At 55.6% G+C, this 230686-nt stretch carries 209 protein-coding genes, 9 tRNA genes, 2 pseudogenes and 1 riboswitch (2 of these 221 running past the window's edge); of the genes and pseudogenes, 134 read left to right on the top strand and 86 right to left on the bottom strand.

What is annotated here, in order from left to right; translation table 11 throughout:
* The 5 genes from ACUN8H_RS02660 to ACUN8H_RS02640 all read right to left on the bottom strand — a co-directional run.
* Positions 1–322 carry the 5' portion of a phosphopentomutase gene (locus tag ACUN8H_RS02660; RefSeq protein WP_445530619.1) on the bottom strand. 923 nt of this gene lie to the left of the window's left edge, so the window shows 322 of its 1245 coding nt (coding positions 1–322); it begins with the start codon at positions 320–322; its stop codon lies off the left edge, out of view.
* On the bottom strand, positions 319–1674 hold the full coding sequence (gene deoA / locus ACUN8H_RS02655; protein WP_445530618.1) for a thymidine phosphorylase: 1356 nt from the start codon (positions 1672–1674) through the stop codon (positions 319–321). Before deoA ends, ACUN8H_RS02660 begins: the two co-directional genes overlap by 4 nt.
* Entirely contained in the window at positions 1674–2471 is a 798-nt protein-coding gene (gene deoC, locus ACUN8H_RS02650) for a deoxyribose-phosphate aldolase (protein WP_445530617.1), read from the bottom strand. The genes deoA and deoC overlap by 1 nt, the downstream gene beginning before the upstream one ends.
* A gap of 110 nt (positions 2472–2581) precedes the next feature.
* Entirely contained in the window at positions 2582–3865 is a 1284-nt protein-coding gene (locus tag ACUN8H_RS02645) for a NupC/NupG family nucleoside CNT transporter (protein WP_445530616.1), read from the bottom strand.
* Positions 3866–3901: 36 nt separating this feature from the next.
* Positions 3902–4747 carry an outer membrane protein OmpK gene (locus ACUN8H_RS02640; protein WP_445530615.1) on the bottom strand — a complete coding sequence of 282 codons (846 nt, stop codon included), beginning with the start codon at positions 4745–4747 and terminating at the stop codon, positions 3902–3904.
* A 309-nt stretch (positions 4748–5056) separates the two neighbouring features.
* Between ACUN8H_RS02640 and ACUN8H_RS02635 the strand changes: the two genes are divergently transcribed.
* The 10 genes from ACUN8H_RS02635 to ACUN8H_RS02590 all read left to right on the top strand — a co-directional run bounded on the left by ACUN8H_RS02635 (position 5057) and on the right by ACUN8H_RS02590 (position 14878).
* The gene (locus ACUN8H_RS02635) at positions 5057–5824 is read left to right on the top strand and encodes a DeoR family transcriptional regulator (RefSeq protein WP_445530614.1); all 768 of its coding nucleotides are present in this window, start codon (positions 5057–5059) and stop codon (positions 5822–5824) included.
* A 358-nt stretch (positions 5825–6182) separates the two neighbouring features.
* Positions 6183–7226: a ubiquinol oxidase subunit II gene (gene cyoA, locus ACUN8H_RS02630; RefSeq protein ID WP_445530613.1), complete on the top strand. Its 1044-nt coding sequence runs from the start codon at positions 6183–6185 to the stop codon at positions 7224–7226.
* 3 nt (positions 7227–7229) lie between these two features.
* Positions 7230–9272 (top strand): cytochrome o ubiquinol oxidase subunit I, encoded by a 2043-nt coding sequence (gene cyoB / locus ACUN8H_RS02625; RefSeq protein ID WP_445530612.1) that lies wholly within the window; start codon positions 7230–7232, stop codon positions 9270–9272.
* Positions 9272–9883 (top strand): cytochrome o ubiquinol oxidase subunit III, encoded by a 612-nt coding sequence (cyoC, locus tag ACUN8H_RS02620; RefSeq protein ID WP_445530611.1) that lies wholly within the window; start codon positions 9272–9274, stop codon positions 9881–9883. The genes cyoB and cyoC overlap by 1 nt, the downstream gene beginning before the upstream one ends.
* Before the next feature lies 1 nt (position 9884).
* Complete coding sequence (gene cyoD, locus ACUN8H_RS02615) at positions 9885–10214, top strand: cytochrome o ubiquinol oxidase subunit IV (protein ID WP_290696349.1); 330 nt, start codon at positions 9885–9887, stop codon at positions 10212–10214.
* The gene (gene cyoE / locus ACUN8H_RS02610) at positions 10172–11095 is read left to right on the top strand and encodes a heme o synthase (protein ID WP_445530610.1); all 924 of its coding nucleotides are present in this window, start codon (positions 10172–10174) and stop codon (positions 11093–11095) included. Before cyoD ends, cyoE begins: the two co-directional genes overlap by 43 nt.
* 269 nt (positions 11096–11364) lie before the next feature.
* Positions 11365–12285 carry an EamA family transporter gene (locus tag ACUN8H_RS02605; protein WP_445530609.1) on the top strand — a complete coding sequence of 307 codons (921 nt, stop codon included), beginning with the start codon at positions 11365–11367 and terminating at the stop codon, positions 12283–12285.
* A 198-nt stretch (positions 12286–12483) separates the two neighbouring features.
* Positions 12484–13545, top strand: a complete 1062-nt coding sequence (locus tag ACUN8H_RS02600; RefSeq protein ID WP_445530608.1) for an HlyD family secretion protein — start codon at positions 12484–12486, stop codon at positions 13543–13545.
* A complete protein-coding gene (locus ACUN8H_RS02595; RefSeq protein ID WP_445530607.1) occupies positions 13535–14572 on the top strand; it encodes a DUF2955 domain-containing protein in 1038 nt (345 codons plus the stop codon). The genes ACUN8H_RS02600 and ACUN8H_RS02595 overlap by 11 nt, the downstream gene beginning before the upstream one ends.
* A 120-nt stretch (positions 14573–14692) precedes the next feature.
* On the top strand, positions 14693–14878 hold the full coding sequence (locus ACUN8H_RS02590; protein WP_445530606.1) for a CsbD family protein: 186 nt from the start codon (positions 14693–14695) through the stop codon (positions 14876–14878).
* 115 nt (positions 14879–14993) lie between these two features.
* Here the strand turns inward: ACUN8H_RS02590 and ACUN8H_RS02585 are convergent, their stop codons facing one another.
* The 3 genes from ACUN8H_RS02585 to tenA all read right to left on the bottom strand — a co-directional run bounded on the left by ACUN8H_RS02585 (position 14994) and on the right by tenA (position 19553).
* Positions 14994–16703 carry a hypothetical protein gene (locus ACUN8H_RS02585; protein ID WP_445530605.1) on the bottom strand — a complete coding sequence of 570 codons (1710 nt, stop codon included), beginning with the start codon at positions 16701–16703 and terminating at the stop codon, positions 14994–14996.
* Positions 16704–16927: 224 nt separating this feature from the next.
* Positions 16928–18841, bottom strand: coding sequence for a phosphomethylpyrimidine synthase ThiC (gene thiC / locus ACUN8H_RS02580; protein WP_445530604.1), 1914 nt, complete (start codon positions 18839–18841; stop codon positions 16928–16930).
* A gap of 28 nt (positions 18842–18869) precedes the next feature.
* A complete protein-coding gene (gene tenA / locus ACUN8H_RS02575) occupies positions 18870–19553 on the bottom strand; it encodes a thiaminase II (RefSeq protein ID WP_445530603.1) in 684 nt (227 codons plus the stop codon).
* 88 nt (positions 19554–19641) lie between these two features.
* Positions 19642–19796: riboswitch (TPP riboswitch) on the bottom strand.
* A 234-nt stretch (positions 19797–20030) separates the two neighbouring features.
* Between tenA and ACUN8H_RS02570 the strand changes: the two genes are divergently transcribed.
* Together ACUN8H_RS02570 and ACUN8H_RS02565 are read left to right on the top strand one after the other, a co-directional pair.
* Positions 20031–20567: a DUF6624 domain-containing protein gene (locus ACUN8H_RS02570; protein WP_445530602.1), complete on the top strand. Its 537-nt coding sequence runs from the start codon at positions 20031–20033 to the stop codon at positions 20565–20567.
* A gap of 96 nt (positions 20568–20663) precedes the next feature.
* The gene (locus ACUN8H_RS02565; protein WP_445530601.1) at positions 20664–21239 is read left to right on the top strand and encodes an O-methyltransferase; all 576 of its coding nucleotides are present in this window, start codon (positions 20664–20666) and stop codon (positions 21237–21239) included.
* Between the two features lie 131 nt (positions 21240–21370).
* On the opposite strand, the pseudogene ACUN8H_RS02560 reads toward ACUN8H_RS02565, so the two are convergent.
* Positions 21371–21565 (bottom strand): annotated as a pseudogene (locus tag ACUN8H_RS02560) (Txe/YoeB family addiction module toxin).
* A 314-nt stretch (positions 21566–21879) separates the two neighbouring features.
* Here ACUN8H_RS02560 and ACUN8H_RS02555 point away from each other — a divergent pair.
* Positions 21880–22485: a porin family protein gene (locus ACUN8H_RS02555; protein WP_445530600.1), complete on the top strand. Its 606-nt coding sequence runs from the start codon at positions 21880–21882 to the stop codon at positions 22483–22485.
* Positions 22486–22679: 194 nt separating this feature from the next.
* Here the strand turns inward: ACUN8H_RS02555 and ACUN8H_RS02550 are convergent, their stop codons facing one another.
* The 6 genes from ACUN8H_RS02550 to ACUN8H_RS02525 all read right to left on the bottom strand — a co-directional run bounded on the left by ACUN8H_RS02550 (position 22680) and on the right by ACUN8H_RS02525 (position 27619).
* Entirely contained in the window at positions 22680–23363 is a 684-nt protein-coding gene (locus ACUN8H_RS02550) for an MFS transporter permease (protein ID WP_445530599.1), read from the bottom strand.
* Positions 23360–24307, bottom strand: a complete 948-nt coding sequence (locus ACUN8H_RS02545) for an aldo/keto reductase (RefSeq protein ID WP_445530598.1) — start codon at positions 24305–24307, stop codon at positions 23360–23362. Before ACUN8H_RS02545 ends, ACUN8H_RS02550 begins: the two co-directional genes overlap by 4 nt.
* Positions 24304–24717: a hypothetical protein gene (locus ACUN8H_RS02540; RefSeq protein WP_445530597.1), complete on the bottom strand. Its 414-nt coding sequence runs from the start codon at positions 24715–24717 to the stop codon at positions 24304–24306. The genes ACUN8H_RS02545 and ACUN8H_RS02540 overlap by 4 nt, the downstream gene beginning before the upstream one ends.
* Before the next feature lie 51 nt (positions 24718–24768).
* Positions 24769–25590: an aldo/keto reductase gene (locus ACUN8H_RS02535; RefSeq protein ID WP_445530596.1), complete on the bottom strand. Its 822-nt coding sequence runs from the start codon at positions 25588–25590 to the stop codon at positions 24769–24771.
* A gap of 159 nt (positions 25591–25749) precedes the next feature.
* Positions 25750–26982, bottom strand: coding sequence for a permease (locus ACUN8H_RS02530; protein WP_445530595.1), 1233 nt, complete (start codon positions 26980–26982; stop codon positions 25750–25752).
* A gap of 148 nt (positions 26983–27130) precedes the next feature.
* Positions 27131–27619, bottom strand: coding sequence for a TspO/MBR family protein (locus ACUN8H_RS02525; RefSeq protein WP_445530594.1), 489 nt, complete (start codon positions 27617–27619; stop codon positions 27131–27133).
* A 254-nt stretch (positions 27620–27873) separates the two neighbouring features.
* Between ACUN8H_RS02525 and ACUN8H_RS02520 the strand changes: the two genes are divergently transcribed.
* The 7 genes from ACUN8H_RS02520 (at position 27874) to ACUN8H_RS02490 (ending at position 31594) form a co-directional block, all read left to right on the top strand.
* A complete protein-coding gene (locus ACUN8H_RS02520; RefSeq protein ID WP_445530593.1) occupies positions 27874–28128 on the top strand; it encodes a GNAT family N-acetyltransferase in 255 nt (84 codons plus the stop codon).
* A gap of 137 nt (positions 28129–28265) precedes the next feature.
* Positions 28266–29300: an alpha/beta fold hydrolase gene (locus ACUN8H_RS02515; RefSeq protein WP_445530592.1), complete on the top strand. Its 1035-nt coding sequence runs from the start codon at positions 28266–28268 to the stop codon at positions 29298–29300.
* Positions 29301–29375: 75 nt separating this feature from the next.
* Complete coding sequence (locus ACUN8H_RS02510) at positions 29376–29645, top strand: GNAT family N-acetyltransferase (RefSeq protein ID WP_445530591.1); 270 nt, start codon at positions 29376–29378, stop codon at positions 29643–29645.
* 329 nt (positions 29646–29974) lie between these two features.
* The gene (locus ACUN8H_RS02505; RefSeq protein WP_445531073.1) at positions 29975–30022 is read left to right on the top strand and encodes a hypothetical protein; all 48 of its coding nucleotides are present in this window, start codon (positions 29975–29977) and stop codon (positions 30020–30022) included.
* A 257-nt stretch (positions 30023–30279) separates the two neighbouring features.
* Entirely contained in the window at positions 30280–30633 is a 354-nt protein-coding gene (locus ACUN8H_RS02500) for a VOC family protein (protein ID WP_445530590.1), read from the top strand.
* Positions 30634–30770: 137 nt separating this feature from the next.
* Entirely contained in the window at positions 30771–31184 is a 414-nt protein-coding gene (locus ACUN8H_RS02495; protein ID WP_445530589.1) for a DUF899 family protein, read from the top strand.
* Positions 31172–31594, top strand: coding sequence for an MAPEG family protein (locus ACUN8H_RS02490; protein WP_445530588.1), 423 nt, complete (start codon positions 31172–31174; stop codon positions 31592–31594). The genes ACUN8H_RS02495 and ACUN8H_RS02490 overlap by 13 nt, the downstream gene beginning before the upstream one ends.
* A 27-nt stretch (positions 31595–31621) precedes the next feature.
* Here the strand turns inward: ACUN8H_RS02490 and ACUN8H_RS02485 are convergent, their stop codons facing one another.
* Together ACUN8H_RS02485 and ACUN8H_RS02480 are read right to left on the bottom strand one after the other, a co-directional pair.
* Entirely contained in the window at positions 31622–31741 is a 120-nt protein-coding gene (locus ACUN8H_RS02485) for a hypothetical protein (protein WP_445530587.1), read from the bottom strand.
* Positions 31742–31848: 107 nt separating this feature from the next.
* Positions 31849–32109, bottom strand: coding sequence for a TspO/MBR family protein (locus ACUN8H_RS02480; RefSeq protein ID WP_445530586.1), 261 nt, complete (start codon positions 32107–32109; stop codon positions 31849–31851).
* Between the two features lie 221 nt (positions 32110–32330).
* Between ACUN8H_RS02480 and ACUN8H_RS02475 the strand changes: the two genes are divergently transcribed.
* Complete coding sequence (locus ACUN8H_RS02475) at positions 32331–33089, top strand: alpha/beta fold hydrolase (RefSeq protein ID WP_445530585.1); 759 nt, start codon at positions 32331–32333, stop codon at positions 33087–33089.
* 530 nt (positions 33090–33619) lie between these two features.
* Here ACUN8H_RS02475 and ACUN8H_RS02470 read toward each other — a convergent pair.
* A complete protein-coding gene (locus ACUN8H_RS02470; protein ID WP_445530584.1) occupies positions 33620–34180 on the bottom strand; it encodes a manganese efflux pump MntP in 561 nt (186 codons plus the stop codon).
* 623 nt (positions 34181–34803) lie between these two features.
* On the opposite strand from ACUN8H_RS02470, the gene katG reads away from it, so the two are divergent.
* Positions 34804–37005 carry a catalase/peroxidase HPI gene (katG, locus tag ACUN8H_RS02465; RefSeq protein WP_445530583.1) on the top strand — a complete coding sequence of 734 codons (2202 nt, stop codon included), beginning with the start codon at positions 34804–34806 and terminating at the stop codon, positions 37003–37005.
* Positions 37006–37065: 60 nt separating this feature from the next.
* Here katG and ACUN8H_RS02460 read toward each other — a convergent pair whose 3' ends face one another.
* Positions 37066–38025: an AraC family transcriptional regulator gene (locus tag ACUN8H_RS02460; RefSeq protein ID WP_445530582.1), complete on the bottom strand. Its 960-nt coding sequence runs from the start codon at positions 38023–38025 to the stop codon at positions 37066–37068.
* 399 nt (positions 38026–38424) lie between these two features.
* Between ACUN8H_RS02460 and ACUN8H_RS02455 the strand changes: the two genes are divergently transcribed.
* From ACUN8H_RS02455 to ACUN8H_RS02440, 4 genes are all read left to right on the top strand, one after another.
* A complete protein-coding gene (locus ACUN8H_RS02455) occupies positions 38425–39624 on the top strand; it encodes an efflux RND transporter periplasmic adaptor subunit (RefSeq protein ID WP_445530581.1) in 1200 nt (399 codons plus the stop codon).
* 5 nt (positions 39625–39629) lie between these two features.
* The gene (locus tag ACUN8H_RS02450) at positions 39630–42839 is read left to right on the top strand and encodes an efflux RND transporter permease subunit (protein ID WP_445530580.1); all 3210 of its coding nucleotides are present in this window, start codon (positions 39630–39632) and stop codon (positions 42837–42839) included.
* A gap of 118 nt (positions 42840–42957) precedes the next feature.
* Positions 42958–43428, top strand: a complete 471-nt coding sequence (locus ACUN8H_RS02445; protein WP_445530579.1) for a GFA family protein — start codon at positions 42958–42960, stop codon at positions 43426–43428.
* A gap of 188 nt (positions 43429–43616) precedes the next feature.
* Positions 43617–43946, top strand: coding sequence for a four-helix bundle copper-binding protein (locus ACUN8H_RS02440; protein WP_445530578.1), 330 nt, complete (start codon positions 43617–43619; stop codon positions 43944–43946).
* A 135-nt stretch (positions 43947–44081) separates the two neighbouring features.
* Here ACUN8H_RS02440 and ACUN8H_RS02435 read toward each other — a convergent pair whose 3' ends face one another.
* Positions 44082–44816 carry a CDP-alcohol phosphatidyltransferase family protein gene (locus ACUN8H_RS02435; protein ID WP_445530577.1) on the bottom strand — a complete coding sequence of 245 codons (735 nt, stop codon included), beginning with the start codon at positions 44814–44816 and terminating at the stop codon, positions 44082–44084.
* A gap of 501 nt (positions 44817–45317) precedes the next feature.
* Here ACUN8H_RS02435 and ACUN8H_RS02430 point away from each other — a divergent pair.
* The 4 genes and pseudogenes from ACUN8H_RS02430 to ACUN8H_RS02415 all read left to right on the top strand — a co-directional run.
* Positions 45318–46337: a zinc-dependent alcohol dehydrogenase gene (locus tag ACUN8H_RS02430; RefSeq protein WP_445530576.1), complete on the top strand. Its 1020-nt coding sequence runs from the start codon at positions 45318–45320 to the stop codon at positions 46335–46337.
* A gap of 34 nt (positions 46338–46371) precedes the next feature.
* Positions 46372–46770: a 6-pyruvoyl trahydropterin synthase family protein gene (locus tag ACUN8H_RS02425; protein WP_445530575.1), complete on the top strand. Its 399-nt coding sequence runs from the start codon at positions 46372–46374 to the stop codon at positions 46768–46770.
* Positions 46767–48725: a glycosyltransferase gene (locus tag ACUN8H_RS02420; protein WP_445530574.1), complete on the top strand. Its 1959-nt coding sequence runs from the start codon at positions 46767–46769 to the stop codon at positions 48723–48725. Before ACUN8H_RS02425 ends, ACUN8H_RS02420 begins: the two co-directional genes overlap by 4 nt.
* Before the next feature lie 4 nt (positions 48726–48729).
* Positions 48730–49608: pseudogene (locus ACUN8H_RS02415) on the top strand (lysylphosphatidylglycerol synthase transmembrane domain-containing protein); the annotation flags it as partial.
* A gap of 105 nt (positions 49609–49713) precedes the next feature.
* Here ACUN8H_RS02415 and ACUN8H_RS02410 read toward each other — a convergent pair.
* Positions 49714–50580: a RibD family protein gene (locus ACUN8H_RS02410; RefSeq protein WP_445531072.1), complete on the bottom strand. Its 867-nt coding sequence runs from the start codon at positions 50578–50580 to the stop codon at positions 49714–49716.
* A gap of 142 nt (positions 50581–50722) precedes the next feature.
* On the opposite strand from ACUN8H_RS02410, the gene ribA reads away from it, so the two are divergent.
* A complete protein-coding gene (gene ribA, locus ACUN8H_RS02405; protein ID WP_445530573.1) occupies positions 50723–51826 on the top strand; it encodes a GTP cyclohydrolase II RibA in 1104 nt (367 codons plus the stop codon).
* Between the two features lie 47 nt (positions 51827–51873).
* Here the strand turns inward: ribA and ACUN8H_RS02400 are convergent, their stop codons facing one another.
* Genes ACUN8H_RS02400 through ACUN8H_RS02390 form a run of 3 tightly spaced genes read right to left on the bottom strand, consistent with a single transcriptional unit; the run spans position 51874 to position 55015 of the window.
* The gene (locus ACUN8H_RS02400) at positions 51874–52647 is read right to left on the bottom strand and encodes a creatininase family protein (protein WP_445530572.1); all 774 of its coding nucleotides are present in this window, start codon (positions 52645–52647) and stop codon (positions 51874–51876) included.
* A gap of 18 nt (positions 52648–52665) precedes the next feature.
* Positions 52666–53478 (bottom strand): FkbM family methyltransferase, encoded by an 813-nt coding sequence (locus ACUN8H_RS02395; RefSeq protein ID WP_445531071.1) that lies wholly within the window; start codon positions 53476–53478, stop codon positions 52666–52668.
* Positions 53468–55015, bottom strand: a complete 1548-nt coding sequence (locus ACUN8H_RS02390) for a glucan biosynthesis protein (RefSeq protein ID WP_445530571.1) — start codon at positions 55013–55015, stop codon at positions 53468–53470. The genes ACUN8H_RS02395 and ACUN8H_RS02390 overlap by 11 nt, the downstream gene beginning before the upstream one ends.
* A gap of 238 nt (positions 55016–55253) precedes the next feature.
* Between ACUN8H_RS02390 and ACUN8H_RS02385 the strand changes: the two genes are divergently transcribed.
* Both ACUN8H_RS02385 and ACUN8H_RS02380 read left to right on the top strand, forming a co-directional pair.
* Positions 55254–56918, top strand: coding sequence for an alkaline phosphatase (locus ACUN8H_RS02385; RefSeq protein WP_445530570.1), 1665 nt, complete (start codon positions 55254–55256; stop codon positions 56916–56918).
* Complete coding sequence (locus ACUN8H_RS02380; RefSeq protein WP_445530569.1) at positions 56915–58324, top strand: mannose-1-phosphate guanylyltransferase/mannose-6-phosphate isomerase; 1410 nt, start codon at positions 56915–56917, stop codon at positions 58322–58324. Before ACUN8H_RS02385 ends, ACUN8H_RS02380 begins: the two co-directional genes overlap by 4 nt.
* 19 nt (positions 58325–58343) lie before the next feature.
* Here ACUN8H_RS02380 and ACUN8H_RS02375 read toward each other — a convergent pair whose 3' ends face one another.
* The 4 genes from ACUN8H_RS02375 to ACUN8H_RS02360 form a co-directional block, all read right to left on the bottom strand.
* Entirely contained in the window at positions 58344–58694 is a 351-nt protein-coding gene (locus tag ACUN8H_RS02375; RefSeq protein ID WP_445530568.1) for a DUF4870 family protein, read from the bottom strand.
* A 13-nt stretch (positions 58695–58707) separates the two neighbouring features.
* A complete protein-coding gene (locus tag ACUN8H_RS02370; RefSeq protein WP_445530567.1) occupies positions 58708–59643 on the bottom strand; it encodes a lysophospholipid acyltransferase family protein in 936 nt (311 codons plus the stop codon).
* 2 nt (positions 59644–59645) lie between these two features.
* On the bottom strand, positions 59646–60035 hold the full coding sequence (locus ACUN8H_RS02365) for a DUF4870 family protein (protein ID WP_445530566.1): 390 nt from the start codon (positions 60033–60035) through the stop codon (positions 59646–59648).
* Between the two features lie 62 nt (positions 60036–60097).
* A complete protein-coding gene (locus tag ACUN8H_RS02360; RefSeq protein ID WP_035577443.1) occupies positions 60098–60481 on the bottom strand; it encodes a VOC family protein in 384 nt (127 codons plus the stop codon).
* Positions 60482–60521: 40 nt separating this feature from the next.
* Between ACUN8H_RS02360 and ACUN8H_RS02355 the strand changes: the two genes are divergently transcribed.
* From ACUN8H_RS02355 to ACUN8H_RS02290, 14 genes are all read left to right on the top strand, one after another.
* Complete coding sequence (locus ACUN8H_RS02355; RefSeq protein WP_445530565.1) at positions 60522–61166, top strand: class I SAM-dependent methyltransferase; 645 nt, start codon at positions 60522–60524, stop codon at positions 61164–61166.
* A 153-nt stretch (positions 61167–61319) separates the two neighbouring features.
* The gene (locus ACUN8H_RS02350) at positions 61320–62693 is read left to right on the top strand and encodes an MFS transporter (protein ID WP_445530564.1); all 1374 of its coding nucleotides are present in this window, start codon (positions 61320–61322) and stop codon (positions 62691–62693) included.
* A 124-nt stretch (positions 62694–62817) separates the two neighbouring features.
* Positions 62818–64605, top strand: a complete 1788-nt coding sequence (locus tag ACUN8H_RS02345) for an acyl-CoA dehydrogenase (RefSeq protein WP_445530563.1) — start codon at positions 62818–62820, stop codon at positions 64603–64605.
* Between the two features lie 118 nt (positions 64606–64723).
* Positions 64724–66352 carry an acyl-CoA synthetase gene (locus ACUN8H_RS02340; protein WP_445530562.1) on the top strand — a complete coding sequence of 543 codons (1629 nt, stop codon included), beginning with the start codon at positions 64724–64726 and terminating at the stop codon, positions 66350–66352.
* A gap of 38 nt (positions 66353–66390) precedes the next feature.
* Positions 66391–67239 (top strand): 3-hydroxybutyryl-CoA dehydrogenase, encoded by an 849-nt coding sequence (locus tag ACUN8H_RS02335; RefSeq protein WP_445530561.1) that lies wholly within the window; start codon positions 66391–66393, stop codon positions 67237–67239.
* 117 nt (positions 67240–67356) lie between these two features.
* Positions 67357–68130: an enoyl-CoA hydratase/isomerase family protein gene (locus tag ACUN8H_RS02330; protein WP_445530560.1), complete on the top strand. Its 774-nt coding sequence runs from the start codon at positions 67357–67359 to the stop codon at positions 68128–68130.
* 103 nt (positions 68131–68233) lie between these two features.
* Positions 68234–68848 (top strand): LysE family translocator, encoded by a 615-nt coding sequence (locus ACUN8H_RS02325; protein WP_445530559.1) that lies wholly within the window; start codon positions 68234–68236, stop codon positions 68846–68848.
* A 64-nt stretch (positions 68849–68912) separates the two neighbouring features.
* Positions 68913–69614 (top strand): glutathione S-transferase N-terminal domain-containing protein, encoded by a 702-nt coding sequence (locus ACUN8H_RS02320; protein WP_445530558.1) that lies wholly within the window; start codon positions 68913–68915, stop codon positions 69612–69614.
* 69 nt (positions 69615–69683) lie between these two features.
* Complete coding sequence (locus ACUN8H_RS02315) at positions 69684–70223, top strand: YaeQ family protein (RefSeq protein WP_445530557.1); 540 nt, start codon at positions 69684–69686, stop codon at positions 70221–70223.
* Positions 70224–70388: 165 nt separating this feature from the next.
* Positions 70389–71378, top strand: a complete 990-nt coding sequence (locus ACUN8H_RS02310) for a lipid A deacylase LpxR family protein (protein ID WP_445530556.1) — start codon at positions 70389–70391, stop codon at positions 71376–71378.
* 25 nt (positions 71379–71403) lie between these two features.
* Complete coding sequence (locus tag ACUN8H_RS02305) at positions 71404–71964, top strand: sugar O-acetyltransferase (RefSeq protein WP_445530555.1); 561 nt, start codon at positions 71404–71406, stop codon at positions 71962–71964.
* 10 nt (positions 71965–71974) lie between these two features.
* Complete coding sequence (locus ACUN8H_RS02300; RefSeq protein WP_445530554.1) at positions 71975–72295, top strand: hypothetical protein; 321 nt, start codon at positions 71975–71977, stop codon at positions 72293–72295.
* Positions 72296–72396: 101 nt separating this feature from the next.
* Positions 72397–72918, top strand: coding sequence for a DUF421 domain-containing protein (locus ACUN8H_RS02295; RefSeq protein WP_445530553.1), 522 nt, complete (start codon positions 72397–72399; stop codon positions 72916–72918).
* Between the two features lie 118 nt (positions 72919–73036).
* The gene (locus ACUN8H_RS02290) at positions 73037–75148 is read left to right on the top strand and encodes a TonB-dependent siderophore receptor (RefSeq protein ID WP_445530552.1); all 2112 of its coding nucleotides are present in this window, start codon (positions 73037–73039) and stop codon (positions 75146–75148) included.
* Positions 75149–75249: 101 nt separating this feature from the next.
* Here the strand turns inward: ACUN8H_RS02290 and yghU are convergent, their stop codons facing one another.
* Positions 75250–76122 (bottom strand): glutathione-dependent disulfide-bond oxidoreductase, encoded by an 873-nt coding sequence (gene yghU, locus ACUN8H_RS02285; protein ID WP_445530551.1) that lies wholly within the window; start codon positions 76120–76122, stop codon positions 75250–75252.
* A 161-nt stretch (positions 76123–76283) separates the two neighbouring features.
* Between yghU and ACUN8H_RS02280 the strand changes: the two genes are divergently transcribed.
* Complete coding sequence (locus ACUN8H_RS02280) at positions 76284–76979, top strand: aspartate/glutamate racemase family protein (RefSeq protein ID WP_445530550.1); 696 nt, start codon at positions 76284–76286, stop codon at positions 76977–76979.
* Here the strand turns inward: ACUN8H_RS02280 and ACUN8H_RS02275 are convergent.
* Positions 76976–77410, bottom strand: a complete 435-nt coding sequence (locus ACUN8H_RS02275) for an organic hydroperoxide resistance protein (protein ID WP_445530549.1) — start codon at positions 77408–77410, stop codon at positions 76976–76978. The two genes, ACUN8H_RS02280 and ACUN8H_RS02275, sit on opposite strands and share 4 nt — an antisense overlap.
* Positions 77411–77527: 117 nt before the next feature.
* Positions 77528–77971: a MarR family winged helix-turn-helix transcriptional regulator gene (locus ACUN8H_RS02270; protein WP_445530548.1), complete on the bottom strand. Its 444-nt coding sequence runs from the start codon at positions 77969–77971 to the stop codon at positions 77528–77530.
* A 219-nt stretch (positions 77972–78190) separates the two neighbouring features.
* Between ACUN8H_RS02270 and ACUN8H_RS02265 the strand changes: the two genes are divergently transcribed.
* The 6 genes from ACUN8H_RS02265 to ACUN8H_RS02240 all read left to right on the top strand — a co-directional run bounded on the left by ACUN8H_RS02265 (position 78191) and on the right by ACUN8H_RS02240 (position 83794).
* On the top strand, positions 78191–79264 hold the full coding sequence (locus ACUN8H_RS02265) for a TRAP transporter substrate-binding protein (RefSeq protein ID WP_445530547.1): 1074 nt from the start codon (positions 78191–78193) through the stop codon (positions 79262–79264).
* A 67-nt stretch (positions 79265–79331) separates the two neighbouring features.
* Positions 79332–79925, top strand: coding sequence for a TRAP transporter small permease (locus ACUN8H_RS02260; protein ID WP_445530546.1), 594 nt, complete (start codon positions 79332–79334; stop codon positions 79923–79925).
* A gap of 2 nt (positions 79926–79927) precedes the next feature.
* A complete protein-coding gene (locus tag ACUN8H_RS02255; RefSeq protein WP_445530545.1) occupies positions 79928–81208 on the top strand; it encodes a TRAP transporter large permease in 1281 nt (426 codons plus the stop codon).
* Between the two features lie 43 nt (positions 81209–81251).
* Positions 81252–81779, top strand: coding sequence for a gluconokinase (locus tag ACUN8H_RS02250; protein ID WP_445530544.1), 528 nt, complete (start codon positions 81252–81254; stop codon positions 81777–81779).
* A 99-nt stretch (positions 81780–81878) separates the two neighbouring features.
* Positions 81879–82874 carry a gluconate operon transcriptional repressor GntR gene (gntR, locus tag ACUN8H_RS02245; protein WP_445530543.1) on the top strand — a complete coding sequence of 332 codons (996 nt, stop codon included), beginning with the start codon at positions 81879–81881 and terminating at the stop codon, positions 82872–82874.
* 71 nt (positions 82875–82945) lie between these two features.
* On the top strand, positions 82946–83794 hold the full coding sequence (locus tag ACUN8H_RS02240) for an MOSC domain-containing protein (protein WP_445530542.1): 849 nt from the start codon (positions 82946–82948) through the stop codon (positions 83792–83794).
* On the opposite strand, the gene ACUN8H_RS02235 is transcribed toward ACUN8H_RS02240, so the two are convergent.
* The gene (locus ACUN8H_RS02235) at positions 83748–84653 is read right to left on the bottom strand and encodes a DMT family transporter (protein ID WP_445530541.1); all 906 of its coding nucleotides are present in this window, start codon (positions 84651–84653) and stop codon (positions 83748–83750) included. The two genes, ACUN8H_RS02240 and ACUN8H_RS02235, sit on opposite strands and share 47 nt — an antisense overlap.
* Before the next feature lie 194 nt (positions 84654–84847).
* On the opposite strand from ACUN8H_RS02235, the gene ACUN8H_RS02230 reads away from it, so the two are divergent.
* Positions 84848–85270, top strand: a complete 423-nt coding sequence (locus tag ACUN8H_RS02230; RefSeq protein ID WP_101146010.1) for an OsmC family protein — start codon at positions 84848–84850, stop codon at positions 85268–85270.
* A gap of 185 nt (positions 85271–85455) precedes the next feature.
* On the opposite strand, the gene ACUN8H_RS02225 is transcribed toward ACUN8H_RS02230, so the two are convergent.
* Positions 85456–85884: a PRC-barrel domain-containing protein gene (locus tag ACUN8H_RS02225; RefSeq protein WP_445530540.1), complete on the bottom strand. Its 429-nt coding sequence runs from the start codon at positions 85882–85884 to the stop codon at positions 85456–85458.
* 354 nt (positions 85885–86238) lie between these two features.
* Here ACUN8H_RS02225 and ACUN8H_RS02220 point away from each other — a divergent pair, with 354 nt between their 5' ends.
* Positions 86239–87198 carry a L,D-transpeptidase family protein gene (locus ACUN8H_RS02220; protein ID WP_445530539.1) on the top strand — a complete coding sequence of 320 codons (960 nt, stop codon included), beginning with the start codon at positions 86239–86241 and terminating at the stop codon, positions 87196–87198.
* 15 nt (positions 87199–87213) lie between these two features.
* Here ACUN8H_RS02220 and ACUN8H_RS02215 read toward each other — a convergent pair whose 3' ends face one another.
* Complete coding sequence (locus ACUN8H_RS02215) at positions 87214–87882, bottom strand: 2OG-Fe(II) oxygenase (protein ID WP_445530538.1); 669 nt, start codon at positions 87880–87882, stop codon at positions 87214–87216.
* Positions 87879–88550 carry a CoA pyrophosphatase gene (locus ACUN8H_RS02210; protein WP_445530537.1) on the bottom strand — a complete coding sequence of 224 codons (672 nt, stop codon included), beginning with the start codon at positions 88548–88550 and terminating at the stop codon, positions 87879–87881. The genes ACUN8H_RS02215 and ACUN8H_RS02210 overlap by 4 nt, the downstream gene beginning before the upstream one ends.
* Before the next feature lie 94 nt (positions 88551–88644).
* Between ACUN8H_RS02210 and ACUN8H_RS02205 the strand changes: the two genes are divergently transcribed.
* Entirely contained in the window at positions 88645–89202 is a 558-nt protein-coding gene (locus ACUN8H_RS02205; protein ID WP_101146018.1) for an NUDIX hydrolase, read from the top strand.
* A gap of 25 nt (positions 89203–89227) precedes the next feature.
* Here the strand turns inward: ACUN8H_RS02205 and ACUN8H_RS02200 are convergent, their stop codons facing one another.
* Positions 89228–89539, bottom strand: coding sequence for an NGG1p interacting factor NIF3 (locus tag ACUN8H_RS02200; RefSeq protein WP_445530536.1), 312 nt, complete (start codon positions 89537–89539; stop codon positions 89228–89230).
* Positions 89540–89667: 128 nt separating this feature from the next.
* Between ACUN8H_RS02200 and ACUN8H_RS02195 the strand changes: the two genes are divergently transcribed.
* The 12 genes from ACUN8H_RS02195 (at position 89668) to ACUN8H_RS02140 (ending at position 102223) form a co-directional block, all read left to right on the top strand.
* Positions 89668–90618: a sugar-binding transcriptional regulator gene (locus tag ACUN8H_RS02195; protein ID WP_445530535.1), complete on the top strand. Its 951-nt coding sequence runs from the start codon at positions 89668–89670 to the stop codon at positions 90616–90618.
* A gap of 165 nt (positions 90619–90783) precedes the next feature.
* On the top strand, positions 90784–92106 hold the full coding sequence (locus tag ACUN8H_RS02190; RefSeq protein ID WP_336268716.1) for an ABC transporter substrate-binding protein: 1323 nt from the start codon (positions 90784–90786) through the stop codon (positions 92104–92106).
* Between the two features lie 97 nt (positions 92107–92203).
* Positions 92204–93094 carry a carbohydrate ABC transporter permease gene (locus tag ACUN8H_RS02185; RefSeq protein WP_445530534.1) on the top strand — a complete coding sequence of 297 codons (891 nt, stop codon included), beginning with the start codon at positions 92204–92206 and terminating at the stop codon, positions 93092–93094.
* Between the two features lie 37 nt (positions 93095–93131).
* Positions 93132–93998, top strand: coding sequence for a carbohydrate ABC transporter permease (locus ACUN8H_RS02180; protein ID WP_101146028.1), 867 nt, complete (start codon positions 93132–93134; stop codon positions 93996–93998).
* Positions 93999–94010: 12 nt separating this feature from the next.
* The gene (locus ACUN8H_RS02175; protein ID WP_445530533.1) at positions 94011–95162 is read left to right on the top strand and encodes an ABC transporter ATP-binding protein; all 1152 of its coding nucleotides are present in this window, start codon (positions 94011–94013) and stop codon (positions 95160–95162) included.
* Positions 95159–95842, top strand: a complete 684-nt coding sequence (locus ACUN8H_RS02170) for an HAD family hydrolase (RefSeq protein ID WP_445530532.1) — start codon at positions 95159–95161, stop codon at positions 95840–95842. The genes ACUN8H_RS02175 and ACUN8H_RS02170 overlap by 4 nt, the downstream gene beginning before the upstream one ends.
* A gap of 13 nt (positions 95843–95855) precedes the next feature.
* Positions 95856–96653: an L-iditol 2-dehydrogenase gene (locus tag ACUN8H_RS02165; protein ID WP_445530531.1), complete on the top strand. Its 798-nt coding sequence runs from the start codon at positions 95856–95858 to the stop codon at positions 96651–96653.
* A 7-nt stretch (positions 96654–96660) separates the two neighbouring features.
* A complete protein-coding gene (locus ACUN8H_RS02160; RefSeq protein ID WP_445530530.1) occupies positions 96661–97281 on the top strand; it encodes a nucleoside/nucleotide kinase family protein in 621 nt (206 codons plus the stop codon).
* Between the two features lie 60 nt (positions 97282–97341).
* Positions 97342–98829 (top strand): mannitol dehydrogenase family protein, encoded by a 1488-nt coding sequence (locus ACUN8H_RS02155; RefSeq protein ID WP_445530529.1) that lies wholly within the window; start codon positions 97342–97344, stop codon positions 98827–98829.
* Positions 98829–100316: a xylulokinase gene (xylB, locus tag ACUN8H_RS02150; RefSeq protein WP_445530528.1), complete on the top strand. Its 1488-nt coding sequence runs from the start codon at positions 98829–98831 to the stop codon at positions 100314–100316. Before ACUN8H_RS02155 ends, xylB begins: the two co-directional genes overlap by 1 nt.
* A 20-nt stretch (positions 100317–100336) precedes the next feature.
* Entirely contained in the window at positions 100337–101290 is a 954-nt protein-coding gene (tal, locus tag ACUN8H_RS02145; protein WP_445530527.1) for a transaldolase, read from the top strand.
* Between the two features lie 90 nt (positions 101291–101380).
* Complete coding sequence (locus tag ACUN8H_RS02140; RefSeq protein ID WP_445530526.1) at positions 101381–102223, top strand: fructosamine kinase family protein; 843 nt, start codon at positions 101381–101383, stop codon at positions 102221–102223.
* 15 nt (positions 102224–102238) lie between these two features.
* Here ACUN8H_RS02140 and cynS read toward each other — a convergent pair whose 3' ends face one another.
* Together cynS and ACUN8H_RS02130 are read right to left on the bottom strand one after the other, a co-directional pair.
* On the bottom strand, positions 102239–102679 hold the full coding sequence (gene cynS / locus ACUN8H_RS02135; RefSeq protein ID WP_101146045.1) for a cyanase: 441 nt from the start codon (positions 102677–102679) through the stop codon (positions 102239–102241).
* A 58-nt stretch (positions 102680–102737) separates the two neighbouring features.
* A complete protein-coding gene (locus ACUN8H_RS02130; RefSeq protein WP_101146046.1) occupies positions 102738–103550 on the bottom strand; it encodes a formate/nitrite transporter family protein in 813 nt (270 codons plus the stop codon).
* Positions 103551–103878: 328 nt separating this feature from the next.
* On the opposite strand from ACUN8H_RS02130, the gene ACUN8H_RS02125 reads away from it, so the two are divergent.
* The 5 genes from ACUN8H_RS02125 (at position 103879) to ACUN8H_RS02105 (ending at position 113018) form a co-directional block, all read left to right on the top strand.
* Entirely contained in the window at positions 103879–105915 is a 2037-nt protein-coding gene (locus tag ACUN8H_RS02125) for a sigma-54 interaction domain-containing protein (protein WP_445530525.1), read from the top strand.
* 242 nt (positions 105916–106157) lie between these two features.
* Positions 106158–107630, top strand: a complete 1473-nt coding sequence (locus ACUN8H_RS02120) for a TolC family outer membrane protein (RefSeq protein WP_445530524.1) — start codon at positions 106158–106160, stop codon at positions 107628–107630.
* A gap of 76 nt (positions 107631–107706) precedes the next feature.
* Positions 107707–108975: an efflux RND transporter periplasmic adaptor subunit gene (locus ACUN8H_RS02115; protein WP_298968068.1), complete on the top strand. Its 1269-nt coding sequence runs from the start codon at positions 107707–107709 to the stop codon at positions 108973–108975.
* Positions 108975–112163, top strand: coding sequence for an efflux RND transporter permease subunit (locus tag ACUN8H_RS02110; RefSeq protein ID WP_445530523.1), 3189 nt, complete (start codon positions 108975–108977; stop codon positions 112161–112163). The genes ACUN8H_RS02115 and ACUN8H_RS02110 overlap by 1 nt, the downstream gene beginning before the upstream one ends.
* Before the next feature lie 168 nt (positions 112164–112331).
* Complete coding sequence (locus tag ACUN8H_RS02105; RefSeq protein ID WP_298969272.1) at positions 112332–113018, top strand: hypothetical protein; 687 nt, start codon at positions 112332–112334, stop codon at positions 113016–113018.
* Positions 113019–113021: 3 nt separating this feature from the next.
* Here the strand turns inward: ACUN8H_RS02105 and ACUN8H_RS02100 are convergent, their stop codons facing one another.
* The gene (locus tag ACUN8H_RS02100; RefSeq protein ID WP_445530522.1) at positions 113022–113969 is read right to left on the bottom strand and encodes an alpha/beta fold hydrolase; all 948 of its coding nucleotides are present in this window, start codon (positions 113967–113969) and stop codon (positions 113022–113024) included.
* Positions 113970–114044: 75 nt separating this feature from the next.
* Positions 114045–114656 (bottom strand): TetR family transcriptional regulator, encoded by a 612-nt coding sequence (locus ACUN8H_RS02095; protein ID WP_445530521.1) that lies wholly within the window; start codon positions 114654–114656, stop codon positions 114045–114047.
* Positions 114657–114871: 215 nt separating this feature from the next.
* On the opposite strand from ACUN8H_RS02095, the gene ACUN8H_RS02090 reads away from it, so the two are divergent.
* Positions 114872–115903 (top strand): succinylglutamate desuccinylase/aspartoacylase family protein, encoded by a 1032-nt coding sequence (locus ACUN8H_RS02090; protein ID WP_445530520.1) that lies wholly within the window; start codon positions 114872–114874, stop codon positions 115901–115903.
* Positions 115904–116107: 204 nt separating this feature from the next.
* The gene (locus ACUN8H_RS02085) at positions 116108–117577 is read left to right on the top strand and encodes a catalase (protein WP_445530519.1); all 1470 of its coding nucleotides are present in this window, start codon (positions 116108–116110) and stop codon (positions 117575–117577) included.
* Between the two features lie 66 nt (positions 117578–117643).
* Here ACUN8H_RS02085 and dusA read toward each other — a convergent pair whose 3' ends face one another.
* From dusA to ACUN8H_RS02070, 3 genes are all read right to left on the bottom strand, one after another.
* Positions 117644–118657 carry a tRNA dihydrouridine(20/20a) synthase DusA gene (gene dusA, locus ACUN8H_RS02080; RefSeq protein ID WP_445530518.1) on the bottom strand — a complete coding sequence of 338 codons (1014 nt, stop codon included), beginning with the start codon at positions 118655–118657 and terminating at the stop codon, positions 117644–117646.
* 335 nt (positions 118658–118992) lie between these two features.
* Positions 118993–120357: a hypothetical protein gene (locus ACUN8H_RS02075; protein ID WP_445530517.1), complete on the bottom strand. Its 1365-nt coding sequence runs from the start codon at positions 120355–120357 to the stop codon at positions 118993–118995.
* 112 nt (positions 120358–120469) lie between these two features.
* The gene (locus tag ACUN8H_RS02070) at positions 120470–121276 is read right to left on the bottom strand and encodes a sulfite exporter TauE/SafE family protein (protein WP_445530516.1); all 807 of its coding nucleotides are present in this window, start codon (positions 121274–121276) and stop codon (positions 120470–120472) included.
* A gap of 144 nt (positions 121277–121420) precedes the next feature.
* Between ACUN8H_RS02070 and ACUN8H_RS02065 the strand changes: the two genes are divergently transcribed.
* Positions 121421–122017, top strand: coding sequence for a hypothetical protein (locus ACUN8H_RS02065; protein WP_445530515.1), 597 nt, complete (start codon positions 121421–121423; stop codon positions 122015–122017).
* A gap of 5 nt (positions 122018–122022) precedes the next feature.
* Here ACUN8H_RS02065 and ACUN8H_RS02060 read toward each other — a convergent pair whose 3' ends face one another.
* The gene (locus ACUN8H_RS02060) at positions 122023–122547 is read right to left on the bottom strand and encodes a helix-turn-helix domain-containing protein (RefSeq protein WP_445530514.1); all 525 of its coding nucleotides are present in this window, start codon (positions 122545–122547) and stop codon (positions 122023–122025) included.
* 302 nt (positions 122548–122849) lie between these two features.
* On the opposite strand from ACUN8H_RS02060, the gene gltX reads away from it, so the two are divergent.
* The 3 genes from gltX (at position 122850) to ACUN8H_RS02045 (ending at position 124693) form a co-directional block, all read left to right on the top strand.
* On the top strand, positions 122850–124331 hold the full coding sequence (gltX, locus tag ACUN8H_RS02055; RefSeq protein WP_445530513.1) for a glutamate--tRNA ligase: 1482 nt from the start codon (positions 122850–122852) through the stop codon (positions 124329–124331).
* Positions 124332–124465: 134 nt separating this feature from the next.
* Positions 124466–124541: transfer RNA gene (locus tag ACUN8H_RS02050), tRNA-Ala, on the top strand.
* A 76-nt stretch (positions 124542–124617) separates the two neighbouring features.
* Positions 124618–124693 (top strand) — tRNA-Glu (locus ACUN8H_RS02045).
* A gap of 678 nt (positions 124694–125371) precedes the next feature.
* Here ACUN8H_RS02045 and gltA read toward each other — a convergent pair.
* Positions 125372–126658 carry a citrate synthase gene (gltA, locus tag ACUN8H_RS02040; protein WP_445530512.1) on the bottom strand — a complete coding sequence of 429 codons (1287 nt, stop codon included), beginning with the start codon at positions 126656–126658 and terminating at the stop codon, positions 125372–125374.
* Between the two features lie 500 nt (positions 126659–127158).
* Here gltA and sdhC point away from each other — a divergent pair, with 500 nt between their 5' ends.
* The 9 genes from sdhC to sucD all read left to right on the top strand — a co-directional run bounded on the left by sdhC (position 127159) and on the right by sucD (position 138987).
* Positions 127159–127536 (top strand): succinate dehydrogenase, cytochrome b556 subunit, encoded by a 378-nt coding sequence (gene sdhC / locus ACUN8H_RS02035; RefSeq protein ID WP_240716118.1) that lies wholly within the window; start codon positions 127159–127161, stop codon positions 127534–127536.
* Positions 127530–127877: a succinate dehydrogenase, hydrophobic membrane anchor protein gene (gene sdhD, locus ACUN8H_RS02030; RefSeq protein WP_445530511.1), complete on the top strand. Its 348-nt coding sequence runs from the start codon at positions 127530–127532 to the stop codon at positions 127875–127877. The genes sdhC and sdhD overlap by 7 nt, the downstream gene beginning before the upstream one ends.
* Positions 127878–127881: 4 nt before the next feature.
* A complete protein-coding gene (sdhA, locus tag ACUN8H_RS02025) occupies positions 127882–129654 on the top strand; it encodes a succinate dehydrogenase flavoprotein subunit (RefSeq protein WP_445530510.1) in 1773 nt (590 codons plus the stop codon).
* A 27-nt stretch (positions 129655–129681) separates the two neighbouring features.
* On the top strand, positions 129682–130392 hold the full coding sequence (locus tag ACUN8H_RS02020) for a succinate dehydrogenase iron-sulfur subunit (RefSeq protein ID WP_290696527.1): 711 nt from the start codon (positions 129682–129684) through the stop codon (positions 130390–130392).
* Between the two features lie 364 nt (positions 130393–130756).
* On the top strand, positions 130757–133591 hold the full coding sequence (locus tag ACUN8H_RS02015) for a 2-oxoglutarate dehydrogenase E1 component (protein ID WP_445531070.1): 2835 nt from the start codon (positions 130757–130759) through the stop codon (positions 133589–133591).
* A gap of 38 nt (positions 133592–133629) precedes the next feature.
* Entirely contained in the window at positions 133630–135225 is a 1596-nt protein-coding gene (odhB, locus tag ACUN8H_RS02010) for a 2-oxoglutarate dehydrogenase complex dihydrolipoyllysine-residue succinyltransferase (RefSeq protein WP_445530509.1), read from the top strand.
* Between the two features lie 133 nt (positions 135226–135358).
* Entirely contained in the window at positions 135359–136798 is a 1440-nt protein-coding gene (gene lpdA / locus ACUN8H_RS02005) for a dihydrolipoyl dehydrogenase (protein ID WP_445530508.1), read from the top strand.
* A gap of 150 nt (positions 136799–136948) precedes the next feature.
* Positions 136949–138115, top strand: a complete 1167-nt coding sequence (gene sucC / locus ACUN8H_RS02000) for an ADP-forming succinate--CoA ligase subunit beta (protein ID WP_180092170.1) — start codon at positions 136949–136951, stop codon at positions 138113–138115.
* Positions 138115–138987: a succinate--CoA ligase subunit alpha gene (gene sucD, locus ACUN8H_RS01995; protein ID WP_445530507.1), complete on the top strand. Its 873-nt coding sequence runs from the start codon at positions 138115–138117 to the stop codon at positions 138985–138987. Before sucC ends, sucD begins: the two co-directional genes overlap by 1 nt.
* An 87-nt stretch (positions 138988–139074) precedes the next feature.
* Here sucD and ACUN8H_RS01990 read toward each other — a convergent pair whose 3' ends face one another.
* Entirely contained in the window at positions 139075–140100 is a 1026-nt protein-coding gene (locus ACUN8H_RS01990; protein WP_445530506.1) for a lysylphosphatidylglycerol synthase transmembrane domain-containing protein, read from the bottom strand.
* Positions 140078–141196 carry a glycosyltransferase gene (locus ACUN8H_RS01985; RefSeq protein WP_445530505.1) on the bottom strand — a complete coding sequence of 373 codons (1119 nt, stop codon included), beginning with the start codon at positions 141194–141196 and terminating at the stop codon, positions 140078–140080. The genes ACUN8H_RS01990 and ACUN8H_RS01985 overlap by 23 nt, the downstream gene beginning before the upstream one ends.
* A 195-nt stretch (positions 141197–141391) precedes the next feature.
* Here ACUN8H_RS01985 and ACUN8H_RS01980 point away from each other — a divergent pair, with 195 nt between their 5' ends.
* From ACUN8H_RS01980 to ACUN8H_RS01965, 4 genes are all read left to right on the top strand, one after another.
* Positions 141392–141808 (top strand): CopG family transcriptional regulator, encoded by a 417-nt coding sequence (locus ACUN8H_RS01980; protein WP_445530504.1) that lies wholly within the window; start codon positions 141392–141394, stop codon positions 141806–141808.
* Positions 141809–141869: 61 nt separating this feature from the next.
* A complete protein-coding gene (locus ACUN8H_RS01975) occupies positions 141870–143084 on the top strand; it encodes an extracellular catalytic domain type 1 short-chain-length polyhydroxyalkanoate depolymerase (RefSeq protein WP_445530503.1) in 1215 nt (404 codons plus the stop codon).
* 46 nt (positions 143085–143130) lie between these two features.
* Positions 143131–144402 carry an amidase gene (locus ACUN8H_RS01970; protein WP_445530502.1) on the top strand — a complete coding sequence of 424 codons (1272 nt, stop codon included), beginning with the start codon at positions 143131–143133 and terminating at the stop codon, positions 144400–144402.
* A gap of 292 nt (positions 144403–144694) precedes the next feature.
* Positions 144695–146320, top strand: a complete 1626-nt coding sequence (locus ACUN8H_RS01965; RefSeq protein WP_445530501.1) for a methyl-accepting chemotaxis protein — start codon at positions 144695–144697, stop codon at positions 146318–146320.
* 131 nt (positions 146321–146451) lie between these two features.
* On the opposite strand, the gene ACUN8H_RS01960 is transcribed toward ACUN8H_RS01965, so the two are convergent.
* Positions 146452–148392 carry an exoribonuclease II gene (locus ACUN8H_RS01960; RefSeq protein ID WP_445530500.1) on the bottom strand — a complete coding sequence of 647 codons (1941 nt, stop codon included), beginning with the start codon at positions 148390–148392 and terminating at the stop codon, positions 146452–146454.
* A 161-nt stretch (positions 148393–148553) separates the two neighbouring features.
* On the opposite strand from ACUN8H_RS01960, the gene ACUN8H_RS01955 reads away from it, so the two are divergent.
* The 7 genes from ACUN8H_RS01955 (at position 148554) to ACUN8H_RS01925 (ending at position 156184) form a co-directional block, all read left to right on the top strand.
* A complete protein-coding gene (locus tag ACUN8H_RS01955; protein ID WP_445530499.1) occupies positions 148554–149351 on the top strand; it encodes an HAD family hydrolase in 798 nt (265 codons plus the stop codon).
* Positions 149352–149467: 116 nt separating this feature from the next.
* On the top strand, positions 149468–150193 hold the full coding sequence (locus ACUN8H_RS01950; RefSeq protein WP_445530498.1) for a response regulator: 726 nt from the start codon (positions 149468–149470) through the stop codon (positions 150191–150193).
* Positions 150190–151701 (top strand): ATP-binding protein, encoded by a 1512-nt coding sequence (locus ACUN8H_RS01945; RefSeq protein ID WP_445530497.1) that lies wholly within the window; start codon positions 150190–150192, stop codon positions 151699–151701. The genes ACUN8H_RS01950 and ACUN8H_RS01945 overlap by 4 nt, the downstream gene beginning before the upstream one ends.
* 111 nt (positions 151702–151812) lie before the next feature.
* Complete coding sequence (locus ACUN8H_RS01940; RefSeq protein ID WP_445530496.1) at positions 151813–153072, top strand: ABC transporter substrate-binding protein; 1260 nt, start codon at positions 151813–151815, stop codon at positions 153070–153072.
* Between the two features lie 156 nt (positions 153073–153228).
* Entirely contained in the window at positions 153229–154155 is a 927-nt protein-coding gene (locus ACUN8H_RS01935; protein ID WP_445531069.1) for a carbohydrate ABC transporter permease, read from the top strand.
* Positions 154148–155026, top strand: a complete 879-nt coding sequence (locus ACUN8H_RS01930) for a carbohydrate ABC transporter permease (RefSeq protein WP_445530495.1) — start codon at positions 154148–154150, stop codon at positions 155024–155026. Before ACUN8H_RS01935 ends, ACUN8H_RS01930 begins: the two co-directional genes overlap by 8 nt.
* A 36-nt stretch (positions 155027–155062) precedes the next feature.
* Complete coding sequence (locus ACUN8H_RS01925; protein WP_445530494.1) at positions 155063–156184, top strand: ABC transporter ATP-binding protein; 1122 nt, start codon at positions 155063–155065, stop codon at positions 156182–156184.
* 96 nt (positions 156185–156280) lie between these two features.
* Here the strand turns inward: ACUN8H_RS01925 and ACUN8H_RS01920 are convergent, their stop codons facing one another.
* From ACUN8H_RS01920 to ACUN8H_RS01900, 5 genes are all read right to left on the bottom strand, one after another.
* Entirely contained in the window at positions 156281–157921 is a 1641-nt protein-coding gene (locus ACUN8H_RS01920) for a BCCT family transporter (protein WP_445530493.1), read from the bottom strand.
* A 108-nt stretch (positions 157922–158029) separates the two neighbouring features.
* Complete coding sequence (locus ACUN8H_RS01915) at positions 158030–159067, bottom strand: YcjF family protein (RefSeq protein WP_445530492.1); 1038 nt, start codon at positions 159065–159067, stop codon at positions 158030–158032.
* Positions 159064–160467: a YcjX family protein gene (locus tag ACUN8H_RS01910; RefSeq protein WP_445530491.1), complete on the bottom strand. Its 1404-nt coding sequence runs from the start codon at positions 160465–160467 to the stop codon at positions 159064–159066. Before ACUN8H_RS01910 ends, ACUN8H_RS01915 begins: the two co-directional genes overlap by 4 nt.
* 102 nt (positions 160468–160569) lie before the next feature.
* Positions 160570–160761 (bottom strand): hypothetical protein, encoded by a 192-nt coding sequence (locus ACUN8H_RS01905; protein ID WP_295708567.1) that lies wholly within the window; start codon positions 160759–160761, stop codon positions 160570–160572.
* A gap of 61 nt (positions 160762–160822) precedes the next feature.
* Positions 160823–161692, bottom strand: coding sequence for a D-hexose-6-phosphate mutarotase (locus tag ACUN8H_RS01900; protein WP_445530490.1), 870 nt, complete (start codon positions 161690–161692; stop codon positions 160823–160825).
* Positions 161693–161841: 149 nt separating this feature from the next.
* Here ACUN8H_RS01900 and ACUN8H_RS01895 point away from each other — a divergent pair, with 149 nt between their 5' ends.
* The 4 genes from ACUN8H_RS01895 to ACUN8H_RS01880 all read left to right on the top strand — a co-directional run bounded on the left by ACUN8H_RS01895 (position 161842) and on the right by ACUN8H_RS01880 (position 166670).
* The gene (locus ACUN8H_RS01895) at positions 161842–162084 is read left to right on the top strand and encodes a GlsB/YeaQ/YmgE family stress response membrane protein (protein ID WP_008958536.1); all 243 of its coding nucleotides are present in this window, start codon (positions 161842–161844) and stop codon (positions 162082–162084) included.
* 176 nt (positions 162085–162260) lie between these two features.
* On the top strand, positions 162261–164726 hold the full coding sequence (locus ACUN8H_RS01890; RefSeq protein ID WP_445530489.1) for a DUF1266 domain-containing protein: 2466 nt from the start codon (positions 162261–162263) through the stop codon (positions 164724–164726).
* A gap of 198 nt (positions 164727–164924) precedes the next feature.
* Complete coding sequence (locus tag ACUN8H_RS01885) at positions 164925–165449, top strand: C40 family peptidase (RefSeq protein ID WP_445530488.1); 525 nt, start codon at positions 164925–164927, stop codon at positions 165447–165449.
* 30 nt (positions 165450–165479) lie between these two features.
* On the top strand, positions 165480–166670 hold the full coding sequence (locus ACUN8H_RS01880) for an MFS transporter (RefSeq protein ID WP_445530487.1): 1191 nt from the start codon (positions 165480–165482) through the stop codon (positions 166668–166670).
* A gap of 16 nt (positions 166671–166686) precedes the next feature.
* Here ACUN8H_RS01880 and ACUN8H_RS01875 read toward each other — a convergent pair whose 3' ends face one another.
* Genes ACUN8H_RS01875 through ACUN8H_RS01855 form a run of 5 tightly spaced genes read right to left on the bottom strand, consistent with a single transcriptional unit; the run spans position 166687 to position 171510 of the window.
* Positions 166687–167301, bottom strand: a complete 615-nt coding sequence (locus ACUN8H_RS01875) for an ABC transporter ATP-binding protein (protein WP_445530486.1) — start codon at positions 167299–167301, stop codon at positions 166687–166689.
* A complete protein-coding gene (locus tag ACUN8H_RS01870; protein ID WP_445530485.1) occupies positions 167294–168118 on the bottom strand; it encodes an ATP-binding cassette domain-containing protein in 825 nt (274 codons plus the stop codon). Before ACUN8H_RS01870 ends, ACUN8H_RS01875 begins: the two co-directional genes overlap by 8 nt.
* Positions 168119–168152: 34 nt before the next feature.
* The gene (locus ACUN8H_RS01865; RefSeq protein WP_445530484.1) at positions 168153–168953 is read right to left on the bottom strand and encodes an ABC transporter permease; all 801 of its coding nucleotides are present in this window, start codon (positions 168951–168953) and stop codon (positions 168153–168155) included.
* Entirely contained in the window at positions 168950–169930 is a 981-nt protein-coding gene (locus tag ACUN8H_RS01860; protein ID WP_445530483.1) for an ABC transporter permease, read from the bottom strand. The genes ACUN8H_RS01865 and ACUN8H_RS01860 overlap by 4 nt, the downstream gene beginning before the upstream one ends.
* Positions 169921–171510, bottom strand: coding sequence for an ABC transporter substrate-binding protein (locus tag ACUN8H_RS01855; protein ID WP_445530482.1), 1590 nt, complete (start codon positions 171508–171510; stop codon positions 169921–169923). The genes ACUN8H_RS01860 and ACUN8H_RS01855 overlap by 10 nt, the downstream gene beginning before the upstream one ends.
* Before the next feature lie 110 nt (positions 171511–171620).
* Between ACUN8H_RS01855 and nikR the strand changes: the two genes are divergently transcribed.
* Positions 171621–172022, top strand: coding sequence for a nickel-responsive transcriptional regulator NikR (gene nikR, locus ACUN8H_RS01850; protein WP_445530481.1), 402 nt, complete (start codon positions 171621–171623; stop codon positions 172020–172022).
* Positions 172023–172094: 72 nt separating this feature from the next.
* On the opposite strand, the gene ACUN8H_RS01845 is transcribed toward nikR, so the two are convergent.
* A complete protein-coding gene (locus ACUN8H_RS01845) occupies positions 172095–172577 on the bottom strand; it encodes an FKBP-type peptidyl-prolyl cis-trans isomerase (protein WP_113270395.1) in 483 nt (160 codons plus the stop codon).
* A gap of 176 nt (positions 172578–172753) precedes the next feature.
* On the opposite strand from ACUN8H_RS01845, the gene ACUN8H_RS01840 reads away from it, so the two are divergent.
* Positions 172754–173035 carry a hypothetical protein gene (locus ACUN8H_RS01840; RefSeq protein WP_445530480.1) on the top strand — a complete coding sequence of 94 codons (282 nt, stop codon included), beginning with the start codon at positions 172754–172756 and terminating at the stop codon, positions 173033–173035.
* 97 nt (positions 173036–173132) lie between these two features.
* Here ACUN8H_RS01840 and ACUN8H_RS01835 read toward each other — a convergent pair whose 3' ends face one another.
* The 9 genes from ACUN8H_RS01835 to ACUN8H_RS01795 all read right to left on the bottom strand — a co-directional run bounded on the left by ACUN8H_RS01835 (position 173133) and on the right by ACUN8H_RS01795 (position 181944).
* Positions 173133–173603 (bottom strand): glycine zipper 2TM domain-containing protein, encoded by a 471-nt coding sequence (locus ACUN8H_RS01835; protein WP_290696449.1) that lies wholly within the window; start codon positions 173601–173603, stop codon positions 173133–173135.
* Positions 173604–173923: 320 nt separating this feature from the next.
* Positions 173924–175522, bottom strand: a complete 1599-nt coding sequence (locus ACUN8H_RS01830) for an isocitrate lyase (RefSeq protein ID WP_445530479.1) — start codon at positions 175520–175522, stop codon at positions 173924–173926.
* A 399-nt stretch (positions 175523–175921) separates the two neighbouring features.
* Positions 175922–176347, bottom strand: a complete 426-nt coding sequence (locus ACUN8H_RS01825; protein WP_445530478.1) for a GNAT family N-acetyltransferase — start codon at positions 176345–176347, stop codon at positions 175922–175924.
* Positions 176347–177537, bottom strand: a complete 1191-nt coding sequence (locus ACUN8H_RS01820; RefSeq protein ID WP_445530477.1) for a JmjC domain-containing protein — start codon at positions 177535–177537, stop codon at positions 176347–176349. Before ACUN8H_RS01820 ends, ACUN8H_RS01825 begins: the two co-directional genes overlap by 1 nt.
* Before the next feature lie 35 nt (positions 177538–177572).
* A complete protein-coding gene (gene purB, locus ACUN8H_RS01815) occupies positions 177573–178958 on the bottom strand; it encodes an adenylosuccinate lyase (protein WP_445530476.1) in 1386 nt (461 codons plus the stop codon).
* 95 nt (positions 178959–179053) lie between these two features.
* Positions 179054–179695: a high frequency lysogenization protein HflD gene (hflD, locus tag ACUN8H_RS01810; protein ID WP_445530475.1), complete on the bottom strand. Its 642-nt coding sequence runs from the start codon at positions 179693–179695 to the stop codon at positions 179054–179056.
* Positions 179692–180822 (bottom strand): tRNA 2-thiouridine(34) synthase MnmA, encoded by a 1131-nt coding sequence (mnmA, locus tag ACUN8H_RS01805; protein ID WP_445530474.1) that lies wholly within the window; start codon positions 180820–180822, stop codon positions 179692–179694. Before mnmA ends, hflD begins: the two co-directional genes overlap by 4 nt.
* A gap of 73 nt (positions 180823–180895) precedes the next feature.
* Positions 180896–181336, bottom strand: a complete 441-nt coding sequence (locus ACUN8H_RS01800) for an NUDIX domain-containing protein (RefSeq protein WP_445530473.1) — start codon at positions 181334–181336, stop codon at positions 180896–180898.
* A complete protein-coding gene (locus ACUN8H_RS01795; RefSeq protein WP_445530472.1) occupies positions 181333–181944 on the bottom strand; it encodes a pseudouridine synthase in 612 nt (203 codons plus the stop codon). The genes ACUN8H_RS01800 and ACUN8H_RS01795 overlap by 4 nt, the downstream gene beginning before the upstream one ends.
* Before the next feature lie 213 nt (positions 181945–182157).
* On the opposite strand from ACUN8H_RS01795, the gene ACUN8H_RS01790 reads away from it, so the two are divergent.
* From ACUN8H_RS01790 to clpA, 3 genes are all read left to right on the top strand, one after another.
* A complete protein-coding gene (locus ACUN8H_RS01790) occupies positions 182158–184392 on the top strand; it encodes an NADP-dependent isocitrate dehydrogenase (protein ID WP_445530471.1) in 2235 nt (744 codons plus the stop codon).
* A 286-nt stretch (positions 184393–184678) separates the two neighbouring features.
* A complete protein-coding gene (gene clpS / locus ACUN8H_RS01785; RefSeq protein WP_008958433.1) occupies positions 184679–184987 on the top strand; it encodes an ATP-dependent Clp protease adapter ClpS in 309 nt (102 codons plus the stop codon).
* Between the two features lie 139 nt (positions 184988–185126).
* Positions 185127–187403, top strand: a complete 2277-nt coding sequence (gene clpA, locus ACUN8H_RS01780) for an ATP-dependent Clp protease ATP-binding subunit ClpA (RefSeq protein ID WP_101146103.1) — start codon at positions 185127–185129, stop codon at positions 187401–187403.
* Positions 187404–187565: 162 nt separating this feature from the next.
* Here clpA and infA read toward each other — a convergent pair whose 3' ends face one another.
* The 3 genes from infA to aat all read right to left on the bottom strand — a co-directional run bounded on the left by infA (position 187566) and on the right by aat (position 189434).
* Entirely contained in the window at positions 187566–187784 is a 219-nt protein-coding gene (infA, locus tag ACUN8H_RS01775; protein ID WP_007111068.1) for a translation initiation factor IF-1, read from the bottom strand.
* Between the two features lie 131 nt (positions 187785–187915).
* Positions 187916–188650 (bottom strand): arginyltransferase, encoded by a 735-nt coding sequence (locus tag ACUN8H_RS01770; protein ID WP_445530470.1) that lies wholly within the window; start codon positions 188648–188650, stop codon positions 187916–187918.
* 37 nt (positions 188651–188687) lie between these two features.
* A complete protein-coding gene (gene aat, locus ACUN8H_RS01765; protein ID WP_445530469.1) occupies positions 188688–189434 on the bottom strand; it encodes a leucyl/phenylalanyl-tRNA--protein transferase in 747 nt (248 codons plus the stop codon).
* Between the two features lie 211 nt (positions 189435–189645).
* On the opposite strand from aat, the gene ACUN8H_RS01760 reads away from it, so the two are divergent.
* Positions 189646–192867 carry a DNA translocase FtsK 4TM domain-containing protein gene (locus ACUN8H_RS01760; RefSeq protein WP_445530468.1) on the top strand — a complete coding sequence of 1074 codons (3222 nt, stop codon included), beginning with the start codon at positions 189646–189648 and terminating at the stop codon, positions 192865–192867.
* A gap of 170 nt (positions 192868–193037) precedes the next feature.
* Positions 193038–193703, top strand: a complete 666-nt coding sequence (lolA, locus tag ACUN8H_RS01755) for an outer membrane lipoprotein chaperone LolA (protein ID WP_445530467.1) — start codon at positions 193038–193040, stop codon at positions 193701–193703.
* Positions 193704–193775: 72 nt separating this feature from the next.
* On the opposite strand, the gene ACUN8H_RS01750 is transcribed toward lolA, so the two are convergent.
* Positions 193776–195110, bottom strand: coding sequence for a replication-associated recombination protein A (locus ACUN8H_RS01750; protein ID WP_445530466.1), 1335 nt, complete (start codon positions 195108–195110; stop codon positions 193776–193778).
* A gap of 238 nt (positions 195111–195348) precedes the next feature.
* Here ACUN8H_RS01750 and ACUN8H_RS01745 point away from each other — a divergent pair, with 238 nt between their 5' ends.
* The 5 genes from ACUN8H_RS01745 to ACUN8H_RS01725 all read left to right on the top strand — a co-directional run bounded on the left by ACUN8H_RS01745 (position 195349) and on the right by ACUN8H_RS01725 (position 204188).
* Positions 195349–195894, top strand: coding sequence for a hemerythrin domain-containing protein (locus ACUN8H_RS01745; protein WP_101146109.1), 546 nt, complete (start codon positions 195349–195351; stop codon positions 195892–195894).
* A 150-nt stretch (positions 195895–196044) separates the two neighbouring features.
* Positions 196045–196842 carry a glutamate racemase gene (gene murI, locus ACUN8H_RS01740; RefSeq protein WP_445530465.1) on the top strand — a complete coding sequence of 266 codons (798 nt, stop codon included), beginning with the start codon at positions 196045–196047 and terminating at the stop codon, positions 196840–196842.
* 78 nt (positions 196843–196920) lie between these two features.
* Positions 196921–198042, top strand: a complete 1122-nt coding sequence (gene trmA / locus ACUN8H_RS01735) for a tRNA (uridine(54)-C5)-methyltransferase TrmA (protein WP_445530464.1) — start codon at positions 196921–196923, stop codon at positions 198040–198042.
* A gap of 171 nt (positions 198043–198213) precedes the next feature.
* Positions 198214–203037, top strand: coding sequence for an NAD-glutamate dehydrogenase (locus tag ACUN8H_RS01730; protein WP_445530463.1), 4824 nt, complete (start codon positions 198214–198216; stop codon positions 203035–203037).
* Positions 203038–203162: 125 nt separating this feature from the next.
* Positions 203163–204188, top strand: a complete 1026-nt coding sequence (locus ACUN8H_RS01725) for a quinone-dependent dihydroorotate dehydrogenase (protein WP_445530462.1) — start codon at positions 203163–203165, stop codon at positions 204186–204188.
* A 124-nt stretch (positions 204189–204312) separates the two neighbouring features.
* Here ACUN8H_RS01725 and rmf read toward each other — a convergent pair whose 3' ends face one another.
* Complete coding sequence (rmf, locus tag ACUN8H_RS01720; RefSeq protein WP_035577708.1) at positions 204313–204522, bottom strand: ribosome modulation factor; 210 nt, start codon at positions 204520–204522, stop codon at positions 204313–204315.
* A gap of 351 nt (positions 204523–204873) precedes the next feature.
* Here rmf and rlmKL point away from each other — a divergent pair, with 351 nt between their 5' ends.
* Complete coding sequence (gene rlmKL / locus ACUN8H_RS01715; RefSeq protein ID WP_445530461.1) at positions 204874–207111, top strand: bifunctional 23S rRNA (guanine(2069)-N(7))-methyltransferase RlmK/23S rRNA (guanine(2445)-N(2))-methyltransferase RlmL; 2238 nt, start codon at positions 204874–204876, stop codon at positions 207109–207111.
* Between the two features lie 28 nt (positions 207112–207139).
* On the top strand, positions 207140–207475 hold the full coding sequence (locus ACUN8H_RS01710; RefSeq protein ID WP_445530460.1) for a glutaredoxin family protein: 336 nt from the start codon (positions 207140–207142) through the stop codon (positions 207473–207475).
* A 12-nt stretch (positions 207476–207487) separates the two neighbouring features.
* On the opposite strand, the gene ACUN8H_RS01705 is transcribed toward ACUN8H_RS01710, so the two are convergent.
* Positions 207488–207769, bottom strand: coding sequence for a WGR domain-containing protein (locus ACUN8H_RS01705; RefSeq protein ID WP_176302711.1), 282 nt, complete (start codon positions 207767–207769; stop codon positions 207488–207490).
* 97 nt (positions 207770–207866) lie between these two features.
* Between ACUN8H_RS01705 and pdxB the strand changes: the two genes are divergently transcribed.
* The gene (pdxB, locus tag ACUN8H_RS01700) at positions 207867–209018 is read left to right on the top strand and encodes a 4-phosphoerythronate dehydrogenase PdxB (RefSeq protein ID WP_445530459.1); all 1152 of its coding nucleotides are present in this window, start codon (positions 207867–207869) and stop codon (positions 209016–209018) included.
* An 81-nt stretch (positions 209019–209099) separates the two neighbouring features.
* On the opposite strand, the gene htpX is transcribed toward pdxB, so the two are convergent.
* The 8 genes from htpX to ACUN8H_RS01660 all read right to left on the bottom strand — a co-directional run bounded on the left by htpX (position 209100) and on the right by ACUN8H_RS01660 (position 217643).
* Positions 209100–210005: a protease HtpX gene (htpX, locus tag ACUN8H_RS01695; protein WP_295713869.1), complete on the bottom strand. Its 906-nt coding sequence runs from the start codon at positions 210003–210005 to the stop codon at positions 209100–209102.
* A gap of 157 nt (positions 210006–210162) precedes the next feature.
* Positions 210163–211410, bottom strand: a complete 1248-nt coding sequence (locus ACUN8H_RS01690) for a pyridoxal phosphate-dependent aminotransferase (protein ID WP_445530458.1) — start codon at positions 211408–211410, stop codon at positions 210163–210165.
* A 93-nt stretch (positions 211411–211503) separates the two neighbouring features.
* The gene (gene ylqF / locus ACUN8H_RS01685; RefSeq protein ID WP_445530457.1) at positions 211504–212460 is read right to left on the bottom strand and encodes a ribosome biogenesis GTPase YlqF; all 957 of its coding nucleotides are present in this window, start codon (positions 212458–212460) and stop codon (positions 211504–211506) included.
* 101 nt (positions 212461–212561) lie between these two features.
* A complete protein-coding gene (gene msrB, locus ACUN8H_RS01680; protein WP_445530456.1) occupies positions 212562–212960 on the bottom strand; it encodes a peptide-methionine (R)-S-oxide reductase MsrB in 399 nt (132 codons plus the stop codon).
* A 125-nt stretch (positions 212961–213085) separates the two neighbouring features.
* Complete coding sequence (locus ACUN8H_RS01675) at positions 213086–214672, bottom strand: gamma-glutamyltransferase family protein (RefSeq protein WP_445530455.1); 1587 nt, start codon at positions 214670–214672, stop codon at positions 213086–213088.
* Between the two features lie 27 nt (positions 214673–214699).
* Entirely contained in the window at positions 214700–216025 is a 1326-nt protein-coding gene (locus ACUN8H_RS01670) for a TRAP transporter large permease (RefSeq protein ID WP_445530454.1), read from the bottom strand.
* Positions 216026–216028: 3 nt separating this feature from the next.
* Positions 216029–216538, bottom strand: coding sequence for a TRAP transporter small permease subunit (locus ACUN8H_RS01665; protein ID WP_445530453.1), 510 nt, complete (start codon positions 216536–216538; stop codon positions 216029–216031).
* A gap of 1 nt (position 216539) precedes the next feature.
* Positions 216540–217643 carry a TRAP transporter substrate-binding protein gene (locus ACUN8H_RS01660; protein WP_445530452.1) on the bottom strand — a complete coding sequence of 368 codons (1104 nt, stop codon included), beginning with the start codon at positions 217641–217643 and terminating at the stop codon, positions 216540–216542.
* A 379-nt stretch (positions 217644–218022) separates the two neighbouring features.
* Here ACUN8H_RS01660 and ACUN8H_RS01655 point away from each other — a divergent pair.
* The 14 genes from ACUN8H_RS01655 (at position 218023) to ACUN8H_RS01590 (ending at position 224640) form a co-directional block, all read left to right on the top strand.
* Positions 218023–218098, top strand: a tRNA-Glu gene (locus ACUN8H_RS01655).
* An 86-nt stretch (positions 218099–218184) separates the two neighbouring features.
* A tRNA-Gly gene (locus ACUN8H_RS01650) sits at positions 218185–218259 on the top strand.
* 21 nt (positions 218260–218280) lie between these two features.
* A tRNA-Glu gene (locus ACUN8H_RS01645) sits at positions 218281–218356 on the top strand.
* A gap of 30 nt (positions 218357–218386) precedes the next feature.
* A tRNA-Gly gene (locus tag ACUN8H_RS01640) sits at positions 218387–218461 on the top strand.
* Between the two features lie 103 nt (positions 218462–218564).
* Positions 218565–218640 (top strand) — tRNA-Glu (locus ACUN8H_RS01635).
* 29 nt (positions 218641–218669) lie between these two features.
* Positions 218670–218744 (top strand) — tRNA-Gly (locus tag ACUN8H_RS01630).
* Between the two features lie 236 nt (positions 218745–218980).
* Complete coding sequence (locus ACUN8H_RS01625) at positions 218981–219949, top strand: ABC transporter ATP-binding protein (RefSeq protein WP_445530451.1); 969 nt, start codon at positions 218981–218983, stop codon at positions 219947–219949.
* Entirely contained in the window at positions 219946–220719 is a 774-nt protein-coding gene (locus tag ACUN8H_RS01620; protein ID WP_176302717.1) for an ABC transporter permease, read from the top strand. The genes ACUN8H_RS01625 and ACUN8H_RS01620 overlap by 4 nt, the downstream gene beginning before the upstream one ends.
* A gap of 35 nt (positions 220720–220754) precedes the next feature.
* Entirely contained in the window at positions 220755–221588 is an 834-nt protein-coding gene (queF, locus tag ACUN8H_RS01615) for an NADPH-dependent 7-cyano-7-deazaguanine reductase QueF (protein ID WP_445530450.1), read from the top strand.
* A 76-nt stretch (positions 221589–221664) separates the two neighbouring features.
* Positions 221665–222225, top strand: coding sequence for a nitroreductase family protein (locus ACUN8H_RS01610; RefSeq protein ID WP_445530449.1), 561 nt, complete (start codon positions 221665–221667; stop codon positions 222223–222225).
* A 2-nt stretch (positions 222226–222227) separates the two neighbouring features.
* The gene (locus tag ACUN8H_RS01605) at positions 222228–222734 is read left to right on the top strand and encodes a YiiD C-terminal domain-containing protein (protein WP_445530448.1); all 507 of its coding nucleotides are present in this window, start codon (positions 222228–222230) and stop codon (positions 222732–222734) included.
* A gap of 99 nt (positions 222735–222833) precedes the next feature.
* Positions 222834–222921: transfer RNA gene (locus ACUN8H_RS01600), tRNA-Ser, on the top strand.
* A gap of 337 nt (positions 222922–223258) precedes the next feature.
* A complete protein-coding gene (locus tag ACUN8H_RS01595; RefSeq protein ID WP_445530447.1) occupies positions 223259–223867 on the top strand; it encodes a hypothetical protein in 609 nt (202 codons plus the stop codon).
* 98 nt (positions 223868–223965) lie between these two features.
* Positions 223966–224640, top strand: a complete 675-nt coding sequence (locus tag ACUN8H_RS01590; RefSeq protein WP_445530446.1) for a hypothetical protein — start codon at positions 223966–223968, stop codon at positions 224638–224640.
* Between the two features lie 117 nt (positions 224641–224757).
* Here ACUN8H_RS01590 and ACUN8H_RS01585 read toward each other — a convergent pair whose 3' ends face one another.
* Complete coding sequence (locus tag ACUN8H_RS01585) at positions 224758–225492, bottom strand: Crp/Fnr family transcriptional regulator (RefSeq protein ID WP_445530445.1); 735 nt, start codon at positions 225490–225492, stop codon at positions 224758–224760.
* A 594-nt stretch (positions 225493–226086) separates the two neighbouring features.
* Positions 226087–226866 carry a CLCA_X family protein gene (locus ACUN8H_RS01580; RefSeq protein ID WP_445530444.1) on the bottom strand — a complete coding sequence of 260 codons (780 nt, stop codon included), beginning with the start codon at positions 226864–226866 and terminating at the stop codon, positions 226087–226089.
* A gap of 93 nt (positions 226867–226959) precedes the next feature.
* Between ACUN8H_RS01580 and ACUN8H_RS01575 the strand changes: the two genes are divergently transcribed.
* Positions 226960–227652, top strand: a complete 693-nt coding sequence (locus tag ACUN8H_RS01575; protein ID WP_445530443.1) for a type 1 glutamine amidotransferase domain-containing protein — start codon at positions 226960–226962, stop codon at positions 227650–227652.
* A gap of 104 nt (positions 227653–227756) precedes the next feature.
* Here the strand turns inward: ACUN8H_RS01575 and ACUN8H_RS01570 are convergent, their stop codons facing one another.
* Complete coding sequence (locus ACUN8H_RS01570) at positions 227757–228509, bottom strand: MipA/OmpV family protein (RefSeq protein ID WP_445530442.1); 753 nt, start codon at positions 228507–228509, stop codon at positions 227757–227759.
* Positions 228510–230318: 1809 nt separating this feature from the next.
* On the bottom strand, positions 230319–230686 hold the 3' portion of the coding sequence (locus tag ACUN8H_RS01565) for a M20/M25/M40 family metallo-hydrolase (protein ID WP_445530441.1). The gene runs 973 nt beyond the window's last position; only the last 368 of its 1341 coding nucleotides appear in the window; its start codon lies off the right edge, out of view — the gene reads right to left on this strand; it ends in the stop codon at positions 230319–230321.

The raw sequence follows: 230686 nt of genomic DNA, 5'->3' as shown, positions 1-230686 counted from the left end.
CAGCGATTTCCCAGTGGCCGGAGGGGGTGTCTTTGCCGCTGGAAATCTCTTTGGCGTGGGCGTAAGCGCCTTCCAAACTTTCCGGTAGCGTGACACCTTCGGCCACATTGCCCGTGGCATCGCGGTGGGCGTGAAACAGCCCCAGCTTGGCCATGTTGGGCAGCTTGAGCGGGCCGGAACGGTTGGCGTTATCCGCTTCGCCGCGGGCGCAGGCGGCGGCGATATGGCCCAGAGTATCCGCACCCTCGTCACCGAAGGTGGCGGCGTCCGGGGCGGCGCCAATCCCAAACGAATCGAGTACCAATAAAATCGCGCGGCTCATGAGGCTTCTCCACGGAAAGTGTCTTGTAGCAACGTATCGGCGCTGACCGCACCTTCGCCAATCGTAAACGCCGCGCGTAGCTGCTGGGCGGCGCGCTCGGCAGCGGCTTCGCTGCGGGCGTGCACCATGGCGATGGGCCGCTGGCTGTCCACGCTCTCGCCGATCTCGACGATGTCGGTAAAGCCGACGCTGTGATCGACGCTGGCGTCGTTACGCAGGCGACCACCGCCCAGTTCCACCACGCTCATGCCTACGGCGCGGGTATCGATGCGCTTTACGATCCCCGATTGCTCGGCATAAACCGGTTTGATTACCTCGGCCTTTGCCAGGTAGTGCTCTGAGCGCTCCATAAAGTCGCTGGGGCCACCCAGTTCGCGCACCATACGAGCGAACACCTCAGCAGCAGCGCCGGAGGTTAGCGTCTTTTCCAATTTAGTCAGCGCTTCTTCACGCGAGCCTGCGAGCTTACCTGCGATCAGCATCTCGACAGCCAGTTCGCGGGTGACTTGCATCACGCGACTGGTGGGCCGGTCGCCGCGCAGCAGGGCCAGCGTCTCGACGATTTCAACGGCGTTACCAGCGCAGGGCGCTAGTGGCTGGCTCATGTCGGTGAGCAGCGCCGTGGTGGGTGTGCCCGCTTGGGTGGCCACATTGGCGATGCTTTTAGCCAGCTCGCGGGATTTTTCAGGGGTAGGCATAAAGGCACCGCTGCCGACTTTAACGTCCATCACCAGCGCATCCAGGCCGGAGGCCAGCTTCTTGCCCAGGATGGAGGCGGTAATCAGCGGAATCGATTCTACGGTAGCGGTCACATCGCGAACGCCGTAGATACGCTTGTCAGCAGGTGCCAAATCACCGGTCTGGCCAATAATGGCCACGCCGGTGGATTTCACCACCTCGCGGAAACGCTCTGGGGCGGGGTAAGGGTCGTAGCCGGGAATCGATTCGAGCTTGTCCAGCGTGCCGCCAGTGTGGCCCAAGCCGCGCCCGGAGATCATGGGTACAAAAGCGCCGCAGGCGGCCACCCAGGGGCCGAGCACGAGCGAGACCAAATCACCGACGCCGCCGGTGGAGTGCTTATCCACAATTGGGCCGGGCAGATTAAGGTCGCTCCACTGCATCACGTGGCCGGAGTCTCGTGTAGCGGTGGTCAGCGCAACCACTTCTTCACGGCTCATGCCATTGAGGAACACCGCCATGGTGAAGGCGCCAATCTGAGCGTCGCTGATGCGGTCATCGGCAATGCCTTGCACAAAGCCTTTGATCTCATCGAAAGGCAGCGGCTGGTTATCACGCTTAAGGCGAATCAGCTCCTGGGGGAGCAAGGCGTGATGGGTTGTGTTGGCAGACATTAATAACCTCCTTGGCCTTGGGGTGCCGCGTTGGTGTTGCCGCTCAGCGTCGCCAGTAGGTTGCCCAATAGGCTGGAAGCGCCAAAGCGGAAGTGCGCAGGCGTCACCCAGCCTGGGCCCATAATCTCGTTGGCCAGGGCTAGGTATTCTGCCGCGTCCTCGGCGGTTTTGACGCCCCCCGCCGCTTTAAAGCCAACGTCTTTGCCGCTGGCTTTGATGGCTGTGAGCATAATCTCAGCGGTTTCAAGCGTAGCGTTAACGGCTACTTTGCCGGTCGACGTTTTAATGAAATCAGCGCCGCCCTCAATGGCGAGTTCGCTGGCGCGTTTGATCAGCGCAGGCTCTTTGAGTTCGCCGGATTCAATAATCACTTTGAGCAGTGCTTGGCCAGCGCAGGCGGCTTTGCACATCTCAACGAGCTCAATACCAGTCTCTTCATCGCCCGCCATCAGGGCGCGGTAGGGGAACACAACATCGACTTCATGGGCACCGGAGGCAACGGCATCACGCGTTTCGCGGGCGGCGCCCATAATGTCGCCGCCGCCATTGGGGAAATTGGTAACGGTGGCGATCTTCACTTGGTCATTGAGGGTATGAGCGGTTAATGCGCGCTGGGCAGTGACAATGAACTGGGGGAAGACACACACCGCAGCAGGCGTGCCAAAGGGCGTTTTCACTTGCTGGCAGAGTGCTTCAATGGTGCTGTCGGTGTCGCTATCGTTCAGACTCGTCAGGTCCATGAGGGTAAGTGCTTGGCGGGCGGCTTGGACAATATGGGGAGAGGCTGTCGCAGTCATGGAATTCTCACAAATCAGTAAAAGATAAAAACGGGCACTGCGGATAAAACCGCAGCGCCCGATACGTTAAGTAGCTGTCATTGCGCTAATCATGCAAGCAGTGGCAAGCGCTATACAGACGCGCCACTCAGCGCAATAAAGAAGCCAGCGATAGAGGCCGACATCAAGTTGGATAGTGTACCGGCCAAGACGGCTTTAACACCAAAGCGGGCAATCTCTTTACGACGCGTCGGTGCAATGCTGCCCAAACCACCTAGCAAAATCGCAATGGAGGAGAGGTTAGCAAAGCCACACAGTGCGAAAGAGAGAATCGCCATGGTGTGCGGTGTCATCATCTGACCCGTCGCCGCTACTACCTGTTCCCCATCGATGTAAGGCGCTAGATTGATATAGGCGACAAATTCGTTGACGACCAGTTTTTGGCCGATGAACGAGCCTGCCAGCGTGGCTTCTTCCCACGGCACACCCAACAGGAACGCTAGTGGGGCGAACAGCCAGCCGAGGATTAGCTCCAGGCTCAGTGATTCAAAGCCTACCCAGCCACCAACACCACCGAGAATGCCATTGATCAACGCGATCAAGCCAATGAACGCGAGCAGCATCGCGCCCACGTTAGCGGCCAGCATCAAGCCTGAGGTAGCGCCGGAGGCGGCAGCGTCCAGCACGTTGGCGGGCTTGTCTTCCTGGGCGTCAATCTCTTCTTCTACCTTGGAAACGCTGTCGCTATCGGCCACATCTTGGGTTTCCGGCATGATCAGCTTGGCAAACAGTAGCCCGCCCGGCGCCGCCATGAAGGAAGCTGCCACCAGATACTCCATAGGAATACCCAGCGCTGCATAACCCGCCAATACTGAACCCGCCACCGATGCCAAGCCACCGCACATCACGGCAAACAGCTGCGAAGGCGTCATACGGGCGATAAACGGACGCACCACCAGCGGCGCCTCGGTTTGGCCGACGAAGATATTCGCCGTGGCGGAAAGCGATTCAGTCCGTGAGGTGCCCAGGGCTTTTTGCAGTGCGCCACCCAAAATACGGATGACCCACTGCATAATGCCGATGTAGTAGAGCACGGCGATCAGTGAGGAGAAGAAAATAATCACCGGCAGCACTTTGATGGCAAACACAAAGCCGACGTTTTCAACGTCTGCTAACCCACCAAACAGAAAGCCGATGCCGTCGTTGGCGTAGACCAAAATCTGGCTAACGCCCGAGGAGATGGCTTGCAGCACCGCCTGACCGAAAGGCACATAGAGTACAAACGCACCGATACCCGCTTGAATAGCAAAGGCGCCCAGCACGGTACGTAGCCGAATAGACTTACGGTCATAAGAGAATATCAAGGCAATGGCCACCAGCGTGACCATACCTACCAAGCTCATAAGGAGTGTCATAGGGGGATCCTTCGAGTCTGCGGGGATTAACCGCTTTTATAGTAAGTTGAGCTTGACGGAGTAAATCATCGCATTCTGATAATTGTTGGGGGTGCCCAGCTTATTGTCAGAGTAGCGATACTGAACGCCGGTGGTGATCAAGTCGCTTGGATGCCACCACAGGCTAAGTGCACCGTTGGTGCCCACACTGCCTGCTTTTTCGCCCACATAGTTCTGTTCCAGGTACTCATCGTCACGGCCAAAGGTCTGCTCGTGCCAGTTGGTAACGCTGAAGTTTTGGTTGAGCGCAGCGAAATCATAACCCGCGACCCAGCCGGCCATATAGCCGTTCATACCGCTATAGCTGTTACTTTGCACCCGCGCGGCACCAATAAACGGTTTGAACCATAGGCCGTTATCGAAGGTAGTGCGGTAGCCTAAGCCTAGAATCTGGTCCTGCTCGCGGCTTTCAAAACCGTAATCACGGAAGTCGTAAAGGTGCGCATAGATCGACAGCGGGCTATCGCCCAGATAGATGTGCGAGGTTATTTTACCCGCGGTACGGAAGTTGTCTTGACCGCCGCTCGATTCATCGAATTGATCGTTGGTGGGGTTCTCGAAATCAAAGAAACCGTAAAATTCGCCCCAGCTAAAGCCAGCGCCGCCTTCAATTTCGAGAAACATAAAGTCGCTTTTCGCCGCGTTAGAGGCGGTGCGTGCTTCGGTGCCGTTCGACCAATCGAGATAGTTGACCGAGACATTGGCAAACGACCACAGCCGGTCAAGTGGATGAGGCTGAGCGTCATCTGCCAATGCGGGAGTGACGAGGGCGGTACTTGTCAGTAAAGCGCCAGCACTAAGGGTGACAAGCGATGAAGAGCGAATGTGTTTTCGAGCAGTCATGAGAGCCTCAACAGGGTCGTTGCGGAGCCATTTGAGAGTGGCTAACCGGGTTTTTTGTCGTGCGGGCTGGCGTTAATGTTAAAATTATAACATTCAGTGTTATTTTTCTAACGTTGATTTGCAAGAGTTGTCACATCAACGCTATTTAAATGTCATATGGCTATCGTATGCATCATGAATCACGTTAATGGTCGTTGTCGCAGTGGAAATTCCGCCGCTGCTCGCTCAGCATAGAAACAAAAAGGCGGCAACCTACAGGCTGACGTTACGTTTATCAAGATAAGAGGGGTTGATAAGGAGATGCCCACCATGAATGGCCGCAGCGCTCAGCGTCTCGCCAAACTTCAGGAAGCCCTAGCCAGTGGCGGCACGCTTCATCTGCGCGATGCAGCAGAACTGTGTGATGTGTCGGAAATGACCATCCGCCGCGACCTGACCACCCAGCCCACCGCAATGAGTTTGTTGGGTGGGCGCCTAGTGATGGCGAATTATCCTGGGGTAACGCCGATTTACGATTTGACTGAGCAGCAGGCGAGCCACTACCAAGCGAAATACCGCCTCTGTCAGCGAGTGCTTGCCTTTATTGAAGAGGGCGATACGCTCTTTATCGACTGTGGTTCGACCCTGATTCCCTTGTTGAGCCAGTTAAGTCATTTTCGTGAGCTGACGGTCGTCACTTATGCGCTCAACGTTGCCAACGCGGTGGCTGCCCTGCCCAACGTGCGGTTAGTATTGCTGGGCGGTCTTTTTTACGCAGCGTCTCAATCATTTGGAAGCGATAACATGGCAGCCGGTATCGAGCGGTTAGGCATCAATAAAGCGCTGATCTCGGCAGCAGGCGTAGATTTAGAGCGCGGCGTTAGCTGTTTCCATTTCCATGAAGTGGCCCCCAAACAAGCCGCGATCGCCACGGCCATGCAACGGTTACTGGTGGTCGATGCCAGCAAGTTTGGCGTGGTGCGGCCAGCGTACTTTGCCGCACTGGATGATTTTGATGTGGTCGTTACCGACGAGGAGGGCGCGCCCCAACTGCTAAACGGTCACAGCCCTGATTTACCCACGGTGTCCGTGGCCTAACCGTTCTGTTTTTGCCTTTAGGCGCTTGCCTGCACTCCCACTCCCAGGTTGCCAATGCCTTGGGTGCGGCAATGCGCCACTTCTTTCGTGATCTAGATCAATAGAAAATACTTTCGTCTTACTTGCTTGCGCTTTTAAGGCTTAGGCACGCAAGATTTGCCGCTATTCCCAATCGGCGGCGCATATTTTTCCCGGAACAGTGGCGCTCAGCGCACCATGCATATGTTTGTGAGGGTGCTCCAACGAGCATGTTTTGGGAAGAGTATGGGGTGGTAGTTAGCCTGCTATTTATCATGATCGCAGGGCTGGCTAGCGTGTTTCAAACCCTAACTTTTAACACCTTGGACGAGATCACACCATGCAACGACGCTCACTATGGCGCAGGCGAGGCACGTTAGTGCTCCTTGCGCTGTGCCTGTTTCTAGCAGGCTGTAGTTCAGCGCTATTAGACCCCAAAGGGCAGGTTGGCGCAGAGCAGAGGACGCTGATTCTGACCTCTTTTGGTCTGATGTTGATTGTAGTTATTCCTGTTATTGCGATGACGCTGCTGTTTGGCTGGCGTTATCGGCGAAGTAATAGCGGGGCTAAGTACCTTCCCGATTGGGCGCACTCCAACGCGATTGAAGCGGTGATCTGGATCGTGCCTTGCGCGATTATCGCGGTGCTTGCGCTGTTGACCTGGAAAACATCGCATAGCCTGGACCCGCACAAGCCGTTGGAAAGCGACGTGGCGCCGATGGAGATTCAGGCCGTCGCGCTGGATTGGAAATGGCTGTTTATCTATCCCGAGCAGGGCGTGGCCAGCGTTAATGAAGTGGCCTTCCCGGTCAATACCCCGGTGCGCTTTCGGGTCAGCTCTGGCTCGGTGATGAACGCCTTTTTCATTCCCCATTTGGGTAGCCAGATCTACGCGATGGCGGGGATGGATAACGATGTCCATCTTATCGCTGAGGAAATAGGTAACTACCCAGGTCGCTCCACCAACTACAGTGGCGCGGGGTTCTCGGGCATGACGTTTGAAGCCAAGGTGACCACCCCCGGCGAGTTTGATGACTGGGTTGAAAACGTGCGCGATGCCTCTGAAACGCTGACCTACCCGGAAGGCTACGAAGCCCTGGCGGAGCCTAGCGAATCACATCCGGTGGAGTATTTCTCGGCCATCTCGCCAGCGCTGTACGAAAGCATTTTGACAAGCTTTCACACCGGCGGGGAGCACGATATGGGCGGCGATCACTCGATGGGCAGCGATCATCAGTTGAGCAGCGACCATGCTGATTCTTCTGATGGCGATAACGCACCTAACACCCATCAAGCGGCCGACTCTGGCCACGACACCAACAACCATGCTAGTCAGGATCATGCCATGCGCAGCCATCCCACTAGCGTTGAAGCAGGGGGTTAAGCCGTGTTTGGAAAACTCAGTTTAGAATCCATTCCCTACCATGAACCGATCATCATGGTCGTCGCGGCCTTTATGGCCATTGGGGGAATTGCGCTGTTAGGCGCGTTAACGTACTACCGCAAGTGGGGCTGGCTGTGGAACGAGTGGTTTACCTCCGTTGACCACAAAAAGCTCGGTATCATGTACTTTATCGTTGCGCTGGTGATGCTGCTACGCGGCTTCTCGGATGCAATTATGATGCGTACCCAACAGGCCATGGCCGCCGGGGGCGCTGCGGGTTATTTACCGCCCGAACACTACGATCAGATCTTCACCGCCCACGGCGTGATCATGATCTTCTTTGTCGCCATGCCCATGGTCATCGGCTTGATGAACTTGGTGGTGCCGCTGCAAATTGGTGCCCGCGACGTCGCTTTTCCCTTCCTGAATAACTTGAGTTTCTGGCTATTTGCCGTCGCCGCGATCTTGGTCAATATCTCACTGGTGGTGGGGGAGTTCGCCAAAACCGGCTGGCTGGCTTATGCGCCTTTATCGGGGATCGAGTTCAGTCCCGGGGTGGGGGTCGATTATTGGATATGGGCGTTACAAATATCCGGGATAGGGACGACGCTCACCGGTATCAACTTCTTCGTGACGATTCTGAAGATGCGCACCAAAGGCATGACCATGTTCCGCATGCCGATCTTCACCTGGACATCGCTGTGCGCCAACGTGTTGATCATCGCCTCGTTCCCGATTCTGACGGCGACGATTGCGCTGCTAACGCTGGATCGTTACTTCGGCATGCACTTCTTTACCAATGATTTTGGCGGCAACATGATGATGTACGTCAACCTCATCTGGGCGTGGGGCCATCCGGAAGTTTATATCCTGATTCTGCCCGCCTTCGGCGTGTTCTCGGAAGTTATTTCGACGTTTGCCCGTAAGCGGCTGTTTGGTTACATGACCATGGTATGGGCGACGATTGCGATCACCCTACTGTCGTTTATCGTCTGGCTGCACCACTTCTTCACCATGGGGGCGGGTGCCAACGTTAATGCCTTCTTTGGCATTATGACGATGATTATCGCCATTCCCACCGGGGTGAAAGTCTTCAACTGGCTGTTCACGATGTTCCGCGGCAGTTTGGAACTGACGTCGCCGGTACTCTGGACCCTGGGTTTTATTATCACCTTTACGCTGGGCGGTATGACCGGTGTGATGCTGGCCGTGCCAGCCGCTAACTTTGTGCTGCATAACAGCCTGTTTGTTATCGCTCACTTCCACAACGTCATTATCGGCGGTGTCGTGTTCGGCATGATGGCGGGCCTTACCTTCTGGTTCCCCAAAGCGTTTGGCTTCACGCTGAGCGAAAAATGGGGCAAGCGTTCGTTCTGGTGCTGGTTCATTGGCTTCTATGTCGCCTTTATGCCGCTGTACGTGTTGGCCTTCTTTGGTGCCGTGCGCCGTATGCAGTCCTACGCGAACCCTGAATGGCAGCCGTGGATGATTCTGGCCTGGGTAGGCGCGGTGATCATCATGATGGGTATCGCCTGCACCGTCATCCAGTTCTGGGTGAGCATCCGCGACCGCAAGCTGAACGCTGATGTGACCGGTGACCCGTGGGATGGCCGTACCTTGGAGTGGTCAACTTCTTCGCCCGCGCCGTTCTACAACTTCGCGCGCTTGCCGGAAGTGGGTGACATCGACAGCTTCTGGTCGCAAAAAGAGCGCAGTAACGAGGAGCTGGAAGAAGCGCCTTACACCGATATTCATATGCCGCGCAACACCGTTGCTGGCCCTGTCATCAGTCTGTTTGCGCTGGTCATCGGTTTTGCCTTGGTATGGCATATCTGGTGGCTGGCAGGGGTAGGCGCCATCGGTGTCTTTGTCAGCTTTATGGCGCGGGTCTTTAACGACGATATCGACTACTACGTCTCCGCTGAAGAAGTAGAGCGCATCGAGCGCGCGCACCAGAAGCGCGTTAAAAACTCCGATCCCTACAAGCCGTCTGCCGAAGTTGAAGGACGCAAAGGTAAGCAACGCTACGTGGAGGTGAATGCGTAATGGCAACGGATACGTTACATCACGAAGGATCGGTCGTGCATCATGAGCATCACGATGCAACGGGCACCAAGCTGTTTGGTTTTTGGGTCTACTTAATGAGCGATTTGGTGATCTTCGGGTCACTCTTCGCCACCTACGCCGTGTTGATGAAAGGCACGGCAGCTGGACCCACCGCGGCTGAGATCTTTGAACTGCCGTTTGTACTGGTCGAGACGTTCCTGCTGCTGTTCAGTAGCTTTACTTTTGGCATGGGCGTGCTGGCGATGAATGCCGAACGCCTGAGTCAGGTGAAAGCATGGCTGGGTATTACGTTCTTGCTGGGCGCGGCGTTCGTGGGCATGGAAATCTACGAATTCCAGCACCTGATTCATGAAGGGTATGGCCCCGATAAAAGCGCCTTTTTGTCATCGTTCTTTACCCTGGTGGGCACCCACGGCCTGCACGTTACCTTTGGTTTGATCTGGATTTTGGTCATGCTGATTCAGCTCTCAACCAAAGGCTTGAACGACATGACCCGGCCAAGGATTTTGTGCCTCAGTCTGTTCTGGCACTTCCTTGATATCGTCTGGATCTGTGTCTTCTCCTTCGTTTACCTGATGGGAGTGCTGTGAGATGAGTCATTCTCCGACTAACCCCACTAATAACCATGGCAGCGTAAAGTCGTATGTGACAGGACTGGTATTGTCGCTGATACTGACCATTATCCCCTTTGGGGTGGTGATGAGTGGCACGCTTAGCGTACTCACGACTGTCATCGTGGTGGCCGTGACCGCCGTGTTGCAGATATTGGTGCAACTGGTCATGTTCATGCATATGAATACCAAAGCCGACGAAGGCTGGAACGTGATGTCCTTCGTCTTCACACTGACGATTCTCGTCTTAGTGGTAGGAGGCTCGCTGTGGATCATGCAGCATCTGCATCTCAACATGATGATCGGCTGATCACGGCACCTAGCCGTTGGCGGGATCTGCTCGAACTGACCAAACCCGGCATTATCGGGGGTAACCTGATTGCCACCTTGGGCGGCTATTTTCTCGCCGCGCAGGGCCAGTTTGAGTGGCTCAGCTTTGTCTCGGTCATGGTGGGTATTGCATTAATCATCGCGTCGGGCTGTGCGTGTAACAATGTCATCGACCGCGATATTGATGCACTGATGGCGCGTACGCGCCATCGCCCACTGGTAAGAGGTAGCATCTCCATCACCCAGGCATTGGGCGTTTCGGCGCTGCTGGGTGTGTCGGGGGTGGTGTGCCTGGCGCTGGGCACTAACGGATTGACCGTAGCCTTGGCGGTGATTGGCTGGGGCGTTTATGTGGGGATTTATAGCCTCTACATGAAGCGCCGCTCCGAATACGGCACCTTGGTCGGCAGCCTTTCTGGCGCAATGCCGCCAGTGGTGGGGTACTGCGCCGTCACGGGGCAGTTCGACAGTGGCGCTATCATGCTGCTGGTGATCTTCTGCCTGTGGCAAATGCCGCACTCTTATGCCATCGCAATTTTCCGCTATGCCGATTATCGCCGCGCATCGATCCCGGTACTGCCGGTGGTGCGTGGGGTCAAAATGGCCAAGCACCATATCCTGGGCTATATCGTGGCCTTTATTCCTGCCTCACTGGCGCTGGGATTGGCTAGCCAAGCGGGGGCCGGGTATCTCTGCGTGGCGCTGACCATGGGTGGCTACTGGCTCTACTTGGCACTGCGCGGCTATCGGTTAGACGATGATGTCCGCTGGGCCAAGAAAGTGTTCGGGGTCTCTATTTTGACCATCACCGCGATGAGCTTAGTCATGGTGCTGGAAGCGATGGTGCCCATGCTGGTGTAATCTAACAGCATTAGTTGCCCGACGTACTACCACAACGCCCCGAGCGGTCATCTGCTCGGGGCGTTTTGTTGCTTTTAAACCACCAGATCAGGATAAGGGAAGAAAAGCCTTATACTTTCGTATAAAATGCTGCGATGCGAAAAGTAGTGCACCATTTTCGTTAGCCTGCTTTTCAACGCCGGATATGCTTCACTGTCCCTGGTTTGCCCCCTTGGTTCTCTTTTCCCATAACGAGAGTCCTTTACTCCTGAACGAGCCGTTACGCCCCTATGTCAGCGTCCCCATTGCCCAAGCTTCTGCCACGCCATTTAGCCATCCTACTCATGATGACCGTGGCCACCATGTTTGCCGCCAATCACGTTTCCGCCCGGCTGGCGTTTGATAATGGCACGGGCCTGCTGCTAGCCGTTTTAACCCGCTCAGGGGTCGCTTGTTTGATCCTCATCGCGCTGGTCATTGTGCAGCGCAAGCGGTTATGGCTGCCCGCTGGTACTTGGCCATGGCAACTGGCCGTGGGGCTGTTGATTGCGGTGCAAAGCGTCAGCCTCTATTCAGCGGTGGCCAGGCTACCGGTGGTGATTGCGCTACTGCTGGTGAATACATTTCCCATTCAGTTAGCGTTATTGAGCTGGGCGCTGGGCGGGCCGCGACCAACCCTGCGTAGCTGCCTGATCATGGGGACTATTTTAATTGGCCTGCTGGTGGTGCTAGATATTCCTTCGTGGCTGGCCAGTGCCGACGGCATGGGCCCCGGATGGATCGCGGGCATTGGCTTTGGCCTGATGGCCGCCTTTGTGTTTGCTTGCGCACTTTGGGTGACCGAACACCGCTTGGCCGGCGTAGGCAGTACGCTACGCAGCCTGCTAACCATGCAAACGGTGTTTATTGTCATGATTATTGGCGGAATCGCTGGTGTCGTGCCAGGCGGCATGAGCCTGCCAGACAACACTGCCGGTTGGTTAGGTTTGACGCTGCTGGGGTTGCTCTATGGCTCGGCGTTTTCGACGCTGTTCATCTTTGTACCCAGACTTGATATGGCGCGCAACGCGCCGGTCATGAATATCGAGCCAGTGGCCTCTCTAGTGCTGGGTTATTTCGTGCTCGATCAAATGCTCAGCGCTGGCCAGTTAGTCGGCGGCGCAGTGGTGGTGGGCGGTATTGTCGTCCTCAGCCTATCCAAGGGGCGGTAATTTAGCAGCTGACTGTGTTGGCTTTATAGCGATGCGTCTGACCCTGTCGCCATTAGGTGACGGGGTTTTTATTGGCTATATTGTTAGCTCGCTAATTAATTGTTAGACTAAAGTCTCTCTTACCTTCCCCTATACGATACGCGCCCGATTAGAAGCGCTGGCCAGGCGGTTGCCTGGTGGCTAACAAGTGAGCTCTGCATGACTCCCGATCAAACATTTGCCCGCTGGGTAAAGGTGGCGATTGCTGCCTTCGTACTGCTATTCATCTACTTTCTGCTGGCCGATAGCTTTATGCCCATGACACCCGAGGCGAGGGTGATACGGCCCGTAACACGGATTGCGCCGCAGCTCAGCGGTCCGGTTAGCGCTGTGTTGGTGGAAGACCACCAAAAAGTGAATGAAGGCGATGTGCTGTTTCAAATAGACCCGGCACCGTTTCGGTTAGCGGTTGAACAGGCACAGCTAAATCGTGAGCAGGCTGAGCAGGAGAACGCTCGTTTAGAAGCGGAGCTTACCTCCGCGCAAGCGGAACTGGCCTCTGCTGAAGCGACAGCCGCCGAGCGGCAAGGCGAGCTTCGCCGCGCCGAAACATTAATGGCACGGCAGAGCGTATCGCGCCAACAGTACGAACAGCAGGTAGCCGCCGAGCGCACCGCACAGGCCAGCGTAGCAGCGGCCAGGGCGAAAATCGTGAGCATGGAAGTACAGTTGGGCGATTCGGGCGAGAGCAACCTGCGCTTACGCCAAGCCGACAATGCGCTCTCCCAGGCACAGTTGGATCTTGCCCATACCCATGTACGCGCTGCGCAGGCAGGCAGCGTCACCAATCTGCAATTGGAGCTCGGTGACTACGTACAGGCGGGCCAGCCCGCCTTGGCCGTGGTGGCGGAAGAGCTGGATATCATTGCTGATTTCCGTGAAAAGAGTCTGCGCCATGTGGCACCAGGCGATTCAGCACGGGTAGTGTTTGATGCCTGGCCGGGCAAGGTCGTCGATGCCCAAGTGCTCGCCATGGATGCCGGGGTGCGCGAAGGGCAGTTGGCGGCGGATGGTCAACTGGCCGATATTCCCACCACGGACCGCTGGGTGCGGGATGCTCAGCGTATGCGCGTGCACATCGCACTGACAGAGCCCGTCGCCAAGCCGCTTGCCAGCGGCGCTCGCGCCACGGTGCAGCTTCAACCCAGTGATGCAGCGCTGGCCGCCCCTTTTGTATGGCTGCAGCCACATCTAATCAGCTGGCTTCACTATGTTTATTGAGTCCAGGTTAACGCACAACGGTTTGCGACAGTGTCTAAGGGTAGCCGGGGCGGGCGCCTTAGGCTTTGTAATCAGCCAGTTAATGGGCTGGAACTACGGCGTGTTTTTTACCGTTTTTCCAATGTTCCTGCTGGGCCTGGTGCCTATTCTCAACGGCCATATCATGCGCCAGTTTTTAGCTAACGTATCACTCAATGTGCTTGAGGTGAGCCTAGTAGTTGGTTTGCTCAAGCACATGCCGGTGGTGATGACGCTCGTCGTGCTGGCAATGTTTCTGTTTCGCTTTAACCTGATGGCGAAAGGGCCGATGTTTTTGTTCGGCGCTAACGGCGTGCTGACGTTAAGCATTCTGCTCCATTTCGCCAGTTACCCAAACGTCGATTTAAGCGACCTATTAGCCTGCAATTTGATGGCCAGCGGCTTGGCTGTGTTTATTGCCATGCTGATGTATACGCTTTTTCCCGACGTTGAACCACGCCAGCCGCCACCACGGGCCAATAAGCCCGCGGCGCAGATTCGTCACGAAACATTGATTGGTGCACTGACCGCCACGCTCTCGTTTGTGGTGTTTCAGGTGTTCGATTTGCAGGGGTCGCTTTCTGCGCAAATGGCGACCATCTTGGTGCTGTTCGCGTTGGGGTATTCCGGTGCCAGAGTGTCAGCGGGCAAACGGGCCGTGGGAACGCTGCTAGGCTGCAATTTGGCGCTACTGATGCAGCTACTGCTCTATACCCAGAGCCACCACTTTTTGCTGGTCATACTGCTCTACTGGCTAGGTTTAATACTTTTCGCCCGCGAGCATGTTCTAGAAGGCGCCGGGTCGGGAATAGGGTTTGGAGGGCTAACCACCTTGGGGATTCTGTTTGGCCAGTCGCTAGGCCCGCAGCAAGACCTGGTTTACAGCGCGCTCTACCGGTTCTCCTCAATGAGCGTTGCCCTAACGCTTACGCTGCTCTTCATGGCCTGCTTACACGGTTTATTGAACCACTGGGCGCCCACCCGCTTAACAAAAAGCGCCCCGCCATAAATAAAACAACGCAACTTTTTTAATAAAAGCTAATCTATGAAATGTTGACGTGTGATTGCAGTGCCTGAGCGCACCTTCATACACAACGCTTTCCCTACTAACGGATTAGAGGTGTTTGTCATGGCAACTGGTACAGAAGATAAAGCTAAAGGTGCAGCTAATAAAGCCGCCGGTAAAGTGAAAGAAGCCGCTGGTAAAGCGACTAATAACGGCAAAACAGAAGCCAAAGGTAAAGCCCAGCAGGGTAAAGGTGAAGTACAAAAAGGCAAAGGCGACGCCAAGGACAGCCAAAAGAAAAAGCATTGATATTAAAAAAATATAGACACCAGCAGGGGGCTTCGGCCCCCTGCTGGCGTTTTAAGGGCTATCGGGTACTAGGTGCCGTCATAGCCTAGGACGAACCAGTTCACTCCCCGTCTGGTCACTTCAATTCCAGCGAAAAGCCCATTTCAACGCCAGCGTCATCCACTTCGAGCCAGTACGCCATATTCTCGTAGATGTCGCCATACTGCTTAAACATTTCAATATCAGCTTCGGTCAGTTCCTCAGTAGGTACTTGCTCCATGACATCAGCCAGCGAATGATAAAATTCACCCGTCATGTGGCCATGTAGCAACAGGTCGCGATCTGACGTGGGGGCGTTCAGCGCTTCTTTCAGTGTCGCTGAATCGCTGATGCCCGCGCCTAATACGATGGCGGTGTCAGACATCGCGGCATAGAGCGCCGGCATATCAGGTGGCAGCAACATGCTCTTGATTTTTTTGGTCTCTCCGCCGGGTTCAAGGCCAAGCGCGCCCAGCTCAGGCAAGAAGGCGCTGGCTGTAGACAGCAGGCTCATAGGGTTTTGCGAGGCGAGGGCCAGGATGCCCGTTGCGATGGGATCGCCGTTTTTCATAGTCAGGCTCTCAATACGTGCATTGAAGCCCGAAAGCGACGAGCCAATCATCTGAGTGATCGGGTTGTTGACCGCCATATTGATTTCGTTCCAAGAGCGGTTCAAATCCTGTAACTCATCACAGCTAAAGGGATTTTCGCGCACTTGCCGCGCATACTTCTGAATGGTCTGCGTCAATACAGGTAGGTCCAGTCCCAACCCAAAGCTGGCCATTCCCTCTGTGTTACCCAGGCCCGGAACCTGAGTCGATAGCGCGCGCAGGTCGCTGACGATCCCTTCATCGGTTTCCAGGATGAGGTTCATCTCCATGCGTTCAAGGCTGTACTCCCGCGCGCCCATTGCCAAGCCAGAAAAGCGGCTAGTGATACGGTCGATATCTGCCTGACAGGAGGAGAGATCCAGCGGCGCTAAATCCACCGCGTCCATCAGTGCCTGGGTCCCTGTGTGAGTGGGCGTGCTTAGCTCACTCAGCAGGCGTGAAGAATCAATCTGACCGGCGCCGTAAGGGGTAAAACCATGGCGCTGTTCAATTTCCGCCAGTGCGCCGGTATCACCAATGCTGCTATCGGGCAGTTTGTTGCCCAGCACCTGCGCTAGCAATTCGTCGCTGGCATCCTGTGGCACTACCGATACCAACAATTGCTGATCGATAATGGCGAGGATCGCTTTGATGGGGCCCTCTTGCGTCAGTTCCCAGTAGTCGTTGCCATTGGTGGTGGCCGTGCTTGGGTTGATCTCTGCTTTGGTTAGGATGCGCTCCAGCGTGTCACGAAAGGCCTCTTCATCGTGTAACTCAACGCGCAAAACAGGCAGGATGCCCAGCCCATAAAAAGCAGCCTGAGGGCCCATCTTGAGGCCCAGTGCGTGAACATCATCCAGCGTTTCAACACCGACTAACTCTTCACCCATGGCGATTAACAGCGTCATCATCGAACGCTGCACGTCGTCTTCTATATCGGGCAGTGTGCGGCGCAGATCCTCCAGATCAGCTTCGAGGCTACTGTTGGGCTGTGAACGCTGAAAAAGTTCAAAGATATCCTGTTCCGGCATGACGTCACGCGTGGCCATGAAGTAGGGGGAGTCAGCCGGAATGTATTTTAGCATGGGGGCTGTGACAGTTTTCGGCGCTTCCTGCTCTGTGGCGGCTGCCGTTGGTTCGTTATCCTCGCTGCAAGCACTCAGCAAGCCAGTGCTTAACAGGGCAAGGGATACCGCCAGGGAAAGTTTGGTTTTCATCTGAAGTCAGTTCTTTGCAAGGGTGTGGTTTTAAATCGAGCGTGGCGAACAGAATACTCTGCAAATGAGAATCATACACGAGCAATGTATAATTAATTTCAGCTAAGGCGAAAAATAGTGTTTTACGCGATGAGAATGCTGGGCTCAATACGCCAGTGGCGCTTGAGATTTATTAACACTCAAGCGCCACTTTTAGTAGAAGAGCTGTTTAGTCCGTCGTCTTATTAAACTTCCTGATACAGCTCGCTGCCTTTGTTGCGAAACTTCTCTGCCTGTTCTTCCATGCCACGTTTTACCGCTTCTGCGTCGTTTAGGCTGTGCTCGTTGGTCCGGTCTTTGTAAGTGTCACGCACTTCCTGGCTGATCTTCATGGAGCAGAACTTCGGCCCACACATGGAGCAGAAGTGCGCCACCTTGGCGGAGTCCTTCGGCAGGGTTTCATCGTGATACTCACGAGCGGTGTCCGGGTCTAGCCCCAGGTTGAACTGGTCTTCCCAGCGGAACTCGAAGCGCGCCTTTGAGAGCGCATTATCACGCCGCTGCGCTGCCGGGTGGCCCTTGGCCAAGTCCGCCGCGTGGGCAGCAATCTTGTAGGTGATGATGCCGGTTTTCACGTCATCCTTATTGGGCAGGCCCAGGTGCTCTTTCGGCGTCACGTAGCAGAGCATGGCGCAGCCAAACCAGCCGATCATCGCCGCCCCGATGCCCGAGGTAATGTGGTCGTAGCCAGGGGCGATATCGGTTACCAGCGGCCCTAATGTATAGAAGGGCGCTTCGTCGCAGTATTCCAACTGCTTGTCCATGTTCTCTTTGACAAGGTGCATGGGCACGTGGCCGGGGCCTTCGATCATCACCTGCACATCGTGTTTCCAGGCAATGTGGGTCAACTCGCCGAGGGTTTTCAGCTCCGCCATTTGCGCTTCGTCATTGGCATCGGCAATCGAGCCGGGGCGCAGGCCGTCGCCCAGCGAGAACGCCACATCGTACTGCTTGCAGATCTCGCAAATCTCTTCGAAGTGGGTGTACAGGAAGCTCTCCTGATGGTGATACAAACACCACTTCGCCATGATGGAGCCGCCACGGCTGACGATGCCGGTGACCCGGTTGGCGGTGAGCGGCACGTAGCGCAGCAGCACGCCCGCATGAATGGTGAAGTAATCCACCCCCTGTTCGGCCTGCTCGATCAATGTATCCCGGAAGACTTCCCAGGTGAGGTCTTCGGCCACGCCGTTAACCTTCTCCAGTGCCTGATAGATAGGCACCGTGCCAATGGGCACCGGTGAGTTGCGCAGGATCCACTCGCGGGTTTCGTGAATGTTCTGTCCGGTGGAGAGGTCCATGATGGTATCCGCGCCCCAGCGGATGCCCCAGGTCATCTTATCCACCTCTTCTTCAATAGAAGACGTGACCGCCGAGTTGCCCAGGTTGCCGTTGATCTTGACCAGGAAGTTACGGCCAATAATCATCGGCTCGCTTTCTGGGTGGTTGATGTTATTGGGAATAATCGCCCGCCCACGGGCCACTTCGTCTCGCACAAATTCAGGCGTAATCTCATCCGGCAGGCTGGCGCCAAAGCTCTGACCTTTGTGCTGGTGGCCCAGAATGCGCTCCACCTCTGCGGTGCCTAACGTTTGCCTACGCTGGTTTTCACGTAGGGCAATAAACTCCATTTCCGGCGTGATAATCCCCTGGCGGGCATAGTGCAACTGCGTCACGTTCTTGCTTGCTTTTGCGCGGCGCGGGGTGCGGGTTAAATCAAAGCGCAGCTGGGCAAGCATCGGGTCGTTGGCGCGGCGGTTGCCGTATTCAGACGTTGGGCCTGATAGAAACTCGGTATCTTCCCGCGCGTCGATCCAGGCGCGGCGCAGTTCCGGCAGCCCGCGGCGTAGATCGATCTGGGCATCGGGGTCGGTGTAGGGGCCGGAGGTGTCGTACACCAGCAGCGGCGGATTCTCTTCGTCTATGCTGCTGGTTTTGGTGGGCGACAGCGTAATTTCCCGAAACGGCACGAGAATATCAGGCCTTGAGCCTTCAACGTATACCTTGCGCGAAGCGGGCAATGGCGCAATGGCGGCAGCGTCTACCTGGGCGGTTTCGGCGAGAAAGTGGGCGGTTTTACTCTTAACGGTCTTGGCCATGGTGGCTCATCCTTGGTTGTTGTTGGGGTTAGCGAGAAAGCTCAGCATCGGTAAGGTCTAGGCCCATTTGCCAAAAGTCGATTTCCAGGCGAGTGGCATCGCGGAAGATGTTGGCAAGCTCCGCAAAGCGGGCAGGGGTGACATCGGCAAGGCGGGCATCAAGCCACGTAAGCTCCGCCTGCATGGCGGCCTGAAACTCATCACCTTCGTACATGGCAATCCAAGCATCAAACGGGTTTTGCTCGCCGCGCAGGGTAGAAGGCTGGTCGTTCAGCCAGTTGGCGATTTCGCCATAGCCGACTAGGCAGGGGGCCAGCGCCACGTGCAAATCGAGCAGGTCGCCGCGGTTACCGGTATCCAATACATAGCGGGTGTAAGCCAAGGTGGCCCTGGCCTCGGGAAGCTCAGCCAGTTCCTGCTCGCTGATTCCCCACTCCTGGCAGAAGCCCACGTGCAGGCCCAGTTCCACATCCACGATGGCTTTTAAGCCTTCATGGGCCTGGCGTAAATCGGCGAGGGTGGGGCTTTTGTAGGCCGCCAGCGCATAGGCGCGGGCGAAGTGGATCAAGAACAGGTAATCCTGCTTTAAGTAGTGGCGAAACGATGCTTCAGGCAGCGTGGCGTTGCCCAGTTGGCGCACAAAATCGTGCTCAATATAGGCGCGCCAATCTTGCTGGCAGGCGGTGGTGAGATCGGTAAAGCGGTAGCCCATGATGCCTCCGGTAATAATGATCCGGAGGTAAGGCGAAAAAGATCGAGGAAATGGCGCGGAAGGTGGCGTGCGATCGTAAGAGAGCTAGCCAAGGCCATCGCTTGATCCCTACGCCGGTACCCGCGCCGCAATTCATATAGCAGCGCATTAGCCGGATCAGGTTCAGCGGGACCAGCGCTCGGCAGCCAAAAGCTTACCCTGCGCCATCTCAGCCGGATATCACCGGCACCCCGTCAAGCTGTTCGTTGGTGGAGTGTAGGAGGCGGGTGGGAGAGATGCAAGGGGGTGATTGGAGGTGGGGAGTCGCGCAAGCTTCGAAATTTGAAATTTGGTTGTTTGTTCGAAATTGGCTTTGCTCATATAGGAATCACTGGGGTAGAGTCGAACTTGGTCGCTGCATAACCTCAATCAATGCGCCCTGACGTTCATTGAGGTCATACAGCGGGGCGTAAATCACTGTTAACTGGGAAGGAGCCCATGAATCAAAATCTTGCGGATGAGTTGGTCACGATGGTGACGAAAGACCAGCGGTTATTGCAGCAACTCTTCGATTCGGGAGAATTACCATCTGAGTCTTATCATCCTCGGATGCAATCCCTGCATGAGCACAATGCTTCCCGCCTGAAAGAAATTATCGGCGGTCACGGTTGGCCCGGCATTTCGTTAGTGGGGGAAGAGGCTGCCAAAGCTGCATGGTTGGTTGCCCAGCACTCTGTTTCAGATCATGAGTTCATGGCGGAATGTGTCGGTCTGCTGGAAGATGCCGTTGCGAGAGAAGATGTGGCTGGCTGGCAGTTGGCATTCCTTCAGGATAGGGTACGCACCTTATCTGGCAAGCCTCAACACTACGGCACCCAATTTGATGTTGATGAAAACGGTTGGCCAACACCGTTTCCTATTGAGGATTCAACCACGGTTAATGAACGCCGTGCGCTACTCGGACTGAACTCCCTTGAGGAGCGCCTAGAACAAATGACTGAGCAGGAGCGGAAACGCCGTGCCAATATCGAGTAACCCAGTTAACAAAACGCGTCACTCGGACGCACTTGTCTCCGCTTCGCTGCATCAAGGTCGCCGGTGCGCTCTGCGTTATGCATTGGGAGGGCCGACGTGGTACTCAAGGGAGTTTTAGAAGAACTAGAGAAGCTAGGTAAAGAGAACGATGCTTCGGAAGAGCAGAAGGATCGCAAGTATCTCAATATCACAAGGGATACCGGTGAATTTTTGGCGGTACTCATAAAAGCTAACGCGGCGACACAGGTTCTTGAGATTGGAACATCAAATGGCTACTCCACTTTGTGGATAGCGGCTGCGCTACCAACGGATGGGCATATTACGACTGTAGAAATCTCTTCGTCCAAGGTTATTCAAGCCAAAGATAACTTCAAACGGGCAAGTCTCAGCCACAAGATTACAGTAGTGCAAGCAGGTGCCGCCGACTACCTTGAGCAGGCCAATTATCAGTTTGACTTGGTATTCCTCGACTCTGATCGCTCAAGCTACATTCAACTAGCAGACCAAATCGTGTCTCTCGTTCGGCCTGGGGGGCTTTTGGTTTGTGATAACGCGGTTTCGCATGCCGGAGAATTGGAAGAATTCATTGACTTCGTCAACAGCACGGGTGAATTTACTATCGCTACTGTGCCCGTTGGTAAAGGGGAATTCGTGGCGTGCAAAAATGCATAACAAAGCCATTAAGTTCGCGCACTACGTGCGCCGGACCTCGTTTCACTCGGCCGCTTATGGCGGGCGTTAAATCAGTAGTGATACTGGAGCTGGGCAATTAGCGAAGCGTCATCCGTGACTTTATATTTCAGTCAGTGTTCCTGGTTGATTCGCCGAGATTAATAATTGGCAAGGCTGTGTTTGAGAGGCTCTTGCTTGCTGGCCCCTTCAAACGGCTCTCGCGTGGTCTATTTGATGAGCTTGTTGATGCGGTTAAGAATCTTCTTGTCGGTTTTCTGCCAGTACAAAGTGTCTTCCCCGGCGTTCTCGGAAAAGAGGAACTTTATTCATGAAGTTCCTATTCTGACCACCACTTTGCTCCAGTTCGGTAACATTGCAATGCTCCCCATATTAATGAACCGTTATCAGCGCTGAATCAATGACCGAAGCGCCTCTACCATCCCGGTAGAGGCGCTTTTTTTACAATATATAAACTTAACTGTCGTAACCGAATCCTCCTTGTTGTCGAACAGTGTTTTGCCTATGGTTATACGTGTGAATCAAACGACTATCACATTGCGTGAAACACGGCAGGATCGCCTTTCAATACCATGACGATTCATAGAATCGTTCACAGCAAGTCGTCACAAGGAGAACACACGTGAAACTCAGAACACTACTTACCGCCTCGTTTACCTCTACCGCTCTGCTCGCCACGGCACCGTCGGCATTCGCCGCGCCCAATGCTGATGGCCTCTATCTAGGCATCGGTACCGGTTTCAGTTCGCTTGAGAACGATGACGACGAAGTCGGCGATTTCATCTCCGATGGCGCCGAAGACTTTGATCTGGATGATGAAGAAGACAACGGCTTCAAAGGTTTCGTCGGCTACGAATTCAATCCTTACTTCGCTACCGAAATCTTCTATGCCGATCTTGGTCGTACGCGCCTGAGGGGTAACAGTGACGCCAATACCGATTTAGAATCCAGCGCCTACGGGGCGAGTCTGGTCGGTCAATTACCCATTACCTCCTGGTTTACCGCCTTCGCCAAGGCCGGTGTGGCCAAGTGGGAAACCGACGTTGATGGTAACCTTGGCGGTGCTAGCGTTGATCTAGAAGACCAAGATGGTACCGATCCGGTCTACGGTGTCGGCGCGCAGTTCAACTTTGATCCCTTCCTGATTCGTGCCGAATATGAGCGCTACGACTTCGACAGCGACTATCAGATCGACTCCTTTACCGCGTCAGCCGGTTTCCGCTTCTAACTGCCAATTTGTTTTGCCATGTGCGATATCAGCGCTGGGGGAGCCCCGGCGCTATCGTTTTGTCTCGCGCAATCCTCGCAAACTTTTAGGCGTTAGATGATTAAGCAAGCGCCGCTTACATATCGAAAAAACCGTTAGCTAAGCAAGGCAGATTGTCTATTTGCCTCCGCATCAACGTCACCGTTGCTGAGACGTTATCGCTTGGGTTCGATGCTTTTCCAAACAAGCCCAACCAACGCAATCACCAGTACGACAAACAGCACGGCGGCGCCCCCCGAATCCAGCACCTGCAGGGTCAGGCCTGAAATGACCAGCCAGAGCGCTGGAATGATGGCGGCGAGCCAAAGGGCGAAACCCCGCAGCATGATCAGCACCAGGCCCAGCGTGGTTACCGCCGTGGGGTCAGCATGAATGCCGAACACTTCTGCCTGATACCAGGAGCCGCCGCTTAGCGGCGCTAACATCTGCATTATCAGCGGCATGAGTATCAGACCGAAGAGGGTGATGGCGATGCCTATGGCAACCGGTGGGTGTGTTGCGCGTGGCGCGTTATCCATTCCCCATCCCGTTAGCGTAATCACTACCAGCAGCACGGCTTGGGCGATGAACGCGTAACCAACATAGCCCCCGGCCCAGTTGAGTTCTGCATAGCGCTGAATGAAAAACGCGACGGCGACGAAGGCCCAGAGAGGGGCGGGTAGCAGGCAGGCGAGTCGCGTGCGGTGTTTCAACGCCAGCACAAGGGTGGCGACGCCGAGTGGGAGGGTCAGTAAATGCAGCGGCCAGAAGGTTTCGCCCATGCGTTCCAGCAGGCGAAAGTAAACATCCGCGGTGAAGGGAATAAAGTCCTGTAGCTGGTAGCTTGTCCACTCGTTCATAGCGACTCGATATACGCGGCCATCCGCTGCCGGGCATCGGCCGAGGGCATGGGGGAGTAGCCAGCGCGCATATTCTCGCGCATGTGCTCGACCTGAGTGGTGGCGGGTATTGCGCAGGTGATTGCCGGGTGGCTGACGATAAACTTCAGCAGGAAGTCCGCCCAGGTTGTGCAGCCGCATTCCTCGTTCGCCCACTCGGGCAATGGCGCGTCACGCCGCTTGAGGTGCTTGATCAGGCTGCCACCATCGTATGGCCGATTGGCGATCACGCCGATGCCACGTTCTTCTGCCAGGGGCAGTAGCCGGTTTTCAGCCTCGCGGTGGGTGATGTTGTAGGTGAGCTGAACGAAGTCGATCTCCTTTGACGTCATGATCTGCTCGATCTCGCCGTGGCGGCGCCCGTGTGAGGTCGTGATGCCGACATGGCGGATGATGCCTTCGGCTTTCATTTCCTGCAGCGCTGCCAGGTGCTCGCGCCAGTCGGTCAGGTTGTGCACCTGCACCAGGTCGAACTGCTCCACCTGCCAGCGGTCTTTAAGCTCGGCCACCTGCTCGCGAGCCGAGCCACCGGCAGGGCTCCAGACTTTCTCTGCGGCAAATAGGCTTTCTGGAGTGTTCAACTGCTGCAGGGCATAGCCCATCACATCTGACGCCGAGCCATACATGGGCGAAGAGTCGATCAGGCCACCGCCATGCTCGAAAAATGCTTTAACCACCTCGGTGCGGGCATCCAACAACTGTGGGTCGCTGCCAACATTGAAGGTGCGCCAAGTGCCCATGCCGATAACGGGCAGCGTTTTGTCGGTGCCTGCAAAAGCCTTCTGACGCATCCCGTTTGTGTTGGCAAAAAGCGATGCGGTGGGGAGCGTCATGGCGGCAATCGTGGCGCCGATGAGCGTAAGGCTTTGTCGGCGCGTGATGCGATGCTTGATGAGACGGTTCATAGCGGTCGCTCCTTCCGATTTTTTTGAATCGGCACCGTGGTCGCCAACACCAGCACAAAGCATGTCAGCACAAACACCTTGTTCACAAACCAGTTGGTGCGCCAGATCGACCAATCAGGGTCGGCGAGAAAACGCACGAACAAAGTGCCGATGATGAGGATTTCAATGACGGACATGCCCACCGCCAATGCACGCGTGTAGCGGGGCTGTTTGAGCAGCGCCCAGCCTAGCCAGACGTGCGCCAGTGGCCATAGATCCCAGTAAATATACTGCGCCCAGGGCTCGCCGTAGGCTAATGCGTAACCCACGGGAAACAGGTATTTTATGAACAGCGTCCACGCCGCCAGGATGAACAGCAGGTGGGCGAGGAAACTGATCCAGGCATTAGGCTTTGGGGCGGGCAGTGACATGACAGCGCTCCTGTCCTAGTCCGTTAATCCTGGGCCGTTAATGGCTCGGCCTCACACCATCTGCAAAGAGTGCTTGCGCTTTGGCGGAGGAAAGGCGGCGTCGATTTGTGCTAGATCTTCGTCGTCGAGCCGGACGTTATCAGCATCAACGTTCTGTTTGAGATGTTCCAGATTCACGGCTTTAGGAATAGCGATCACGCTGGGGTGGCGCAGTGCCCAGGCGAGGGCGACTTGCGCGGGGGCGGCACTGTGTTTGTCGGCGATGCGTTGCAGGGTGGCGTCTTGCAATAGCGCGCCGCCTTGCCCGATGGGGCAGTAGGCCATAAGCGGCATGTTGTGTTGTGCTTGCCAGGGCAGCAGGTCGTACTCAATGCCGCGCGCTTCAGGGTTGTAGAGCACCTGGTTAGTGGCGCAAGCGGGCGCGTCGAGCTCCGCTAGGTCATCAATGTCGAAGTTCGAGACGCCCCAGCGCAGGATCTTGCCCTGCTCGCGCAGCCGCTCAAACGCTTCCACTGTTTCGCTCAGTAGGTACTGGCCGCGCCAATGCAGCAGGTATAGATCGATAGTGTCGGTGCCCAGTCGGCGCAGGCTTCGCTCGCAGGCCGCTTGTACACCCTGGGTGCTGGCGTTGTGCGGGTAGACCTTGCTGACCAGATACACCTCATCGCGCCGACCGCGGATCGCTTGGCCAACGACTTCTTCAGAACCGCCCTCGGCATACATCTCGGCGGTATCGATCAGCGTCATGCCCAGATCCAGGCCTTCACGCAGCGCCCTGACCTCAGCCTGCCGCTGCCCGGCATTCTCGCCCATGTGCCAAGTGCCCTGGCCGATACGGGGTACGCTGTCGCCACCTAGCTCAATCGTCTGCATATTATCTTCCCGGTTGTGGTGCTGTTAACTCATGTTCGTTAAGCGCAGGCAACACCAACGTTGCCTTCTGCAACCGCCATACCGAATCAATCGCCATCGAGGCAACGCAAAGCAGCCTGCCGACCAATACCAGCACGTAGATCAGTCAAAGCGAGTAGGTCATGCCATTAGCGGCGCCACAAGAAGGCCGCCGGCTAACCATACCGCGGCAATAACGACAAAACCGCGCAGTACCCAAGTACCAGCCCCTGCGCCGCCGCCATGATCATGCTCATGACCCGAATTGGCATGCTTGGCCCGATACCAGAAAAATACCAGAACCGCGGATATCGCGAGGAATACTAGGTTGAGTATAAAGCCGTAGTCCACCTTGAAATGGTCGCGTTCCGTGGCCGTTTGCACAGTGCTTGCATCCGGCAGCATGCCGAATGCTGCGAAGCCGTAATGCATCATCAGGGAAGCAAATACCAGCCCACTAAGTAGTAACGCTAGAATATACAGCGACATCTTCCAGCCGTAATATTGCGCATTAATCCTCAGAACCGGCAGTACCACCAAATCCGAAAAAATAAACGCCATGACACCCGCAAAGCTGACGCCGTTACCAAAAAGCACAGCAGCTAAGGGAATATTGCCCATGGAACCAATAAAGGTAAAAAAGGCTGCAAAAGGGCCGATTAAGGTCTGAGCCAGCAGAGAGAGAAAGCCCAGTTCACCTTCTGTCTGGCCTGCGCCAGGAAAAAGCCCATGGAAGAAACTTTCAGGCACGAAGGCGGCAATCACGCCAGCAACCGTAAAGCCAATTAATACATCCTTCCAAACCATCTGCCATTCCATGACATAGGTCATGCCGATCTGCTGCCAACCCTCACGACTGGTCAGTTTTGACTGCCAGCTCTTCTGTTCACCGCCATGCTGATGTTCTTCTTCATTTTTATGAAGCCGATCCCTGGCCTGTTGAATAAGCTTTTTGGGTTTGGTGACACGAATGAAAAGCCAGGCAAAAAGGATCAGTATGATACCGCCGATATATTCAGCCACCACGAATTGCCAAGCCAGGAAAATCGAGATGACGATACCCAGCTCAATTACCAGATTGGTGGAGGCGAGAAGAAACGCAATGGAGGGCGCTAATCCAGCCCCTTTTTGAAACAGGCTACGCGTGGTAGCCAAGGCGGCAAAACTGCAAGAACTGGAGATAAAACCAAAGAACGTGCCCAGCGCCATACTTCGCGGGCCCGTTTTACCCATGGCTTTTTGCATACGTTCCTTCGTTACTAGCACTTGTATCAGGCTGCTGATGATATAACCCAGCACGAATGCCCAAAGGGCCATCCAGAAAAAACCAGCACTGGTAAGCGCTGCCTGGTGCCAGAGGCTGAAAAAATCCATATTAGCTCCGGTTCGTTAAACGCAGATGAGATGCTAGTAAAAGCTAGCAGGGATTCGCTGAGCCAACAAAGAGCCAACCTCAGGTAACGTTTCTTTCTTGGCGGGTTCACTACCGCTCTCTCCCCGCCAGTGGAACACGCTTGGTTAATTAGCCCAATATTTGTGGGTTAAGCTGCCAAACGCTCCAGGTCAACGCGCAGGCCAGGCTCACCCAGGCGAGGTAAGGCAAAAGCAGCACGCCGGCCAGCGGTTTGAGGCGCCAGAACATCACCAGAGTGATCAGAATCAACATCCACAGCACTACCGTGCCGATAAAGGCAATGGCCCCTAGCTGCCACACGAAGAAGAGCCAGCTCCATAGGGCATTGAGCGAAAGTTGCACCACAAACATCACCAGTGCAGGTCGGGCACCCCGTTCGCGCCAAGCAAGCCAGGCGGCGATCCCCATCAGGCCGTAAAGCGTCGTCCACATCGGCCCGAACAGCCAGGCCGGCGGCGCCCAACTGGGCTGCTGAAGGCTTTGGTAGAACGAGGCCGCCTCGATGGAGGCGATAGCACCGATGGCGGCGGCAATATAAGCCAGCATCAGCCAGCCGATCAGGCCCATGGTCTGTGTCTTGCGGGAGAGTGCACGCACGTTAGTTCCTGCTAAAGTTGTGAAACCTGTTTCAATGGTAATGCAGCGTGGCAAACTCGGCCATGGGCGAAATCTCGCTCCCACGGCGCCAACGGCAGGAGAGAACAAGAATGAACACGATCTATCCAGGCGCCTGCTTGTGCAGGGTGTGGCAGTTCTCTGTCAGCGGTTTCAGCGAAAAAGCCGCGAACTGCTATTGCTCGATGTGCTGTTAATTTCATGGCGCCGGCTTTTGGGAGTCAAGGCTGGACGATATGCGTGATCTCTATCTACCCGCTTCCGAAACTCAGGTGATGGAAATGTCAGGGCAGGTCGTGGGGTTCTATAGCTTGCATGAATATACGCTGGCGGCGATTTTCGTACGGCCTGTCTTACAAGGCCAAGGGGTTGGCACAGCGCTGCAGGAGGATGCGAAAGCGCGAAGAAAGCATTTGCAGCTCACGGTGTACGCTAGAAATGTGGCCCGGCATTCGTTTCTACCGCCAGCACGGTTTTATTGCCGCGCGTGAGCAGTTGGATGCGCATGCGGGTGAGCCGGAGCTTCTGATGCAGTTTGATACTGCATTGGTCGCTTAAAGCGAAATGTCTGACAAATCCTGCCATACTCTTCCATGTCACTTAGGCCATGGAAGAGAGGAGCGAGACAATGGTACGTCCACTATTTAAACGCACATTTCTAGCAAGCTGCATGGGCGCAGCCGCCGCGGTGGGGTCTATCGGCAGCGCCGCTGCCAATGATGCACCTAAATATGACGGTGAACTGTCCGGTTTCGAATACGCCTATTCGGTTGAGCGGTTCGAGTTCAGAGCCCAGGGCCAGGATATGCAGATGGCCTATCTGGATGTTCAGCCTGAAGAGGGCAGCGCCAACGGAAGAACTGTGGTGCTGATGCATGGCAAGAATTTCTGCGCGGGTACGTGGGAGGCCACCATCGAGGCGCTGGTGGACACAGGCTATCGCATCATCGCGCCGGACCAGATCGGCTTCTGTAAATCCACCAAGCCCGAGCACTACCAGTTCAGCTTTCATCAGCTGGCGGCCAACTCCCAGGCGCTGCTCGACGAGCTGGGGGTCGAGGAGGCGACCGTCATGGGACACTCCATGGGCGGCATGTTGGCCACACGCTTTGCGCTGATGTACCCAGAGCAGACCGAGCAACTGGTACTGGTCAACCCGATTGGTTTGGAAGACTGGAAAGCGCTCGGCGTGCCTTATCAAAGCATTGATGAAGGGTACCAGTCAGAGCTTAATAAAACGGCTGAGGGTATCCGAGACTATCAGCAAAGCACCTACTACGTGGGTAACTGGGAGCCTGAATACGACCGTTGGGTGGATATGTTGGCAGGCATGTTCGCCGGTGAAGACGGCGAGTTAGTGGCCTGGAACCAGGCGCTGACCTCGGATATGGTCTTCACTCAGCCGGTGGTTTACGAGTTTGGTGAGCTACAAGTACCCACACTGTTACTCATTGGCGAGCAGGACAATACCGCGATCGGCAAGGGCCGCGCCTCCGAAGAGGTACAGGAAACCCTCGGTCATTACGACGTGCTTGGCGAACAGGCCCGCGATGCCATTCCACAGGCAACGCTCGTCGAATTCCCCGAGCTTGGCCACTCACCGCACATCCAGGAACCTGAACGTTTTCATGAGGAGTTGCTCAACGGCTTGACCCACCAATAACTGATAGGCCAAGCGCGAGCGTTTGAACCCGTTCGCGCTTTTTGGGTAATGGGACAAGGATGGTGATCACGCCATTTGACCAAGTTCGGCTTGGTCAACGCTATCGTTGACCTTCGCTTAGCGGGAGGTAAAATCGGCGAGATTGCGAGCTTATTGGTATCGGCAGACCACCGTGGGCAGGGCGTGAGCCGCGTATTGCTCCAGCATGCTCAAGCGTGGCTGGGTGAGTGGGTCAGCACCATCCGTATACGTACTAATGTGGTAAGAAGCGACACTCACCTTTTCTATACCTCGGCAGGCTACATCGTCGCCAAAGAGCAAAATGTATTTCTTAAAGACGTATAAATACCTGCTAGGGGCTGCTTAGGCATGCGTATTCACCTGTAGGTCCTCAGCCACGCCTATATCCGCGCTCGGCGAAAAGCCTAGTGCACTGGCTCTGCGCTGTCCGGGTCGTTTGCAGGATCTTCCAGTGGCTCGCAGGCTCGCCTCCTCTTCGGTCTCTTCATCGCTTGCCTGCTAAATATGGCCTGGGTAAAAAGGGGACAGAATGGCTACCAGGACGCCGGATGCCCAGTACCGCAATCATCGAAAACGTATCAGCGTAGCTAAATGTAAGGTGGCTCAGAGCTAATGCCTTTGTATAACTACGGTTTTAGCCAGAATTTGGGTGGTTGAATGATAGGTATGGCGTATCTTGGCAGCTCAACCTTGCGAACTAAGGTAGCGACAGCATCAACTCATAATCAAGCGCAGCACTAAGCAACCTGAGGCTACTGGGCACTTACGAAATCGTGCCGGTGAGCGCGGCGTTAAACGTTACTTTTACGTGGTGACCAACACGCTAATATTCCCTCATGTTCAAATCATTCCACCACAAAAGACTGAAGTGATGTTATTCGATTGGCAGGGTGGTTGCTTGAGAATGGAGTGATGCCGCTTCTGTTGTTGGCGTTGAGCAGACATTAGAGGACATGCTATGCAGTTTATCGTCAACATCGATGTGCAAGATATTAACAAGGCAATTTCCTTCTACGAGAAGGGGCTTGGTTTGCAGCTGATTCGGCGACTATTTGGCGACACGGTTGCAGAGATGGGCGGAGGGCCTGCACCCATTTATTTAATTGAGCAGCCTGATACGAATACTGCTGTCCCTGGCACCTATATCCAACGCCACTACCCGCGACATTGGACGCCAGTCCACTTGGATGTTCTGGTTGAAAATATCGATCTGGCAGTCAGTCAGGCGGTTTCAGCGGGTGCTGCTCTAGAAGGAGAAATCAAACCATTCGCCTGGGGGAAAGCTTGTGACAATGAGCGATCCGTTCGGTAATGGGTTCTGTCTTCTAGAATTTGCTGAAGGAGGTTACGATCATACTGAATAGTGCCCTGCAAATGGCTACAACTGCCCCGCGTTTCATGGGGCGTCACGAGGTCGCTTGCCCCCTGTATTTAGGACGTTAAGTTCAAATGCCAACCAACATACTTATTCCAGACGAAGCAAGACAAGCGCAGCCCATCGTTGAAGACGTGCTTGGTGAGTCGATTGTGGGTATTTATCTTTTCGGTTCTGCTGTTGTCGGCAGCTTAAAGCGTAATAGCGATGTCGATATTCTGATGGCCGTTAACAATTCGCCAACACAGAAGCAGAGGGAAGCCCTGGTTGCTCAGCTAATGATGGTATCACGCGCTCCGCTAGAGAAAATCAATCAATACAAGACGCGCATGGGCTGGACGATTCCCTGGTACTCCTCTTACGAAAGCGACTTCAACGAGGATGTCAGCGCAACGACAGATGAGGGCGAAAGGCATGGCGCGAGTGTCTTCCTCCGCGATGGAAACGACATTTTTCGCACCTTTAAGGAGTTACCATGGAAGATATAACCTATTGGTACGCGCTGGCGGCTGTGCTGCTGTTTTTCAAAATGCTCGCCATTGCGGTGTATCAGGGCTTTCATCGCATTGGCAAGATGACCTTCAAGACCCCGGAAGACGCCGCCTTTGTGGGTCGGGAAGCCGCGAAAGAGGAGTTGCCACAGGTGCAACGAGGGGCTCGGGCCTGGTCAAATGATGTTGAAAATATTCCTATCTTTCTGGCGCTGGGCGTGGCTTACGTCTGGGTAGAGGCAGCGCCTGGCCTGGCAGGATGGCTCTTTATGACCTTCACGGGCGCCCGTTATATGCATACTGCCTGCTACTTGGCAGCGCTTCAGCCTTGGCGAACAGTGGCGTATGCCATTGGCGTAGCGTGCATGCTGGCGATGTGCGTGCTGATCCTGGCGGTAATTCTGTAGCATGCTTGCGCTTGTCCACTGACGACTTCAGCCCAACACCTGCTGATTGAGCTGCCAGATGGTCCAGGTGAGCGCACAGACCAGCCTAAACCAGGCTAGGTAAGGTAAAAGCAGTACGTCGGCCAGCGGTCTAAGGCGCCAGAACATAACTATAGTGATAGCGATCAGTGCCCACGGTACTCACACGCCAATAAAGGAGGCCGCCCCAACTGCCGCACGAAGTAGAGCCAGCTCCATAGGGCGTTGAGTGCTAGTTACTCCACAAACATTACCAGTGCCAGTCGGGCACCTGGCTCGCGCCAGGCAAGCCAGGCGGCGATGCCCATCAGGCCGTAAAGCGTCATCCGCATCGGCCCGAACAACCAAGCTGGCGGCGTCCAGGCGGGCTGCTGAAGAACTTCATAGAAGGAGGCCGCATTGACAGAGTCGATAGCGCCGATAGCGGCGGCGAAGTAGGCCAGCACCAGCCAACCGATGAGGCCTTTGATCTGTTGACTGCTGGAGAGTGAGCGCATGCGAGTCCTTTTCTAGGTTTATGAAAATCGCTTCATAGGTAGTGCAGGGTGGTGAACTCGGCCATAGCTGGTGACGTTCGACCGCAGGATGTAGCCTCAGTGGTTGCGCATGCTCTGCAGCGGCTCGACACTACTGGCTAGTTGCATGAGAAGTTTGACGACCGTAGGCAGAACTTTAACGGACGGTTAAACGATGAAGCTTACTGAGCGAGGAAGGTAAAATGACGCATAGAAAACAACCGGTCGTTCTTATCCACGGTTTGTTTGGATCTTTGAACGATCCGAAAATATTGGCAGAGTTCGATCAAGTAGAGGTTCATGCACCTGACTTGATTGGCTACGGCGCACATTCCCAGCAAGAAACAGCGGGCATCGATTTACTCGCTCAAGCGGAACATGTTGCTAAGTATATTTTAGATTCCAGAATTGAACAGGCTCATATCGTAGGACACTCGGTAGGAGGCGCAATTGCAGTTTTGCTGGCCGATCGTTTTCCAGAGCTAGTGTCATCTTTAATCAGCGTGGAAGGAAACCTCACTATTAAAGACGCTTTCTGGTCTGCCGAATTGACCGCTATGCCGATAGAGAAAGTTGAAGAAATAGTGGCTGGTTATAGGCACTCACCATCTGATTGGTTCGCGAGCGCGGGCGTGCCTATTACCGAATGGACATCGCGTTTAGCTACCTCCTGGCTTTCCAATCAGCCCGCGACGACCATAAAAGCGCAAGCTAAAGCGGTAGTCGAAGCGACGAAGCCAAGTTCGTATCTCCAAACCCTTTCTCGCCTTATCGATTCCGGTCTTACCGTTAGTTTAATTGCTGGCTCTCGATCGCCTGATGGATGGGACGTACCCGATTGGTTGACTCGCACATGCACGATGCGCATCAACATTGCGGATACAGGGCATCTAATGATGGCGGAGAGTCCGGCTCGGTTTTCGAGCGCTGTTCAAACGTGTGTCGCTTACAACAGACTATAATATAGTGCCTTAAACTGCCTAACCGCCAAAGCTTGGTGCAATTCTTGGCCTCTATGGCCTCGGTGTCCTTCCTCGGCTTTGCCGCACCCATTTCTCTTGCCACTGTTACTACTCAATTATAAATAGCTATCTCACATCAGCTCGCGTTTATCCCGTCATGCAACCCGAATGCCTTTGACGGTGGCGATTTCGATGATTGCGAAGATAACGAGTGAGACCAACGGCCAGATCAGCACATATAGTGCCAATATAAAGTTTTGCATGTGCTTTCCTGTTGTCTGGCTGGTGTGGAGTGGCACACCAGTGGGTAAAGAGATGACGCTAGAGTGATACGCGTCTTAGTCTTGTGATGTGCAAGATCCAGCGTTGGAGACGCCGTGGTAGGGAAACCTGATTGACGCACATAGCGACTGCAACAAAGCGCTGGGAGGATTGATCCGGTTGGCTACCCTACTCTCTAATGTGTGAACATTACAGGTAGTTGCGTTAACGAGTTGGGGGAGTAGAGCGTTTGGTGGGGAGGGTGTTATTCACAAAAACGCGGTATGTTCTGCCAAAACGGCTAAGCCAATCCCGATCAATACAATACCGCCAATCAGCTCCGCCCAGTGGCCGACACACTTGCCGAGTTTGTGGCCCAGAAAGGTGCCTAAGGACGCCATGAGGGTAGTCGCAAGACCAATCGCCAAGCTGGTGGCAATAATATTGGCATTGATAAAGGCAAGGCTGGCGCCCACGGCCATGGCATCAATGCTGGTCGCGGTGGCGGTCAGCATTAATAACCATATGGTTTGTTTGCGCTGTTCAATTGTTTCGTCTTTTTTGAGCCCGGCATACATCATGTGCAGGCCAATAATCGAGAGCAGCGTAAAGGCCACCCAGTGATCCCAGGCCTGCACATACTGCTGCGATGCTTTCCCCGCTACCCAGCCGAGTACCGGGGTAATGGCTTCGATCACCCCAAACACCAAGCCGATCCCGATAGCATGACGAAAGCGCGGTTTTTTCAGCTCGGCCCCTTTGCTGATGGAGGCCGCAAAGGCATCCGCCGACATGGAAAAGGCCAGGAATAGCAGGGAGATAGGCGTCATAAAAGATGCACTCGCTCGCTGAAAAGGTACTGCGCAGAACCCGTCAGAATGGAAGCAAATACCATACTTGCTTTTAATCGTTGGATATTGAATAGCGCTGAATCCTATTCAGTTTTTTGTAAATAAACAAGGCAGAGCTATAAAAATAAAGTTTGTGGTAGTGAACTAATATAGTCTCGGCTAACAATGTGTCTAGTGGCTGATTTAGTTGCTTTTTTAGGAGGCGATCTGTTTTGATTAGTTAATGCGTTAGCTTCTTTAATTATGCCCATTAAAGCTGTGTTAATAGTTTTATTGTTAATGGCTCTATTGTTAATAGTTCTATTGTTGATGGCTTTGTAAGTGATAGCAATTTTGTGAATTAATTTAGGACGTTTCAAAGAGTTAATCAGTGGCATTAAGAATGGCCGCACCGAGAATAATGCTGATCATGGTCAGCTCGCCAGGGCGGCGTCTGAGGCGTATTGGCTCGCATCCCCAACTTGACGGTTTCGGTGTTGAATCCTTCAATATATCTGATGGTTCATGGAATCTTTCAATGGTGTCGCAGGCCTGAGCGGGTTTCGACAACAGTGCTTCGGCACTTGGTGCGACTGTCATGACCAATTTGAGAGGAGAATAACGTGTCTGATCAAAAGCCTACACGCCAGGAGTGGGGCGCACGTACCACGCCACGTTTGCAAGGCAACGAGCACTGGTGGCCCGACCAACTCAACCTTAACGTGCTGCATCAGAAGCACCCGGACGCCAATCCCTTTGGTGAAGGTTTCCGCTACGGCGAGGCGTTTTCAAAGCTTGATGTCAACGAGCTGAGCGCCGATGTCGATGCCCTGATGACCGATTCACAAGCATGGTGGCCTGCCGATTGGGGGCACTATGGGCCGTTCTTTATCCGCATGTCGTGGCACGCGGCGGGCACTTACCGTGCGCTGGATGGTCGCGGCGGCGGTGGCACCGGGGCACAGCGTTTCGCCCCACTCAATAGCTGGCCGGATAACGGCAACCTGGATAAGGCGCGCCGCCTTCTGTGGCCCATCAAACAGAAATATGGTGAAACGCTCTCCTGGGCGGATCTGCTGGTATTTGCTGGCAACCGCGCGCTTGAAACCATGGGCTTTAGAACCTTTGGCTTCGGCTTTGGCCGCGCTGATATTTGGGCGCCCGAGGATGACATCTATTGGGGCCCGGAAACCGAATGGCTCGCCGCTGAAGATGAGCGTTATACCGGTAGTTTCGAAGACGGTAACCGCGTACTCGATAACCCGCTTGCCGCGGTACAAATGGGCCTGATCTACGTCAATCCGGAAGGCCCCAACGGCGTGCCAGACGCGGCCAAATCGGCCATGGACGTTCGCGAAACCTTTGCACGAATGGGCATGAACGACCGCGAGACCGTCGCGCTGACGGTGGGTGGCCATACCTTCGGCAAGATGCACGGCAACGGGCCTGCAGATGCCGTCGGCGGTGCGCCGGAAGAGGCCAAGCTCCACGAAATGGGCGTTGGCTGGGCCAATAAGCACGAAACCGGCCTGGGTGAATACACCATTACCTCAGGGCTCGAAGGTGCCTGGACTCCCACACCGACCAAGTGGGACAACACCTACTTGGAGACGATTTTCTCCCACGAGTGGCAGGTCAAGAAATCCCCGGCTGGCGCTAATCAGTGGGAGCCGGTAGAGGTGAAAGACGGGTTCTGGGTGCCCGATGCCCACGTTGAAGGCAAAAAAAATCCCCCGGTGATGAATGCCGCTGATATGGCGATGATCGTCGACCCGGACTACCTCAAAATATCCAAGGAGTACCGCGAAAACCCAGATGTGCTGGCCGATGAGTTTGCTCGCGCCTGGTACAAGCTGCTTCATCGCGATATGGGGCCACGCGCCCGTTACCTGGGCCCGCAAGTGCCCAACGAGGTACTCGTTTGGCAAGACCCGGTACCGGAGCACGAAGGGCCGCTGGTCAACGACGAACAGATCGCCGCGTTAAAGCAAGCGATTACCGATACCGGGCTAACCGCCAAACAGCTGGTGGGCACTGCTTGGGCATCGGCCTGCACCTATCGCCAGACCGACCATCGCGGGGGCGCCAACGGTGCGCGTATTCGCCTTGAGCCGCAGCTTGGCTGGGACATCAACGTGCGTGCCGGTGTGGCGGACGTGATCGAGCAGTTGAACCGTATCAAAGAGAACGCTGACGCGAATATCTCACTGGCGGACATGATTGTGCTGGCAGGCAGCGTGGGGGTCGAGATGGCCGCAAAAGCTGCGGGGCACGATCTCACCGTACCGTTCACCCCAGGCCGCACCGACGCCTCCCAGGAGATGACCGAGGTCGATACTCACGCCTACCTTGAATCCAGGCACGATGCGTTTCGTAACTATATGCAGGCGCAGTCGACGTCCATTCCCGCCGAGCACCTGATGGTCGATCGTGCGTTTATGCTAAACCTCAGCGCGCCCCAGATGACGGCGCTACTGGGCGGCATGCGGGCCATCGGTGCCAACGCCGATGACAACAACCGCGACGGCATTCTTACCGCACGCCCAGGCCAACTGACGAATGACTTTTTCGTCAACCTCATCGATATGAGCACGGTTTGGGAGCCGATGGATGAGAGCGAGGAGCGCTTCGTGGGGCGCGATCGTGCGTCTGGGGAGACCAAGTGGACCGCCTCGCGGGTGGATCTCGTTTACGGCTCGAATTCGCAGCTGCGTGCGATTGCCGAGGAGTTCGCAGCGAACGGCGGCGAACGCCATATGATCGACAAGTTCGTCTCTGGATGGGTCAAAGTCATGGAGAACGACAGGTTCGACCTGCACCGCTGACCACTACCGCTGAACTGAACTGCTGCCCCCACCGCGAAGGCGTAACGAGCAGCCGATTGACTAGGCGGTTTCAATGGCCAACGTGACGCCCCGCAGCTGGCTGACATCTGCCCGCGGCGGGGCGCCGAACATGCGGCTATATTCACGGCTGAAGTGAGAAGGGCTTTCATAACCTACCCGGTAACTGGCGGTAGCAGCCTCCAGCCCTTCGGCCAGCATTAGCCGCCGGGCTTCGTGCAGCCGAAGCTTTTTCTGATACTGCAGGGGCGACATGCGGGTGACTTGGCGAAAGTTGTGATAAAGCGTCGATTCGCTCATGTTGACCGCTGCGGCCAGCTCACGAATCTTAAGGGGTTGAGCGTATTGCTCTTTTAGAGCGTAGATAACCTGCGCAATTCGATTGGCCTGGGAGTCCGAGGCGGCAAAGCGGCGCATATGCGGCCCCATGGCGCCCATTAATGCCCGATAAATCAACTCCCGTCGGGCCAGCGGCGAAAGCACCTTAATATCTTCTGGGGAGTCGAGCAGGCTCAATAACCGATAGAGCGCGCCCTGCATCCGTTCATCCATGGGGGCCGATTTCAAGCCGCAGTCCATCTCCGGGCAGATAGCATCACTCCCCGCCGCGGGTGCTCTATCATCCAGCTCCAATATCAGTCCGGCTACTTCCTGAGGATTCACCGAAACCTTTACCGCCAGGTAGGGTTTTTCCGGCGTTGCGTGGTCAACCCTGCCGACCACCGGTAAGTGAACGGCGCTCGCCATGTAGCTGGGGCCGGTGTAGACGATCTCCTTGTCACCCAGTAGCACGGTCTTACTGCCTTGAATGACAAAGCACAGGCAGGGTTCATAGACGGCGCAGTGGAAACTGGTGGGGGCGTCAGCGCGCACCAGTTGAACCTCAGCAATCGCCGTATCCTGAAGTGCTTCCAGGGGCGACCAGCGGCGGACGACTTGGGTCAATTGCTGCGGCAGGCTGTCGCTGAAATGGGCGATCTGCTCAGGTGCGATAACGGTCACGGGCTCTCCTCCTTAACAGTTCGCAGTATAGGCCTTCGCTTGAGGAATCGAAGGCTTTTCGGTTGGTTTTGCAGAATCAGGCAAGCACACCGTAGAAACCGACAATACGCCCAGGAGTGTTATCACACTGTCATCGTTTGTATGCACCGAAATAGGTCGCCATCTCGACTTTTTTGCCGTGGTAATGCCTTCATACGCCGCGACAGGATTAGGCAATCTTACCGTAGGAACCTGATACCTCACACGTTCTCTCTTCACTTATGTTAGCTGATATCCGGTCGGTGCTTGGTCTCTGGTCGAATTTTGTGCTGCTAAATCGACTACATAACTACCAACGCGATATCCATCACCATAACGAACGCTGCTATCGAATGTCGGTAGCCAGGGGAGCAAGTCATCATGGGAAGTTTGTCTCAAAGAACTCGCTTTGCCAGCAGCCGAGCGGTGATCCCGTTACTGCTGGTAACGGCCTTATTGGCAGGCTGCGAGGCCAAGAGCGAGGAAGCGGCAGCGCCTGCGGCACCGCCGCCGGAAGTCGACGTCGCCGAAGTCGTTGCTCAACCGGTGGTGCTGAGTGAGTCGTTCACCGGCCGGGTGGAAGCCGCTTCAACGGTAGAACTAAGAGCCCGGGTGAGCGGCTATATTCAGGAAGTCGCCTTTGAAGAGGGCGAGTTGGTAGCGGAGGGTGATCTGCTGTTCCAAATTGACCAGCGGCCTTATCTGGCGCGCGTAAGCGCCGCCCAGGCGGATCTTGCTCAGGCCAGAAGCCAGTTGGCTCAGGCGGGTAGCGAAGCCGAGCGTGCCCGTGCGTTGCTGGGGCGTCAGGCGATTTCTCAGGAGGTGCATGACCAGCGTCAAGCGGCCCTGAACAATACGCGCGCCATGGTGGATGCCGCACAAGCCGCGTTAGATACCGCCGAACTAGATCTGGAATACACGCGCATTACGGCACCGTTCAGTGGCCGCGCTGGCCGGGCCATGGTGACCCGCGGCAACCTGGCCAACGCCGATCAGAGCCTGTTGACCACGCTGGTGAGCATCGACCCTGTACATGTCTATTTCGAGGCAGACGAACAGGCCGCGTTTGCCAGCCAAACACTGCTGGTGGGAGATGCGCCAAACAATCTCAATATTGAGCTGGGCGGCGATCCGCAGCGCCAGTATGTAGGCGCGCTGGACTTTATCGACAATCGCTTAAACCCCAATACGGGCACCCTACAATTCAGGGCAGTGCTGGCGAACCCGGAAGGCCGCATTCGGCCAGGAGAGTTTGCCCGGGTCGAAATGCCGGTCGCGCGACTAGCGCAAGCATTGCTGGTGGATCGTAAGGCAGTGTTGACCAATCAGGATCGCCGCTACGTCTATGTCGTTGATGAGAACAACTTAGCCGAGCGGCGCCAGGTAACGACAGGACGCCAAGTGGCAGAACAGACGGTTATCACAGAAGGGCTCAGCGCTGGCGATCGCGTGATCGTCAACGGTGTGCAGAAAGTGTTCTTCCCCGGCATGGAAGTGAGCCCGCAAAGCGTAGCGGCTGCTCCGGCGGCTGATGACCCTATTTCCGACGACCAACCCACCATTGCTGCCAGAGAAGACTAACCGCCATGAATTTCTCTCGTTTCTTCGTGGACCGACCGATTTTTGCGGCGGTACTGTCGATCATTATTCTGGCGGTGGGGCTGATCTCCATTCCCAATCTGCCGATTAGCGAATACCCAGACGTAGTGCCGCCCTCCGTGGTGGTTCGCACGGTCTACCCCGGCGCCAACCCCAAGGAGATCGCCGAGACAGTCGCCACGCCACTTGAAGAAGCCATCAACGGCGTTGAGGACATGATGTACCTCAAGTCCGTCGCGGGCTCCGATGGCGTGCTGCAAATGACCGTCACCTTCCGCCCAGGCACCGATGCCGAGCAGGCCGCAGTACGGGTGCAGAACCGCGTCAGCCAAGCTGAGGCGCGGCTGCCGGAAGCCGTGCGCCGCCAAGGCGTCACCACCCAGAAACAGTCGCCGACGTTTCTGATGGTCGTTCACCTGACCTCTCCCAGTGGGGAGTACGACACCCTCTACCTACGTAATTATGTGCGGCTGAATGTTCGTGACCGCTTGGCCCGACTCGAAGGGATCGGTGATGCGCAGATATTTGGCGGCGGGGATTACGCCATGCGTGCGTGGCTGGATCCCGACCGTATAGCCGCCCGTGGTTTGACGGCCAGCGATGTGGTGGGCGCCATGCGCGAACAGAACGTACAGGTCTCCGCCGGGCAGTTGGGGGCCGAACCCATCGAGGAGAGTGACTTCCTAACGTTGATCAATGCCCGTGGGCGGCTGGAAACGGTGGAGGAGTTTGGCGACATCGTTCTCAAGCGCGGTGACAGCGGTGAAATCCTCAGGCTTTCCGATGTGGCACGACTGGAAATGGGGGCAGGGGACTATACGCTGCGCTCGCAGCTAGATAGCAATAACGCGGTGGGTGTGGGAATCTTCCAGGCACCAGGGGCCAATGCGCTGGAGATTCGTGAGCAGGTCATCGCTACCATGGACGAGTTGTCCGAGCAGTTCCCGGAGGGCGTGGAATACGAAGCTGTCTACGACACCACCATCTTCGTCAATGACTCCATCAAGTCAGTGATAGCCACCCTGCTGGAAGCCGTGCTGCTGGTGGTGCTGGTCGTCACGCTGTTCCTGCAGACCTGGCGTGCTTCTATTATTCCATTGCTTGCGGTACCGGTTTCGGTGATCGGCACTTTTGGCGCGCTCTACTTGCTGGGTTACTCCATTAACACGCTAACCCTGTTTGGTCTGGTGCTGGCCATCGGTATCGTGGTGGATGACGCCATCGTGGTGGTGGAAAACGTGGAGCGTAATATTGAGGAGGGCTTAAAGCCCCAGGCGGCCGCTCACCAAGCCATGCGGGAAGTCTCTGGCCCTATTATCGCTGTAGGCCTAGTGCTGTGTGCGGTGTTTATTCCCATGGCCTTCCTGTCGGGGGTGACCGGCCAATTCTATAGCCAGTTCGCGGTAACGATTGCCATCTCCACGGTGATCTCCACCATCAACTCGCTGACCCTGTCGCCCGCGCTGGCGGCGATGCTGCTTAAGCCTCATAACGCACCCAAAGATCGCCTCACCCGTGTGATTGATGCGCTGTTCGGCTGGATTTTCCGTCCCTTCAACCGCTTCTTCAACGCCAGCTCGAACAAATACCAGGGCGGCGTGGCCCGCTCCCTCAAGCATCGGGGTGCGGTATTTGTGGTCTACGCGCTGCTGTTGGTGGGTACTGGTGTGATGTTCAAGGCGGTACCGCCTGGCTTTATTCCAGTGCAGGACAAGCTCTACCTGATTGCGGGCGTCATTCTGCCGGAAGGCGCTTCTCTGGAGCGAACCGACCAGATGCTCCAGGACGTAGTGGATATCGCCATGGAGACTGAAGGGGTGGAGCACGCCATTGCGTTTCCCGGCTTGAACGCGCTGCAGTTCACTAATACCTCCAATACCGGGGTGGCGTTTCTAACGCTCAGTGCCTTCGGCGAGCGTACCCTTAGCGCCGCGGACATTAATGCTCACATCAATCAGGGCATTGGCGGCCTGAAAGAAGGCTTCGCGTTCTCTTTCATGCCGCCGCCGATTCTGGGGTTGGGTAATGGCTCAGGGTTTCAGCTGTTTATCGAAGATCGCGGTAATCTTGGTTATGGGGCGCTGCAGGAGGCAGTTAACCAACTCCAGGGTGCGATTGCGCAAACGCCGGGCATGGGTTTTCCGATTAGCAGCTATCAATCCAACGTGCCCCAACTGGATGCAGAAGTCGATCGGCTGAGAGCCAAAGCCCAAGGCGTGCCATTAACTGAGCTGTTTGACACCTTGCAAACTTACCTTGGCTCGACTTACGTGAATGACTTCAACCGGTTTGGCCGCACCTGGCAGGTAATCGCCCAGGCGGATGCCCCTTATCGGACCAGCGTGGAAGACATCGCCCGGCTGCGCACCCGTAACGACCAGGGGGAAATGGTGTCCATCGGTACGATGGTGGATATCCGGCAAACCTTTGGGCCGGACCCGGTGTTGCGCTACAACGGCTACACGGCGGCGGACCTAGCGGGCGAATTTGACCCTCGCGTGCTCTCTTCCGCCGAGGCGATGGATACCATCAACGCTCTCGCGGAACAGATACTTCCTCCGGGCATGGCGCTGGAGTGGACCGACCTGAGCTATCAGCAATCCACCCAGGGTAACGCGGCGCTGGTGGTCTTTCCTTTGTCGATCCTGCTGGTGTTTTTGGTGCTGGCGGCGCTTTACGAGAGTTGGACGTTACCGCTGGCGGTGATTTTGATCGTGCCCATGTCGATGCTCGCGGCGCTGATCGGCGTCTGGTTTGGCGGTGGTGACAACAATATCTTCGTGCAGGTAGGGCTGGTGGTGCTGATTGGCCTGGCGTGCAAGAACGCGATCCTGATCGTGGAATTCGCCCGCGAGTTGGAACTGCAGGGCATGAGCGTAGTGGACGCGGCTCTTGAAGCCTGCCGGTTGCGATTGCGCCCGATCATCATGACCTCAATTGCCTTCACCGCGGCGGTGCTGCCTTCGGTGATTGCCACCGGCGCCGGTGCCGAGGTGCGGGCGGCGCTGGGTACCGCGGTGTTCGCGGGTATGATCGGCGTTACTCTATTTGGTTTGTTCCTCACGCCAGTGTTCTACGTGGCGCTGCGCAAGCTGGCGGGGCCTTTGACTGCGCAACACTCCTCGACCCTTAGCAGCGACGACGATACTCATCATAGGGAACTACCCGCCCAGGGAGAGTCTGGCTTGTCTCGATAGGCAGTCGCTAACGTGAGTAATTGGTTGAATGGGGGTGGCCTGCCGCGCAGAAAAATGCGGGCATTACGCTGGTTTGACTTATAGTGAAAGAGTATTCAAGTAAGCCATGGAGGCAACTATGCTGCTCGAAGGCTCATGCCACTGCCAGGCAGTGACGTTCAGTGTGTCGTCACACCACCCTTATCCTTTCAACCGCTGTTACTGCTCCATTTGCCGTAAAACGGCCGGCGGTGGCGGTTACGCTATCAACCTGAGTGGCGACAATAAGACACTAAAGGTAAAAGGCGAAGAGCATATCACCGTCTATCGTGCGCTTATCAAAGGGGAGCGAAGCACAGGCGAACGGCATTTTTGTAAGCACTGCGCCTCATCACTATGGGTGTATGACCCTGATTGGCCCGAGCTAGTGCACCCTTTCGCTTCCGCTATCGATACCGACTTACCTACACCACCCAAGCGGACGCATATGATGCTGGGAAGCCGGGCGGATTGGGTGGAAATCAATGCGCAGTTCCAAGATAAATGCTTCGATGAATACCCAGACGAGAGCCTTGCCGAGTGGCACCAGCGCCTAGGTTTGGAGCGCTAAATCACCGTAAGGCCGCTTGCTTCGCTTGTGCTGGAGGCGGTCTGTTCTAAGCTTTTAAACGAGAAACCCAGCAATGTTGCTTACTGGGTATCAGCTGACGGTTTGTAAAAGATAGCTGGTCATAGATGCCTGGAATAAATGGCCAATGGCAAGCCGCGTTCTCGTTTGATGACAAGGAGAGTAGAAAGATGGAATTTGAAAAATATAAATCGTGTATAGAAGCCTGTAACGTCTGCGCCGTTTATTGCGATGCTTGCGCGACGGCTTGTTTGCAAGAAGACGATGTGAAAATGATGGCCGAGTGTATTCGGTTGGATCGTCAATGCGCGGAAATTTGCCGTTTGGCGGCCTCTTTTATGGCGCAGGGCAGTGAATACGCCAAGGATATCTGCCGTCTATGCGCTGATATTTGCAAAGCCTGCGGTGATGAGTGTGCCAAGCACAAGGCCGAGCACTGCCAAGAATGCGCCAAAGCGTGTCACCACTGCGCCAATGAGTGTGCTGCCATGGCTGCCTAAGACCGTGTAACGCTAATGAATCAAATAAAGCCAGCTCTCCTCTGCCGTTCTTACGGGGAGAAAGCTGGCTTTTTCGTTAGTAGAGTTAAACAACAAAGAGGTAATCGGCGCATGGTGGGTACTAGCATTGGGTCATTATCCCCGCGGGTAATTGCGCTGTTGGTATAACCATTTCACATCGGCGCCAAACGAATACATCAGTGAGATCAACGCGCTAATGGCAAGCAAGCTAGCGGCCAGATGAGAGGTTAGCGGCGTTAATGCGAGCAGCAGTGCTACTACCTGCCAGACACACACCGCCTTGCGACGAAAGCTCTCATAGAGTGGTTCAGAAAGCCATGCGAACTGCCAGCTTGCAGCTACGAACAGGTAGCGCATCCCACCGATCATTAGCACCCAAAGACCCAGCGACTCCAACCGCAACAAACCCGCGCATAGCAGTAGTATCAGCAGGGCATCCAGCTCCATATCAAAGCGTGCCCCGAACTGCGAGTGGCTTTGGGTTCGTCGGGCTACCCAGCCGTCGACGCCATCCAACAATAAGGCGATCACCGCAATGGCCAACCACTGCCAAATAGCCGTTACAAAGGCATTGTTAGCGAGCGCACCTGCCACTAGCGCCACTAACACTGCCCGGGCCAAGGTTACTCGGTTTGCCCAGCCCAGCGAGCCGTGGGGCCAAAAGAGCATGGCTAAAATCGATATCAGCGTGTACAAGCCCAAGGCTAACCAGCCATTGGCTGGTGTGGTCATTAATTGAGGTAATCCTATTCCCAGCGCTAATAATAGCAATCCACCAACGACTAGCTCTGCAGCCGTATTGAGTCGTTTTGGAAGCATGTAGGAAGAGGTGTTTGTAAAAAGCGGCATGGTAGCTCACGAAGCGGCGTCGCTGTCCGCAGTTAAAATAAATGATGCAATAATTTTTATGTGTACCATTCTTGTAGAAGTAGGTAGGGTGATAGATCAATATAGAACATAAACGCCGAGGACGAGATCCTAGGCTTTGTACGAAAACTGCCTGCGCTCGGTCATGCTGCGTTAAAAAACGGCTCAAAATGCTCATTTACACCCCGTAAACTCCGCTTTTTCGCCGTTTTTTGCCTTGCCTGACCTTCGCTCGACGACTTTTCGTACAATGCCTAAGTATCAAGTGTTTAAAATTGTTAATCGAATAATTTCTTCTCAACCGCTACGCTAAAGATGGTGAGCCACTCATGACTGTTCTGCATATGCCCATAACGTATGTGACAGTACCAAGTCACATTAAGTGCAATGCATTGTTAATTTGCAGCGCTTTGGCCCCACGCTACTTTCAACGGACTGAGAAAGAGCTCGATGGTGTTGAGCTCGTAATGAAAAGGAACGCTCATGTCGGTGCCTGACGATATTGGCAATAATCGCTATGCTGGCCAAAAAGGCCACGCCACCGCTTTTTGGGTAGTAGGCCCAGCCGAGGGTGAGCTGCGGCGTGAACCGCTGGCTAGGCCCGTCCCAGGGGAAGTGCGCGTACATACCTTGTACAGCAGTATCAGCCGCGGTACTGAATCCCTGGTGTTTAACGCTCGTGTGCCTGAAAGCGAGTTTTTGCGCATGCGCGCGCCCTTTCAGTCGGGTGAGTTCCCCAGCCCCGTTAAATATGGCTACTGCAGCGTGGGTCGTGTTGAGCAAGGGCCGGAAATTCTCCTGGATAAAACGGTTTTTTGCCTGTTTCCCCACCAAGACCACTACAACGTGCCTTCATCGGCCGTGCTTGAAGTGCCTGCTAACGTGCCCGCTAAACGCGCCGTGCTGGCCGCCAACATGGAAACTGCCTTGAACGGCGTGTGGGATGCCGAACCCATGCTGGGCGAGCGGATCTGCGTGCTGGGGGCCGGTGTCGTCGGAGCGCTTGTCGCGTACCTGTGTAATCAGGTGCCCGGCACTGAAGTGACATTGGTCGATATCAATCCCGAACGCCACCAATTAGCCAAGCAGCTAGGGGTTGTCTTCGCCACGCCTGAGCAAGTGCCGCAAGATCAGGATTGCGTGATTCATGCCAGTGGCCATTCGGCTGGCTTACGCCAAGCTCTTGAGTTAGTTGGCAGTGAAGGGCGCATTATTGAAATGAGTTGGTTTGGCGAGGGAGATGTCTCGATTCCTTTGGGCGGCGCTTTTCACTCTCAACGGTTGACGCTAAAAGCCAGCCAGGTAGGTCAACTGCCACCAAAGCTGCGCCCCCGTTGGGACTATCAGCGCCGCCTCGGGCTTGCGTTGAGCCTGCTGGCCGATGATCGGCTGGATGCGCTTATCAGCGGTGAAAGTGACTTTGAACAATTGCCGATGCTGGCTAACGCGCTGTTTGGGCGCGGCAGTGCCGAGCTCTGTCATCGGTTGCGCTATTCCCAGTAACCGACCGTTTTATAAAAGTTAATCAGGAGTTTTTATGTTTCGTTTATGTGTTCGTGACCATTTCATGATTGCCCATAGCTTTAACGGCGAGATTTTTGGCCCCGCCCAGCGCACCCACGGGGCCACTTATGTGGTGGACGTGGTTTTTCAGCGCCCTGCGCTGGATGAAGATGGCTTGGTGATCGATATTGGCCTTGCCAGCGAAACGGTGAAAGAAGTGTTGGCTGGCTACAATTTTCAAAACCTGGATGAGGTCAGCGAGTTCAAGGGCAAAAACACCACCACCGAATTTATGGCCAAGGTGATTTTCGACCAGCTAGCCAAAGCGATCGGTGAGGGCAAAATGGGCACCACTGCGCAGGGCCTTACGCATATGGAGGTCAAGCTGCATGAGTCCCATGTGGCCTGGGCCAGCTACGAAGGCGCGCTATGAACCGGCGTTTTACCCTGATGGTGGCCGGTGACCCTGCTCAGCGCACCGGCGGCTATATTTATGATGCCCGTATTGTGGCAACCCTGCGTGATCAGGGGTGGGACATTGATGTGGTCGGCCTGGCAGGTACGTTTCCCGATGCGGACGATGAAGCAGCCACTGCCCTTAATCAGGCTTTAACGTCGATGCCCGATCATTCTTCAGTGGTTATCGATGGCTTGGCCATGGGTGCACTGCCTAAGGTGGTCGCCGAGCATGCCAAGCGTCTGGATATCACCGCGTTGCTGCACCACCCGTTGGGCGATGAGCTGGGTCTTGATGATGCCGATCAGCAGCGTTTTCATCGCCTCGAATTATCCGCGCTGGCGTCGGTGGCGCGCATCATCGTCACCAGCCATTTCACCGCCCGGCGTTTGCCTGAGCTTGCCGCCCACTACGCCATGCCACTCGATGCGAGTGTCACCGTGGTAGAGCCAGGCGTGGCCCAGGCACCGATTAGCCCAGCAGCGGAGCCCAGTGAAACGCTGCGCCTGCTGTGTGTCGCAACGCTAACGCCGCGCAAAGGACAGGACATTCTGGTGCAAGCGTTGACAGGTGTACCCGGTGATCACTGGCAATGCGACTGCTATGGCGGTGCCAGAGATTCAGCGTTCACCCAGCGCGTACAACAGCTTATCGACCAAAACGGCTTGCAGGGCAGCGTGCTGCTTCACGGCGAATGCGATAGCGAAACGCTAGAAGCGGCTTACCAAACTGCCCACGCGCTGGTGCTGCCTTCCTGGTACGAAGGCTATGGCATGGTGATTACCGAAGCGTTGGCGCATGGGCTGCCGGTGATTACCACGACGGGTGGCGCACTGCGCGATACCTTGCCGGAAGGGGCGGGGTTAAGCGTTGCCCCCGGCGACGTTGACGCGCTTCAAGACGCCCTGAGCCGCTTTTGCAATGACGCCGAGCTGCGCCAACAGCTCCGCCATGGCGCCGCCCAGGCCTGCGAACAGTTAAGCGACTGGCAGACAGCGGGCGAGGCTTTTGCGGCGGCGCTATTAGCGCCGAACAGCGCCGGTGATGATTTGCCAAGCCTGCACGCGGGCAGCCAGTTCGAAGCCGATTGGCTGACGCTGCGCGAGTCGGCTGATTTTGCCGCCCGCAGCCAGCGCCTTGCCCGGTTTGCTGCCGAGTGGCTGGGCGCGCTCAGCCCAACGCCGCAGATAGTGGACCTTGGCTGTGGCCGCGGGAGCAATATGCGCTTTTTGGCCCCCCTCATGAGCGGCCATCAGCGCTGGGCGCTTGTAGATCACGACGCCATTTTGTTAGCTCAAGCGCGCCAGCGTGCCGCCGGATTAGGGGGTATTGATGGGCACCCCGTGGCCGTTGAAACGCACTGTGTTTCACTGGAAACACTCGATCAGGTGCCGCTTGGCGATGCGCAACTGGTCACTGCATCGGCACTGCTTGATTTAGTCTCTCAGCAGTGGATTGACGCCTTTGTGGATCGCTGTGCGACGCAGCACCAGGCGCTACTGATAGCGTTAAGCGTGACCGGAGAGTGGCACTTTATAGACCCGCAGGGCGAGCCGGTCCTGGATGACGAAGATCACTGGCTGTTGGCCATGTTCATTGCTCACCAGCAGCGCAATAAAGGTTTGGGCGATGCGTTGGGGGGGCAAGCTCAGGAGGCGTTAGCCACTGCCCTTGAGAAGGCCGATTACCGTATCGAGCAGGAAGATACTCCCTGGCAACTCGCGGCTGGTGACCACGAACAGCAGCCTCTGATGACGGCGCTGCTGGAAGGTTGGGCCGAGGCTGCCACCGAGCAAGCCCCAGAGGCCGCCGCACGTATTGCCAACTGGCTGGCGCGGCGTCAGCAGTCGGTAACCAATGGCGAACTGGGTGTGTGGGTAGGCCATCGTGACCTGTTTGCCATGCCGCCCACGCCCCAGGGTGGGGCCTAAGCCGATGGGGTTTGATAGAGGGCTATTTAGCCGGCTGCACGCTGGTTTACAGAAGCTGAACTTGAATAGCTCTTGGCTACGGCGTGGGATCGTGAGTGCGATTTTGCTGGGTGCGGTGGCGCTATGGATAGAGCCTCAGGCCATTATGGCGGAGGTGCAGCGCTTTTCTGCGGGGTGGTTGGTGCTGGCGTTAGTCATCAGCACACTACAGATCATGCTGTGTGCCTGGCGTTGGCAATTTACCGCTGGGCTTATCGATGTACCGCTACGCTTTGCTTATGCCCTGCGGGAGTATTATTTAGCGCTGCTGGTCAATCAACTACTGCCCGGTGGGGTCTTAGGTGATGCCGGGCGAGCGCACCGCCACGCGACCCAGGCGCAGTCACGCGGGCGTGCCTGGCGCGCGGTAATCATCGAACGTGCCTCGGGGCAGTTGGCGGTAGCCGTGCTCACCCTGATAGCTCTGTTTTTTTCGCCGCTTTGGCATGCCGCCTTGGGGGAAACTGTGCTCACCGCGCTGGGCGCAAGCGTGGTGGCTTTGTTAGCGGTGGTCATGGTGGGCGGCCTGTGGTTGCGCCACCGTGTGGGCCAGTGGGTAGCAAAGCTGCCCCACTGGTGTCATGCCTTGGCGGGTGATGTGAAGCGCGGTTTATTGCGACGTAACGTATGGCTGCGGCAACTGCTGTCGTCGCTGCTGATTGTGCTGAGCTACGGCTTGGTGATGTTGTGCGCAGCGCGGGCAATCGGCGTTGCGCTACCGGCGCTGCAGGTGCTGGCGCTGGCACCGGTGCTGTTACTGGCGATGCTGATTCCTTTTTCGGTGGCCGGATGGGGCTTGCGGGAAGGCGCTGCGGCGGGTGTCTGGGCGCTGGTTGGCCTACCGCCTGCCCAAGGCGTGGCGGTTTCGTTGGCCTACGGTTTACTGGTGCTGCTGGCAAGCCTGCCGGGGATCTGGGTGGCGTTGAGCCGTCGCGAGAAAGCGCAACCCTCAGGCGGAGGTATCCCGCAGGCACAGGTCGAACAGTGTGTCGTCGCCACAGCGGAAAGTACGCGCGGGCGGGCGCAGCGCACTTTCAAGTGTCTCGATGGGCGTCATTTGAAGCCCCGGCCTGCCAGAGCCGATCAGCAGTGGCGCGACCAGCAGGTGCAGCCGATCAACGGCACCTGCTTCGATAAATTGAGACACCGTGATACCGCCACCTTCAATCAATACGCGGGGCAGGCCCTTACCGGCCAGCAGCGCAATGACATCAAGCGGGTTGAACTGCCCGTTGGTATCCAGCGGCAGCACGCAGTGCTGAACGTGGTCAGGCAGCGTCGTGTTAGCGACCCCCGGCCCTACCACCAGCAGCGTCGGCGCAGCGTCGTTGTCGAGCAGCGCCAAGTCCCTTGGAATGCGGCCGCGTGGATCAAGCACCACCCGCGTTGGGTGGTCACCGCTCACGTGGCGCACGGTCAACTGCGGATTGTCGGCGCTGGCGGTACCCGCGCCCACGACGACCGCATCGACCAACGCCCGCAGGCGGTGCAGGTGAACCAAACTTTCATGACCATTGATGTAATGCGAGTGGCCGCTTTCCGTGGCGATACGGCCATCCAGGCTCTGCCCCAGTTGAGCAATCACCCAGGCGGGGCGATGAGCCAGCGGGGTGAGGCAGTTGAGCAGCTCACGGGCCTCAGTAGAGACCGGCCAGGCCGTTTGCCACTCGCCGCTGTCCGTCAACGTGATGGCGACATTGCAAGCGCGCCGATCACGCAGCGCCAAGAGCCATTGCCAAGCGTCGGCCAGGGTAACATCGCCGCTAGAATTTCCAACACCGCTATTAACACCAGTATTGACATGGGAATCGGGCATGACGCCTCCGTGCTAAAAAATCCGCTTCATCATGCGGGCTCGACTTAGCTGTTATCAAGCAGTTCTAAACAGGCAGTTACGAATAAGTGATTTTTAGCACTAGCGCGTTCATCCCCCACGCCAGGAAGCCAGGAGGCCCTACATGTACCAGATAGAGCGAGCTATTTTCGATATCCGTCGTGGATTGCCAGTGGTGGTGAATGCCGGTGATCAGCGTTTGCTCGTGCAAGCACTGGAAGGCAGTGAATCCGTCGAAGCGATGGCCCGGTTGGCGGGTCAACGTCCTTCGCTGGTGCTAACCCGGCACCGCTTGGCCGCCATGGGCGTGACGTTAACCGCTGAAGCAGCCAGTTTGCCGCTGGCGGCAAGCATCACTACCAATGAGCTGCATGGATTGGCCACCTCAGAGTCGCCTTCTTCTGCTGCCGATGGGCTGTTAAGCGGACTAAAACCCGCCGCGTCAGCCGAAGTAGGCGCTGTTACGCTGATGCGTCGTGCACTGCTGATTCCAGCAGCGTTGTGTGCTTTTGTTAGCGAAGCGGCCACGGCGAATATTGAGCAGCAGCTAGCAGAAGGGCGGCTGCTGCAAGTGAACGCCGACGATGCCGAGGCATGCTTAGCCGGTGCGCCCGGCATGTTAAAGCGCGTTAGCGAAGCACACATTCCCCTTGAGGATGCTGCGGATAGCCGTTTTGTACTTTTCCGTGAACCGGACGGCCTACGTGAACACGTGGCGGTGGTCATCGGCAAACCGGAGAGCTGGGAGGGCGCTGTGCCATTACGACTGCATTCGGCGTGTTTAACCGGTGATCTTTTTGGCAGCCTGCGCTGCGACTGCGGCGAGCAGTTACGCAACGCCGTCGCCGATATTCAAGGCATGGGCGGCGGGGTGTTGCTTTATTTGGCGCAAGAAGGGCGAGGCATTGGTTTGGCCAATAAACTGCGCGCCTACACCTTGCAAGATGGCGGCCTGGATACCGTGGATGCCGACCAAGTGCTCGGTTTTGGTGACGATGAGCGCCAGTATGCCGTGGCAGTGGATATGCTCAACGCGCTCGATATCGAGCAAGTACAGCTGCTGACCAATAATCCATTGAAGATGGAAGCGTTGCGTCAGGGCGGCATTGAGGTGGTGTCGCGCCAAGCGTTATACGGCAGCGTGACCGATCACAACCAGCGCTATCTCAATGCCAAAGCCACCCGGGGCGGACATCTGTTAGAAGACGTACTCAGCGGCCAGCGCTAAGCACGTAACGGCGATGGAGAGCGTGGCTTCGCACCAATGTAGCAACGCTAGCGGGTTAGCGGTGGCAGGTGGGCGGTTTCAGTCACCACCACTGCTAACTGGTGGGCATAGTGCTTCACCAAACGTTCGCCTAGTTCGGCGCTGGCGTAGCTGGCATCCCCTGCCACGCCTTGAGTACTCAAATCCTCTGCTAACCAGGCAAACGCGGCGACGCCCTCTGCGCTCACCAAGGCATCACCTTCAGGCGCCGCAGTTGGTGTGGCTTGGTAGTGGTCGAGCTGAACAAGCGCGGGCGCTAAATATTGCATCATCGCGGTTTCGAGCAGCCCGCCGTGTAACCCGTAGCGGAGCTCTTCGAAGGCCATGGCATCTTCTAAGGGTGGCAGTCGCGTGTAGGTGGCTTTAACCACGCGCATGCCGTGGCGTCGACGCAGGGTGAGCCCGGCCAAATCCATCACCGCTTTGTTACCGCCGTGGCTATTGAGGAGGACCAGCCGCAGAATACCGGCGCGGGCTAAGCTGTCGCCATATGCTTCAAGCGTGGCAATGGCCAGCGGTGCAGGCAGGCTAAGCGTGCCGGGGAAACTGGCGTGCTCATCGCTTGCTCCAACGGCAATGGCGGGCAGGCAGATCACATCAAGGCTCGGATCAAGCTCTTTCAGCATGGCGTTCTGCAGGCCTTCTCCAATGGTTAGGTCGGTCGCCAAAGGGAGGTGGGTGCCATGCTGTTCAACGGCGCCGAGTACCAGCACCGCGACCGGGTCACGCTGGGCGAAATCGGCTAACTGGGGGGCGGTGAGTGATTGCCAGTGGTGAATCATTAAGTGATAAAGCCTCTGTTATCGAGTCATCAGGAGGGGGTGGTCGGCGCGGCAGGCGTAGAGATCACCTGAGGCCAACCCCTCGGCACCCGCGCTTAGCCACTCACTCATTGCCTGCGGGGTTTGCCACTCGGCCCAACGGAAATGACGCTGCTCGCCAGCAACGGCGTTGTAGCGGTACTCGCCAAGGCCACTCAAATGGCCAATACAGGCGTGATTGACCGCTAACGCGCCGGCCACAAACTCGACCGAAAGCGCCGCCACCGGGCGACTCAATCCAGCGAGCACTTCCGCCTCGAACCCTTCAACATCAATTTTGATAAAACTGGGCTCGCCATACGTTTCTATTAACGCGTCCAGCGTAGTGACCGGCACACGCAAATGCTGCTCCCAACGCACCTGGCGAAAGCCTGCATTGCGCTCACCAATCTGCTCGCGCCACTCGGTGGCCAGGGTGGAGAGTGTCGGGTTACTGGCGCTGATAGCGATGTCGGCAAAGCCGGCTGTCGGACCGGCGGCGATTGGTAGCAAGGTGATACCCGTGGGCCTAACCAAACGCTTGAACCACTTGGCGAGATCGGGCTGGGGCTCGAGTGACACGACTTTGGCGCCTAGGGCGTGAAAGGCTGCACTGCGGTCGCCCAAGTGGGCGCCAATATCAAAGGCGACAGCGCCGGGCTTAATAAACGGCTGGTAAAGGCGCTGAAGCCCGCGCTGACGGCCCGGGCGCCAGTAAATAAACAGTGAGCGGGCAAGGCCGCCGGCGCTACGCAGCCGTTGTAGCGCCGTATGGCGCATGGGTTGGCGTCCCTGGCTATCTTCATCCAGCATCGGGGTACCACACATAGTTCCACGTTTCGCTCACTGGCTTGTCGTTCAGCATCAGCCTCAAGCGCACATCGCTGGGTTGGTCTCCCGCGGGCAGGCGGAAACTTGCGCGCCAACCCTGGTTGGGTAAGGGTGTTACCTGGGGCAGCATGACCTCGCCCTGTTGGGCGCTGATAGCCAGCTCGACTGGTTGGTCGGCGGTGATATCCTCAAGCGCTCCGCCCTGGAAGTCGACAATGAACTGGCGTTCGCCAGGGGTGGCCGAATCCGCCTGCCCCGGTACGCCTGCGCTGCCGTGGCGAGTGCGAATGACGCGACCCAGCGTATGCGCTTCTGGCTGGGTGTTGAGGGTGTGCGTTAGGTAGTGAAGGCGGCGAGACTCGCCCGCGTTCAATGTATCGTCCGCTACCCAGTAGGCGACGATATTGTCGTGGGTTTCATCGGGGGTAGGAATTTCCACCAGCTCCACATGGCCCGGCCCCCACTCATCTAACGGTACCACCCACTGACTGGGGCGGCGGTGGTATTGGGCTTCCGTATCCAGGTAGCGGTTAAAGTCACGCTCCCGCTGCATCAGGCCAAACCCTTGAGGTGAGTTATCGGCAAAAGTGGAGGTGTGAAGGTGGGCGGGGTTCGTGAGCGGTCGCCAGATCCACTCGCCGCCACCGGTATGCATGAGCAGGCCGTCGGAGTCGTGCACTTGCGGGCGGAAGTCGTCGGGACGCTTTTGACTTGCCTCGCCGTAAGTGAACATGCTGGTAAGCGGGGCAACCCCCAACTTGGCAATGTCTTCACGAGCGAACAGCTCGGCTTCCACTTCTACCCGGGTATTGTCACCGGGTTGGATAACAAAGCGATAGGCGCCGCTGACGGAAGGGCTATCCATTAACGCGAGTAGCTCAATCTGCTTGGCATCGGCGCCGGGCTGGTAGAGCCAGAACTCGCGAAACGCCGGGAACTCCTCACCCTCAGGGGAGGCGGTATCGATAGCAAGGCCCCGACTAGATAACCCGTAGGCTTGGTCGCGGCCGACAATGCGGAAATAGCTGGCACCGAGAAAAACGGCAAATTCGTCCGCATAGGCGTCATTGTTCAGTGGGTAGTGCAAGCGAAAGCCTGCGTGGTCACTACCCGATAAGTCGTACTCCTTGAGCTTTTCGGCATTGCCGTCGTAGGAGTAGTCTTCCGCCGAAAAAGGCAGCGGGGTGGCGGTGTCGTTTTCAATGACGTTTAGCGCCACCGGGGTTTGAAAGAGGAAACCACTGTGAAACAGCTGCATACTAAAGGGGCTTTCATTGCGCCAATAGGCGTGATCAGGGTCAAAGCGAATTTGCCGGTAGGTATCGTAATCGAGTTCACGCAATACCGCAGGCAGCGTCTCTTCAGGGGCTTCATAAGCCTCTTCGGCAAGCTGCTGAGCGCGCTCGATGACCGCACAAAAATGATTATCGTCTGCGGCAAAAGTGGGAGCGGCTGCCGTGCAGCCAAGTAACATCATCCACTTACCTGCCTGCCACTTACCAAAATGGCTAGAACGCATGGGCGAGATCCTTTCGAGTGAAGGCCTGCAAAACGCATGGCAATAAATCACGCAACGCGTGAAATGTTTAAACAATAACTATACGATTGATTGCAACAGTACATGATTGTTGCGCTTTTCAGCAGCCTTAATCCTTGCTCACGTGCCTTGATGACTTATATAGCCTCGTGAAGAGGCGGAGCACTGACAGGCCATACTGCGGATACTGTAAGCTAAAGTAGGCACAAATGAGAATGCGATGAGTCGATTAATATTTACCTTGCTACTGCTGAATTTATTGCTCATTGCACCGCTGTGGTGGCGTTTGGGAGAAATCGGTACCCCTCTGATCGCTTGGGAGGCGCTGGTTATCGCGCCTTTGATGTTATTGCTTCCCGTCGGTCGCCTGCGACGTTTGGTCGGCGTGGGGCTTGTCAGTTGTATCATGGTGGCCACTGCTGCCAATTTGGGCACGGCCGCGACCCATATGGCGTTTGCCCGGCCGCTCAACCTTTACCTCGATGTTCCTTTGCTGCGCTCCATTTACCATCTTTTAGCGGGTAATTTAGGCCAATTTTTGGCAGTGTGTGCCATGTTGGCAGGCGGCGCCATGCTGCTGGGTATCGCTTTCGGCGTCGTGCGGCTACTACTTCCGCCTGTCGCTTACTCCCCTAAGCGGCCACCCGGCGTTGCGGCATTAGCGCTGTTAACCATGGCCTCCGCCTGTGCCGCCCTTGAGCTGGGCGGTGTTCGGTGGGTAGATAGCGCCCGCTTGCCAATGGTGAACACCACGCACTTTCAATGGCAGCAAATAACCGAGACCCACACGGCCCGCCTTGCCTTTACCGCGCAACTGGATGCGGCGCCGATGGAAAGCCAGCCACTTCCGGGGCTTGCCGGTCACAATGTGCTGCTGACCTTTATCGAGTCATACGGTGTTTCGGCACTGGATGACCCGCGCTATGCGAATGTTCTGCTACCTACCCTGGGCGATCTGCAGCAGCGGCTAGAGGCGCAGGGGCTGCACGTTGTCTCCGGCTTGTTGGCGTCGCCGATTCGTGGCGGTCAATCCTGGCTTGCCCATGCGACGACGCTTAGCGGTCGCTGGATTGATAATCAGCTGTGGTACCAGTTGATGTTAAACAGCAACCATACCACCCTGATCGACGATTTCAGCGCCACCGGTCAGCGTACGCTGGCGGTGATGCCTGCTATCTCCATGGCATGGCCGGAAGGGGAGGCCTATGGCTTCGATCAGATTGCCGCTGCGAAGGACATCGACTACGCCGGCCCTGCGCTCAACTGGGTCACCATGCCCGACCAATTCACCCTGGATTACACTCAAAAACACTTGCTGGGGGATTCACCGGTGTTTGCCCAGTTGGCGTTGATCTCTAGCCATGCCCCCTGGACGCCTATCCTGCCGGTCATCGAGGAGTGGTCTCTGGTGGGGGATGGCAGCATTTTTGCACCTTGGGAGCATGCTGGCGACCCGCCCGAAGTGCTGTGGCAGGACATCGAGCGTATTCGTGACCACTACGCCTGGTCGGTGGACTACGCTGTAAAGGTCACCGGGCGCTGGGCCGAACGGGTGGTGGACGAGGATACAGTGATGATCGTTCTGGGCGATCACCAACCCGCGCCGCTAATCACCGGTGACGATGCCAGTGCGGCGGTGCCGGTGCATATTATCAGTGGTGATCCAGCGCTATTGGCGCCATTTTTGGCCCGTGGTTTTGTTCAGGGTACGCTGCCCCTGCTCGACCAAGCGACGCAAGCTCCCCGAATGAGCCAACTGCGCCATTGGCTGCAGGAAGACTTTGGGGCAGTAGCGTTTGCACTAGGCGCTGATTCAACAATAGGGACTCGGTTGGCACCAGAGAGCATCTCTCAGGTACAGGCAACGACAAGGACGCAGCAATGATCCAGCCAGTGATTTTAAGCGGCGGCAGTGGCACTCGGCTTTGGCCACTCTCCCGCGAGCAAATGCCTAAACAGTTTTTACGTTTGACCTCCCACCAGAGCCTGTTGCAGCAAACGCTGAGCCGTCTCGTCGGGTTGACCGAAGCGGCGCCGATGTTAATGGGGCACCATAGCCACCGCTTTTTAATGGCTGAACAGCTGCGCGAAATGGATCAACCCGCTACCGTGGTGCTCGAACCGGAAGGCCGCAATACCGCCCCCGCGATTGCCTGTGCGGCGCTGCTTGCCAGCCAGTCGGGTGATGATCCGCTCTTGCTAGTACTGCCTGCGGATCATGTGATCGGCGGTGTTGAGGCGTTCCAGCACAGCGTGTCCCTTGCCCAACCGTTGGCGGAAGCCGGCTTCCTGGTCACCTTTGGCGTCGTGCCGACGCAGCCTGAAACCGGCTACGGTTATATTGCCTGCGGTGAGCCGCTGGCGGGTGGCCATCGCCTGGCGTCCTTTATTGAAAAACCCACGGCGGAGCGCGCCGCTGAGCTGGTCGAAAGCGGTGACTATTTATGGAACAGCGGTATGTTCCTGCTGCGCGCTTCAACCTATTTAGCCCAGTTAAAGCAGTTACAGCCCGCCATGCTGGAAGCCTGCGAGGAGGCGGTGAGCGCTGCGCACCGTGACTTGGATTTTCTGCGTTTGGGCGAAACAGCTTTCAAGCGCTGCCCGGCAGACTCCATCGACTACGCGGTGATGGAGCACTGTGAGCACGCCGCTGTGGTGCCCTTGGCGGCTGCGTGGAGCGATATCGGCAGTTTCGATGCGCTTTGGGCCACCGTTGAACCTGATGCGGCGGGCAATGCCAGCAAAGGCGATGCCTGGTTGACCGATACGCAGGATTCGCTGGTGTTTGCCGAACATCGCCTTGTGGCGACGCTGGGTGTGCAGAATCTGATTGTGGTGGAAACATCGGACAGCGTGCTGGTGGCCCGTCGTGATCAGGCGCAGCAGGTCAAACAGCTGGTGGCTTCACTTTCAAAGGCAGGACGCAGCGAGCCCTGTTCGGCACCCCAAGTACAGCGGCCCTGGGGCAGCTTTCAGGCGATGGACAGTGGCGAGCGTTATCAGGTCAAGCACATTACCGTGAAGCCCGGTGGCCGGCTTTCACTGCAGCGCCACCACCACCGCGCTGAACACTGGATTGTGGTGAGAGGCACGGCGCGGGTAACGCTTGAAGAACGCAGTTTCTTGGTCAGTGAAAACCAGTCCACTTATATTCCCATTGGGGCGCTACACCGGTTGGAAAACACTGGCAAAATTCCCCTGGAACTGATCGAAGTGCAGTCGGGAAGCTACCTGGGCGAAGACGATATCGAGCGTTTGGATGACGTCTACGCCCGAGACAACAACGAATAACGGCTGCACTTACAAGAGCTTACCAGAGCCAGCTGGCGGGGCGCGCCGGTGGGTGGCCCTTGCGTACATCGACCCAGCCGAGCACACAGCGCACGCCGAGCCAAACGGCTAGCAGTGGCCAGAGCAGGGTGCCAACGATAAAAATGCTAAGCACAAAGGCGATACAGGCGTACAGCGTGCCGATCCAGAAGGTGCGAATCAGGTAACGGTAGTGTGGCTGTAGCCACGGCGTGGCCTCTTTACGGTAAACATACGCAATGATCACGCCGATCAGCAGGGTAATATTGGCGGTCACGATGCCCGCTAAATAGAGCGCATAAATTATCTGCGGCGGGCGTGTCTCATCCCGATTTAAGCTATCTTTCGACATAAATAAACTCTTGTTAATAAAGCCGGTAGTCGCGGTAGTTCGCTAGCTTTTGCTGCTCTTGAACTACTTTACGGTAGCGCTTGTACTCCCACTGATACTGGGCCGGCGCCAAGCCAATGGCGGCTTCCACGCTGGCATTGACGCCGGTGGCTGACTGCACATCATCATCGCTATAAACCCGTTCATCGGCATCCAAAAAATGAATTTCAAAGCCCTTCCCGGGGATACGTAGTGCAACGCCTGTGACCACGCGTGCCTGGGTGCGGGCCACGAGCTTGGGCAGCAGTGTGGCGGTGTAGGCATCGCGACCAAAAAACGGCGCGAAAACACCGCTGCCCCAATCGGGTTCCTGGTCTGGCAGAATGCCAATGGCTTCGCTGCGTTTAAGCGCTTTAAGCAGGGCCGCTACGCCGCGGGGGTTGGTGGGTACCAGGCTTGCGCCCATGCGTTCACGGCCATGGCGAATGACCGGATCAAGTGCGCTGATTTTAGGCGGCTCGTACATGGCGGTGAACGGGAAGTGACTGGATAGCCAGAAATTAAGCACTTCCCAGTTGCCAAAGTGAGGCGCCAGTACAATCACGCCGCGGCCATCGGTGCGGGCGTTATCGAGTTTATCGCGACCATGTACCGCTAAAATGCTGGTCTCTACTTTATCCGGCGCTGCCATCCAGGCGTGGCCTAACTCCAGCATGGTCGCCGTCGAGTGGCGCAAGCTATTCTGGGCGAGCGTGCTGCGCTCAGCGTTAGAGAGGTCGGGATAAACGGCTGTCAGGTTGCGCTCGGTTACCCAACGCTCACGCTTGTTGAAGCGGTAAACCACCGGCCCCAGTACCGAGGCCATGCGCCACAGCCACTTGAGCGACCAGCGGGACAATTGGCGCCAAAGCCAGCTAATCGCGCTGGCTTTGGAAAAACGCTGCTGGGAATCAACCGTTTGTTGCGTCATCGCTAAAACAGCCAGCTATCGACGTTGGACGGGGCGCGTTTTTCTTGCAGTCCTTTAAAGCCTTTAACGCAGCGGATAATCAACCAAACGGCGAGCGCCAGCAGTAGCGGGAAGCCAATCAGGATCAGTGTCAAGACAGAAAAGACAATGCCGTAGACTAATCCTATCCAGAACGTACGGATCTGATAGCGGTAGTGCTCGTCTAACCAGACAGGGCCTTTGCCCTTATAGACGTAGGCAATGATCACGCCAATAATCGACGTAAAACCAAGAAAGAAGCTCGCCAAGTAGAGTGCATAGATCACCATCGCCATGGTGGTGTCGGGCTGATGGGATCGCTCTTCACTGACAACGTCGCCTTCTAGTGGCGCCTGATTGGCGTTATCTTGCATGACATTTCCTTACGGTAAATCGCTCGATCGTGCTGATTGCGTACTGCTGAATGTGTCTTGCTTTAACGTGACGCGGGGCGGCAAATCTCCAACAGGTTGCCATCGGGGTCGCGCAGGTAGATAGACTCGATCGGGCCATTGGCCCCTTGGCGCGCTACGGGGCCGAGCTCGACCTCGATAGCCAGAGCGTCCAAATGCTGCTTGAATTCATCCAGCGGTAGTTGGCAACGCAGGCATAAATCCAGGCTGCCAGGCGTGGGTGTTGCTGAGATTGGCGCAATATCGGTGTCGGTTTGGTGTAGGCGTAATGCCGTATCGCCGAGCATTAAATCGACCCGTTGAGCATCTCGATAACGAACGTCCAAGCCTAAAACGCGTGAGTAGAAATCGACGGCGCGACCCATATCGGTCACTGTAACAACAAGATGATCCAGACCTGATAGCATGCCACTTTCCTTAATACATAACGATAAGCCAGAGAATACGATGATGCATCGCTGCCCCCTCTGCGCGGAAACCACCACAGCGCTTTACCACCGGGATCAGCGTCGTAACTACTACCAGTGTGCCACGTGCAAGCTGGTATTTGTGCCCCCCGAGCAGCATTTGAGCGCCGCCGCTGAAAAAGCCGAATACGACAAACATCAAAACTCGCCGCATGATACGGGATACCGGCGCTTTTTAGGGCGTTTATTTACCCCGTTGTTGGCCAAACTGCCGCCAGGCGCTCGCGGGCTCGATTTTGGCGCCGGGCCAGGGCCAACGCTGTCAGTGATGTTTGCCGAATACGGGCACCCAATGGCCATCTACGACCCTTTCTATGCCCCAGATGCTGGCGTGCTAACCCAAACGTTTGATTTTATCACCGCCACCGAAGTCGTTGAGCACTTGTCACAACCTGGCCAAGTACTGACGCAGCTGGCCGGGCAACTGGTTCCAGGCGGTTATCTTGGCTTGATGACGAAGCGTGTTTCTACCCCTGACGCCTTTGCTCGCTGGCACTATATTAGCGATCCCACGCACATCAGCTTTTTTAGTGAAGAAACCTTTCGTTGGTGGGCGCAAAATAATAATTTAGTAGTGGAATTTCCTGGCCCAGACACGGTTATTCTCTACAAAACGCTAAGGTGAAGATTTGTAACCTTAGAAAAGCATTGACTTTGCCTTCTTGGGGGCAATAATTGCGCGCCGCTATTGCTGCCTGACTCGGTGTGCCAGGTGAAATGTCGGCTCTAATCCTTTCGTTTGGTAACGCTTTCTCTTTCTAGGCAAGGTGAGGTTTTCATGTCGCGGCAACTGTTGGCCATGGCGCTAGCGCCCCTTTTAGGGCTCTTCATTCTCGGGATCGGCAACGGTTTTCTGGCGACCCTGATTACCGTGCGCCTGGACGCCGCCGGTGAGTCGGCCACGGTGATCGGTATTGTCTCCTCGGCTTACTTCATCGGTCTGGCGTTAGGGGCAATGGTGAATGACCGTCTACTGCTGCGTATTGGACATATTCGTGCCTACGGCAGTTTTGCCTCCTTAGTGGCCGTGACGGTGCTGCTACAAGGCCTGTTCTTCGACCCCTGGGCATGGTTTGCGCTGCGCTTGATTGGCGGCTGGGCCACCGTTGGGGTGTATCTGGTCATTGAAAGCTGGTTGCTTACCGCTGGTGATCAAAGAGTCCGTGGCCGCTTGCTGGCGCTATATATGATTTCACTGTATGCCGCAGGCGTATTGGGGCAGTTGCTGCTGGGCGTGACCAACGCCATGGGCGTGACGGCTCCCTTTATGGTCATTGGGCTGTTGGCGTCGCTCTCTGTGCTGCCGATGGCGATGATTCCCCGCGTGTCGCCGATAATGGAACAGGCTGAACCGCTGCCACCCCATCGGCTGATCACCCTAACGCCGACCGGCGTCATGGGCAGTTTGGGCTCAGGGATGGTGGTTGCCGCGGCGTACACGCTACTACCTCTTTATTTGCAGCGTAATGGTATGAGCGTCAGCCAAGTGGGGCAGATGATGGCGGTCGTCATCATGGGCGCCATGCTGCTGCAGTACCCGATAGGTCGTTGGTCAGATCGCCATGACCGCCAGATGGTACTGATTGGGATCAGCGGTTTTTGCGTACTGATCTCGGCGGCGATGCTGTGGCTGCCGCTCTCCACGCCGCTGTTGGCAGTGCTGCTGTTCCTGTTGGGTGGTGGTGTGTTTGCCCTCTATCCGGTGGCGGTCAGCCACGCCGCCGACCGGGCGCCGGCGGGGGCGCTTGTGCGCATGAGTCAGGGCTTGCTATTGATCAATTCGATTGGCGCTACCATCAGCCCGCTGTTGATCTCGCCGGTCATGACAGTGATGGGCGATGCGGGTCTGTTCTGGGCCTTCGGTTCAATGAGCCTGTTCTTTGTAATGTTCTTCTCCTGGCGTCGTCATGTGCGCCCTGCGCCGCTGCCGGTGGCACCGTTTACACCTACGACACCCATGACCGCTGCCGGTGCCGAGCTAGTGGTTACTGAAGAGTTAATGCAAGGGGCGCTAGAGCACGAGCATCTGGAAGATCTTTCCGGCGCCGTGTGGGACGTTGACGCCGTCGAGCCCGTGGTCGGACCGCCAGCGGAAGATGAGAGCCATATCACTTATTATGATGATGTGGAGCAAGCGGGCGTGCGAAAGTAGCCTCAGGTAAGGGCGTTGAACGCTAGTGGCTGATACCTTGGGCTAATGGTGTAGGCGGGTGAGTATTACTACTATCCACCTTAGCCTTTCAAACATTTGTTTCATTTTCAGCCCGAGGTCCGCCATGAATGTTTACGCCGCGCCGATACGTGACTTGCGCTTTGTGCTCGAAGAGCTGTTAGCGCATCGCTCGCTCAGCTTGCCGGGCTTTGAAGAGGCCACGCCTGATCTGGTGGACGCGGTACTCGAAGAAGCGGCGAAACTGGCTGGTGACGTCTGGGGCCCGCTGAACAAGATTGGCGATCAGCAGGGGGCTAAACGCAATGCCGACGGCAGCGTCACCACGCCGGAAGGCTTCGCGGCGGCCTATCAGGCGTATGTCGAAGGCGGCTGGAACGGCATTGGTGTTTCCGAAGCGTTGGGTGGACAAAACCTGCCCGAAGTGGTCGCCAGTGCGGTGCAGGAGATGCTCCACGGCGCCAACATGGCGCTGGGACTTTGCCCGATGCTCACCGCCGGTGCCATTGAGGCGTTGGCCCATCATGGCAGCGATGCATTAAAAACCACCTACCTGCCGAAACTGGTAGAAGGCACCTGGACCGGTACCATGAACCTGACCGAGCCTCAAGCTGGGTCAGACCTCTCTCAAGTGCGCACTCGCGCTGTGCCTGAAAACGACCACTACCGACTCAGCGGTCAGAAGATCTATATCACTTGGGGCGAACACGACGCGGCCGAGAACATCATTCACCTGGTACTGGCCCGTAAACCCGATGCGCCGGAAGGTAATAAAGGCATCTCACTCTTTTTAGTGCCCAAGTTCCGGGTCAATGAAGATGGCTCTCTAGGCGAGCGCAACGATGTGACCTGCGCGTCCATCGAACACAAGCTGGGCATTCATGGCTCACCCACCTGCACGCTGAGTTTTGGCGAAAACGGCGGCGCTGTTGGCTATTTGGTGGGGGAAGAGGGGCGTGGTCTTAACCACATGTTCACCATGATGAACGAGGCACGCCATAAAGTCGGTATTCAAGGCATCGGCGTAGCTGAGCGCGCCTGCCAGCATGCCTTTGCCTATGCGTTGGAGCGTCGCCAGGGGCGCGCTCCGAAGGCGCGTGGCGGTGCCGACTGCACTATCAGCGACCATTTGGATGTGCGCCGTATGTTGCTCTCCATGCGTGCGCGCACCGATGCGCTGCGTGCGCTAGCGCTTTATTGCGCCGCCGAGCTGGATACCGCCCGCCACGCTGAAAGTAATGAAGCCCGCCGCGCCGCCCAGGCCCGCGCTGATATCCTGATTCCAGTCATCAAAAGCTTCTCAACCGATCAAGCCGTGGATATTGCCTCCATGGGCATTCAGGTGCACGGTGGGATGGGTTACGTAGAGGAGACTGGTGCCGCCCAACTGCTGCGCGATGCCCGTATTGCACCGATTTATGAAGGCACCAACGGTATTCAGGCGCTCGACTTGGCGGGGCGTAAGCTCCAACGCGACAACGGTGAAGCGCTGACGGTGCTGTTGAAAGACGTGGCCGCCACCGTGGAGCAGCTCAACGCCGACCCTGCATTGAAAGCGTTGGGCGCTGGCTTGGCTGCAGGCCTTGAAGATTTAAAAGCCGCCCAAGCGATGGTGTTAGCGCAGGGCAGTGACCCTGAGAACGGCGCCGATGCGGTGCAGGCCTATGCCACGCCGTTTCTTAACTTGTCGGGCCACGTGCTGTGCGCATGGCAAATGGGCCAGTCGGCCCTGCTTGCCCAGGCTGCTCTGAATAACGGCAGCGGCGATCCCTTCTATACTGCCAAGTTACGCAGCGCGGAATTTGCGATCACTCAATGGCTGCCGGTAGGGCGTGCCCAACGCGCGGTGATCGAGGCGGGAACACAGTGTTTAAGCGAATTTGAGGTTTATTGACGTTAATGCGCGAGTCAGCACCGCCGCCCTAGAGGCGGCGGTGCCGTTTCTAGGCAATCAAAACAACTATTTAAAACGATCCCTTAAAACGGATGCTAAACAACAACAGGAGCCGACCATGGCCGCTATTTTCGAGCAAGGCTTGCCTAAAACAGTCGCTAATCACGTACCGCTATCACCGCTGACCTTTATCGAACGCTCGGCGTCGATTTATCCCGATTACCCTGCCGTCGTACATGGCAGTACCCGGCGCACGTGGGGTCAAACCTGGGAGCGCTGTCGCCAGCTTGCTTCTGCACTCGAAAAGCGGGGCATTCAGCCGGGCCAAACCGTGGCCGCCATGCTGCCCAATATCCCCGCCATGTTTGAAGCGCACTTTGGTGTGCCGCTGGCGGGCTGCGTGCTTAACACGCTTAATATTCGTCTGGATGCCGAGGCAATCAGCTATATGCTTGAGCATGGCGAAGCCAAAGCCATTCTGGTCGATCCCGAGTTTGCTGACGTTATTCAGCAAGCCGTCGCCAAGCTAACCGATAAACCGCTAATCATTGATGTGGCCGATGTAGAGTTCCTTGGCGATAACCAGGGCATTGGTGAGATCGAGTACGAGGCGCTGCTTAGCGAAGGTAATGCCGATTTTGCCTATCAACTGCCTGCGGATGAGTGGGACGCGATCTCGCTGAACTACACCTCTGGCACGACCGGCAAACCCAAGGGTGTGGTGTATCACCACCGCGGCGCTTATCTCAACGCGGTGAGCAATATCATGGAGTGGGCCATGCCCCACCACCCGATCTACCTATGGACACTGCCGATGTTTCACTGCAACGGCTGGTGTTTTCCATGGACCATTGCCGCCAATGCGGGCGTGAACGTTTGCCTGCGCCGGGTCGACCCGAAAAAGATCATGCAACTGATTGGCGATGAAAAGGTGACTCACTTCAGCGGGGCGCCGATTATTCTCAATGGGTTGGTGAATCTACCCGCGGAAGATAAACGCCAGTTCGACCACCCGGTAAAAGTGACCACCGCCGGTGCCGCGCCGCCCGCCTCGGTGATTTCCGGTGTCGAGAAGCTGGGCATTGAAGTCACCCATGTGTATGGCCTTACGGAAGTGTACGGGCCGGTGACCGTGTGCGCCTGGCGTGAGGAGTGGGATGAATTACCCATCGAAGCGCGAGCCAAAATCAAAGCGCGTCAGGGTGTGCGCTATCATATGCTGGAAGCCCTGTGCGTGGCCGACCCGCTGACCCTGGAACCGGTGCCTAAAGATGGCCAAACCATGGGCGAGATACTGATGCGCGGCAACAACGTCATGAAAGGTTATCTGAAGAATCCGGAGGCCACCCAGCAGGCGTTGGAAGGCGGGTGGTATCACACCGGCGATCTGGCGGTTTGGCATCCGGATGGCTATATCGAGATCAAGGATCGCTCGAAAGACATCATTATTTCCGGGGGAGAGAACATCTCGACCATCGAGGTGGAAGACGCTATTTACGGCCATCCCGCTGTAGAAGAGGCAGCGGTGGTCGCCAAGCCTGACGAGAAGTGGGGCGAGACGCCCTGTGCCTTTGTAAAGCTTAAAGTGGGGTACGGTGAAGTCACCGAGGCGGATATTATCGCTCACTGTCGTGAACATTTGGCGGGTTACAAAGTCCCCAAAACGGTCATTTTCAGTGAACTGCCCAAAACCTCCACGGGCAAGATTCAAAAGTTCGTACTGCGTGAAGAAGCCAAGCAGCATTAATGAAGGCAACGCATTGTTTACCAAGAGGGAGAGTGTGCATGAGTGACAAGTTGATCGGTGTGGTCGGCGCGGGAACCATGGGGCAGGGAATCGCTCAAGTGGTTGCCGCCAGCGGTTTCAATGTTCGGCTCTATGATGTGGCCGAGCAGCAGCTTTCCCGTGCTGAAGCGAATATCGACAAAGGCTTGGGCAAACTAGTGGCGAAAGAGAAACTCAGCGAGGCAGATAAAACCGCGGCTTTAGCGCGCCTCTCTACCACGACCACCCTTGATGACCTGAGCACCTGCGCGATCATTATCGAGGCCGCCCCTGAGCAGCCTGAACTCAAAGAGAGGCTGTTCCGCGATCTAAGCCGTTTGAGCAGTGAGGCTATTTTAGCCTCCAACACCTCGTCGCTGTCCCTCACCCGGCTGGCGGCGGTGTGCGAGCACCCTGAGCGCGTGGTGGGCATGCACTTCTTTAATCCGGTGCCGGTGCTCAAATTGGTGGAAGTGATTCGCGCCGAGCAAACCTCGGACGCTACCGTGGCCGAGATTGAAACTCTCGCAAAGGCGCTGGGCAAAACCGCCGTACCGGTAGGCGATGCGCCAGGCTTTGCTGTGAATCGCCTGCTGGTGCCCATGATCAATGAAGCTGCTTTTATCGTGCAAGAAGGTACCGCCACGCCAGAAGCGATTGATGAAGCGATGAAGCTAGGGGCCGCTCATCCCCTCGGGCCGTTAGCGCTGGCGGACCTGATCGGCCTGGACGTTTGTTTGGCGATTATGGAAGTGCTGCAAGAGGGTTTTGGCGACCCCAAATACCGCCCCTGCCCACTGCTCAAGCGCATGGTGGCGGCGGGCTATCTTGGCCGTAAGAGCGGGCGCGGATTTTATCACTACGACTAGCTTGCGCTGACGCGAGGCGCGGGGCATAAAGAAGTCATTGCCACTCAACCAAGCGTTCGCTAGGGTTGAGTGGTGTTCACTTTCATATTCAATAACAAATCGAATAAGGAGTCCGCCATGAGCGAAGCAGTCATTGAGAAGGTTGATAACGATGGGATGGTGCGACTGACCATCAATCGTCCTAAAGCATTGAACGCCCTTAACAGCGAAGTGCTGGCCGCCCTGGAAGCGCATTTAGTCGAACTCGAAGCCCACCCGAATCTACGCGCCGTGCTGATTACCGGTGCGGGCGAGAAATCCTTCGTGGCCGGTGCAGATATCACCGAAATGCGCGAAAAAACACCCGAACAGGCGCGGGCTTTCGCCAGCCAAGCGCTGCGTACGATTAAACGCCTAGAGACACTGCCCGTGCCGGTGGTCGCGTTGGTGAACGGGTTTTGCCTTGGCGGCGGCTGCGAACTGGCGCTGGCCTGCGACTGGGCAGTAGCCAGCGACAATGCCGTATTCGGCCAGCCGGAAGTACTGCTGGGCGTGATCCCAGGCTTTGGCGGCACCCAGCGTCTGCCCCGCCGCGTTGGCCCCGCCATGGCGATTGATCTGGTCACCACTGGCCGTAAAATCGACGCCCAGGAAGCGCTGCGTATCGGTCTAGTGAACCGCGTGATGCCGCAAGCGGAACTGGAAAGCTACGTTGAAGAGCTCACCAAACAACTGAAAGGCAACGGCCCGCAGTCAGTGCGCGGCGCCAAGCAGGCCGTTCACGACGGCATGGATCAAGACCTGGATAGCGCACTAGCGCTGGAAACCAGCCTGTTCGCGCTTTGCTTTGCTGGCGCCGAGCAGAAAGAGGGCATGGCAGCGTTTGTCGAAAAGCGTAAAGCCAACTTCTAAACCCGATTTCCTTGCGGTTTTACTTATTTAGGGGGTGGCGCTTGCGTCACCCCCGTTTTATTCTCGAAGACTCACTACTTTTCACCTTTCGGGGGTTGCCACGATGCAATGGGCCGCGTTCATCCTCGCTGCACTGGGTTTTGCCTATCTACCTGGGCCTGCCATGCTTTACACCGCCGCGCAGACGTTGGGGCGTGGCCGCCGGGCCGGGTGGCTAGCGGTTATCGGTGTACATATGGGCTGCTACATCCACGTTATTGCTGCGGCGCTTGGTTTGGCGCTGCTGTTTGCGGCCATCCCTCCAGCCTATGTCGCCATGAAGGTTATCGGCGGGCTTTACTTGCTCTGGATGGGGCTACGGCTATGGCAGCAGGGCATCCATGCCCATGAAGAGGTGCCATTGGCAACGACGAAGCGCGTACTGCGCGACAGTTTTTTGGTGGAAGTACTCAACCCTAAAACAGCCCTCTTTTTTGTCGCTTTTCTGCCCCAGTTCGTCCAGCCAGAGAGCGCTATGCCAGTGGCATGGCAACTGCTCTGGTTGGGGGTAGCCACCAATGCTCTATTCTCGTCTGCCGACGTCGTGGTAGTGCTTCTAGCCAGCCCGTTGCGCGAATGGTTACGCAAATCACATGGCTCCTCCAGGCTGATTCAGCGTATTGGCGGTGGAGTATTGATGGGGTTAGGGGGCAATACTTTGGCGCAGGCGACACGTTAATAAAGACTTTTCTGTTCTGCTAGCTTGTTCGGCTAATGTTTCATAATCACGCAAGGAGCACGAGATGTTTGATCTCTATATCGCTAATAAAAACTACTCTTCTTGGTCGTTGCGCCCTTGGGTGTTGATGAAAGTGCTGGAGATTCCGTTTAACGAACATCTCATGCCGTTCGAAGGTGGTTTTGGCGCGAGCCATGACACTTTTATTCATTTTTCACCTTCAGGCTTAGTACCCTGCTTGGTAGATAAAGCCGTCGACGATGGATTGGCGGTGTGGGATTCATTGGCCATCATCGAGTATCTGGCCGAGCAGTATGCTAGCGTTTGGCCGAGTGATAAGGCGGCACGCGCCTGGGCGCGCGCTGCCACTGCCGAAATGCACAGCGGCTTTGGAGCGTTGCGTGATGAATGTTCAATGAACTGTGGCGTGCGGGTAGAGCTGAACAGCTTGTCAGCCAAGCTCAAGGCGGATGTAACCCGCCTGGATGCGTTATGGCAGCAGGGGCTTGAACGCTTTGGCGGGCCTTTCCTGGCGGGCGAGCACTTCACCGCCGTCGATGCGTTTTATGCGCCCGTCGCTTTTCGCATACAGACGTTTGGCCTGCCAATGAGTGAACAAGCCCAGGCGTATGTCGAGCGCTTACTGGCGCTACCAGCGATGCAGGGGTGGTATCAAGCCGCGCTTGAAGAGACGTGGCGCGAGCCCATGCACGAAGCTGAAACGTTGAAAAATGGCACGCTGAGTGCTGATTATCGCCACGCTTAACTTTCGCACAATTCACCCGCGGCACCTAGCATCGGGTACACTAGCGCAAATTTTCGTTTGGACACGTTCATGGCTCTTAGCGCAACGCCCTACAAAGTGGATATTAACCTCACCGATCTGGATCGCGGCGTTTATGAAACGCTGCGTTTTACCGTGGCGCGTCACCCGTCCGAAACCGAAGAGCGCATGAGCGCTCGCCTGCTGGCCTATGTGTTGTGGTACAGCGAGTCACTCGCCTTTGGCCGTGGGCTGTCTGATGTCGATGAGCCAGCACTGTGGGAGAAAAGCTTAGACGGGCGCTTGCTGCACTGGATTGAAGTGGGTTTACCAGACGCTGAGCGCATCACGTGGTGTTCGCGCCGGGCAGAGCGAGTGTCACTGCTGGCCTATGGACGGGTCGATCTTTGGGAAAGCAAAGTACTGCCGAATGTGGCATCTTTGAAAAACGTACATGTGGCGGGCTTGCCCCAAGAGGCATTAGAAACCATCGCGAAAGATCTGCCGCGGGCGATTAATTGGGCCGTTATGATCAGCGAAGGATCTTTGTTTATTACCGACGAAAACGGTCAACACGAGATTACGCCACAGTGGTTGTTGCACGATCGCTAGAATTTATCAGACGTTCGTCTATCCTTTTCAGTAAGCAACGTTAACGATAGGCAAATAAAGGATGGCCGATGGGTCATCCTTTATTTTTTTAAATGTATGCTTGCTATCTTTTTGCACAATTACATACAATCAACAATGTTTGTTGCCGATCTCAAGGAACGAGTAATGAAAGTAAATCCCCCACTACGATGGCAGCTGCTCCCGATGGTAGCTGCTATTGGTTTGATGCCTATTTTCGCACAGGCAGACGATAGCGTGCTGTCGATTAAGCATGAAAATGATGGCATGGCCAGCAGTGACGATGGCCACTTTACCAGCGGATTCGAGCTCAACTGGGCGTTTGAACCTGACGCACAGAGTTGGACACAGCGCTTAGCAACGGCCTTGCCGGATAGCATTATCGATAACGCGGACATGGCCGCTTTTCGACTGGTGCATCAAATTTATACGCCCAACGATATCGAGCAGCGCAGGCTGATCGAGGATGATCGCCCGTATGCTGGGATCGTTTTTGGTGGCCTTTCGCTGTATGACGATGTGCCGATGGGTAACTGGCGCCAAGCGACGGATCTACATCTTGATATTGGTTTGGTTGGGCCGTCGTCACTGGCCGATAGTATTCAGCGCGAAGTACACCGCATTACTGATAGCGAACGCCCCAACGGTTGGAATAACCAGTTGGGGGATGAAGCCATTGTTAATGTCGCTATGCGCCGCCAGTGGTGGCATAGCAGCCCCTTTATCGGTAAGCAGTTAGCCCATGGCCCTAGCGTCAGCGCCGCTTTAGGTAACCTCTACACCTATGCAAGCGCCGGGTACAGCGTGCGCTGGGGCGACGAAGCCTCCGGGATTCCTACCCTCACACCCAGCCCCGGTAGCCGTCATCACATGACCGGCAAAACAGGATGGCAGTGGTACCTGTTTGCCAGTGTCGATGGTTACTACATGGCGCAAAATCTGACCTTGGATGGTAATACCTTCAGAGACAGCCACTCGGTCGAGCGCAAAGAGTGGGTGGGCGATATTTCCGCTGGCCTGGCATTGGCGTGGGAAGACTGGCAGGTCACTTACGCCGCGGTACAGCGTTCACGTGAGTTCGATGGGCAAGAAGAGCAGGATAAGTTTGGTGCCCTAACGCTTTCAAAGCGCTTCTAGGCGCGTCCACTCAGCAGGCGTATCGATGACCGAGCGCGAAAAAATGCTGGCGGGTGAGTGGTACTCCGCTCAGGACAAAGAGTTGAAGAAGCTGCGCCGTAAGGCGCGGCTAGCCATGCAGGCACTCAACGCGTCTCGCGACAACGCGCCCGAGCGTCTCTCGCTTCTGCAGGCGTTATTACCGAAGGCAGGTGAAGGGCTTTGGATTGAGCCGCCATTCTACTGCGATTATGGTGAACATATCCTGTTAGGCGATAACGTCTTTTTCAACTTTAACTGTGTCGTGTTAGACGTTGCTTTGGTCACGATTGGCAATAACGTGATGCTGGGTCCCAATGTCCAGCTCTACACCGCCACCCATTCACTCGATGCCCAACACCGCCGCAGCGGCTTGGAAGCAGGGCGCCCTATCATCATTGGCGACGATTGCTGGATAGGGGGTAGCGCGATTATTAATCCTGGTATCACCATCGGTGCGCGTAGTGTGATTGGCGCTGGCAGTGTGGTGACCAAAGATATACCCGCCGACGTCTTTGCCGCGGGTAATCCCTGCCAGGTGATCCGCCACTTATCAATGCCTACCTAGGTGCTCATTAATGGCGAATAAATACCCCCATACCCCCGATGGGCGCTATTTCGTTGCTAAAAATCGCCTTTGGCGTTGCACTGACCCGCGTTTAGGTGAAGACGAAAAACGTAGCCATATAAAAGCATTGATGAAAGCCCGCCGAGCGGTACGAACGGCCCAGCAGCAAGAAGATGAAGACGCCCTTCGCCAGGCCCGTGAGGCGGTCCAAGCGGCTAAAGAGGCGCTAGGGGAGCGTGGCCCCGTATGGTGGGATGATAATGCCCCTGATGAAGGAGGCTTGGCCCCACATAACAGCTCCTATGCCGAGTGGTGGAATAACCATCACTAAATGAACTCCGTGGCATATACAACAGGTTCAAGAGTGCTAGCCTGGGCAGTGGGATATGCCGTTGTGTGTATATCGCCAAATAGCCAAGGAGGAGCGTACCAATGGAACTGGTTTTTTTTAACGGGTGGGGCAGTTTGTTTAGGATTTTAGTGATCGGCCTGCTGGCGTACACAACGCTGGTGATTTTTCTGCGCCTATCAGGCAATCGCACACTCTCCAAAATGAATGCTTTTGATTTGATTGTCACGGTAGCGCTCGGTTCTACGCTGGCAACGGTGTTGTTGTCTAAAGATGTGGCGTTGGCAGATGGCGCTGTCGCGATGGGGCTGTTGATTTCGCTGCAATTTATCATCACCTGGACCAGTGTGCGGTTTAGCTGGGTCAGGCGGTTAGTGACCGGCGAGCCATTGATGCTGCTCTACCAAGGTGAGTATTTACCTCATTCCTTACGCAAAGCACGGGTAACGAAAGCCGAAGTGCTTTCAGCCATTCGGGGAAGTGGTGTTAGCGATGTGGCAGCGGTGCAAGCGGTGGTATTAGAAACCGATGGTTCGTTAAGTGTGGTGAAACGTGAAGCCGATAGCCGCCATTCTAGTTTAGAGAGGGTGAGAAGGGCGCCGTAAGCCTGGGTGATGGGCAGTCAGTTGACACACGGTGATGAGATCCCTATATTTGCGCAAATAAAAATCGCTATCATTAATATTTGCGTTAATGATTGCGCACATTTGCTCTAGGATCTCTATGCATACGCCACACTGTCGCTTGTGTCAGCTAACCAGCGCTATTGCGCTTGTCTCTCTGTTTGGTGCCTCAACACCCGTGGTCGCTCAAGAAGAAACCAATACATCGCCTGTTGAACTAGATACGGTCGAAGTCACCGCAGAATCGGCTGGCCAGTTTGGTTATATCGAAATGGAAGAGGCGCCGAGTGTTGGCAAGCTGGACGTGCCAATCAATGAACAGCCCTTTTCCCTGTCGGTAGTTGATGAAGAGTTCATTCAAGACAGCGGAGCCCAAAATATTCAAGAGGCGCTGCTCTATACCCCCGGCGTCAATGCAGGTAACTATGGTTTCGATACCCGTATCGATAGCGCCACAGTGCGCGGGCTCAACGCAGGCCGCTACTTGGATGGCCTACGCCAAATTTATGGTTCGTATAACAGCGTCCGCAGCAATGTGTATGCGTTGGTGAGCGTCGAGGTGCTACGCGGCCCGTCTTCAATGCTATACGGGCAAGCCGATTTAGGGGGCGTCATCAACGGCGTTTCCAAACTGCCTGAAGAGGAGCGTAGAGGCGAGGTGTGGGCGCAGGTTGGCTCTCATAACCGTAAACAGCTGGCGGTAGATGTCACGGGCTCCGCGGATGAAGAAGGTAAATTCTTGTACCGCTTGGTGGCACTGCAGCGCGATAGCGACACTCAGGTAGATCATGTCGAAGATGATGGCTACCTGCTGGCACCGTCGTTTACCTGGCGGCCAAGCGACGATACCAACATGACGCTGTTAATTAATCGCCAGGAAAATACCGGCCAAGTGTCGGCCCAGTTTTTACCCCAGGTAGGTACGCTGGAACCCGGTTCTCAGGGATTTATTGGCTCTGAACGGTTTGTGGGGGAGCCGGGCTGGGATCGTTATGATCGCGAAAAAACCGAAACCACGCTGTTTTTCGATCATCAGTTAAATAACAACTGGGCCTTTGCGGCCACTGCCCGTTATACCGACTCCAGCACCGAAACCCGCGAACACTGGGTAGATATTCCCAGCGTGCCAGATGCCAACGGTGAGGTATCACGGACTATTTTTACCGCTGATGCAGCGACCCAGATTCTGAATCTGGATGCGCGAATGGAAGGCGAGTTCGCGCTAGGGGCAACAAAGCATAAACTCGTTGTCGGGGTAGATCGCCAGGATGCGCGCTGGGAGCAGGACAACTACTTCTCTGGAGCAGGGCTAGGCGGCACTATCGATATCTACAATCCTCAGTACGGTAACCTACAGCTAGGGGCGCTGGACCCTCAGGATCGCCCAGATAATGAAATCGAGCAGATAGGCCTGTATGTCGCGGATCATATTGAACTAGGTCCGGTGGTGTTGTCGGCCGGTTTGCGTCACGACTGGGCAGAAAACCGTACGCTAGCAATTTCCGGCCCGGATATCGTGAGCGATCAAGAAGCCACGACGGGGCGTTTAGGCTTGATGTACCGCTTTGATAATGGCGTATCACCTTATGTCAGCTACTCCGAAGCCTTTACGATGAATCTGGGAACCGATGGCACGGCAGAAGCCAACGCCCTGGATCCCACGACCGGTGACCAGCAGGAAGCGGGAATAAAATACCTCTCGCCCGACCAGTCATTGGCGATCAGTGCCGCTTATTTTGATATCACCCAGCAGAACCGCGTCAGCGATGGCGTCACGCCCGGCGGTGTCGAGCAAACCGGCGCGGTAGTGGATGGTTGGGAATTACAGGTCAACAAGCGCTGGCAGAACTTTGAAACGCAGTTGGCTTATACCCACATGAATGCCACTGACGACACTACCGGTGAGCGCCTGTCTGCAGTAGCCGAAGAGCAGGCTTCCTGGTGGAACCGGCTCTATGTAGGGGATCATTGGCGGTTGGGTGCTGGGGTGCGCTACGTGGGCGATAACGTTGGCTTTGGCGGTTCGCCGGTGGTGCCCTCAAGCACTCTCTATGACGCCATGGTGGGCTATACGATCGACGAATGGGATTTCTCGTTGGACGTTAAAAACCTCACCGACGACGAAACTATTTCCTGGTGTCGATATGAAGGGGGTGACTGCGGTTACGGTGCACGCCGAAATGTGACGGCTAACGTGCGTTATCAGTTTTAATCCTGGCGGAAAGGCAGGTTTAGCCGATACTTGGTCATAAAAAAAGGCCTACGCTAATTCATCGGCGTAGGCCTTTTTTATAGGCTGTGATTAGCGACGCATCACACGTCGTCAGCCAATTTATCTTGCGTGCGAAGTTCGAAGTCGCTGGCATCGTGGCGTTCGTGCAACTGCTCACTGGGTTCGCCCCAGGTGCGGTTCACCATGCGGCCACGTTTAACAGCGGGTCGTTCGTCGATCTCTTCGGTCCAGCGCAGCACGTTCTGGTAAGTATCCGCTTCCAGGAATTCAGCCGCTTCGTAAACGCGGTTTTTGACTAGCGCGCCGTACCAGGGGTGAATGGCCATATCGGCAATGGTGTACTCGTCGCCTGCCATAAAGCGGTTTTCCGCCAAGTGGCGATCGAGTACATCGAGCTGGCGCTTCACTTCCATGGTGTAGCGATCGATTGGATACTGATATTTCTCTGGCGCATAGGCGTAAAAATGGCCAAAGCCGCCACCCAGCATAGGCGCACTGCCCATTTGCCAAAATAGCCAGGAGAGGCACTCAGTTCGCTTTGCCGGGTCGCTGGGTAGGAAAGCGTCAAACTTTTCAGCCAGGTAAAGCAGAATAGCGCCAGATTCAAACACGCGCTGGGGCGGCGTCGTGGAGTGATCCATCAGCGCCGGAATTTTAGAGTTGGGGTTCACCTCGACAAACCCGCTACTGAACTGGTCGCCTTCACCAATTTGAATCAGGTGAGCGTCATACTCAGCGGCTGTCACGCCTTTCTCCAGCAGCTCTTCAAGCATGACGGTGACTTTAACGCCGTTGGGGGTGGCCAGGGAGTAGAGTTGCAGCGGGTGTTGTCCGACCGGCAGTGCTTTATCGTGGGTGGGGCCTGCAATAGGGCGATTGATATTGGCAAATTTACCGCCATTGCCAGGTTCCCATTTCCAAACACGCGGTGGGGTATAGGTGTTATCGCTCATTGGTTCCTCGCTATTAACCGATTATGGGTAATTGCTGGTGTAGGGATGAAGCGTTTCTTTAGGTGACCATAGTAGGGTTATGGGGGTGGTAAAAGGTGCCTGCAAGGGGCAACGGGTAATTAGGCTGTTAATAAAAAAATCGACTTCTTAAGGAGTGTCAGATGCGTGTCATTGGCGTACTGGGCGGTATGAGCTGGGAATCTACCCAAGGGTACTACCGGGCATTGAACGAGGGCGTAAAAGCGGCCCTCGGTGGTTTACATTCCGCCAAGATCGTATTGATCAGTGTCGATTTTGCAGAGATAGAGGCTATGCAGCAGCAGGGTCACTGGGAAGCGGCAGGCGAGCTGCTAGCCAGGACTGCTCAACGCGTCGAAGGCGCAGGCGCTGACTGTCTGCTCATTGCCACCAATACTATGCACAAAGTGGCGCCTGCGGTTGAACGGGCCATTACGATTCCACTGCTGCATATTGCGGATGCTACCGCTGAGCAGTTGCAGGCCGATGGAGTTCGTCGGGTAGGTTTGCTAGGCACTCGCTTTACCATGGAGCAGGACTTTTATATGGGTCGGCTAGAAAATCAGTTTGGTATTGAAGTCGTCGTGCCTAATCAAACCGAGCGCGACATCGTGCACCGAGTGATTTTCGAAGAGCTCTGTCAAGGTCGAATAGACGACGCTTCTCGCCAGCGTTACCTAAAGATTATCGATTCACTTTATGCTCAGGGGGCTCAGGCGGTGATTCTGGGCTGTACCGAAATCGCCATGCTCGTCAGCCAGCAAGACACGCCGGTGCCGCTATACGACACCACCGCTTTGCATGCACAGAAAGCGGTGGCGTGGGCGTTAAGTGATTAAACCAGCGTCAGGGTAACCTTGATATTGCCACGCGTGGCGTTGGAGTAGGGGCAAACGATATGGGCTTTATCGACCAGTTGCTGGGCAACGGCCTGCTCTAAACCGGGTAAGCTGATGTTTAGCTCAACTTCGATACCAAAGCCGGTAGGAATAGCGCCGATACCGACATGCCCTTCGATGTGGGTGTCTTGGGGCAGTTTTACTTTTTCCTGGCTCGCTACGTGCTTCAGGGCGCCTAAGAAGCAAGCCGAATAGCCGGCCGCAAAGAGTTGCTCAGGGTTAGTGCCTTCACCGCCCGCACCGCCTAGCTCTTTCGGTGTGCTGAGTTTTACGTCCAATGCACCGTCTGATGATTTGGCATGGCCTTCGCGGCCTCCGGTAGCGGTAGCATGAGCGCGATAAACAACTTTCTCGATAGTGGTGGTCGTCATTGTAAATCTCCTGTCAGCGTTATTAATTATCAATCTACGCTTTAATTTATCGCAGCTTTATTTTGCGCGCAATATAAATTGACGACTTTTTTTATTGCCTTCGCTTTCCAGCAAAGGTTACTGGCTTTTCTGCAAGTTATCGCGCAACCGCACTAGGTCTTCTTTAAGGGCGGTCAACGCTTCGATCGATTGCTCACTCGCATGCACCACACAGCTAGGAATATGGCCTGCCTTTTCGCGGAGGGCTTTGCCTTTCTCGGTAAGATAAAGCTCGACTACCCGTTCGTCCTGATGGCTGCGTTTGCGATTCAACAACTGGTCTGCTTCGAGGCGCTTTAACAGCGGGGTAAGCGAGCCTGGATCCGTCAGAAGGCGCTTGCTCATGGTGCCTACCGTGATTCCGTCGTTTTGCCATAAGACCAGCATAGCTAGGTATTGCGGGTAAGTAAGACCAAGTTCTTTAAGTAATGGCTTATATACCTTGGTCATCATCAATGACGTTGAGTAGAGCGCAAAGCAGAGCTGATGATCGAGTTCTAGTTCGCTACAAGATGGTTGCACAAGTATCGTTCCGATCCGAAATATGTAGGGTAATGTAGCGCGCGAAGCCGTGAGTGGCTATCCCTAGACGTTGGTCGTAAGTTGGCAGTTTTGTTTTGACACGCTTGGGGCAGCTAGCTAGCCTGCGCTTAGTTAATGTTACCGGTAACAAGCTGCCGACCATTAAATGTGCTTTTTACAAATCACCTTTAACAACAATGAAACTTTGGAGATCACGCGATGACCGCTATTTGGCGCAACACTCTAACCTTGGTCGGTGCGACCACATTGACGTTCGGCATGGCGCATGCCCAGAGCCCGGAGCTCTCTGATCCGCCTGAAATTGAGGGTGAGGTCGTCGGCGACCATGGTTCGCATACGTTGCGTATGGGGATCGGCCTGGCGGAAAGCTCGCCACAGTTCCTTTCTAGCCAATACTTTGGTGAAATTTTGGAGCAACGCACCGACGGCCGTATTACCGTTAACGTTTTTCCTAACAGCCAGTTAGGTGATGACGTTCAAATGCTGGAAATGCTGCAAACCGGCACGCTGGACATGACCTACCCCTCTAGTTCCGCGACGACAGGCTATGTTGAACAGCTCGCTGCTTTCGACTTGCCGTTCCTGCTGCCTAGCCGTGAAGCTGCGGTAGCCGTGATGCAAAGCGATGTTGCCCAGCACATGCTGGACGCCTTTGATGGCACCGGCCTGAAAGCGCTCGCCTTCTCCGAGAACGGCTATCGTCAGCTCTCTAACAGTGCACGCCCGGTGGCGAGCCCTGACGATGTTGCCGGTCTTGACGTGCGCGGTTTGAGCGTTCGCACCATGGAAAACCCAGTGCATTTGGCGATTTGGGAAGCGTTAGGCGCAAACCCAACGCCCATGGCGTTTGGTGAGCTTTTCTCTGCGATGGAACAGGGCGTAGTGGATGGTCAGGAAAATCCCTGGAGCACCATCCTGACCTCTAACTTCAATGAAGTGCAGGATTATGGCACCGAAACGCGTCACGTCTATACTCCCTTTATCATGATGCTTTCTGAGCGTACTTGGGATCGCATGGCGCCTGAGTATCAGGAGCTGGTGCTGGAAGCAGCGCGTCAGTCTGCCGAGTATGAGATTCAACTGTCGGCAGAGTACGATGACTGGTCGCGTGACCAGCTAGCAGAGCGGGGTATGGAAATTACCCGCCTGGATGACGAGCAGTTAGCCGCTTTCCAGGATGCCGTTCAGCCGGTTTATGAAGAGTGGGCGCCGCGCATTGGTGAAGACCTGATCGCTGACATTCAAAAGATCGTTGAAGAGAGCAGCAACTAAACCTTACGTTTAGCGCGCCACCGGGCAGGCAACTCGCCTGCCCGGCGGCAGTGCTACTGGAGTTCCTATGTCACTCTCCTCTACACCCTCTCAACACGCTACGCCGATTGAAGACCCTTCGGTGTATCTGGACGACCCCAACCGCAAACTCTTGGAAATCGATACTGATACCCGCCAAGGGCCAGCGTTATTTCGTTGGCTTACCCTAGGCATGGAGTATTTGATCGGCACTATTTTAGTGGCGTTGATTGTGTCCGTTTCCTGCAACGTGGTAGGTCGCGCGCTGTTTAATTACTCACTGCCCTGGGCGGATGAGCTGGCGCGTATGTTGTTTATCTGGTTGGTGTTTATCGGTGCCGCCGCGGCGTTTTCCCGTTATGAACACATTGCCGTTGACGCACTGGTACGACGCTTGCCGCTGCGCTTGGCGCACATGCTCTATCTGCTCCAGCATATGATCATTACCGGTCTCATGGTGGTCATGATCTGGGGTGGCTACCAGGTGTTGTCCCGCTCCAGCGGGCGTTCGGCGATCATGGATGTGCCACTCAGTTTCATCAGCTTATCGCTGGTGCTGTGCGTCATTTTTATTGCAGTGGTGTCGACGTGGCGGATGTGGGTCAGTCTGAACGTTATTCGCCATCCTGAGCAGGAGCGTTAATCATGCTATGGATTTTTCTGGCTATTTTATTTGCCTCTATCATTATCGGTTTGCCCATTGCCTTTGGTTTGGGGGTTGCCGCGTTAGTCATGGCGGTGCTCTCCGATATTCCGCTGTCGATTATGATCGAACAGTCTATTCGTGGGGTGAATAGCTTTCCGCTGTTGGCGATTCCGTTCTTTATTCTCGTCGGTGAGGTAATGAGCAATGGCGGTATCGCCCGCCGCTTGATGGAACTGGCCGGCGCAATGGTCGGCTTTATGCGCGGTGGGTTAGGGCAGGTGGCCATCACCGGCTCGATGTTTTTTGGCGGTATCAGTGGGTCAGCCGTGGCCGATACGGCTGCTACTGGCGCAATGATGATTCCCTCCATGAAAGAGCAGGGCTATACAGCGGCTAATGCTACTGCGATTAATACCGTCTCGTCGGTGATCGGGATCATTATTCCACCGTCGATTCCATTGATTCTCTACGGCATCGTCACCGAAACCTCAATTAGCCGACTGTTTATTGCGGGTATTGTCCCTGGCTTGTTAATTGGTTTCGCCCTGATGGTGACCACTTATATTCTTGCCAAAAAGGATGGCGGCGGCGTACAGCAGTTCCGTTGGGATCGTCTCTGGAAAGCCTTCAAAGATGCCTGGCTTGCCCTGGTGCTACCGGTCATCGTGATTGGCGGTATTATTGGCGGTGTGTTTACGGCCACCGAAGCGGCCGTGGCAGCACTGCTTTATGCGTTGGCCATTTCGTTAGTGATTTACCGGGAATTCAAGCTCAAAGAGCTCGGCGGCATGCTTATTCGTACGGCCCGTTTGACCGGTATGGTAATGATGCTGCTGGCATTCGCCACGGTCATTGCTTGGTTCTTGACCATCAATATGGTGCCGCAAACCCTGGTCAGCCAAGTGCAGGCGATTACCCAAGACCCCTTCATGCTGCTGCTGATTGTGGCAACGTTGCTGCTGCTGGTGGGCTTCGTAATGGACTTGACCCCGGCCATGGTCATTATGGCGCCTATGCTGGCGCCCATTGTGACCTCGGTAGGTGTGGATGCCGCTTACTTTGGCGTATTAATGGCGTTTGTGTTAGGGATTGGGCTGCTCACCCCGCCGGTAGGTACCTGCCTGTATGTAGGTTGCGGCGTGGGTAAAGTCTCGATGGAGTCGTTGGTCAGAGCGATGCTTCCGTATTACGCCGCTCTCCTGGTCGTGCTGGTGATCCTGATCGCCTTTCCTGGCCTCGTGACCTGGCTGCCTGATCTTACCGCCGTGCGCGGCAATTAAGGTACTTCAATTAAGGTACTTGGTAATGAATAGGAGAGCTTCTGTGAAGACCCTCTCGCATCGTATTTTAGTGATGGGTGTGTCTGGTTCGGGAAAGTCGCACATTGGTCGTCAGTTGGCGCAAACCGTTGGGGCGACCTTCATTGACGGGGACGATTACCATTCGCCTGCCAATGTTGCCAAAATGGCCAGTGGCACCCCGCTCAATGACGACGATCGCAGCGAGTGGCTGGGAACACTGGCGGCGTTGATCGCCGACTATCGGGCGCGGGATGCGTCGCTGGTGATTGCCTGTTCAGGGTTGAAAAAGCGCTACCGTGACCGGCTGCGCCAAGGCGACTCAGAGCTGCAGATCCTCTATTTAGAGGGGACACAAACACTGTTGCTGCAACGCTTGGAAACCCGTGCAGGGCACTTCTTCAAGGGCGATACCATGTTAGCCAGTCAGTTGGCTGACCTAGAACCGCCGGATGAAAAGGAGGCGTTTAACGTTTCAATAGCGTTGTCACCGATGCAAATCGTCGATCAATTTGCTGCCACGCTGCTGCTTCCCACCCGCACACCAAGCTAAAGAGAGATAGAAAGATAAGAGATAAAGAGTTAGGTAGTGAGGCCGCCGAATAATCAAAGGCGGCCTCATTGCTCCTTCACCGTAAAAGGCAGCCTTCCCTTGAAGAAGAAACGCCCCACCCTGCAGGACATTGCTGACCACGTGGGGGCTACCAAAATGACGGTCAGCCGCTGTCTGCGTGACCCTGAAACGGTGTCTGAAGGCCTACGGGAACGTATTTTCTCGATTGCCGAGCAGATTGGCTATATCCCCAACCGCGCCCCCGATCTGCTTTCCAGGGCCACCAGTCATTCGATTGGCGTGCTGGTACCGTCGCTTACCAACCAAGTATTCGCTGATATCATTGTCGGTATAGAGGCGTTAACCGAACCAGCGGGCTATCACCTCATGCTCTCGCACTATGGCTATAGCCCAGAGCTTGAAGAGCGCAGCCTGGCTTCATTACTCTCTTATAACGTTGATGGCGTTATCCTCTCTGACCGTGATCACACGCCGCGTAGCCTGCGTATGCTGGAAACCGCCGGCATTCCGATTGTTGAAATCATGGACACCCATCGTCCTCCACTTCAACAGGCCGTGGGCTATGACAACGTACAAGCCGCGTACGACATGGTTAGCGAGATGATTCTGCGTGGCCGACGTCAGGTAATTTACCTGGCAGTGCGTCTGGATGAACGTACCCGTCAGCGTGAGCTCGGCTATCGTCGCGCCATGGAAGAGCATGACTTAACCCCGGTGACACTGCAGAGCACCCAGCGCTCCTCTTACAGCGTGGGGGCCGCGCTGCTCAAGCAGGTGTTAGTCGACTACCCAGAGGCGGATGGCCTGTTTTGCACCAATGACGACGTTGCCGTAGGCGCCTACTTCGAATGCCAGCGGCGCGGTATCGAGGTGCCCGCGCGCATGGCGCTAGCGGGCTTTCATGGTCACGACGTGGGGCATGTGATGACGCCACGCCTTGCCAGCGTAGTGACACCGCGCCAGGCGATTGGCGAGGCCGCTGCAGGTGAGCTACTGGCGCGCATTCGTGGTGAGTCACTGACCCAGAAAATTGTCGATTTAGGCTACCGTATAGAAACGGGCATGACGCTGTAGCGCTTGTCATCGAGTAGCCGCTAACGGCGTAAATGACTAAAGTAGCCTTTTACTTTGGTTGCGAGGCCACCGTGCAGATCACACAACTCACTATCTACCCCGTCAAGTCGCTAAAAGGCATCAACGTTGATCACAGCGAGCTGCAGGAACATGGGCTGGCCTGGGATCGTCGTTGGATGCTGGTCGATGCGCATCAGCGATTTATTACCCAGCGTCAGTTGCCAGCGCTCGCGACCATCGAGGTCGCCCTCACCGATGAACATTTGGTGCTTTCACACCCTCGCGTCGAATCACTGCATATTCCGTTGGCGGAGCCTGAAGGGAATTTGCGCCTGGTCAGCGTGTGGAACGATCACTGTAAAGCCCTGCCGGAAAGCGAGTCCGTCACTCATTGGCTGGTGGCTGCCTTGGGCGAACAGGCGCAAGGGCTTAGCCTGGTGCGTTTTGCAACGGAATTTACCCGAGCAGTCGAAGAGGATTTCCTTGAGGGGGGCGCAGCGCACACCTATTTTGCCGACGGCTACCCGTTTTTAATCACCACAACGGGATCATTGGATGCACTGAATCAAGCGTTAGTGGCAGGGGGAAACGCCCCCATACCCATGAACCGTTTTCGGCCTAACATAGTAATAGCAAGCGACGAGGCGTGGGCTGAAGATTGCTGGGCCTCTGTTTCTGAGCAAAACGGGACCTTTCAGCTAGCCCTGCGTAAACCTTGCAAACGCTGCAAAATCACCGCTATCGACCAGCATACGGCGGCGGTGCCTGCCCCCGCTGAGCCGCTCAAAACCTTGATTGAGCTAAATACTCAGCCCAGCTTGAAAGGCGCTCACTTTGGCCAAAATGCCACGCTACTGAGTGACGCTGGCAGCATTATTCGTGTGGGGGATACGCTGGTGCCCGAATCCCGCGACGCCTGACGCGCAGGAGCTTTGTCGCGATGGCCGTGCCGATCAGGGTAATGTTCATTCCGGCAATAATCTGCAGGTTGAGCGTTTCACCGAGCAGTAGATAGCCCCATATCAGCGCGCTCACCGGGACTAAAAAGGTGACGGTCGATGTGGCAGTGGCACCCGCGCTGGCGAGTAAGCCAAAGTAGAGCAGGAAAGCCAGCGTCGTACTCAAAGCGGCCAGTGCCAGCGCATTTCCCCACGCCAACGGGCTGACGGGCTCGCTTGGCCAGAGCAGAAGGCCGGGAACCAGCAATACCAAGGCCGACATGGCGCTGCTGCCGGCAGCCAGTACCCGTGTAGGTAGGTGACCAAGGCGCGTTTTGGAATAGTTGCCTGCAATGCCGTAGCAAAACGTAGCGCCCAGCACGGCCAAAATAAACCAGCCGTCGCCGCCCAGGGCGAAATCGAGCCGATCCGCTGAAAGCACATAAACCCCGAGCAGCGCCAGGGCGAGGCCTAAATACTGCTGGCGCTGTATCGCGGTGGCGAAAAACAGCGCGCCAATCAGCGCGGTAAAAATTGGTGTCGTGGCGTTGATTAACGAGGTAAAGCCCGCCTCAAGGCGAGTGGTTGCAAGTGCCAGTAGTGAAAAGGGCAGCACGTGATTGACCACGCCCAGAAACAGCAATGGCCCTTTATGCTGCCAGATAAGGCGCAAATAATGCAGGCTGAGCAATAGTGGCATCAACAGTAGGGCGCCAACCCCCATCCGTACGAGCACTAACGGTACTGCGCCGAACTCGGGAGCGGCGACGCGCATAAAAATAAAGGAAAGGCCCCACAGCGAAGAGAGCAGTATCAGACGCAGCGCATCAGCCGACGACATGGCGAATCCTTAACAGTAAAGCGGTTAGGTAGCTAACTAGCTTACGGCTGAACGATGGCCGATGGAAGATGGAACTATCGATACAGCAGAGAAACAAAAAATCAGCTACGCTGGTTAGGTGGTTAAACGGCAGCTGTCGCTTAACCCTGATCGACAACACGTTAATGCATGATTGGCACACACAAGGAGTTGTTATGGATCGTAAAGCTAGCGCACGTTGGGAAGGTGGTCTTAAGGATGGTAAAGGCTCCGTTTCAACCGAAAGTGGCGTTTTGGATGCCAATTACTCCTTCAGCAAGCGCTTTGAAGATGAAAAAGGCACCAATCCAGAAGAGCTCATTGGCGCAGCACACGCCAGCTGCTTTTCAATGGCGCTCTCAATGATTCTGGGTGAGCAAGGCTATACCGCTGACTCCATTGAAACCAGCGCTAAAGTGACCCTTTCGCAAAGCGATGCAGGGTTTGATATTTCAAAAATTCACCTGGATGTCGTGGCAGCCATTAGCGGCGCCGATGAAGCTGCTTTCCAGGAAGCGGCGGAAAAGGCGAAAGCTAATTGCCCCGTCTCAAAAGTGCTTAAAGCCGATATCAGTATGACGGCTAAATTAAAAGGCTAAAGGTTCGCGGTTTAACGTTTACGCGCATTAAAGGTGTGAACGTTAATAATGTTGATCGTTACTGCTATTAAGTAATTAGACGGCTTTTAGTAGATTCGATCAGTGCGAATGTGTTAAGCGCAATAAAAAAGCCTTGGCAATTGCCAAGGCTTTTTGTGTGGCTGACTTATATGACTGACGCGAGCTTATTCTTCATCTACGTCATCGTTACGATGGTACTCTTCGGCAGATTCTAATGCTTCTTGTGACGCACTAACAGTAATAACATAATCTTCACCATTCTCGTCTTTGGTCAGTTCAAGTGAATCCCATTCGATGGCGACTTTTTTCTCACCCATTCCGAGGAAACCACCAACACCGACGACAACGGCATTGATTTGGCCATCTTCATCGATCACAAGATCAGTAATGGTGCCGATATCTTCATCATCTTCGACGGAGCTTTTCACTTGATTGCCGGTTAGGGTATCCGAGTGGAAAGTACCTTCTGGCGTTTCAGTTAGGTAGGTTGCTTCCATGGTGGCCGTATTTTCTTCGGCGTTGACTGTGCCTGCAGCAAACATAACAGTCGGCACCATGAGCGTACCTATAAAGGCGGATTTAATCATTTTCATTTTACTTGCTCCTTGCGATTTCATTTGAGCTTAACTACTTCGCGTTATACCCCAAATAAATCAATAGCAGATGACGGTGGCTGCGTATAAAAACACCACAGCTCCAGTGCTATCACTCCTATGTATGTTAATTACGTTTAGGTAATTAACGCCCTTCTGCGTCACTGCGCTAAGACAATTAACAGGTTAGTCGTTGTGATCAGAAATACAACCAATTAACTCAAACTTTTAGCCGACTAAGAGTATGCAGTGACTCATTAAACCTTAGGTCAGCGTCGCTGTGTCACACTCTGTCGAGTTGACCTGCTCTGCCCCAGTCGTCATATTCCTATTTAAAAAGGAGATACCCTGACGATGATTCCCCAGTATCGCCCCTTGCTGCGTATCAAGCAGCTCTGCGTGAGTAGTATCGCGCTGGGCGCCTGGCTATTGGCATCGACTGCCGCCGCTGATAGCAGTGAACTGCCTAAAGGCCATTTCCCTCTTCCGCAACAAGGCAATATGGTGGGCGAGTTGTATACCGTTACCGCCAGCGAAGAAGATACGCTTATGAATATTGCCCGGGCACACAATGTCGGCTACGAAGAAATCCGTATGGCCAATCCGGATACCAGTCTTTGGGTGCCGGGGGAAGGCACCGAGGTGATCATTCCAGGGCAGTTTATTTTGCCCGACGAAGCACGCACGGGCATTGTCATTAACGTGGCAGAGCTGCGCCTGTATTACTATCCCGAAGTAGAAAAGGGCGAGACGCCGCGGGTAGAGACGTACCCCATTGGGATTGGGCGGGATGCTTACAACACTCCGCTGGGTATTACCGAAACCACGATGCGGCTTGAAAACCCCGCCTGGTACCCCCCTGAGTCTATTCGCCGTGAAGCCGCCGAACGTGGTGACCCCGCGCCCGCGGTGGTGCCTCCTGGTGGCGATAACCCGTTGGGTCAGTACGCCATTTTGCTGGATATCCCCGGTTATCTGATACATGGCACCAATCAGCCGGATGGCATTGGTATGCGTGCTAGCCGTGGCTGTATTCGCATGCATCCGGAAGATATCGAGTCGGTATTTTGGCGCGTACCGGTAGGTACTCAGGTCAATATCATCGATTCGCCGATCAAAGTAGGCTGGAATGGCGACGGGCAAGGCCATATTCAGGCGTTTATCGCGACGGATGAAACCGCTTATGGCATGGACACGCTGCTGAATGTTGTCGGCATTATTGAACACCACGAGGGTGGCCCCAATAGCGCAGACTACGAGCAGGTACGTGAAGTGTTGGAACGGGCCAATGGGCAAATCGTGCCGTTAACCTGATCACGCCGCCAAGTGTTAACGCGCAGGGTCGAGCACACCGCCCAGTGAAGCGTTACGCCGAAACCAGCCCGCAATACTCGTGCGCGGGCAGCGTGTGGGCAGCACCTCGTGGGGAATGGTTTCTGACAGGAAACAGGCGAAGGTGCCTGCTTCCGGTATGACGCGGGTGACCTCTGTGTTTGGGTCATCAGGGTGGTAGATGACCATTTCGCCGCCACCATCGGCTGGCCACTCGGGCGTTAAATAACCCACCGTAGAGATAACCCGATTGGCGCGGCCGCGAAAGCTATCCACATGGCGCTGGTAAAAGGCTCCCGGCGGGTAGTGGGCGAAGTGTGCCTCATACTCGAACAGGCCTAAAAACAGCGCATGATTAAGGGCCTGCTGTAATTCGCTCATGGCGTCTAAATAACGCCGCTGGGCAGCACTCTCGCGATCGAGCCAGTGGATCGCGTCACCGCGAATATCCTTACGCAGCAGATGCTGCTGGCCTCGGCCAATGCCCGCTTCGTCCAAGCCTTGGTAAGCCGCTCGATGCAGCAGTTCATGGTTCAGTGCGGTACACAGTTCAAGGTCAATCACCTCACGGCCAACGTACCAGCCCTGCTCGACAAGCGCATCGACAAGGGCAACCTGCGTCGCTGGCTGGAGTGCAGGTGATGACGTAAAAACGTTGGGAGTCATTGTTTAGATCTCAATGGCGCCGAGCCGGAAACGGTCATAGAGGATGAGGAGAGACGGTTTTTGCGCTCAGGGTGGTGGCGCAGTGGCCCTTTGGGTCGCTGATATAAATCAATCGGCATACCGAAACCCTCGACCAGTAACTCGACCAGCATCATGGCAGATAATCCCCAGATCACATGGCCGTCCACATGATAACTGGGCACATAGTGAGCAACGCCGTCGACAGTAATGACATCGGTATGCGTACGGTGGTCATCTAAAAAATGGCTGAGCGGGACTTCAAAAATAGCGTCTAGCTCACCGGGGTCGGCCACCAGCGGTAAATCAGGCGGAATGATACCTACCCACGGGGTAACGCGAATACCGTGTAGCGAAATAACGTCTGAAAGCCGCCCTAAAGGTTCCACCAGCGCGGGGTCGAGGGCAATTTCTTCCTCTGCTTCACGCAGCGCCGTGGCATACAGGTCGGCATCGAAGGGCTCGCGCTTGCCACCGGGAAACGCCACTTGACCGCTATGGGTACTCAAGTGGCTAGCACGACGGGTAAACAGTAGGGTGGGGGCCGGTCGCTCAACAATCGGCATCAGTACCGCCGCCTCGGGCATGACCACATGATCCAAGCGTTGAGGCGTCAGCTGTTGCAGCTGGTTGCGCAGTTTCTCTAACATAGGGCATCCAATCACTTTGTTCTCTTTTACCCAGCAGCGGTCATTGACGTCAAGCGCGTCGAGGCTTCTATTCACTAGCCGTTGAGAATACGCGATGAACTTTTGTAGCCACTGTGGTGATAAGGTACGTTTTGCTCTCCCTGAAGGCGATGATCGCCCGCGCTACCTGTGCGATGCCTGCGGTACGATTCACTATCAGAACCCGCGCATTGTGGCCGGTACGTTGCCGGTTAGCGGCAGCAAGGTATTGCTCTGTAAGCGGGCAATCTCACCTCGCAAAGGGTACTGGACACTGCCAGCAGGCTATATGGAAAACGCCGAATCCACCCAGCAGGCCGCCGTCAGAGAGACGCGTGAAGAGGCCTGCGCCGAAGTCGAACTGGCCAATCTTTACACCTTGATTGACTTACCGCATATCAATCAGGTGTATATGATTTTTCTTGCCGAGCTGGTCGGTGGCTTCAGCGCCGGGCCGGAAAGCTTGGAAGTGGCGCTATTTGAGGAGCACGAAATCCCCTGGGACGAACTCGCCTTCACTACGATTGAGCGCACGCTACGCCACTTCTACGCTGACCGCCCCCACAATGCGTTTCCGCTGCATATCAGCATGGTGACGCCTGAGGATCGGGAGCGCTATTTTGGAAGTGCCTAAGCCGTATCGCCGTTCGATCAACGCGCTATAGATCGGCTAATTGACACACATCATAAGCGACTTCTTCATAGGGGTGGGCAAGTTTTAAAGCAGCAATGGCACCGTGAACATGCGCTTCGTCGCATACCATTTCAACTTTATACTCTTCCACCTGTTCCAGGCTGCCAACCGAACCGATATGAGGGTTGGCACCTTCCATTGGGCGAAATTGCCCCGTGCCGCGTGTTTGAAAACAGACATTCTCATACACCCCTATACGCCCAGCGCCCGCCTCGAACACGGCTTGCTTAACGCTGTCGGCATCCTCAACGGGAACAAAAAAGGCCAGTTTGTACATGCTATGTCTCCCTGCCATCGGTTCATCATCAAACGCCGGACTACTACTATGTTAGCGGATAGACGACTATTGGTCGCGGGCTTGGCTTTGTAGGATGATGTTTTGGTCCCCGTTTAGTGAGCCATCTTATGGATAAATTTGAAGTAAAGCTGGATCAGGCGGCCAGAGCTGCTTGGATGTCTTACGTGGGTGGAATGACCCAGGATGAGATTGCCAGCCAGTTGGGCGTGTCGCGGCCAGGCGTTCAGCGCTTATTAGCCTTGGCTCGCCAAGAGGGGTTGGTGAAAGTGCATATTGACCATCCGATCTCTCACTGCATGGCGCTGGGCAGTGCGTTACGTGATCACTTTGGGTTGACCTACTGCGACGTGGTTCCTGCCGATAACCACGCCGCCGATAGCGCCGCGTCCTATTTGGCCGTGGCCGCCGCCGAGCGGGTGGCACAGTTGGTCGAACGCAGCGAACCATTGACGCTTTCGTTGGGCACCGGCCGTTCGGTGCGCGCGGCGGTAGAGGCGCTCAGCCGTGTCGAAAGGCCCCAGCACCGCTTTGTATCGTTGGTAGGTAATGTGGCCCGCGACGGCTCCGCTAACCGTTACGATGCGGTGATGGTGATGGCTGATAAAACCGGCGGTGAGCGCTTTTTGCTGCCCGCGCCGGTAGTGGCGGAGACGCTGGCCGAAAAAGAGGCGATGCTAACGCAGCGCTTATTTAAAAAAATTGCCGATGTGGCGCGTGAGTCCGAGGCCGCCTTCATTGGCGTTGGGCGTATCGACCGACAGGCAACCCTGTTCCAGGATCATTTTATCAGCGAAGGTGAGTTGGATGAGTTGCTGGGCTTGGCCGCGGTAGGGGAGTTGCTTGGCTGGCCGCTGAACAGCGACGGTGAAGTGATCGACTGCTCCATTACCCGTCGGGTCACCAGTCTGCCCCTGGAGCGCTTTGGCAAGCACCACATGGTGGCGATCGCGGGCGGCAGAGAAAAAGCCCCGGCAATACATGCTGCGCTGCGCGGCGGCTGGCTAAAAGGGCTGGTGACCGATGAGGTGGCTGCTCGGCAAATTGTCGAGGCGTTATAGGGGCTTGCAGTGTGCGCTGCAACATGCGCAAAGGGCGATACGTTAGCGTAAAGTCTAAGCTGATCGGCTTTGCTTTTTTTTGGCTAACGTACGATCATTTGTTCGATTGATGATCAATGAGATCAAGGCAACAACAATGCCAATACATGCCCATAGGAGTGCTTTATGCGACTCGCACGTCACTTGCCCGTCACCGCGCTAGCGGCTGCCATTGCCCTATCTAGCCATGCCCAGGCGCAAACCGAAATCACCGTGGCGACGGTTAACAATAACGACATGGTGATCATGCAGAGCCTTACCGAGGCTTTTGAAGAAGCGCACCCCGACATTACCCTGGATTGGGTAGTGCTCGAGGAGAACGTGCTGCGTCAACGCATGACGACCGATATTGCCACCGGCGGTGGCCAATTTGACGTGATGACTATCGGGACTTACGAAGTGCCCATTTGGGCAGAGCGTGGCTGGCTTTCTCCGCTGGACGACCTGCCCGAGGATTACAACGAAGATGACCTGCTGGCATCCGTGCGCGATGGCTTGAGCCTGGATGGCACCCTTCATGCACTGCCGTTTTACGCCGAAAGCTCGATGATGTACTACCGCCAGGATCTGTTTGATAAAGCGGGTATCGAGATGACCGAACAGCCCACCTGGGAAGAGGTGCGCGAGTGGGCAGGCGAACTGCATGGTAGCGAAGAAGGGCTGGCGGGCATCTGCCTGCGCGGCAAGCCGGGCTGGGGCGAGAACATGGCCTTCATCACCACGCTCGTGAACACCTACGGGGGGCGCTGGTTCGATGAGGAGTGGAATCCAGAGCTTAACTCTGAGCCATGGACGAACGCTGTCCAGTTCTATGTCGACCTGCTCAATGATTATGGCCCACCAGGAGCTAGCTCCAACGGCTTTAACGAAAATCTGGCCCTGTTCGCACGTGGCAACTGCGCCATGTGGGTAGACGCCACTTCAGCGGCGGGCAAGCTTTATGACCCCAACGAATCCGATGTGGCGGACCGCTTAGGCTTTGCGCCAGCGCCTATCGCAGAAACCCCGAAAGGCTCACACTGGTTATGGTCCTGGGCGCTCGCGATTCCAGCCTCTTCCGAAAAACAGGAAGCCGCACGTGAGTTTATTACCTGGGCGACCTCACAAGAGTACATCGAGCTGGTGGGTGAAACCGAAGGCTGGACCAGCGTTCCCCCCGGCACGCGTGAGTCTACTTACGCGAACGAGCAGTACACCGAAGCGGCACCTTTTGCTGATTTCGTGCTGAAGGCCATTCAAGAGACTGACCCCAACGACTCGACGCTCGAACCAAACCCCTACGTTGGCGTACAGACGGTCAACATCCCCGAGTTTCAGTCAATTGGTACGCAAGTGGGCCAATCCATTGCTGCCGCCTTAACGGGTGACACGACGGTCGAGCAGGCCCTAGACAACGCGCAGCGTGCCACTGAACGTACGATGCAACGGGCTGGCTACATCGAAAGGTAAAAAGTAACGAACGCCTGCCGGTTCACTCGGCTAGTGGTAGTGACGGTAGGCGTTTTATCGATGTTTTATAGCAAGTCAGTTTTCCGCAGGTATTCCCATGACTAAACCCCGTGCTTCCGGCCGTACCGTCGGCGGGCTGAGAACGCTTTCGCTTCAAGCGCCCGCAGTGATATTGCTGCTGCTTTGGATGATTGTGCCGTTAGGCATGACGCTATGGTTTTCTTTTCAATACTACAACCTGCTAATGCCCGGCATGACCGGCTTCGCTGGGGTGGAGAACTACCAATACTTACTCACCGACCCAGCCTTGTGGGCAGCCATGGGCAATACGCTGCTGCTGGTAGGCTGGGTGCTCGTGATTACCGTAGTGGGCGGTACCTTGCTGGCAGTGCTGTTCCAGCAGGAGTTTGCAGGGCGTGGTATCGCCCGCGTACTGGCCATTTCACCGTTCTTTGTCATGCCCACCGTGAGTGCACTGGTGTGGAAGAATATGATGATGCACCCCTCCAACGGGGTGTTGGCGTGGTTGGCTGAGTCCATTGGCCTGCCCGCACTTGATTGGTTTTCGGCGCTTCCGCTCACCTCGATTGTGATCATCGTCGCGTGGCAATGGCTACCCTTTGCGCTGCTGATTCTACTCACCGCGATGCAGTCGCTGGATGAAGATCAAGTAGAAGCGGCGCGTATGGATGGTGCCGGGCCAATGGCGATTTTCTTCTTTATTACGCTGCCGCACTTAAAGCGCGCGATCAGCGTGGTGATCATGATTGAAATGATCTTCTTGCTGACCATTTTCGCCGAGATTTTTGTGACCACCTCTGGTGGGCCTGGTTTGGCGACCACCAATTTAGCCTATCTGATTTACATTCGTGCACTGCTGGATTTTGACGTAGGTGTGGCGTCCGCCGGTGGGGTGATTGCCATCATCCTGGCGAATATCGTGGCGATCTTCCTGGTCCGCATGGTGGCCAAAAACCTGGAAGACTAGACCGGCACTTGCTAGACCGGCAATTGGGAGTAATTCGATGACAACATTAAGTTCCAAAACGGCGGCGCCACGTTCGGTATCGGGGTGGCGTTCGGCACGAAGCAAGCGCATCTTGCTAACGGTATTGGGCTGGTCGGTGGCAGTGGTCATTTTCTTTCCGATTTTCTGGATGATTCTGACCGGTTTCAAAACTGAAACGGCAGCCATTGCCGATCCTTCACTGATTTTTTCACCCACTCTGGAAAGCTATCAGGCGGTGCATGATCGCTCGGGTTATGCACGCTTTGCACTCAACAGTGTCGCGGTGGCGTTTGGCTCAACCTTGCTAGCGCTACTGATTGCGATCCCCGCGGCGTATGCCATGGCCTTTTTACCTACTAAGCGCACCAAAGGCACGCTGCTGTGGATGCTTTCCACCAAAATGCTGCCTTCGGTCGGTGTGCTGGTGCCGATTTACCTGATTTTTCGTGATGTGGGGCTACTGGATACCCGCACGGGGTTGATCATCGTCTACACGCTGATGAACCTGCCGATAGTGGTATGGATGCTTTACACCTTCTTCAAGGATATGCCCAAGGACATCCTCGAAGCAGGCCGCATGGACGGTGCCTCGACCCTGCAGGAAGTGCTCTTTCTGCTGCTGCCGCTAACGCTGCCAGGCATCGCCTCGACAGGCTTGCTTTCGGTCATCTTGAGCTGGAACGAGGCGTTCTGGAGTCTCAATCTGACCACCTCAAATGCCGCGCCGTTAACGGCTTACATCGCCTCATTCTCGAGCCCTGAGGGGCTGTTCTGGGCCAAGCTGTCCGCCGCATCCACCATGGCCATTGCGCCCATTTTGATACTCGGTTGGATGACGCAAAAACAAATGGTACGTGGCCTGACCTTTGGCGCCGTCAAGTAAAGGATCTTCCTCATGGCAACACTACAACTGCACAATATTACCAAGCGTTTTGGCGACACCGAGGTGATCAAGGGCATCGACCTTGAAGTGAATGACCGTGAATTCGTGGTCTTCGTTGGCCCCTCCGGTTGCGGTAAATCGACCCTAATGCGCATGATCGCCGGGCTGGAAAGCGCGACGGATGGCGATATCTTGATCGATGGCCAGCGGATTAACGACGTAGGGCCCGCCGATCGCGGCCTGGCGATGGTGTTTCAAAGCTACGCGCTTTACCCGCACATGACGGTCGAGGGCAACATGGGCTTCAGTATGCGCCTAGCCGGGGTGTCGAAAGAGGAGCGCCGCGCCAAGGTATTGGAAGCCGCCAAAATTCTGCAGCTAGAGCCACTGTTAGACCGCAAACCCAAGGCGCTTTCCGGCGGTCAACGCCAACGGGTGGCGATTGGCCGTGCGATTGTGCGTAACCCCAGCATCTTCCTATTCGATGAGCCGCTCTCCAATCTGGATGCCGCGCTGCGTGTGCAGATGCGCATCGAATTGGCGCGTCTTCATGATGAGCTGGACGCCACCATGATCTACGTGACCCACGACCAGATCGAAGCGATGACCATGGCGGATAAAATTGTCGTCCTTCATGACGGTGTGGTCGAGCAGGTGGGGTCGCCCATGGCGCTCTACCACCACCCACGCAATCGCTTCGTGGCAGGGTTTATTGGTTCCCCTAAAATGAACTTTCTACCCGTGACACTGGCCAGCGTATCGCCTGAAGGCGTGACGATTCGCCTGCCGGGTGGCGGTGAGCGTAGCGTACCGGTTGAAGGGCATCGCCTGGATGCCAACGCGGCGCTTGAGTTGGGCGTTCGCCCTGAGCACTTGGTACTTGAGGATCAAGGACCGTTGAGTGGTCAAATCAAAGTGCTGGAACGTCTTGGTGGACAAACTTCGCTCTACGTTCAAATGGACAGTGAGCTGATCACTATCATGGCCGATGGCGACGTGGCTTACCGTGTAAACGACACCGTGCACTTCGGCTTTGCCCCCGAGCGCGCGCATTTATTCGATGCGGACGGCCTAGCCCTGCCAAGCCTGCAGCAGCATCCGCTGGCGGGGCTTACTCGCCAGGATAACCGCGCGCCCGGTTCGCCTGCTGAGGAGCCTGCATGAGGACCCTCATCTTTGACTGTGATGGTGTGCTGGTCGATAGCGAAGCGATCGCGGAAGGTACGCTGGTGGAGTACCTCTCCCATTGGCTGCCCGATCTGAATATCGACCAAGCGCTTGGCCAAGCCTTAGGGATGACTACTGAGGATATCCTGCGCCATCTTGAAGCATTAAGCGCCCACTCATTGCCAGATGATGCGACCGAGCAGGTGGATACCGCCATCGAGGCTCGCTTGGCGCGGGAGCTTAAAGCCATCGACGGAGCCGACATGGCGGTTCGCGGGATTAGCCTGGGAAAGGCGGTGGTCTCGAACAGTCGGCGCAGTCGCGTGCTGGCGTCGCTGGCGAGTACGCGCTTGGCAGAAGCCTTTGGTGAAGTGCCTATTTTCACGGCAGACCAAGTGACCCATCCCAAGCCTGACCCCGCACTCTACCGGTTGGCAGCCTCTCAATTAGGCCAAGTGCCGCGAGACTGCCTGGTCGTGGAAGACAGTGTTGCTGGGGTGACGGCCGCCCACGCCGCGGGGATGTGCGTCATAGGGTTTGTCGGTGCAAGCCACGTGGATGCTGAACAGCCGGCGCGCCTTACCCAGGCGGGCGCCTGGCGGATTCTAGAACACATGCATGGCTTGGAAGCCTTGGTGAATGAGTGGCAGTCCAGTGCCAATAACGCGTTGCCCTAATGAGAGCTCGACCATGAAACTAACCAACAAAACCTCAGTGATTACCGGTGGCGCTAGGGGTATCGGCTTGGCCATTGCCCAGCGTTACTTGTCAGAAGGCGCCAGCGTCGTGGTAGCCGATATCGACCAGCGCGCCATCGATGAGGCCGTGGCGACATTGCAGGCGACATTGCAGAAGCAAGGGCTCGCCGAGCAGGTGATGGGCGTGGCGCTGGATGTCTGCGACCAAGGCTCGATCGACGCCATGATCGACGCGGTGACGCAGCGCTTCGGCGGCATCGATATCCTGGTCAACAACGCTGCGGTGTTCGATATGGCGCCGGTGCTCAAGGTGACAACGGCGAGCTTCGATAAACAGTTCGCGGTCAATACCAAGGGCATGTTCTTTACGCTGCAGAGCGTTGCCCGCTCGATGGTCGCCCGTGGCCAGGGCGGCAAGATTATCAATATGGCCTCACAGGCGGGGCGCCGCGGCGAAGCGTTAGTCAGTGTTTACTGCGCTAGTAAAGCCGCAGTGATCAGCCTGACCCAATCCTGCGGGTTGGATCTCATTAAACACGGTATCAACGTCAACGGCATCGCCCCGGGTGTGGTCGATACGCCAATGTGGGAAGAGGTCGATGCACTTTTTGCCCGTTTTGAGAATCGTCCGCTCGGTGAAAAAAAACGCCTGGTAGGTGAGGCGGTGCCGTTCGGACGCATGGGGTTGCCGGAAGATCACACTGGCGCGGCAGTATTCTTGGCCAGCCAGGACAGCGACTACGTGGTCGCTCAGACCCTGAATGTCGATGGCGGGAACTGGATGAGCTGAGGTCGCCATGTCGCCTGATCTTGATACGTTAGCCGAGCAACTTATTTGCGCCGCCGAAGGCGCTTCCCGTTATTTAGTGGCGTTGGCAGGCCCGCCGGGCGCGGGTAAATCCTACCGGAGCGTCCTGCTCTGTGACGCGATCAATCAGCGCCTGCCGGGGCAGGCCGGGCTGGTGCCCATGGATGGTTACCATTTCGATAACGCTGTCCTGGGTGAACAGAAATTGCCGCTCAAAGGCGCGCCCCACACCTTCGATGTAGAAGGTCTGCGCTGTGATCTTGAGCGGATTCGCCAAGCCAATCAGCCAGTGGCTGTACCGGTCTTCGACCGCCCGCTGGATTTGGCCCGCGCTGGCGGGCGGGTGATTGGCCTAGAACAGCGCATTGTCATCGTCGAAGGTAACTACCTGCTACTTGATCGCTCGCCCTGGCGTGAACTGCGCCCGCTATTCGATTGGACCCTGTTTCTAGAGGTCGACAACGTCGTTCTGGTGGATCGGCTGATCAGGCGATGGCTTGAAATGGGCCAGGATCGTGCCGGGGCGCTCGAGCGTACCCACCATAAAGACATGCTAAACGCTCAATTGGTTAAACGCTGCTGCTTGCCGCCCGACCAGCGCTGGCGCTGACACCCTTACGCCACTTTATTATTCCCATCGTGCCAAGTAGGCCTTGGCTGGAGAGCACCCATGACCCGACTTAACCATCACAACTTGGGCAATCTGACCGCCGATGTTGCCGTGCCTCACTATGACCGTAACGCGCTTACGCCAGGCATTGTGCACATTGGGGTGGGCGGCTTTCACCGTGCCCACCAGGCCATGTATCTGGATATGTTGATGAACCAGGGCGAGGCGCTGGATTGGGGGATTATTGGCGTGGGCGTGATGCCCGGCGACAAACGCATGCAGCAGGCCTTGGCGGCGCAGGATCATCTTTACACGTTGGTGGTGAAACACCCTGACGGCCAGTACGAGCCGCGGGTCATTGGCAGTATGATGAATTACCTGTTTGCACCGGAAGACACCGAGGCCGTCATCGAACAGATGGCCGATCCGGCGATTCGCATTGTTTCGCTGACCGTCACCGAAGGTGGCTACAATTTTCATCCGGTGAGCGGCGAATTCGACCTGGATAATCCTCAGGTACGTGCCGACTTGGCCAACCCCACCCAGCCGACGACCAGCTTCGGGCTGGTGGTGGAAGCGCTGGCCCGCCGCTGGGCACGTGGCATCGCCCCGTTTACCGTGATGTCTTGCGATAATATTCAAGGCAACGGCGACGTGGCCAAGCGTATGTTCGGCGCCTATGCTCACGCACGGGACGCTGCGTTAGGCGTCTGGCTCACCAGCGAGGTGGCGTTCCCTAATGCCATGGTGGATCGTATTACGCCAGTGACTTCCCCAACGGATATCGATGAGCTGGACCAGCGCTTTGGGGTCGAAGACGCCTGGCCGGTGGTGTGCGAACCGTTTACCCAGTGGGTGCTCGAAGACCACTTTCCCCTTGGTCGTCCGGCGTTCGATAAGGTCGGTGTTCAAGTCGTTGAGGATGTCGAACCCTACGAACTGATGAAGCTGCGCCTACTCAACGCCAGCCACCAGGCGCTAACCTATTTTGGTTATTTAGCTGGATACCGCTACGCCCATGAAGTGTGCCAAGATCCGCTGTTCGTTGATTTTCTCTTGGGATATATGCGCGAAGAGGGCACGCCCACCCTGGCGCCGGTGCCTGGGGTCGATCTCGAAATTTACCGCTTAACGCTGATCGAGCGGTTTGCCAACCCGCAAATCAAGGATACCCTGGCACGACTTTGTGCCGAGAGTTCGGATCGCATTCCGAAGTGGCTCGTACCGGTAATTCGCCAACAGTTGGCCCAGGGTGGCGAGATCGAGCGCAGTGCCGCCGTGGTGGCCAGCTGGGCGCGCTATGCTGAAGGCGTGGACGAGCAAGGGGAGCCGATCGAGATTGTCGATCGTTTGAAAGCCCCGTTAATGGCCATTGCGGCTGAGAATCGCAAGCGACCTACGGCCTTTATCGAAAATCGCGAGCTGTTTGGTGACTTGGTCGACAACACCCGCTTTGTTGAGGCCTACTTGAGCGCGCTCGAATCACTGCACGAACATGGCGCACGCGCTACGCTAGAGGGTCTGGCGGCATCCAAAGGAACATTGTGATGTATATCGGGGTAGATTGCGGTACTCAAAGCACCAAGGTAGTAGTAGTCGACATTGAGCGAGGGATGATTCTCGCGGAAGCAAGCCGTGCCCATTGCCTGGATGAAGCTGAAAATGGCCGCCGTGAGCAGGCGCCCGCTGAGTGGCTGGCGGCCCTGAAAGGGGCGTTCTCTGCTGCACTCGATAAAGCCGGCGTTTTGGCCAGCCAAGTCCGCGGCATCGGTGTTTCCGGTCAGCAGCACGGAATGGTGGCGCTCGATGCCGATGGTGCGCCGGTCTACCCCGCTAAGCTGTGGTGCGATACCGAAACCAGCGCCCAGAATGCCGATTTGGTCGCCCGCCTGGGCGGTGAGGCGGGCTGCCTGGAAAAACTGGGGCTGGTGCTGCAAGCCGGTTATACCGCCTCCAAGGTGGCTTGGCTGCGGCAGCATCACCCCAATGCCTACCACCGCATCGAAAGCCTGTTACTGCCCCATGATTACCTTAACTTCTGGCTCACCGGGGAGCGGGCTACCGAAGCCGGCGATGCCTCGGGCACGGGGTACTTCGACACTCGCAAGCGTTGCTGGCAGTTGCAGGTATTTGCGGAAATAGCGCCCGAACTCGACCCTGAGCGCGTACTGCCCCGATTATTGGAAGCCCATGAACCGGTTGGCGTGGTGCGCCCGGTCGTCGCCCGCGAGCTGGGCTTGAGTGATCAGGTTGTGGTCTCTTCGGGCGGCGGCGATAACATGTTAGGTGCTATCGGCACCGGCAATATTACCCCAGGGCTTATTACCCTGAGTTTGGGCACATCGGGTACCGTTTGCGCCTACTCGGCCACCCCCGTGGAGTGCGACAATGCCATGGTCGCCAACTTCTGCTCGAGTACCGGTGGCTGGCTGCCGCTGATCTGCACCATGAACGTTACCTCAGCGACCACTCGGGTTCGCGAGCTGTTCGGTCTGGACCTCGCGGCGTTCAGCGAGCGGATCGCTAGCGCTCCGGTAGGGGCAGAGGGCGTTACGGTGCTGCCTTTTTTCAACGGCGAGCGGGTACCCATGCTACCCGACGCCTCGGCGGATTTTCTTGGCCTGACCAGCTTGAACACCACGCAGGCTAATTTGTGCCGTGCCGTGGTGGAAGGAGCCACTTTCGGGCTACGCTATGGACTGGAATTGCTGGGTGATTTAACCGCTGGCGCCAGCCAGATTCGACTGATCGGTGGCGGCGCCAACAGCGCCGTGTGGCGGCAGATGGTGGCTGATATTACCGGTACCCAGGTGATTTGCCCTGAGATTACCGACGCAGCTGCCCTGGGTGCGGCGATACAGGCCGCGTGGTGCGACCAGCGTCAAGAAGGCGTTACGCTGGAAGCGCTGTGTGAAAAATTAGTCCATCTGGACGCGCAGTCACTGGCTGAGCCCGATCCAGAGCGTGTGGCCGCGTACCAACCCATCTATGCACGTTATTGCGCAGCACTTGAACAACGCCATGGCGGCGCTTAAAAGCATATCAAGGAGATCTTATGACCAGTCAGCTGCAACAGTTGAAGCAACACTCGCTCGTCGTCGCCGATACCGGTGATCTTGAAGCTATTCGCCGCTATCAGCCTCAGGATGCCACCACCAACCCCTCGCTGCTGCTCAAGGCGTTTAGTTTGTCGGGTTATCAAGCGCTGATCGATGAAGAGCTAAGCAGTGTAAAAGCGTCGGGCGGCAGCCGTGAAGAGCAAGTCAAGCACGCGGTTGATCGCCTCGCGGTTGCCATGGGGAGTGAAATTTCAGCTGTCGTACCGGGCCGTGTTTCCACCGAAGTGGCGGCTCGGCTCTCGTTTGATACCCAGGCCAGCATTACCAAGGCCCATGAACTCATCGAGCTGTACGATGCCCGTGGCGTCTCACGCGATCGCGTGCTGATCAAGCTGGCCTCCACTTGGGAAGGCATTCGTGCCGCCGAAGTGCTCGAGCGCGAGGGCATCCAGTGCAACTTGACGCTACTGTTTAGCGATGCCCAGGCTCAGGCGTGTTTTGACGCGGGCGTGTTTCTGATTTCCCCGTTCGTGGGCCGGGTGACCGATTGGTATAAAAAAGAGACCGGCAGTGAGTACACCCCAGAAAACGACCCAGGCGTGCAGTTCGTTCAGGGTGTTTGCGAGCGAGCTAATCAGAGCGGCTACGAGACGGTGGTAATGGGCGCGAGTTTTCGTACCACCGGCCAAGTGCTGGCGTTGGCTGGCTGCCCACGGCTGACCATTTCGCCCGCGTTACTTGAAGAACTGGAAGCGACAGAGGGCAGCGTCACTGCACAAATTCAAGCTGGGAAGGGGGCAGGTAAACCCGCCGCGCCGCTTAATGAAGCCGCTTTCCGCTGGGGGCACAACCAGGATGCCATGGCCAACGACAAGCTAGCTGAAGGTATCCGTCGCTTCCACGACGACCAGCTTGAGTTAGAAAGCTTAATCGATAAGCGGTTAGGCTGAGAGTTACGTTAGCGCACGGTTTGAGTGCGTCGGTTTTCGGGTTGCTCTGATGCCGACGCCGTCATGCTACAGGCACAGGGAGAGAGCCTTATGGATGCCACCCTCAGCCAGTTGTTGAGATCCATCGAGTTAACCCCGACGGGCGATTTGCAGCCGCTCAGTGGAGGCGATATTGCCGCTGTGTATCGCCTTGAGACACGCCAGGGGCAGGTGGTGATCAAGCACGACGATGCGGCTCGACTACGTGGGGAAGCGGAAGGCTTGCGCACGCTTCGCAATGCCAGCGAGGCGCTTGCAGTGCCGGAGGTGCTAGGGTTGGCAGAGGGTTGGCTGGTCATTGAGTCATTGGATACCGTGCCCGCCGGGCCGCAAAGCGCGATAGCGCTTGGCGAAGGACTGCGCGGTTTGCACGAAGTGATTGGCGACGCCCACGGCTGGCATCAGGATAATGCCTGTGGGCTCACTCCCCAGCCTAATGCGCCGCTTAACGATGGGCGGGCTTTTCAGCGGGAGCGGCGCCTGTTGCCGCTTAGCGAGGCGTGCTATCAGCAAGGGCTCCTGGAGAGTGGGCTGCGCGGGCGTATCGAACGCTTAGCCGATGGTTTAGAGGGCTGGCTGCCCGATACGACACCGAGTTTAGTGCATGGCGACTGTTGGTCGGGGAATGTGCTCTTTACCACGAAGGGGCCAGCCCTGATTGACCCTGCCGTGTATCGCCACTACCCGGAAGTGGATGTCGCGATGCTGACTTTGTTTGGCTCGCCGGGTGAGGCGTTTTTCGATGCCTACTGGAACGGCAACGCCCCGGCCGATTGGCCGAGGCGTGAAGCGCTGTTTCAGCTTTATCCGCTATTGAATCACCTGCTGCTATTCGGGGCCGGTTATCGCTCAGCGGTTGAACGCAGCGTGGCAAAGGTCGAATCCTTCAGTTAATGCTTACCAGGACGTTTACCAAGATTTATAAGGCAAGAACTTGCCATTCAAGGTGAGTAATACCCGGTCGCCTTTAGGATCTTCGATCTTATCCACTTCCATGGTGAAGTCGATGGCGCTCATAATGCCGTCGCCGAATTTCTCTTGCACGACATCCTTAAGGGTTTCTCCATAAACGCCGACCACTTCGTAGAGGCGGTAGATGAAGGGGTCCTGAGGGATGGCTTCGTCCCAGGCTTTGGTGGGGAACGCCACTAACGCGTCGGCGACATCGCTTTCCACGCCTAGCGTATCGCATAGTTGATGCGCAATCTCGCTGCTCGCGCTATTCATGCCGTAGCAGGCAGAAGCGACCCATACGGGTGACATGCCAACCGCTTTCCCAATATCGTCCCAGCTCAATTTTTTACGCGCTTTGGCGGCGAGCAGAGTGTGACGCATTTCGAGCTTATCCATGAGGTCTCTCCTTAAGCGTGAAGGGCGGCTAGCGCCCTTTGTGGTGTTAATGCTTTTATTAAGATAAAACTTTTTTAGCTTGGGTACGTACGTGGGTGGTGTAGAGAACCAAGCCAACCAAGGTCAGACCGCCCACGAGGTTGCCTAGAACGGTAGGGATCTCGTTCCACATAATGTACTGGTACAGGGTGAAGTCGGCGCCCATCATTAGGCCGATCGGGAACAAGAACATGTTGACGACGGAGTGCTCAAAACCGAGATAAAAGAACACGATAATGGGCATCCACATGGCCATTATCTTGCCGGAAACCGTAGTGGAAATAGCGGCGCCCACCACGCCCATGGAAACCATCCAGTTGCAGAACATGCCGCGCAGGAATAGCACAATCCAACCAGCAAGCCCCGCCTCTTGGTAGCCCACTGTCCGGCTTTCGCCAACGGCCATCATCGTTTGGCCAACAGCGTTGATTTCCTCGGTGCCGCCCATGGTGAAATTCAGGTAGCCAAAGGTGGCAATAAACAGCGCGCCCCCTAGATTGCCCAGCCCTACCAGGGCCCAGCATTTCAGCATCCGCGGCAAGGTGACGCCGGGCCTTTTATCGAGCCAGGCAATCGGCACCAGCATAAACACCCCGGTGAGCAGGTCGTAGCCCATTAAATAGAGCATGACAAAGCCAACGGGGAACAGCAGCGCCCCAATCAAAAACTGGCCAGTTTGGGTCGCAATAGTGATGGCAAAAATAACCGCCAATGCAAGGGTAGCGCCCGCCATAAAGGCGCGGATAAGCGTATCCCGGGTGCCCATATAGACTTTTGCTTCACCCTGATCCACCAACTTAGTGACGAATTCACTAGGCATTAGATAAGACATAAGCAGGTTTCCTGTGTTGTTTCGATTGGTTAACACCTCGCCCATGTATTTTTAGTTTTCCCTTGCGGAGCAATAAAACAGAGGGTTGCGCTGTCTTGGTGCAAAAAAGGGGAAGGCGTATGGCGCTAATGATTTTATTGCGATTTATATACCAACTTGGCTATTTTGATATTAAGATACTGTTTTAAAAGAGTTATTCTGTTTTCTGATTAGCGCTTTTGATGCCGGCCAAAAACAACGAAAAATCGTAAATAACGATATTTCGTTGTTTTATTGACGAAACTTCGTAAGTGGCGTGGGAATTGAATGGTAAAGACAACGTTCACTTATGCACCTTGAGATACCCACGATGGTCGCGCGAGTACTCCTCAACAGCCAAACTTCCGCATGGATGGGCGGTTATTCACCGCTCGCAATGATGGTTGTCGACCCGTTTAGCGATCAGTTGCTGGCTGCCAATCGGGCTGCCTGTGAACTGCTCCGTATTCCCCAAAGCAGTATCGGTCCAGAAAGTGACGAGCATGAAAGTGATGAGCCAGGCAATAATGAGCAAAACGGGTTGGATCATGAGTTGCCCCTGGCATCACCCTTTAGCCACCGCTTAAGTGCTTCATTACCGCTATGGATTAGCTTTACCGGTGAGGCGCTGGAGCAAAAAACCGCCTGGTCGGATGATTTGGTTGTGCTGGACATGCTGCGCCAGCCGTATCGAGTCGAGGTGTATGCCCAGCGCATCGAAGATTCTCCTCAGCTGTTATTGACCTTGATTGACCGCAATAAGGCCGAGCAGCGGCGTGCAAAGGCAGAGCTTGGTCGTCAGCACCGCCAGGGAGAAGTGGGCTGGCAGCGGGTCGAGCAGGTATTCGAGCGCATCGAGAAGCAGAATCAGCTGATTCTTAGCGCAGCGGGTGAGGGTATCTACGGCTTGGATGCGGAGGGCAAAACGACCTTTGTGAACCCCGCTGCAGAGCGCATTTTGGGCTGGAGTACCGACGATATGGTCGGCCACGACGCGCACCTGATGTTTCACCACACCCATGCCGACGGAAGCCACTTTCCGGTACAGCAGTGTCCTATTCACGCCTCGTTCAGCGACGGCCAGGTGCACCATGTCGATAACGAGGTGTTTTGGCACAAAAATGGTGAAGCCATTCCGGTCGAGTACACCAGCACACCGATTTTTGAGATGGGCCGTTTAGTGGGCGCCGTGGTGTTGTTTCGCGATATTCGTGAGCGCAAGCGTGCCGAGCAGCAACTTCGTGATGCACTCGCCGAAGTGGAGACGCTCAAGCAGCGCTTAGAGCTAGAAAATGAGTACCTGCAAGAAGAGATAAAAGCGGAACTCAACCATCGCGACATTGTGGGCAATAGCCCTGCCGTGGCAAAGCTGATTAAACAGATCGAGATGGTGGCGCCTACCAGTGCCAATGTGCTGATAAGTGGTGAGTCGGGCACCGGTAAAGAGCTGATCGCCCGCGCTATCCACGCGGGCAGTTCGCGCAGTGACCGGCCATTGATCCGGGTAAACTGTGCGGCTATTCCGCGTGACCTGTTTGAAAGCGAGTTTTTCGGCCATGTAAAAGGCGCTTTTACCGGCGCGGTACAGGACCGCCCAGGGCGTTTTGAGCTCGCCCATGGCGGGACGCTGTTTTTGGATGAAGTGGGTGAAATTCCTCTCGAGTTACAGAGTAAGCTGCTGCGTGTATTGCAGGATCAACAGTTCGAACGGGTGGGCGACAACCGCACACGGGAAGTCGACGTGCGGGTCATTGCCGCGACCAACCGTGAACTGCGCGACATGATTGAGGTGGGGCATTTTCGTGAAGATCTTTATTTTCGCCTTAACGTTTTCCCCATCGATTCAGTGCCCTTGCGCAAACGGATTGAGGATGTGCCACTGCTGGCGCGGCATTTTTTGCACCGAGCCTGCCTCAAATTCAATAAGCCCGGAGTGCGTATCCCTCCCGCGCAATTAGAAATCCTCCAGCGTTACCCCTGGCCCGGCAATATCCGTGAGCTTGAAAACGTCATTGAACGTCAGGTAATCGTCACCCAGGATCGGCGTCTGGTATTCGATGATCTCCTGTTGGGGGAGCCGCCCCGCTCGTTAAGCCGCACAAGCAACGAGCCCACGGCGGGTCGTGACCTCGGGCAACATCATGAAACCACGCTGCTGACCGAGCATGCGCTTAGCCAGCGCCAACGAGAAAGTACGCTAGCCGCGCTCTCCCAGGCGGGCGGCAAAGTGTCGGGGGCGGGCGGCGCCGCGGAGCTACTGGGCATCAAACCAACGACGTTAGCGTCACGGCTAACAAAGTGGGGGATTGATCCAAGGGAATTTCGGAAAAGTAAGCCGTGTGGATAGTCGACCCTTCCTACATTGGACTAAGGTAAGCTGGAAGCGGCTTGACAATAGGTTGTACACACATTTTTAGATTGTTCAAGGCTAGCATACATACATGAATGTAACTATAATGCTCATCTTTCTGAGTGGCTCAATGCACCAAGTGTCTTTGTAAGCTGAGAGACTTTGTAAGTTGATCGACTTAGCAGACAGAGAAGCTTAGTTCGTTCGCCATCCTGACGCTGATACCTAGAGGCAATCCCATGCGACTGGCACACTGGGCAGTCAATGCCCCTTTACGACCCTTACTGGTAGCGGTATTCACAGCTTCATTTGTGTTGCCTGCTCAAGCGGCTGACCTCCTCACGATTACCCGTGACGCATTAGACAATAACGCGGCGTTAGCGTCGGCACGCGCTGAGTATTTAAGCGTTGAGGCTAGCCGAGATGTGGCACGCAGTGGGTTGCTTCCCCAAATCAACGCCACCGGTAATGTTGCCCACAACCAGCAGTACGAAAGTCAGACATCCTCGCGAGTGAGCACTGGTGCAGGAGGGGTTAACGGAGATTTTAGTAGCGCAAGCGATGACCGCTACAACACCGTATCGCTCTCTTTAGAAGCCACTCAAGCGCTCTACGATGAAGTAACGCGTCGGGAGGTCACTCAAACCGAACGCCAAATTGACCAGCAGGTGTATCTGCTTGCGGCCACCGAACAGCAACTGCTGATCGACACTGCCAGCGCTTATTTCGATATTCTGCGCGCTCACGAAATCCTAGAGGCCCGTCTTGCTCAAGAGCGGGCGATTGGGCGCCAGCTCGAACAAGCGGGCGAGCAGTTTGAGGTCGGCTTGATTGCGATTACCGAAGTCGAGGAAGCGCGCGCGACCTTCGACCAATCACGAGCTGATCGCATTGCCGCAGAAAGTAACCTTCAAGTGGCTTTCGAGGCATTGGAGCAGCTGACCGGCCAACGCTATGCCAGCATTGAAGCACTTGGCGACAGCATGCCCGTTGGCCTTCCCAATCCAAGTAGCCGCGACTACTGGGTGGAACAGGCCCTCGAGCTTAACCCGCAGGTATTGGCTCAGCAAGCTGGTATCGAAGTAGCGCGCACCGGTGTGGAAATCGCCCGTGCAGGCGGTCTGCCGACCCTGCAAGCCTTTGGTAATTATCAATACGGTGACAGTGATATCGATAACACCACCGGTGAGGACTCCTCTAGCCAGGTGGGTTTGAGCGCTAACCTGCCCATTTACACCGGTGGCCGCACCAGTGCCAGCATTCGCCAAGGGACCTATCAACTGGAAAGTAGCCAGTACGATTTCGAGTCCCAGCGTCGTTCCTCCATCCAGCAGGTTCGCTCGCTGTACACCCAGGTGAGCAACGATGTGGAAACCGTCGAGGCGCGCCAGCAGGCCATCGTCTCCAATCGCAGCGCTTTAGAAGCCACCCGTGCAGGGTATGAGGTGGGCACCCGTAACATCGTGGACGTGTTGAACGCGGAGCAAAACCTCTACAACGCGATCGCCAACTACGCCGAAGCGCGCTACGACTATGTGGTGAATTTGCTTTCGCTGCGCCAGCAGGCTGGGCGTTTGGACGTCGAAGCCATTGAAGAAGTCAACGCGTGGTTAACCGGTGATGAGGTGAACTTTATCTTACCCGAGAATGGCGGCGGCGACCGTTATGAGAGCGCTCTCGACATCGGTGCTCCGCCCCAGCCTGGCAGTTAATGGTTGTCGATAGTGTATGACCCAAGTGTGCACGTGCTACCAGCCGACTTTTAAAAGATACATGGGAACTTAACGTATGAAGAAGATGATTCACTCACGCCGAGCGAGTCTAATGACGCTGGTAGCCGCGCTGGCACTTGCGGCCTGTGGGCAAGAGCAAGCGGAGGCGCCCCAACAGGGCGCCCAACAAGAGTCCCCGCCCCATAAAGTCGAAGTGGCTGAAGTGGCGCGTCAGGATATACCGCTGGATAAATCGTACCCCTCCTTGCTGCGCAGCGATGATGAAGTCACCTTGGTGGCGCGTGTGAATGGCTTTCTGGAAGAGCGTCACTTCGAGCCCGGCCAAATGGTCGAAGAGGGCGATCGTCTCTATACCATCGAGCCGGATCTTTACCAGGCAACCGTTAACCAGCGCGAAGCTGATTTGCAAAGCGCACGGGCTGAGCTTTCCCGCGCCCAGCGTGATGCGCAACGTTTCGAGCAACTGCTAAGCCAGAACTCGGTCAGCCGTCAGCAGTATGACCAAGCGCTCGCCGACCAGCGGGTGGCGCAGGCAAACGTCGCACAAGCCGAAGCAGCATTGACCAGTGCCAACCTGGACCTGGGCTACTCACAGGTGACGGCGCCTGTTTCAGGCATGATCGGCTTAAGCCAAATTAATGTCGGCAACTTGGTGACTTCCGGCACCGAGCTCGCCACGATCACCCCGCTCGATCCTTTAGAAGTACGCTTTCAACTGCCCCAACGCGATGCCTTCGAGCTACGCCGCCAGTTGAGCGATGGCATTCAGGCTGCGGATATTAGCGCCCGCTTGAGCATTCCTGGCATCAGTGGTGGGGAAGATTCTGAGCTTGAAGGGCACTTAGACTTTTTAGGCTCAAGCGTTGATCGGGACACCAGTACTGTTCAGGCGACCGCCACGTTTGAAAACCCAGAGGCTAGCGTTCTGCCGGGACAATTTGTGCGGGTTCGTATTGAAGGCTTAAAACGCTTTGACGTTATTGCCGTGCCTGAAATTGCGGTGACCCAAGGCTTGATGGGTCCTCAAGTCTATGTGCTGGATGAAGAGAATAAAGCACGCGAGCGCACAGTCACGTTAGGTGAGTTAGCGGGCCCTTGGCTGATCATACAAGACGGCCTCGCGCCAGGAGACCGGGTAATAGTGGGCGACCCTGCTGGTTTAGAGGCGGGTAGAGCGATTGACCCACAGCCATTTAGTGGCAATGCGGAGGCGCTAGTAGAGGAGCGCGAGCAAGAGCAGTCCCAAGAGCAGGCTGAAGAGGCGCAAGCGCTGGAAGGGGCGGCAGAAGGTCAGACCGCTGAAGGGGAAGAGGGTACGCAATAATGAACTTCTCCAACTTCTTCATCAGTCGCCCGATCTTTGCCACGGTGTTGGCGATTATCGTGACGCTGGTGGGCGTCATGTCGATGCGGATTCTGCCCATTGAGCAGTATCCCAGTGTGGTGCCCCCTACGGTATCCGTTCAGGCACAGTTCCCCGGTGCGGATGCTGAAACCGTAGCGCAGACGGTGGCGGCACCTATCGCTGAGGCCATTAACGGCGTTGAGGATATGCTTTACATGACCTCCAACAGCGCCGATAACGGCACCATGAGCCTGAGTGTAGCGTTCAATATTGGCACCGATGGCGATATCAATACCATCAACGTCAATAACCGGGTGCAAGGGGCGCTCTCACAACTGCCGGAAGCCGTGCAGTCACAGGGCGTCACCGTTGAACTGCGCTCTGACTCTATCTTGATGTTTATAGCGTTGACCTCGCCAAACGGCGACTACAACAACATCTACATGCAAAACTACGCCACGTTGAACATCCTGGACGAGCTTCGCCAAGTGCCGGGGGTGGGCAACGCAGAAGTACTGGGTGGTGGTGAGTTTGCGATGCGTATCTGGATGGATCCGGATAAGTTAGCTCAATATGATCTAACACCCAGCGAAGTGGCGAGTGCGATTAGAACCCAAAACACCGAAATACCGGCGGGTAGTTTGGCGGCAACACCACAAAGCGATCCGCGTGCTTACACCTATACCATTACCGCAGGTGGTCGTCTGAATACTGTCGACGATTTCCGCAATATTTACCTGCGCACTAACAGTGATGGTTCATCGCTGCGTTTGGACGACGTTGCCAGGATTGAACTCGGGGCATCTTTTTACGGGGTCGATGCCCGTTTGAACGGCTCGACCATGACGCCGATTATTATCAATCAGCAACCTGGCGCCAATGCACTGGAAACAGCAGAAGGCGTTCGTGCCACCATGGATGAACTGCAGGGCCGCTTCCCGCCGGGGCTAGAGTATGTCGCGCCTTACGACACGACGCTGTTTATCGATGCCTCTGTTGAGACGGTCATTAAAACCTTCATCGAAGCCTTTCTTATCGTCATCGTCATTCTGTTCATCTTCCTACAGAACTGGCGCTTTACGGTCATTGCCATGTCGGTGGTGCCCGTGGCGGTGGTGGGTACCTTTGCGGGCTTCTACCTATTTGGTTTCTCGATCAACCTTCTGACGCTGTTCGCGCTGGTGTTATCGATAGGGATAGTGGTCGATGATGCCATCCTGGTGGTGGAGAACGTTGAGCGTGTGCTGAGTGAAGAGGATGATATCAGCGTGCGTGATGCCACGGTTCGGGCCATGAAAGAGGTCGGTGGGCCGGTTATCGCCACCTCGTTGATCATGGCCGCTGTGTTTATTCCCGTCGCTTTTCTGGGTGGCTTTACCGGGCAAATTTATCAGCAGTTCGCGATTACCGTTGCTATTTCGGTTGCGCTTTCGGCGGTCATGGCGTTGACCTTTACACCCGCGCTGTCAGCGATTTTTATCAAGCATAAAATGGCCGGTGCCGGGCAGTCTAAATTCAAGCGCGCCCTGCATACGCCGTTGCGCTTGTTTGATCGCATGTTTGCGGGGATCACTGCGGCTTATATGTGGCTAGTGAAAGGCTTGGTGCGGTTTTGGTTGCTGGCGCTGGCCCTTACGGTCGCCACCGGCGTTGGCTCGTACTGGCTGTATGCCAATACGCCTTCGACACTGGTGCCAGAAACCGACCAGGGTATCGTGCTGGTGAGTGTGTCGTTGCCGGATGCCGCATCGCTTGAACGTACCCAGACTTATATGGGCAAACTCAGCGCGGCTATTGAAGACATCCCAGGGGTTGAATACTCCTCGGCGGTGGCGGGATATGACATTCTGTCGAGTGCGGTCAATACCGCTCGGGGCATTATATTCGTCAATATGGCCCCCTGGGCTGAGCGTGAGCTAACCGCTGACCAGCTAGTCGGGCGTATTATGGGGTTAGGCGCCAGCATAGATGGAGGCTCGGCAATGGCCTTTAACGTGCCGCCGATCATGGGGCTTTCGACCACTGGTGGTTTTACCGGCTACCTGCAGTCCTTTGACGGTGCCTCGACGCGCGAGCTTTATGAGGCTTCTCTGCAAATTATGCAGAAGGCTAATCAGCACCCGGCGCTGAATCGCGTATTCACCACGTTTAACGTTAATGTGCCGTCCTACCGGGCGAACATTGATCAGCAGAAAGCGCTGAGTTATGGCGTCGAACTGGGGAATATTAACTCCGCGCTGTCGAATACCTTTGGTAACGGCTTTGTGAACTACTTCAGCTATCAAAACCGTAACTTCCAGGTGTACCTGCAAAACGAGGACGAATTCCGTAAAACGCCGGAGGACCTAAGCAGTGTGTATGTGCGGGCTGGCAACGGCGAACGGATTCCGCTTTCGGAGTTCGTGGAGCTTGAGCGCCAAACGGGCGCATCAGTGGTCTCACGCTTTGGCGTTTACGCCGGTGCGCAATTCCAGGGTAATCCGGCACCAGGGTATAGTTCGGCACAAGCGATCGAGGCGATGGAGCAGTTGGTGCAGGAAACGCTGGGAAGCGATTGGGGCATGGGCTGGACCGGCACGGCTTACCAGGAGTCGAATATGGGTAGCGCCGCCACCCTGGCGATTGTCTTCGGCCTGTTAATGGTGTTCCTGATCCTGGCCGCTCAGTATGAGAGTTGGTCGTTACCGCTGGCGGTACTCACCGCAACGCCCTTTGCGTTCCTGGGCGGTATCGGGGGTATCGTGCTACGAGGATTGGATACCAGCGTCTATGTGCAGATTGGTATGCTGGTGGTGGTCGGCTTGGCTGCGAAGAACGCTATCCTGATTGTCGAATTCGCCGAGCTTCAGCGTAAAGAGCAGGGTAAGTCGATACGTGAAGCGGCCATTACCGCTGCTGAACTGCGTTTTCGCCCCATCGTCATGACTTCGCTGGCCTTTATCTTTGGTACGTTACCGTTGGCCCTGGCGACCGGCGCCAGCGATGTGAGCAGCCATCACATCGGTACGACAGTCGCCATGGGGATGTTCTCGGTAGCGACCTTGGGGAGCCTGTTTATACCCAGCTTCTACGCCATGATTGCAACGGCCTCTGACTGGCTGGGGCGTAAGATGAAAGGGGATAAGCGACACTCCTCGCAACCGGCGCTAGAGCAGGATCAGCACTAACCTTTAGCGATAATAAAGAGTGACAACAGACGGGTATCTCCTTTGGGAGGTACCCGTTTTTTTATCGCCATGACCTGTATCAATACCGCACTGGCGCCCTAAAGCTAACCTGGACTAAGCTGACAAATATAATACATCGCCGGCTAAGTACCGGGGGAGGAGGACGCCATGAATGAACTACTGCACGCCGCCACGCTATTTCCGAGCATAGTGTTTACGTTTTTACTTGGCCTTTTAGCACTCTACTGGCTATTGGTCATCATTCGTTTGGCGCCTTTGGAGCTGTTCGAGCGCGACAGTTTGAAAGAGGATCATTTGGCAAGCACGCTGGTCTCTCTTGGCTTCGCAGGGGTGCCGGCGACGCTGGCCTTAACGGTGATCTTGGCCATTGCCGCGGTACTGACACTGGCCATTGAAATGCTCGTGCTGCGTTGGTTGCCACTTGGCTTGATACGCATCCCGGTGGGGGTCCTGGTGCTATGGGGCAGCTTGGTCATTGCTTCGCCCGTGGCGGCAGCGCTTTGCCATGCACTACATCGTGGGCTGCACCGTTATCGTCCTTTTACACGGCGGTGTTTGCTGGGGCAAACGGTGGTAGTGAGAGAGCGCCAAGGGCAGGGCGAACAGGCCTTCGCGATGATCGATAATGAGCCGAACAGCAGCGTAAAACTGCTCAGTAAGCGTGATGCATTGCCGGTGCAGGGCGAGCGTCGGGTCTTGGTGAAGTACTTGCCTGAAGAAGGGGCTTATCGCAGTGTCAGCGAACAAGAGTACCTTGAGACGCGAGTTCGTTTGAATAAACTGCGCTTAAGCCAGAAAAAACGTCATTCCAACCACTATTCAACCTCTCACTAAGGGCTACTTCCACCATCGCCGCCACAGCTGGGCTAGCCATTGCAACATGCTTTTCCCCATGTGCTGCCCGCCAGTGGCGGTTTGCGCTGTGCCACCAGCCATGGGCGGGCGTGGTGCAGAATGCTTTAAAAAATGGCGAATAGGGTCCACCTGGGCAGGTTTATCGAGCATTGGTGCGTGGCCGCAATGAGGCACGGTTAGGGTGACCAGCGTTGGCTGTGCTTCGGCCATGCGCGGCAATGTTTCGGCATCTAACAGTGTTGACGTTTCGCCGCGGATGACCATTATAGGGCAGCGTATGCTCGCCCAGTCGGCCCAGGTGTCCCGCGGCGTGTCATGTACGAATTGCTCGCCGATGCGTGGGTCGAAGTGATACGTCCAACGCCCGTCGGGCAGCCGACGGGCACTGTTGAGCGCTAATTCACGCCAAGCTGACGCCTTCGTGATCCCAAAGCTCGCATAGTGCTGGGTCAGTTCTTGCTGGAGTTCACTAAACGTCGAGAAACGGTGGGTAACGCCAAAGTAGCTGGAAAGGGCAATCAGCCCCTGCTTGTTTAGCTCTGGCCCAACATCGTTCAGGATTAAACGCGAAATTCGCCCGCTATGCTGTGGATCGGCCGCGATCAACATTCCCAGCAGGCCGCCCATCGAAGTGCCCAGCCAATCCACCCGTTCGAGTTGAAAGTGGTCCAGAAGCGCGATGGCAACCGTGACATAGTGGCTATAGAGGTAGTCGTGTGCCGGAAATAGCGACCAGCTCGATAACCCGCGGCCTGGCGTATCCGGGGCAAGAATGCGCCATTCACTGCCGAGTTCCCGGGCCAACGCATCAAAGTCCCCGCCGTGACGAGCAAGCCCGTGCCAGGCGACAAGCGTGCGAGTGGCGGAAGGGTTCCAGATGCGAACGGCGACTTCTAATTCGCGTACGCGGACAAACTCCAGGACATCCATAGTGTGCTCTATTTGGCTAGCTATAGCCCAGTAGTAGCATACTTGCTGCGTTGCAGCGAGAGTGGAGAGGGAGGTTTAACGTTGCATCATACGAATAGAGGTATCGATTAACTCACCACCACGCGCTCGAATGGAAAACGCTTCAGGATTACGCAGCCAATCGTGGAAAAGCCCTCCTAGCATGGATTGCATTAACCGAGTGGCGACTTCTGGGCTTAAGTCATCGCGTAGCAGTTGCTGCTCTTTCGCCAATACAAATACTGCCAGCATTTCCTGGAAACACTCATTGCCAATTTCTTCCTGCATATCCAGCGGGTTAATGTCGCTAAAAAACTCACAGCGGTGCAGCAAGATCGACAATATGCGCTGGTACGACGGTTGTTCAAGGCGCACCAAGCCTGCATGGCAGGCAAGCCGGATTGACTCTAGCGGGGATAACTCGGCGTCAACTTTATCCACTTCATCCATCAAGGATTGAAAGGGCATGCGCACCTGTTCGACCAGGGCCATGAATAGATCGCCTTTGTTCTTGAAATGCCAGTAGACGGCACCGCGGGTGAGGCCCGCATGGCGAGCAATTTGCTCAAGCGATGTGCGTGCCACGCCCTTGGCAAAAAATACCTCTTCTGCAGCTTCAAGCAGCGCTTCGCGAGTAGCAGCAGCTTCAGCTTTGGTCTTTCTTGCCATGGAAACGCAACCTCATAATCGACTCTGTATGGTCACATTTTAACCTAAGCGAAAGATTATTTACATTCAAAACTGTATGGATAAGAGATGAAGCCCATAACGTGCATTAACAAATTCGTCATTTGATGAGTGACAGCGTATAAACAGGCAATGGCACTAAGCATACATCGCACTAACGTCGCGGAAATAACCGATTAAAAGACAGGACATAACCCATGGCGCGAGCTCCTTTTCAACTGGGCGAACATACCATTATGCCCGGCCAACGCTTACAAGTGGATGTGCCTGTGGCGCGCTTATATACCCACACACCGCTGCACATTCCTGTCGAAGTGGTGCATGGTCGTAAGGATGGCCCTGTGATGCTGGTGTGTGGTGGCATTCACGGCGATGAGATCAACGGGGTAGAAATCGTTCGCCGCGTGCTGCGTGCGAAAGCGATCAACAGCATTCGCGGCACCCTGATCGCTGTGCCGGTAGTCAATGTGTTTGGCTTCTTACAACAAACGCGCTACTTGCCTGATAGGCGCGATCTCAACCGCTGTTTTCCAGGCAGTGAATCAGGCTCGCTAGGTGGGCGGATTGCCGCGCTGTTCCGTGAACAAATTGTCGATTATGCCACCCACATTATTGATTTACATACCGGGGCTATCCATCGCACTAACCTGCCACAAATCCGCGCCCAGCTGCGCCCAGGCAGTGAAACCGAGCGCATGGCCGATGCGTTTGGGGCCCCTGTGGTACTGAATGCGGAGTTGCGTGAAGGCAGTCTTCGCCACTATGCCCAAAAGCGCGGCATCCCGGTGCTTACCTATGAAGCAGGCGAAGCGCTGCGCTTCGATGAGTGGGCAATTGCCCCCGGGGTGCGAGGGGTACTGCGCGTCATGCGACGTTTAGGCATGCTGACAGGCGAGCAGCGCCGCCGCACGCCAGCCCCAGCCGAACTGGCCAATGGGTCAAGCTGGGCGCGTGCGCCGATCGACGGTATTTTGCGCCCCAAGGTGCGCTTGGGCGCGCGAGTTGCCAAAGGCGAGGTGCTGGGCAAAGTGGCAGACCCCTTTGGCAATGACGAGGGTGAAGTGCGTGCCGTTGCTGATGGTATTGTGATTGGAATGAGCCGTTTGCCGCTGGCCAACGAAGGCGAGGCGCTGTTCCACATTGCCCGCTTTGACGAAATTGAAGAGGCTGAAACTGCTGTGGAAAGCTTTAACTCGAGCTTAGTGCCACCGCCAGATTCGTTCTACTAACCCGTGCCCATAAGTAAAAACTATCGGTTCAATAGGTGGTCGATAGCCTTCACGAATGGCAAGTTAGCGTCTAGTTGACTATACCTATGATGGGCTTTGTTAGCGGCTACTAAAATGATAACAAAAGGTAAACAGCCAAGCTTTCATCGTACTAGAACGAGTGGCGGCAGCACGCCACGTCTACCGTGACATGGAGGAAAAGCGATGACGAGCGATAATACGAAACACACCACAACGGATGCGGGCATACCGGTCAGCAGTGATGAGCACTCCCTTTCAGTAGGCCCCGATGGGCCGATCGTTCTACATGACCACTACTTGATGGAGCAGATGGCGGCCTTTAACCGGGAAATGATTCCGGATCGTCAGCCTCATGCAAAAGGGAGCGGTGCCTTTGGCCACTTCCAAGTAACTCACGACGTCAGCCAATACACTAAGGCAGATTTTCTCCAGCCGGGTAAAAAAACCGAGATGTTGGCGCGTTTTTCGACGGTGGCTGGTGAGTCTGGTAGCCCGGATACTTGGCGCGACCCCCGTGGCTTCTCGCTGAAGTTCTACACCGAAGAAGGCAACTTCGACATGGTGGGTAATAATACCCCTGTGTTCTTCGTTCGTGATCCGCTCAAATTCCAGCACTTTATCCACTCACAAAAGCGTCGAGCGGATAACGGCTTGCGTGATCACGATATGCAGTGGGATTTCTGGACGCTTTCGCCGCAATCTGCCCACCAGGTCACCTGGCTAATGGGCGATCGGGGTATCCCCGCTAGCTGGCGTCACATGAACGGTTACTCCAGCCATACCTATATGTGGGTGAACGCTGAAGGCGAGCGCTTTTGGGTGAAGTACCACTTCAAGACGGACCAGGGCATTAAGTGCATGACCCAGGAACAGGCCGATAAGATGGCGGGTGCGGATGCCGACTACCATCGTCGCGACCTGTTCGATGCCATTAAACGCGGCGATCATCCTACCTGGACGCTGCAAGTCCAGATTATGCCGTTCGAAGATGCCAAGACCTATCACATCAACCCCTTCGATTTGACCAAGGTATGGCCGCACGCCGACTACCCGCTGCAAGAAGTGGGTAAGATGACGTTGGATCGCAACCCCGTCGATTTCCACAGCCAAATCGAACAGGCCGCGTTTCAGCCCAGCAACTCGGTACCGGGCACCGGTTTCTCGCCGGATAAAATGCTGTTGGCGCGGGTCATCTCCTACGCTGATGCGCACCGCGCGCGTCTAGGGGTGAACTACCAACACATCCCCGTTAACGCGCCCAAGACCCCGGTGAACAGCTACAGCCAAGGTGGCAAGATGCGTATTAACCACTCCACCGACCCGGTGTACGCACCTAATAGCAAAGGGGGCGCGCACGCCAATCCGGAAAGGTACCCGGAAGAAGCGGTATGGGAGACGGACGGCGAGTTGGTTCGCGCTGCCTATACGCTGCGCTCGGGCGATGGCGATTTCAACCAAGCCAATGACCTGGTCAATAAGGTAATGGATGATGCTGCCCGCGACCGATTGGTCAACAACATTGTGGGCCACGTTTCCGACGGTGTTGAAGAGCCAGTGCTGTCACGAGTATTCGAGTACTGGAAAAAAGTCGACCAAACGATTGGCGAGCGTGTCGAGCAGGGCGTAATGGCGAACCGCCGCGAAAACGGCTAGTAAGCCTACGCTACTAGGAAGACAAACCCGCTACGCTTGCGTAGCGGGTTTTTTTATACGACGCACTTATACAACGCACTCGGGTTCGTTCACCAAGCTAAGCGCGTCATCAAATAGGCGCAATCCAGCGCCTTCTTTATGCGCGTGTTCCGACAAATGACGCCGAAAACGCCTGCCGCCGGGGCAACCCTGGAACAGGCCCAGCAGGTGACGGGTAATGTGGTTCAGCTTCGCGCCTTCATCCAAGCGCTGCTGAATATAAGGCCTAAAAGCCTTCGCAGCATCCAAGCGGCTTGCCGCGGGGCCTTGCTCACCAAATAGCTGTTCATCCACGCCTGCCAGCAGCCAAGGGTTTTGATACGCCTCACGCCCCATCATCACGCTATCCACATGGGTGAGCTGCTCACGGCACTCGGCTAGCGTTTTAATGCCGCCGTTAATACCGATATGTAGCTCGGGCCGACTCTGCTTCAAACGATGAACACGGGGATAATTCAGCGGCGGCACATCGCGGTTCTGTTTGGGCGACAAGCCCTGCAGCCACGCCTTACGGGCGTGAACGGTAAACACCTCGCAGCCTGCGTCAGCGACGATCGCGATAAACCGCTCGAGGTCGGCGTCCTCGTCCTGGTCATCGATGCCAATACGGCACTTCACCGTGACCGGAATAGATACCACAGCCTGCATCGCCCGCACGGCATCGGCCACCTTTTCCGGGTAACCCATCAAGCACGCGCCAATCATATTGTTTTGCACGCGGTCGCTCGGGCAACCCACGTTCAGGTTCACCTCATCATAGCCCCACGCCTCAGCAATCGCCGCGCACTCCGCCAGCTCGCCGGCATCGCTGCCGCCCAACTGTAGCGCAAGCGGATGCTCCACCTCGTTATAGCCCAAAAAGCGCTCACGGGGTGTCCCGTGCAAAATCGCACCGGTCGTCACCATCTCGGTATACAGCAGCGTCCGCTTTGTTAAGGTGCGTGCGAACGCTCTGTAGTCTCTCGTAGTCCAATCCATCATGGGCGCAACCGAAAAAAGCCGCCCACGATCTGCACTGTTTTCTTTAAATAAATTAGTCATTTAATAACACTGTTGGCTGCATTGAAGGCAGCCATATTGCCTCTTAAAACTGTAATTAACGCATTCGATGTCGCCAGCAGTCATAGTGACCGATGCCAGATAATATCGGGTACATATGGAAGGTTTTCTCAGAAATGGCGTTTTGTATGCGCACCATTGTACGTAAGAAAGGGCGCACAGCACATAGCAGGATATACGCTTCAACGTTGAGAGCGTTGGTCAGGTTGGAGGGAATCGGTCGGGTTTGGAAAAAAATGTATGGGTTACTTAAGGTGTTTTTTAGATAAAGCCCGGTCATGAAATGACCGGGATCTACATTGCTGGATTAAAATAGTTTACTCATCATCAGGCGAACTGACCTGCGCTTCTGTTTCTTCTTCAGGGTCTGTTTCAACATGTTTAACACGCGGCGCTGGCGCAACCCAAGCTTTCAAATACTGACCTGCATGGCGGTAGAAGTCGGGAACAATTTTTTCAAGATGCTCAATGAAAACGCGATTACCTGAAAATTTTCCCCCTAAGTCGAGTGATGTAAATATTTCAAAGGAAACAGGCTGCGTGTCGGTGTTCTCTGCGTCTAAAATAATTGGATTTTGTCTTACTTCTTCCAATGGCTTGTCTGTATCCATGGCTTGACCTTTGCGGATAGCTTTTATGCTAATCGCTGGTCCTTTTTCGCTAGTAGGTAATTGACGAGTGAGCCAATTAACTTTTGCTGAGCTGCTTTTCTTATCTCTAGGTGCTTCAAGCCGCATACTGCATGTGATCGATTTACGCGCAATGTCGATGGTGACCAATAGATCAGCCGCGGCATTCGGGATGGCAATAGTGCTGGTGAGGAGGTGCTCTGAAGCTAATTTATCGCAATCATCAGTAAGGCGCTGCCTAGGATCATTACGATGAGCTCTAGGAAGCTTAACTTCGACTTTTTCACCGACCAATGGCCACATTTGAAGACAAAGCTCACGTTGTTCCTGGTGCCAGCTACTAACGGTTTTTAATACCTCATCAGAGCTCTTGTTAAGTTTTGAATTATTAAAGGCGCTCTGGACTACGGTCTTCCACTCGGCGTTCATACTGGTAAAGCCAGTCTTTCCGCTACTTGGATCTTCTAGATATTTCACTACTTCATGCAGAATGAACCTTTGATCTTGGCTTTCTATTTTGTCCTGAGTTAAGAGCAACTGAGCCATCGTAACGATGTATGTCCATGACCAATGAAAAATCTCAACTGAGCGTAAGTTTTTCTTGGGTATGGGGACTGGATGGTGAGTTGGTAACGCGACAAACTGATTAGTGATGGTGATAACAGCATCAATGCCATGCTCTTTGGCTTGCTTTATGTATTTTAGCAGTTGCTCTTCTCCAACAGTCTCACTGCCTACTTTTGCTTCGATCAGGGCGTGCCATTTTTTACGACCAGTATCTAGAACGATGAGTCCGTCTGGTCGGTCGTCGGGCCCCTTTTTTTTGACAGGGGTTTCGTCTTTGAAAACTACTTCGGTCCAGGCCTCAAGCTTGGTACGGGCTCCAACACGCAAGTTGATCGATTGCAGCATCGCTTTTCGAAATTCATATACCGACATGAGTGCTGCCAAAAGTATCGAGGTTGCGCGTTCCTCTTTTTTACTGTCAGCCAGAGTGGGTATTAAGCGAGCATATTTACCCTGCGATGTGTAATCGGGACGAGTTTCGCTCATGTGGACTCCTGGATTGTTTTAGTTAATTAATCCACAAGAGCGAATTTTACTTTAATTGTCAATCGAAGGCTTTAAACGTGAAGATGATCCAGAGACGCATGCACGAAATAGCTCACGCGGTAAACACCGCATACACCATCTGCAGCGCCAGCCCCATCAACATAAACGCAAACACACGCTTGAGTAGCGCGACGGGCAGTTTGTGGGCGAGCTTGGCACCGATGGGGGCGGTCAGGATACTAAACGGCGCCATCAGTAGGAACGCGGGAAGATAAACATAGCCTAACGCGGCACTCGGCATCCCGGCGGTATTCCAACCATTGATGATGTACCCCAGCGCTCCGGCAACCGCGATGGGTAGCCCTACGGCTGCCGAGGTGCCGATCGCGCGGGGTAGCTTGACGTTGCACCAGGTGAGAAAGGGCACGGTGAGCGAGCCACCGCCGATGGCCACCAGGGCGGAAATGCCGCCGATGCCCAGGCCCACACCGCTTACCCCGAGCGGGCCGGGTAGGCCGCGGCTGGGTTTGGGCTTGATATTTGCGAGCATCTGGAGTGACATGAGCACCATAAAACAGGCAAAAAAGATCGCTAGGCCACGGGTAGGGATGAGGGCGGCGATAAAGGTGGCCAAGAATGTGCCGACTAAAATACCGGGGGTAATAAAACGGACAATGTCCCAGCGCACAGCCCCATGCCGGTGGTGGGAAAGCAGGCTGGCCGTTGACGCGGGAATGATGGCGGCCATCGCCGTGCCCAAGGCCAGGTGGGCGAGATGCTCATGGGGCACGCCTTGAAGGACAAACAGGGAGGTGAGAATCGGCACCATGATGCCGCCGCCGCCAATGCCCAATAATCCCGCCATTAAACCAACAAAGCCGCCCAAGGCTATGTACGCCAACCACCAAATGATGTCCAAATCCGCTGCTCCTAAAGTGTCTTGTTAGCACGATAAGCACATTGTACCGGAAGCGACGCGTGCTGCGGGTCAAAGTCGAGTATTCCACTGTGGTGGCGGCTAGGCAGTGGTAAGCTGCAGGACAAGTAATATTTCGGAGATCGTATGCGCAATGTAAGAGGCGGTTTTAGCATGTTGGTAATGGTCATTGCGCTAATGGCTGGCTGCGGGGAAATGGAGGAGCCAAGCTCCGAATCGGCTTCATCTTCCCAACCGGCACCTACCCCTGAAGACCCGGTCAGTGAGCCAGAAATCGATGAAGTGGAAGTGGAGCCACTGGTGGTCGATATATCGACGCAGGTAGCGCTACGTAGCGATCGACGCTTAATGGTGGAAGGCCAAAGCAATTTGCCGGACGAGACCCAAATACGCATTATCGTAGAGCGTGAAATTAGTCGTGTGCGCTGGCAGGCGCGAACGCGCATTGAAAATGGCCAGTTTGCCGCCGGCCCGTTTGGACCAGGTAGTGGTTTGCCAGATGGCGGTTACGATGTTCGCGTGGAAGTCTCGGAAGGAAGCGTGCAGCCCATCGCTGTGCAGACGCGGATAGGCCATGAGGGCCAGCACCTGGCGGGCGAGCTTGTTAGCCAATCCCGCCACGGGCTGGGCCAGGTAGCCACCTACTCACAGCGTTTCTTGGTGGGGAGTGAGCCAAGGCGAACGCGTGACCAGGTGGAGGTGCTAGAGAGTCCGGGGAGGTAGACGCTTTAGGCAGGATGCCAATGGGCTAACAATACTGCGTGAATTGACGTGTCGCTGGGGGCTTTAGTGAAGTGCTCGATGACGAAGCGATCATCACGTTGCACCACGTAGTGGCCTGCTTTGTGAAACACATGGGTAGGCCCGAGCAGCAGTAAGTCACCGGCGCTAACGGGCGAGAAATCTGTTCCTTTGCCGGGTGTTGCCATGACGCAGGGTGCTTTCCAGTCAATCTTCAACGGCAGATGGCTGGGTACTTTGATAGTGGTTGCCTGTACCTGTTCCCAGGGGAGGGGCCCGGTATGGGTCAACGTCAATAGCTCGGGTGCGCTATCACCTTCCAGTAGAGTGGCCAGCGAGCAATCCAGGGCGTCAGCGAGCGCGACGAGGCGTTCGTGGCCGATCTGTTTGATCGCCCCTGATTCCCAGTAAGATATGGTGACATCTGACACGCCAACTTTACGGGCCAAGGCAGCTTTGTTGAGCTTGGCCCTAAGCCTCAGTTGCTTGATACGTGAGCCTAGCGATTCCATTTCGTCATCCTGATAATGAGCTCAAAAGCTCGTGAATGTCTTCCACTATCATCAACTCTTCCAAACCCAATAGTGGCGCTACCTAAATACGTTATTAGCCTAGCTAAACCTTGGAGCTTATACCCAAGGGATTGCTACAGAGCCATACTAAGCGATTGTGCTTTAGCGCGCATTAGTGGACAAATAACGTTGAGTTAATTTCTCTGACGCTTTCTCACGTCAGTTGTTCCCTGTGAGGCGCTGTTGGTTGCGCCTAAGGTGCGTATAATATCGCCATGCATTTTTGCCAATAGGACGTTTTCATGACCGTACGTACTCGCATTGCGCCTTCTCCGACAGGGGACCCCCACGTTGGTACGGCTTACATCGCACTTTTTAATTTATGTTTTGCGCGTCAGCATGGCGGCCAGTTTATTCTGCGTATTGAAGACACCGATCGGCTGCGTTCTACGCCTGAATCGGAGCAGATGATTCTCGATTCATTGAGCTGGCTGGGGCTTGAATGGGACGAGGGCCCGGATGTGGGTGGCCCTCACGGCCCTTATCGGCAGAGCGAGCGTGGCGATATTTATGCCCAACATGCCCAACAGCTGCTGGATGCTGGGCATGCGTTCAAGTGCTACCGCACCAGTGAAGAACTGGATGAGTTGCGTGAATCGCGTAAAGCCGCGGGATTGCAGTTGGCATTGAAACCTGCCGATTTGGCGCTGGATGCACAAGAACAAGCGCGCCGTGAGCAAGAGGGCTGGCCATACGTTGTGCGTATGAAGGTGCCCGCTGAAGGCGTGTGTGTAGTTAAGGACATGTTGCGTGGCACGATTGAGGTGGAGTGGGCACAGGTAGACGCGCAAATTCTGCTTAAATCGGATGGCATGCCTACTTATCATTTAGCCAATGTGGTCGACGATCATCTCATGGCGATCACTCATGTATTGCGTGGGGAAGAGTGGATTAACTCCGCCCCAAAGCATCAGTTGCTGTACGAGTATTTTGGTTGGGAAATGCCGCAACTTTGTCACATGCCGTTGCTGCGCAACCCGGATAAATCCAAACTTTCCAAGCGTAAAAACCCGACCTCGATTAATTATTATCGCCGGATGGGTTTTTTACCTCAGGCCGTCACCAACTATTTAGGACGGATGGGCTGGTCAATGCCCGATGAGCGTGAAAAATTCAGCTTGCAAGAAATGATGGCGGAATTTGATGTGCAGCGCGTCTCGTTAGGTGGACCCGTGTTCGATCTGGAGAAACTAACGTGGTTGAACGGTGTGTATATCCGTGAGGACCTGGATGACGATGCGCTGCTAAGCGCGCTCCGGGAGTGGGCTTTCAATGACGCCTATGTTAAGCAGATATTGCCACAGGTGCGGCCCCGGGTAGAGACGCTCTCTCAGGTAATGCCGTTGGCGGGACACTTCTTTGCTGGCATGCCGACGCTGACAAAAGAATCCTTTGAGAGCATAAAGCTCGAGGATGAAGAGCTGGTTAAGCTGCTCCAGTTTCTTGTGTGGAGGTTTGAGGGCGTCTCGGCTTGGAACAAAGAGGTGCTGCTGAATGAAGTGAAGCTGCTGGCCGAGCATTTTGATGTAAAAATGAAGGCATTCCTGGCCCCCGTGTTTATTGCCATCACGGGCAGCACTTCCAGCACCTCAGTCATGGATGCCATGGCGATCCTGGGTTCAGACGTTACGCGCGCGCGGTTGCGTCATGCGATCGAAGTACTGGGTGGTGTTTCCAAAAAGCAGGCTAAGCGGTTTGAGAAAGAGTTTCGTGATATTGCGTAAATGCGATTTACCGAAGCGCTAGCCGATGATGAAAGCGTCTATGCTTACTATGCAGTTTGTAGTGTAAATAGACGCTTTTACTGTTGACGAAGATCAGCCTAATCAGTATTATACGTTCCGTCTTCACGACATGTGGGGCCTTAGCTCAGCTGGGAGAGCGCAACACTGGCAGTGTTGAGGTCAGCGGTTCGATCCCGCTAGGCTCCACCAATTCATAAAGCAATGACATTTTGTGAATTGTCGCTTGTGAAACAACGCTTGATAGCATCATCGTTTTAGTGTCTACGTCCCATTCGTCTAGTGGTCTAGGACACCGCCCTTTCACGGCGGTAACAGGGGTTCGAACCCCCTATGGGACGCCACTACTTACCTACCCCCTTTCTGATTATATTTCTCTGGCAATGAGTCTCCTCATCTGCCGGTTTTTTGTATTTCTGTCGTTCACAAAAAAGCTACAAATCGCCATATTTTGGACGATTTTATGCTTGACTTGTCCACTTTTGCGAATTTGGTTTTAAGGTTGTGCACAACCCCTTGTTGTTGACGCAAAAAAACTTGAACAGAACTTAATCTCTTTAAAAACAGTCACTTATGTTAGGTCAAAAAATGACCAATTTAAGGCTGGCCCACTGCCCATGGCGATTCTGGGACGTTTTAAAGTGGTTGTGAACAGGGTTATCCACAGATAGTGTGGAAAACCCTTATCCAGGCCGGTAAGCAAAAAAGTCAAGCGATATTAGGTTGAAGTCAGACCTTTTAATGAGGGCGGGTATAGCGCAAAGAGTGACCGAAAAAGGGCAAGCAGAAGCGCTGCAAACGAAGTGCCTTGGGTGTGCGCAGCGAGGCATGCAGGACTTTCTCAAGATGCCTCGATAGCGACTCAGAAAAACCTCGCTAAGGGCTAGGTGCCTTCCGCTGAGTGGTGTGCACATAAATGAAGGGCAGGGCGTTGATGCCTTTATAGGCGGAGTACTTTCGACCGCATCGCAAAAGGCCACCCGAAGGTGGCCTTTTGCGCTTACTAAGGTGACGAGGTAGCTTTATTTCGTTGGGTAGTCGCGCTGGTCGTGGCCCACATAGAGCTGGCGTGGACGACCGATTTTGTAGCTTTCGCTGAGCATTTCGTTCCAATGGGAAATCCAGCCAATAGTACGTGATACCGCAAAAATCACGGTGAACATATTAGTGGGGATACCCATTGCTTTCAGGATGATGCCTGAATAGAAATCAACGTTGGGGTATAGCTTGCGCTCGATGAAGTACTCATCTTCGAGAGCGATCTGCTCAAGACGCTTGGCGATTTTTAGCTGCGGGTCGTCGGCCATGCCGAGTTCTGCGAGTACTTCGTCGCAGGTCTCTTTCATGACTTTGGCGCGCGGATCGAAATTGCGATACACGCGGTGACCAAAGCCCATCAGCTTGAACGGGTCGTCTTTATCCTTGGCTTTATCGACAAAGCGTTGGATGTTCTCTTCAGAGTCGTCACCGATTTCATCGAGCATGGCGAGCACGGCTTCGTTAGCACCGCCGTGAGCGGGGCCCCACAGTGCTGCTATGCCGGCGCTGATACAGGCGAACGGGTTAGCACCTGTGGAACCTGCCAAGCGTACCGTCGAGGTAGACGCGTTCTGCTCATGGTCCGCATGCAGCATAAAGATGCGGTCCATGGCTTTGGCGTATACCGGGTTGATTTTGTACTCTTCGCACGGGTTGCTGAACATCATGTAGAGGAAGTTCTCTGCATAGCTCAGGTCGTTGCGCGGGTAGTTAAAGGGCTGGCCCACGTTGTACTTGTGCGACATCGCCGCCAAGGTTGGCATTTTGGCAATCAGGCGGATCGCGCTGATGATGCGATCCTCTTCCTGGGTGATGTCCATGTGATCATGGTAGAAGGCTGCTAAGCCGCCCACAACGCCACACAAGATAGACATCGGATGCGCGTCGCGTCGAAACCCTTTAAAGAAGTTATTAATTTGGTCGTGGACCATGGTGTGGTTTCGAATACGCGACTCAAAATCTGCGTATTGTTCGTCGTTAGGTAACTCACCAAACAGTAGGGTGTAGCACACTTCTACGAAGTTGGACTCTTTGGCCAGTTGGTCAATGGGGTAGCCACGGTGTAGCAGCACGCCCTTGCCGCCATCAATATAAGTGATGGCAGACTGGCAGGAAGAGGTGGCCATAAAGCCGGGGTCGTAGGTGAACAGGCCTTCAGCGCCTAAGCCGCGTACGTCGATGACGTCGGGGCCAAGTGTGCCGGAATACATGGGTAGTTCGATCGGTTTATCAAGACCGTCTACCGTCAATGTCGCTTTCCTGTCAGCCATGCTGGCCTCCTTTCGAATTCGGGTTGGGACGTAAAGTCGTTGCTGCGCATACCGCGCCGGCGAAAAGGCTTGCCCACTATAGAAGTGTGCGACATTTTGTCAATTAGCCTAAGCGCTAGCCGTTAGCTATACAAATATTGTTCTTATGAAGGGTTTTGTATAAGATTTAAAAGTCTACAATATGATAAGGCATCAGAAGATTGACGCTACTTTAACATAAGATGTTAACAGGCTTATCAAATTGCGACTCTACTGTCACTATAGCTATGCTGCAGCGCAAAATCGACTCACAATGATGGCAATTTTCTTGCACCATAGTCGAGTTAAGCTTGAGTTCGGTTTGTAAGCGAGGGCGAAGGTTCTTATAATCCACGGCGCGCGACCGGCAGGTAGGTGGTCGTGCCCGACTTGGCAACGGCCGAGCCCCTTCCAGCAACCACCGCCCGCTCGGGCCATGCCCGACCTGTCGCAGAGCGGGCCAAGAGAGTGTGTACAAAGCCGTGAATAGCAAACGACCCGTAAACCTAGACCTTACTACGATCCACTTCCCACTGCCGGCCCTGACGTCGATCACCCACCGTATTACGGGTGTCATTCTGTTCGTTGGCCTGATTTTCGCTTTTTGGGCGCTGGGTAAATCCTTGTCATCTCCGGCGGGTTTCGACGCCGTTAGCGATGCGCTGGCCAATAATTTCTTGGCCAAGCTAATCGCTTGGGGGCTGCTGTCTGCCTTGGCATTTCACTTTGTCGCAGGCATCAAGCACCTGCTGATGGATGCCGATATTGGGGTAACCCTCGAGGGTGGCGTACAAAAAGCGCAGATCACCGTGGTGGTCAGTGCGGTTCTGATTATTCTGGCAGGAGTTTGGGTATGGTAACTAACATCACAAGTTTTGGCCGTAGTGGGCTTTCTGACTGGCTGATGCAGCGCGTTTCCGCGGTGATCCTGGCCCTCTATACGGTCTTTATCGTTGCCTTCCTGTTGCTTAATCCCGACCTCGATTACTACGTGTGGAGCGGCCTGTTCAATCAGACGTGGATGCGGATTTTCTCGCTACTGGCCTTTGTTGCCTTAGCGGCACACGCCTGGATCGGCCTGTGGACCGTCACTACCGACTATCTCAAGTCCACTCGCCTGCGCGTGGGTGCCCAAGCTGTCATCATCCTGGGCATTTTCGTGTACTTGGTGTGGGGCATTCAAATTTTGTGGGGAGCTTGATTACATGTCTAATCTGCGTAGCCTGACGTTTGACGCCATCATTATTGGTGGCGGTGGCTCTGGCCTGCGAGCCGCTCTAGAACTGGCAAAATCCGGTAAAAAGACGGCCGTGTTATCGAAAGTTTTCCCGACCCGTTCTCATACTGTGTCTGCCCAGGGTGGCATCACTTGTGCGATCGCGTCCGATGACCCGAACGATGATTGGCGCTGGCACATGTACGACACCGTTAAAGGCGGCGACTATATCGCTGACCAAGACGCGGCTGAATATATGTGTTCTGAAGGCCCGAAAGCGGTATTCGAACTCGAGCACATGGGCCTGCCGTTCTCGCGTTTAGACAACGGCCGCATCTATCAGCGCCCGTTCGGTGGTCAGTCGAAGAACTTTGGTGAAGGCGGCCAGGCGGCGCGTACCTGTGCGGCCGCTGACCGTACCGGCCACGCACTGTTGCACACCCTTTACCAGAACAACTTGAAGAACAATACCGTGTTCCTCAATGAATGGTACGCGGTGGATTTGGTCAAAAACGCCAGCGGTGACGTGGTCGGCTGTATCGCCATGTGCATCGAGACAGGCGAAGTGGTTCACGTTAAATCCAAGGCCACGGTACTGGCGACCGGTGGTGCAGGCCGTATCTACGCCTCTACGACTAACGCCTTGATCAATACCGGTGACGGTATCGGCATGGCGCTACGCGCCGGCTTCCCGATGCAAGACATGGAAATGTGGCAGTTCCACCCGACCGGTATTTACGGCGCGGGCACGCTAGTCACAGAAGGTTGCCGTGGTGAGGGTGGCTACCTGATCAATAAAGATGGCGAACGCTTCATGGAACGCTACGCGCCGAACGCCAAAGACTTGGCGGGCCGCGATGTGGTTGCACGCTCCATGGTCATGGAAATCCTCGAAGGCCGTGGATGCGGCGAGAAGGGCGACCACGTCTTCTTGAAGCTTGATCACCTGGGTGAAGAAGTCCTTGGTAAGCGCCTGCCCGGTATCGTTGAGCTTTCTAAGACCTTTGCTCACGTCGATCCGGCCAAAGACCCGATCCCCGTCGTCCCGACCTGCCACTACATGATGGGCGGTATCCCGACCAATATTCATGGTCAGGCGATTACCATGGACGAAAGCGGTAACGATCATATCGTTAACGGCTTGTTTGCCTGTGGCGAAGCCGCGTGTGTATCGGTCCACGGTGCTAACCGTTTGGGCGGGAACTCACTGCTGGATCTCGTGGTCTTTGGGCGTGCCGCTGGCATGTTTATCGAAGGCGCACTGAACGAAGGTATCGAGTACCTGGACGCTTCCGAGTCGGATATCGAATTCGCCATGAAGCGGATCACGCGCTGGAACGAGTCTGAGGGTGGGGAAAGCATTCCTGAGCTGAAAGCTGAGCTTCAGGAAATCATGCAGACCTCCTTCGGCGTATTCCGCGAAGAGAAAAACATGCTGGAAGGCGTCGACAAACTAGCGCTACTGCGTGAGCGTATCGCCAATGCCCACCTGCCTGACAAGTCCAATGCCTTTAACACCGCACGTGTCGAAGCATTAGAGCTTGATAACTTGATGGAAGTGGCAGAAGCGACGGCGATCGCTGCCCTTGAGCGTAAAGAGAGCCGTGGCGCCCACTCGCGCTATGACTATCCAGACCGTGATGATGTCAACTGGCTGAAGCACTCGCTATTCTTCCCAGCCACCAAAGAGCTGAAAAAGCGCGACGTCAACTTCAAACCGAAAACGGTTGATACCTTCGAGCCTAAGGTTCGTACCTACTAAACGCCGCATTGACGAGAGGGAGTCAAAATGTCCAATCTTCAGGTATCCGTATACCGTTACAATCCGGAAACCGACTCCGCGCCTTACATGCAGGAGTTTCAGGTCGATACCAAAGGCCGCGATGTAATGGTGCTGGACGTTCTTCATATGATGAAAGAACAAGACAGCGGTTTGGCATTTCGTCGCAGCTGCCGCGAAGGTGTGTGCGGTTCCGACGGCATGAACATGAACGGCAAAAACGGCTTGGCGTGTATTACGCCGCTGTCAGACGTTGTGAAAAACAACAAGCTGGTGCTGCGTCCGCTGCCAGGTTTGCCGGTTATTCGCGATATGGTTGTCGACATGGGGCTGTTCTATAAGCAGTACGAGCGTATCCAGCCGTACCTGCAAAATGACACGCCTGCACCTGCTATTGAGCGTCTGCAATCGCCAGAAGACCGCGATAAGCTCGATGGGCTTTATGAGTGTATTCTATGCGCCTGCTGCTCAACGTCTTGCCCGTCGTTCTGGTGGAATCCCGAGAAGTTCGTGGGACCGGCAGGCCTGCTGCAATCTTACCGCTTCCTGGCGGATTCCCGCGATACTGCTACGCGTGAACGCTTAAGCGATTTGGAAGATCCGTTTTCGGTCTTCCGCTGCCGTGGCATCATGAACTGTGTGGCGGTGTGCCCAAAAGGGCTTAATCCCACCCGGGCGATCGGTAAAATTCGCGAAATGCTACTGGCAGATGCTACCTAAGCCTATGACATTTGAGTAAAAAAGCGTTTGCCACTTAAGTTGGGTCATAATGCCACTTAAATCATGGCGCTTCGCTTGTTATCATAGGGTTTGTCACGTGGTGCGGCGTCGCGTCGCACCGCTGATCAGACAAGTTTGAAAGCCGGTGCCTTGGGTACCGGCTTTCGAGCATGAACTGAAGACGAAACACCGTATGATGCGTTAGATATGAATAGCTTGATGATGTATAGCTAGATGAACAGGGTTGCCGGCCGTTGGCCGGCGCCGCCGGCAAATGTCCCGCCCCGCCGGCAGGGCAATAGCGATGTCGCCGCACGTTTGCGACGATACCGATACCACCCCATCAGTGCAGGGTGACCGAGAGATGCAACAAGGCATAATGGAGTTGATGTGGCGTTCCTCTCACGTTAGTGGCGGCAATGTTCACTACGTGGAAGCGCTTTACGAGCAGTACCTCGCCGATCCTGAGTCTGTCCCTGACGAATGGCGCAGCTATTTTGATGAGTTGCCGCGCCCCGAGGGCAGTGCCTCCCACGATGTTCCACTAAGCCCAGTCCGTGATCAGTTCTACCAGTTGGGGCGCGAAAGTCGTCCGGGCCGGGTAGTCGCCGCTGCCGATAGCGGTGAAAACAAAAAGCAGGTGAAAGTCCTGCAACTGATTAACGCTTACCGCTTCCGTGGCCATCAAAAGGCCAATATCGACCCGCTAGGACTGCGTAATCCCACCCCCGTTCCCGATCTCGATCTGTCCTTTCATCAGCTCTCAAAAGCTGATCTGGACACCGAGTTCCAGACCGGTTCTTTCTTTTTAGGTATCGACAAAGCACCGCTGCGTGACATCGTTGATGCGCTGGAGCGCACTTATTGCCGCTCCATCGGCTGCGAAATCATGCATATCGTCGATACCGAAGAGAAACGTTGGTTACAGCGACGTTTCGAGTCGGTACGCAGTGCGCCGGATTTCAGCGCCGACGTGCGCAAGCATGTGCTGGAGCGATTGTCGGCGGCTGAAGGTTTGGAAAATTACTTGGCATCCAAGTATCCAGGCACCAAGCGCTTTGGTCTTGAAGGCGGTGAAACGTTTGTACCGATGATGGATGAACTGATCCAGCGTGCCGGTGGTTACGGCACCAAGGAAGTGGTCATCGGTATGGCGCACCGCGGTCGACTCAACCTGTTGGTCAATATATTGGGTAAAAACCCAGCTGACTTGATCGATGAGTTTGATGGCAAAAAGGTGATCGAGCGCGGCTCAGGTGATGTGAAGTACCACCAGGGCTTTAGTTCGAACGTCATGTCGCCAGGCGGCGAAGTCCATTTGGCGATGTCGTTTAACCCATCGCACTTGGAAATCGTGGCACCCGTCGTAGAAGGCTCGGTGCGTGCTCGACAGGATCGCCGTAACGATGAAGAGGGCAGCAAAGTGCTGCCGATCAACGTTCACGGCGATGCGGCGTTTGCCGGTCAAGGCGTGGTGATGGAGACATTCCAGATGTCCCAGACCCGTGCTTTCAAAACCGGTGGTACGGTCCACATTGTGATCAACAACCAAGTGGGCTTCACCACCTCGCATCCGCTGGATGCACGCTCGACCGAATACTGCACTGATATTGCCAAGATGGTTCAAGCGCCTATTTTTCACGTCAATGGCGATGACCCGGATGCAGTGCTGCACGCTACACAAGTCGCCCTTGATTACCGTCAGCAGTTCAAAAAAGACGTGGTGATCGATCTTGTTTGCTATCGTCGTCGTGGTCATAACGAAGCTGATGAGCCGTCAGGCACACAGCCGATGATGTATGCCAAGATCAAGGATCACCCCTCGGCGCGCTCGCTGTATGCCCAGCGCCTGGTTGAACAGGGCGTGATTTCTGAAGAGTCGGCTAAAGCGATGGTCGAAACCTATCGCGATGATCTAGTCGCAGGCAACCACGTTGCCAACGCCTTGGTGCAAGAGCCCAATGCCTCTCTATTCGTTGACTGGGCACCTTACCTGGGCCACGAATGGACCGGCGATGCAGATACGACGATAGATATGAAGCGTCTGCAGCAATTGGCCGCTCGCATGTGCGAAGTGCCAGACGGCGTCGATGTGCAGCGTCAAGTGGCCAAGATTTACGAAGATCGCCGCAAAATGCAGGCCGGTGGTTTGGGGCTTAACTGGGGCTTTGCTGAAACGCTAGCCTACGCCACGTTGCTGGACCAAGGGCATCCGATTCGGATTACCGGGCAAGACGTGGGGCGCGGCACCTTCTCCCACCGTCATGCGGTCGTGCATAACCAGAAAGATGGCTCCACCTATGTTCCTCTTCAGAACATGGCCGATGGTCAGCCGCGCTTCACCATTCATGACTCCTTCCTATCGGAAGAAGCCGTGCTGGCGTTCGAGTATGGTTACTCGACCACCGCGCCGAATGATTTAGTGATCTGGGAAGCACAGTTTGGGGACTTCTTTAACGGTGCCCAAGTCGTTGTGGATCAGTTCATCTCCTCCGGTGAGACCAAGTGGGGCCGGGTGTGTGGTTTGACCATGCTGTTGCCACACGGTTATGAAGGTCAGGGGCCTGAGCACTCTTCGGCACGCTTAGAGCGTTTCCTGCAAATGTGTGCTGAGCACAATATGCAGGTCTGTGTACCGACCACGCCTGCGCAGATTTATCATCTACTGCGTCGTCAGGTGATTCGTCCGCTGCGTAAGCCGCTGGTGGTGATGACACCTAAATCGCTGTTGCGTCATAAAGAAGCGACATCGAGTCTTGAAGATCTGGCCCACGGCAAGTTCCATATGGTGCTCGCTGATCAAGCTGATCTGGCACCTGAGAAGGTCACCCGCGTTGTGCTTTGTGCTGGCAAGGTCTACTACGACTTAGCCGCTTGGCGCGCTGAGAATGAGCGTCATGACACGGCAATCTTACGTCTTGAGCAGCTTTATCCCTTCCCGAAAGAAGAGCTTCTGGAAGCGCTGCAAGGCTATAGCAACGTAGAAGACATTGTGTGGTGTCAGGAAGAGCCCTTGAACCAGGGTGCTTGGTACGCAAGTCAGCACAACATGCGTGCAGTGGCCGATATGCTTAAAGATGGCCTCGGACGCGAGTTGAAATTTGCAGGACGTCCTGCCTCTGCTGCACCAGCAGCTGGCTATATGTCCGTCCATACTGAACAGCAGCGCCAGCTGGTGGAAGACGCTTTTAATTTATAAGCGGCCACCGGATTTAGAGAACACATAAGGGAAACGACATGGCTACTGAGATCAAAGCGCCAACCTTTCCGGAATCCGTTGCCGAAGGCACAGTGGCGGCGTGGCATAAAAAGCCGGGTGACAGCGTTGAGCGTGACGAGCTGATTGTTGAAATTGAAACCGACAAGGTGGTGCTGGAAGTCGTCGCACCGGAAGCGGGTACCCTGACCGACGTCATGGCTGAAGAGGGCGATACCGTCGAGTCAGAGCAGGTGCTGGGCAAAATCGGTGAAGGCAGTGCGTCAGGCAGCAAAGAAGAGAAATCTTCTAGCGATGACAGCGCTGAAAAAACCGAAGAGAAAGCTGACGCAAAACCGTCTGAAGAGAAGCAAGAAAAGCCTGCCAGTGGCGGTAGCGGTGGCGGTAAGCAACATGACGTCAAAGCCCCCAGCTTTCCTGAGTCGATTCAGGAAGGCACCGTGGCCACTTGGCACAAAAAGGTCGGTGAAGCGGTCAAGCGTGATGAAGTGCTGGCCGATATCGAAACCGACAAAGTCGTGCTGGAAGTGGTTGCACCGGCCGATGGCGCCCTGGCTGAAATCAAAGCCGAAGAGGGTAGCCAGGTAGAGTCCGAAGCGATTCTTGCGACCTTTACTGAAGGCGCTGGCGGTGACAGCAGTGGCGGTGATAGCGGTGGCGATTCAGCCTCCGCGAAAGCAGACAGCAGCGATGACGATGGCGCCGATGAGAAAGTCGGTGACAAAATCCTCGCTCCGGCCGCGCGTAAAATGGTTGTCGAGCATGACCTGGACGTTGCCAAGATCGAAGGCACCGGCAAAGGTGGTCGCATTCTGAAAGAAGACGTTCAGAAAGCGGTCAAAGACGGTTCTGCCAAGAAAGCAGCGAAATCGTCGGCACCGGCCAAATCAGCCGCTGCACCGGCGGCCGAAGGCGAGCGCATCGAGAAGCGCGTGCCGATGAGCCGTTTGCGTCAAACCATCGCCAAGCGTCTGGTTCAGGCGCAGCAAACGGCGGCGATGCTGACCACGTATAACGAAGTGGACATGACCGAAATCATGGCCCTACGGTCGCAGTACAAAGAAACGTTCCTAAAAGCGCACGATATCAAGCTGGGCTTTATGGGCTTCTTTGTAAAAGCCGCTTCTGAAGGGCTCAAGCGCTTCCCAGACGTCAACGCCTCTATCGACGGCACCGACATCGTTTATCACGGTTATCAGGATATCGGCGTTGCGGTTTCCACCGACCGTGGTTTGGTCGTGCCGGTACTGCGTGACACGGACAGCATGAAAATTGCCGATGTCGAGCGCAAGATTGTCGATTTCGGCAAGCGTGGCCGTGACGGCAAGCTGGGCATGGACGACATGATCGGCGGTACCTTCACGATCACCAATGGCGGCACCTTTGGCTCGTTGATGTCGACCCCGATCATCAATCCGCCGCAAACCGCTATTTTGGGCATGCACAAGATCCAGGAACGTCCGATGGCAGTCAACGGCAAGGTCGAGATTCGCCCCATGATGTATCTGGCGCTCTCTTACGACCACCGTATGATCGACGGCAAAGATGCCGTTCAATTCTTGGTTACCTTGAAAGAATTGCTGGAAGACCCGGCACGGCTGCTGCTGGATGTCTAAAGTATAAGCGTCATCGTTATTGAAATAATGATTGAGTACGCTACTGCTTAACCAGGATTTAACTGCACTCGCACACAGCCTCCCACCCAGTTCGCGTAGAATGGGGGGAGGCCAGCAAGCTAAAGGAGCCAACATGGCTGATAAGTTTGATGTGATCGTTATTGGTGCTGGCCCTGGCGGTTACGTTGCCGCCATTCGTGCCGCACAGATGGGTCTAAAAGCGGCCTGTGTTGAAAAATGGATTGGTAAAGAAGGCAACGTCGTTCACGGCGGCACCTGCTTGAACGTAGGCTGCATACCGTCTAAAGCATTGCTTGAAGCCTCCCACAAGTTCGTTGAAGCCAAGCATGACTTCGACGATATGGGCATTCAGGCAGGCGACGTCTCGATGGACGTTACCAAGATGATGGCGCGTAAGGACAAGATCGTTAAGAACTTGACCGGCGGCATCTCTGGCTTGTTCAAGGCCAACGGCGTTACCGCTATCGAAGGTACCGGTAAAGTGGTTTCCGGCAAGCAGGTTGAAGTCACCGATACCGATGGCAACACCACCACTTACGACGCCGACAACATTGTGATTGCAGCGGGCTCCGTGCCGGTGGAAATTCCGCCGACCCCGCTGACCGAAGGCTTGATCGTTGATTCAACTGGCGCGCTAGAATTCACCGAAACGCCTAAGCGTTTGGGCGTAATCGGTGCCGGCATCATCGGCCTTGAGTTAGGCAGCGTATGGAACCGTCTGGGCTCTGAAGTCACCGTGCTGGAAGCCATGGATTCCTTCCTGCCGATGGTCGACGCCACCGTTGCCAAAGAGACGCAGAAACTGCTCAAGAAGCAGGGGCTGGATATTAAACTGGGCGCTCGCGTGACCGGTTCTGACGTCAAAGGCGAAGAAGTCGTCGTGAAGTACAGCGATGCCAACGGCGAGCAAGAGATGACCTTTGATAAACTCATCGTCTGTGTTGGCCGCCGCCCTTACACCAAAGGCGTGATTGCCGATGGCGTTAGCGTTGAGCTGGACGAGCGTGGCTTCATCTTTGTCGACGACCAGTGCCGTACTAACGTCCCCGGCGTTTACGCCATTGGTGACTGTGTACGCGGCCCGATGCTGGCACACAAAGCGTCTGAAGAAGGCATTATGGTGGCGGATATCATTGCTGGCCATAAGGCTGAGATGAACTACGATGCTATTCCGAGCGTCATCTACACCTACCCGGAAGTGGCGTGGGTGGGCATGACCGAGCAAGACGCCAAAGCGAAAGGTATCGAAGTTAAAACCGGCACCTTCCCGTTCGCGGCGAGCGGCCGCGCGATGGCTAACAACGCCACCGAAGGCAGTGCCAAAATCATCGCCGATGCGGAAACTGACCGTATTCTCGGTATGCACATCGTGGGTCAACACGCTGGCGAGATGATCGCCCAGGGCGTGATCGCCATGGAATTCGGCTCTAGCGCTGAAGACTTGGCTCTGACCTGCTACGCGCACCCGACTATGTCGGAGGCTGTTCACGAAGCAGCGCTTGCGGTAGAAGGCCACGCGATTCATATGGCCAACCGCAAGAAACGTAAATAATTCAGTCAGCAACAACGAAGCGCCACCTTTTAAGGGTGGCGCAAACTTTCGGCTTTGTCTTAATCCACAAAGATCGAAAGAACGGGGATGACCAGTTCTTTTTAGAAGCTGATCATCGTTCGAGTCACATGCAACCAATGGCATGAATCGATGAATCTTCACGAGTATCAAGGTAAACAGCTGTTTGCCGATTATGGTTTACCAGTGTCTAAAGGCTTTGCAGTCGACACTCCGGAAGAAGCGGAAGAGGCTTGCAAAAAAATCGGTGGTGACATGTGGGTGGTTAAAGCCCAGGTGCACGCCGGTGGCCGTGGTAAAGCGGGTGGCGTTAAGCTGATTAAAGACCCGGCTGAAGCCAAAGCATTTGCTGAACAGTGGCTAGGCAAAAACTTGGTTACTTTCCAGACTGACGAAAAAGGTCAGCCGGTTGCCAAGATTTTGGTTGAAACGTGCACTGACATCGCCGATGAGCTGTACCTCGGTGCTGTGGTCGACCGTACTACCCGTCGTGTGGTCTTCATGGCCTCTACTGAAGGTGGTGTAGAGATCGAGACGGTTGCAGAAGAGACGCCGGAAAAGATTCTCAAAGCTGAAATCGATCCGCTGGTTGGCGCACAGCCGTACCAAGCGCGTGAGCTAGCCTTTGCGCTGGGCCTGAAAGGCGACCAGATCAAGCAGTTCACCAAGATTTTCCTAGGTCTGTCTCAGTTGTTCCACGACAAAGACTTGGCCCTGCTGGAAATCAACCCGCTAGTCGTCACTGAAGAAGGCAATCTGCACTGCCTCGACGCCAAGCTGGGTCTGGATAGCAATGCGCTATACCGTCACCCTGACCTGCAGGCCATGCGTGATCCTTCGCAAGAAGATCAACGTGAAGCCGATGCGGCGAAGTGGGAACTTAACTATGTCGCGCTCGATGGCAACATCGGCTGCATGGTGAACGGCGCCGGTTTGGCCATGGGCACCATGGACATCGTCAACCTGAGCGGCGGCAAGCCGGCTAACTTCTTGGACGTTGGCGGCGGCGCCACCAAGGAGCGCGTGGCAGAAGCGTTCAAAATTATCCTGTCTGACGATAATGTTAAAGCCGTACTGGTTAACATCTTCGGCGGTATCGTTCGTTGCGACATGATTGCTGAAGGCATTATCGGTGCCGTTGAGCAAGTGGGCGTCAACGTACCGGTCGTCGTACGTCTGGAAGGTAACAACGCCGAACTGGGTGCAGAAAAACTAGCATCTAGCGGTTTGAACATTATCGCGGCTACTAGTCTGACCGACGCGGCTCAGCAGGTCGTTAAAGCGGCGGAGGGCAAGTAATGAGCATCCTGATCGATAAGAACACCAAGGTCATCTGCCAGGGCTTTACCGGTGGCCAGGGTACGTTCCACTCCGAGCAGGCGATTGCCTACGGTACGCAAATGGTCGGCGGTGTTACGCCGGGCAAAGGCGGCCAGGAGCACCTCGGTCTGCCCGTTTTCAATACCGTGAAAGAAGCGGTAGAGAAAACCGGCGCGGAAGCCAGCGTGATCTACGTACCGGCGCCGTTCTGTAAAGACTCAATCCTTGAAGCGGCCAATGCCGGTATCAAGCTGATTGTGTGCATCACTGAAGGCATCGCCACGCTAGACATGCTCGAAGCAAAAGTGAAGTGCGACGAGCTGGGCGTACGCCTGATCGGCCCGAACTGCCCCGGTGTTATCACACCAGGCGAATGCAAAATCGGCATCATGCCGGGCCACATTCACCAGCCGGGCCGCGTCGGTATCGTATCTCGCTCTGGTACCTTGACCTATGAAGCCGTTAAGCAGACGACTGATCACGGTTTCGGTCAGTCTACCTGTGTCGGTATCGGCGGCGACCCGATCCCGGGTTCCAACTTCATCGACATCCTTGAGATGTTCGAGAACGATCCTAAAACCGAAGCCATCGTGATGATCGGTGAAATCGGCGGTACGGCGGAAGAAGAAGCCGCGGCTTACATCAAAGCCAACGTTTCCAAACCCGTGGTTTCCTACATTGCCGGTGTGACTGCACCTCCTGGCAAGCGTATGGGCCACGCGGGCGCGATCATCTCTGGCGGTAAAGGTACTGCGGATGAGAAGTTTGCGGCCCTTGAAGACGCCGGTGTTAGAACCGTACGTTCTTTGGCTGAAATCGGTGATGCGCTGAAAGAAGTCACTGGCTGGTAAGCCATTGATGTTCAGCTGCACACGATAAAGGCGCCCCTCGGGGCGCCTTTATTATGTCTACCTGCTCACTTGAGGTAGTGAATGTTGCTATTGCGCCGGTGAACGATGCAACATGCGATAGCTATACAGAACAAACAACGGTGCGCCTGCCGCCAGATAAAGGTGGTAGCTGATCAATCGCCATACCAAGACGGCCGCCGCGGCCTGTTCTCGACCCATTAAGGGCAGTAATAAGCTCCCCACGCCTACCTCCGCAGCACCTGCCCCGCCCGGTAAGAAACTGAACTGACTGGCCGCCATGGCCAACATTTGTGTCAAAAATGTCCACATCCAATCCGCATGGCCGCCTATTCCCAGCACCGCTAGATAAAGCAAGCTATAGCGCATCAGCCAGTGAGCAGTGGTCAATAGCAGCATCGCCATGAGGGTAGAGCGGGGTAGCATGAGCGTTATCTTTAAAGCCTGCCGACAGCGTAACAGGCGCCTAGCGAGCCAACGCCGCCGGTAGCGGCCAGGCCACGGGGTTTTGATGCCTGGAGCCCGTAATAGGCGGGGTAAATAGCGCATGACCACACTCACCAGCGTTGCCATGAAGGCCAGGCCGACTAATGCCCACTGCACCAGCGCTTGGTGAGGCCACTGCGTATCGCTCAGCAGCGAAAAAAGCACTAAGCCGCTCAACATGGCAAGAAAGAACAGTAAGTCGCAGCCTTGATCTATTAAAAATACCGCTGCGCCCTTGGCTGGTGGAAATCCGCGCTGGGCAAGCAGCAGCAATAAAGTAGCAGGTCCGCCACTGCCGCCTGGCGTGGCGCAAAGGGCAAACTTGGACGCCAGTTCAATACCCAGTGCGCCGCGCTGTCCGAGCCTGCCTGCCCGGCCACTTAGCATCATACGTAGCCTTGCTGCATTCAGGTTCCAACACAGAAAGGCCATGATCAACATCAATAACAGCAGGCCGAGCGGAAAACTTTTGACTCGTTGCAGCGCTTCGGCACCGCCCAAGATTGCAGTGAGTACCAGCGGCGACACCAGCGCCAACGCTATCATCACGACATGGATAGGCCGCCACTTCAGCAACTGACGGCGGCTAGTGGTGTTGGTGGAGTGCATACGGTTGGCTGCCGTGGCAAAGCTGCTGATAATGTTCCAGTAACGCGTGCATCACCCCATCCCAATTGAAATGGCGTTCTACATGACGACGCGCGTAGCGCCCACTCGCCGCAATATCGTTACTAAATAGCGCTCTGCACGCTTCAGCCATGGCCACTGGGTCCAGTGGTTTGCATAAAATACCTGCGCCCAGCGGCACGTTTTCTGCCAGCGCCCCAGCGCGAGCGGCGATCACCGGGATGCCACTGGCCATGGCTTCTTGGGCTATTAAACCGAAGGTTTCGCGAGTGCCCGCATGCAACAGCGCATCGCTGCTTGCCAAGGCTTTAGCGACTTCATGCGCACCGCAGCAGCGATCCACAATGGTGACATTGCTGGGCACGTGATGAGGCATACCTGGACCCATCAGCAGCAAATGGTAATCGCTGCCTAGCTGACGCATCGTTGCCAGCAGCACATCGATCTTTTTCTCGCGGGAGTTGCGCCCCACAAAGATCAGCAGCTTTTTATCGCTGGGTATGCCCATGGTCTGGCGGAACGTCGGGTCACGCTGCTGGGGATTGAATTGCGCTAAATCAACACCCAATGGCTGAACGCGAACGTTATCGACCCCCCAGTCACGCAGCCGATCTGCCATCGCGTTACAGGGCGCCAGTACACTATCAAACCGGCTATAAAGATCCGCGACATAGCGGGTTAAGCGTTTCTCCACGTAGCGACCAAAGCGGTCGCCCATCAAGCGTGGGAGATCGGAGTGGTAGAAGCCCACCACCGGCACGCCGAGCCGTTGGCCCGCGGCGAGCGCCGCCCAAGCCGTTACGTACGGGTCGCCAGCCTCAATCAAATCAGGCTTTAGATCAATCAGCGTGTCTCGCCATGCTGAACCGCGCAACGGAAATCGATAGCCCTGGCCCAGCGGTAAATGTAATGCCGGTAGTGTGTGGTGATCGCCCAAGCTGTCACGCTCCGCGCCGGGCACCAGCAGGCTGGTACGCAGTTGGGGGATACGCGAAAAAACGCGGTGTTTGGCCTGTAAATAGGTACGCACACCGCCGCTGGCGGGTGCATGGAACATCGTCACATCGGCAATGTGCAAGCTAACCTCCAACCCTAAAGAGTGTCATCGTTTCACCATAAAGCAGAAATAAGTCAGTTCAGCGACAGTGGCTTTTTAGGGAGCGGGGTGGATGCTTATTTAGGCCATTAGCTGGACTATTGCTGAATAGCGTCTATCATTACCATCCATATGGATGGTATATGGATTATTTAGCTGCAAAAGAGGCAATGACACATGAGCGTGCATGAACTTCGTCGTAAAAGCGGCGACTCCAGCGAGAAGATCACTATTAATCTGGGTTTGGTCGATCTAGGGCAGATCGACCTGCTGGTGCAGGAAGGGTTTTACTCCAACCGAACGGACCTAATCCGCACGGCCATCCGTAATCAACTGGCGACTCATGCGGAGGTGGTCAAGGAGACCGTGTCCCGCAAGTCGTTCGTACTCGGGCTCGAGCACTATAGCCGTGCAGATTTGGAAGCCCTGCAAGCGGCAGGCGAGACGTTACAAATCCAGGTGCTGGGCATGGCCAGCATTGCCGACGACGTAACGCCTGAGCTGGCTCTCGCCACTATTGAATCCGTGGTAGTCCTGGGCGCTCTACACGCAAGCAAAGCGGTTAAAGCTGCACTGGCAGAGCGCATCCACTGACTTGCCCACTCAATCACGACGTATTCACTCACCCCGCCATCATTGAATAAGGAAATTGAAAATGATCGATGCCACGATGACCAAGCGAATGGAAGAAGCGACGCGGCTAACCCGCGCGGGAAAACTACAAGAGGCGATGGCAGTCCTCCAGGGCGCCATACCCGAATCGAGCGGCGTTGAAACGCCGGATACCGCTTACTCAGAGGGCAATACTTTCGACGGAACCTGCGAGGTCATCGACGAAGAAAGCACCGAATCGAACCCAGAACCTGCTAAGTCGCCAGCTGGAGCATTTACTTCCGGCGATATTAAGGTGCCTGCTGCATGGCGCGACAAGTGGATGAAGTTTCGCGGTGGCATTGTGCAACCCGAGCAAGCACCGAGTGCCAGTGAGGAACCACAGCCCGGGACGTTCACTGCCGGTCGGTTTACCAACCATGTGGGTACGCGCGATTACAAACTGTATATCCCTAGCGGTTATACCGGGCAGGCGCTGCCGCTGGTAGTGATGCTGCATGGCTGCACGCAGAACCCTGATGACTTCGCTGCCGGTACCCAGATGAACCGGCTGGCCGAAGAGCAGCTGTGTTGCGTGCTCTATCCGGCCCAACCGGCAACCGCCAACACCTCAAAATGCTGGAACTGGTTCAAAACCGAAGATCAGCAGCGCGAGGGCGGTGAACCCGAGATTATTGCGGGCATGCCCCGCCAGATCATTGCTACCCATGGGCTCGATAAAAGTCGCGTCTATGTGGCAGGGCTCTCAGCGGGTGCCGCCATGGCGACTACGCTGGCGATGACCTACCCGGATCTGTTTGCGGCAGTGGGCGTTCACTCCGGGCTACCCCACGGCGTGGCTCAGAGTCTTCCCGATGCCTTGGGCGTCATGCAGGGTGGTACAGGGCCGCTTGGCGGTGGTAAATCAAAAGGGGCCAGTTGGGCATCGGAAGTGCCCGCGATTATCTTTCATGGTGATCGTGACACTACAGTACACCCCAGAAATGCGGATCGCGTGGCCGCCCAGTACAGCAAATTGCGTCAAGCAGGGGCGTCGGTGGAGCAGGGCAAGGTAGTCAATGGTCACGGCTACACTCGAACCACGCACCATAATGCGAAAGGCAATCCGCAACTAGAGCAGTGGCGCATCCATGGAGCGGGCCACGCCTGGTCAGGAGGCAGCACTAAAGGTAGCTATACCGACCCGATAGGCCCCGATGCCAGCAAGGAGATGCTGCGTTTCTTCTTCATCCATCGGCTAGCGAGTAGTCAGCTATAGTCAAACTCAGCTAGCGCGGATGTTGGCCCTTAAAAAGGAGAGCGTTGTGACCATTGATCCCCATTTGACGATCGAGAACTATCAAGCTGCTTTAAAAGAGGGCAGCGCCGAGCCCTACGACTGGTGGCATTACTGCGCGGCCTATATAGAAAAACGCGAGCCCGAGGTACAAGCCTGGGAGGCGCTGGCACCGCGCTTGCCAGCGTTGCCTTCAGATTTAGATGTTGGCAGCGTGCCACTGTATGGAGTGCCGGTAGGCATTAAAGACATAATTGATACCACTAATATGCCTATTACCTGGGGCACTCGCGGTTATCTTAGCTCTTCTGGTTCACAGCTAAATGCCGCTTTAGTCACGCTGCTACAGGAGCAAGGCGCCTTGGTCATGGGCAAAACGGTGTCCACGGAGTTCGCCTATTTTACGCCGGGCAAGACCCATAATCCCCATGACACGACGCGCACGCCCGGAGGTTCTTCAAGCGGTTCAGCGGCGGCCGTGGCGGCTGGGATGGTGCCGCTGGCGTTTGGTACGCAAACGGCGGGCAGCATGATTCGGCCAGCGAGCTATTGTGGCGTGTTTGGTTTTAAACCCACCTTTGGCACCCTTAGCTGTGACGGTGTTAAACCCTTTGCTGCCTCATTAGACACGTTAGGCTGGTTTACGCGCCATATCGACGATATCTGTACGACATTCTCTGCGTTGACGAAGGCGCCCCCAATTCTTGCGCTGGATAACCTCCAAGGTGTTCGCGTCGGTATACATAGCTTGCCGTTTGATGAACCACTAGCGCCGGATGTTCAGCAGGCTCTGACATATGCCCAAGAACGCTTTGAGCAGGCGGGGGCTGAAATAGTGCCATTAAGCCTGGATGCGCGCTATGAAGCACTGGTGGAACATCAAAAAGTGATACTGGCCTACGAAGCGGCTCAGTCGCTGGCGAGTGAATATCGTGACTATGCCGCTAAGATGGGGGAGCAGCTGGTTGAGCTAATAGAGCAGGGCAGGGTGACAAGCTTTGAGCGCTATATTGAAGCCAAGCGTGCCACCACTCAGATGCAGCAGGCGCTCTCGCAGGTATTTAGCGAGCAAGTAGATATCATCCTAGCCGCCAGTGCTCAAGGCGAAGCGCCGGAAGGCCTCAATGCGACTGGCGACCCGATTTACTGTCGGGCATGGACGCTGCTGGGTGTACCGTGCCTCAATTTACCGTTGAGCCAAGGTAGTGCAGGCATGCCGGTCGGTGTACAAGTAATCGCCGACCGCTGGCAGGATGAGAAGCTTTTACAGGTTGCCCGAACATTGATGAAGGCAGGTTAAAAAGCCCAAGCGACAAAAAAACGAAAAAAGTGCCTTCGGGGCGCTTTATCTTTGAATGTAAGCCACCAAGAAGAAGCTGCGTTCTTTGAATACATCTAGATTGCTTTGTAGCGGTAGTATCTAAGAGCGTACGAAGTGCTTGTAAAAAAGATTTACTGCGCTTTCTTGTCATTTTTATTGCTAATTTAGCTTAATTAAATATTTGAATTAGTAATAACTGTTTAACTATAGAACTAAAGTTGAAAGCCTTTATGCCGACAATTATACCTCTCTTACTAATTAGGAAGTTTCCATGCTTTCACGGTTCAAGATCGGTACACGGCTCGCACTGGCTTTTGGCCTGGTATCGCTATTTCTTTTGGGCACTTTAATAGCGGGAATTATGGGTATCACCTTTACCAAGGATACTGCCCAAAAAACCTTGGACACGGATGTAGCGCTAGCAAGCAATGCAGCGGAAATTCAGCGTCTTTCTCTGCAAGCGCGACGCTTTGAAAAGGATATCTTTATCAATATCAATAGTCCCGAGCGGGTAGTGGACTATCAGCAGCGTTGGGTGGCGTCCACCGAGGAAATTCAGGCTGCCTTCCAAGCAGGAAGCCAAATTGCCGATAATGATAGCCTCAATGCGCTGTATCAACAGGCAGAAAGCGCCCTCCAGGGGTATGAAGAAGGATTTATGACGGTCTATCGTCAAATTGAACAGGGCGGTATTACCGAAACCTCTCAAGCCAATCAAGCTTTCGGTGAGCATAAAGATAGTATCTACCAGCTTGAGGAATTGGCTGATGAAATTAGCCTAGTGGCTGATGCGGGAGTAAAGCTTGCTAATGAGGCAATAGATGCCGAATATCGTTTGGCCATTTGGCAACTTTGTATCTTCGCGGGGGCGGCGTTGTTGATGGCGCTGGCGCTGGCCACTGCTATTACGCGCAGCATAGTAATGCCTTTGCGACGGGCCGTTGAGGTTGCCCAGCGCGTAGCAGAAGGAGATCTGCGACACGATATCGTAGCAACAGGGCGTGATGAAACAGCACAGCTATTGAGCTCGATGGCTCACATGAGCAAAGAGCTTACGTCGCTGGTCGCCTCACTACGTGATTCCAGCGAAAATGTCTTGCACGGTGCCAATGAGATTGCCCAAGGCGGGCAGGAGCTTGCCTCTCGTACTGAGCAGCAAGCAGCTGCCTTGCAGGAAACGGCTTCCAGCATGGAAGAGATGACGGCAACGGTTCGCCAAAACAGCGATTCGACCAAAGAGGCTGATACGCTGGCCCATGCTTCGTCACAGCAGATGAACAATGGCGGCGAAGAAGTTGCACGCAGCGTGGAGCTGATGCGCGAAGTGACGGCGGCTTCACTCAGTATGAATAAGATTGTCGAAGCCATCGATGCGATTGCCTTTCAAACCAATATTCTGGCCCTGAACGCCTCCGTGGAAGCGGCGCGTGCGGGTGAGAAAGGTCGTGGATTTGCGGTAGTGGCAACGGAAGTTCGTTCGCTGGCAAGCCGCAGTGCCGCGTCAGCCAGCGAAATTCGCGGCATGCTGGATGATACGCGCAACAAAATAAAGCTGTGTTCTGATCAAGCGGAGCGAGGAGCAACGACCATAGGAGAAACGGAAACGATGATCCAACGTCTCGCCCTGCTAATGGCTGAGGTGTCCTCGGCTACCCGCGAGCAAAGTAGTGGTATCGAGCAGATTAATACGGCGATCACTGAAATGGACTCAACGACACAGCAAAATAGTGCGCTGGTTCAACAGTCGACGACCGCAGCATTTTCGCTAGAGGAACAGGCTGGGCGACTTCGCGAACTAGTAGCGGCTTTTCAAATTGATGACGCGAAGCTGAATCAGCTATCAGCAAACACGCCTGCCATGACCTTACCTTCGAGAGCCCCACAGGCGGTGTTTTAATCATCTAATGCGTGCGTTTATCCCGCTGGAAGGTGAATCCGACAGGCTGGTCAACATACCGCCAGAACGATACATACAACAACGGCGCCCTAAGGCGCCGTTGTCGGTTACTGTAAGTCAACAAATACAGTTTACGCAGCGGGTTTAGCTACCAGCGAGCGGGTCTCTTCGCGGGCTTCGGTCAAGATAACGCGAAGCGGGTCGCCAAGCTTGTAGCGCTCTTCGCCTTCGATCTGGATCCGTCCCTCTTTATCATCAATCACCACTTTGCTGCGGTCACTGTGCATCAAGGGAGCAGGCACAAACGCCGTCGCGCCATTTTCCAGCAGGCGAACGCGCATACCGCCGCGATTGATAGCCATAATTTCGGCTTCAAACGTATCCTGGTTCTGTGCGGCAGGCGTGAGGTAGCGCACGTAGAGCCAGTCTTTGACGTCGCGCTCGGCCATGCGGTTCAGGCGGCGGCGCTCCGTCAGCTGCTCGGTGAGCTGCTGGGTGGCTTCGGCGGGGGCCTGTTCGCCTTTCAGTACGCGTTTGATCAAGCGGTGGTTAACCATATCGCCATACTTACGAATCGGCGAGGTCCAGGTCGCGTAGGCGGCCAGGCCCAGGCCAAAGTGCGGGCCAGGCTGTGCGGACATCATGGTGAAGCCCTGGAAGCGACGCAGGCGCGCATCCAACCAAGCATCATCGCGGCTTTCCAGCGCACGCTTCAGTTCGGTGTAGCGGGCAAGCTCGGTCAGCGCTTCGCGTTCGACCACGATCTCCTGGCCTGCCAGGAATTCCTGGGCGGCTTCGGCTTTCTCGGGCTCGAACGCACGATGCACGTTAAAGATACCGTGACCGATGTGTTGGGCCAGGAAGTCCGCGCAGCAGGCGTTAGCCACAATCATCGACTCTTCGATCATACGATTGGCAATGCGGCGCTCTTCGGTGCGCACCGCCAATACGTTGCCAGCAGGGTCAAGATCAAACACGTAGTCGGGGCGGTCTTTAAACACCAGTGCGTGTTCGTTGCGCCAAGCGGTACGCGCCTCGGTCAAATCACGTAGCGCAGTCAACTGCTCGGCAATATCATCGGCGGGTGCCCAATCGCCTTGGCCTTCGATCCAGTCGGAGACATTGTCGTAAACGAGCTTGGCGTGGGATTTAACGTTCGCCGCAAAAAAGCGATACTCGCCCAGGCTGCCGTCGGCATTGATATCCAGCGTACACGCCAGTGCGGGGCGCTCTTTATCTTCCCACAGCGAGCAGAGATCATCCGCTAGCTGCTCGGGCAGCATGGTGACGTTCTGGCCGGGCAGGTAAACGGTGAAAGCGCGAGTGCGGGCTTCTAAATCTGCCGCATGGCCTTCTTCCACATAAGCCGTTGGGTCGGCAATCGCGACACTCAACTGCCAGCCGCCTTCAGCACGCGTGGCAATGTGTAGCGCGTCATCCATATCACGGGTCTTCTCCCCGTCGATAGTGAAGAAGGGCGTGGCGGTTAAGTCTTCACGAGTGAGGCCTTCATCCAACAGCGGCCAGTCGGTGCCTGCATCGGGGCACTCTTGCTCCAGCGCATGGCGGGCAAGGGTGACGCGCCAGGGCACTGCCGGGTCATCGCTTTTAGCGACCAGCTCATCAATCTGGGCAAAGAATGCGCGGTCATCGGCTTTCAGCGGATGACGCACCAAGCGTGCGACGACCCAGTCGCCGTCAGCAATGCTCTCTTCATCAAGGTTGTTCTTAATACGCGCCTTGATAACGTTTTTAATCGACGGATGGTCGGGCACCACGGCCAGACGACCTTCGCGCTTCTGAACGCGGGACACAAACCGATCCAGCCCGGCTTCAATCAGCTTTTCAGGCTCAACCGATTTTTTGTCACCGTTTTCGTGGATAACTGCTTCTACACGGTCACCGTGAAGCACTTGCTTCATGGCGGGCGGTGGCACGAAATAGGATTCACCGTCGTCGGTTTCGAGAAAACCGAAACCTTTGTCGGTGGCTTTGATCACCCCTTCAGCACGAGGGGTGGTTTGGCGAATCTGTTGCTTGAGCTGGGCAAGCATGGCGTTGTTCTGAAGCATGAGCTCAATCAGTTGGCGAGAGTTAGGGTGCCACTATACGGATTCCCGCAGGCCGCGCCAATTGTCACCATAGGAAGTTGAGGATGGTGACTGCGAGTCAAAGGCTTACATGCGCTCAAAAGAATCAGTTAAGCTAAATACCTATACCGATGGAGCGCACTATGACACCTCGACTGATTGTTTCTGACTTGGATGGCACGTTGCTGGGCAGCGATCATCGATTACACGCAGACACTATTGAGGTACTGAGAACACTGGTGAAACACGGGCATCAGTTAGTGCTCGCCTCGGGCCGCCATTATATTGACATGCGAGTGTTCAGGGATCAGCTCGCCGTGCCCGCTCATCTGATCAGCAGTAATGGTGCCTATACTCACGACCCTGACGATCAGTTGTTGGATGCCAACCATGTAGATCCCCAGCAGGCAGCGTTCCTGATCCAGCTGCCACGTCCAGATAGTGTGCGTTTGAGTCTGTATCTGGATGACGCTTGGTACATCGATGCCGAGTCGCCGAGCCACCTGGAAATGCACGCCGCCACAGGCTTTGTCTATCAGGTCGTGCCTCCCGAGAAGATGCCAACCGAGGGAATCGGCAAGATTCTCTACGGCGGGCATCCTGATGTGCTTTTCAAGATCGAGACTGCGATTCGGGAGTTCAGTGACGGCTCGCTGCACGTAACCTACTCAACCAGCGATTCGCTGGAAATTATGGCAGGAGGTGTTAACAAAGGTGTGGCGCTGTCGGCCTTGCTCAAACGTATTCCGATTGCGCCTGAACATTGTTTGGCTTTTGGCGATAATCTCAACGATGTTGAGATGTTGAGCCTAGTGGGCGAGCCGCACTTCATGCTGAACTCGCATCCGGAGATGGCCGGGCATCTGAGTGCCGCGCGCCAGATAGGCCATCACGGCGAAGCGGCCGTGGCTGTGCTGTTGCGCGAGCGGTTTGGGCTTTAAGCGCTATAGTTCACGGTGCTAATGCAACCTTGGTCGTAGCGGTATTGCTACTATTTAGCGTCTCCACCATCATCAAAGCCCAATAACGACAATAGTGTAGGGCTAAACCCGCTGCGATGACGACAACCCCCGCTACCTTGATTGTGGTCGACGATGACCCGGAAATTTGTGAACTGCTCGCGGACTACCTGGGGCGGCACGGTTACCGGGTATTTACAGCGTACAGTGCCCAAACGCTGCATTCGCTGCGCGCGGAATATACTTCTGACTTGCTGATTGTCGATTTAATGCTGCCCGGGGACGACGGCTTTACCATCTGCCGAGACGTTCGTAAGCAAAGCGATGTGCCGATCATTATGCTGACCGCCAGTGCCGATGAGACCGATCGTATTCTTGGGCTTGAACTGGGTGCCGATGACTACTTAAGCAAACCGTTTAACCCTCGTGAATTGCTGGCGCGCATCAAAGCGGTACTGCGACGCACCCGCAGCGCGCCGCCAGAGTTGCCTGCGGGGCAGGCGCGCTGGGTCAGTTTTGGCGATTGGCAACTCGACCGCATGACCCGCGAGCTGATTGATATGCAGGGGGAACGCGCCGCGCTTTCAGGGGCTGATTTTCAGCTACTGCAGGTATTTTTAGAGCACCCGACCAAAGTGCTGACAAGGGATGATCTCTATGCGCTTACCCGAGGTCGCGATGCGCCGCCGCTTGATCGCTCCATAGATGTCCACGTTTGCCGCCTGCGCCAACGGCTGGGTGAAGATGCTCAGCACTCGCAACTGATTCGTACGGTGCGCGGGGCAGGTTACGTATTAACCGCCCAGGTCGATGCATTAACGTGAGCCGAAGGGGTTGGGCACATACCCGGCAACGCTTATCCAGACGAGTGGCCCGCTGGCTGCCGGCGTCACTGCGCGGGCGCTTTGTGATCATCATGATCGCCGGTGTGTTGGTCGCCCAAGGGGCCAGCTATGCGATCTGGACGTCCCAGGTGCGCTCCAGTCACTTGGCACAGTTGGATGAGCTGTCCACCAATATGGCGTTTAGCATCGCCTCCACCATGAAGTTTTTCCGCTCACTGCCTGTGGACTATCGCCATATCGTGCTCGATCAACTACGTAATATGGGCGGCACACGTTTTTTCGTCAGCGTTAACGAGCGCAGGCTCACCATTGACGATATCGGCGTGGGGCCGGAGAAAGAGGTGGTGGTGAACAACGTACGTTCGGTACTCACCCAGCAGCTCAACATCGATGATGTGATTGTCGAGTTCTCCCGCCCGGAAAACCTGCGGGTGCTGAATAACGAAGTGCTGCTCTATGATCTGCCGCCGCGCTGGGGGCAGCATAGCCTGCTGATGGAACCGCTCTCGCCACCGATTCTGGTCGTGCAACTGGAGCTTGCCCCGGGCACTTGGCTATATGTGGCCACGCTCTTGGGCGTACCGGATATTTTCAGCGGCTATCGCTGGCTCTCTGAGGAGCGTTTGCTGGTCGGGCTACTGGTGCTGCTGAGCGTGCTGGCGCTCTCGCTACTGGGTATCACCAGCGTGACCCGACCATTGGCGCGGCTTTCACGGGCAGCCAATCAGTTGGGGGATGATCTAGATATGCCGCCGCTCAAAGAGAGCGGCCCCAAAGAGGTCGCCGCCACTGCCGTCGCGTTCAACCGGATGCAGCGGCGCATCCGCGAGCAGATTGAGGAGCGCGAGCGGCTCTTCTCAGCGATTTCCCATGATTTAAAAACGCCGTTAACTCGCATGCGCCTGCGCGCTGAGATGCTCGAAGATGACCACCAGCGCGAGCGCTTTTGCACTTCATTGGATGAGCTGGACAGCCTCGTTAAAGGCGCTTTAGCCTCGGTAAAAGGCTTGGATCTGCACGAAGAGCCAGCCTCCGTTGATCTACCGCGCCTGCTTGAAGAGCTCGCCGAAGCGCTTAGCCTTCAGGGGGGTAAGGTCACTATCGAGATTAGAGGAACTCCCTCTATCCCGCCGCTGATCGCTAAACCCTTAGCGCTTAAACGCTGTCTTGCAAACCTGCTTGAGAATGCAGTTTTCTATGGTAAACAGGCCGAGGTAGAGCTCGTTGATCACGGTAACGCGGTCACCCTGCACATTCGCGATCACGGCCCCGGCATCCCCGAAGAGCAGCTGGGTCGAGTGTTTTCGCCCTTTGTGCGCCTGGAGCCCTCACGCAGCCGACACACTGGCGGTAGTGGCCTGGGGCTTGGGATCGCCCGGCATATTGCTCGTGCTCACGGCGGCGATATTCAACTTGCCAACCATGCCCAGGGCGGACTGAGGGTAACGCTCACGCTACCCCGCCAGAAAACTATTACAGGTTTGTAATAAACCGCCAATACTTTGCAGTACTCGGTAACTCCCGTTGACGCAGCCCTTGGCGTAATCTCATGGAGGTCGCATGTCCGAGAGGACAATAACAATATAAGGAGTGACTCCATGTCGACGTTTAAGAAGACAACCCTCGCGCTTGCTCTGGCAGGTGCCGCGCTCGCCAGTACCGCTCAAGCGAATGAAGTCGAAGTGCTGCACTGGTGGACTTCCGGTGGTGAAGCTCGCGCCGCCAATGTGCTTAAAGAATTAATGGAAGCCGAAGGCTACGGTTGGCAGGACTTTGCCGTGGCCGGTGGCGGTGGTGAAACCGCCATGACGGTGCTTAAGTCTCGTGCCATGTCGGGCAACCCGCCTTCAGCGGCCCAGATCAAAGGTCCCGAGATTCAGGAGTGGGGCGAGTTGGGTCTGCTGGGTGACTTGAACGGCGTTGCCGACGCCGAAGGCTGGGACGAACTGCTGCCGGAGGTCGTGGCAGAGATCATGCGTTACGACGATCAATACGTGGCGGTGCCCGTCAACGTCCACCGGGTCAACTGGCTGTGGGCCAACCCGGAAGTGCTGGAAGCGGCAGGGGTGGAGATGCCCACCACGTTGGATGAGTTATTCGAGGCAGGCGAAGCGATCCGCGAAGCCGGCTTCGTACCGCTGGCTCACGGCGGCCAGGCTTGGCAGGACGCAACGGTATTCGAAAGTGTATTGCTAGGTGGCCAGGGCAGCGATTTTTATCAGCAGGCGTTGGTAGAGCTAGACCCAGAAGCGTTGGGTGGCGAACAGATGATCGCCGCACTTGAGGATTTCAAGCGTACGCGTGAACTGATGGATGAAGGCATGCCCGGACGCGACTGGAACATTGCCACGGCCATGGTGATCGATGGAGTGGCAGGCTTTCAACTGATGGGCGATTGGGCGAAAGGAGAATTCACCGCGGCAGGGCTGACCGCCGGGGAAGATTACCTTTGTGCGGCGGCACCGGGCACCGAAGATGCGTTCACCTTTAACATTGATAGCCTAGCCATGTTCCGGGTCACCGACGATGAAGAGCGTGAAGCGCAACAGGCGCTTGCCCGATTGGTACTTGAACCTACTTTCCAGGAAGCGTTTAACCTTGCCAAGGGCTCGATTCCGGCGCGGCCAGACCTGGACATGAGTGAATTCGATAGCTGTGCCCAGCAATCGTTGGCCGATTTCCAACGCACCGCTGAAGAGGGTGGCTTAGTGCCCAGTATGGCTCACGGCATGGCCGTGCGTGCGGATGTACAGGGCGCCATTTTCGATGTGGTAACCAACTACTTCAACGACGCCGATATGCCCGCTGAAGAAGCAGCAGAACGTATGGTGAGCGCCGCCGAAGCGGCCTCTTTCTAGGCTTTTCTAACGTTAGCGTTCTCCAGGCGCCGCTGCAACGGCGGCGCCTATTTTGCTTAGCACAGACACTATGTTGCTTAGCAAGGATACTATGCTGCTTGGCAAGGACACTATGCTGCTTGGCAAGGATACTTCTCCATGAGAGATTCCCTACCCATGAAAAATACCTCTGCGACGACTTTAGGGGCTGTCGCTAAGCGGTCGACGCCATCCGGTGGTTTGCAAGCGTGGCTGCCGCGCTTGGTGCTGGCACCGTCGGTGGCCATTTCGCTGTTCTTTGTTTACGGCTTCATGCTGTGGACGTTTGTGCTCTCGCTGACTAGCTCGCGCATGCTGCCCAGCTACGACTTTGTCGGCTTTGGCCAGTATTCACGCCTGATGGCCAATGAGCGTTGGTGGGTCGCCTCAACCAACCTGATGATTTTTGGCGTGCTGTTCGTGGTGATTTGCCTGGTGATTGGCTCGCTGCTGGCCATTCTACTTGATCAGAAAATTCGCCAAGAGGGCGCGCTGCGCACGATCTACCTTTACCCCATGGCGCTGTCGTTTATCGTGACCGGGGTGGTGTGGAAGTGGCTACTCAATCCGCAGTTGGGTATCCAGGCCATGGTCCAGAGTTGGGGCTTTGAGTCGTTTCGCTTTGATTGGATCACTGACCCGGATATGGCGATTTATACCCTGGTGATTGCCGCCGTATGGCAGGCGTCAGGCTTTGTGATGGCGCTCTTTTTAGCCGGCCTGCGGGGTATCGACGACAGTATTGTCAAAGCTTCCCAGTTGGATGGTGCCAGCCTGCCGCGGATTTATTGGCGCGTAGTGATGCCTTGCCTGCGCCCGGTGGTGTTTAGCGCGGTGATGATTTTGGCCCATATTGCCATCAAGAGTTTTGACTTGGTCGTGGCACTCACCGGCGGCGGGCCGGGCTACGCCACCGACTTACCCGCCACCTTTATGTACGCTCACGCCTTTACCCGGGCGCAGATTGGCTTGGGCTCGGCCAGTGCCATGCTGATGTTGGGCGGCGTGCTGGCGATTTTGATTCCTTATCTCTACTCCGAATTAAGGAGCCGCAAGCATGGCTAATGTGATTCGTCGTCAGACGCCCACTGCGCGGCTGGCCCGTGGCCTGCTTTACGGTGTGCTGTTCCTTGCCGCGTTGTTCTATGTCCTGCCACTGATAGTCATGCTGATGACCTCGGTGAAACCGCTGAGCGAAATCAGCGCCGGGTCGCTGCTCTCATTCCCGCAAAACCCGACCCTGGCGCCGTGGACGAAAGCCTGGGGCGAAGCCTGCACTGGGATGCGCTGTGATGGCGTTGGCGGCTACTTCTGGAACTCCTTTGCGATTGTGATTCCCGCGGTACTGATTTCCACCACCATTGGCGCTCTCAACGGCTACGCGTTGACCAAGTGGCGCTTCAAAGGCTCTGAATTAGTTTTCGCGCTGATGTTGTTTGGCTGTTTTATTCCCTTCCAGGTGGTGCTGCTGCCCATGGCGCAGACCCTCGGCTGGCTGGGGATTTCCAGCTCCCGCGCCGGGTTGATCCTGGTTCACGTGGTCTTTGGTATCGCCTTTACCACGCTGTTTTTCCGCAACTTTTATGTAGGTATTCCCAATGAGCTGGTATCAGCGGCCAAGTTGGATGGCACGGGCTTTTTTCGCATCTTCTGGCGCATTCTGCTGCCGGTTTCCGCCCCGATTATCGTGGTGTCGGTGATTTGGCAGTTCACCCAAATCTGGAACGACTTCCTGTTTGGGGTGGCGTTCTCGGCCCACAACACCCAGCCCGTTACCGTGGCGCTCAACAATCTGGTGAACACTTCCACCGGCGTACGCGAGTACAACGTGGATATGGCAGCGGCCATGATTGCCGCGCTGCCCACTCTGGTGGTGTACGTGCTGGCGGGGAAATATTTTGTGCGCGGGCTGACAGCAGGCTCGGTTAAAGGTTAGTTATTTTAAAAGCCTAACAAAAATAGGATTTTCATTATGGCAGCGTTAGAAATCCACAACGTGCGCAAAGAGTTTGGTAGCGAGCGGGTGCTCAAAGATGTCAGCATTTCGATCGATTCCGGCGAGTTTCTGATTCTGGTCGGCCCATCGGGCTGCGGTAAGTCCACACTGATGAATGCCATTGCCGGGCTTGAGCCGGTGACCTCTGGCAATATCTATATCGATGGTGAAGACGTGACTTGGCGTACCCCCGCAGATCGGGACATCGCTATGGTGTTTCAGTCCTACGCGCTCTACCCAAGCATGACCGTTCGCCAGAACATCAGCTTCGGGCTGGAGATGCGTAAGGTGCCTAAACCCGAAAGGGAGGCGGCCGTGGAGCGGGTGGCCGATCTACTGCAGATTACCCATCTGCTGGATCGCAAACCAGCCCAGCTCTCTGGTGGGCAGCGCCAGCGGGTGGCGATGGGACGTGCGCTTGCCCGGGAGCCCAAGGTGTACCTGTTTGATGAGCCCCTCTCCAATCTGGATGCCAAGCTGCGCGTGGACATGCGCACCGAGATCAAAAAGCTCCACCAGCGCCTGGGCACCACCATTGTTTACGTCACCCACGACCAGGTCGAAGCCATGACCCTGGCCGACTGCATTGCCGTGATGCGCGACGGGCATATCTTGCAGCTCGGCACGCCGGACGAGGTCTACAACAACCCGGTGGATATGTTCGTAGCAGGCTTTATGGGATCGCCGTCGATGAACTTTATTCGTGCCAAGCTGGAAGATAACAACGGCGGTTATCAACTGCGCATTGTCACACCGGGCGAGAATGATTTGGTGCTGCCCTGGCCACAGGAGCGCATCGCCGCAGAGATGGCCGAACGGCTTAATCAGCCGGTCATCCTTGGTCTGCGACCAGAGCACTTCAGTGAAGAGGATGAACGATTAACGGCTCAAGCCGAAGGAACACTCCTGGGTGCCAGTGTAGCGGTGGTAGAGCCAACCGGAGCGGATATCTTACTGCGTTTACCGCTGGGCGAGCAGGAAGTGACGGCTCGTGTTGGGCCTAAATGCGCGGTGGCCGCCGGGGAGCGGCTGGCGTTAAGGGTAGATATGGGGCGAGCGATTTTATTCGATGCCAAAACCGAGCAGCGTATTGCCTAAGCGGTTTAATGTGTACCAGCTGTAAAATAGCAGGCCCCTTGCTGGTATCAGCGAAGGGGCCTTTTTTAGGTTAGCTCAAAGCGTCAGCGTTTGGTTTTACTTACGGATAAGCCGCAGCTCGCCATTGAGCGCCTTGATGATCGAATAGCACATTAGCAACATCACAATCGAGAACGGAATAGCGGTGGCGGTAACTCCTGCCTGAAGCGCGGTCAGGCCGCCGCCGATAAGTAGCACAATCGCGATGAGGCCCTCGACCACTGCCCAGAACATCCGCTGTGGCCGCGGAGCATCAATTTTGCCACCGGCAGTGATGGTATCGATGACTAGGGAGCCGGAATCCGAGGAGGTGACAAAGAAGATCAGCGCCAGCACGATACCCAGGGTCGACATCAGGCCCGTCAACGGTAGTTCGTTCAGCATGCCGAACAGCGAAAGCTCGGGTCTGTAGTTGTCGATGACATACTCTTTCACCAGGCTGCCTGCCGGGTCAGCGTAGAGCTGTTCAAGGGCCGTCGAGCCAAAGACGCCCATCCAGATAAAGATAAACAGGCTGGGCACCAGCAACACGCAGAGGACAAACTCACGCACCGTGCGGCCCCGTGATACCCGGGCAATAAACATCCCTACGAAAGGTGCCCAACTGATCCACCAAGCCCAGTAGAAAATCGTCCAGGACTGGCGATAGGCATCGTCGTCACGACCAAAGGGGGCGGAAAGCGGAATAAAGTCCGTGACATAAGTGGTGAGCCCCGACCAGAAGCCGGTGAGTGCCAACAGCGTGGGCCCAGCGAAGAGCACGAAAAAGAAGAAAAGAACAGCCAGAATCATGTTGATTTCGGAAAGCTTCTTCAAGCCCCCCTCAAGACCGCGCCAAACCGAGACCAGTGCCACCGCTGTGACCAGAATGATGACGATGACCTGCGTCAAGGTGCTGACTTCCAGGCCGAAGACAAAGTTCATCCCCGCATTGGCCTGCTGAGCGCCCAGCCCAAGGGAGGTCGCCAGCCCGAAGAGAGTGGAAAACACCGCCAATATATCAATGACGTGCCCCCACCAGCCCCAGACGCGCTCGCCGAGAATCGGGAAAAAGGCCGAGCGGATTGAGAACGGCAGCCCCTTGTTATAGGTAAAGATACCCAGCGCTAACGCCATGATCACATACACTGCCCAGCCATGAATTCCCCAATGGAGATAGGTGCCGGCCAGCCCTAAGGCGCTGGCATCAGCAATAGCGGCTGGGTTTAACTCGCCGTCAGCCCCAAACGGAGACTCGACGCCCAGGGGCAGCGAGACGTTGGCGTGATAAACCGGTTCGAGTACACCGAAGAACAGCAGGCCGATACCGATGCCAGCAGTAAATAGCATCGCGAACCAGGAAAGATAGCTGTGATCCGGCCGGGCATCGGCACCGCCCAGCCTGACCGAGCCATAAGGCAGAACCACCAGCGCTAAGCAGAACAGAATAAAGAAATCGACCAGAATCATGAAATACCAGTCCAGTGTTCCCGTCGAGAAAGAAACAATGGACTGAAAGGTGCTCCCCGCTTGCTCTGGGAACAGCAGGGTGAGGACGATGAATATAGCCGAGGCAAGCGCGGAGACAACGAACACACGGTTGTGGATGTCGAAGCCGATGGGGCCAAACTGGCCCTTGATATTGTCCTGACCGACGACATAGTCGGTCTGCATGTCGCTCCCTGCCGGGGGCGACTCTGACTCATTGGGGTGATTCATGCACTACGTCTCCTCATTGGAGAATGCTATGTTAAACCCCCATCATGAGCATAATCAGCGTTGAATCCCATCTTGTAGTCAAAAAGAGGGTTGCCGCCGTTTACACGCTTAGCGATTCTGCGGCACTGTCTCTTTGTCAAGCCGCTTTATTTGCCGCCAAAGGTCCTGGCGAAGATCGGCGATCTTGGGTTGCTCATCAGGGGTAAACGGCACCGGGCGGCAGAGGCGCTGGGCGCGTAGCCCCAGCCGTGCGCTTAGCAATCCAGTGGCCAAGCCCTGCCCGGCACGCGCCGAGAGGCGCCCGGCCAAATCGAGCGAGAGCATGTCCATGCTAGCGTCGGTGGCCAGTTCACTGGCACCGGCAAAGGCCATGTTGTGCAGCACGTTACGAAACAGCCGCAGGCGGCTGGCGTAGCCCAGCTCAAGGCCGTACAAGCGGCAGAGGCGATCTACCATCGCCAAACTACGCCAGGCCACCAGCGCCATATCCACCAGCGTTAACGGGCTGATGGCTACCATAATCGCGGTTTCCCCCGACATGCGAGTAATCAAGCGTTGGGCTTCGCGGTCGCGTGGCGCCAGCAGGTGGTAGCGAAGCAGTGTTTGAATCTCTTCCCCGCTATGGTGCGGCTGGCTGGCGCGTTGAAAGGCTAGCCAGTGGGGATCATCGTCGGCGAGTTTTAGCTGGCGCCTGAGTTGCTCGGCCATCGCCCGAGCCTGTTTGGGAGAGCGCAGCGGCAGCTCGGCGAGATCGCCGCGCAATTTATCGTGGCGTTTCAGGCGGCGCAAACGTCCCAGTTCTTTGAGCAACGAGAAGGCGCCCAAGCCAATCAAGCTGATCCCGAACAACTGCCAAGCCATCTCAAGCCAGTGAGATTGTGCCAGTGCGTCGGGTATTCCGGTCGCAAGCTCAGCGGTGCCCAGCCCCGCGCCCCCCACCAGGGCGAACAGCAGCCCCCAGCGGCGCTTGCGTGGCGCGCCTAAACTGGCAGCTGGCAGCGCCTTCTCTTCAGCAAGCGGTGCCAGGGGATGATGCTCGCTGGTGCCCGCAAACCCTTCCCGTTGGCGCAAGGGCGCCTCGGCATCCGCCGACGCTTCCGGTGTGTCATCCAGGGTAAAGTGGCGCCGTGGCTGTGGGGTGGTCATGTCAGTTTGTCTCCAAGCAGCCAGTCGATGGCGGCGTCCATGCGGATGTGATCAAGCGCTTCCGAGGTGGCTTGCATCGGGCGAAAGCCAGGGAAATCGAAACCTTGTTGCTGCCAAAAATCGGCAGTGGGGAGCCGGGCAGGCACATCGCCTGGGTAGACCAGCACCTCTTCGCCTTCCAGTGTCGTACCGCGCAGTGCGGGGGAGCGCTTACCTTCGTGAGTCACTTCGCGAGCTTCGGTGGCGCGAATCGAGGCCAATGAAAGCGCTTTGACCGGAACATTGGCAAAACGCAGGTCTTTCAATGGCTCTGCCAGTAAGGCTTCCAATAGCTGCACCACGTTGCCGTGTTGGTCGGGAGTGACATGATCGGCCTTGGTCGCCGCAATCGCCAAGCGGTCAATCTTGGGCGCGAACAGCCGTGTCAGCAGGCTACGTTTGCCGTAATCAAAGCTGTGCATCAGTTGGCGCAGCGCATGGGAAAGGTCTTCAAACCGTTCCGGCCCAGCGTTCAACGCGCCAAGCACGTCGACCAATACGATCTGGCGGTCAAAGCGACGAAAGTGATCGCGATAGAAGGGCTTGACGACCTGTTGCTGGTAGTAGCGAAAGCGCGCGGCCAGCGTTGCGTAAAGACTATTGGCAGGCAACGCTTCCAGTGCTTCTTTCGAGGTGGCGTGATGTGAAGAATTCAGCTGTGGCAGCGGGAAAAACTGCAGCACCGGAGCGCCTTCCAGCTCACCAGGCAGTAAAAAACGCCCCGGCTGTAAGTCGGAAAAGCCGGCCTGTTTAGCGCGGCGTAGACCTTGGGCATACTCTTCTGCCAGGGTGGCGAGCTGGGCTTCGTCGGCTTCACTGGCTGGGTCGAGTTGTTCAACGGCTGACAGCCATTCACTGAATAAACCGCGGCGCTGTTCGCCTGCGTACAGGGCTTGGGCTTTACTCCAGCTATAAAAGTCGTGCTGCAACAGCGGCAGGTCGAGTAACCACTCGCCGGGGTAATCGAATAGGTCCAGTGTGAGATGCGCTATTTCAGGCGTTAACCAGCCGCTGCGGGCAGGGCGGTAACGCAGTTGCAAGCGTAACTCGCTGATGCCGCGGGTGGGTTCCGGCCAACGCGGCGGCGTATCGCGCAGCGCGGCCATGCCGGGGTCGTAGGGGAAACGTGGCACGCCGAGGTCGGGCTGGTTGAGCCGCTGGGCTCCCAGCAGGCGACCTTCACGAGCAGCGGGCAGTAAATCGAGACGCGCCTCTACGCCCGCATGGCGCAGCTGATTGACCAGAGAGGTCAAAAAAGCGGTTTTACCTGCTTGTGAGAGGCCCGTTACCGCTAAGCGCAACTGGCGATCCCGACCCCGCTCTAACAAATTGCTCAGTTCGCGACTTAACGGCTGACGCATCCTTTCGATCCCTCTATGGCTCTTAGCAAATTAACGCGGCCCCCGCTCTCTGCAAAACCGGCTCTCTTCAAAATAAGCAGTGCTGCCTGCCTCTCACTGGTCTCACTGGCGAAACACTAATAGTAGCTGTGAAAGCATCGGTAGAGTGGCAATCAAAAAACCAACACCGGCCAGCGTGTAGCCCGGCCAGCGGCGTGTCATTTTTTGTGCCAGGGTAAGACCGACTAAACAGACCACCATACCGATTAAATTAAAGGCTAGCGTAGCGGCCTCTAGCCATTGCTGCGGATCCATCGGAACTCCCTAACTCAAAAGAGATTGAGCGTATAATAGCAAAATGTTGATGAACCGAAGGTTAACCGCGGCTGAGGGTAGTACCTAATAAGTGTTGCGCACCGGGTACCAGCCAAACCGGGTCTAAGCGCGTATTGGCGGCTTCAACGCAGACAAAGTGGCGTGCTGCTTCAGCAGGTGTGTCGCCAGGCAGGTCGTTGTTGGGGTGCCACACCACGGTGGAGTCACTGGACTGCTTGCCGATGCGGAGGATGCGCTCGCCATCGTTGAGCAGAACCGCCTCGTTGGTATGATAAATGCGGTCAACGGCACCGTTAATGGCCAGCGTGCCCTGCTGTTCACTTTCCGCAAAATCGCGCAATTTGTCGAGATAACGCGCGCCAGAGAGACCTTCCAGACGGCATTGATGAATATCGGCCACCGCCAGGTAGGTGTGCAGCGCGCCGCTGGTTTTAACGGGCGTCTCGCCGGTGTTTTCACTAATTAGCTCAACGTTTAGCCGTTGCGCGTTCGCTTGTACCACTAAACGTGCGGTGAGTTGCGTGTGCAGGCGTTGCTCGGGAGAGAGGTGCACTTCAATCCCTTCGGCATGCTCATCGACCGCGTCTAAGCGCCACCCAGCATGGCGCGCCAAGCCATGGAAGGGGCCATCTCGGTTAGGGCTTTCATCGGCATAGCGTTCATCGGCAAACCACGGCCAGCAGAGCGGGATGCCGCCGCGGATAGCGCCAGGCAGGGCTTGTGGTATGGGCGTCACCCAAAGCCAGTCGCTGTCATCGTGGGGGCGAAAATGCAGAACTTGGGCGCCTTGTAGGCTGATCACCAACTCACCCCAGGGCATGTTGAAAAGCACTACATCGCGGCCTTCCCAGTGGGCCGTTTGCTGACCCTGCGTGCTTTTAACCAATTGTTTGAGTGAGTTGGGGATCATGAATTTTCCTTTAAGAGTTGCCGAGCATCTTCGCCGATAGGCGCCGAACAGTAGCGCTGTGTGCTATGGTAGAACAAGCACGACAGCTAGGTAAAACGCCTGCTAACATACGTAGCTGACACCCCTAAATGAAATAGTAAGGAGACTATATGGGCTTTATTGCTTGGTTAATCATTGGTGGTTTGGCTGGGTGGATCGCTGGCAACATTATGCGTGGCGGCGGTTTCGGCATCCTGGGTAACATTGGTGTGGGTATCGTTGGTGCCGTGATTGGCGGTTTCCTGTTCAGCCTTCTTGGGCTCTCTTCGGGTGGTTTTATCGGTTCGCTGGTCACAGCCATTGTGGGTGCGGTCGTGCTCTTGTGGGTGATCAGTAAAGTTAAAAAAGCATAGCTTGTAAGCTATATCCCTGTTTGGCGACCGCCCGGCCTTGTGCCGGGCGGTGTCGTTTATACGGAGGCTATCGGTGTTCGCATCACTTTCCGTTACACTAGGCGGCTTTATTCCCTCTTTGCTGGTGGTGACCCTGTGTTAGTTAGTGGTGATACTGTGCTTTTTCGAGGTGTCTCTTGATCGACGCGTTAAATGCTTGGTGGGCTCAACAGCTCGTGCTGTGTGATTGGGCGTTTACTCCTCATCCGCTGGCGGTCGATGCAGGCGCGGCGGAACAGCGTTTGCTGCAGTTGGGGATCACCGACCGAGGAGAGTTAGCCGAGCATTTGTTTCACGGCTTGGGGGCGCCAGCAGGCCAGGCAGATCGTTTGCTGGGCGCGCTGGAGTGGGCCGCCTTGGCCGGGGCAGCAGGCTGGTTAGAGGCCGAACAAGCACGGGTATGGGCGCACCATCTTACCCGTCGTATTACCAGCGATTACAGTGATCTACGTGCTTGGCTGGCTGATCTTCGCCGTGCATTAGGGGTGCGTGGCTGGGAGATAGGCGCCGATGATCGGTTTATTGATGCCTGTCAGGCGCTGGCCGATCTCGAAACCGACGGCGAGGGCATCACCTGGGAAGCGCTCGAAAATGCCTTAACTAAACTCCCTGCACCGGCCCCGCTATGGCCACAACAGCCCCAAGCGCAGAGCTGGCGGCTATGTGCGTTGTTCCGACCGATCATTGTCTACCCAGCCAGTCACGCTGATTGGCCGGAAGCGGTTGAGTGGTTGGCGCAAGTATGGGAAATCCATGACCGGGACGCGCTGCTTGGGGTAATGCTTTGGCTAGGTGCTCAGGGTGAGCGGCAGCGGTGGGATATTGAGGCCCGTGAGCTATTGAGCATGGACAACGCCCAGCGTATGGAGTGGCAGCGTAGTGTCATGGACGAGTCGCCCTATGCCCCGGTGCTCAATAAATTTGTCAACCAGGGTGAGCCACTCGAGTGGGCTGCCTGGGACTGGCTACGGCTTGTCGAGCTTGCCTGGGCGGGCGCCTGCTGTGGTTGGCTCAGCCAGGAGGAAGCCGATGACCTGGCGGGCCACGCCGCCGATTTGATCAGCCGTCGCTACCATGACTGGTACGCCGTGCTCAACGCCTACGGGCGTGGGCAGAGCCTATTTGAGGGTATGGATCGTCGCGGGAAAACGCCCAGTGAACGGCAGCAGTTGCTGCTGCACAGCGTTCATAGTCCTTGGAAACAACCGCCCGTAGCGCTGTTGGATGAACCCACCAAGAAAGCGTCACAGGCGCGCATTCGTCAATGGCGCAATACGCCCCATCATTGGTTGTTGGCATTGGCTAGCGTGCGTGAGCCCGATGTAATGTTGCGCCAGATAGACCCTTCCGCCGCACTACCCGAAGCGCAGCGTGCGGATGCAGCACTCTATCTACAGGAGTCCTTGGGTTTACATGCCGATGAAGGGGCGTATGCGCTGGCACGCTATTGGCTACCCGCGCAGGCGCATCACCTTAACCAACTGGCGGCCGACGCAGTGCATGGCGTTTTGCCACCCTCGCAAAGCTGGTTTGGCCAGCCGACCCCGGAAGAGCTCAAGCAACGTAATGCGGTCAAGGGCGTTAGCCGTCATGCGGCGACGATTCACATGGCTGAAAAGTTTGCTTTTTATCTGCATATGTCACTCGACAGTGGCCTATTGGATCGTGCGCCATTAATGGAGTATGCCAGCGCACTGCGCAGTTGCCTGTGTCGGTTTTACCCCAATGCCAAGCGCTTGTTAGACGCATGGTTTGCCTGGGAGAGCTGCCTGCCTGAGCCTGAGCATGCCTCACTGATCAATGAAATTATTTGGCATATCGAAGACCCAGGCAGCCTGTTTCACTGGCTGGATTGGCGCCACGATGCATGGCGTGAGCCGGGTAGTCGCCCCACCTTGAGCCACTTTACCGCCATGTCGTTGGTGGGCCCGTTAAACAGTGCCGTTTGGAGTGAGCCGCAGCCTGAGAGTGCTCGTGAGTGCGCGGAGATCCGTGAGTGGGTAGAGAGCCACTATCACTTGAGCACTGCTGGGGATATGCAAGAGTTTTTAAACTACATGCTCGAATCGGGTGACCGCCAGGAGTACCAGATTAACTATGCGCCTTATACCCTCAATACGGAGCGTTTAAGCGCGGAGATCGCCATTCTTGAGTCTGGTGACTGTGCTGAAGACGAGCGCCACCATCTGCTGCGTTTACGCCGGGTGCGTGATAACGAAGATGGCTGCAATGAGGTGGATTTGGCAGCCTGGGACATTGCCCAGCTGGTCGATCTGGCGATTGCCGCCCGGCAGCTTGGTTGGCTGGATAGCTCGGCCTTTGCGAAAGTGCTGGACAGTGCCTATCAGCTAGCGGCGGATCATTATGCTGGGTGGCAGGAGTATGCCATGGGCATGTATGCAGGCTTCTCGTTTTTTATGGGCGAAACCCCCGAGCGCGAGAGCTTTTTGGCTGGTTTTCGTCAAGCGCTGGTGGCCTGGGTATGCGGCGCGCCGGTGCTGGCCGGGCCGTGGGTAAGCCTGGATTTTCCTGGCAATAAACCGCGCCATTTTGCACCGCTGCATATCGATACGTTGCCGGGTGATCAACGCACGTTACATTAGGCTCGCCAAACATAGGATAACTAGCTTATAGTCATGCGTGGAAAAATGAGTTTTGTCATACCGACCCTTATTCAATGTCACGAGGTTAATCGCATGGTTGCGTTGCCACGCCCCGCTGTGACTGCTGTCCGTGTTGTAAGTGTTTGTTTTATAGTTACCTTGATGGCTGGCTGCGCAGGCTCTTCTCGACAGAGCAATATGCAGGCTCCTGAGAACTACTTCTCTATGGCATTACCGGGAATGGGGGCAAATTCGCAAATGTCCTCGGCCGACCCCATCAATGCGCAATTGCGTAGTCTGCAAGTACCGCCACCAACGGTGGTGCGCGAGGCGCTGCTAGCCCAGCATCAGCGTTGGGCAGGAACGCCTTATCGGATTGGTGGCACGTCAGAAAGAGGGATTGACTGCTCGGCCCTGGTTCGCAACGTTTACCGTGATACGTTTAATTTAGAGTTGCCGCGTTCCACCAGTGGACAAATACACGAGGGACGCCCGATCGACCGCCAAGAGCTGCAGGCGGGCGATCTGGTGTTCTTCAGCCCACCAGGACGCTATAACCATGTGGGAATTTATGTGGGGAGTGGCTATTTCCTGCATGCCTCTACCTCCAAAGGAGTGATTATTTCCAGCCTAGATAATAGCTATTGGCGGCGCTACTACTGGCAGGCGCGTCGCGCGCTAGAGCCCACCCAGTTAGCCCAGCTAAGCAGTCGTGTTTTCTAACCGTCAGAATCCTCATTTTTTAGGAATGGCATGATCGAAGCCAAAACGCGCGCCTGGTGGCGCGCCACCTTGGCGCTTTGCCTTGGCTCTTTTCTTGTTTTTATCAATCTGTATGCACCGCAGCCGCTGCTGCCAGGGTTAAAGGAGACGTACGACGTCTCGACCTTGGGGGTCAGTCTGCTCATGTCGGTATCAACGCTCTCCCTCGCCATTGCCCTGCTGGTTTTCGGACCTCTTTCTGATGCCATTGGCCGCGAAGGCATTATGCGTATTACGCTACTGCTGGCAGGCGGGTGCTCCCTTGCCTTGGCCTTTGCGCCCACGTTTGAAAGCCTGTTACTGCTACGCCTTGTGCAGGGCTTTGTGCTGGGCGGCTTGCCCGCCGTGGCGATCGCCTGGATGGGGGATGAGTTCGATAAGCCGGCGCTGTTAAGCGCAGTGGGCCTCTATATTGGGGCCAATTCATTGGGCGGCATTAGTGGACGTATCGTAGGCGGCGCCGCGGCTGAAATAGGCGGCCCCACGGCAGCATTCTTGTCGGTAGGTTTCATAACGCTGATCGGTTGCGTGGTGTTCTGGCGACTACTCCCCAACAGCCGCGCGTTTACACCGCAGCGTTTTGAACTACGTAAAGCGGCGGGGAATTTGCTTGGCCACTTGCGCAGCCCGGTGCTGCTCGCTGCCTACTGTCTGGGTGGCATTAACTTTCTGATTTTTATCAACCAGTACAGCTATATCACTTTCCGCCTGGCGGATGCGCCCTATCAACTGGCCGCGAGTGGTTTGGGACTGATTTTCCTGACCTACCTGGGTGGCACCTTCGGCTCGATGATATCTGGGCGCTTGGCGGGGCGGTTTTCTCCCGCTGCGTGCATGATGGTGGGGGTCGTCATCTTGATGCTGGGCACGGCCATCACGCTGTTCGATTCACTCGTGCTGATTATTATCGGCTTGAGCGTCAATGCGTTTGGCTTTTTCCTAGCGCATTCGTTGGCTTCCAGCTGGGTAGGGCGCTATGCCCAGGGCGCTCGAGGCAGCGCTTCGGCGCTCTATCTGGTGTTTTACTATGTGGGTGCCAGCTTGGGCGGTTTCTGGCTGGAGCCGTTCTGGCAGTGGGCTGGCTGGCCAGGGGTGAGCATCGGCTCGTGGCTTTTGCTGACGATCACTTTGACGATTGCCTTCGGCCTGTGGCGCTTTGAGCGCCGCCAAGCGGTTGGCTAATCTTCACTGGCATTAACTACCATGGCTTCAGTTGAGCACCGCTCAAATGGAAGCGCTGTGGGCAGAGGCGTTTCAGTAATGCGCTATCGTGGCTAATCACCATTACACCTAGCTGACGGTTTTCCGCCTCCTGTTGCAAGGCCTGCCAGAGCTCCACCTGAGTGATCGGGTCAAGCATCGTCGAGATTTCATCGGCGATCAAAAAGCGTACCCCCGGTGCCAGCGCCCGCAACACGCATATCCGCTGTAACTCGCCACCTGATAACGATTGGGGGTAGCGAGACAGCCAGCGGGGGTGGATGCCGAACGCCTGACACTGCGCATCTGACGGTGTCCAGGCTTCCCGCAGTATACTGCCGACCCGCCAGCGAGGGTTAACCGATAGCTCCGGCGATTGCGGCAGCCACTGCACCGGCTGGAAACCGCTGCCAGGCAGCGCCATGCCCGCCAACGTGATCTCACCCGCTTGTGGCTTCAAGTAGCCCGCCAACAGCTTGCCCAGCGTTGATTTTCCCGCGCCGGAGTCGCCGCTTAATCCTACCCATTGGCCCGCACTTAACGTCAGAGAAATGTCTGACAGCAGCGGTACGCCGGATGAAAACTGAAAGCTGAGCTGGTGAGCTTCAAGCAATGACCGCCTCCTTATCGACTGGCCGCGCCGTGCTGACCGTGAAACCATTGTCGGGCAGCGCCCGCCACAGCGCCTGGGAATAGGCGCTGCTGAGCGAGGTGCCGGCTCCTTGAAAGGCGCAAGCGGGGGTGGTTTCGACCAGCTTGCCGTCGCGCATAATAGTGACCCGGTCGGCTATTGGCAGGGCGTGGCGCAGATCATGAGTAATCAGCACTACGGTCTTGCCCTGGTCGGCCAGTTCACGCAATGCCGCCAATACTCGCTGGCGCTGATGTGGGTCCAGGCCCACGGTGGGCTCGTCGGCAATCACCAGCTGTGCTTGGCTGACATGCGCCATGGCCGTCAACACGCGGCGCGCCATGCCGCCAGAAAGCTCATGGGCGTAGGCCTGCTGCGCACGGGCATCCAGCCGATAGTGGTCGAGGGCCTGCTGAGACGCCCGCCAAGCGTGCGCGGATGCGTAGCCTGCGCGCCGGGCTGCCCAGGCCACCTGGCGCTGGGTACGCACCAACGGATCCAGTGCATTGAGCGACTGAGGAATAAGCGCTAGCTCCCGACCACGCAGCTGCCGTTGGCGTGGTGCATCCAGTGGAGTGCCCTGATAGTAAAACTGCCCCTGCAGACGAGCCTGCGCTGGCAGGAGCCCCATCATCGCGTAAGCCAATAAGCTTTTACCCGCCCCTGAGGCGCCCACCAGGGCGTGCAAGTCGCCCGTGGCAAACGCCAGTGAAACATCATCCAAGCAGGTGGCCCATTCACGCTTCCACCAGGAAGCATACAAGGGTAGTTGTAGTGATAGCTGGTCAATCGTGAACACGGTATGCCTCCCATCAGTGGTTTGCTTAGCAGCGTTAAAGCGCGCGGCGCAGGTGGCTGGAAAGGCGTTCGAACATCAGCACCATGAGTAGCAACCCTAAGCCCGGAAATACCCCCAACCACCAGTAACCGCCGTTCAAGTAGCGCATCGCCTCGGCTAGCAGTACGCCAATGGCCGGTTGGCTGGGGCTCAAGCCGAAGCCCAGAAAGGTCAGAGCGGCTTCGTGCAAAATGGCGTGTGGAAACAGCAGTAGGGCACCCACCATGCAGTGGGGAATCAGGTGCGGAAGTAGATGGCCGTGGAGCACGAACCAGCGCGACTTACCGAGCGCTCGCGAAATGCGTACATAGGGGGCTTGCCGCAACTGCCAAAGTTCGGCGCGCAGCACCCGGGCAAGGCTTGGCCAGTGGGTCACCGCCACGGCAATGATCACTGCTTGGGTGCCGCCGCCCAGCGCAAAGGCAATCAGCATCAATAGAATCAGGTGTGGGACACTCAGCAGCGTATCAATCAGCAGGCTCACCAGCGCATCCAGCCGCGCCGAGAGCGTGGCTAGCGCCGCCAAGCTCAGCGCAATCAATGTGCTCATCAGCGCGGCCAGGCAGCCCACCCAAAAACTCAGTGCCAACCCGGTCAGAGTGCGCGCCCATAGTTCCCGGCCTAGGGCGTCGGTGCCTAGCCAGTGTTCAAGGCTCGGCGGGGCCAAGCGAGCGTCAAACTGCATCCGTTGTGCGGTATCGGTCAACAGCCACTGACTGGCGATAAGCCCCACGATAAACACAGCGGTGATGCTCAGGCTGAGCATTGCGCGCAGGCGCGGCTGGGCAGCGGTCATGAGCCACCTGATGGGAGGCGTGGATCGATAACGCCATACAGTATATCGGCCATGAGGTTGCCGATACTGACAAACAGGGCGGTAAACAGGGCAATCCCCAGCAGCAGCGGCATATCACTGCGCAGGCCCGCTGCCACGGTGGCTTGTCCCAAGCCTGGGTAGGCAAATACTTGCTCGACTAGAATAGAGCCGCCGAAAAGCTCCCCCAGTGATGCGAACGCTAGTGTTACCGCTGGTAAACTGGCGTGACGGAGGCCGTGCCGACATGCGACATCGAATCGGCTGGCACCTTGGGCGAAGGCGTGGATCGCAATGTCTGAGTGCATGAGAGCAAGCATTCGGGTACGGGTGTGCAGGGTAATATTGGCGATGCCTAGCACTGCCAGCGTGGCGACCGGCAGCACTAAGTGATGCAGGCGTGTGGTGAGGGTGACATCTTGATCCAACACGCCGGCCGGGCCAGCACAGCAGGTAGGTGCCCATCCCAGCGTGACCGAAAACAGCAGTACGGCGAGCATGGCCAGCCAAAAGGCAGGCGTGGAAGCGGTTAAATAAGCGTAGGTGCTGATCATCTTATCCAGCACCGAGCCTTCTTTCGCACCCGCCATAACGCCCAGTGCAAACCCCAACAGTGCCGAAACGAGCCACGCGCCTGCCAGCAGCACAATGGAGCGCTGAAAGCGCTGGCCGATGACCTCGCTAACAGGCTGGTTATATACATGACTCCAACCCAGGTCACCACTCGCTAATTGACGCAGCCAGTGGCCAAACTGTAGGGCGGGAGGCGCATCGAACCCCCAGCGTTCGACAATCAGCGCGCGCTGCTCGGGGCTGACCTGGGCCAACTGCGGGCCGAGATAGGCATCCACCGGATCAATGGGTGAGACCATCATGAGCCCGAACGACACCAGCGCTACGCATAGCATTACCAGCACCAGGCGGCCTAGGCGCTTAGCAATGCGCGAAATCAATCGCATGTCCAGCGCCACTCAAGCAGATTAGCGGTGATGGGCCAGCCATGACCATGGGGTGCTACGCCCAGCTTGCCCACATCCAGGCAAGTGTCGGCAAAATAGACATGTGCCAGATTGACGAGCCAGGCCCAGCTAGCATCTCCGCGCAAGCCGTAACCGGTGGTGCCATCCCACTGGGCGGCCTGCCAGTGGTGGTTGGCCTGTTCGCTACTAGGCGCCGCCTGGGCGGCATCCAAATGAGCATCTACTTTCGAGTTGGTGTAAAAGCCGCTGTTGTAGTAACCGTTACCGGCATTCTGGCTGTGGAATAGGTAGTAAACCTCTTGCGGGCTGTGGCTACCAAAGCCAAATAGAATAGCGTCTTGGTGCAAGGCATTTCGCTGGATGTCATCCCAGTGGCGGCCTGTTGGCTGCATGTCGATGCCCAGTGGGCGAACCATCTCGGCACTCACTTCGGCGAGCAGTTGCCGAGTGGTATCGCTTGACGGGTAAGTAAGCCGGAAACGGGCGGGCAGGCCTTTCTTATAGCGCAGGCCATCGTCCTGCAGTTCCCACCCAGCGGCATCGAGTATGTCATTCGCTTGGGCAAGATCAAGGGCATCTATTCGCTCGTCATCGCTACTCCAGGGAAGGCCGTCAGCCGGGCCAAAGGCAGGGCGACCAAAGCCGTGCAGAGCTACCTCGACAAGCGTATCGCGATCAACCGCCAAATTGATCGCCTGGCGAATGGCTGGGTCAGCGGTGACATCGTTGCCAATCGGGGCGCCGGAGGCCGCATGCTCGCCATTGTTAGGCTGAATGGGGAAAAGAATGCCGCGGTTATCGACGCTTTCTATGATGACTCGCTGCATCGACGTCGGCACATTGGCCGCCAATGCCGGTGGGATGGCGGCGATATCGACCTGGCCTGCATGGGCGGCATTGAGCGTGGTATCTTCGCCGATAAAAAGAAACACTAGGCGTTCAAAGACAGGCGCCAGACCGTAAAAGTAAGGGTTGCGCTCAACAATTAGCTGCTCCCCCTCCTGCCACTCGACCAGTTGATAGGGGCCAGACCCCAGGGGGTGGCGACCATAGCCGTCGTTATAGCCGTTTTCACGCTTGGCATGGGGCACGATGCCCAGGGTCAGTAGCTGATCGATAAAGGTGATGCGCGGGACATGAAGGTGAAGCGTGACGGTCTGCTCATCAACAGCTGTTGCCTCGGCAAGGGCGCTCAAGTCGGCGCGCCCGCCAGCTTTGGCTGCAGTATTGAAAGTGTAAGCCACATCTTCAGCGGTCAACGGGGTGCCGTCAGCAAAGCGGGCGTCGTCGCGCAAGGTCAACGTCCAGGTAAGGCGGTCTTCAGATAGCGTCCATTCGGTGGCGAGTTCTGGCTGTGGTGAAAAGTCCTTGCCCCGTGAGAGCAGCGTCGACTGAAACAGCGGATTACCGTACTGTCCCCAGCCCAGCAGCGGATCGAAGCCCTGTTCGGGTTCACCTCCAATGGCCAGAATTAACTGATCTTTTGCCTGTGCGGTGCTAATGGCGGCTAAACAACTTAGCGCTATACCCAGTAAGATAGGCCGAGTTGCTTTAGTCATCGCTTCATCCTTTGCGCTAGTCGCGGTTCTAGTATGATGTTTTTGCAATAACATCATACTAACGGGCCAAGCAGCCTATGGAAAGCGGGCCATTATTTGAGGAGGCGTGAATGCAGCGTGTAACGGTAACGCTCGATGAGGAGCTGTTGGCAGAAGTGGATGCGTTGATGCGCGCGCGTGGCTATCAGAACCGCTCAGAGGCGATTCGTGATTTAACCCGCAGTGGCTTGAAACAGGTGAATGAAGAGACCGCCCCGGAAGCACCCTGCATGGGTGTACTGGTGTATGTCTATGATCATGCCGCTCGCGAGCTATCCAAGCGCTTGACGCGTCACTCCCACGATCACCATGACCTCACGCTTTCTACCCTGCATGTGCATATCAATCATGACAGCTGCCTGGAAGTGGCGCTCTTGAAAGGCCAGGGGCAAGCCCTCAAGCAGTTTGCCGCCGAAGTGACCTCATCACGAAGTGTTCGCCATGGGCAACTGGTGCTGATACCGGATGAGTAGGGTATTCAGTGTGGTAAGGCACAAAAAAAGGTGACCCGAAGGTCACCTTTTCTTATTGGTAGCGGGAGCGTCTTAATGCTCAACGCCGCCTTCGCCGTGCACGTGGCCGTGCTCGACTTCTTCAGCACTGGCTTCACGTACTTCAGCGATCTCAACGTCAAAGTTGAGCTTTTGGCCGGCCAGCGGATGGTTGCCATCGACAACGACCGTGTCGCCTTCAACTTTCTTAACCGTTACCATTAGCGGGCCACCTTGAGTCTGGGCTTGGAACTGCATGCCCGGCTCAATGCTTTCAACGCCCTGAAACGCGTCGCGCGGTACTTCCTGCATTAGCTGCTCTTGCAGCTCGCCGTAACCTTCTTCAGGAGAGACGCTAACGTTCAGCTTTTCGCCTGCAGCATGACCTTCTAACTCTTTTTCAAGGCCTGGGATAATGTTACCAGCGCCATGGAGATAGGTAAGCGGCTCGCGGCCTTCAGAACTGTCTAGCACTTCACCTGCATCGTTAGTCAGGGTGTAGTGGAACGCGACAACCGAGTTTTGCGCAATTTGCATGGAATAACCTTTCGGTGAGTGCATGTCCCAACATGGTAACGCGTGTAGGCTGACTTGTCAGGGGGTAGCGGCGCTTTTTCCTGCCCACCACTTTCGGCGGTATTGCGCCCCGGTGTGACCAGGGATACCCTACGACCATCACTTTTTCCTTTGCCCTATCACTTTTGGAGCATGCAATGACGATCTTGATTATTTGGCTTGCCGCCTTTTGCCTGATTGCTTATTTTGTCAACGACCGTTGGAATAAGGGCGTTAGTCAGGGGTTAGATAAAGTATTGCCAAACTTTTTGAAAAGCCATGGTAGCAATCGCTACTTGTGGGTGCTGACGCTAGCAGTGCTTGGTGCAACGACGCTGGTTCAACCCGTAGAGATGCTGTTGGTGGTATTACTCTTGGGCCTCATCGGCTGGGCCATTATGGCGTTGGTTAGTTGGGCAAATAACAAGACTCACCACTAAGTAGCACGCAGAAAAAGAGAAGTAATGCCCATAAAAAGCCCGGCCATCAAATATGATGGCCGGGCTTTTTTACGTCATGTATGCCTAACGTCGTTGCTTAGTAGGGGGCAACACTCATGTTGGCACCGTTACCGATCAAGCGCACACGCTGACCAGCTTGGAACTGGCGGTCTGCCCGCTGAACCACGACTACGTCAGTACCGTCGTCGCGGCGAATTTCCATTTCCAGTGCATCTACGCGGTTAGTGGCGTCTTCAGCGGCCGTACCAGCGACTGCGCCGCCTAACGCACCAGCAACAGTTGCCAATTGGCGACCTGAGCCACCACCCACCTGGCTGCCCAGAAGGCCACCGATGATAGCGCCACCGCCGCTACCTAGAAGGCCTCCAGCGCGGCTGTCGGCTTGAATCTGTACCGGACGAATTGCCACGATAGTACCGTAAGCTACGCTTTGGCCGGTCTTTGCTTGGTTGCCGCGATAGACATCACCCGAATATCCCGAGGTGTTGGCACACCCAGCCAGCGTGAGAATACTTAAAGCTACAGCTGGTAGAAGAAGACGTTTCATTAATACCTCCAGAATGTCTATTGAAAGAGTGTCTATTGAATTAACTGTCGTCCGCACCGCCGTCGTTAAGCGGCAAAGTGAAGAACGATTATAGTTATAGAACGGTGTTCGTTAAAGATAGCTGATGTAAAACGTTTTGACCAGCAATCGTTGGAAAAGGTCAAAGCTGACAACAAAGTAGTCACGAAACATCATAGCGGCGATCATAGCGCAGAGTGTAACAGCGTATTGAGAAAACAGTGTGCAAATACCCCTGGCAAAACAAAACAGGAGGCCGTTAGGCCTCCTGTGCAAAGATCAGATAGTAACGTCAGTGGTTACTAACCAAATTGATTCATGGTGTTGTCTTTGCCTCCCGCTTTAAGGGCCGCATCGCCATGGAAGAACTCTTTATGGTCGTCGCCGATATTGGAGCCGGCCATATCCTGGTGGCGAACCGTTGCAATGCCTTGACGAATTTCCTGACGCTGTACTCCTTTCACGTAAGCCAGCATGCCTTCGTCGCCGAAGTAACCCTTTGCCAAGTTGTCGGTAGAAAGGGCGGCGGTGTGGTAGGTCGGTAGCGTGATCAAGTGGTGGAAAATGCCCGCATCACGCGAGGAGTCGCGCTGGAAGTTGCGCGTCCACTCGTCGGCCAACTGGCCAAGCTCGGTGTTGTCGTACTCGGCGCTCATCAACTGATCACGCTGGTAAGCAGACACGTCTTTACCCTCTTCCTGCCATGCATCGAACACCTGCTGGCGGAAGTTTAGCGTCCAGTTAAACGAAGGTGAGTTGTTGTAGACCAGTTTTGCGTCGGGTACAACATCGCGAATCCGGTTAACCATGCTGGCGATCTGGCCCACATGAGGCTTCTCGGTTTCGATCCACAGCAAGTCGGCACCGTTCTGGAGGCTGGTAATACAGTCTAGAATGACGCGATTTTCGCCGGTGCCTGCCTTGAACTGGTAAAGGCCAGAGGCGAGGCGCTTGGGTTTCACCAGCTTACCGTTCTGTTTGATGACCACATCGCCATTGTTGATGTCGGCGGCATTTTCGATCACGTCCCCATCCAGGAAGCTGTTGTACTGATCGCCCAGGTCGCCTGGCGCGTTAGTGACGGCAATTTTTTGCGTCAACCCAGCGCCGAGTGAGTCGGTACGTGCCACGATAACGCCCTCTTCAATGCCGAGTTCTAGGAAGGCGTAACGCACGGCGTTAATTTTGGCCAGGAAATCTTCATGGGGAACGGTGACTTTACCGTCTTGGTGGCCGCACTGTTTTTCATCCGACACCTGGTTTTCCAGCTGGATGCAGCAGGCGCCTGCTTGAATAAACTTCTTGGCTAGCAAGTAGGTGGCTTCTGCATTACCAAAGCCCGCGTCGATATCGGCGATGATCGGGACGATATGCGTCTCATGGTTGTCGATTTTAGCGACCAGTTCCTGCTCTTTTGTTTTGTCTCCAGCCTCTTTGGCTTCATCGAGGGCGCGGAACAGGTGGTTAAGCTCCCACGCATCGGCTTGTTTTAGGAAGGTGTAGAGCTCTTCGATTAGGTTCGCGACGGAGGTTTTTTCGTGCATTGACTGGTCGGGCAGTGGGCCGAACTCAGAGCGCAGCGCGGCCACCATCCAGCCGGAAAGGTAGAGGTAGCTACGTTTGGTGGTGCCGAAGTGCTTTTTGATCGAGATAAGCTTCTGTTGACCAATAAAGCCGTGCCAGCAGCCTAATGACTGGGTGTACTGTGCGGTATCGGCATCGTAAGCCGCCATGTCTTCACGCATGATTTTGGCGGTATAGCGCGCAATGTCCAAACCGGTATGGAAGCGGTTCTGGGCACGCATACGAGCGGCGTATTCCGGTTTGATGGCTTCCCATTTGCCGCCTTGTGCTTCGCGTAGCTGGGCCATGGCTTTGATATCGTCGAGCAGTCCTGTCATGAGCTTACCCTCTTTGGTCTTGAGTGTTCCGCAAACCAGCTTCTGCTTTGCTGCACCTGCGAATTTGTGTTTGGCATCAATTCATTGGGTGGCAATGTCTTTAGCCCAATCGTCTCTCAACCTATCGTTTTAGCGTTCTAAGACAGCAGGGCTAGAGACCTCCGCTACAGCGTCGTGGGTTTGATGAATGGACCAAATCGCCTTAACGCTGCAATGCAATAACTATCCACCAGGATGGCTCACTCAACAATTGACACTTCGGGGCACAGGGGGTTGTAACCCGACGACAACGGGGTAGAGGAAGGGAGGGTTTGTGTAGTCGTTTTTCGTCAAGATAGCGGCAAGAGCGCATAAAAAAGCACTGCCGAGGCAGTGCTAAAGATCAATCAAGCAGGCTTGTTAATCGAGCGGCAGCGCCATTTCTCGATGGGGGATGCCCGCGTCCATAAACTCATCGCCGTGGGCGATAAAGCCTAAACGTTCATAAAATGCCAATGCGTGTACCTGAGCACTGAGAACCACTTGGGGGTGCCCCGCCTGACGTGCCGCCTCGATCGCCGTCTGCATTAACACCACGCCAATACCGGTGCCACGGGCGTTAGCCAGCACCGCGACACGACCAATGTGGGCATCGGGCAGCAGGCGTGCGGTGCCCACTGGTTGCCCGTCAAGCATAGCGAGAAAGTGCAAGCACTCAGTATCCAGTCCGTCCCACTCCTCATCCTGTGGCACGTTCTGCTCGTCGATAAACACCTTGCGGCGGATCTCGCTAGCCGCCGGGCCCAGCGTTTCCCAATCGCCACTACTAATCTGAGTAATCGCCATTAATACGCCTCGTCGTCCTCACCATCATCGCCCATAAAGCCCAAGCTACCGGTGTTAACCAACTGGGTAATAAGTGCAGCGGCACCGTCAATCTCAAGATCTTCGGCGTAAAGGGGCTTGGTATCGGCCAAGCGTTTGGCTAATTCGGTTGAACAGACATGGCCATCGCCATCCACAAACAGTGTGGTGGTGCCCGCATCCCGGCGCCACGCAAAGCGTGAGCCAGGCATGTGGTAAAGCGGCTCGCCCTCTTGTAGTTGAGCAACAAGCGCGGCTTCGGTCAGCGGCGTTTCTAGCGGAACCACTTGGTCGACATACTTGGGCTGCGTCATCACCCGACCAAACCACTGGGCAATCTGAGTCGGGTTATCCAGCGTCGACATAATCAACTGGCGCATACGCTCAACGGCGGCATCATCCAGTTCACCGGCCTGCTCGGCAGGTGTCATACCCGCATCGCTATAACGCTGTGAGGCAGGAAGCTGCTCACCCAAATAGTCCGCATAGGACGTGATCGCCTCATCGGCGGAGGGCGCGCGGAAGCCCACCGAGATGGTCATGCAGTCATCGCTTTGGCTCACGCCGTGATGCGCCCAGCCGGGGGGGAGATAAAGCATATCGCCGGGCTCTAGTACCCAATCGGAATCCGGCTCTACGGTGAATTCTTTCAGAATACGCAGATCGATACCGGAAATAATGGGCGCATCTTCGGTTAGCTTGCCGCCCAATTGCCAACGGCGATGACCGCTTGCTTGGAGTAAAAACACATCGTATTGATCAATATGCGCGCCTACATTGCCGCCAGGAGGCGCGTAGCTGATCATAACGTCGTCTAACCGCCAGCGCGGTAGGAAGTCGAACTCGTCCATTAGCGCAGCGACCGCCGGCACATAATGGTCAACGGCCTGGACGAGAAGGCTCCAGTTGGTTTCCGGCAAGCGTTCAAAAGTGGCTTCATCGAAGGGGCCATGAGAAACCTGCCAGGGTCCCTCGGGGCCTTCTTCTTCTACCAGGCGTGCCTCTACACCAGGCTCGCAGGCGAGTCCCGCCAGCTCATCCGCCTCGATGGGGCTAATGAAATCTGGCATCGCGCCACGAATCAGTAGCGGCTTTTGCTGCCAATAATTGGCCAGAAAGTCTGCGGCGGTAAGATCGCCCAGCAGGGTTAGCGGCTTATCATGATGGTTCATGGCGTATCCTGGTGTCGTGGTCACAGCAATTGAAATTATAGAGCGTCTAGCTGTTGTGTGAGCGCTTCGGCTTGCGCCTGGGCATTCCCAATATAGTTGGCGGGCGAGAGTGCTTTCAGTTCCGTTTTAACATCGCTGGGTAGCTCAAGGGTATCGATAAACGCTGCAAAGCCTGCCTGGTCAATCCGCTTGCCACGAGTCAACTGCTTGAGTTTTTCATAGGGTTTTTCAATGCCGTAGCGACGCATTACCGTTTGAATCGGCTCGGCAAGCACTTCCCAGCTGTTATCCAGGTCAGCGTCTAAACGTTCAGGGTTGGCTTCGAGCTTGCTGATGCCTTTCAAGCTGGCGTGGTAGGCAATCAGACCGTATGCCAAGCCGACACCTAAATTACGCAACACGGTGGAGTCGGTCAGGTCACGCTGCCAGCGGGAGATTGGCAGCTTTTGCGCCAAGTGGCTAAGCACGGCATTTGCCAAGCCCAGGTTGCCTTCGGAATTTTCAAAATCAATCGGATTGACTTTATGCGGCATTGTGGAGGAGCCAATCTCGCCTTCAACCGTGCGCTGCTTAAAGTAGCCCAGTGAGATGTAACCCCATACGTCGCGATCAAAATCGATCAGGATCGTATTGAAGCGGCAAATGGCATCGAACAGTTCGGCGATATAATCATGGGGCTCGATCTGAGTCGTGTAAGGATTGAACGTAAGCCCTAAGCCTTCCACGAAAGTGCGCGCATTGGCTTCCCAGTCGATCTCTGGGTAGGTGGCCAGGTGGGCATTATAGTTACCCACGGCGCCATTGATTTTGCCGAGCACTTCCACCGATTCAATCTGCTTGAGCTGGCGCTTAAGACGGTAAGCGACGTTGGCCATTTCCTTGCCCAAGGTGGAAGGGGTAGCCGTTTGACCGTGGGTGCGCGACAGCATCGGCTGGGCGGCATGGGCAATCGCCAGCTTGGCAATTTCGTCAGCCACTTCGTGCATGGTGGGCAGCATGGCATTAAGGCCGTCGCTGAGCATCACGCCGTAGGAGAGGTTGTTGATATCTTCGCTGGTGCAGGCAAAGTGAATGAACTCGGTGACCGCATGCAGTTCGGCCTGGTCGGCGATCTTCTCTTTTAAGAAATACTCGACCGCTTTTACATCGTGATTGGTAGTGCGCTCGATCTCTTTGATCCGCTCGGCATCGGTGACCGAGAACTCACGGATCAACCGCTCGAGAAACGCCGTGGCTTCCGCAGAGAGGGGAGGCACTTCGGTAATTTGGGTGTGCTCGGCCAAACGCTGCAGCCAGCGAACTTCCACAATCACACGGGCGCGAATCAGGCCGAATTCACTGAAGTGTTCGCGCAGCGCGGCGGCTTTTGAGGCGTAGCGGCCGTCAACGGGGGAGAGGGCGGTCAAAGCAGAGAGTTGCATGGCATCGTTTCCAGGAAGTTCGAAAGAAAATTAGTCGAGAGCACGTTACTTGAGAAGAGTTCAGACAAGCGCCGAGTAGCCGATTCACTTGTCGGCTAGTTGAGGCTATCCAGTGACCGGCGTAGCGCTTTGCGCTGGAAGACTAGCTTCCAGCGGCGTCCTCCTTGCTGGTGCCACAATAAACCAAAGCGAATCCCGGCCATTAAGCAGGCGCGAACACGCTCGGGCATCATGCGACTCTGCAGCAGTGATGGATCACCCTGCACCACAATGCGGGTTTTAAAAGTGGAGATCGTCTCTTGGTACGCTTCTCCTAGGCTGGCCACCACGTTTTCATGGGTAGTGCCGAAGTGCTCGGCCTGCCCCTGAATACGGGTTAGCTTCTGGCCCAGTGAGTCCATCATGTCGTTATTGGTACGCAGCTTGTTCATCAGCATCAGTAGCGAAAAGCCATAGCGCAGCACCACCGGGTTTGCCTGCTTGCGACCCACCAGGGCTTCCAAGGTGTCCAGGCCGCGCCGCAAGTTATTGGGGTGCCCGCCATAAATCGCCTCGAAGCTTTCCGGGTTGGTATCCACGGTCGCCTCGATCAGCGTTTCCCAGGCGCGGGTGTCGACCTGGCCGGTGCGGGCCAGCTCATCGACCAAGCTGGCGGCTTGAAACACGCCAGCCAGGGCAAGTGCTTGGCGGGCCGCCGGAGAATCGGGGGCGCGATGAATCGGGGTGGTAGGATTCATGCAGCAGCCTCCGCGGCTTTCTTCCAGGTGGCGCGTATTACGCCGCCACCCAAGCAAATGTCGCCATCGTAAAGCACCAAAGATTGGCCGGGCGTGACCGCCCATTGCGGTTCATCGAACGTGACCTCAATGCCGCCGTCGGGCAGCGTGCGTATTTCGCAGCCGCAATCACTTTGCCGGTAACGCGTCTTGGCGGTAAAGCGGCCCTGCTGAACCGGCGGCTCGCCCGCTACCCAGTCCATCGCCTCGGTGGCTAAGGTGTCGGAGTAGAGGAGCTGGTCATGCTTGCCCTGTACCGCGATCAGCACGTTGCGATCGAGATCTTTCGCCGCCACGTACCAAGGCTCTTCCGAGTAGTTGGCAAGCCCGCCAATGCCTAGGCCCTGACGCTGGCCTAAGGTGTAGTACATCAGCCCCATATGATCGCCGATCACATCGCCATCCGGTGTTTCGATTTTACCGGGCTGGGCGGGCAGGTACTGCTGCAAGAAGTCACGAAAGCGTCGTTCGCCGATAAAGCAGATACCGGTGGAGTCTTTTTTCTTGGCGGTGATCAAGTCGTGCTGTTCTGCCAAGGCGCGCACGGCCGGCTTCTCCAGCTCGCCTACGGGGAAAAGAGTGCGTGCGATGGCGGCTTCCGGCACAGCGTGTAGGAAGTAGCTCTGGTCTTTATTCCCATCTAGCCCTTTAAGCAAGCGCGGGCTGCCTTCACGCATGCCTTGCCTTACATAATGACCGGTGGCAATTTTGTCGGCACCCAACATTTCGGCGTACTCAAGAAAGACCTTAAACTTGATTTCCCGGTTACACAGAATGTCTGGGTTAGGCGTACGGCCCGCTTTGTATTCGGCTAAAAAGTGCTCGAAAACATTATCCCAATACTCGGCGGCAAAATTCGCCGTATGCAGTTTAATGCCGAGCTTTTCGCAAACCGCCTCAGCGTCAGCGAGATCCTCTTTGGCCGTACAGTATTCGGTGCCGTCGTCTTCATCCCAGTTTTTCATGAACAGACCCTCGACCTCATAGCCTTGCTGCATGAGGAGAAGGGCAGAAACAGACGAGTCAACGCCGCCGGACATACCGACAATCACTTTGCCGTTAGCGGTTGGCGCAGTAGTGGATGGCATAAGCATCCTCAGTAGATGTAGTGTGCAATTGGGGAGGGATTATACACGATGGGGGGTAATGGCTTCGAGTGCTTCACTCGCGAATCACTTCAAGCGGATAGTAGGGCCCGCTGAGCGCATCTTCGATACGTTTTATCACCAGTGGGCTACGCAGGCGTGACTGTCGATCCAGTTCACGCAGCTGCTCGAGGGTCAGCCAGTGCGTGGCGACGATATCGGGGTCTAACGCAAGGTCGAACGGGCGCAGAGGCTCGGCGATAAAAGCGTGGCTATGGAAAGTCTGCCCATCGTCGGTATGGAAAACATAAAGCCCAAGATAGTGGGTTAGCGACACGCGCCAAGCGGTCTCTTCCTGCACCTCACGCAGAATCGCGGCCATGGGCCCCTCGCCGGGTTCGATATGGCCGGCGGGTTGATTGAACACGCTATGCGGCCCGCCGCGCTGCTCTTCCACCATCAGGTAGTGCTCACCCCGCTGTATCACGCAGGCCGCCGTGCTGTGAATAAGGTTCATGAGGGCTTCCTGCGTTTCGTGGCGGGGCGCCCGCGCTGTGGGGAGGATGTATTGGCCGGCCGGGGGGTGTGCAGGGTCTCCTTACGCCATTCGCCCGGAGCTAATCCTTCCAGTGTCCAGGGGCCAACAGCGGCGCGAATCAAACGCAGCGTGGGAAACCCCACATGCGCCGTCATGCGGCGAACCTGGCGATTGCGACCTTCGCTGATGGTTAACGCTAGCCAGCTAGTCGACGGGTGGCGCTTGGGGTCGATAGGGGATTGGCGCAAAGCGGTGATGGGTGGCTCTATGCGACGCGCCTTGGCTGGCTGCGTCGGGCCATCTTTCAAAGTAATGCCCTTGCGTAGCGCCTTTAATGCCGCATCATCGATTTGCCCTTCGACCTGAGCCCAGTAGGTTTTGGGCTGTTTATGGCGTGGGTGAGAAATGCGGTGAATCAACTCGCCGTCGTCGCTGAGCAGTAGTAGGCCTTCAGAGTCATAATCAAGCCGCCCGGCAGGATAAATATTTTTGACATCAATGTATTGAGCCAAGGTCTGGCGGCCTTCTCGGTCGCTGAACTGGCTTAATACTTGAAAAGGTTTATGCAATAAATAGAGGTTGCTCATGACATCTCGATACTCTTTTTACTTCCTTTGCACACTCGGGACGGAACATGTCGACAATGCGCGCGGCGGGCAGCGCTGGTATACTCCGGCCTAGCTGCTGGGGCGCGCTGGGGGCGTCATCGTGACAAACAGGCTAGAGACCCGGCCATTAGTGAATTCGCGCTCCGCCTAAGATTTCTTGCAATCGTAGTGACAAGAGAGGTTAACGCAAAAATGACCAAAACGCCGAAGATCATCTATACGCTCACCGACGAAGCCCCCGCGCTCGCGACGTACTCCCTGTTGCCGATTATCGATGCCTTCACCGATTCTGCAGGTATTCAGGTAGAGACGCGCGATATTTCGCTGGCCGCTCGGATTATCTCTCAGTTTCCTGATTACCTGAGCGAAGAGCAACAGATCGGCGATCACCTGGCCGAGCTTGGCGAACTGACCAAGACCCCAGAAGCTAATATCATCAAGTTGCCCAATATCAGTGCTTCGCTACCGCAGTTGAAGGCGGTGATTAAAGAGCTGCAGCAGCAGAGCTACAAGCTCCCTGATTACCCGGAAGCCCCCCAGTCTGACGAAGAGAAAGACATCCAGGCGCGCTACGACAAAACCAAAGGCAGTGCCGTCAACCCGGTATTGCGTGAAGGTAACTCTGACCGCCGCGCACCGCTGTCCGTCAAAAATTACGCGCGTAAATACCCGCACCGCATGGGCGAGTGGAGCAGCGACTCCCAGTCCCACGTGGCGCACATGAGTGAAGGCGATTTTTACGGCAGCGAGAAGTCGGCGCTGATCGAAAAAGCCACTGATCTCAAAATTGAACTGATCGCTAACGACGGCAACACTAAAGTGCTCAAGCCGAAAACGTCGGTTCTCGAAAACGAAGTCGTTGATGGTGCGGTGATGAGCCGTAATGCGCTACGCCGTTTCGTGGCGGAAGAAGTAGCCGACGCCAAAGCCAAAGACGTGCTGTTCTCGCTACATCTTAAAGCGACCATGATGAAGGTCTCTGACCCGATCATGTTCGGCATGGTGGTTAGCGAATTTTATCAGGACGTGCTGAGCAAGCACGCCGATGAACTCAAGCAGGCGGGCTTTGATCCCAATAATGGTATTGGCGATCTCTACTCGGCGATTAAGTCGCTGCCTGAACAGCGTCAAAGCGAGATTGAAAGAGAAATCCAGGCGCTGTATGCCGAGCGCCCGCGTCTGGCGATGGTGAACTCGCATAAAGGCATCACCAACCTGCACGTGCCCAGCGACGTGATCATTGATGCTTCCATGCCGGCCATGATTCGTGACTCCGGCAAGATGTGGGGTGCCGATGACCAGCTGCACGATGTCAAAGCGGTGATTCCGGATCGTTGTTACGCGGGTATTTACCAAACCGTGATCGAAGACTGCAAGCAGCACGGCGCCTTTGATCCGACCACCATGGGCAGCGTACCTAACGTTGGCTTAATGGCGCAGAAAGCCGAAGAGTACGGCTCTCACGACAAGACGTTCCAGATTCCTAGCGACGGCACCGTGCGCGTCACCGATACCGACGGCAATGTCGTGCTTGAGCACCGCGTTGAGCAGGGCGACATCTGGCGTATGTGCCAGACCAAAGATGCGCCGATTCGCGACTGGGTGAAGCTGGCGGTGAACCGTGCCCGCGAAAGCAGCACTCCCGCTATCTTCTGGCTGGACGCCCAGCGCGCCCACGATGCCCAGTTGATCAAGAAAGTAGAAAGCTACCTGAAAGAGCACGATACCACTGGCCTGGATATTCGTATTATGGCGCCAGAAGAGGCGATGCGCTTCTCGCTTGAGCGGATTCGCAAAGGTGAAGACACCATCTCCGTCACCGGTAACGTACTGCGTGATTACCTGACCGACCTGTTCCCGATCATGGAGCTGGGTACCAGCGCCAAAATGCTGTCGATCGTACCGTTAATGAACGGCGGTGGTCTGTTCGAGACCGGCGCGGGTGGCTCTGCACCCAAGCACGTTCAACAGCTGTTGGAAGAGAACCACCTGCGTTGGGATTCGCTGGGGGAGTTCCTGGCCTTGGCCGCCTCGCTTGAGCACCTGGGCAGCACCTTCGATAATGCCCGTGCGAAAATGTTAGCCAAAGCGCTCGACCAGGCTAACGGTAAGTTCCTGGACAGCAACAAGTCGCCTTCGCGCAAAGTGGGTGAGCTCGACAATCGCGGTAGTCACTTCTATTTAGCGCTATACTGGGCAGAAGCGTTAGCTGAACAGAATGACGATACCGAGATGAAAGAGCTGTTCGGTCGCTTAACCGAAGCACTGACGGCCAAAGAAGCGACGATTGTCGATGAGCTCAATAGTGTGCAGGGTCAGCCTACCGATATTGGTGGCTACTACCATCCTGACCACGCGCTGACAGACAAAGTGATGCGTCCCAGCCAAACCCTCAATGAGACGTTGACCATCGTCGCCAAGGGCTAATCGCTCCGTCTTCGATTAAGCCTAACCCCCGTCCGCTTGGCGTACGGGGGTTTTGCATTGCCTTCGCTAATGCATCCTGTGATATTTTAATTTTTCCATGAACCCTTGCTGATCGTTAGCGTCTTATGTACTAGTGAATTCGCCATTGCTGTGAATTAGCTATAGTAAAACGTAGCGATGCTTCTATCGGTCAGTCTTGAGACAAATAACCGTGCTGCTTATGTCCAACCTAGAGAGCTCATACTTGGTCGATCTTCCCGTGTACGCGGGAATGACGCGCCCAAATATGCCCGATGAAGATGGCGATATAGCGGTGCAGCCAGCAGAGCCAGCGCTGGCGCAACCGCCACTTTATAAGGTGGTGCTTCATAACGACGATTACACGCCGATGGAATTCGTCATTGAAGTACTGCAAGGTTTTTTCAACATGGATAGCGAGACCGCCGTTCAGGTGATGCTCGCGGTTCATACCCAGGGTAAGGCCACTTGCGGCGTGTTTACCCGTGATATAGCGGAAACCAAAAGCTATCAGGTAAACGAGTACGCCCGTGAGTGCGAGCATCCGTTGATAAGCGATATTGAGGCCGCCAATTAATAGCGTTGAGAAATAATTGGCGGAGAGGCTTGCAACCGTGCCATTTGTACCCGATGTTGAGAGAGCCGGTCGATTAAACTGATCCGACGCAAGCCCTAGGTGGCGATACGCCCTAGGTAGTAGCGAAAAGGGGACTGCCATGCTGAGCAAAGAACTTGAAATGACCCTGAACACGGCCTTTACCGTGGCGCGTTCCAAGCGCCACGAGTTCATGACCGTTGAGCACCTGCTGCTAGCGTTGCTGGATAATGCCTCAGCGGTAGACGTACTGAAGGCGTGCGGGGCTAACCTCGATAAGCTGCGGTCCGATCTGCAGGATTTTATCAACTCGACCACCCCGCTGATCCCAGAGGGTCAGGGTGATCGCGAAACACAGCCCACGCTCGGTTTTCAACGCGTTTTACAGCGTGCGGTTTTCCACGTTCAGTCATCTGGTAAAAGTGAAGTTTCCGGCGCGAACGTGCTGGTGGCTATTTTCTCCGAGCAGGAGAGCCAAGCGGTTTACTTCCTTAAGCAGCAAAGCGTGGCCCGCGTTGATGCGGTGAATTATATTGCGCATGGTATTTCAAAAGTAGCTGGCCACGGGCCGTCCCCGTCACCCTCTTCATCAGAAAGTGAAGATGCGGAAGAAGGCAGTAGCGAAGGCGCTGCACACCCGCTTACTGGCTACGCCACCAATCTGAATGAGCAGGCGCGGCTCGGCAAAATCGACCCGTTGATTGGTCGTGATCATGAATTGGAGCGCGTCGTACAAATCCTGGCGCGGCGCCGCAAAAATAACCCGCTCTTGGTCGGTGAGGCGGGCGTGGGTAAAACCGCGATTGCCGAAGGCTTGGCCAAGCGCATTGTGGAAGAAGACGTACCCGACGTGATTGCCGATGCGGTGGTCTACTCACTGGATATGGGTGCACTGCTTGCCGGTACGAAATACCGCGGGGATTTTGAAAAGCGTCTCAAGGGGTTACTGGGTGAGCTTCGTAAGCAGCCTAACGCCGTGCTTTTCATTGATGAAATTCATACCGTCATCGGTGCGGGCGCCGCCTCCGGTGGTGTGATGGATGCATCAAACCTGCTCAAGCCGCTGCTCTCTTCGGGTGAGCTGCGCTGCATTGGTTCCACTACTTTTCAAGAGTTCCGGGGCATCTTTGAGAAAGATCGTGCCTTGGCGCGTCGTTTCCAGAAAGTCGACGTGCTGGCGCCCTCTGTTGATGACACCATCAAGATCCTCAAGGGGCTGCGTTCACGCTTTGAAGAGCACCATGAGCTCAAGTACACCGACGGTGCCTTAGAAAGTGCTGCGCGGTTGGCGGATCGCTACATCAATGATCGCTTCCTGCCTGACAAGGCGATTGATGTCATTGACGAGGCGGGGGCGCATCAGCGGCTACTGCCGCCGGAAGTTCGAGCTAAAACCATCGACGTGGAGCAAGTGGAAGCCGTCGTCGCCTCCATTGCACGGATCCCGCCGAAGAGCGTTTCAAGCTCCGACCGCAAGCTGCTTGAAAAGCTTGATCGTGACCTGAAAATGCTGGTCTTTGGGCAGGATGAAGCGATCGATAGCCTCTCTGCGGCCATCAAACTGTCCCGTGCGGGGCTTAAATCGCCCGACAAACCGGTGGGTAGCTTCCTATTTGCTGGTCCTACTGGGGTGGGTAAAACCGAAGTAGCCAAGCAGCTCGCCCATATCATGGGTATCGAGCTGGTGCGCTTCGATATGTCCGAGTACATGGAGCGTCACACCGTATCGCGTCTTATCGGTGCGCCTCCCGGTTATGTCGGCTATGACCAGGGCGGCTTGTTAACCGAAGCGGTTACCAAACAGCCTCACTGCGTGTTGCTGCTGGATGAGATCGAGAAAGCGCACCCGGAAGTCTTTAACCTGCTGTTGCAGGTGATGGATCACGGCCGCTTGACGGATAACAACGGTCGCGAAGCCGACTTCCGCCATGTGATTGTGATCATGACGTCTAACGCCGGGGCTGAGCAGGCGTCGCGCCGTTCGATTGGTTTCCAGCACCAAGATCATTCGACCGATGCGATGGAAGTCATCCGGCGCACGTTCTCGCCTGAGTTCCGTAACCGTCTGGATGGTATTATTCAGTTCCACGCGCTGCCGGTTTCCGTGGTCCGCAACGTGGTCGACAAGTTCTTGATCGAGCTTCAGGCGCAGCTGGATGAGAAGCGTGTGCAGCTGGATGTGGACGATATGGCGCGGGATTGGCTGGCCGACAAAGGCTATGATCCGGATATGGGCGCACGCCCCATGGCGCGTCTCATCCAAGAGAAGCTTAAGAAGCCATTAGCCGAGATGATTCTGTTTGGCGAGCTGGCAGATCAGGGTGGCATTGTGCATGTCAGCCTGGAGGAGGGCGAATTACACCTTTCCACCGAGACTGAAATGGCTGATGCGCCCTGAAAAGGGCGCTAAGCAGCGCTACAGCCTGACATTCAAGCACTAATCATGCCTAAAACGCAGCGCCCTGTCATTGACGGGGCGTTGTCGTTTTTAATGAACAGCCATTGACACTGAACGGCCTGGCGGGAGGGGGCTAGCCGAACGCGTTAACGCTGTAACGACTTAGCGCGAACGGTAAACGATACGGCCTTTAGAAAGATCGTAAGGTGTTAGCTCTACTTTTACCTTGTCGCCGGTCAGAATGCGGATGTAGTTTTTGCGCATCTTGCCAGAGATGTGAGCGGTTACAACGTGGCCGTTCTCCAGCTCAACACGAAACATGGTATTCGGAAGGGTATCGACGATAACGCCTTCCATTTCAATATGATCTTCGCGTGCCATATAGGCATTTCCTCACTTATGAGTTAGTAGTGTTACAATCAGTCAGCATTTGAGTGCCGTTAGGCAGGCGCTCAAGAAACAGCGCTATATTGTGCCGTAAGCCTGCCGTCAAGGCAAAAAAGCTTACTCGTTTAGCGGATTAACTGCCGCCAGTGGCGCCCATCGAGTATTTCCAGCGGTGCAAAAGCCTGTTTGTAGCGCATCTTACGGCACTCTTCGATCCAATACCCTAAATATAGGTGTGGGAGCGCTTTTTCTCGGCTGAGCTCAATCAGCTGAAGAATAGCAAAAGTGCCTAATGAGCGCTTATCCAGCGCTTCGCTCACGGCAAAAAAGGTGTAAATGGCTGAAAGGCCATGCTCCAGTTGATCAAAGGCGGTGACACCGATCAGCTCGTCATGGAGATATATCTCCATGAGATGGGCGTAGGGCTCATCAAGGGTGAGGAAGGTACGGTACTGCTCCCGGCTGGGTGGAAACATATCGCCGTCAGCGTGACGTTGACGAATATAATCCGCATACAAGTCATAGTGGCTTGAAGCATAGTGAGCGGGCATGACACGAATGTTAAGATCCGCATTTCGCCGCCAAATTTTTCGCTGCGTGCGATTAGGCTCGAACGTTTCAACCGGAATGCGTACCGATCGGCAGGCGTTGCAGCCTTCGCAGTGGGGGCGGTAAAGATGGCGCCCGCTACGTCGAAACCCAAGCAGTGCCAGTGAGTCATAGACCCCAGGCACGGGTGACTCCTGCGGGTCGAGAAATAGCGTTGTCGCTTCTTTGCCTGGCAGATAGCTGCAGGCATGAGGAACGGTAAGGAAGAAGCGTAAATCCCGCACCGGGCGACGCGGAGTGTTACTACTCACGGCTTGCCTCCTGGGTGAAGCATAATGGGTTCATCTCTTATACGTTAGCCTCGGTGGCAATTGCATTCAGCCACGGCGATGGGGGAACAGCCGGTGTCTCATCGGGTGATGAGGGTAACGTAAACGCCTTACTGGGTAACCAGTTATTAAGATAGTTGATGAATGCTTCGCGAGCGACCGTAATAGCGCCCAGGCTGGCCAAGTGAGGCGTGTGCATTTGGCAGTCGATCAGCTTACCGTCATGCTCGCGCATGGCTCTCGCTAGGTGGGCGAGGGCGACTTTAGAAGCATCGGGCGTGTGGGAAAACATGGATTCGCCAAAAAACATTGGCCCCATGGCAATGCCGTACAGGCCGCCCACTAACTGGCCGCCTTGGTGGACTTCAATACTATGGGCAATGCCGAGGGCATGTAGCTGACCGTAGGCGGCACGCATCTCGTTGGTGATCCAGGTGCCGCCTAATTCGTCTCGCGGAGCGGCACAGGCGTGAATAACCTGATCGAAGTGTTGATCCAGGGTGATATGGAAGCCACCATGGCGCAACCGTTTGGTGAGGCTCCGGCGCTGCTTAAATTGCTCGGGTAGGAGTATCATGCGCGGGTCTGGGCTCCACCACAGAATGGGGTCGTCATCGCTAAACCATGGAAATATCCCCTGCCGGTAGGCGTCTACTAGCCAAACGGGTGAAAGCTGCCCACCGGCCGCCAGCAGCCCGTTGGGTGAGTCGAGGGCCGTCGATATGGCGGGAAAAATAGGGTATGGCGAGGAAAGCCAAGGCAGCATTAAGTGCTCCTATTGCTAGGGTCGTGAACGACGAACGTTCGTGTACGGCATAGATTCTTGTACGACATAGGCTCTTGTACGACATGTGTTCTTTACAACGTTCTTCTGCTGAATGCTTAGCAAGAGGCTCTGTGACGGCGGAAGGATGCTCGGTATCATGCAAACTCGCAAGTGGATTAAAGACGCCATTTAGGTGTAAAGGGAGAGTCGCTTGAAAGTGAATAAAGCAGTTAACAAGCGAACGCAGCGTAGCGCGCGTCAAACACCAGCATCGGCTTCTTCTGCGCGTGTTAACGCTGCAAAAGATAAGGCTCGCCGTTTTGGCCTGCGCTTACAAGGCTCTGTGCGCGAAGGTGTCGTGGTGATACTGCTCGCATTGTGTGTATTTTTATTATTAGCACTGTTTAGTTACCACCCCGCCGACCCAGGCTGGTCTTATCAGGGGCCCGAAACGGATGTGCGCAACTGGATGGGGCAGGTGGGGGCATGGTTAGCCGATGTTCTTTATTCATTGCTTGGTGCCAGTGCCTTATGGTGGCCGGGCATGTTTGGTTTTGCCGCTTGGTGGTTGATTCGCTCTCGCCAAGTGCGTTTTGAACTCGATCCGGTGGCGATTGCCGTACACGCAGGTGGATTGGTGTTGCTGATTTTCGGCACCACCATGCTCGGGGCGCTGCATTTTTACCACCCAGATAGCATGCTGCCCTACGCCTCTGGCGGTATCTTGGGCGAGGGCTTGGTCGGCGCATTGAGGCCGCTCGTTGGCAGTGGCGGGGTTGGTTTGATAGCGGCTGCGCTCATTTTAAGCGGCTTTCCGCTGTTCAGCGGTATGTCGTGGCTACAGGTGGCGGATGAACTCGGTAAGCGGATCTGCCGCTTGGGTGGTTGGCTATCAGCTCGACGGCAAGCTCGCCGTATGCGTGCGGCGCAGCGCGCGGCGGCTAAACCCGCACCGACGCCTAAGTCTAAAGCAGAGCCCAACCAGGCAGCCGAGTCAAACGCAACACTGAAAGATGAACAACCTACTGAGGTTAAGCCTACGGCTGAGCCGGTCGGTAAAAGTGCCGCTGGCCGTGAACGGCGTGAGCCAGGTTTCTCCATGCCGCTGGATAGCGGCGACACTGACGCTGCCGCCGCTTCTGCACCTCGCCGTGACACGACAGACACCTCCATTCCTTGGGAAGCGGCCGCGTTTTCCAGCAATAAGCATGTGCCTGCTAAAAGCCCCGCACCTGACGGCGAGCCTTCGATAGAAGCGCCGACCAAATCACCAGCGACGCCAGCCCATCAAGCGGAACAAAAGGCTGAAAGCGCAGTGCCGCCTGCGCCGCGGGAAAATGCGTTCGTACAACCAAGCACGTCGGCGGTAGCGCCTGAGCCTGATGATGCGCCCCAGGAAAAAGCCAGTGCTTTCCCATTGCGTGCGTCGCGCCAGGAAGAGACGACCGAGCCCGCCAGCCAGCACTATTTCGTCAACGATGAAACCGCTGTTAAACAGCATAGTGAGCCATCACTCACCGCTGAGCCATCGCATTCTGCTGAACCATCACACACAGATGAAATAGCAAAAGCAGAAACGAGCACTCATCGTAGTGATGTTACGGAGCAGACCCCCGTGCACGTTTTTGAGCCCGAGCCTGCCCGTAAACCTGAGCGTGTGGCAGAGGTCGTGCCAGAACCCGTTTGGGACGACGAAGAGATGGACGACGAAGCGCTGTACCCGGCAGAGCCGCAAGCCGAAACCGTACCAGGGGCTGCTTATTCATCATCTAGACAGTCATCACCTACGGCGCCTACGCCAACTGCGCGTCGTGAGCCTACCTTCGCCCCCGATGAGAGTGCGCCAGAAGCGGATGAAGGCCCTGCGCTTTGGACCGTGGAGCATTTGCAGAGCCAACGGCCTGCCTTTGAAACCATGGACGAGCCTGAGGGGGATGTGCCAAGCCTGCAGCTACTGACGCCCGCAGAGCCGCACCAGCCGAACTACACCGAAGAGCAGCTGGCTGATATGGCGGAGCTGCTCGAAGTACGGCTTCGCGAGTACGGCGTTAAGGCGGAAGTCGTCGATACCTGGCCTGGGCCGGTGATTACCCGCTTTGAGATCAAACCCGCGGCGGGCGTTAAAGTCTCCAAGATCAGCAACCTTGCCAAAGATTTGGCGCGTTCGCTGATGGTCAAGAGCGTGCGGGTGGTCGAGGTTATTCCGGGGCGCCCAACGGTAGGTATTGAAATACCTAACCCCAATCGCGCCATGATCCGGCTACGCGAAGTCATCGACTCTGACCGTTACCAGCAGGAAACCTCGCCGCTCACTATGGCGCTGGGTCAGGATATCGGCGGCAGCCCCGTGGTGGCCAACCTGGGTAAGATGCCTCACCTATTGGTTGCGGGTACCACAGGTTCGGGTAAGTCAGTGGGCGTCAACGCCATGCTGATCTCGATGCTGCTCAAGGCGAAGCCCAGCGAACTGAAGCTGATCATGGTCGACCCAAAAATGCTGGAGCTGTCAGTCTATGACGGCATTCCTCATTTGCTGGCGCCGGTGGTCACCGACATGAAAGAGGCGGCCAATAGCCTGCGCTGGTGTGTCGCCGAAATGGAGCGCCGCTATAAGCTGATGGCGGCCATGGGGGTACGTAATATTGCAGGCTTCAATGGCCGTTTGGATGAAGCCGAACGCGCCGGTGCGCAAGTGGCAGATCCGCTCTGGGAGCCGCAGCCCTGGGAAGTACACCAACCGCACCCCGTGCTGGAAAAGCTGCCCTATATCGTGGTGGTAATCGACGAATTTGCCGACATGTTCATGATCGTTGGCAAAAAGGTCGAAGAGCTGATTGCCCGCCTGGCCCAAAAGGCACGCGCCGCCGGTATCCATCTGATTCTAGCGACGCAGCGCCCCTCGGTGGACGTGGTGACGGGGCTTATAAAGGCCAATATTCCTTCGCGGATGGCGTTTCAGGTGTCATCACGCATCGATTCGCGCACTATCCTGGATCAGGGTGGTGCGGAAAGCCTGCTCGGGCACGGTGATATGCTCTATCTGCCCGCCGGTTCCGGGCCGCCTAACCGCATCCACGGTGCCTTTGTGGATGACGATGAAGTACACCGGGTGGTCGATGACTGGAAGCGTCGTGGCGCCCCGGAATATATCGAGGAGATCCTTTCTGGGGGCGTCTCCGCGGATGCCTTGACCGGCCTTGAAGCGGAAGGGGGCGATGGCGACGATGCCGAGCAGGACGCGCTTTACGATGAGGCCGTCCAGTTTGTCACTGAAACGCGTAAAGCGTCGATTTCTGCCGTTCAGCGCCGCTTTAAAATTGGCTATAACCGGGCGGCGCGCTTAGTAGAAGCCATGGAAGGCGCCGGTGTGGTGACCTCCATGGGCTCTAATGGCGCACGCGAAGTGCTCGCGCCGCCCCCGGTCGGCCACTAGGTCAAAAAGCCACAATTATGCAATAAGCGTGAAAATAGCGCCGCTGGTGAAACCCTGCGGCGCTTTTCACGTCTTACAACACATGGACGGTTACGCCGACCTCACTGCTTGATTATTGAGCAACCGTTTTGAGCAATCATTCGTTAGCAACGGTTGCCTAGGGAGATCACATGCGCGATACGCAATCAAAACGAACTTCATCGCTGGGTGCTTCACCCCTGGCATTGGCAGCCAGCGCCTTGGGTCTAACCTTTGGTGCTCCTGCTTGGGCGGATGACGCTGCCGAACGTTTGACCGAGCGGCTGGATCCGCTCGAGCGGTATCAGGCGTCTTTTGAGCAGCAGATTCTCGATGGCAGCGGCGAGCGGCTCCAGAGCGCACGCGGCGAGATGTGGTTGTCCCGCCCGGGTATGCTGCGTTGGGAAGTAGAAGCGCCATACTCTCAAACCGTGGTTTCCGATGGCGACGATGTATACATGTATGACCCTGATCTTGAACAAGTCACCGTTCAGGAAATGGATGATCGCGTTACCCATACCCCCGCGCTGCTGCTCTCGGGAAGCGTGGACGATTTAACCGAAAGCTATGAGGTCTTTTACGAGCAGGACGGGGGGGAAGATGTGTTTACCCTGGTACCTATCTCTGCCGATACGCTGTTCGAAGAGTTAAGCATGGTATTCGATGCCGACACGCTAACTGAGCTGTGGATGATGGACAGCACCGGCCAGCGCACCGCGATTACCTTTAGCAATATCACTCTCAATGGCGAGATCGCCTCGGATATGTTTGACTTCGAAATTCCCGAAGGCACCGATGTGATCCGCGAAGAGCTCTAAGAAAGAAGGAGCTTTAAGAAAGCGCTTCAAGCTAGCGCTGTCTGCAAACCAGAGAGTAAACCGTCAGGCGCCTTAGGGCGCTTGATCTACTTCCTGGTCACGATTCTCCCGCCACGCCATGATTTCACCAAAGCGTTTCTCCTGACCAAAAGGGCTCGGTTTAAAGAAAATGGCTTTAGGCAGCTCGTCAGGCCAGCAATCGTGGGCGCTACCTGCCGGGTAGCCATCGGGTTCATTGTGGGCATAGCGGTATCCTTCACCATGGCCCAGTTGCTCCATCAGCTTGGTGGGTGCATTGCGCAGATAGATCGGCACTTCCACTTGAGGTTGCTGGCTTACATACTGCTTGGCCTCACTCCAGGCGCGATCAATGCGGTTGCTTTTAGGCGCCACCGCCAAGTGAATGGCTGCATGGGCTATCGCCCGCTGGCCTTCGTAATCTCCCAGGCGCAGGTAGGCGTCCCAGGCGGCAATGACCAGCGGCAGGGCGCGCGGGTCGGCATTGCCGACATCCTCTGAGGCAATGGCCGTCAGTCTGCGCACCACGTCCAGCGGGTCGCCGCCACCCTGCATGAAGCGCGCCATATACAGCAGCGCGGCATTAGGGCGTGATGAGCGGATGGATTTGTGAATCGCCGAGAGCAGGTCGTAGTAGGCGTCGCCCTGCTTATCGAAGGCACTGGCCTGGTGGCCAATCACATCCGCCAGTACGTCCTTATGGAGCACTTCGCGGCCCGCTTCCTGGGTGGCGAAATCACACGCCGTTTCTAAAAGCCCCAGCGCCCGACGGGCATCACCGGCGCTGGCGTGGGCTAGCGCGCTCAACACTTCATCATCGACGGCAATATCGCTTTTGCCGAGGCCGCGCTCCACGTCGTTAAGCGCTTGGCGCATTACCGTGATGAGCTCTTCTTGGGTCAGTGATTTCAACACATAAACCCGCGCGCGGGAGAGCAGCGCCGAATTGACCTCGAACGAGGGGTTTTCGGTGGTGGCGCCAATTAGCGTCAGCAGGCCCGACTCCACGTGGGGAAGCAGGGCGTCCTGCTGGCTCTTGTTGAGGCGGTGAATCTCATCCAGGAAAAGGATCACCGTCGATGACATTTGTTGGGCTCGCTCCACCACGGCGCGAATCTCTTTTACCCCGGCCATCACCGCGCTAAGGTGCTCTAAATGGGCGTCGGAAGCCCGCGCCAAGAGCTCCGCTAGCGTGGTTTTACCCACGCCCGGCGGCCCCCACAAAATCATCGAACGCACGATGCCTGATTCCGCCATCCGGCGCAGCGGCTTGTCTGGCCCCACTAACGCCTGCTGGCCTACGTAATCGTCCAACTGGCGTGGGCGCATGCGAAAGGCGAGTGGGGCGTCTTCAGAAGGTGCTGCGTGGGCGCTATCAAAAAGATCCATGGAAACTTCCGTTGTTATTCGTCACGTAGAACTACTTATTAGCAACAAGTGTCTGTGGTAAAGCGCGGCTTGTCGAACTACCTTTGGCGTAACCTAACAGAAAGATGCACTTGCTAGGATAGCGCCATAGAGGCATTGTTAATGATAACCCCTGTTAGTTAGTTGCTATGCCCCTATGATTGCATGCCGTTAGCTCTTAGCGTGACGGCAGGCATGACACGATAAAGGAGACGGCTCCATGCTAAACCAACTGCGTCTAGATCATGCCAATATGGCCCGTATGCTTCATGTGCTGCAGCTGAAGCAAAAAACGCTGGCCCAGGGAGAACGGCCCAATTTCAAGCTAATGCGTGAAGTGGTCGATTACATCCTGTCCTACATGGATGGTTTTGCTACCCCGCTGGAAAGGGTGTGCGTTGAGCGACTACAGGCTAAAGCGCCCGACAACGGTGCACTGACCGAGAAGATGGCCAGTGAGTATCGTGAGTTAAAACCCCGCTTGCAGCGTCTATCCAGCGATATCGACATGATCCTGATGGACAACGTCATGCCAATGGATCGTTTTGCCGAAGACCTTAAAGACTATCTAGAGGCGCACAGGGCCTACCTGCGTCACGAACGCGAGGGCCTATTCCCCCTGATCGACGAACACTTTAGCCAGGAAGATATGGACGAGTTGCGTTCAGCGCTTCCTGCTGGCGCCGAACAGGAGCTAGAACGCCTGCAACAAGCCTACCCTGAACTCTATGCAGAACTGCGCGGGGCGGATGTACCTGCGGTATAGCCACCAATACGGCATTAACCTGTGTCGACGAGCAACAAATTAACAGGCGGGGCATGCTAAACTGGCAGCCCCGTTTTTAGTGGGTAAGCGTTCAACCATCGACCAGCTCGGCGCTGAGGAATGAAGCAGGATAGTGATGCTAAGAGAGTCATGAAGGGTCCCGTATTATTTTTTGATTCCGGTGTCGGCGGTCTGTCGGTAGCGCATTCGCTGCGCCAACACTACCCCGATGCAGCCATGTGCTACGCCTGTGATAATGCCTGGCTGCCGTATGGGCTGCGCGAAGATTCCGCCCTAACCGAGCGCATCGTGTCGGTCTGTAAAGCCGCGGTAGCTGCTTGCCAGCCTAGCGTGCTGGTGGTTGCCTGTAACACCGCCAGTACGCTGGCGTTGGAGCAACTACGCCAGCAGTTAATGATTCCCGTGGTAGGCACCGTGCCTGCTATCAAGCCTGCTGCCGCACTGAGCCAAACGCGTCACATCGGCTTATTGGCCACCAAGGCCACCGTGGGGCGGCCCTATACCCAGCGCTTGATTGATAGCTTTGCCAGTGACTGCGTCATTACCCGCGTGGCGGCCGATGCCTTGGTGGTAGAAGCAGAGGCCTATTTGGCTGGCATCACGCCCAACGTAGAGCGTATGCAGGCGGCATTAGCGCCGTTATGGCAAGCCGTCACCGCGCCAACCGTGTCTCCCAAGTTGGACACCGTGGTGCTCGGCTGTACCCATTTTCCGTTGCTTAAACCGTGGTTAAGCGAGCTGGCTCCAGCGCCTTTGCACTGGATTGATTCTGGTGACGCGATCGCACGGCGGGTGGCTCAAGTGGTGGATGCGCTCGCCAGTGAACACCAAGATGGCCGCTGTTGGACCACGGCACCCGCGGTAAACTTAACCGCTGGTTTAGCGCGCTATGGATTTAACGCCCCGCAGCTGTTGTACGTGAGTTAATGCATCCTGTTTCCCGCTACTGTTTTCGAAGCCCTATTTTTGAATTCCTATTTCTGAATTTATTCAAGAGGAGCAGCCTTGGCTATCCCCGTCGTAGAATCTGAACGTTATGCCGAGCAGCTAGCCGCCAAGCGCGACTATCTTGAGACGACCTTTGCGCTTTTCCAGCCACCGGCACTAGAAGTGTTTGAATCACCGCCGGGCTACTATCGCCAGCGCTGTGAATTTCGCATTTGGCATGAAGAGAACGATCTCTTCTATGCCATGTTTGAAGTCGATCCTGAGAATCCAAAAAATAAGCGCGTTATACGGCTGGATCAGTACGCCGTGGCCAGCGAGCGAATCAATCAACTCATGCCACAGCTGCGTGAGGCCTGTCTGGCGTCTGACGAGCTGCGTCGCAAGCTGTTTCAGGTGGAGTTTTTAACCACGCTCTCCGGCGAGGCGCTGGTCACACTGATTTATCATCGGCCCTTAGGCGATGAATGGGAGCGCGAAGCACGAGCGCTGGAAGCTGAACTCGGCATCATGATCATTGGCCGCTCCCGCAAACAGCGCATCGTGCTGACCCGTGATCACGTCTGGGAACGCCTAGAGGTGGATGGTCGCGCGTTGCACTATCAGCAGGTAGAAAACAGCTTCACCCAGCCCAATGCGCATATCTGCCAGAAAATGCTCAGCTGGGCGCGTGAAGTCACCGTTGGCCAGCCAGAGAGCGATACAAAGAAAGATTTGGTCGAGCTTTATTGCGGAAACGGCAATTTTACCATTGCGCTCGCCGAGAATTTCCGTCGCGTGTTGGCCACCGAAATTTCCCGCACCTCGGTAGCCAGTGCCAATGTCAATTTAGAGGCCAATGGTGTCTCCAACGCGCAGATTGGTCGCATGTCGGCAGAAGAGTTTTCGCAGGCGCTGAAGGGCGAAAAAGCCGGACGTCGCGTGGCAGAGATGGGGTTGGAGGAGTACGATTTTTCCACCGTACTGGTCGACCCGCCCCGCGCTGGGCTAGATGAGCAGAGCTGTGAGCAGCTCAGCGAGTACGCTCAGATCGTCTATATTTCATGCAACCCGGCCACATTGGCTGAAAACTTGACCATACTGACCACTACCCATCGCATTGAGCGCTTTGCGCTATTTGACCAGTTCCCGTTTACCGATCACTGTGAGTGCGGGGTATTGTTAACGCGGCGAGATAGTTAATTAGGTTGAATGTGCTAACGCCCTAATGCGTAAACGGTATGCGCCATGAACAACATGTCATGTGATTAGGGACGCGACGATAGGTAGCGTAAGCTAGACGCTATGTTGGCCTAAAGGCCTATTGTCCTTCGTTTTTTGGCCGATCAATGGCCCAGGCAGTCGAGGTGATGGATGCACTACGTTGCGATTGAAGAGAGTCGTCAGGATCTTTTAAAGCAGTTGCAGGAGCGATTATATGCGCGCTTGGAGCCTGCTCGAGCTGCGACCATTGACGCCTTTGCTCGACACTTTTACGCCACCGTGCCGGTGGAAGATCTTGTCGATCGTCGCCTGGACGATCTGTATGGGGCTACGCTTTCGATTTGGCAGTTTTTGCAGCACCATGATCCTAAAAGCCCCAAAGTGCGCGTCTTTAACCCGGATTTTGAAGAGCATGGCTGGCAGTCAACGCATACCTTTGTCGCCGTGTTGCATGAAGATATGCCGTTTTTGGTCGACTCGGTGCGCATAGAGCTCAACCGCCGCGGCTTGACGGTCCACGCGATTCAAAACGCGGTACTGGCCGTCGCCCGAGATGACCGCCATCAGTTACAGACCCAAACCTCACCTCGCGATGAGAACGCGCCTGACGCACGTGAGTCATTGATTGTCATTGAGGTCGACCGACATACCGATGAGGCGTTGCTTGCAAAAATCGAAAGCAACCTCAACGACGTGCTGCGCGATGTGCGCACCGCCGTGGGTGATTACGACGCCATGTGTTCGCAAATCACTGCCTCCATTCAAGAACTGGAAAAGAGCTGCCCGCCGCAGATCGACCCCGATGATCACGAAGAGGCGATTGCCTTTCTAGAGTGGTTGCTGAAAGATAATTTCACCTTCTTGGGTTACGACGAGTATTTGCTCGAAAGCGGCGAATTAAAGCGCGATGCGGATAGCGTCCTGGGCGTTTTTCGCCTGGATCAACCGCGCTACTGCGAACGTATCCGTACCGAAGAAGGCGTCGACGAGCACAACGACTATGTGCTGGTGCCGCAACTGCTCTCGTTTGCCAAGAGCGCTCACCACTCACGGGTGCATCGTCCTACTTACCCTGACTACATCACCGTTGATCGCTACGATGACGACGGCAATGTGATCGGCGAACGACGCTTCTTTGGTCTGTTCACCTCAACGGTTTATAACGAATCTCCGCGTAATATTCCGCTGCTGCGCCGTAAGCTAAAAGCGGTGATGGATATTGCCGGGTTCAACCCCCAGGGCCATAACGGCAAGCAGCTGCTCCAGGTATTGGAAGTCTACCCCCGCGATGACTTATTCCAAATCGACACCGAATCGTTGGCCAGTACTTCCCTGGGCATTCTCAATATCCGTGAGCGCCGCCAGGTGCGTCTGTTTATCCGCGCCGATATCAGCGGCAAGTTCTACTCCTGCTTGGTGTTTGTGCCGCGTGACGTATTCTCGACGGATCTGCGTCAGCGAATTCAGAACGTATTATGCGATGAATTGGATGCCCACTTTGGCGACTTCAATACCTACTTATCCGAGTCGGTACTGGCGCGCATTCAGTTGATTCTGCGTTTCAACGGCGATGCGCCCAGTGAATACGATCTCAAGCGCCTGGAGAGCAAAGTGGCGCGGCTGGCGCGTAGCTGGCGCGACGAGCTACACAACGCCATGGTGGAAGGGTTCGGCGAAGAGCGTGCCAACAGCCTCATGGATCACTTCCGCGAAGCATTCTCAGCCAGCTACCGTGAAGACTTCTCGGCACGCACCGCCGTGTTCGATGTGCAGCATCTCTTGACCCTGAACAACGGCGACGATTTATCGCTGTCGCTCTATCGCCCGCTGGAAGAGCAGGGCGGGGGTGTTAACCTAAAGCTGTTCCATCGCGAATCGCAAATTCCGCTCTCTGATGTGCTGCCGATGATGGAAAACCTCGGCCTGCGCGTGATTGGCGAGCGCCCTTACGATATCAACGCCCCTGAACAGCGCTACTGGATTCACGATTTTGAACTAGAGCACAGCGGTGCGGATGTCAGTCTGGGCGATATGCGTGACGTGTTTACAGAGGCGTTCAAGCGTATCTGGTCCGGCGAAGCCGACAACGATGCCTTCAACCGCTTGATTATCGGCGCCGGGCTGGACTGGCGTGAAGTCGCCATGCTGCGTGGCTATGCGCGCTATTTGAAGCAGATACGCTTTGGCATGTCCCAGGACTATATTGCCGCGACGCTGGCCAACTACCCGGCCATCACGCGCGAGCTGGTCGAACTATTCCGTCTTCGATTTGATCCTGAGCAGCAGGATCATGCCACTGATGAATGTATCGCCAGCTTGAATGAGCGCCTTGAAGGCGTGGCCAGTCTTAACGATGACCAGCTGCTGCGCCGCTTTATGGAGCTGATTCTCGCTACGCTGCGTACCAACTATTACCAGCTCGCCGAGGGCGGGCGCTTTAAAGACTATATCGCTTACAAACTCGAGCCCTCCAAAGTGACCGGCATGCCCAAGCCGCGCCCGATGTTCGAGATTTTCGTCTGCTCGCCGCGGGTGGAAGGTGTTCACCTGCGTGGCGGCAAAGTCGCTCGCGGTGGTCTGCGTTGGTCGGATCGCTTTGAAGATTACCGCACCGAAGTGTTGGGCCTGGTAAAAGCGCAACAGGTAAAAAATGCCGTGATTGTGCCGGTGGGGGCAAAAGGCGGTTTCGTGTGCAAGCGCATGCCGGAAAACGCCAGCCGCGATGTCGTTCAGAAAGAGGGTATCGCCTGCTACCAAATCTTTATCCGCGCGCTGCTGGATGTTACCGACAACTTGGTGGGTAGCGACGTGGTGCCACCGGAAAACGTTGTTCGCCACGATGAAGATGACGCCTATTTGGTAGTGGCTGCCGATAAAGGCACAGCGACCTTCTCGGACATCGCCAACGAAATTTCCATTGAGTACGGCCACTGGCTGGGCGATGCCTTTGCCTCGGGCGGTGCCAATGGCTACGACCACAAGAAAATGGGCATCACCGCCCGCGGTGCTTGGGAATCAGTGAAGCGCCACTTCAAGAACCTGGATGTGGATACCCAGCGCGATCTGTTCAGCGTGGTCGGGATCGGCGACATGGCTGGCGATGTGTTTGGTAATGGCATGCTGCTCTCCGACAAGATCCAACTGGTCGGCGCCTTCAACCACCTGCACATCTTTATTGATCCTAATCCGGATGCAGAAGCGTCGTTTGCCGAGCGCAATCGGTTGTTCGCACTGCCACGTTCCAGCTGGGAAGACTACAGCCAGGAATTGATCTCTGCAGGCGGCGGCATCTTTAGCCGCAGTGCTAAGTCAATCACCATCACCCCGGAAATGCAGCAGGTGTTTGGCATTCAGGAGTCGCGCCTGTCGCCTAACGAATTGATCCGCGCGATGCTCAAATCCAAGGTGGATTTGATCTGGAACGGCGGTATCGGCACCTATGTGAAAGGCTCCGATGAAACCGATGCGGATGTCGGTGACAAAGCCAATGACACGCTGCGTATCAATGGCAACGATCTGAACTGCCGCGTAGTGGGTGAGGGCGGTAACCTCGGTTTGACCCAGCGTGGCCGTATGGAAGCCGCCGCCAAAGGCGTGCGCGTCTATACAGACTTCATTGACAACGCGGGCGGGGTGAACTGCTCTGACCACGAGGTCAATATCAAGATCTTGATTGATGAAGTTGTCAAACGCGGTGACATGACCGATAAACAGCGTAATCAGCTGCTGGCGGAAATGACCGATGAAGTGTCAGAGCTGGTGATTCTGGATAATTACCGCCAAAGCCAGGCGCTGGATCTATCGGCGATTCTCTCCGACCAATCGATGGGTCCCTACCGTCGCTTTATCAGCGAGTTGGAAGCCACCGGGCAGATTGATCGTGAGCTGGAGTTCCTGCCCACCGATGAGGTGCTAAAAGAGCGCGCCAGTAATGACCAAGGGATGCGCTTGCCTGAGCTGTCGGTTCTGATCTCTTACGCCAAAAGTACCTTGAAAGGCGACTTGATTACCTCGGACGTACCCGACGATCAGTATATTCACCGCCACCTGGAACGCCTGTTCCCCTCGGTGCTGGTGGAACGCTTTAAAGATGAAATGTACGAACACCGTCTGAAGCGTGAAATCGTCGCGACCCAGGTGGCTAACGATCTGGTCGATCATATGGGCATCGTCTTTGTACGCCGCCTGATGGACTCCACCGGCGCGGGGCGCGCCGATATCGCCCGCGCCTATATCGTGGCCCGTGACAGCTTTAATCTGCCTGGGCTGTGGGCGCAAATCGAAGCCCTCGATAACCAAGTTCCTAACCGCATTCAGTATTCGATGATGCTCGACCTGATGCGCTTGATTCGTCGTGCCACGCGCTGGTTCGTGCGTCAGCATTTAGGGCTTTCGACACAAGATACCATCGAGTATTTTGCTCCCCGCCTGGCACAGCTGCAGGAAGGCATTGGTGAGCTGCTCAGTGGCGAAGAACTGAGCGCCTGGAACACTCGCCGTGATGAGCTATTGGAGGCCGGTGTGCCGGATGCTCTCGCCTCTACCGTGGCGGCGTCCTCAAGCCTCTACGCGGGGCTGGGCATTATCCAGGCGGCGCGCCTGACCAATGAGAAACCGCAGCGGGTGGCGGAAGTGCTCTATGAAATTGGCAGCCGTCTGGAACTCCCCTGGATGATCCAGCAAGTAACCCAGTTGGAAGTGCGCGATGCTTGGCAGGCCCAGGCGCGGGAAACCTTCCGCGACGATATCGAACGCCAGCAGTTGGCGCTGACCACCAGCGTGCTGAAGCTCGATGCGGGAAGCCGCGATACCCAAGAGCGGGTGGCACAATGGTTGGATCAGCACGCCGATCTGCATCGCCGCTGGTGCCGTTTGATTGAAGAGGTGCGCGGCGGCAGTGAAGGCGGCTTCGCACTCTTCGCCGTGGCAGTACGCGAACTAGTGGATCTGGCGGAAAGCGATAGCGAAGCTTAGAGGGCTCTGGTCCACTAAACTCAAGCGTGAACGCTTAGTTAAAGCGCGCTCTGGTTCTCCACCAGAGCGCGCTTTATTGCGTTATACTAGGGCCCGTTTTCAGCCCCCGCTTCAAGAGACCCGCTATGTACAACCTCGCCCGCTCGCTGTTCTTTCGCGTTGACCCAGAAACCTCTCACAGAATGGCGCTGGGTGCGTTGGAGGCACTACATCGGGTAGGGGGCGTTGCACGGCTATTTGGCCGTCGGGTGGATGATCCAGTTCAATTGATGGGGCTGCGATTTGCCAATCGAGTGGGGTTGGCGGCCGGGCTGGACAAAAATGCCGATCATCTGGACGCCTTGGGCGCACTGGGGTTTGGCTTTGTGGAAGTGGGCACAGTGACGCCCAAAGCCCAACCCGGTAACCCAAAGCCTAGGCTGTTCCGCTTAGCGCAGCATGAGGCGATCATCAACCGCTTTGGTTTTAATAACAAAGGCGTTGAACATCTGATTGCTCAGGTCAAGCAGCGCCACTACGACGGCATTGTGGGCATCAATATTGGTAAGAACCTGACGACGCCGGTAGAGCAGGCGCTGGATGATTATCTGGTGTGCTTGGACGCCGTGCATCCTTACGCTGATTACATTGCCATTAATGTCTCCTCGCCGAATACGCCTGGGTTACGCACCCTACAATTTGGCGAGCAACTCGACGCGCTGTTGGGGCCGATTCGAACGCGGGCCAGTGAATTGAATCACCAGTCGGGGCGCAGTGTCCCGTTGCTGATTAAAATTGCCCCAGACATGAGCGAAGAAGAGGTCGCGCTGATGGCGGAAAGTATTGCTCGCAATACCCTTGATGGCGTGATTGCGACCAATACCACCGTTTCACGCGCAGGGGTGGGGGGCGAACCGCAAGCGGAAGAGGCAGGTGGGCTTTCGGGCAAGCCGGTCTTCGAGGCTTCCAACCGGGTGATTCGTCAATTGCGTGAGCATCTTCCCCAACTGCCCATTATTGGTGTCGGCGGGATCGATAGCGCGGCGGCCGCCCAGGCAAAAATCGCCGCCGGGGCGGACTTGGTGCAGCTCTATTCGGGATTGATTTATCAAGGACCGCGGTTGGTCGGCGAATGCGCTCGTGCATTGCAAGGGCAGAAAACGGTACGTTAGCTGCAGGGGCGCTTGGCGCTAAAAAGCCCACTGTGAAAGTGGGCTCAGTTAAAATCTGTCGTTTAAACATTACCCTTCATTGTGTCATCAGAAGGTATAAGTAAACATCAGAAGGTATAAGACGTTACGTCATGACCATGGGGTTTTTATGGATACCGGAAATGCCGGTCATCCCGTCCCACTGGTCGCCGCGACCTTCACGCCAACCGCTCATCCAGTATTCGCGTAAATTAATATCTTGACTCGGGCAGTCGTCACGAGAACGACCCGATACACCCGCTTTGTAGCCGTGGACATAAGCCCGCTGGAAGCGATCACGTTTTTGCCGTTTCATTGGCTAACCTCTTTTCACGAAAGCCTTTGATAAGAAATAGGATGTTATTAACAAAATTTATCAATAACAGCCGCTATTCCGAGAGCTTGCTTCAAGAGCGAGATGCCGCTTCAACCTAGACGTCAGGCGCTCACGGGCTGAACGAGCCGAGCGGCCATCTCTAGCAAAGAACACTTACAAGCCATAGGCCAAGTCTTAGACTGACCCTGACAAGCAACGCATGCGTTTTTCAGTAGCTACTCTCTTATTGTTAGACCATGATGGGGTCATCTGTCGACTACCAAATTGTCATAAAACGTAAATTCATTTGTTATATACAGGAATGTCGCGCCTTTCAGCGCCGCTATTACCATGACCGAGTCGAACCAAAACGTCCCTCTGAATTTGCTCGCCACCTGCCCCAAAGGCATTGAAGGCCTGCTGCACGATGAACTGATAGCGCTGGGCGCCACGCCGGGTAAAACCACCGTGGCGGGCGTCTATTTCACTGCAAGCCAAGCCATTGCCTATCGTGTCTGCCTGTGGTCCCGGTTAGCCAACCGGGTCATTTTGACCTTAGTGCGCGAATCGATGATCGATACCGCTGAGCAGGTACGCGATGTCGTGGCTCGGATTGCCTGGACCCAGCACTTAGCGCCGGGCAAAACGCTAGCGGTCGATTTTCATGGTCGCAGCGAACACATTCGCCACACCCGTTTTGGTGCGCAAACTGTTAAAGACGGCATTGTCGATGCGCTACAACTGGCCGGACAGGAGCGCCCCAATGTGGATACGAAGACGCCGCATCTACGCGTCTACGCTCACCTGCACCGGATGAACTTGACGATTGGGCTGGATCTTTCCGGCGAAAGCCTGCACCGCCGTGGCTATCGGCGTGATGTTGGCCACGCGCCGCTAAAAGAAAATTTGGCCGCCGCGCTGCTGGTGCGTGCAGGCTGGCCCGAGCGCCTTAAAGCGGGGGAGCCGTTGATTGATCCGCTTTGTGGTGCAGGCACTCTACTGATCGAAGCCGCGATGATGGCCGCTGACCAAGCGCCTAACTTGAACCGTGAACGGTTCGGCTTTCACGGCTGGGCGGGCCACGATGATCTCGTTTGGCAGGAACAGAAGCGCGAAGCCGAGGCGCGCGCCTCAATCGGGCGCAAACGCTGCAAGGCCCAATTGCTAGGTTTCGATCAAAGCCCAGCGGCCCTAACCGCAGCGAAATCCAATGCCATGCGCGCGGGCATCCCTGCCTTGATTAGCCTGCACGGCCAAAGCCTGGGGCAGCTCACTCGGCCGGACGCCCTCACGGCTGAACGCGGCCTGCTGATCACTAATCCCCCCTATGGTGAGCGCTTGGGTGAATTGCCCGAGCTGGTGCGTTTGTATGCCCAACTGGGTGAAAAAGCCAAAATGCTGTTTCCTGGCTGGACCCTGGCAGTGTTTACCGGCAATCCGGATCTCGGCCACCGGCTGGGAATGCGAGCCCACAAGCAGTACGCGCTTAAAAACGGTGCGCTAGATGCCAAGCTGCTACTCATGGATGTGGAGGGCGCCGAGCATCAGCCTGTCGCGAGCGATACGAAGCCTGTTTATAGCGAGAGCAGTGCAGTGGCGACACCTGGTGAAAAGGCCAGCGAAGAGCAAGCTGTTCACAAAAACCAAGACAATGCGCAGATGTTTGCCAATCGACTGATTAAAAATCAGAAGCGCTTGAAGAAATGGCTGAAGCAGAGCGGTGAAACCAGCTATCGCGTTTATGATGCCGATATGCCCGAGTACGCTTTGGCGGTGGACCGTTACGGTGATCGCGTGCACGTTCAAGAGTACGCGGCGCCCAGCTCGATCAACCCTGCTCAAGCGCAAAAGCGCTTATACGACGCGCTGGAAGTCATGCCCGAAGCACTCGGTGTTGACGCTAGCAAGATCTATATCAAGCGCCGCGAGCGGCAAGCTGGCAGTGCCCAGTACCAGAAACGCGCCGCCAGTGGTGAGCGTTTTGAGGTGCAGGAAGGCAGTGCACGTCTGTGGGTCAATCTACGCGACTATCTCGATACCGGTCTGTTTTTGGATCACCGCCCGGTACGGCGGATGCTGGGTGAAATGGCCGCTGGTAAGCGCTTTTTGAACCTGTTCTGCTACACCGCCACGGCAACCGTGCAAGCGGCACTGGGCGGCGCCAGCGATAGCGTGAGTGTGGATATGTCTAACACCTACCTGGAGTGGGCCAAGGACAACTTTGCACTGAATAAACTCGATACGCGCCTTCATCGCGTGGTGCGCGACGACTGCTTCCGCTGGCTGGAAACGGCCAACGCCGAGTTCGACCTGATCTTTATGGACCCGCCGACATTTTCCAACTCCAAGAAAATGCGCGATACCCTCGACGTGCAGCGTGACCATCCGCGGCTGGTGGAACTGGCCATGGCGCGTTTGGCGCCTGGTGGCACGTTAGTGTTTTCGAATAACCAGCGGCGTTTTAAACTCGATGAAGCGCTTAGCGAGCATTTTGCGGTTGAAGATATTACCGGACGCAGCTTCGACCCCGACTTCCAGCGGCGTACGAACTTGCACCACGTGTTTTTACTTCGTCATAAAGCGTCATAAGAAGCCATCGTATGAAAAGAGCATTCGCATGATTCAGCTATCGCTATACACAACCATGGGCTGCCACCTGTGCAGCCAATTAGAGGCACTAGTGACAGCGCTCGCCAACCAAAAGGTGTGGTTGCACCACATTGAGATTAGCGAGGATGATACGCTGGTGGAGCGCTACGGCGTGCGGATACCGGTGCTGGTGGATAGCGATGGCAGCGAGTTGGATCGTGGCTTCGAGCTTGAGCGCTTAAGCGCCTGGATGCGCGAACGCGGCTGGCTGGATGAAGCGGCCCTGGCAGCGTTTATCACACCCCCCGATACCTCCGCCCCCAAGGGGGCGCATGAGCGTGACGGGCGGCGCTTTCTGGGCTAACCCTGCGCGACTCTAGAGTGCATCCAGTAGCGATAGTTGGCGCATGGCTTCCTGGCCCTCCGGCGTATGATCGGCCACGTCCAGCACCTTGCGAAAACCCCGCGAGGACTGGATGGTGGTTTCGTCCTCAAGCCACATCTGGGCCTGCTCCAGCGTATCGGCCAGTTGATGTTTCAGGCCGCCAAACTGAGTGCCGATTTGCCCCCAGGCGCGGCTGAAAATCCAGTCACCAAACATATCCTGGTGAATATGCACCAACACATAGTCATGGTTGGTTTCCCAGCGTACGATCACAACACTCTCCTTACTTAGTCTTTAGAGATAGCCTTTAAACACGCCTGCCCATCAAGCCGTCGCGGGCGTATTGTAAAGCCCGGATACCCCAACGCCTATGAAACTTGTCATCGACGCCAATATTCCCGCTGCCCAGCACTGCTTCGGCCATTTCGGCACGCTCACCCGCGTGCCAGGGCGGGAGATAAACGCCGCCCACCTTCAGGACGCCGATGTGCTCATCGTGCGCTCCATTACCCAGGTCAACGATCAACTGCTCGGTGATAGCCCCGTTCGCTTTATCGGCACCTGTACCATCGGCACCGATCATATCGATCAGGCGGCACTGGCGCAGCGCGATATCGCCTTCGCCAGCGCGCCAGGCTGCAACGCTGAAGCGGTGGTGGATTATGTGCTGAGCAGCCTGCTAACCCTGGCGGAGCGCGATGGCTGGTTACTTCGCGAGCGGACCGTGGGGATTGTCGGGGTGGGCAATGTTGGTGGCCGGCTACAGGCGAGGCTAGCTGCCATGGGCGTGGCAACGCTGGCCTGTGACCCGCCCAGGTCAGACGAGGAGGGCCAGGCAGGCTTTCACCCTTTAGATGCCCTGATCGAGCGCTGTGATGTGCTCTGCCTGCATACACCGCTTACCCGTGAGGGTTCTCACGCGACGTATCAACTACTCAACGCCCAGCGCATCGACGATCTGGCGCCGGGTAGTGTGTTGCTCAATGCTGGGCGGGGCGACTGCGTGGATGGCTTGGCGCTGCGCAGCCGATTGTCGGGTAAAGGAGACATAACGGCGGTGTTGGATGTGTGGGAGGCGGAGCCGACCATCGACGCCGGTTTACGCGACCTTGTCTCCCTGGCAACACCGCATATTGCGGGGCACAGTCTGGACGGCAAGCTGCGCGGCACCTGGATGATTCAGCAGGCGTTAGCGCGCCACTGCGGCCCACCCAGTGAGCTTACCTTCGCCGCTATTTGCCCGCCACCCGCGCTGGCATCGCTACATTTGCAGCACGCACTACCGCCCGAAGATGCCTTGCGGCTGTGTATACGCGCCGTGTACGACGTACGCCGAGACCACGATGCTCTCCAGCGTCAAACGCTCCATCACGGCATGCACAAAGGCTTTGATGATTGCCGCGCGAACTACCCGCTACGGCGCGAATTCGCCACGCTCAACGTACAGCTGTCAGGGGAAGCGGTAGCGCTAGAGAGCATACTGCGTGGTGCAGGGTTTGTAGTAACGTTAGCTAGACTGTGAAAAACAATTAGTGAAAATTGAGGGCGAAAAACAGCAAGGCCCGCATCTGCGGGCCTTAAACGTGTAGAGCGACTGAATCAATTACTGACGATAAGCGGCTTCTTTCAGCGCACGAATGCGCTCATCCAGCGGCGGGTGGCTGGCAAACAGCTTTTCCACCAGCGAGCGCGTTTGGCCTTTGGTGATGGCCATGGCGCGCAGCGTGTCCGGCATTTGATCAGGCATTTCCGTTTCGGTTTTCAAGCGTGCCAGCGCGCTGACCATGGCATTGGTGCCCGCCAGGCGCGCGCCCGCTTCGTCGGCGCGGTATTCGCGATAGCGTGAGAACCAAGCCACGATAGCCGAAGCCAGAATACCGAAGACAATCTCCGCGACCATGACCACCGCAAAGTAACCCATAAAGCCGAGCCCGCCTTCGCCATCGCTACGGCTGCGCAGGAAGTTATCGACCAAATGCGCCACTACCCGGGCGAAGAACATCACGAAGGTATTCACCACGCCTTGAATCAGCGCCAGGGTGACCATGTCGCCGTTGGCGACGTGGCCAATTTCGTGGGCCAGTACCGCCCGCACCTCTTCAGGACGCATACGGTTCATCAGGCCGGCCGAAACAGCCACCAGCGCATCGTTTTTGTTCCAGCCGGTCGCAAAGGCGTTGGACTGCTGGGCGGGGAAAATGCCCACCTCCGGCGTCTTGATACCGGCGTCACGTGAAAGCTCAGCCACGGTGTCCAGCAACCACTGCTCGGTGGCGTTGGAAGGCGTTTCGATGATCACCGTACCGGTGCTGCGCTTGGCCATCCATTTGGAAATAAACAGCGAGACAATCGAGCCCGCCATGCCGAACACAAAGCAGAAAATCAGCAGGCTGGTGAAGTTAATCCCCTGGCCGCGCAGGTAGCCCTCTACACCGAGCAGGCGCAGGGTGATACTGGCCACCAACAAGACCGCTATATTGGTCGCTAAAAACAGCACAATTCGCATCATGGTGCAGGTTCTCCCTCAACGTTTAGAAACCGGTTCACACACAGCCAGTGAAGTGGGCCACAGAATGACGTTTAAATACGCCCTGTTCATGGCAGTTTCAAGTCATCGCTGCGTCAAATAGTTGTTTTAATCGACGTCTTTTTTTATCGGCCTTGGCTCACTGGCGATAGCGCGACAAGAAGTTGGCAAAGCGATCCAGCGCATCACCGAGCTGATCGGCCCACGGCAGTGTGACGATGCGAACATGGTCCGGTTCTGGCCAGTTAAACGCCGTGCCTTGCACCAGCAAGATTTTTTCCTGCAGCAGTAGGTCGAGCACCATCTGCTGATCGTCTTTGATCTTGAATACCTTTGGGTCCAGGCGCGGAAACGCGTAGAGCGCACCTTTCGGCTTCACACAAGAGACGCCAGGAATCGCGTTGAGCTTCTCAATGGTGATATCGCGCTGGGCCAGCAGCCGCCCGCCGGGCAGGATTAAATCATTGATCGACTGATAACCGCCCAAGGCGGTTTGAATCGCGTGCTGGGCAGGCACGTTGGCGCATAGCCGCATAGAGGCCAGCATGTTCAAACCCTGGATATAGTCTTGGGCATTTAGCTTGGCCAGGGTGCCCGAAATGATCATCCAGCCCGAGCGGAAGCCCGCACAACGATAGCTTTTGGAAAGCCCGTTCATGGTAATGACCAATTGGTCATCGTCTGCCAGCGCGCCGGTGGCCGTATGCTCGACCCCGTCGTACAGAATCTTGTCGTAGATCTCATCGGAGAACACCACCAGATTGTGCTGCTTGGCGATCTCAAGCACCTCTTTCACCACGGCAGGTGGATAGACCGCACCGGTCGGGTTGTTGGGGTTGATCAGCACAATAGCGCGGGTATGGCTGGTGATTTTGGCACGAATATCCGCCATGTCGGGCGTCCAGTCGGCCTGTTCGTCGCATAGGTAGTGCACCGCGTGGCCACCGGAAAGGTGAGCGGCGGCGGTCCATAGCGGGTAGTCCGGTGCGGGAATTAGCACTTCGTCGCCGTCATTGAGCAGCGCCTGCATGGCCATCACGATCAGCTCCGAAACGCCGTTGCCGATGAAAATGTCCTCAATACCCACGCCGGGAATCTGCTTGCGCTGGCACTCCTGCATAATCGCTTTACGCGCAGAGTAGAGGCCTTTGGAGTCGCAGTAGCCCTGGGCCGTGGGCAGGTTACGCATCACATCCTGAAGAATCTCTTCCGGCGCCTCAAAACCAAACGGCGCAGGGTTGCCAATGTTGAGCTTGAGAATCCGCTGGCCTTCCTCTTCCAAGCGCTTGGCGTGGTCGAGTACCGGGCCGCGAATGTCGTAGCAGACATTGTGCAGCTTGTGAGATTTCTTTAGCGGCTGTGATTCGTGCGACTGCGGGGTATCCATGAGGTGTTTGTCCAAAAGTAGCGAGAAGCCCAAAGTATCCAACGTAGTGAGGTGTTTACTAAGTCAACGGGTGGCTTAGCAGTGCTTGGCTCATTATGCGTCGGAAAGCCCTTGATTGTCTTCGTCGTTTTGCACTGGGGGAGGCGGAATATCTTCAGGCGTTTCAAGGGTGAGCCTGCCCAGCTTGCCATCGCGCAGCTCGTGCAGCAGTACTTCGGCGCCCCGGTGCAGATCTACCGCGCCGCCGGGGCGTAAACCACCCCGGCGCGCCGCAATATCTGTCAGGATCGCATTGCCGTCAAAACCCGCAATCGCAAGGAAATCGGGCTTTTTCGGCCCATCCGCTTCAATATCATGGGGAATATCTGGCGCGGTATAGGGCGGCAGCGCTTTGAGCTTGTAGCGCGCTGTGAGTGCGTCCGGGTAGCGCTTGGCCAGTTCCGCACTGGTAACGATCGCCACATCGGTGTATTCGATAGCGGTATCGCGAATGGCGCCGGTGGCAGCGAGACGATAAGCGCTGGCCTGGTCTTCAATCTTGGGCCATAGCACGCCTGGGGTGTCGGTGAGTGCGACGCGCCCATCAATACGCACCTTTTGCTGGCGTTTGGTGACCGCCGGCTCGTTGCCGGTTTTGGCGATTTTGCGCCCGGCGAGTCCGTTAATCAGCGTGGATTTACCCACATTGGGAATACCCATCACCATCACCCGGACATCGCGGTCGGCACGCACGGCACCGGCCAGCTCATGGCATAGCTTGGGGATTTTCTTCAGCTCACGGGTATTGGTCGTGGTAACGGCCAAGGCACGCATATTCTCTTGAGCATCGAAAAAGGCCACCCATTCGGCTGTCCTTTCAGGGTCGGCGAGATCCGCGCGGGAGAGAATTTTTAGCACCGGCTTATGGCGTGTTAGCTCGGCCAGCATCGGATTGGCGCTGGAGTAGGGCAGGCGGGCATCGAGTACTTCGATCACCACGTCGATCTCCGGCAGCACCTCCTTGATCTGGCGGCGGGCCTTGTTCATATGTCCGGGGAACCAGCCGAGCATGAGTCTCTCCTGAAAGTACAAAAAAATTAGAGGCACAAAAAAAGCGGGCTGCCATTGTAGCACCCGCCTTACTGGTTTCCTTACGAAGGATTTATCGATAACTACTCGTCAGGATGAAATTCCAACGACACCGAATTGATGCAGTAGCGCAACCCCGTGGTTTCCGGTGGCCCATCGGGGAAGACGTGACCCAGATGCGCATCGCAGTGGGAGCAGACCACTTCGGTGCGCTGCATGCCGTGAGTGGTATCCGTATGCTCTTCAACGCAGCGGCTGCCTAAAGGACGGTCAAAGCTTGGCCAGCCGCAGCCAGCGTCAAACTTGTGCTCATTCTCAAACAGCGGTGCATGGCAACAGACGCAGTGGTAAATGCCCTGGGTGTCTTTCACTTGATAATCCCCGGTGAAAGGGCGCTCAGTGCCTTTCTCACGCGCCACGCGATACTGCTCGGGCGTTAGCTGCTGTTGCCATGCGTCGGGGGATTTCTCTATTTTCGCCATGGGGTTCTCCTTCCCGCTGGTTGGCCACTCTTCAGAGGCTTATTAAGCAGGCTAGCTTAACACTCTCATGAGTGACAGCGAGTCGCCTGCTCAAGTTCAGCCAGTACGAATCCCCGCGTGTTTACCTAGACGCTCGCTGCGCCACCGTTACTGCGCGGATCGTGGGCGCTCTCGATCAATCCGTCTGGATGACGCACGATGCCGCCCGCATGGCCCATGGTGTCGCTAAACGCCTCTGGTAAGACTTCCACATCGTGACCGGCGGTGGCTAGGGCCGTCACCAAGGCGTTGTCAAAACGCGCTTCGAGCTTCAGGTTGGTGCTGGTTTCCCCCCAGGTGCGCCCGAGCAGCCAGCGGGGCGCGGTGATCGCCTGCTGAAGCGGCATGCCGTGCAGCGCATAGCGGGAAAATACCGCTGCCTGGGTTTGCGGCTGGCCTTCACCGCCCATGGTGCCGTAAACCATGGTACGGCCATCGTTAAACTGAGCCAGCGCCGGGTTGAGCGTATGGAAAGGTTTGCGGCCAGGGGCTAAGCCTCGTAGGTCGTCGGGGTTGAGCGAGAAGCTGATGCCGCGGTTCTGCCACAGCACGCCGCTTTCCGGCAGTACCACACCGCTACCAAATTCCCAGTAGATGCTTTGAATAAAGCTGACCGCGCGCCCTTCACTATCCACGGTGCCCATCCAGATGGTATCGCCTGGGGCCGGCTCGTGGGGCCAGGGGAGCGCCTGTTGCGGGTCGATATTAGCAGCCTCGCGACTGATACTTTCTGAGCTGAGCAGGTCTTGCAGCGGGGTGGGAACACGGCCCGGGTCAGTGACGTTTTGGTCACGTAGGATAAAGGCGCGCTTGGTAGCCTCAATCAGCCCGTGCAGGTGATCAAAACCGTTGGGCTCGGCGGCTTTTAAGCGCTCGTAGATGCCTAGGATCATTAACGACGCCATGCCCTGGGTCGGCGCAGGCAGGTTATAGAGTGTGGCATCCTGAAGCGTTACTTCCAGCGGCGTGACGCGCTGGGCACGGTAGGCGTGAAAGTCAGCCAGGCGCAGTGGGCTGCCCACTGCTTCTAAGTCTTTCGCCATGCTAGCGGCCAGTTCGCCGCGATAGAAATCATCTAATCCGGCTTCCGCCAATCGCTTTAGGGTGGCCGCTAAGCGTGGCTGACGCAGCCGCTCACCTTCACGGGGCACTTGGCCGTTAAGCAGTAGCGCATCACTAAAGCCAGGGCTCTGGGTTAAGCGTTCCAGGTGCTTGGCAGTGAGCGCTTCCTGGCTTTGGGCGACCGATATACCCGTTTCCGCATGGTGAATGGCGTCGGCCAGTAGCGTGGTTAAAGGCAGCTGTTTTCCCCAGCTCGACGCCACGTTCAACGCTTCATGCCAACCGCTAATCGTGCCCGCCATGGTCAGCGCGGCTTTGGGGCCGCGCTCAGGAATCTGCGTCTCACCGGCGTAGAAATCCGCATTGGCGAGGCCCGCTGCCGGGCCGCAGGCGTCAATGGCGACGGGGGCTTTGCCCGGTTCATGAATCAACCAAAAACCATCGCCGCCCAGGGCGTTCATGTGCGGATAAACCACCGCAATGGCCGCGGCGGCCGCTACCATGGCTTCCACCGCGTTGCCGCCCTGTTTCAATACATCGCGCCCGGCGCTGGCCGCAAGGTGATGCGGGGCGACGCAGCTGCCGCCGTAACTACGTTGGGTGTGAAGCATCTTAAATTCCTTTGTTATTGATCATGGTTACCAGCCAATGGCGTTCGGCAGCCAAGTGGCGATGCTGGGAAAAATAAACACCAGCGCAACGGCTAAAAACTGCAGCCCGATAAACGGCAGGGCGCCCTTGTAAATATCCAGCGTAGTCACCTCTTTGGGCGCCACGCCTTTAAGGAAAAACAGTGACCAGCCAAAGGGCGGGGTAAGAAACGAGGTTTGCAGCACCAATCCCACCAGAATGCCCAGCCATACCATATCGACGCCCATCTGAACGAAGAACGGTAAAAACAGCGGCAGGGCAATATAGCTGATCTCAATCCATTCGAGGAAGAAACCCAGCACGAACATCAGCAATAGCATAAATAGCAGTGCCCCCAGCTCGCCACCGGGCACCCAGTCGAACATTCGGGCGACAAGATGCTCGCCACCCAGGCCGCGGAAAGCCAGCCCAAATACCTGCGCACTGATCAAGATAAAGAACACCATCGCCGAAATCACCAGCGTGGCCTTGGCGACCTCCTTGAGTAGCGTGAAGGTTAACCGCCCCGAGCAGGCCACAAACACCAGCGCCCCCAGTGCCCCCATCGCAGCGGCCTCGGTAGGGGCCGCTATGCCCCCAATAATCGAACCCAGCACAGCAAACACCAAGCCTACCGGCGGGCCCACCACAGTGATCACTTTCACCAACAATTGGCGCCGCCCCATCGCTTTACGCTCCTCAATGGGGATGGGTGGCATGAGGTGAGGGTAGAGTTTGGCGATAATCAAAATGGCTATAATATAAACCGCCGCGAGCGTTAGACCCGGCACCATGGCGGCTGCAAATATCGTACCGACGGACTCGCCCAGTATTTCTGCCAGTAGAATAAGTACCAAGCTGGGCGGAATAATCTGCCCCAAGGTACCAGAGGCGCAAATCATGCCGGTGGCCAGCGATTTAGGATAGCCCCGACGAAGCAGCGTCGGCAGCGTGAGCAGGCCCAGCGTCACGATGGTCGCGCCGACAATGCCGGTGGCGGCGCCCAATAAAACGCCGACGAGAATAATCGCCACCCCCATGCCGCCCGATAAGCCGCCAAACAGGTGGCCAATCACATCGATCAACTCTTCGGCCAGCTTCGATTTCTCCAGCATCACCCCCATAAACATAAACAGTGGTATGGCCATAAAGGTGTAGTTGGTCACCACCCCATAAATACGCGATGGCAGCAGGTTAAACAGCATCGGGCCAAAGCCGATATAACCAAAGAAAAAGGCCGTTGCCGCAATACTGATGCCCACCGGAATACCGATCAGCAGAAACACAAAAAAAGCCACGATCATACCGATCGCTAGCCACTCATTAGGAGACATGCGTTATTCACCTTGTGTGGGTAGGGCAAACACCTGACGAAGCGCGTGGGCCAACCCTTGCAGCGCGAGAAGGACAAAGCCAAACGGGATCAGTGATTTAAGCAACCAGCGAAGAGGCATGCCGCCAGGGTTTGGCGACGCCTCACCACGGGCGAATGACTGCGCTATCCATGGCAGTGTCAGCCAAGCGATATACAGCCCCATCACCAGTAGCAATACTCCGCCGATCACCTCGATCACCCGTTGCAGCCCCGCCGGGAAACGCTCATAAAAAACATCGACGCGCACCTGCTCGCCCATCAACAGCAAATAGGACATGCCAAATAGGGCGATCGGCGAGATCAAATGCCACTGCAGCTCCTGCAACCATACCGAGCCAACGCTGAAGGCATAGCGCATCAACACATCGCCAGCGACAAGCCCGACTAATACCACGCAGGTCCAGGCGGCGATCCAGCCAAATAGCCGAACCACCGCCTCAACGCCGTGGACAAAAAATGCCACGGTGCGCATATCAGACTCCGATAATGTCGTTTAACCAAGCACGTTCACTGGCGCCTGCCCAGCGGTCGTGGTTGGCTTTAAACGCCATGTAGCTATCGTGGACTTTGCGTACCAGCGGGTCGGCGTTGGCCTCTGTTGCCAGCGTGTCTTGGGTGGCTTCACGCAGCGCATCGACAACGGGGGTGGGCAGCATGCTGGCCGTCACGCCTTCGTTTTCGACCAGATCAGTCATGGCTTCACCGTTAACGGCTTCGGACCAGGTGACACTCTCCAAACAGGCCGCCATGCAGGCAGTTTTGACGATCATTTGTAGATCTTCCGGCAGGCTATCCCAGTGGCTTTTCGAGATCAGCAGTTCCCCGGTGGTGGAGGGTTCGTGCCAACCGGTGGTGTGGTAGAACTTGGCGGCGTTGTGCAGCCCCATACGGCGGTCTTGGAAGGGGCCAACGAATTCGGCGGCATCGATCACGCCCCGTTCCAGCGCGGGGAAAATTTCGCCACCGGGCAGGACGCGGGCATCGACACCTAGTGAGGAGTACACCTGTCCCGCCAAGCCGGGAACGCGCATGCGTAGGCCGTTGAGCTGGCTAATATCCTCAATAGGCTCGCGGAACCAGCCCGTCATCTGCACGCCGGTATTGTTCAGCGGGAAGGCCACCATGCCATAGGGCTCATACACTTCGTGCCAAAGCTCCAGGCCGCCGCCGTGATAGAGCCACGCCATATGACCCATAAAGCTCATCCCAAACGGCACTGTCGTGAAGTATTGGGCCGCAAAGGTGGTGCCGGACCAGAAATAGCTGTTGGCAGCGTTCATTTGGATCGTGCCGCTTTGAACGGCTTCAAAGCCTTCAAAGGCAGGAATCAACTCGCCGGATGAAAAGTGTTGAATATTCAGACGACCACCGGACATGGCATTGATCTTGGCGATCACGTCAGTAGGGCTGCCCGGGCCTTCGACGTAAAAGGGCGAACCAGGGCTGTAGGCGTTGGTCATGCGCCAATTAAAGCTTTCAGCGGACTGCGCGCGAGCGATAGACGGCGCACCTAAGACTAAACCCGCGGTGGAGGAAACCGCGGCCGTAGTGAGAAACTTTCGACGGGATAAGGACATAGCACACCTCGTTGATTGGGAAGCAGGTCGGCAAAGGAACACAATGAGGTAGCAAGGGGTGTGCCATAAAAATCGATTTTATTATAAATAAAAGATTTTTAACGATTTTGTAGGTTGAGCCCGAAAGGTAGGCCACTAAGTTGATTAAGTGTTTGCACCTTAATGACGCCTAAATTTCGCTAAGAGCACTGCCAGCGTGCACCTTTGCTCTGTGCGGGCGAAACAGCGCTTTTCCCCGGCGACTGGGTTAAGGGCTGAGTTGAGGGCTGGTTTGGGTAATAGGTAGTTGAAAGCAGGCCAGTTAAGTGAGAGGGGCAGAGTGCTTGACAGCTCAATAAGGTCTGAGTAACATACGCGCCACCTCGACGAGGCAAGCAACGTCCCATTCGTCTAGTGGTCTAGGACACCGCCCTTTCACGGCGGTAACAGGGGTTCGAACCCCCTATGGGACGCCACTTATTTTTAAAGCTCAAATCCTGTAAAGGCACGTCCTTCAAGGGAGAGCGTTTTAAAGAGTAAGTGGTCGTCAGGTTATAGGAATGCGGGAATAGCTCAGTGGTAGAGCATCGCCTTGCCAAGGCGAGGGTCGGGAGTTCGAATCTCCTTTCCCGCTCCAAGTAGTTGAAGTAATTACAGTGTCCCATTCGTCTAGTGGTCTAGGACACCGCCCTTTCACGGCGGTAACAGGGGTTCGAACCCCCTATGGGACGCCACTTCCGGTAGATTGATTAAGTGCTTTATTAGCGGGAATAGCTCAGTGGTAGAGCATCGCCTTGCCAAGGCGAGGGTCGGGAGTTCGAATCTCCTTTCCCGCTCCAGTTTTGATGGTGTGGTAAAGAGCATCGCCTTGCCAAGGCGAAGGTCGGGATCTGGTGCGCCAGCCCGGTCGAATCTCCTTTTCCGCTCCAGTTTCGATATATAGTCCCATTCGTCTAGTGGCCTAGGACACCGCCCTTTCACGGCGGTAACAGGGGTTCGAACCCCCTATGGGACGCCATCTAGTGTTATACATCGTTTTTTTGCGTTGCGGGAATAGCTCAGTGGTAGAGCATCGCCTTGCCAAGGCGAGGGTCGGGAGTTCGAATCTCCTTTCCCGCTCCATGTAAACAGTGACAGGACGGTAGATGAGGGTCGGGAGCTGGAATGCCAGCCCAGCCGATCTCCTTTCCCGCTCCAAGCGCATCTGTACTCAATTTTCTTTTTTTATTGATGCATCAGCTATTTGCTGGGCGTCATTTTTTGCGTGTCCGGCGCTCGATCCGATTGCTGCCTTGAAAAAAGTCGTTTGCGCCCTAATGTTTTACCTTCTCTTCTTATTTTGCTGACAGGACATGTTCATGGCCGAACCGGCATTGTCGATCCGTGGCCTTACCAAAGTGTATGGCAACGGCTTTCAGGCGCTCAAAGGTATTGATCTCGACGTCCAGCAGGGCGATTTTTTTGCGCTGCTGGGTCCCAATGGCGCCGGTAAATCCACCACCTTGGGCGTGGTCTGTTCGCTGGTGCAAAAAACCGCGGGCCAGGTTTCCATCTTTGGTATCGATGTTGATAAAGACTTCGCCAAGGCCAAATACCAGCTAGGTGTGGTGCCTCAGGAGTTTAATTTCAACCAGTTCGAAAAGGTGCTCGATATCGTACTGGCCCAAGCTGGCTATTACGGTATGACCAGCCGCGAAGCACTGCCCCGTGCCAAGCAGCTGCTGACGGACCTTGGCCTGTGGGAAAAGCGTAACGGTAGTGCGCGCATGCTTTCCGGTGGTATGAAGCGCCGCCTGATGATTGCCCGGGCGCTAATGCATCGCCCCAAGCTACTTATTCTCGATGAGCCAACCGCCGGCGTGGATATCGAACTGCGGCGCAGCATGTGGGAGTACATGCGGCGGATCAACCAGGATGAAGGCACCACCATCATTCTGACGACCCACTACCTGGAAGAGGCCGAGAGCCTGTGTCGCAACGTGGCAATCATTAACAATGGCGACATTGTGCGAAATACCAGTGTGCGGGAGCTACTGGCCGAGCTTGATACCGAGACTTTCCTGATCGATTTGGCTGAGCCAGTCGCAGAAGTGCCCAACATCGAAGGGTTTGAATTGCACCAGATAGAGTCCACCCAGCTTTCGCTGCTGGTTCATCGTGGGCAGCGCTTGAACGATGTATTCAAAGCGTTGAGTGAGCAGGGCATCGAAGTAGTATCCATGCGTAACCGGGCCAATCGCCTGGAGGAGATGTTTGTGTCGATGGTGAAAGGTAGCGGCCAAGGGGCGATAGACCAGCGCGTCGAGAAGAAGGAGGAGCGTGTATGAACGCTACGCAAACATTGATCGCGCTATGGACGCTGGTGCTCAAAGAGATCAAACGCTTCACGCGCATTTGGCCACAGACCCTGCTACCGCCTTCCATCACCATGGCCATGTACTTCATCATTTTCGGTAACCTGATTGGCTCACGGATTGGGGATATGGATGGCTTCAGCTACATGGACTTCATCGTCCCTGGGCTAATCATGATGTCGGTGATTACCAACAGCTACTCCAACGTGGCATCGAGCTTTTTCTCAAACAAGTTTCAGCGCTCGATTGAAGAGATGATGGTCTCGCCCATGCCCAACTGGGTGATTTTGGCCGGTTTCATCCTAGGCGGCATGGCGCGCGGGCTGGGCGTTGGGTTGATCGTCACCGTCGTGTCGCTGTTCTTTACGCGTTTGACCATGGAACATCCGCTGCTCACCGTGTTAGTGGTTGTACTCACCTCGGCGCTGTTCTCTATTGGCGGCTTTATCAATGCCTTGCTGGCGAACAAGTTCGATGACATTTCTATCGTGCCGACCTTTATTCTCACGCCGCTGACTTACCTGGGTGGGGTGTTTTACTCTATCTCGATGCTGCCAGACTTCTGGCAGGGCGTTTCCATGCTCAACCCCATTCTGTACATGGTCAACGTCTTCCGCTACGGCTTTCTGGGGGTCTCGGATATCCCCGTGGGTTGGGCGCTGGCTGCTATTTTCGCCTTTATCATCGTGCTGTTTGTGGTGGCGTTAACCATGCTAGAGCGTGGTAAAGGTATTCGCAGCTAGTGGTCATACAGCACTGTAAGAGAGAGTAATCATTAATGGCGCATCGTCCAGACACGTTAGAACACGCCCCCCTGGGGCGTGACTCCGCTTACCCTGAGCAGTACGACGCGGGGCTTCTCTACCCCATCCCCCGGGCGGCCAACCGGGCGCCTCTGGGTATTGATGAGGGCGCTTTACCGTTTGTGGGCGAAGATGAGTGGCACGCTTTTGAAGTCTCCTGGCTGAACAGCCGCGGCAAACCGATTGTTGCTGTGGCGCGCTTTCGGTTGCCCGCGCATTCGCCCAACCTGATTGAGTCCAAATCGTGGAAGCTCTACCTCAATAGCTTTAATCAATCCCGGTTTTATAGCCGTCAGGAAGTGATGGAAACGCTGGCCAATGATCTTGCCGTGGCGGCGGGGGCTGAGGTAAGTGTCGAGCTATTCGATGTGGATGCCTCAGAGCTTTCACCACAGCATTTGCCAGGTGAATGCTTGGACGATTTAGATATTGCCATCAACGATTATACGCCAAGCAGCGCACATCTTACGGTAGGGGACGAGATCGTCGAAGAGACCCTCTATTCCCATCTGCTGAAATCCAACTGCCCCGTCACCGGCCAGCCGGACTGGGGGAGCGTGTTGATTCGCTATAAAGGCCCCAAGATCGACCGCGAAGGGCTGCTACGCTACCTCATTGGCTTTCGCCAGCATCAGGATTTCCACGAACACTGCGTCGAGCATATCTTTACCGACATCATGACACAGGCAAAGCCCCTGCAGCTGCTCGTGCTGGCACGCTATGTGCGTCGCGGCGGGCTCGATATTAGCCCCTGGCGAGCCACGCTCGGGCTAACGCCACCCACGCCGCTGCGCCTGGCAAGGCAGTAAACGGCAGTGTTATAAATGATAATGCGATAAACAATGATGCTAACGTAGCCTCACACGATTGGATTTGGAGTTACCGATGGATGCACTCACGCTTCTTCACGAACGCAGCTCGATGGGCAAGCTGATGGAACCAGCTCCCAGTGCCGAACAGCTCAGCGCCATTTACCAGTCAGCGCTACGTGCGCCCGACCACAAAGAGCTACGCCCCTGGCGCTTTATTGAGTTCAGTGGGGAAGGGCGTGAGCGCCTGGGCGAGTTATTTGCCGAGGCCGAATTCCAAGAAGACCCAAGCGCTAGCGATGAAACGCTCAATGCTGCGCGTAAAAAGCCGCTGCGGGCGCCGATGATTATTGCCGTCATCGCCAAGGTCACGCCGGAGCTCGAAAAAGTGCCCAAAATGGAGCAGGTGATCTCGGCTGGCTGTGCGGCGCATGGTATTCTTCTGGCCGCCCACGCGTTGGGTTTAGGGGCGATGTGGCGCAGCGGCAAGTACGCTTTCGACTCGGTGGTTCGCAAAGGGTTAAGCCTGGATGAAGACGATGAGGTCGTCGCGTTCATCTACCTGGGCAACCTGGGAGGGCGGCACAAGCCAGTGCCGCAACACAACATTGCTGACTTTGTCGAGCATTGGAGCTAACCATGAGCCTACCTCGCAAGCCAGGCGTTCCCCATCCACGTTTGCCGCTGCCAGAAGGCCAGCCAGACGATCTGGTCGCATTTCAGCAGTGGCTGAGTGACGCCATTCCCATGGTGAGTGCGCTCGGCATTAGCGAAATGTCGCGCCGGGGTGATCAATTGACCTGGCAGTTAGCGCTGGCGCCGAACCTTAACGATAAAGGCACCGGTTTTGGTGGCGCGCTATCGGCACAAACGACGCTGCAGGGCTGGTGTTGGGTAACGCTATGGCTGCGTGAGCAGGGCCTTTCCCGCGATGTGGTCGTTGCCGAAGCCACCCAGCGCTTTCTAGCACCGGTCAGTGATGACTACCGTTTGGTATGCATGCCCGCCGCGCCTGAAGGTGTTTCTCAATTAGCGCAAAAGCTCGAAGAGCGAGGGAAAGGGCGTATTGCGCTAACCCATCAGCTCTATTGCGGCGAGACACTCTGTTTGGAAGCCAGCGGCAACTACGCCGTGTTGCCAGCCTAGGGCGATGCACCTGAAAAGGCTTGCTATTTCGAGGCTTAGCCCATAGTATATGCGCCGTTCTGTCGCGAAAGGCATCGTCTTTCAACAGCGCCAAAACGCGGAGGGGTGTCCGAGTGGTCGAAGGAGCACGCCTGGAAAGTGTGTAAGCCGCAAGGCTTCGAGGGTTCGAATCCCTCCCCCTCCGCCACAGAATCTTATAAGCCCGTTGATTAATCAAATCAACGGGCTTTTTTTTGTTGCCGCTTTTTAAGTCCTTTCACTATCGTTTCAATTAATACTCTTGAATGAAATTGAGGCCTAACACTTAAAAGCTATTTAACGAGCTTAATCTTCAAATGTTACTTCACTGCGCTTAAAACCAATTTTTGTTGTTAATATAAATTAATAAACAGGTTGTTGCGCCATAACGTCTGTTTTTAGCTTTGAATCCGAAAAGAGGCCAACTAGCTTGATAGATGCAAGGCTTGGCTAGGATGAATTGATAGTCAGGATTGAGTTTCATTTGATGACTAAAGGAGTTGGTCATGTTCAAGAAGCTACTTATCACGGCAGCAATTTCCACCGCGTTGGCCACCACTAGCACTGCCATGGCGCAGCAGTGGGAGCACGACAATCAATCGCAGAACCAGAATAGCTATAGTCAGGATCGCTACAACCAGGACAATCAATGGCGCGATCAAAATCGCCAGAATGACCGCTATCAGCAGGATCGCTACAGCGAAGACAACCGCTGGCGCGACCAAAACCGCCAGGGCGATTATAACCAACAAAACCGCTACCAGCAGGATCGCTACAGTGACGACAACCGTTGGCGCGATCAAAACCGCCAGGGCGATTATAACCAACAAAACCGCTATCAGCAGGATCGCTACAGTGACGACAACCGCTGGCGCGACCAAAATCGCCAGGGCGATCATAACCAACAAAACCGCTACCAGCAGGATCGCTACAACGACGACAGCCGGTGGCGCGACCAAAACCGCCAGGGCGATCATAACCAACAAAACCGCTACCAGCAGGATCGCTACAACGACGATAACCGCTGGCGCGATCAGAATCGCCAAGATGATCGTTACCAACAAGACCGCTACCAACAGGATCGCAACAGCAACGCTGACGAGTGGCGCAATTAATAGCGTAGCCGTTTCACCATTTACGTCAGCCGGACAGTCGATGGCCTAGCGATCGGCTGTCCTGAAGGACGCGATCACAGAAATACTTGGAGGATGTGATGTTTAAAAAATTGATCCTGGCAACGGCCGTCACCACGGCGCTTGCGTCCAATATGGCGCTTGCCCAGCAAGATGATAATCGTAACGGTAGCTACCGCTACGACAGTTCTGAAAATAATCAAACAAGCTATCAAACCAACGATCATCAAGATAGCCAACGCTATCAAAATGACCGCTATCACCAGTACGACGATCAAAGAGACCGTCAGCGTAACCAAAGCTGGGGCGATGACCAGCGTCGTGACTACCGTAGCGATGAATACCGCCAGGACGACTACCGCAGAAGCTATCAGTCTGATCAATCAGGTAGCGACCAGGGCCGCCAGCAGAGCCAGCAGGGCCGTCATTCTGACCAATCACAAGCTAATGAGCGGGGTTCCTACATTTACTTTCAAGGGTATTTAGAAGGTAAACAGGAAGGCCTTGAGCAGGGCTTGATGCGCGGTTATCGGCAGGGCTATTTACAAGGCATGCAAGACGCTGTCCGTCAACAAAGCGCTGATGGTCAGCTAGGTAGCAATGAAAACGGAAACCAGCAGCGCTCGTCAAACGCGCAAAGCGCGAGAGGAGGAAATAACTTAACCCCCTCTAACGCTGCTAGCAGTGAAGAAAGTGGTAATGAAGCGGGTGACCAAAACGACACTGAAACAGACACCACGTCTGACGATAGCTAATAAGCTAACGACGAAGAAAGCCCAAGGTGCATGTACGCATGCACCTTTTGTTGGAATGAATGATCGTATTTGCCGTTCGCCAAGTAAAAGCAAGCAACCCAACGTTAGCGCAGTAAATTATTCTTTCTCAAAATGTAGATAAAGGGGGTCAAACTCGCCTACCTCCTGCAATTTTTCCCAGTTAGGGATGGTGATCTTTCGTTTGTCAGTAATGATTAAACCGTCGTTACGAAGCGCCTGTAGCACTCTATTGACATGCACAGGGGTCATTCCCGTCGCATCCGCCAGCTCTGCTTGGGTAATGGGCATACTAAATGAATCATCTTCCACCAAGCCCACCGCCCGAAGGCGTAATAACAGTTCACAAATAATGTGCGCTATTCGCGAATACCCTTCGCGTTGGCCCACATTCAATAGCCACTCTCGGAAGATGGAAGCATCCACCAGCGTCTCATGCCAGAAGGCTGCAGTAAGGCGTGGGTGGCGTTCAAATAAAGAATGTAAGTCTTTATGTTGTATAAAGCCCAGTTTGCAAGGGCTGATTGAGGCGATATTAATATCAACGACTTGAAGATGCAGGCTTTGCAGATCGGGCATATCGCCAGGTATATGCAGCGCCATTATTTGCCGTTTGCCTTCAAATGTTAACTTATAAACACATGAAAAACCTTCCAAAAGTAAGCAGCATTGACTAGGTTGGTCGCCCATTTTAACGATGTCATGGTTAGACTTAACGTCTTGAGTCTGAACCGGCAGTTCCTGAAGTGCTCGCTTTTCCTCGGTAGTAAGAGTAAACGTGCTCTCTATTTTACGTATCATCAGATAGGTATGGGGGAGGAGTGCAGTAGGCATGTTGGGCTCCATGGTTGGCAGGATTGAAGCCCTCAGCGACAGTGTCTCTGCTTAATTGCGACTATTAAGTGTAAAGTGAGGGAGTTAGTCTGCTTGTTACGAGGCTATCCACTTAATGTGGTTAAGAAGTATAGGGTAATATTTTGTTTTTAAAAATCTATTTTAAATAGTAGTGGTCGATATCATACTTTCTTTGTTGCTTAAGAGACTGCTTTTAATAGTTATATAGCGATATAGTGCTAGTTGCTGGCCTCTAAGAGGCCAGTTTTTTTAAATCTTTAAAATTTGTTAACTATTACAGTGGGGGCTGGGTGAAGTGATATAAAATTTCAGCACTTTTTAACTGTAAGAAAGCTATTAAAAAGGCAGTACACCACTGAAACCAATGCCAAGCACGGCAACGATAACAACAACGATAACGACAATAGTGGTAGTAGAGGGCATATTTCTCTTCCTTTGAGTTTTGAGGATCACTTCAGTTTAGCCGGGAATGCACCATTTCACACGTGGCGATGATGGGTCAATCGCTTTTACCTCATAGCAGGAATGGCTTTACGACTCCCTGACGCGAAACATCACCGAGCGCCGTCATGCTTAATCCAGGCTGCGTAATGCTTTCCCCAGCCCGCCAAAATAGTCGTTAAACGCGGCATTGATTCGCTCTCGCTGAGCACCCTGTGGGTACAAGCCTTTTCCCGCTTCAGGAGAGGCCTTGGTGCCTTTGACCAGAAAATGATTAGTAATGGCTGCATCCTGCACGAATGCTTCAAAGGCGCGGGCACAGAGCTCTTCGGGTTTACTGTAATAGAGTTGGCCAAGCCTTTTATCCATCTGCACCGATTTTTGAAACAGGTCACTAGGCTGGTCGCCCGCTGGCTGAAGCAGTACGGCCTTGTAGCAATTCATCAGCCGTTGATTCAGCGGGTGGGGAATAGGCGTTGCATCGGCGAGCCAGGCGGTAGAGGCGAACATGCTGACTGGTGTGCCGCGAAAACATTTACTGGCGATGTAGTGATCAAACGCATGAAACCATTCATGGGCAATACTGCCGGGCCCAGCGTTTTTAGCCAGCGCAAAGCTGCGTTGGCTGGGGTCATAGTGGGCAGAAACGCCAGGCCGACCACCGCTGCCGTATTGCAGTGCTATTGAACCACGCAGCGAAATCAGCGCCTCTGGCCCCTGTAGAATCAACATGAGGTCACACAGCGCATCATGAAAAAGCTCTGCAGCACGGTCGCGCTCGGCACTGGTGACCCAGCGGCCAATCTCAATAGAGCGAAAATCGAACTGGCGCCGAATCAAGGCAAAACTACTGGCTTGCCCCTGGCGGTGGTCAGGCCCGTTGCGGTAAAAGTCCCGCGCTTCAATGCTCACTGATGGTTTCTCCTTGTATTCCGCCCTCCAGGCCCCCACTTATTAACCGTAACGCATTTTAATTGCCTCATTTTCCACCGCCAGGAGAAAGATATGAGCAAGCGCATTTTAGTGGTACTGACGTCTCACGATCAGTTGGGCGATACCGGCAATAAAACCGGTTTTTGGCTCGAAGAGCTAGCTGCCCCTTATTATGTCTTTAAAGACGCGGGCGCAGAAGTCACGCTGGCATCGCCCAAGGGCGGTCAGGCGCCGCTCGACCCCACCAGTGACGCTGAAGACAGCCAGACCGATGAAACGCGCCGCTTCAAGCAAGATGAACATGCCAACGCGGAGCTTGCTGCGACCCACCGTTTGCGCGACATGAAGGCCGATGACTTTGATGCGGTGTTCTACCCCGGTGGCCACGGCCCGTTGTGGGACCTTGTCGACGATGCGGATTCTATTCGCCTGATCGAAACCTTTATTGCCCAAGGCAAGCCGGTGGCGAGCGTGTGCCATGCGCCGATTGTACTGGTGAATGCCAAGAGCAGCGACGGTGAACCCCTGGTCAAAGGTCGCCAAGTCACGGGCTTTACCAACGGCGAAGAAGAGGCGGTGGGTTTGACAAACGTCGTGCCGCACCTGGTTGAAGACGCACTGCAGGAATGCGGTGGACTTTACACCAAGGCGGAGGATTTCACCCCCTACGTGCGTGAAGATGGGCCGTTGATTACCGGGCAAAACCCGCCATCTTCCGCGCAAACGGCTGAAACGTTAATGGCGTGGCTGGCGAGGTCGTCGTAAAAAAATAACCAATCATTCCCTTCTTAAACGCAAAAGCGCCCCCTTGAGGGAGCGCTTTTGAGATGTCTGCAACGCTGCACCATCCTTGGTGTATTTAGAAAAATTTAGAAATTATAGTTGAGTGACACGCCTGTCACGGTTTGCCAATCGCTGCCTAGATCATCAACGATGGGGCTGTCTGATGCATTGTCGGTAAGATAACCAGTGCCCACAAAGCCGGTAGCTGACCATTGAGGCGTTAGCGCGTAGGTGAGGCTGCTACTGACACCTAAACGCCAGGAACCGCCATCCGGGTTATAGGGCGCAATGCCGCTACGCAGGCTGTCGCTGTTGGAAACCGAGAACATTGATTCAGTCCACTCTTCGTCCGCATAACCCACGCTGGGGCTAAAGGTGAAGAACGCTCGCTCACTAAGGGGTAAGCGCCAAGCGGCAGAGGCCTCGAACTCAGCGCCTTCCACATCTCCTGATACCGGCGTACTTCCCGCTAGGCTGTATTGCCACTGCCCTTGCTCCAGCGCGACGCGCAACCCGAGCGTGGCGCCGCCGTCAACTTCCTCGAATGTCGCAATATCCCCTTGGTTATCACGCCCAAAGGTATAGCCAATAAAGGGCGATATGGTCCAGTCGCCGCTGCGAATAGCGTGCCACTCCATACCACTGCGTGGGCTAATCGAAAGCGTATCGCCGTAGTTTAGGTTGATAGAGGGCCAAAGCTGGGTATCGTAATCATCACTGCCCAGGTAATCGGGCGCATACAGGACACCAGCGCCGAGACTACCTTCCCACTGTGCCCAGGCTTGCGGGGCTATTGCCAGGCTAAGCACGGCGGCTGGCCACCACTGTTTTAAGGTCATGATCGCACTCACTGTAAGAAAGATTTAGCAAACATGCATGATTGTATGTGCTTGTTCTAAAGATTGGCAAGTAGCTTCTTTTAATGTCAAACAAGCGTTTAATAATATTTTTTACAGTTAACTAACACAGGTTAGATAAACGTATCGCTATAAAGCGCACTATTTCCATACAGCGAAGGGAGTTCGCGTAAAGGAAGATCAGGCAAGGATTGCTTGAGTAGCCCAAGGATGCACAAATAGGATATTTGTGATGTGCGGTTAAGGAAGGCCCAATAAAGCCCAGCCAGTGAATGGCTGGGCTTTATTTTTTGTATGAAGCCAAAAATAAGACAATCGTATGTTTTATTTAATGCCTCTGTTGTTAAATTGATTGTTGAGCAAACGCTAATTATTTTGTCACCATGGGTAAGTTATTGTTTAAATAAATATTTGGTTAAGCTGGTTTGATTATATCTGTCATCGCTTCTCTACGGTTTAACCGAGCCTAAAAATTATTTGCGTTTTTACTAACCTAGGTTAGTTAAGGTGTTCGTTAAAAGAGGCACTATACGCTTAAGCACAGGGAGGTGTTGCCAAGGAAGAAAAAGCTAGGATGGCTTTATATTTCATGGAAGCGCAAACAGGAAGTTTGTGAGTAAGCAAGATGCGGCGATAAAACCCTAGCCAGGGAATGGCTGGGGTTTTTTATGCGCTTGTTTGTTTTTTTTAACTCTGCAATATCGCTATTTGAGTGCTGCCATCATTTTTTTATGCTGCTAGTATTGGCACAAACACGTGTGGCCGAGGGGGAGTGCAGAGCGTTTGTATCCTGCCGGTTTGGAGGTTGTTGGTTCAAAAGCGGGAAAAAACCTTTTAAAATCAATTTATTTTCGATTCCATAACACAGGTTAGATAATCTCTTGGCAAGAAAGCGCACTGTGCACGCAGCGAAAGGAACTCGTTATAAGGAAAAGCAAGCTAGGAAGGCTTGTTTCACATAGGGATACACGAAAAGGACTGTTTGTGAAAGTAGGTTAAGGATGACTTAATGAAAAACCGGCCAAGGAATGGCCGTTTTTTTGTCATTAAAAAAGTGACAAACTAATGACGAAGTGATGAATTTTTTAATTAATTATAAATTACTTGTTAAGTAAAAAAGAGTAAATGCGTTTGTCATCTACTCTCTTCTTTGCCATTAGCAGGCCTGACCATTACCCAGTCCGTTTATTAACAAGCATGGTGGTAGTAGAGTGCGCTTAGTTCATTCAAAGGTACTTCAACCGCTGTTTGGCAGTTTAGGCAGCGCACTGTGGCTGTGTTTTTACCCGTCCCCTCTAAGCGGAAACGGTTAAAAAACGTTGTTTTGGGTGACTCTGCATTGCCGCAATGGCGACAGATGACATCCAAACCATTGACTCTATTACTGATTATTATATCGCGCACGCTGACCTCCTTCCCTTAAGAGTAATATTAGTTCAGGCGTGGTAACTTCCGTGTTGATCAGTACCGTTGCTGATACAGTTTAAGTATAAGTGCCGATGGGTCTGTTCGCCATATGAAATGTCTTAAAAACGCGGATAAAATCGACGCAACAAGGCTCATTTAATATTTAAGCAATATTTTTTTGATTTAATAACCTAGGATAGATAAACACAGCGCTATCCGGTTCATTGTAGGCATATACCATAAGGAAGTGGAGTCAGGGAAGGCAACGCCAGGACGGCTAAACGCTCTCAGGGAAGCACAAACAGGACGTTTGTGAAGATATCAAGGAAGGTTTGATAAAGCCCCGGCCAAGGAATGGCTGGGGCTTTCTTTTATACGTGTGTTTTATTTTTTCGATTTTTTCTTGACTTTACTGCTGGCGACAGAGGCACTGGCGCTGCTTGCCTTGCTCTCTTTACCGTTATCACCCTCGCTTTCCAGCTTGTCACTGTCAGGCTTGCTGCTGCCCTGGTGGGGAAGCGGGCTCGCTTGGTCAAGGCGCGGGTGGTTATCCAGAAACTCACGCTCTAAATCGGGCAGTTTATCCATGGCTTGCAGGGTATGGGTGAGGGCGTGAATAGCCGCCAGCACATCCTGGGTATGGCCGGTTTCCGAAATAGTGTGCATGTTGCGGATAGGGAAGCCGATCGAGGTGGCGGCACTGTCGATAGAGGCCAATACGCCCGCCATACCGTCAGTACCCGTATCGACGC

The organism is Vreelandella sp. V005 (genome assembly GCF_052645115.1).
Note: the sequence above shows the minus strand (reverse complement) of the source record. Positions and strands in the feature narration are given on the sequence as shown.

Bases quoted from the DNA above. Each gene is read 5' to 3' on its own strand.
- deoA (WP_445530618.1), bottom strand. From the start codon at position 1,674: ATGTCTGCCAACACAACCCATCACGCCTTGCTCCCCCAGGAGCTGATT.
- deoC (WP_445530617.1), bottom strand. From the start codon at position 2,471: ATGACTGCGACAGCCTCTCCCCATATTGTCCAAGCCGCCCGCCAAGCA.
- ACUN8H_RS02645 (WP_445530616.1), bottom strand. From the start codon at position 3,865: ATGACACTCCTTATGAGCTTGGTAGGTATGGTCACGCTGGTGGCCATT.
- ACUN8H_RS02640 (WP_445530615.1), bottom strand. From the start codon at position 4,747: ATGACTGCTCGAAAACACATTCGCTCTTCATCGCTTGTCACCCTTAGT.
- ACUN8H_RS02635 (WP_445530614.1), top strand. From the start codon at position 5,057: ATGAATGGCCGCAGCGCTCAGCGTCTCGCCAAACTTCAGGAAGCCCTA.
- cyoA (WP_445530613.1), top strand. From the start codon at position 6,183: ATGCAACGACGCTCACTATGGCGCAGGCGAGGCACGTTAGTGCTCCTT.
- cyoC (WP_445530611.1), top strand. From the start codon at position 9,272: ATGGCAACGGATACGTTACATCACGAAGGATCGGTCGTGCATCATGAG.
- cyoD (WP_290696349.1), top strand. From the start codon at position 9,885: ATGAGTCATTCTCCGACTAACCCCACTAATAACCATGGCAGCGTAAAG.
- ACUN8H_RS02605 (WP_445530609.1), top strand. From the start codon at position 11,365: ATGTCAGCGTCCCCATTGCCCAAGCTTCTGCCACGCCATTTAGCCATC.
- ACUN8H_RS02600 (WP_445530608.1), top strand. From the start codon at position 12,484: ATGACTCCCGATCAAACATTTGCCCGCTGGGTAAAGGTGGCGATTGCT.
- ACUN8H_RS02595 (WP_445530607.1), top strand. From the start codon at position 13,535: ATGTTTATTGAGTCCAGGTTAACGCACAACGGTTTGCGACAGTGTCTA.
- ACUN8H_RS02590 (WP_445530606.1), top strand. From the start codon at position 14,693: ATGGCAACTGGTACAGAAGATAAAGCTAAAGGTGCAGCTAATAAAGCC.
- ACUN8H_RS02585 (WP_445530605.1), bottom strand. From the start codon at position 16,703: ATGAAAACCAAACTTTCCCTGGCGGTATCCCTTGCCCTGTTAAGCACT.
- thiC (WP_445530604.1), bottom strand. From the start codon at position 18,841: ATGGCCAAGACCGTTAAGAGTAAAACCGCCCACTTTCTCGCCGAAACC.
- tenA (WP_445530603.1), bottom strand. From the start codon at position 19,553: ATGGGCTACCGCTTTACCGATCTCACCACCGCCTGCCAGCAAGATTGG.
- ACUN8H_RS02570 (WP_445530602.1), top strand. From the start codon at position 20,031: ATGAATCAAAATCTTGCGGATGAGTTGGTCACGATGGTGACGAAAGAC.
- ACUN8H_RS02550 (WP_445530599.1), bottom strand. From the start codon at position 23,363: ATGAACGAGTGGACAAGCTACCAGCTACAGGACTTTATTCCCTTCACC.
- ACUN8H_RS02545 (WP_445530598.1), bottom strand. From the start codon at position 24,307: ATGAACCGTCTCATCAAGCATCGCATCACGCGCCGACAAAGCCTTACG.
- ACUN8H_RS02540 (WP_445530597.1), bottom strand. From the start codon at position 24,717: ATGTCACTGCCCGCCCCAAAGCCTAATGCCTGGATCAGTTTCCTCGCC.
- ACUN8H_RS02535 (WP_445530596.1), bottom strand. From the start codon at position 25,590: ATGCAGACGATTGAGCTAGGTGGCGACAGCGTACCCCGTATCGGCCAG.
- ACUN8H_RS02530 (WP_445530595.1), bottom strand. From the start codon at position 26,982: ATGGATTTTTTCAGCCTCTGGCACCAGGCAGCGCTTACCAGTGCTGGT.
- ACUN8H_RS02520 (WP_445530593.1), top strand. From the start codon at position 27,874: ATGCGTGATCTCTATCTACCCGCTTCCGAAACTCAGGTGATGGAAATG.
- ACUN8H_RS02515 (WP_445530592.1), top strand. From the start codon at position 28,266: ATGGTACGTCCACTATTTAAACGCACATTTCTAGCAAGCTGCATGGGC.
- ACUN8H_RS02500 (WP_445530590.1), top strand. From the start codon at position 30,280: ATGCAGTTTATCGTCAACATCGATGTGCAAGATATTAACAAGGCAATT.
- ACUN8H_RS02495 (WP_445530589.1), top strand. From the start codon at position 30,771: ATGCCAACCAACATACTTATTCCAGACGAAGCAAGACAAGCGCAGCCC.
- ACUN8H_RS02490 (WP_445530588.1), top strand. From the start codon at position 31,172: ATGGAAGATATAACCTATTGGTACGCGCTGGCGGCTGTGCTGCTGTTT.
- ACUN8H_RS02485 (WP_445530587.1), bottom strand. From the start codon at position 31,741: ATGTTCTGGCGCCTTAGACCGCTGGCCGACGTACTGCTTTTACCTTAC.
- ACUN8H_RS02480 (WP_445530586.1), bottom strand. From the start codon at position 32,109: ATGCGCTCACTCTCCAGCAGTCAACAGATCAAAGGCCTCATCGGTTGG.
- ACUN8H_RS02475 (WP_445530585.1), top strand. From the start codon at position 32,331: ATGACGCATAGAAAACAACCGGTCGTTCTTATCCACGGTTTGTTTGGA.
- ACUN8H_RS02470 (WP_445530584.1), bottom strand. From the start codon at position 34,180: ATGACGCCTATCTCCCTGCTATTCCTGGCCTTTTCCATGTCGGCGGAT.
- ACUN8H_RS02455 (WP_445530581.1), top strand. From the start codon at position 38,425: ATGGGAAGTTTGTCTCAAAGAACTCGCTTTGCCAGCAGCCGAGCGGTG.
- ACUN8H_RS02450 (WP_445530580.1), top strand. From the start codon at position 39,630: ATGAATTTCTCTCGTTTCTTCGTGGACCGACCGATTTTTGCGGCGGTA.
- ACUN8H_RS02445 (WP_445530579.1), top strand. From the start codon at position 42,958: ATGCTGCTCGAAGGCTCATGCCACTGCCAGGCAGTGACGTTCAGTGTG.
- ACUN8H_RS02440 (WP_445530578.1), top strand. From the start codon at position 43,617: ATGGAATTTGAAAAATATAAATCGTGTATAGAAGCCTGTAACGTCTGC.
- ACUN8H_RS02435 (WP_445530577.1), bottom strand. From the start codon at position 44,816: ATGCCGCTTTTTACAAACACCTCTTCCTACATGCTTCCAAAACGACTC.
- ACUN8H_RS02430 (WP_445530576.1), top strand. From the start codon at position 45,318: ATGTCGGTGCCTGACGATATTGGCAATAATCGCTATGCTGGCCAAAAA.
- ACUN8H_RS02425 (WP_445530575.1), top strand. From the start codon at position 46,372: ATGTTTCGTTTATGTGTTCGTGACCATTTCATGATTGCCCATAGCTTT.
- ACUN8H_RS02420 (WP_445530574.1), top strand. From the start codon at position 46,767: ATGAACCGGCGTTTTACCCTGATGGTGGCCGGTGACCCTGCTCAGCGC.
- ACUN8H_RS02410 (WP_445531072.1), bottom strand. From the start codon at position 50,580: ATGCCCGATTCCCATGTCAATACTGGTGTTAATAGCGGTGTTGGAAAT.
- ribA (WP_445530573.1), top strand. From the start codon at position 50,723: ATGTACCAGATAGAGCGAGCTATTTTCGATATCCGTCGTGGATTGCCA.
- ACUN8H_RS02400 (WP_445530572.1), bottom strand. From the start codon at position 52,647: ATGATTCACCACTGGCAATCACTCACCGCCCCCCAGTTAGCCGATTTC.
- ACUN8H_RS02395 (WP_445531071.1), bottom strand. From the start codon at position 53,478: ATGCTGGATGAAGATAGCCAGGGACGCCAACCCATGCGCCATACGGCG.
- ACUN8H_RS02390 (WP_445530571.1), bottom strand. From the start codon at position 55,015: ATGCGTTCTAGCCATTTTGGTAAGTGGCAGGCAGGTAAGTGGATGATG.
- ACUN8H_RS02385 (WP_445530570.1), top strand. From the start codon at position 55,254: ATGAGTCGATTAATATTTACCTTGCTACTGCTGAATTTATTGCTCATT.
- ACUN8H_RS02380 (WP_445530569.1), top strand. From the start codon at position 56,915: ATGATCCAGCCAGTGATTTTAAGCGGCGGCAGTGGCACTCGGCTTTGG.
- ACUN8H_RS02375 (WP_445530568.1), bottom strand. From the start codon at position 58,694: ATGTCGAAAGATAGCTTAAATCGGGATGAGACACGCCCGCCGCAGATA.
- ACUN8H_RS02370 (WP_445530567.1), bottom strand. From the start codon at position 59,643: ATGACGCAACAAACGGTTGATTCCCAGCAGCGTTTTTCCAAAGCCAGC.
- ACUN8H_RS02365 (WP_445530566.1), bottom strand. From the start codon at position 60,035: ATGCAAGATAACGCCAATCAGGCGCCACTAGAAGGCGACGTTGTCAGT.
- ACUN8H_RS02360 (WP_035577443.1), bottom strand. From the start codon at position 60,481: ATGCTATCAGGTCTGGATCATCTTGTTGTTACAGTGACCGATATGGGT.
- ACUN8H_RS02355 (WP_445530565.1), top strand. From the start codon at position 60,522: ATGATGCATCGCTGCCCCCTCTGCGCGGAAACCACCACAGCGCTTTAC.
- ACUN8H_RS02350 (WP_445530564.1), top strand. From the start codon at position 61,320: ATGTCGCGGCAACTGTTGGCCATGGCGCTAGCGCCCCTTTTAGGGCTC.
- ACUN8H_RS02345 (WP_445530563.1), top strand. From the start codon at position 62,818: ATGAATGTTTACGCCGCGCCGATACGTGACTTGCGCTTTGTGCTCGAA.
- ACUN8H_RS02340 (WP_445530562.1), top strand. From the start codon at position 64,724: ATGGCCGCTATTTTCGAGCAAGGCTTGCCTAAAACAGTCGCTAATCAC.
- ACUN8H_RS02335 (WP_445530561.1), top strand. From the start codon at position 66,391: ATGAGTGACAAGTTGATCGGTGTGGTCGGCGCGGGAACCATGGGGCAG.
- ACUN8H_RS02330 (WP_445530560.1), top strand. From the start codon at position 67,357: ATGAGCGAAGCAGTCATTGAGAAGGTTGATAACGATGGGATGGTGCGA.
- ACUN8H_RS02325 (WP_445530559.1), top strand. From the start codon at position 68,234: ATGCAATGGGCCGCGTTCATCCTCGCTGCACTGGGTTTTGCCTATCTA.
- ACUN8H_RS02320 (WP_445530558.1), top strand. From the start codon at position 68,913: ATGTTTGATCTCTATATCGCTAATAAAAACTACTCTTCTTGGTCGTTG.
- ACUN8H_RS02315 (WP_445530557.1), top strand. From the start codon at position 69,684: ATGGCTCTTAGCGCAACGCCCTACAAAGTGGATATTAACCTCACCGAT.
- ACUN8H_RS02310 (WP_445530556.1), top strand. From the start codon at position 70,389: ATGAAAGTAAATCCCCCACTACGATGGCAGCTGCTCCCGATGGTAGCT.
- ACUN8H_RS02305 (WP_445530555.1), top strand. From the start codon at position 71,404: ATGACCGAGCGCGAAAAAATGCTGGCGGGTGAGTGGTACTCCGCTCAG.
- ACUN8H_RS02300 (WP_445530554.1), top strand. From the start codon at position 71,975: ATGGCGAATAAATACCCCCATACCCCCGATGGGCGCTATTTCGTTGCT.
- ACUN8H_RS02295 (WP_445530553.1), top strand. From the start codon at position 72,397: ATGGAACTGGTTTTTTTTAACGGGTGGGGCAGTTTGTTTAGGATTTTA.
- ACUN8H_RS02290 (WP_445530552.1), top strand. From the start codon at position 73,037: ATGCATACGCCACACTGTCGCTTGTGTCAGCTAACCAGCGCTATTGCG.
- yghU (WP_445530551.1), bottom strand. From the start codon at position 76,122: ATGAGCGATAACACCTATACCCCACCGCGTGTTTGGAAATGGGAACCT.
- ACUN8H_RS02280 (WP_445530550.1), top strand. From the start codon at position 76,284: ATGCGTGTCATTGGCGTACTGGGCGGTATGAGCTGGGAATCTACCCAA.
- ACUN8H_RS02275 (WP_445530549.1), bottom strand. From the start codon at position 77,410: ATGACGACCACCACTATCGAGAAAGTTGTTTATCGCGCTCATGCTACC.
- ACUN8H_RS02265 (WP_445530547.1), top strand. From the start codon at position 78,191: ATGACCGCTATTTGGCGCAACACTCTAACCTTGGTCGGTGCGACCACA.
- ACUN8H_RS02260 (WP_445530546.1), top strand. From the start codon at position 79,332: ATGTCACTCTCCTCTACACCCTCTCAACACGCTACGCCGATTGAAGAC.
- ACUN8H_RS02255 (WP_445530545.1), top strand. From the start codon at position 79,928: ATGCTATGGATTTTTCTGGCTATTTTATTTGCCTCTATCATTATCGGT.
- ACUN8H_RS02235 (WP_445530541.1), bottom strand. From the start codon at position 84,653: ATGTCGTCGGCTGATGCGCTGCGTCTGATACTGCTCTCTTCGCTGTGG.
- ACUN8H_RS02230 (WP_101146010.1), top strand. From the start codon at position 84,848: ATGGATCGTAAAGCTAGCGCACGTTGGGAAGGTGGTCTTAAGGATGGT.
- ACUN8H_RS02225 (WP_445530540.1), bottom strand. From the start codon at position 85,884: ATGAAAATGATTAAATCCGCCTTTATAGGTACGCTCATGGTGCCGACT.
- ACUN8H_RS02220 (WP_445530539.1), top strand. From the start codon at position 86,239: ATGATTCCCCAGTATCGCCCCTTGCTGCGTATCAAGCAGCTCTGCGTG.
- ACUN8H_RS02215 (WP_445530538.1), bottom strand. From the start codon at position 87,882: ATGACTCCCAACGTTTTTACGTCATCACCTGCACTCCAGCCAGCGACG.
- ACUN8H_RS02210 (WP_445530537.1), bottom strand. From the start codon at position 88,550: ATGTTAGAGAAACTGCGCAACCAGCTGCAACAGCTGACGCCTCAACGC.
- ACUN8H_RS02205 (WP_101146018.1), top strand. From the start codon at position 88,645: ATGAACTTTTGTAGCCACTGTGGTGATAAGGTACGTTTTGCTCTCCCT.
- ACUN8H_RS02200 (WP_445530536.1), bottom strand. From the start codon at position 89,539: ATGTACAAACTGGCCTTTTTTGTTCCCGTTGAGGATGCCGACAGCGTT.
- ACUN8H_RS02195 (WP_445530535.1), top strand. From the start codon at position 89,668: ATGGATAAATTTGAAGTAAAGCTGGATCAGGCGGCCAGAGCTGCTTGG.
- ACUN8H_RS02190 (WP_336268716.1), top strand. From the start codon at position 90,784: ATGCGACTCGCACGTCACTTGCCCGTCACCGCGCTAGCGGCTGCCATT.
- ACUN8H_RS02185 (WP_445530534.1), top strand. From the start codon at position 92,204: ATGACTAAACCCCGTGCTTCCGGCCGTACCGTCGGCGGGCTGAGAACG.
- ACUN8H_RS02180 (WP_101146028.1), top strand. From the start codon at position 93,132: ATGACAACATTAAGTTCCAAAACGGCGGCGCCACGTTCGGTATCGGGG.
- ACUN8H_RS02175 (WP_445530533.1), top strand. From the start codon at position 94,011: ATGGCAACACTACAACTGCACAATATTACCAAGCGTTTTGGCGACACC.
- ACUN8H_RS02170 (WP_445530532.1), top strand. From the start codon at position 95,159: ATGAGGACCCTCATCTTTGACTGTGATGGTGTGCTGGTCGATAGCGAA.
- ACUN8H_RS02165 (WP_445530531.1), top strand. From the start codon at position 95,856: ATGAAACTAACCAACAAAACCTCAGTGATTACCGGTGGCGCTAGGGGT.
- ACUN8H_RS02160 (WP_445530530.1), top strand. From the start codon at position 96,661: ATGTCGCCTGATCTTGATACGTTAGCCGAGCAACTTATTTGCGCCGCC.
- ACUN8H_RS02155 (WP_445530529.1), top strand. From the start codon at position 97,342: ATGACCCGACTTAACCATCACAACTTGGGCAATCTGACCGCCGATGTT.
- xylB (WP_445530528.1), top strand. From the start codon at position 98,829: ATGTATATCGGGGTAGATTGCGGTACTCAAAGCACCAAGGTAGTAGTA.
- tal (WP_445530527.1), top strand. From the start codon at position 100,337: ATGACCAGTCAGCTGCAACAGTTGAAGCAACACTCGCTCGTCGTCGCC.
- ACUN8H_RS02140 (WP_445530526.1), top strand. From the start codon at position 101,381: ATGGATGCCACCCTCAGCCAGTTGTTGAGATCCATCGAGTTAACCCCG.
- cynS (WP_101146045.1), bottom strand. From the start codon at position 102,679: ATGGATAAGCTCGAAATGCGTCACACTCTGCTCGCCGCCAAAGCGCGT.
- ACUN8H_RS02130 (WP_101146046.1), bottom strand. From the start codon at position 103,550: ATGTCTTATCTAATGCCTAGTGAATTCGTCACTAAGTTGGTGGATCAG.
- ACUN8H_RS02125 (WP_445530525.1), top strand. From the start codon at position 103,879: ATGCACCTTGAGATACCCACGATGGTCGCGCGAGTACTCCTCAACAGC.
- ACUN8H_RS02120 (WP_445530524.1), top strand. From the start codon at position 106,158: ATGCGACTGGCACACTGGGCAGTCAATGCCCCTTTACGACCCTTACTG.
- ACUN8H_RS02115 (WP_298968068.1), top strand. From the start codon at position 107,707: ATGAAGAAGATGATTCACTCACGCCGAGCGAGTCTAATGACGCTGGTA.
- ACUN8H_RS02110 (WP_445530523.1), top strand. From the start codon at position 108,975: ATGAACTTCTCCAACTTCTTCATCAGTCGCCCGATCTTTGCCACGGTG.
- ACUN8H_RS02105 (WP_298969272.1), top strand. From the start codon at position 112,332: ATGAATGAACTACTGCACGCCGCCACGCTATTTCCGAGCATAGTGTTT.
- ACUN8H_RS02100 (WP_445530522.1), bottom strand. From the start codon at position 113,969: ATGGATGTCCTGGAGTTTGTCCGCGTACGCGAATTAGAAGTCGCCGTT.
- ACUN8H_RS02095 (WP_445530521.1), bottom strand. From the start codon at position 114,656: ATGGCAAGAAAGACCAAAGCTGAAGCTGCTGCTACTCGCGAAGCGCTG.
- ACUN8H_RS02090 (WP_445530520.1), top strand. From the start codon at position 114,872: ATGGCGCGAGCTCCTTTTCAACTGGGCGAACATACCATTATGCCCGGC.
- ACUN8H_RS02085 (WP_445530519.1), top strand. From the start codon at position 116,108: ATGACGAGCGATAATACGAAACACACCACAACGGATGCGGGCATACCG.
- dusA (WP_445530518.1), bottom strand. From the start codon at position 118,657: ATGACTAATTTATTTAAAGAAAACAGTGCAGATCGTGGGCGGCTTTTT.
- ACUN8H_RS02075 (WP_445530517.1), bottom strand. From the start codon at position 120,357: ATGAGCGAAACTCGTCCCGATTACACATCGCAGGGTAAATATGCTCGC.
- ACUN8H_RS02065 (WP_445530515.1), top strand. From the start codon at position 121,421: ATGCGCAATGTAAGAGGCGGTTTTAGCATGTTGGTAATGGTCATTGCG.
- ACUN8H_RS02060 (WP_445530514.1), bottom strand. From the start codon at position 122,547: ATGGAATCGCTAGGCTCACGTATCAAGCAACTGAGGCTTAGGGCCAAG.
- gltX (WP_445530513.1), top strand. From the start codon at position 122,850: ATGACCGTACGTACTCGCATTGCGCCTTCTCCGACAGGGGACCCCCAC.
- gltA (WP_445530512.1), bottom strand. From the start codon at position 126,658: ATGGCTGACAGGAAAGCGACATTGACGGTAGACGGTCTTGATAAACCG.
- sdhD (WP_445530511.1), top strand. From the start codon at position 127,530: ATGGTAACTAACATCACAAGTTTTGGCCGTAGTGGGCTTTCTGACTGG.
- sdhA (WP_445530510.1), top strand. From the start codon at position 127,882: ATGTCTAATCTGCGTAGCCTGACGTTTGACGCCATCATTATTGGTGGC.
- ACUN8H_RS02020 (WP_290696527.1), top strand. From the start codon at position 129,682: ATGTCCAATCTTCAGGTATCCGTATACCGTTACAATCCGGAAACCGAC.
- ACUN8H_RS02015 (WP_445531070.1), top strand. From the start codon at position 130,757: ATGCAACAAGGCATAATGGAGTTGATGTGGCGTTCCTCTCACGTTAGT.
- odhB (WP_445530509.1), top strand. From the start codon at position 133,630: ATGGCTACTGAGATCAAAGCGCCAACCTTTCCGGAATCCGTTGCCGAA.
- lpdA (WP_445530508.1), top strand. From the start codon at position 135,359: ATGGCTGATAAGTTTGATGTGATCGTTATTGGTGCTGGCCCTGGCGGT.
- sucC (WP_180092170.1), top strand. From the start codon at position 136,949: ATGAATCTTCACGAGTATCAAGGTAAACAGCTGTTTGCCGATTATGGT.
- sucD (WP_445530507.1), top strand. From the start codon at position 138,115: ATGAGCATCCTGATCGATAAGAACACCAAGGTCATCTGCCAGGGCTTT.
- ACUN8H_RS01990 (WP_445530506.1), bottom strand. From the start codon at position 140,100: ATGCACTCCACCAACACCACTAGCCGCCGTCAGTTGCTGAAGTGGCGG.
- ACUN8H_RS01980 (WP_445530504.1), top strand. From the start codon at position 141,392: ATGAGCGTGCATGAACTTCGTCGTAAAAGCGGCGACTCCAGCGAGAAG.
- ACUN8H_RS01975 (WP_445530503.1), top strand. From the start codon at position 141,870: ATGATCGATGCCACGATGACCAAGCGAATGGAAGAAGCGACGCGGCTA.
- ACUN8H_RS01965 (WP_445530501.1), top strand. From the start codon at position 144,695: ATGCTTTCACGGTTCAAGATCGGTACACGGCTCGCACTGGCTTTTGGC.
- ACUN8H_RS01960 (WP_445530500.1), bottom strand. From the start codon at position 148,392: ATGCTTCAGAACAACGCCATGCTTGCCCAGCTCAAGCAACAGATTCGC.
- ACUN8H_RS01955 (WP_445530499.1), top strand. From the start codon at position 148,554: ATGACACCTCGACTGATTGTTTCTGACTTGGATGGCACGTTGCTGGGC.
- ACUN8H_RS01950 (WP_445530498.1), top strand. From the start codon at position 149,468: ATGACGACAACCCCCGCTACCTTGATTGTGGTCGACGATGACCCGGAA.
- ACUN8H_RS01940 (WP_445530496.1), top strand. From the start codon at position 151,813: ATGTCGACGTTTAAGAAGACAACCCTCGCGCTTGCTCTGGCAGGTGCC.
- ACUN8H_RS01935 (WP_445531069.1), top strand. From the start codon at position 153,229: ATGAAAAATACCTCTGCGACGACTTTAGGGGCTGTCGCTAAGCGGTCG.
- ACUN8H_RS01930 (WP_445530495.1), top strand. From the start codon at position 154,148: ATGGCTAATGTGATTCGTCGTCAGACGCCCACTGCGCGGCTGGCCCGT.
- ACUN8H_RS01925 (WP_445530494.1), top strand. From the start codon at position 155,063: ATGGCAGCGTTAGAAATCCACAACGTGCGCAAAGAGTTTGGTAGCGAG.
- ACUN8H_RS01920 (WP_445530493.1), bottom strand. From the start codon at position 157,921: ATGAATCACCCCAATGAGTCAGAGTCGCCCCCGGCAGGGAGCGACATG.
- ACUN8H_RS01915 (WP_445530492.1), bottom strand. From the start codon at position 159,067: ATGACCACCCCACAGCCACGGCGCCACTTTACCCTGGATGACACACCG.
- ACUN8H_RS01910 (WP_445530491.1), bottom strand. From the start codon at position 160,467: ATGCGTCAGCCGTTAAGTCGCGAACTGAGCAATTTGTTAGAGCGGGGT.
- ACUN8H_RS01905 (WP_295708567.1), bottom strand. From the start codon at position 160,761: ATGGATCCGCAGCAATGGCTAGAGGCCGCTACGCTAGCCTTTAATTTA.
- ACUN8H_RS01900 (WP_445530490.1), bottom strand. From the start codon at position 161,692: ATGATCCCCAACTCACTCAAACAATTGGTTAAAAGCACGCAGGGTCAG.
- ACUN8H_RS01895 (WP_008958536.1), top strand. From the start codon at position 161,842: ATGGGCTTTATTGCTTGGTTAATCATTGGTGGTTTGGCTGGGTGGATC.
- ACUN8H_RS01885 (WP_445530488.1), top strand. From the start codon at position 164,925: ATGCAGGCTCCTGAGAACTACTTCTCTATGGCATTACCGGGAATGGGG.
- ACUN8H_RS01880 (WP_445530487.1), top strand. From the start codon at position 165,480: ATGATCGAAGCCAAAACGCGCGCCTGGTGGCGCGCCACCTTGGCGCTT.
- ACUN8H_RS01865 (WP_445530484.1), bottom strand. From the start codon at position 168,953: ATGACCGCTGCCCAGCCGCGCCTGCGCGCAATGCTCAGCCTGAGCATC.
- ACUN8H_RS01860 (WP_445530483.1), bottom strand. From the start codon at position 169,930: ATGCGATTGATTTCGCGCATTGCTAAGCGCCTAGGCCGCCTGGTGCTG.
- ACUN8H_RS01855 (WP_445530482.1), bottom strand. From the start codon at position 171,510: ATGACTAAAGCAACTCGGCCTATCTTACTGGGTATAGCGCTAAGTTGT.
- nikR (WP_445530481.1), top strand. From the start codon at position 171,621: ATGCAGCGTGTAACGGTAACGCTCGATGAGGAGCTGTTGGCAGAAGTG.
- ACUN8H_RS01845 (WP_113270395.1), bottom strand. From the start codon at position 172,577: ATGCAAATTGCGCAAAACTCGGTTGTCGCGTTCCACTACACCCTGACT.
- ACUN8H_RS01840 (WP_445530480.1), top strand. From the start codon at position 172,754: ATGACGATCTTGATTATTTGGCTTGCCGCCTTTTGCCTGATTGCTTAT.
- ACUN8H_RS01835 (WP_290696449.1), bottom strand. From the start codon at position 173,603: ATGAAACGTCTTCTTCTACCAGCTGTAGCTTTAAGTATTCTCACGCTG.
- ACUN8H_RS01830 (WP_445530479.1), bottom strand. From the start codon at position 175,522: ATGACAGGACTGCTCGACGATATCAAAGCCATGGCCCAGCTACGCGAA.
- ACUN8H_RS01825 (WP_445530478.1), bottom strand. From the start codon at position 176,347: ATGGCGATTACTCAGATTAGTAGTGGCGATTGGGAAACGCTGGGCCCG.
- ACUN8H_RS01820 (WP_445530477.1), bottom strand. From the start codon at position 177,537: ATGAACCATCATGATAAGCCGCTAACCCTGCTGGGCGATCTTACCGCC.
- purB (WP_445530476.1), bottom strand. From the start codon at position 178,958: ATGCAACTCTCTGCTTTGACCGCCCTCTCCCCCGTTGACGGCCGCTAC.
- hflD (WP_445530475.1), bottom strand. From the start codon at position 179,695: ATGAATCCTACCACCCCGATTCATCGCGCCCCCGATTCTCCGGCGGCC.
- mnmA (WP_445530474.1), bottom strand. From the start codon at position 180,822: ATGCCATCCACTACTGCGCCAACCGCTAACGGCAAAGTGATTGTCGGT.
- ACUN8H_RS01800 (WP_445530473.1), bottom strand. From the start codon at position 181,336: ATGAACCTTATTCACAGCACGGCGGCCTGCGTGATACAGCGGGGTGAG.
- ACUN8H_RS01795 (WP_445530472.1), bottom strand. From the start codon at position 181,944: ATGAGCAACCTCTATTTATTGCATAAACCTTTTCAAGTATTAAGCCAG.
- ACUN8H_RS01790 (WP_445530471.1), top strand. From the start codon at position 182,158: ATGACCAAAACGCCGAAGATCATCTATACGCTCACCGACGAAGCCCCC.
- clpS (WP_008958433.1), top strand. From the start codon at position 184,679: ATGCCCGATGAAGATGGCGATATAGCGGTGCAGCCAGCAGAGCCAGCG.
- clpA (WP_101146103.1), top strand. From the start codon at position 185,127: ATGCTGAGCAAAGAACTTGAAATGACCCTGAACACGGCCTTTACCGTG.
- infA (WP_007111068.1), bottom strand. From the start codon at position 187,784: ATGGCACGCGAAGATCATATTGAAATGGAAGGCGTTATCGTCGATACC.
- aat (WP_445530469.1), bottom strand. From the start codon at position 189,434: ATGCTGCCTTGGCTTTCCTCGCCATACCCTATTTTTCCCGCCATATCG.
- lolA (WP_445530467.1), top strand. From the start codon at position 193,038: ATGCGCGATACGCAATCAAAACGAACTTCATCGCTGGGTGCTTCACCC.
- ACUN8H_RS01750 (WP_445530466.1), bottom strand. From the start codon at position 195,110: ATGGATCTTTTTGATAGCGCCCACGCAGCACCTTCTGAAGACGCCCCA.
- ACUN8H_RS01745 (WP_101146109.1), top strand. From the start codon at position 195,349: ATGCTAAACCAACTGCGTCTAGATCATGCCAATATGGCCCGTATGCTT.
- murI (WP_445530465.1), top strand. From the start codon at position 196,045: ATGAAGGGTCCCGTATTATTTTTTGATTCCGGTGTCGGCGGTCTGTCG.
- ACUN8H_RS01730 (WP_445530463.1), top strand. From the start codon at position 198,214: ATGCACTACGTTGCGATTGAAGAGAGTCGTCAGGATCTTTTAAAGCAG.
- ACUN8H_RS01725 (WP_445530462.1), top strand. From the start codon at position 203,163: ATGTACAACCTCGCCCGCTCGCTGTTCTTTCGCGTTGACCCAGAAACC.
- rmf (WP_035577708.1), bottom strand. From the start codon at position 204,522: ATGAAACGGCAAAAACGTGATCGCTTCCAGCGGGCTTATGTCCACGGC.
- rlmKL (WP_445530461.1), top strand. From the start codon at position 204,874: ATGACCGAGTCGAACCAAAACGTCCCTCTGAATTTGCTCGCCACCTGC.
- ACUN8H_RS01710 (WP_445530460.1), top strand. From the start codon at position 207,140: ATGATTCAGCTATCGCTATACACAACCATGGGCTGCCACCTGTGCAGC.
- pdxB (WP_445530459.1), top strand. From the start codon at position 207,867: ATGAAACTTGTCATCGACGCCAATATTCCCGCTGCCCAGCACTGCTTC.
- htpX (WP_295713869.1), bottom strand. From the start codon at position 210,005: ATGATGCGAATTGTGCTGTTTTTAGCGACCAATATAGCGGTCTTGTTG.
- ACUN8H_RS01690 (WP_445530458.1), bottom strand. From the start codon at position 211,410: ATGGATACCCCGCAGTCGCACGAATCACAGCCGCTAAAGAAATCTCAC.
- ylqF (WP_445530457.1), bottom strand. From the start codon at position 212,460: ATGCTCGGCTGGTTCCCCGGACATATGAACAAGGCCCGCCGCCAGATC.
- msrB (WP_445530456.1), bottom strand. From the start codon at position 212,960: ATGGCGAAAATAGAGAAATCCCCCGACGCATGGCAACAGCAGCTAACG.
- ACUN8H_RS01675 (WP_445530455.1), bottom strand. From the start codon at position 214,672: ATGCTTCACACCCAACGTAGTTACGGCGGCAGCTGCGTCGCCCCGCAT.
- ACUN8H_RS01670 (WP_445530454.1), bottom strand. From the start codon at position 216,025: ATGTCTCCTAATGAGTGGCTAGCGATCGGTATGATCGTGGCTTTTTTT.
- ACUN8H_RS01665 (WP_445530453.1), bottom strand. From the start codon at position 216,538: ATGCGCACCGTGGCATTTTTTGTCCACGGCGTTGAGGCGGTGGTTCGG.
- ACUN8H_RS01660 (WP_445530452.1), bottom strand. From the start codon at position 217,643: ATGTCCTTATCCCGTCGAAAGTTTCTCACTACGGCCGCGGTTTCCTCC.
- ACUN8H_RS01625 (WP_445530451.1), top strand. From the start codon at position 218,981: ATGGCCGAACCGGCATTGTCGATCCGTGGCCTTACCAAAGTGTATGGC.
- ACUN8H_RS01620 (WP_176302717.1), top strand. From the start codon at position 219,946: ATGAACGCTACGCAAACATTGATCGCGCTATGGACGCTGGTGCTCAAA.
- queF (WP_445530450.1), top strand. From the start codon at position 220,755: ATGGCGCATCGTCCAGACACGTTAGAACACGCCCCCCTGGGGCGTGAC.
- ACUN8H_RS01610 (WP_445530449.1), top strand. From the start codon at position 221,665: ATGGATGCACTCACGCTTCTTCACGAACGCAGCTCGATGGGCAAGCTG.
- ACUN8H_RS01605 (WP_445530448.1), top strand. From the start codon at position 222,228: ATGAGCCTACCTCGCAAGCCAGGCGTTCCCCATCCACGTTTGCCGCTG.
- ACUN8H_RS01595 (WP_445530447.1), top strand. From the start codon at position 223,259: ATGTTCAAGAAGCTACTTATCACGGCAGCAATTTCCACCGCGTTGGCC.
- ACUN8H_RS01590 (WP_445530446.1), top strand. From the start codon at position 223,966: ATGTTTAAAAAATTGATCCTGGCAACGGCCGTCACCACGGCGCTTGCG.
- ACUN8H_RS01585 (WP_445530445.1), bottom strand. From the start codon at position 225,492: ATGCCTACTGCACTCCTCCCCCATACCTATCTGATGATACGTAAAATA.
- ACUN8H_RS01575 (WP_445530443.1), top strand. From the start codon at position 226,960: ATGAGCAAGCGCATTTTAGTGGTACTGACGTCTCACGATCAGTTGGGC.
- ACUN8H_RS01570 (WP_445530442.1), bottom strand. From the start codon at position 228,509: ATGACCTTAAAACAGTGGTGGCCAGCCGCCGTGCTTAGCCTGGCAATA.